Source organism: Serratia silvae (assembly GCF_023282985.1).
GTDB classification, from domain to species: domain Bacteria; phylum Pseudomonadota; class Gammaproteobacteria; order Enterobacterales; family Enterobacteriaceae; genus Chania; species Chania silvae.
This window is the reverse complement of record NZ_JAGQDC010000004.1, coordinates 1-230072: the sequence shown is the minus strand read 5'-3', so window position 1 is coordinate 230072 and position 230072 is coordinate 1. Positions and strand designations below refer to the sequence as shown.

Genomic DNA, 230072 nt, shown 5'->3' with positions numbered 1-230072 from the left:
GCGGCCATCACATCCTGCGCCCGGTGCACGGCAGGATGCAGATGATTGCGATAGCGTAACCATGGGGAAAGCTGCGGATCGTCGCCGGAGCGGCGGAAATAAACCACCATCTCACGGGCAACCTCTAGCGCGCGGTCAGCACCGCAGTGTTGATTGACCAGGTGCAGGGCCAGATCGATACCGGCGGTGATACCCGCGCTGGTAAACACGCCGCGATCCTCAACAAAAATCCGGTTTTCCTTCACCAGCGCGGCTGGTGCCTGCTGGCGCAGACGGTCGATTACGGCGTGGTGGGTGGTGCAATGATAGTCATCGAGCAATCCTGCCTGGGCGGCCAACAGTGCGCCGGAACAGACGCATACCAGGTCAACCTGCCGTTGGGCCAAAGCCGGACTCAACGTACGGAGCCAAGCTAGAGCCTGAGCTGCCTCCTCGGTAGCAAAATAATGCGTTGAGTCCGCTACACCCGGTATCACCAGAATATCCCCTTCGTTCCACTGTTGCGGTAAGGGAGCCAGTTGGCCGATGGTCATGCCGATGGAACAGGTAATTTGTGGCACCGGGCTGACATAGTGCTGTTGGAACAGCCCGGCAAGCCGCAGTACCTCTGCCGGGCCGCTGACATCCAGTAACAGCACGTTGGGGAGCATCAGAAAGTAAACGGCCTTGGGCATGATTATTCCTGTGAAAGTTGCGTCAATGCTTCATCGACGCTGGCAATGGTGGCAAAGCGGTCGACCAGCACGGTTTCAGTATGCCGCTTTAGCTGCTCGGGGGTAAAGAGGCTGCCGTCCGGGTGATGCATCGGGAAAGTGAGCGTGGCTTCGGTCACAAACGTCACTTTATAGCCCAGATCCGAGGCGACGCGGGTGGTGGTTTCACAGCATTGCTCAGTGCGAATACCGCTGATGATCAGATGGTCGATCTGGCGTTCACGTAACCAGGCATCCAGGCCAGATTCGGTCAGCGCGTTATGTACCTGTTTGTGGAACGTAATGTCGGCCTGATGGCTCAGAAACGGCAGGTGTTTCACATAGCCGGACGCTAAAGAGAACGGCCCTTCAGGCGAGATGTGGAACACGTCGACCAGCGGCACCCCTTGCTGCTGGCAACCCGCGATCAGGCGAGTAAGAGCCTGTTGAAACGCAGGCAGATCGTCTTCCTGCCAGAACGGGCGGTGTTGAAAAGATTGTTGAACATCGATGATCAATAGCGCGCTACGTGACATTTTCGGCCCTCCTCAATTTGGTATAAGACCATACTGAGCCAGTAATCAGTCTGAAAGAAGGTCAAAAACGGCCATCATGATGGCAGCAACGGACGGGATGAGGCTGCATGACGTGGCGCCCAGACCCTATTGCTGCAGCTATAGGCAGAGTTGCGGCACATAATATTTCTGTCATTACGGCTCCCTATAGTGGCGTTGCTTTTTACCTTTGGGCAAAACCATCACCAGGGAATTCATAATATGCATAATTTACCATCCCGCCTGGCACTGCTGACCAGTTGCTTGGCATTCAGCACCACGCTATGGGCGCAGGCTCAGGAGGTTCCCGCCGTGCTGGCCGGGCACGCCGTATTACCGGTGAAGTCCAGCGTCACGGCCCCCCAGGATGCACCAACCGATCTGCAACAGAGCGGTAAATACACCAGTGGCAAACGCATCACCGAACTGGGAAGCGTAGCGGGGAAATCTGCGGATCGGCTGACCGGCATCGGGCTACCCATCAATGGCCAGCCGTTGCAGGGGCACTCCGGTATCAAACACATGCCGGATGGCACCTACTGGGTGCTGACCGATAACGGCTTTGGCAGCAAAGCCAACTCGCCGGACGCCATGCTGTATCTCAACCATTACCGTATCGACTTCAAGCAAGGTACGGTAACGCCGCTAAAAACGCTGTTCCTGCACGATCCCGATAAAAAGGTCCCGTTCCATATCGTCAATGAAAGCACCGACAAACGTTACCTGACCGGCAGCGATTTCGACCCGGAAAGCTTCCAGTTTGCCGACGATGCCCTCTGGATCGGCGATGAATTTGGCCCTTACCTGGTTAAAGCGGATCTGAACGGCAAGGTGCTGGCGGTATTTGATACCCAAGTTGACGGCAAGGTAGTGAAATCGCCGGATAACCCGACGCTGACGCTGCCAGGTGCGCCGGACGGCAAGCAGAACTTCCAGGTTGCGCGTTCCAAGGGCTTTGAAGGAATGGCGGTATCACCGGATGGCAGCAAGCTGTATCCCCTGCTGGAAGGGGCGCTGTGGGACGGCGAACAGTTTGAGAACGTGGCGGGCAAACGCTACCTGCGGGTGCTGGAGTTTGATGTCAAACAGCAGGCATGGACTGGACGCAGCTGGCAGTACGTATTGGAAGATAACCAGAATGCTATCGGTGATTTCAATATGATCGATGCCACCCACGGGCTGGTGATCGAACGTGATAATGGTGAAGGCACCGCCAATAAAGCCTGTGCGGCAGGCGCACCGACGGATAACTGCTTCAGCCAGATCGCCAAATTCAAACGGGTCTACAAAATAGCGTTTTCCGACGACAACGTCGGCAAACCGGTCGAAAAACTGGCGTATATCGATTTGCTGAACATTCAGGACCCACAGAAGCTGGCGCGTAAACCGCTGAATAACGGTGTCCTGACCTTCCCGTTCTTCACTATCGAGAATGTCGACGTGGTGGATGGCAGTCATATCATCGTGGGGAACGATAATAACTTCCCGTTCTCTTCCAGCCGCGAACCCAACGTGGCGGACGATAACGAGTTTATTTTGCTGGATGTGAAGGCGTTACTGAGTCAGTAATAACAGAAAGCGCGGTAACAATTTTCGTTCCCGGTAAACGACCGGAAAGCGCAAACTGTGCCGCGCCTAGTTAGCAGCAGTAGCGATTAATGCACTGCCTGTGGGGCTTGCCAGTTTTCGTGATAGATATGTACGGCTTGCTCTTGCGTGGTAGTGCGATCGCCGGTCAGGCGGTAGGCCACGGTGAAGGCAAAATCAAACGCGGCCCCCAACCCTTGGCCACTGATCAGATTGCCATCTTCCACAACCCTTTCAGCCACGTAGGTACCATCTTCGATCTCCTGATGCAGATCGCCAGAACAGACATAACGGCGACCTTGCAGCAGTTTGTTGGCAGCCAGCACGCGAGCGGCGGCAGAACACAGCGGGCATATCAGCTTGGCGGCACGATCGTGGCGGCGGATAAACTCCACCACCAGCTCGTTTTCCGCCATTGCGGCGGTAGCCTGCGGCCCACCGGGGATCACTACGGCATCGTACAGTTGATCCATACGGCGTTCCAACAGAGCATCGGCAAACATACGTATCTGGTGATAGCTGCGCAGCTCCAGCCTATCCTGGCAGGACAGCAGTTCTACCTCTATCTCCATACGACGTAACACGTCGATCACGATAACCGCCTCGGCCTCTTCAAATCCTTCGCTCAGCAGGACGGCAACTTTCTTGGTCATAGCATCTCCAGCAATGTACGGGTTAATAACCCGGGCTCGGCTAGGGTAGCAGATAAAAGGCGGGAGTTTTGTGTGGGAGAGCAAGTGTAAGAAGGGGATCGCGGAAACATGAATTCCTCCTTAGCACCGTGGGGGATTCGCGCTATAATCTGCGACTTGCTTCCTGTTTCCAGAGGAAGATCCTCGTCCCCGGTGGGGCGGCTGGACTTCAAATCCAGTTGGGGCCGCCAGCGGTCCTGGGCAGGTTCGACTCCTGTGATCTTCCGCCAAAGCTTGTCCGAATACCTCCCGATAAATCCAAAAAACAACAATAAAACCAATGGTTACCGTGATTTTATGTCCGAGGATGTCCGAGGGTTTCTCTCTAAATCCGTGAAAAATGTGTATACTGATGGGTATAGATTTTGACTATACATCTTTGAGCTATACACATGCCGCTAACTGACTTACAAATCCGCCGTGCCAAACCCCAAGAGAAAGCCTATACACTCAACGACGGCCAAGGCCTTTCACTCCTGATCGAACCCAGTGGTAGTAAAGGTTGGCGTTTTCGCTATCGCTATGCCGGTAAGGCTAGGCTGATGTCATTTGGCACCTATGACTTAGTTTCCCTTGCTGAAGCGCGTTCAAAGCGTGAGGTGGCGCGTAAACAAGTTTCTGAAGGGATTGATCCAGGTGAAGTGAAAAAGGCTGCAAAGCTGGCTCAGAAACTCTCCGCCGAGAACTCATTTGAAGTTATCAGCCGCGAATGGCATACGGCTAAGGCAGATCGCTGGTCACTGGGTTATCGTGAGGAAATCATGAGCACCTTTGAGGCTGATGTTTTCCCCTATATCGGCAAGCGGCCGATTTCTGAAATTAAGCCCCTGGAACTGTTAGAAGTGCTTCGGCGCATTGAGAAGAGGGGAGCACTAGAGAAAACTCGCAAAGTGCGCCAGCGGTGCGGAGAAGTGTTCCGCTATGCGATTATCACCGGTAGGGCGGAGTACAACCCCGCTCCAGATCTCGCCAGTGCATTGGCTGTTCCAAAGCAACAACACCACCCGTTCCTTTCAGCCGAAGAGCTGCCTTACTTCGTAAAAGATTTAGAAGGCTATACCGGTAGCATTATTACCAAGAACGCCGCTAAGATCGTGATGCTGACCGGCGTGCGTACACAAGAAATGCGCTTTGCTACCTGGGGCGAAATCGATTTTGAGCGCGCAATCTGGGAGGTTCCCGCCGAACGTATGAAAATGCGCCGCCCCCATATTGTGCCGTTATCCACGCAGGTTATGGAGCTGTTCAAACAGCTACAGCCGATCACTGGTCACTACCCTTATATTTTTATTGGACGCAACAACCGCAGAAAACCTATAAGTAAGGAAAGTGTGAATCAGGTAATTGAGCTGCTAGGATACAAGGGACGAGCTACTGGTCACGGTTTTAGACACACAATGTCTACTATCCTGCATGAGCAGGGGTTTGATAGTGCGTGGATTGAGCTACAATTGGCGCATGTGGATAAGAATAGTATCCGGGGAACATATAATCATGCTCAATACTTGGAAAAAAGACGAGTAATGCTTCAATTTTATAGTGAGTTTGTGTTAAAAGGAGTTAAAGATGAATTATGAAAAACATTCAAAATCTAATCACCTATTAAAGAGGGTCGGTCAAAGTTATGAAAATAGGTCTGTAGTTATTTTAGGGCAAAATGGTGAAGGTAAAAGTAGACTATTGGTTGATTTAATTGAACGTGCTGATGATTATAATTATAAAAACGTCATTGCTGTATCTACTAGTCCATTTGACAAGTTTCCAATTAGGAAAAAATATAATAACATTACATATAACTATGTTGGTGTGAAAGGTGGAGGGGCTGGAAACTCTATTTTATCCTTGATAAGTTCCGCTTCAATAGGATTGTTAGATCAACATAAGAACAATTATAGGCATATTGAAAGGATTCTTTCATTTCTAGGCGCTTCTTCAGAGGTGGAATATGTTTTCAAAGCCAGTCAAGGGATGTTTAACTATTATGATCTCGCTAATAATCCTACAGATAAAGTTATTTCTAGCCTAGGGCTAGGACTTGGTGAAAAAACGGTTGAACTCACTTATGATGATTTGGAAAGAATAAAGTGGGCGGCCGATTTTTTGATTTATTCTACCGACTCGAACAAAAATTTCAAGGTGGGGTTGAAAATAGGTGGTGGAGCGTATTTAAAAAGTAAAAGAGGCCATGCCGATAATATTAATGCTAATCTTCTAACATTATTAGAGTTTAATTTAATAAAACTGATAGATTTCAGAATAGAAAAAAAAGCTTTGGCTGGATGTCACTAAGACTTGCAAGTTCAGGAGAGCAATGCATTCTCTTATCTTTGTTAGGTATAGCAACAAATATTTGCAATAGATCTTTAATCCTCATTGATGAGCCAGAGATAAGTCTACATCCAGAATGGCAAGAGAAATACATATCTTTATTGATGAGAATTTTTGAAAGATATAACTCTTGTCTCTTTGTTATTGCAACTCATTCGCCTCAAGTCGTTTCCAAACTGGATCCATTTAGATCTTATATTTACACGATAAAAAATGATGAACTGGTAAGCGCATCAGAATATGTTAAAAAATCTTCCGACTTTCAGCTAGCTAATCTTTTTTTAGCTCCTGGGTATAAAAATGAATACCTTACTCGTGAGCTTATTACTTTTCTGACATCACCTAATGAATATATGAAAAGCAATAAGGCTGATGAGATAAAGAAAATAATCTCTTTACGTGAAACTATAGACCCATTAGATCCAGTTTCTAAGTTGATTGAAATAGCTCAAAAAGTTATTGCGGAGATTTGATTATGCCATTAATTCATATTACTTATAATGGTGAAATACTTGGTACTTTCCAGCGTTTCGAGCGACTACCAGATATTGAAAAGAGTGGGGATGTATGGGACTCAAAAGCTAGAGATATTTGTGATATAAAAAAAGCCATAAAGGACCATTATATAATAGCTCAAGACTATACTTGCCCATATTGCAAGCAAAGGATAGAGGTGAATCATAATGCATCATGGGATGCTGAACATATTATACCTAAAAGTACACACCCTAGATTTCTTTTTGAGCCTTTGAACCTATGTGTGTCATGTAAAGATTGTAATAATGAAAAAAGAGATAAGCCAGTACTAGTTAATAATAATAGAAGAACACTACCTGTAAATAGCGGGGATTATATAATTTCCCACCCCCATTTCGATGATTTCAATGACAATATTAGAGTGATTGAAATTGCTGGATATTATTTGCCTCTATCAGATAAAGGGCGAAAAACTATTGAAATTTGTGGCTTGTTAAGATTTTCTTACAAATATGCGAATTATGGGAATACCTCACAAGAAAACAAAGAAACTATTTTAGAACTGGCGAATAGTTTAATGGGGGCTAGTTCTCCAGCGGAAGAAAATGCCTACCTTGGTATAATTTCAGATACTGCAAGAGCAGGCCAAAAACTCTCTAAAGAGGCTTTTCTTAAACAAAAGGAAGCTAATAAATGAAAAACCGCTCAAACTTCTGGGCGCGCAATGCTATCCCCGCCTCGCCTGCCCGCTTTATGTATCGCATTTCATGCAGTTGCATGCAGGGCTTCAAGCCGCGCCAGCACTGGGGCAAGGTAGGCTAAACACGCGCATTTTACGCATGCAAAATCATGCACTCTATGCATGCACGCGCAGTTTGAGGCAGGCTAGCCAGAAAAAAGGCTGTTTTCGGGAGAGCGGTAGAAAGCAAAAAACCGCATCCTGGTAAAGATGCGGGGTGGTTAATCAATGCAGGCAATTATTACTGCCGTAGCGGTTTAACGTTCGGCGTTCCGGTGGGGGTGGTGCCGGAATAGTTTCCGGTGGCAAGGGCCGCTGAATAACATGCTCAATACTTTCCCGCGTTTTAAAGGTGCTGGAACAGTCGATATTCTGGCACTGGTAATACGCCTCTTTGGTCTGCTCGGTTAAATAACGGCTGGTGCGGGTATGTGAACCACTGCGGCAAAAGGGACAACGCATCATGATTTAATCCCCCGTTCCTTAAATTTCTTGCGTTTTTCCGCTATTTCCGTTGCCAACTGCCAGCGTTTGACTGGGCTGTCGCGCAGCGCCGGTAATACCCCCGTTTCCTCAGGCTGTGTCAGACCGATATCGCTCAGCACCGGGTGCTCAATATTCTTTTGCGCCGTAGCCGTAATAACATGCGCAGTCAGCGCCCCCAATACGCTCTGTTCAATCACTCTCATCGGGTTATCGTGGTAAACACTGTAGGCTTTCTTTGCCAATGAGCAGGCATTGATAACATCGGCGCTCAAGAGCGCTTTCCCCAGGGCGTCGACGGCCTGGCTCATTGCGTGCTCGGCAAAGGCGTTCAAAGCCTCTCGGTGCGCGTCGACCAGCTTGGGGGCCGTCGTTCCACAGCAAAGGTGGAGGTACATTTTATCCACCTCCATTTCTTCAATCAGGCCGTCAAACTCTTTGGTCAGTTCCCGCTTGGAGATCCGGCTGTGGTGCTGCGCTTGCAGCTTTTGGGTGATGGACTTGGGTAGCGTGGTACTCATTGTGGTGTCTCCGGTGTTCGTCAATGTGTCGCCATTCTGTTGATAACCGCACAACATCGCTATCAATCCCCGTTGGATCACCGGCAGGACAACACCCCGTGAAATTGCCCAGAAAACCATCACCAAGATTTTAGTTTTTATATAAACTATTCACTACTGTTCACTTTAATAAAAAATAGAGTTAAATCAGTAAGTAAAGTAGTGAACAGTTACTGTAAAACTCATCACTCACTGTTCACTACTGTTCACCCTGCCCAAAATTGACCTTTTCCCTGGCTAGCCTCTTTATCGTCTTTTTAAATGCTTTTACCTATTAATTATTATTGATTTACCACTATTTATTTAAGATTGAATTCCTTCTCCCCTTCCTCACCCCTTATCACTATTAATCACATAATGTGTATATTTTTCAGTCAATTGCGTAATCCACCACACAACAAGCCCTTGTTGCCATCATGAAAAATATTCACATAATCCCGCAGACCTTGCGCGAATATGAGATCACCTTACTTAAGCGCAAGACCAACCAGGGGATACAGACTAACCTGGTACTGAGTGAGGATTGCGAGGCCGATTGGCTGCCGAAGTGTGACTTTTCATAAATAGACCCTGGAGAAGCTAAAAGAGCTTAGTTTCTCCAGTAATTAAGAATGGCTATCAGCATAAATAATCACTGCTACTGATTATCATTATTCCTTCCTACTTGAAGCCTTCCTCCCTTAAATTGAATGTTTGAACCTGAAACACCCTGTAGGAAAATCTCATAGGGATGTTTTGTTTTTTGCTCTCTCTGAGCTCTATTTGTCATGATTGACTTAATAAGTGCAACATCATTTTCGTTTAAAGTCTCTTTTAATTTTATTGTATTAATAAGGTTCGTGAGAAGGTTTTGTTTTGACCAGTCCTCTCTCAACGCTAGTATGGTCAATGTTCTAGAATTAGCAAACTTAATGACATAAATTACAAATGCAGCAAAGCTGATATAAAGGCCTGACATAGTTAGTGCTAATTGAGTTGGAAATGAAAAGTTAGGGTTTTGTTGACTGCCCCCTATTACAACATAAGTAAAAACGATAACTAGCAACAACATGGCTATATTTACAAAAACAAATAAATTAACCAGTATTGCCTTTAGTTTTATTGAGTTTTTATATTCATCATCAAGTAAATACTCATAGTCTTTTTTCGCACTCAGATTAATCCCATCATCTATATCTGAGCTTATTCTACCTATCATATCTTTGTTATTTGTTGCTTTTAATATTTCGTTCCTAACCATGCTTTCAAATTCAGCACTTACATCTGATTGTATAAAATCAGAGTTGCTAATTTTTTCATGTAGTAACTCTTTCGACATTTCAGATATAACACTTTCAACTTTATCTTTTAAGTCATCACTTAAGTTAATTGTATTTATTTTCCTTAATTCTGATTTGACTTTATCAATAGTCCCTATCACACCAACTAACTCAGCATCACCATTAATAGCAATGGTTAACTCATTGACTTTATTCTTTAATTCATTAATCTCACGCTGGTTAGAATCAGCCTCACTATCTTTAAAGAAAAAATTACCCTTCCCAATAGCCCTAATCGAAATAAGCAAAGTCAATGCTATAAATATCGACCCTATGTTACTGAGTAACAAATTTGAAATCATTTCAAAATTAAAATCCATAATATCCCTCGGTCATTATTGTAATTATAATAATTAGCATGCGTATATTAATTAAAAGATACACTAAAATTAATATGTACTTAATGTAACTTATCCCAACTAACTAGTGCAACTGCATGTTCTACCGCTTATAAGGGAATACTGCCATCAACACCCAATGAACCTAGCTATGAACTACAGTGGGTATGTCACGATCGTTTCTGCCGATCAATACGCAGTTATTGATCTGTCAAATCCATTGGACGCTGCCGCAGTGAGGCATTTATAGTTTCAGGCGGCTTTGTTGAATAAATCAGATTTGGACAAAAGAACCCCTTGAATGTGCATATACCTCAGGCAACGCGCACACTTTTTGGCATACCCGCGAGCGTCATCTTGTTCAATGCACGGATCATCGCCATAGCCTCACCGACCTGCGCATCATAGTCACGCAGCGTAAGGTACCCGCCTAACAGTTGTTTGACTCGGTACATCGCCGTTTCGGCCACCGACCGCTGGTTGTAAGCCGTGTTCCATTTCCAATAGGCATTACTCCCTGTAAGCCGCTGCCTTGCTACCGCCTGATTTCTGTCCGTGTACTCCGTTGGCCAGTAACTTGCGCCGGCTCGCGGCGGGATCAGTTTTCCCCTGCCACGCTGTGCCGATCTACCGCCGTGTGGCTGTCGGGGAATTGTGCACTCAGTAACTGCCCCCGCGCATCATAGCCGTATTCCCTTGGGGCATTGCCCGTGATGCTCGCCAGCTCTCCCTGTGCCTGGTAACGGTAATGCTGCTCCCACAGTGGCGGCAGTCACCGCATGGTTAGATTGCTGCTATTTTATTGAAATGGTAGTTATTCCATTTAAAACGTATCAGGTCGTCATCTGTCGCTTCGACAGCTTCAAAATCGGCGAGTAACGTCAAGAAATTATTGACGTTTTTATCAGCATCATCAGGGGTCAACCACCCCATTTCACACTCTTCACAATGTAGGTATAACCTATTGTTAGTTGTATCTTTGAAAATAAATAGGCGACCTTGATGACAAGCTGGGCATTCTTTATAAAAAAACATACTCATGTGTTGTATCCTTATTAATTAGCTGGATATGACGTAATAATTTTGTTTGTTCCAGGTACTAATTTTATCTCTATAGAATAAAACAGCTCTCCTGTATCCGCAGCCATCCCTCCTGCACGGCCTGTCAGCTTATCCATTTTTACTTTAAGTGTACCGGTAGAGTCAGGAGTAACACCTGTTCTTGCGGCCTGTTCCCACGCTTGGTTAGTTACATCAACACCATCGCCATAGAAAACGCCATGATTAGGTTTTGCAGGATTATCAATATTATGCAATCTCACATGATCTGTTCTCACTTGACCGGCATACGCTCCTTTCTTGGGAACAACGGCATCCCAATCTAGTGGCGAATAATTTGTTGGTAGCGGTGGTAATCCTCGATCAGGTGATGTTTTTGGTTCAGGGTTTCTATCCCCTGTAGGTTTGCTATCCGACCCCGGCATTCCTTTAAGCCCTAGTGGATCTACCCAGCCAACCGGGTTCCCATCAACATACTGATAAGAGTTCAGCCCACCATCGAGTTTTACCGGATCCGCCGTCAAATACCGCCCAACACCCGGATCATAATACCGGTTCAGGTTGTAATACAGCCCGCTTTCCGCATCTTCGTACTGCCCCTGAAAACGCAGTGGGTTGTTCACCTTAGGTTGTGGGTGTTCATACGGATCATCCGGTGGCGTCCATTCCTCCGTCAGTTGCCCATAGGCGCTGTACTGCCCCCGCCATACGGTGTTGCCCTCGTTGTCCGTCAGGCTGTGCGGCGTACCAAGGTGGTCATTTTGGTACCAATAGGTCCTGACCTTCGGGCTGTTCACCCGTGCTGAACCTACTATCGTCGCCATTGGCCGGTGGCTGCCCGGCTCATACAAAAACGTCTGCCAGTGGTGTTGATTGTCCGTTTCCGCAATCAGCTTATTGCCCTGCCACAGGTATTCTGTGGTCTGGCCCTCTACTGTTTTACTGGTCCGGCGGTTAAACGCATCATAGGTGTAGGTGCTCACGCGCCCGTGCGGATCGGTCCGCTTTATCAGCCGGTGCCGACAATCATAGGCAAAGGTGGTCACCAATTTGTGGGCCTTGCCGCGCCGCTCTACCGCCAGGTTACCAAAGCGATCGTACTCGAAGTGCCTGTCACCAAAAAACGCCAGCCGGTTGCCAGGGGCGTTGTCCCCCTCGCCATGTTCACTGACCCGGTTACCGGCCCCGTCGTACAGGAAGCTTTCCCCTGCCACGCTGTGCCGATCTACCGCCGTGTGGCTGCCGGGGAATTGGGCACTCAGTAACTGCCCCCGTGCATCATAGCCGTATTCCCGTGGGGCATTGCCCGTGATGCTCGCCAGTTCACCCTGTGCCTGGTAACGGTAATGCTGCTCCCACAGTGGCTGTAGCCCCATCTCGCCGGGCCCCTGCAAGCGATGCTCCACCCTACGCCCAAGGCTATCGTACTGGTAGCGGTTGACCAGCCCGTTGCCCTGCCGCCGCTCCTGCTCGCGCCCGGCGTTGTCGTGGCTGAACGCCAGCAGCGGCTGTTCATTCAGCGTGATCCCCTGCACCCGGCCATGTTGATAGTGGTAGTTCAACTGTTGGCCGTCCGGCAGTCGGCTGCCTTTCAGTAACCCGCTATGTGGATCGTACTGATAACGTTGCGTTGCCCACCCTTGATGCTCTGCTACCAGGCGATTGGCGATGTCGTATTCCCAGGCCAGCGGCGTCTGCCCGTCATTGACGGCAATTAACCGCCCCAGTGCATCATAGTCGTACTGCTCTACCTGCCCATCCGGCAGGGTCTTACGCAGCAGTTTTCCCTGCCAGTCGCGCTGGTAGGTGGTGACCAGTGGCTCCGCATCTGGCTGATTGCCGTACTCTTGCTTTTCAATCAGCCTGTCGTTCAGATCGTACGCATACGCGGTTTTAACCCCGTCAAACCCGATCTCTTCACTCAGCAGCCCCGTCGCCGTGTAAGCCAGGCGGTAACTTTCCCCTTTCGGGTTGAGGATCTCACTGACCTGCAGGTGCGTGTTGTCGTAACGATACTCCAGCGCACTGCCATCTGGCAGGATCTTGCGCGTCAGCAGATGCAGGGGGGCGGCGTACTCGTAGCGGGTCACCAAACCGGCCGGATCGCGCGATTCGGTCACCTTGCCATAGGCATTGTAACGGTATTGCTGGGTGCGGCCGTCCGGCGTGGTTTGCTCCAGCAACCGCTCCAACGCATCCCAGACAAAATGGGTGGTATTACCTGCTTCATCGGTGACGGCGATCGGCTGGGTGCCAAGAGGGGTATAACGGTAACGGCGCACGCTACCGCCACTGGTGGTACTCTCCAGTAAACGCCCTACGTTATCCCAACGATACGTTTGTGTCACCCCGTCAGGATGGGTAACGGCGCGCATCTGCCCGTCCGGGAAATAGTCGTACTCGGTCACCTGCTCCCCAGGTGAGCGCGCCGCGTAGATATCCCCATGTTCATTAATGCTGTTGAGCCACACTTGCTCCAGGCGACCACTGCCCTTGGCCACCCGCTTGAGCTGACCGTCCAGATAGGTGTAGCGTGTCATGCTCCCATCCGGGCTCAGTTCGAGCACCAGGTTACCCGTGTCGTCATAAAAATAACGGGTCTGCTGGCCCAACGCATCGGTGGTGCTGACGCGTAACCCCTCTTCGTTGTACGTATGGCGGGTTTCTGCTCCGTTCGCCGCCTGCCGGAAAATCAGTCGGGCCTGGCGATCGTATTGATAGACCTCTTGGCTGCCGTCGCAGCGCCGTAGCGTCACCTGCCGCTGGTTATCGTCCCACAGGTAATGGGTATCTAACTGGGCGAAATTACCATCCTGGCGGATACAGCGTGATGCTGGCCCCACGCCTTCCCAGGTCCAGTTAAAACAGGCCCCGCCCGCCAACTGGCGCTGTGTGATGACATGGACTTCATCGTACTGGTAGTGCTCTTGCTCCCCACAGGCGTTCAGGGCGCTGACCAGTTGCCCGGCCGCGTTGTAGGTGTAATGTGCCAGCACTTGCTGCGTCACCCAGGCCGCATCACGATAGGCCTCTTCACGGATCAGTGCCTGCAAATGGACCTGCGCGATGTGCGCCGAGTCGTCATCCGTGTACTGGAACAACAACCGGCCCTGCGCATGCTGTAGGTGGATCAGGCGCTGCTGGCGATCGTATTCCAGTTGCAGACGGTGGTGATATTTGTCGCTGAGTGCGGTCAACCGCCCCCATTCTCCCTCACGCACAAAGGTATACACCCCTGCGCCACCGCCAAAGGTGAGGCTGTATTCGTTCTCGTGGCTACCTAGGGCCAGCACCGCGCCCCCGAGCACATTGGTCAGGATAGGGTGTTCGGCATTCGGATAGGGGAAGGCGGTCCGCTGGTTTTCATCGTTATGCCAGACAATGGTGTCGTCGGTAAAATGCAGGCGATGGGAAAGGCTATGGCTCCAGCCGTACCCCAAACCCAGATCCCCCTCACAGGCGCTGGTGCGATAAAAACGCTGCCAGGTGAACGGCAACAGCCCCGGCAGGCTGCCTTCGACGATTGTCAAAAGTTCTTCGCCCGTACACAACGACACCGGATCGCCGTCCATATCCGCGTGCTCGCTTCTTGGCGTCGCCTTGCCCTGCGGATTGTGACCACTGCTGTTGGCCTGGGTGACCGGCGATTCAATCTTGATTTCATGCAGGTTATTGGACCCAGTGGGTAGACTACTCTGATTTTCCAGGCTCTTACCTAAGCCAGCGGAGTTGATATTCGCAGTTTTTTGGGTATTTAACGGAACAGCCCCTGCCCGAATAGGCTTCTTGGTTAAATAATGAGGGATGTGTTCATTGATCAGGGAAATGATGTCTTTAATTCCCCCCATGATCGCTTTCCCTGCACCGGCATTGGCACGAAACAACGGTTTCATTGACTCTCCTTGATTATCAGGCCGGGATCATACCGGCTACGAAATCCAACCCGTCCAGGGCTAATTTGGCTACGGGGCCCGGTAGCACGATGTAGAGCAACAGCATCACGACCAACTCGCCTGCCGCGCCCCCGGCAAAATCGGCGATCTGTTGCGGTGTCAGTAGGCAAAAGTAGCTGTACAAGGCGTGGGCACAGATAAACATCAGCACCTCATCGGAGAGGATCACCAACGTATTGGCAATCTCTTGTCTGCCGGTTTTATACATCTCTTCCATTTTCGCCACCCCCTTTTCGCCGATATAAGCCAGCATGGCATCCAGGTTCTCGCTGGTGACCCATTGCACGATCTTTTTGGCTGTCTCGTACAGTTCGAGGATTTTGTCGCGTAACCCGGCAAAAAACGCTTTGAACGCCTGGGTAAAGTCCACGTGAGAGCCTCTGTCTGTAAAATCCTTCCAGGCTGCCTGCTGGTGTGTTTTCCACTGGGTTTCCAGCAGGTTGGTACACTTGACGATCAACTCGCTGTAGGATTCATCCAGCCGCTGGAGGTTACTTTCACTGCTGGCCTGGGCGTTGATAACAACGTGATAGGTGTAGGCATCGTCGCACTCGGGCAGTTCGATGGTGGCCATCCCGTTGTCATCAAAGGCCAGGCCATCCAGCACCGTGATGTCCTCAAAGTCCGAGGACGCCATGTTGTTGTAGTAAGGCCCGTACGCCTGGTTGACACTCATGTAGGCTATCTGCTGAAACTGTTCCGGGGTCTTTTTCTTACGTTTGATGATCTTGAAGGGCGAACCCGCGATTGGGATATACCCCTTGGCTTCAAAGGCGTGTGTCAGGGTAATGGGTTGATTAAGGGTGCACTGCATGATGCCGTTAAACTTTTCATCGTCTATCCGCTTGGTGGCCATGACAAAGTCCCCGACCTTCACTTCTTGATCCATCAACAGCAAGCTGCCTAACAGCGGAAAATCTGTCGTATCGTGGTAGCGTTTCAGGCAATTTTTAAAGCTGCTGACGACCTGTTGATAACGTGTTTCAGGGGTTAGGGGGTCAGCAGGGATCGTCACCCGTTTGTTGTAATTCCCGTATGCGCTGCTGGTATACGTCGTCGAGTTGTTGCCATACCCATAATAACTCATCACTCACTCTCCAATGTGGTGACGATGCGAGCCATCAGCCCTTCACGCTGTCCATGGCTTTGCACCAGTAAATGGCGGATCTTCATCTCCAGCAAGGCAGGGGAAAAACGCCCATAGAGATCGGCACGGGTTTCCTGCAATTGCTGTAATGCCTGGGCAATCACCGGCCCAGGATCCGTTTTCAGAAGTTGGTCAATCAGACGTTGCGGCACCTGCCACCAGGGGCTAACTTGGGCTTGCGCCGTGGGATCTACCGGGCAGGTAAACACTTCGTCGTTTATCCAGTAATCCGAGAACACCGGCAGAACATCTATCCAGTGCTCCCCCATATAACGCAGGTGTGCTGGCAGAAAACGTCCATCCCAGTAGCGGAAAAACACCGCTTTACCCCCAGGCATGATCACCTGAGTCAAACCGGCAAGGTGGGCAGCCAGGGCCGCCTGCGGCAACGGTGAACGCGCCAACCAGCCCCAGTTGCGCAGGGGCGTTTCTGCCACCCAACGCAGGAACGGGCTGCCATCAGTGAGCGGCACCAGCACCGGCATCACCTCGAACCAGTTGGCATACGGCGTATTGGCATAAAGCCCGTACGGCGTGCGGCTTCCATCCTCCCGGTAATAGGCCTTGATACCTTGCGCACCGTTGGTATTGGCCAAGACGGCGTACAACGGTGTTCCCGACGTGTTTCTTGCCCAGTCCTGTACACTATTTGACATGGTCATCTTCTCCTTGATTTAAGAAAGCCCCTATATTTCACATTCACGCCATAGATATTTAACTAGCACTGCATTCACTGCACCGATAATAAAGTCAAACGTCACAGCAGATGAAATGAATATATGAAAAATCATATAATCAACAAATCCACGAACGCCATCGTTAAGAATCTTAAGAAAACCACTATAGTCAGTGATAATAATTGAAAAAACCCATGAAACACTGCCAACTAAGAAACCTATCGCTATCCCCAACAGAAATACGATGTAATATCTAAATCGCAACATCCCTTTTAAATAGAGGCCAAAGGTCGTTACACAAAGAGCTGGGTACATAAAAAAATAGTACGTCAGGTAGAAAAAACCTGAAACATTGAACTTTCTTGTTGTAAATAAAAGCCAAAACAAGCTCACCAAACACAGCAAGAGGCTGAGCACCGCCATAGTGGCCCCAATCTTTAATTTTTCTGTGCCACAGAACAGAGTTGGTGAGCTGTTTTTCATTGTAAACCACCTGCTGTTTTTCCAGGGTTTTTAGGTTTGCACCAGAAGTATTTACTGATTGCGGAAATTACGGCTCCGATTAAAAAACTAAGTGTTAGCGCGGCGGATAATGGTACCGTAACTATAAGATAAGAAACTAACGTCTCTCTTTTAAGTGTGTTAATGAGAATCTCACGAGAATGCTCCATCGATAAGACGGATGCTTCCCAGGCAATAAAACCACAAATTGTTCCAATTAAAGCACCAAAAATAAATGTCGTGATATATGAGCGGTTACGCACTAAAAGATTAAAGAAAATCTTAACGAATAGAAGGTTAATCGTCAGCATAATCACATAATACAGGATGCGAAATTCTGAAGAGATATTCATCTTCCTAGATGAATATGAAAACCAAAGATACCCTAGCACGCACAATGACATGCAAAGTAAAATGTATAAACAAAATGACCATGGCGATTTATTGAGTTTTAGCATGTCATCTCTCCTTAATAAGATTTTTTTGTTCAATTTCATCTACAGCCTCATGGAGTGAACCGGGCAATGTATATGTTTCGTTAAAATAATATGGACTTAGAACACGAGAGATAGTCCTGGCACATAAGCCCGGTGTAGCCTCTCCAAATTCTATTGCTGCATCTATTACTTTATCTGCATCCTCTATAGATAAAGTAATATTGGTTTGTATTACTTTCGTGCTGATCATCTTTTGATAACCCACATATGCAGCTAAACTGGCCTCTTCATCAACAAAGAAGCCACCAGACCCTCTCATCCCTTGTCGATAGCTACCACCTGGATCATAGAGAAATGCTCTTTGTTTAGATGTTTCAATATATAATGCCGAATGATCACCCATCTCAACCAGATAGTCACCGTATGCGGTAATTAGCACCACTTTGGCATTCCCGGTGCCAGTATTTTGCTTTTTTGCACTTTGGGCATACTGCGCAACAGGAGCTTCATCTATCGCACAGCCTCCCTCTTTGCATTTCTCACACTCTTCGCAATAAGGGGTATCACTACTAAGCACCCCCTGCTGGATCAGCGTGGGGGCGGCCAGCAGTGGCACCACACCCGGCATTTTCAGGTTGACGCCTTGTCCGCTGCCCGCAGAGCCACTGCCCACCTGGAACGACGACGACGTGAAAATGGCCCCCGGTGCCAGTTTGATAAAGCTGCCCCCGGCCTTGAGCGTCAGCTCACTGCCTGCCGAGAGAGTGATTTTGGCCCCGGCTTCTACCGAGACCTCCTGCCCCGCTTTCACCACGTAGGCACTACCGACCTGCAAATGGGATTCGCCGTCGGCCAGTTCAGACTTTTTGCCGCTGGTATGCAGGGTGAGTTCACCCTTGATGCGGGTTTCCTGATTACCCTCGATGTCGCTCAGGCTGTTGCCGCCAATCTTGCTGTTCTGGTTGCTGCGAATGTCCCAGTGCGCATCGTTGTTGACCAGGGCCTTGAGGTCTTTCTGCGCATGCAGGTAAATCTCCTCGCTGCCCGCCTCATCCTCAAACGACAGTTCGTTAAAGCCCTCGGCCTTGTGCGATTTGGTGCGCCAGACCGATTTGGTCTTGTTGTCCGGCAACGGATACGGCGGTTTGTTCAGGCCGTTGTAGTAACGCCCGCTCACCACCGGGCGATCGATATCGCCGTTCAGGTAGCTGATCAGCACTTCCTGGCCAATCCTTGGCAGCGTCACCGAGCCAAAACCGTCCCCCGCCCACTGGTTGGAGACGGGTACCCAACAGGAGGCCTTTTCATCCGCCGGGTCGTAACGGTTCCAGTGGAAATGCACCCGCACCCAGCCCAGCTCGTTGACGTACAGCTCTTCGCCCTTTGGCCCGACGATCGTGGCCACCTCGTCCCCGTCGGCCAGCGGTTTGTAACGGTAGCTTGGCCGCCAGTCGATATTCCCTGGCGCAAAGGTCAGTGAGTTGGTGAAGGTGGTGCCGCTGCCGTTACTCTCTTCTTCCAGCGCGGCAGGCTGCTCCCCACGGTGGCTGACGGTGATCACCTGCCAGCGATCGTTACGCGCCTGCACCGGGTGGCCCTGCAAGGTAAAAATCGTGCCCGGCATCAGCCGGATGCTGTTGGTTTCTGCTGCGCCCTGTTGTGTGCCCGCTTGCATGGCCTCCAGCCGCACGGTGCTGAGCTGCGGCCCGGTCTGGTCATCCTGATAACGGCCGTAGCTCTCAAATACCGAGTACTGGGTGGCTTCACCGCCCAATGCAGGGTCGCTCTGCTTAAACTGCAGAGGATGGTCGGGCCGCCGGTGTTCGCGATCTTTCAGCACGCTTTCCCGTGACTGCATGTACGCCCCCAGGGTCAGCCGATGGGCGATGTCGCCCTGGGTTGGCGACTGGATATGCGGGTTGAAGGTCAGCGGGATACCTTCCGTCATGCTCAGGTGCGAATCGCCATACACCAGCTCGTTGTCTTCAAACCAGAAGCTGATCCCCACCTCGGCCATCAGCCGCAGGATGAAGTCCAGGTCGCTTTCGCGCTTCTGGGTCACGTACTCACGCGGTGGATAGGTCTGCTGGATATGGCTCTGGTAAGGGATGCGGTGTTCGTCCAGTACCTGATTGACGATGTCCGGCACCGACAGGAAATGGAAGATCCGGCTGTCCTGTTTCAGGCTCAGTACCCAGACATCCGGGCGGATCACCGCCTGATAGTAGGTGCGGCGAAAACCGCTTTCCCCCTGAGTCAGGCTGGCGATCAGCCCTGGGATCGTGCGCTGTTCCTTGCCACTGACGGTGACGGTCAACGCCCCCGGCTGCAGCAACTGTGCTTCCAGTTCGATGTCTGACCGGGTGCTGACCAGGTTCACCGTCAGGGTAAACAGGGTCGACAACCCTTCTTCCAGGGTAAAACCGGCCACGTCAAAGGTGTCCGGAGGCAGTTCACCGAGTTGGCTGCTGAAAAATAATCCGCTGTCCATCGTTCACTCCTTGTGGTGTCTCACATCATGGCTCGTTGGCCGCGCGCCAGGGGCAATGCCCAGCGCCGCTGTGAAGGTTCGGTTATCACATCCAGCAGCAGGAAGCTGTTGGTGGTCAGGCAATGGGTAAAGAAGACGCTCAGCGCCGCCGCAAAGGTGTAGGCTTCGCCGGGGCTGTCGAACGCCTGGTCATCGAGCGTCAGGGTCATCTGCAAACCGCGCCGCAGCCGTTCCCCCATCAGGGTATTCACCGGTTCGGTCTTGACGGCGGTGATGCCCTCTACCGCCCGGCGAATGTGCCGGACCTGGGGCAGGTTATGTCGGGCGTGCAGGCAGAAATCGTCGATCGCCCGCTGCACCGTTTCCCGGTGGTTGAGGAGCGCGGGGCTGAACGACAGGCAGGCCATCAGCCGCCAATGGTGATGGCTGTCCACCACTGCCGGGTAAGGGGTCGAAAAGCGGGTGACGGTAGTGACGTCCAAGGTGTCGGTCACCGCCATGCCGAGTAAGAAAGGGGAGCCAAGCGGTAACGTGGGCGATTGCGCCGAGGTGGTGAGCAAATCGCAGACCACGGCCCGGCAAGGGGGCTCGGTCAGCGGTTCCCCGGCACTGTTGCACAACACCAGTTCATGCTGCATCCGCCCCAGGACATCACCGCTGACCCGGACGGTGTAAAACAGCGCCAACGCGGCGTCGGGGGCATAACGCGATCCCGGCGTCAGTTCGCTGTCGGGCTGGAATTGCACCCGTCGGCCCCGCCGCAGGGTATCCGGCTCTTCCAGCATGCTGACGCCGGTGATGGCATACACCCAGCGATCGTCGGCATATGGCAGCGGGTAAACGCTCTGCCCAGGTAGTAGCCGTAGGGGGGCGCTTTTCTGTGCCGCCAGGCTGATCACCGGGACGCAGTGCAGCATAAAGGCCGACGCCAGTTGGGCCTGGGTGAGTGGGATCTCCCCGTTGAACGTGAGGATGACGGTAAAGGTACGGCTGTTCCCCAACGTCAGCCCTGAATGCATCGGGCCAAAATCCAGCGTCAGGAAATCATTCACATGGGGCAGGTACAGGTATTCGGCCAGGCTCTGCAGCGCCCAGGTGGTTTCCCCCTCGTGGGGTAGGATGCATTTATCCGCAGTGGGCCGTGGGGAGGACAACACCGTCTCCAGCACCCATTGTCGTCCTTCCACCTGTAGCACGGGCCGGTCCTGATGCTGTTCACACCACAGGGTCAGCGTCGCTGCCACCTGTGGATCGTCGCCCAGAAACAGCGACAGCGGCTGGGTTGGCCAAGTGTCACCCGGCCCCTGATACTGAAACGTCAGGCGGATCTCGCTGTGGGAGTGGGTGACCAGCAACTGCCGGTCAATCAGGGCCAGCGGTTGCAGCGTCAAGGAATGGCAGGTCTGGAACACCTGCGTACGTCCATCGGACAACAGGGAGAGCGATTCGCCCGCGGGCAAGGTCAATGGCGCATCCAGCGTGCTGGCTTTGGCGCTGACGTTCACCACGCCACAGGCCGGAATAGGCCGCAGGGGGAAGGGCCAGGTGCGTGCAAGATGCCCCTGTGTGACTTCGGGGAAGCCGTCCTCCAGACGTTGGCGCAGCCCGGCATTGAGCATTGCCGCCCCCTGGACCAGGCATTCCACATCCGGATCGCCCGCATGGCGGCCCAGTTGCGCGGCCAGTGAAGGCGTTTCCTGCCCCACCTTGTCCGCCAGCGCACGCAGGTAGGCATGTTCCTCTCGGAGATGATCGGTAAAGTTCATATCAATCCTTGACGTTGGCTACCTGCGCACAGGCAACAGGGTGTCCGGTTTCTCTTCGGGCTGCCCCACAAAGGTGGTCCACCCCAACTGGGTCCGCTGTGTATCGCCGAGCTTCAGTCCCCCGGCCTGATGCCGTGCCAGCGTCAGGCGCAGATCCCAGACCAGGGGTTCGCGCAGGATGTACTCGACAAAATTGACCAGCAGGTGATGCTGCGCCCCCTCAGGCAAGAACGACAGGTACTGTTCCTGCGTGAGTTCATTGATCGACAGTTGAAATTTGACGCTGCGATCGCGCATCCGGCTGCCGATCACAAAGTTACCCCCCAGCAGCGAACGAGGTTGATGGCGTTGCCCGCGCACGGCGGTGACCTGCCCCAGGCGATTTTGCTGCTCGTCACTCAACGTCATGACGTGGGGCATACAAGACTGCACCGTCACGTCCGGGAGTGAAAAGAAGTGGCCGACCAGGCGAGCGATCACCTCCGGTGAACGACCCGGTGAGGCCAGCAGACCGGCGTAGGCCAGCATGGCTTCGGCGTTGAGCCCCAACTGCTCTCGCGTCTGCGGATGGCCCAGGCCTATCAGGGCAAAAATACGCCCCGAGGTGGCATCGCGGCCCCCCGGTTTGAAGGTGATCTCATAGCGGTATTTGCGCCAAATCTGGTGCGCCAACGACAGGGGCCGATGGTTGAACACCGCCAGAAAATCGTTGAGCCGCGTCTCTCCCTGCGCCGTGCTCCCGGCAATGTCATCCAGATAGTAATAGGGCAAGGGCGACTGGCTACCCTGCAAGCCCAGAAAGCTCACGGCCAGGCGCAGCGGCCCACCTGGCTCATGTTGCAACGCCACCACATCACTGGCGGCAAAGCCCAACCCGGCCGCGGCGGTAAAGCGCAACGCCTCCCGGTTCGGCGGCAGGCCGAGCGTGCGGGCCGGATCGATGCCTGCCAGCCGGTTCAGCCCTTCCACCAGGCGGTAGAAGTCATACTGGCTAACGTTATCGGCGATAACCTGGAGCTGCTGCTCCTGCTCTGCACTGGGGATCATAGAAAGCGGTAAGACTCCTGATTATCTTGGTTAACCACGGTGAGGGTATGGAAATGGTTGACGCTGGCGCGCTGGGCCAGGAACCGTGCCAGTACCCGGCCATACAGATAGAGCTCGCCTTCCGAGTCAAACGCCCCTTGGAGCCGCACCGTAAGCACTGAGGCCAGGCCATCGATCGGCACACCGTCGATATGGCGTTCAGCCGGGCGTACGGTCAGGCTGAGTAACCCCGCTCTGCGCCGCCGGGAGACGCCTGCCGCCAGTTCACTGTGCCAGGCGGGCAGATCGCAGGCGCTCAGCACCTGCCGCAGCGCCGTCAGCGTCAGCAGTGAGCGGCTGTTCAATGAGAGGTTGCGCAGCAGGGCCGCCTGCAAGGTGGCATCCAACCTTGGGCTCAGGGGGACCGACGGGCGGGTGATATTGTGTACGCGCACCCCCGGTGGGCAGCCGGTGGCCGGTTGGCGGAGCTCTCCTACTTTCAGGTGCAACGGCAAGCGGCGGTGGCTGCATGTGAGCCGTACGGACACCGATTCCGGCGGCAGGTTGTCCAGGTTTTCACCGTGGCGGATCAACGCCAGGTGATGGTTCAAGCCCCCCACGGGCGACGATGTGACCCGCACGTGGTAATACCCCGCGTCTTGTTGCTGGCTGAAGCGTTCAAACGGCGCATAGCGGCGGGGGGTATCACTCAGGGCTGATACGCCGGTCACTTCATCTACCGAGAACACGTCGTAATCCTCGGGATGGCGAACGCTGGGGAATAGCGGCAGCTCTGACTGCGTGCCATCGAGGTTGACCCCGTCAGCGTAATGGCTAAACAGGTTGATGGCGGGCGTGCAATGCAGGCGCACTGTCTGGCGGTTGATAACCAGGGCGGACGGTAAAGGCCGGGAGAAGGTGAACCGCAGGGTAAAGCCGTGAGAGGCCGATAGCGGAGGCAGGTTAGGGAACCCCGTCACGTCCATAAATAAAAAGGTGTTGGGGAAACAGGCGTGTTCCTGCAACAGGCGATAGCCGGGATCGGCATTCTGTGGCCAGGGCAGCAGCGCCTCTTCGTCGTTGAAACCGACCGGGGTGAGCGCCAGCTCAGGCAGCGGCCACGTCTTTCCCCCCACTTCCAGCGTGGCGTGGCTCAGGTATTCACTCAGCCACAAATGCAACTGTTGCCCGGTGTGCAGGTCTTCCCCCAGATACAGCCGCAGGCCGTTCAGGCTAGTGAGATCCAGCGGCCGATCCGCCGTGGTAACCAGTTGCAGACACAGGCTGTCATGGCCGTGCCGTTGCTCGCGGCTTACCGCCTGCACCTGTAACGGCCACAGCCGGGTATCACGGCAGGTGCGGAAATGGCAACGTAGCGTTTCCTTACCGGTTGTCACCGGCAGTGGGATACTGACCACCGTGGCCCCCTTGGCGATCTGGGGGCAGGCTTGCGCGGGATCCGACAGGTAATCCTGCTGCCATTCCAGCACGGTCATGCTGGGGGTAGGCCGCAGAAAATAGGGCCACAGCAGGGCCAGCATATGGTGGGTGAGGTTCGGTAGCTGGTCTGCCAACTGCCCCTCTAACTGCCCGGTCATCCAGGCCATACCCTCCAATTGCCGCTCCACATCGGGGTCGTGGTTGGGTGCGGTCAGGAAGGAAACCAGCGGGGCATGTGTTTGTTGCAGCACCTCGGCAGCTTGGTGTAGCGCTTTGCGCCGACGGGCTGGAGGGAATGGCCGATGTTTATCCCGGTTCATGCTGAAGACATCCTGTCTTGGCGGTTATTTATCCAGACGCCCGGTCAAGGCGAGGACGAAGTTGGAGCCCATGTGTTTGAAATGCGGCTGCACATGCAGCTGTGTCAGATACCAGCCGGGATCATTCGCGACTTCCTGCACCTCAATGCGTGCAGCGCGTAACGGGCGGCGGCTGCGTACGCTGGCGGGTGGGTTCTCCTGATCGGAGACAAAGCGTTTTAACCAGTTGTTGAGCTGATGCTGCAGGTCGCCCCGATTGCGCCAGCTCCCCAGCCGCTCACGCTGCAATACCTTGATGGTGTGCGCCAGCCGGGTGATGATAAACAGGTAAGGCAGTTGCGCCCCCAACTGGTCATTGACCCGGGCGTTCATCCCCTCAGGCGTGAGGTCGGTATATTGCGGTGACTGGATTGAGTTGGCCGAATAAAACACCACGTCCTGCCCTTGCTTGCGCACCCCAAGCGGAATAAACCCGGCCATCGATAAGGTGTATTGCCACTGGTCCGACAGCAGCGTTTCGGTTGGGATCTTTTCTTGCCAACGCCCCAACGCCCCAGCGCCGCAGTGTAGCGAGCGGGCAGGTGACGGAACGCTCCGCCGCTGTCCGCCCCGATAATATTCGGGCACCAGCGATAACGGGCAAAGCTACCCGCCAGGCAGAGCGCCAGTAAAAAGGCGCTGTTGCCCCACAGCAGGTGCTGATGTGTTCCGATCTGTTCCTGATAGACAAACTGCCGGACCTGCTGTGACGCCGGGGTATAAGGCTCACGCTGCAAGAAACGGCACACGGTCAACCCCAGATAGCGGGCATCCGGGGTAGCCCGGAGCGCCTGCCAGCGGATATGTGTCGGTGCAGCCATGACCGCGTCCAAATCAAGAATGGCGGGCAGGTCGGCCAATGAATCAACGCCGAAGAAGGTGGCGCCTGCCGCCGACAGAAACGGCGCGTGCGCCATGGCGCTGACCACGCTGAGGTAGTGCAGCAGTTTGATATCGGCGGCACCGGGGGTGAAATCATAGCAGCCAATCACCGCCGCTACCGGCACCCCACCAAATTGGCCGTAGCCTGCCGAATAAACATGCTGGTAATAGCCCGAGGAGGTAATGTCTGGGGAGAATTCGAAATCCGCCAGCAGCTCTTCCTGGGTGGCATGGAGCAGCGTCAGTTGAATGTTCTCGTGAAATGGGATGTTATCGACCAGCAGAGCCAGCCCGCGCCAGGTCGATTCCAGGCGCTGAAACGCCGGAGCATGCAGGATCGCGTCCATCTGGGCACTCAGGCGTCGATCCAGTTCCCGCAGCAGGCGATCAATCAGCAGAATGTTGAGGGTGACGCCACGGCCTTGTTCCGGCAGGGCGCGTAGCAACAGTGCGATGTCCGCGTGGCTCACCGCATATTCACTGCCGTTCAGTGTTGCAAGTAGCCCAGCGGCGAGTGAGGTGCGCGGTGGGGAAATGTCTGAATCGGTCTGTAGCGTATCTAACGTAGCCACGGCATCCTTGCTCCCTGGTAAAGCGTCTTGTCCATTATTTTGCGACTCTGCCGCTTCTGGCGGAGTGATTAGCGCTGAACGACGTTGCCGTCAGGCATTACATTCATGTTGTGAAGCAATAAGGGCGGCTCCGCAGGCGGTTTTCATGCCTTCCAGCGCCACAGGCACCCCACCGACCCGTGCGGTTTCTGCGCCAGTGACAATGGGGAAGACCCCTTTGCATAGCGGGCAGGAAACCAAATGCCCTACCAGCGCTACGTTCGTCCCGCAGAATTGCATCACTGACGAACCCTGTAACACGACCCCACCATGAGAGGTTTTGTCGCCTTGTAAAATCACGGCCTTCCCTGCCATATGCCCACCATAGTTAGTATTTTCTTATCAGATTACAGGATGTATACATTTGAAAGAAGTCGAAATATAACAACGAGTAATGAATCTGTGAGCCGCATAGGGATAATGTGAGGTTTTTAGCATCAATCTGGGGGCATTGATAAAGCGACCATTGCATTGCTTTAACTAGGATGAGGTCAGCTGGTTGTTTCTGCGTAACTGCACGCAAAATAAACGCCATTCGTGTAATGAGCTCCAACAGGTATCTCTGGCATACTAAGCAGATACAGCATGGTAAGTCAGATTAAAGCGGAGGCGGCATGGCAGATAAACACTTAACCCAATCCCCGGCAGGCGAATTTGTGATGTTTGCCAGCGGCGATGGAAAAGTGCGCGTTGAATGTCGCTTTGAAAGCGATACCCTATGGTTATCTCAAGCAATGATCTGCGAGCTATACGGCAAAGCTAAAGCGACCATCAGCGAACACATCAAGAATATCTTTGAAGACGGTGAACTGGTCGAAAATTCAGTTGTTCGGTTTTACCGAACAACTGCCAGTGATGGGAAAAACTATCAGGTTCAATATTTCAGTTTGCCGATGATACTCGCCGTTGGCTACCGCGTCCGATCAACCCGAGGCACCCAATTCCGCCAGTGGGCCACCCAAACCCTCCAGGAATACCTGATCAAAGGCTTCGTGATGGACGATGAGCGGTTGAAAAATCCGCCCGTTGGCACATCGGCTGTACCTGACTATTTCGACGAGATGCTGGAACGCATCCGCGATATCCGCGCCAGCGAGCGCCGGGTTTATTTGCGGGTGCGGGAGATCTTTGCGCTAGCCGCCGACTACCAGCCCTCACTCAAAGAGACCACGCAGTTTTTTCAAACCATCCAGAACAAGCTGCATTTTGCCTGTACCGGCCATACCGCTGCCGAACTTATCCATCAGCGTGCTGATGCCAGCCAACCGCATATGGGATTGAGCAGCTATAAAGGCGAAGAGGTGCGTAAAAGCGATGTGACGGTGGCGAAAAACTACCTCAATCAGGATGAGGTCAGCGAACTCAACCGCGTGGTCAATATGTGGCTGGATTTTGCCGAAGACCAGGCACGGCGTCGCCAGCAGGTGTTCTTGCATGACTGGCAGGATAAGCTGGATCAGTTCCTGCAATTTAACGACCGCGATGTGTTACAGGGCGCAGGTAGTGTCAGCAAGAAAGAGGCAGATGAAAAAGCACAGACCGAATACGTCCAGTTTGCCGAGCAGCAGCGCCGCTTAAAAGAGGCCGAAGGGGAAAAGGATATTGCCGGTTTACTGCAGTGGAAAATCGACGCTAAAAAGTAGCTCTGGATGCTACAGACTTTACATCTGTACCCGAACACAGCGCTGGACGGCTCCCTCTCCTTTTGGGAGAGGGGGAAATGCTTTACATCCAACTTATTGATTTAAATATAGTAAACTATGCAGATGGCAACGAGACAGGCTGGCGTTTTTGACGAATATTCTTGATCAGCAGAGCCGAAACGCAAATCCCGGCACAGGCAAACACCGCCATTAAACCAAAGACAATCTGGTAGCCCACGATCCCCGGGTTGGCGTCTAACACGTGGCCATACAGGCTGTAGCAAAACATGGCTGGCGCGTAACCAATGAAGCTACCCAACGCCATCGCAGCACCGGTATTTTTCTCACTGATCTCTGCTTCACCAATGGGGGCAAAGAACACCGCCCGCTGGGTAAATATCACTGCACCGAACACCAAGGTACACATCATGCCTAAATAAACCGGCATCTGCTCATGGGGCAGGACAATCAGCACCAGCAGGAAAATCGCGCTGATAATAAAGGTATAAAATAGGTATTTACTCGGTGATTTCAAAACCTTGTCGGCAATTAAACCGCCGATCGGCCCACCCACCATCTTCAGGCAGTATTGATTAATGATCCCATAGGCACCAACTAGCGCGATAGGCAATGCATAGATATTACTTAAGAACGGAATAAAGAAGGTGAGACCACAATACACGGCGTAAACACAGAACACGCTAAAGGCGATGAGCCACACCGTTTTATTCTTTAATATACTGCCGAAGCCAGCTTTTTCAGTCTTATCCTGCTCCTCTTTCGTCACTGGTTCCTCCGCGTTGCCTTTCATGGCAAAGAAAAGGATAACGCCCACCAGAATGGCAATGGAGGAGTAAAACAGAATGCCCGCCTTAAATCCTAAGTAGCCGCCACCGAACCAGGCGAAAACGGCCAGCGCACTGAAGGCAATCACCGTATCGACAATGCCGCGCCCGGTTTCGAAGAAGCCAAACAGCCGCCCTTGCTGAGTATTGTCACCCAGCAAACTGACCGACTTCAACAACACCGGCCAGTTGAGCATGTCGCAGGTGACACCAAACAGCGCCCAGACGAACAGTATGCCCCAGTAGCCCGGCATGGTAGATAAATAAACGCCCAATAACCCTGTCGCAATCAATGAGAAAGACATGGTAAACCGGCGGGGTAAACGATCGGAGATATAGATAGATAAAAAGAAGCCGATGGTGGTGACGATGGAGTTAACCGACATCGCATTACCAATTTCTCCATTGGTAAGATGAAAGTACTCTTGCATCGGGACATAAAAGGCATCTTTTAATGAAGGCAGTTTATAAATGGTCCCGCCGCATAGAACTAACAGACTAAATATAGTCCACTTCTTTTTTGTTAGCATAGTTCCACCTCACCACTGGATATCGTGGTGTTATTAACAGTTTTAGATATACCCGTCGTCTTTCAAGCTGCAGCGTTGTTACCTGCGCTTACACACCCCAGTCACTTACTCAAGTAAGCTCCTGGGGATGAGTAAGCTTGTCGCCTAGCTGCAACTTGAAATCCATAGGGTATAGAGTCATCCCATCTCAAATGAGAGGATCCGCCCTGGTTGGTTAAATTTAATTTATTTTAATACGGCTAATGCATCCTGTTTTAATTCATTGAGGATCTCACGGACGTAATTTATTTGCTGTAATGCGTCGCTTAGCTCTTTATCCAGTCTTCGGTCTATATCTTGCTCGGGAAGCGGGGTTTCGCTCATTTCTCGCCAAGGTATCCACGGGTTGTGATCTTCACCGTCAAAGCGGAACGGTGGCGCATAATAGTCCACTTCTTCCTCCAGGCCATAAGCCATAACCTGCGGTTGGTTTTCACCCAGGCAAATAAGCTGCAACAGCAACTCCTTGAATGGCAAATCCCCTTGCCCTGAGATACAGGCTTTATGGCCTAACCCGTTAACTTCGTGGGTGATCACCGCATCTTTAATATGCACCTGCGTGATTTGGCTGGCCATCGCGGCCAAGGCAGGCAGAGGCTCTTCGTTGGCGTTGATCATATTGGCAAAATCAAACAGTAACGAAAGCTGGGGGAAACCCGCCTTGGCCAGCAGGCTCATCAACTCGTGGCTTTTCAGATCTTCATGCTGTTCGAGCGTAAAGCTGAGGCCGCTATGCTGGTAGTTTTGTTTAATATACTGAATATCTTGTGCAATCTTCACCATCACGTCATCCAGATGCCCTTCATAACGGGGATAAAACCTGACAGATGTTGCACCGGATTTGAGGGCAATAGCCACCGCCTGATCGATGGTTTTGGCATCAGAGGCGCTGGTTTCGATATGCACATCCAACCCTAGCTGGCGTGCCTTGTCACCAAAACGGCCCAACTGCTCATCGCTCGCGCAGCCTAAAGATTGGCTCTCGCCGTCAAGCACGTGGATCTTCACGCCCTTCAACCGTTGCTGGCTGGCAATAGCCAATAAATCTTCCGGCAGTATCTTTTCCATTCTCATATTCAGATGGAATGCGTAGGCATGCAGATACAGTGGAATATCCGCTACACGCTGCAAAATCTTGTTCGCTTGTAAACGATCCATGATGTTCCCTATAGGTCGATAAAAAATTCCACGGACTCAAAACGCCAGTGCTCGATATCGATCTGCACGATGCGGTTTTGTTCATCGGCGCGATATTTTTTTACCCGTATGGAAGGGGTACCCACAGTACCGCCCATCCCTTGGCTGGCGCCGCCCGAAAGGCGGGTCGGCTTAAATTCCAGATGCCGGGTGTGCGTTTTTTTGGCAAAGGTTGTCGCCCAGACTTCCGCAAACGAGCGCTCACCCAGTTCATCGATAAAACCAGGTGCAACCTGCGTATTGATATAGGTTTCGTGGTAGAACACCTTGTGGCTATCCAATGCCCCCCAACCGCAGATCTTGTAAAGCTCAGCGCCTTCTTCAACTTCAAGCAGGGACAAAATCTCCGGTGGCGCAGTGAGAACGCACTCTTTTGCCAGATAGCCCCAGGAAGGTAAACGTCCTTGTTCCATCGCGGCCTGTTTGAAACTGGTGGAGCTATTAGGGCTGTAATTAAAGCGCGGCAACGCAACAAACCAGCCGCGACGATCCTTACGAAAGATCTTCGATTCGCCTTCCAGAAAGAGTAGCGCCTGGCGTAACGTCATGCGCTTAATCCCCAGCAGCTCTTCCAGTTCGCGCTCAGAAGGCAGCTTGCTCCCTGGGGCGACAACCCCTTGGCTCAGCCACTCGTTGAGCCGGTGCTTCGCCAGTTCTACGGTTGAGGTGTTTTCCATGAATTAACCCATTTGGTTTAAACCAGATTGCAGACAACGTTACTCTCAGTCCGCAATGATGACAATGGGCGTGCTGTGGGCTAGCGATTGAATTGTGAACTCTCTCGCAGAATCCAGGGGATTTGTCGTTATAAACGCTATTCCTGCCGCAGGAAGAACTGCTTGATGGTCTGCCGCAGCCATTGATGCGCCGGATCGCGGTCCAGACGCGGGTGCCAGGCCTGAACGATAAATACCGATTCCAGCGCCAGAGGCAGCTCAATCTCCTCCAACGGCAGGCCGATACCGCTCACGCCTTGCAACACATGGCGCGGCAGTGGCAGGATAAAATCCGACTTCATGGTCAGCATCATCGCCGAATGAAAACCGGGCAGGGTCAGGGCGACATTGCGTTGCAGGCCGAGATCCCGCAATGCGTCATCGATTGGCCCCTGCGTTCGCCCGCGCCGTGAAACGCTGATATGCGGGTAATGCGTCAGCGTTTCGGGCGTAACCTGGCCGATGATCGGATGCCCCCGGCGCACCAGTGCCTGGAAGGTGCTGGTAAACAGGCTTTGGGCCTTGATTTCCGGATGCCAGTTGCGCGAAGAGCCAATCACCAGATCAACCTTGCCGCTGCGTAGCGCGTCATCATCAATGTCGCTTTCGGCAATAAACTTCAGGCTGCTCAACGGCGCCATTTCCCGCAGTATCTCCAGTAACCCACCCGCCAGCGCACCGATAAAAATGTCATTGGCCCGAATGATAAACGTCCTTTTCAGCCTGTTCGGATCGAACGACTCACTCGGCGCGATCAACGCCGTGGCTTGCTCAATGATGTCGCCGAGCTGCCGTTTCAGCTCCAGCGCGCGCGGCGTGGGCACCAGGTTTTTACCGGCTCTGACCATAATGGGGTCGTCAAACTGTTGGCGTATCCGCCCCAGGATGCGGCTCATTGCTGGCGCGCTCAGGTTCATCTTTTCTGCGGCTCCGCTCACGCTGCCCTCTTCGAGCAGCAGGTTAAGCGCATAAATCAGATTGAAATCAATTTTTTGCGGCATCGCCTCTCCTTTCGCAGTTCGTCTGTGGATTGCGTTTTATGCAATTAGTTAATTACATGATTTCATTTTAAACAATCGAAACAAGTCTGGATACTGCCACTGACGACAGAGAGTAATGACAACACGGCAGGAGTAAGGAATGGTTGATGCGGCTTTGACGCCACAGCTTAAGAATAAGTGGCTCACCAGCGCAGGCGAAATGAGTGGCCGCACCTGGCTGGGGTTATTGGGGGTGTTTTTAGCGGTTATGGCCAGTGGCGTGGGTGAGAATGCTAGCAAGTTTGCGCTGGCGGATATTCAGGGCGGCATGTTGCTGAGCCTGGATGCTGGCAGTTGGCTGACCACCTGTTATGTCGGCGGCTTTGTGATTGGATCCGGGTTCACCCCCTGTTTTTGGCCGACCTTTTCGCTGCGCCGGGTGGCGTTGGTGATGTGCGGCATTTACCTGACCGGTGGGCTGATAACGCCCTGGTTAGCGGGAGATTATCCGGCGCTGCTGGCGGTACGTAGCCTGCAGGGTTTTGCCGGTGGCGCTCTACCGCCAATGTTGATGACCGTGGTGCTGCGCTTTATGCCACCGCTGATCAAAGTGCTGGGTTTAGGTGCCTACGGCTGGGTTTCTGCCTGGAGCGCCACGCTCGGTGCTACTGCTGCCGCCTTTGCGTTTCATTGGGGATGGGGCGGTTATTTCTACTGGAACCTGCCGCTGATGGCGATTGCTGCCGTTTGCATCGGCTTTGGATTACCGCAGGATCCGCTGCGTTTGGAACGCTTGCAGCAGTTCAACTGGCGCGGTTTGCTGCTCGGCGTCGTCGCCCTCGGCATGCTGACGATAGGTATTTCTCAGGGGGAGCGGTTCGACTGGTTCAATTCTCCGCTGATATATACCTTGTTATTAGGCGGCGGCGGGTTATTGGCCCTGTTTTTAATCAACGAATGGTTTCATCCGCTGCCTTTTTTCAATCTGCAGTTATTAAAGAAAAGGAACCTGTCTTTCTCATTAATCACGCTGGGCGGCGTGCTGCTGATTATGGTGTCGCTGGTGAATATCACCTCGGGTTATTTAGCTGTAGTCCAGGGATATCGGCAGGAACAAACCTCAGACATGATGCTGTGGGTGGCGTTGCCACAGTTGATTACGCTGCCGATTGTCGCCGTTATCTGCAATACGCCACGGGTTGATTGCCGTTGGGTGCTGGCAATCAGCCTGCTGTTGATGGCCAGCGCCTGTCTGTTGGCCACCCAACTGACGCCAGAATGGAACGGTGAAAGCTTCCGCGCCATTGCGCTGTTACAGGCGGTGGCACAACCGATGGCCATTATACCGTTGCTGATGTTGGCAACCGGCGGACTACTGCCAACCGACGGCCCCTTTGCGGCGGCATGGTTTAATGCAGTGAAAGGCTTTGCAGCCACTGCGGCCAGCGGGGCTATTGCTTTACTCAGCCGCCAGCGCGGCGATTTCCACCACGCCGTGATCGCCGATGGTTTTGGTTCTACCTACCGCGATACCTCACCGGTTTCTGCGGAACAGCTTTCACAGATTGCCGCCAGGCAGGGCTACGTTTTGGCCAGCGCAGATCTTTATATGCTGGTGGCGGGCCTGGCGTTATTGCTGACGGTGTTGATCGTTGTTATGCCGACACGCATTTATCCACCGCGCCCGGTTGCCGCGTAGCAATTTATTATCAGGAATGAATCATGATGGGAATTAAGTTTATGGCGCATAAAAAAGCCACTTTTGCGGTACTGACCATTGTTGTTATTACGCTGGGGTTATTAATTAACAAGTTTTTTATTAATGCCACCCAACAGCACACCAACGATGCCTATATTCGTGCCGATATCTCGCGTATCTCTCCGCAAATAGCCGGTGAAATCGCCCAGATTTTGGTTAAAGACAACCAGTGGGTCAAACAGGGGGAATTGCTGGCCGTCATCGATCCGCGCGAATTCAATGTTGCTCTCTTGCAGGCGACGGCGCAGGAGCAATCCGCTCGAGCCCGCCAGGACGATGCCAAAGCCAATCTGACGCGGCAAAACTCACTGATAGACGGTGCTCAGGCGCAACGACAGGCGGCACAGGCTGAACTGGAGTTCGCCCGCCAGGAACAGAACCGCTATCAGAAAATGGCCAACATCGGTGCGGGTTCCTTGCAGGCGGCACAGCAGGCAACGACGCGCGTGCATACCTTGTCGGCCAATGTGGCTCAGACGGAAGCGGCGCTCAAAGCGGCGAAAAACATGCTGCAAGTGCTGCAGGCAAAGCTGGCGGACAGCGATGCCGAACTGGCGTTGGCACAAGCTCAAAAGGCGATGGCTGAACTGAACCTGTCCTACACCCGCATTACCGCCCCGATCGCTGGCGTGGTTGGCAAGAAAAGCCTGCGGGTTGGTGAGTTTGTCAAACCGGGCGATGTGTTGCTGGCCATCGTGCCGCAGGACAAGCTGTACATCATTGCCAATTATCAGGAAACCCAGTTGGAAAACATCGCCCACGGGCAGGAGGTGGATATCCACATCGATACCTTCCCGGGCCAAACGCTGAAAGGCTTGGTAGATAGCATTGCCCCGGCCTCTGGCGTCAGTTTTGCGGCCGTAGCCCCAGAAAACGCCACCGGTAATTTCACCAAAATCGTCCAACGTATACCGGTAAAAATTGTTTTCGATATCAATAACGAACACGAAACGCTACTGAATGCCCTGCGCGTTGGCATGTCGGTAGACGTCAGCATCAATACGCTGGACGGCTGGAAACCCGCCCATCCATCAGCAGCGTTAAAGGAGAACGTTTATGCACAACACGCTGAATAAAATCGTCGACAACATGCTGGAAAGAGATCCCCGCCGCAAGCGGGAAGCCAGAGTCAGCGCCGTCCGGCAATTAACGGCCAAAACCAGGCGCATTACCCTGAGTGGTGACGACGTGGATAAGTTTATCGCCGATCCGCGCACGTTGGAGCCAGCCAGCTGGGTCAAAGTCTTTTTCCCGTGGCGCGATACCTTGGCCGGGCGAGCTTACACGTTGAGCGGTATTGATAAACTCGCCCGCACCTTTGATATCGATATGGTGCTGCATGGCGAAGGGCCTGCATCCAATTGGGCCTATGATGCGATGCCGGGCGATAAGCTCGGTTTCGCTGGCCCCTGTTCCGGCGGCTTTCGGCTGTTGCCACAAACCCGCTGGCTGCTCCTGCTGGGGGATGAAACCGCTCTGCCTGCCATGCGCACCATCCTCGCTTCGCTGCCAGAACCTTTACCGGTGTTGTGGTTCGCCGAAGTGGGTGACGCGCAGGAAATTCAGGACGTCGATTACCCGTTGTTGCGGGTTAACAGCTGGCAGATACGTACCCGACATTTTGACAGCGTAATGAACAGCCCGCTGGTGCAGGCCGTTAGCCACTGCGATCTGCCCGCCGGGCAGGGCCAGGCATGGATAGCCTGTGAGCAACAGGTTGCCGCTTATCTGAAAGAGCGCTTTATCAATGAGATGGGTATCCCCAAAGCCGCGCTGTTCGCCAAGGGTTATTGGAAAAAAGGGGAGTCAAACTTCAAGGGGGCGGTTTGAGCCGTTCGTAAGGGAGGCAGTGCGGGGTACGTCCACACCCGCACTTACCAACGCTTAATTCGACACCAACTGCACCACCACCAGCCTGCCGCCTTCCTCGGTAGAAAGCACGAACTGAACGCCGTCGTTCAGCGCCAGCTTGTCACCGATTGCCACCGGGGTTTTATCCGGCAAGGAGAGCAGTCCGCTGATGCCTTCATTCACCAGCCACCACTGATCGTTATGGAACACGAAATAGCCCACGCGTTTTTTCTGCGCGTCTGGCGTACGTTCGTTGGGGGCGATCAGGCGGTTAACGTGCCAGGCATAAATTGACTGGCCGCTCCATACCATCAGGCGATGATCGTCGGGGCGGAAGCTCCCGGCTTTACGCGAGGAATAAAGGTTCAGGATCGGCAGTTTGCCCTTGAACGGCGTACCACAATACGGGCAGGCCGGGCGGTTTTTACCGGAGAACACGTACCACTTCTGCTCGCAGGCATCGTTCTGGCACGGCTGGATCAGATCGACCGTTTTCACCAGCGCCGTTTCCCACTCATCGGCGGTTGGCCGCCTGGTGGGTTCGTGCAGGCCTTCAATAAACGCCCGTTCAAACAGTGGCGTCAGGTAGGGGCCCATAATGGTGTAGGGCACTTTCTGCGGATCGGCCCAAGGCAGTGAAGAAGGGCTGACCTGGTTGAGTTTGACTGCGTTGCTGTGATCGGTCGGGTGCTCAATAAATAGCGCCCTTTCACCCATCGCCAGCGATTCATCGCGCATCTCGTCGTCCATGTCATGGATCTTGCCGCCGCGCAGTGGGTGGCGGAAGAACAGATACATATAGATAAGGACGGATAATGCGTGCCTGTCGGTGGCGATGCTTGGCAGTATGCGCTGCGGATCTTCTTTCGGCAGATGGCTGGTTTTCACCACTTCCGGGGCAATAAAGTCCGGCGTGCCAACCACGTCCGGTGGGTATTTGCCTGGTACCACTAACCCGTCGACGTCAATGATACAGGCGTGGCCCTGCTCGGGGTCGATCAGCACGTTTTTATAGCTCAGATCGCTATGGCACAGGCCAGCGGCGTGCATACGCCGGACGGCTCTGGTCAGCAGCAAGCAGACCTTCAGGTAATTCAGGGTGTTGCCGCGTTCGCGCGGATCCAGGAACTTGTTCTGGTTATTGGCGCTGGCAAACCATTTACCTTCCTTCTCGCGGCCTTTAATCCCCAGGAAGTCATTATTCTTTGAGCCGTACTTGAAGAAGAAGTGGCTCTGGTAGGTAGGCACTACGATGCCGATTTTGCCGTCGTGTTCCACTATGCTGGTGGGCCAACAAAACAGCCCTTGCCAGTAATCGCCACCGGCTTGCTCAAAGATGTTCTGGCGGTAGCGGCCAGTGATCATCTCGATGCGTTCTTTCGCCTGCTCGTTCTGCGGCTTTTTATAGAACGCCACCACGTAGGACTTATCCGGTGAAAAGTAGACGTCCTTCATCGAGCCAGAGCCGATGATTTCATCGACATACTGGATGGTTTCGCCATCCCTGGTGGTACAGGTAACAATATTTGCCATTTTACTCACCCGCTATGTAGTCCAATCCATTCACCACGCCACGATTAGGGTCCGATCATCGTGATTGCCCGGGGAGAAGAAGTTGAGCCATTCGGCCAGCCGCTCTGCGGGCTGTGAGGGATCGCTCAGGCAGGGCGTCAGCTCTGCGATCAGTTCATCCCACTTCTGGCTATTTTGCAGGCCATTATCCGTTTCAAACCGGGGATCGGAGACGCCGTCGGTCATCAGCACCAGATGAGAGACCTCGGTCCATTTACCGATGCTGATGCGTTTACTGAAGTTCGCATCGTTCACGGCATCGGCATCCAGGAAACGCGTTTGGCCCGCATATTCGCCGCTGTCTGGCGTGCCCAGCACGCGCACTTTACCCACCGGCCCGTAGGCCGCAATGGCACCGTCGCCCAACCAGAATGAGGCGGCGAACAGCTCGGCCCCGGTACGGAAGGAAACGGTGACCAGCAGCGTGGTGGAATAGGATTTGGCGCTCTCTTCGGCCTGGATAGATTCATTGCTGATATTGTTGACGGCCATGATTGAAGCTTGGCGGAATAGGCGATTAAACGCCTCCCAGACTATCCGTTGATCGTTGGTTCCCCAGTTTTCAACGCAGGCTTTGAGTTCCTGCCCTTTGTCGCTATTCAACAGGGTTGTCAGGTAGTCGCCCACGGTTTGGGTTGCGATGCGGGAACCCTCGCGCGAGTTTTTAGCACTGCCCGCACCGTCGGCTACCAACATGATATTCCAGCCAGTATCGCTATTGCTGGCGATGTAAAAGTCGTCATCCCGGAAGGTGCCCGCATGTTCATGTGAACGCCCTCTGCGGCTGGCCGCCACGATGTTCACGCCAGTCTCCAGGATCTGCTGATGGGCGATATGCGGTTTGAAATAGCGCGAATCGGCAGGCGGCTCGAGGATTTTCCACAGGCTGCGCGGGTCAGGATTAACGATAAAGGGTACTTGGGTGGAGCTTTGCGGCGCGGTAGGGCAAGACCAGGTGACCGTGATGTCAAAGTCGCCGCTTTCGGTAGCGGTTCCTGTCAGTGAAGAGGTCGCCGGATCAAAGGCGATGCCGATATCTTTGGAGAACGCGACGGCCAGCACTTCGGCAGTCGTTCCATCATCCAGCACGATATCGATTTCAGAGTGGAAGGGGACGCCGGTACGGGCATTAGCCACGTTGATTTTTGCCTGCGGCTGAATGTTCTGCGGCGTGCTAATCGGGGTAGCGGTGCCGGAAGGGATCTGGCCTGGCTTCAGGTTTTCTTTGGCGGTTTCTTCAGGCAATGTGGCATCTCCTTGCACTTCCAGCGGCTCAAACGGTGCTTTCTGCCAGTCGTCTGGTGTTGGCAGGTCTGCGGTTTCTGGGGCGGCAACAGGGTTGTCATCGTCTTTGGTGAGGACCACTTTAGGTTCGTCGGCCAAGGTATCGTCATTGGCAACCCGCGGCGGAGCTTCTGTTGTCTCAACCGTTGCGGGGGTCTTGGCCGTCACTTTGGTGATGAGGTTGGTCAGCAAGGCACCGATCTCATCATCGGCTTGCAGGCTGGCAAGCTGAGCGGCATCCGTCGTTGCGCCCGTTTCTGCCAGGATCAGCATGAGTACGTTTTGGCGCAGTTTTTCCACGTCTTGCATCAGCCTTTCCCCCGCGTCACGTCAAAATCAGAGTCGCCGCCGTTATCCCTGAACGTCAGCCCCTTATCGCACCACGGGCAGATAACGTCATCTGGCCCGTTGATACACAGCAGTTTACCGCAGCTACACATTGCAAACGCACTAGCGTTACCGCAGTACGGGCAACCCGGCACGCCGTGCAGTTCGCTGGTATTGACCTGAATGGCCGACGCCGATTCATCGCTCCAGGCAAAATACTCCTCATCGATCGGGAAGCAGCCGTTGAGGTTAAAGCCGTTGATATTGAGCTTGAAATCCAGCGAGGAAAGTTTGATGGCCGGGCGTTCGTATTTCATCAGATAAGGACGGCGTGATTTGCTGCAACGACCCGTCAGGGTGACGCAGTTTTCGTCGTAGGCTCTGGCAATATCGTCTTTGGCCAGCCGCACAATGTGATCGGTGTGGGTGATCAGCGGAGGCGCGTCTTCCCCCACGCTGCGGCTGTGCGCAGAGACAGACGCGGTGATCCACTTAATGAACTGGGCGAAATCCCCTTCCTGACTGTCGGTGAACAGTAGGACGTTGTCGGTCAGTTGCCGCAGAATGTTCATATCCGCCGAAGGGCCAAGGCCGATGGCGATCAGGTTGACCTTATTGGCGTAGTGTTCTTTCCAGCGCTTGATTTCGGGAGCGGTATCGTCCGTTGGGCGGCCATCGGTTAGCAAGTACACCACCGGTTTCCAGTCGCCTTTGCGTTCCTGGGTGGTTTTTCTGACCTGTTGATCCAACTGACGGGTCAGTTCCCGCAATGCTGCCCCCAGGTTGGTCCCACCGCCAATTGGCAGGCGAGGGGGATAAAACGACACCACCTCCACCAGCGGAACGATGGTTTTCGCCACCCCGGCGAAGGCGATCACCGATATCCAGGCGGTCTCAAGCGCGTGGGGATCTTTTTTCAGGTCGCTGACGATCCTTTGCAGGCCATCATTCATTTTCTTCAGGCTTTCCCCGATCATGGACTCTGAGCAGTCCAAGACCAGGAAGATGGGCAGTCTTCTCATGGTTAAAAACCTCGTCAGGCGGATGCTTCTTGCAATGCGCGTCATGGGGCAATGAAAAAAACAGGCAAAGCTCCGGGTAGAGGCTTTGCCTGTTGGCTACAGAACCAGCTGTATTTCCGGTGGCGGTGGCGGGAGGTTATCCTGCCCGGCGTTGACACCTGCACTGGAACTGCCTGACGCAACGCTGGCCGACACCCATTTGAAGAAGCCGGAAAAGGCCGTTGAATCCAGAGTTTCGAGAGCCACAACTTGAGAGGTCAGTCGCTTGAGGTGTTCATGTTTGGCCTTCGGCCCGACCGCACAGGCGATAATGGAGCCGAAGGAACGTTTTTTGACTTCTTTGATCGCCTCGCCATAAGCATAGCTGTCTGACGGGGTGCCATCGGTCATCAGGAACACCAGTGGTCGCCAGTCGCCTTTCTGATCGCCATCGGAGCGGTGGATATCCCGATCGACACATTTGATCAGGCACTCAAGCGCGGCTCCGGTGAAGGTGCCACCCGCACTGGGGACGACGATGTCGTTGAACTGGAACTCTTCCAATGAGGTTAGCGGGATAAACTCTCGGGCTTCGTTATCAAAGGTGATGATGGAGATATGCACGCTTTCCAGCGCATACGGATCCTGGCGCAGCGCGCTCATCATTGACTGAATACCCACGTTCACGGCATGGATAGATTCCCCGCGCATCGACCCGGAGGTATCAATCAACAGGTAAACGGGTAATCTTCTCATGGTAGGTAATTCTTCAAGTGGGACACGAAGGAGTCGGACTCGGAAGGTTCGCCAATGGCGTTCAGTTTCCAGCCGGTGCTTTCACGCACCAACTCGGCAAACAGCATGGAACGCTGGCCATCAAAGGCGGCCCCGCCCGAAAGATCGAAACGCGCCATCTCAACGTTTTTGGCATCCACTGCACGGATAAAGGCGTTTTGAACTTTGCCGAAGTGCTGCTTCAGCTCCTGGCCGTTATAAATCTGCACGATAAAGACGATTTTTTCGTACTTGGGATCGAGGGAGTTCAACTGGACGATAATCTGCTCGTCATCCCCATCGCCCGCGCCGGTACGGTTATCACCAGTCAGCCAGATATGGCCAGACTTATGGCGCAGGCTGTTGAAGAAAATGATGTCCCCGTTAACCAGTGAAGGCCGGCCGTTTTCCACATCGCCCAGATCGGTGACTTTGCCTTGGGCATTACACAGGAAGGCGATGACGTCGAGATCATACTCCGGCTCTTTCTTGCCAAACAGACCACCCAGAATGCCTTTCTTCTCTTCATTGATATCCCAGCCGAGCCCAATGGTGACTGAGGAAAGGTCGTGTTCGTTTTTACGCAGGCTGACGCTTTGTCCTTTACGCAAACTGACTGACATAAAATCTCCTTGAAAATGTTTTATAGAACAACGTTAACTTCGGGTGGTGGTGGCGGTAAATCGTCCAGGCCAATAACTTCCTTTTTACCTGATTCGACTTTCTGGCTGCCGACGGAAATGCTGGCCGACACCCATTTAAAGAAGGCTTTGATCGAGGTGGAGTCCGCCGTATCCAGCTGGAGCACGATCTCGGTGATTTCCTGGAGTACTTTGGTTTCGGCGCTGTGGCCGGCGGCGCAGGCGACGACCACGCCGGTTCTGGCGGCTTTAAAGTCGCTGACGCCTTTGCGCCAGTCATCCGTTGGCGAGCCATCGGTCATGATGAACACCAGCGGGCGCCAATCGCCTTTGGTCTCGGCGGTGGTTTTCTGCACTTCGTTGCTGATGCTGGTGGCGACCAGTGAGAGGGCTTCACCCAGCGCAGTGGTGCCGCTGGCCACCAGTTCTGGCAGCTTGAAGCTCAACAGATCGGTGAGGGGCACCGCCTGGCGTGCGGAGGAATCAAAGGTAATGACGGAAACATAGGCGGTTTCGAGGGCATAGGGATCTTGTCGCAGGGTGGAGAGCAGCGTTTGCACCCCATTTTTGACTGCTTCAATAGGTTCGCCCGTCATGGAGCCCGAAGTATCAAGTAGCAGATAGACCGGAAGTCTTCTCATAGTATTCCCTTATTGAGTGCCGAGTTTTTATACCCGTCGTCTTTCAAGCTGCAGCGTTGTTACCTGCGCTTGTTCACCCCAGTCACTTACAAAAGCAAGCTCCTAGGGATGAGCAAGCTTGTCGCCTAGCCGCAACTCGAAATCCATAGGGTATACATAATAAGTGTTCTGGTCGTTATCTCAACAGAAATACCCAGAGGTTTTGTGATGGCACAGGCTAAACGGGCGCAGCATGTGAACTGACCCCAAGAAGTTGGACGGTTTAAAATTAAGCTTGGAGTGCCTCTACGACGGCGAACCGATTCCCCACCTACATTGACAACTGGCGAACAATGTAGGGCTGACGAAGAGTTTGATGCTAAAAATCAGGTGTAGGTTTACCATCCCTTTATTGCAATTAGCGGTGACGATTTATCTACATTAGTTTATATTGAAATAATACTCATGATGATAAGGAACGTCTGTAATGATAAATAAATTTTGCAAAATAAATTCAATGTCAAACTTTCCAAAATGGGATGGTGGTGATTTCGCCCTATGGAAGTTTTTTCCTGATGATGAAGTGTTGGTCACAGGAGAACCTAGGTTATGGGCATACAAAGCTGCATTCCTTCAATACAATAAAGACAAAATATTAAAGTATGCACAGAAAGAAAGAATACCAGCGTTGCTTTTAGGTGGGGTGGCAGTAGCAGAAGTAGCAGGCACCCCCGAGCGAGCTAAAGCCTATGGTGTGCTCCAAGCATATCAACTCATAGATTTTTTCAAAAATACTGGGAATACAAAATCCAATGCAACATCGGTTGGAAGCTTGGCAATTCAACTTAGGGCTGCTGCGGAAACGCTTGGCATTGACCCAAGAACTTTATCATCAACCCAACAGTTACAGTTGGCCAATTGCCTCTTAGATGATGAGTTTAATATAAGTGTGGTCGCCAAGCATCTTAGGGAACTTATAATATATGACAATCCAGGTATAACTGATACGATAAATATAACAGACGAACAACTGATCATCGCTGCATCAAGGTATAACCGAGGAATAGAAAGAAATAGAGATGACTTTGTGGCATCAATGAATGCAGAAATAGGAAGCCCGATAAGAGATTATTCTTCTTACGGAAGAACTATAATCAAAAGAAGATATATTATAAAGAAAATTCTCGGGATATAAAAATGAAAAAAATAACACCAACTTCAATTATAGTAGTGATATACATTTGGTTTCTAATGTTCTCATCAGTCATTTTCAGCTCTTTCAGTGAAGAGTCCTTTATTGATGGTGATGAAATTAAGAACATTTGTGACGTAGTTAGGGTTTTTGTTGTAGACGACTACAGGGGAACCATGGCAATAGCGATATTGTTGGCATTCTCTCCGGTTGTTATTTACAGTGCGGTAAGAAAGTTTCGAGGAGTGATTGTTAATATTAGTATTGCGGCTTTTTTACTTTCCTGGGTGTATCTCTTTATTATAAAGTATAAAGACTGCCTTTGGTTTTGATTTTAGAATCCGCCCTAGTGAATAGGGCGGATTTTATTTACATAACCCTTTCATCCCAAATGCTATAACCAGAAGTACCAGCAATGTGATGCTCCCATGTGATACTTTGGTATTTTAAAGTAATCATTTCTTCAGGTTGGTTGTTTTCATGATCAATGGCATGCGGGTATATAGTGTTAATCCTACTGATATAAGCTTTAGTTAATCTAACTGAGTAGTATAATTCTTGACTACCTGATGCTGATGTTCGATAGAAATCGAACCGCACATCTAGACACTCGTTACTTGATATGGACACTCCCCAAAGTGGAGAAGACTTATCTATCGGCTTAACAAATGAAATAGGCCCGTGATTAACATTTTGCTCTCTTGATATAGCGTGCTCGAAAGCATGCGCTAATATTTGATCTTCATGACCAGTTTGATATTTATTGCCAATAGATGCAAAGGTTGAACATCCGCCAGAAATCAACCCTTGTCTTTCACCTTTAACACTTACATAAATCGAATTACCCATATATAAAATCCTTTTATAAATGCATAGTTATATAACACAATCAATGCATTATCTCTCGCTGAGAGGTAATTACATCAAGTTCCTGTCTAATTGTGATTAAAGTCACAAAAAATACGCATGGACAGAATTACCTGAGTGTCTAGGCGGTGGGTCAAAAAGTAAAGACAAAAGTATCTATTTACAATGATGATGTTATTGAAATAAATACATATAAAATTTCTATATATCTGGCTACCTATTCATATATTTTGTGCTTCTTCTAGCGAGGTGAACTCCTTCGCTTTTGCAGGATCTGGAAAGTATGGCGCAGTTGGTAAAATTGCCCATAAGAAGGGAAAGAGCATTCCCATGAGTGGTGAAGGAAAGGCCGTGGAAATACCCCAAAGCGCAGAAGAAAAACAGCCAGTCAGTTGCTTAACTGACTGGCATTACTCCCTGTGGGAGAGGGTTAGGGTGAGGGGATTACGACTTCTGTTTACTGGCCTGAATGCTGCGCACCAGGTCATCGATACAGCGCTCGACAACCATATCCACCGCTTCGCTGCGGGTCGTTTCCGTCACTCTGGATAAGCGATCGATTTTGCGTAGCACCGACATTTTTAATGACAGCGACACGGCTTTCTTCTTCTCTTTATCCAGATAGACCCGGCTGACGGTTTCGCTGGTTTTCAACTCCGAGTTAGCTGCCAGCGCATCTTGCATACGGCGAAACGTCTTCTTGTCTAAATGCCCAGGTACAGTCAGCTGATAGGAGTGAGTGGCCTTGCGGTACTTGATCTCCGCCTCGTAGGATTCTCTCAGTTCCTTAAGCACGCGTGTCAGGGTTGGCCCCGAGCAGTCTAACTCGGTGATGATCTTGTCTGCGGATACGGCTTTACCCGCACTGAGTAAAATGGCCAGCTTATAGATCCGTGCCTGTCGCGTATTAAGTTGCATGATTAATGACTGCCTGCGTTGATGCTAAACCGGTGGCTTTCCTGAGATGACTCGCTGGCAATTCCATATACCTGAGCACGCGCCAGGATCTCTGACGCCCAACGGCGATGGGTTGCCGGTTCGCACATGGTTCCCTGCGATTTAAATACCGCCTGCGAGGAGTTAAGGATCCGCAGCGCATCGGTATGATCGTTTGCCTGCACCATCAACGCCTTTTCGATCTTGCCGATCTGATTCGGGTGGATCGCCGTCTTGCCGACCAGGCCATGGGCGATATCGAGCGCCAATTCCCGATCCATGATCTGGTGATCGTCAATATGCTCACAAACCGGTGCCGTCAGGGCAAAATCACGCGGGGAAAACACGGCGACCAGCATTTTTATCACGTAGCCCATCGGGCCGTCATACAGTGTCAGGTTGCGCGGCCTTCTGAGCGCCACCACGTTCATCAGATCGTTGCCACCGATACGCAGGGCGATGATGCGCCGATAGCACGGGTGGTGATGCAAGGTCGTGGCCAGCTCTCGCATTTGCAGCACGTCAAATACTTCTTCTGTCTCGAGCGTGGGCATCATGCACAGGTGCGAGCCCTGCATCATGTTCCACCAGTAAGGCAGCGAAGCCAGCGTGAATTTGGGTAGTACAAAGCCGTCCACCGCGCTGAAATCCATGCTCGCCATCAGCTGTTTACCCATCTCTTTATGACGAGGCCGTACGAATACCAGCGGCCAGTGGTCATTGCCCTCCGCTGCCTTGGCTTGGGCCAACGTCTGGGTGAGTTCGCGCAGGTTGTCCAGCGCCTGGGGAATATCTTCGTCACTGACCGCGTCTTCCAGGCAGACGATCAGCGAGCGTAAACCGGCGATCTTGTTATTGAGGATCGCATCGGCGATATCTGTTCTGGTAGCGGGCATATAGAGTGAAGCACCCAGCCGCCAAGGGGAAAGTCGTTGGTTCATTAGAGCACCTTCTTGATAATTGTCACCGCACGGTACTGCCCGATCTCATCACCGACTTCGGTAATGGTCAGCCCCTTTTCGCGCGCCAGATAGACCAGCAGCGCGACGTCAGGATCGTCTACCGCACGGACCAAGACGTGATCCGGTACTCTGCGTAGCACGGCTCGCGTAGCCTCTGCGATCCCTGGTTTAATTCGGTTAATGCTGGCAACCTGATATTTTTCGGCGAGGTGGTTAACCACCTTCTCACTTTGTTGTTTCAGGTAAGCCTTTCTCTCTGCATCCTGTGTGCAGGGCTCAAGCGTCGCTGTGTCTAGCGTTGCGCGATACTGTGCCACGGTATCCACCAGCAGACGGCTGCATTCAAACTGGGCGAGATGATCGCATTGTACGCAGCCGTGCAGGCCTTCGTTTGACCAGATAGAGCGTGAGATCATGCCGGAAACCGGCGCGCCCATAATGCCAAACGGGATCAGCCAGTCGTCGTCGCTGGCTGCCAACCACGAACACCCACAAGGATCGGCAAGTACCACCAAGTGCGGCTGGGCAGGATAGCCAGGCCGGTTGTTGAGGGAGCGGATCAGTTCGCCGGTAATGGCACCTTTGCCCGTCCAACCATCGACAAAGACTATCCCTTCGGTGCCGTGGCGTGCCTCAATCCAGTCGAGTGCCACCGAGTCAATGCCCCGGTCGCGGATGATACTTATGCCGTAGTGATACGACTCTTTGCCCATGGCCCGCAGCGTTTGCTGGAGCATCACCCCCAGAGGAACACCGGCACGTACCAGGCTGGCCAGAACTATCGGCGTATCGCCGAACCGTTCAATCAGCGCAAGGGCCAGCATTGAGACTTCTTTTGCCAGGCGTCCCGCTCCCTGATCGAGTGCGCGGGCAAACAGGTCGAGGTGTGAAGGGGTTGGCTCCGGCTCCTGGCTCAACATCTCCGAGTAGTGACGGGCGCCGGACTGGATCAGTTGTTCTTTCTGATCGACCGGCGTCATTTCCATTTCTACCGGTTGCAGCAGAAAGTGAACGTCCTCGGGCAGGTATGAGCCGGAAAAGGGCACAAAATCAGACATATTACTGCTCTCCGAAAATATGGCGGGAGATCGCTTCGGCGAACTGGCTCTGGCGCGGTAGGCCAAACCAGGTGCAAAGCTTCATAAAACGATGATCGCTGAGGCTGTCGCCTAACCCGATAACCGGGAACACGCCGCGTTCAAGGCGCAGTTTTTCCAGCAGGAAGGACACTGCCAGCCCTTTCTCTACCACGGTCGGCAACCAGGCCACGTTGTTGCTGTTACGGTGGACGTAATAACCCTCGGTCGGGAACAACTGCTCAATCTCATCGGCGATGGCGTAAAGTTCGTCCAGGCGGGTGCTGTCGCGGTGTTTCATCACCAGGTAGACCGGCGTGTCGCCGTATTCATAGTTGATACGCGCCCAGCCATTGATGTTGCGTTCGGCCATCAGCTCGGTGATTTTACGCTGCATCGCCAGCAGGTTATCAGCGTAAGGTTGCAGTTTTTCCAGCATCAGCGCCTGCCATGCCGGGTCTGCCTGCCCCTGTGGGTTGAGGATCACCGCACCGTGCGTGGTAACCGCCCATGACTTGAACGGGATACTCACCCGGGCAATCTCTTCGGTTCCCCGTGCGGTCACCGGGATAAGCTCTGCATGCTCCAGCATCCAGTCCACCAGCATTGACTGCTCTTCGGTCATAAAGCTGCGTGGCTCCAGGCTACGATCCAAGGCGCCGGTGCGATACGGGGCCAGGTCGAGTTCATCGACCATCTTGCGGCGCGTCTGGAACAGGGTGTCGTCCAGATCGGAGAAAATGACCGGCTTACTCATAGCAAACGACCTCAACGGCAGGGGCGACCTGTTTTAACGCCTCAATTAACGCGGGATCAACGCTTGCCGCAGGGGTTTCGATACACAACAGGATCCGGTCAAACTGCTGGTGGGCCACGTTGTAGACAAAGTTGGGGATGCCCAGCCCATAGTTATCGCCAAAGGCGATGGCGGACTGGATGGCGAACCCGGTGGCAATCGGCGAACGGGTGGTGGAGCTGAATTTAACCTCGGCCCCCTGTTTTTCCAGGCGTTCTGCCAGCAGGAATGGCTCCCAGACAAACTCGCTGCTGCCCAGTACCAATAATTTCTCCCCTGGATGCGTCTGAATATCGCGCCCAAGATCCGCACTTGGTGATGAGATACCCAAGCGGCCCCAGCTTTGTTTACCGGTGATCGGCACGCTGCCGGTCGCCGTAACGTTGACGGCTGGCATCACCGGTACTGGAGCATCGGGATTTTTTTCCCAGTGCCAGTCACCCTGAACCAATGACACATACTGGATAGGGATTGGGCTGCGTTGGGCGAGCGCGTCGCCGCTCCAGTCGGTCAGCGTGACGGTGATGGCGCGGGTAATGTTGTGTAACCCGGCATCCTGTTGCAAAGCCTGTAGCAGGTTGATAAAGGTATTGCCGGTGGTGGCCTCATCGTCGATCAGCACGACGGTTTTAGCTTCCAGCACGCGGCGGCGCAGTTCGGCATTCTGTGGCAGATAAATCAGGTGGTCGGTGGCGTGGCTGTGATTTTCTTTGAATTCGCACAGCAGCTCGCCCCCCTCTACCGGGTGACGGGTGGAGGTCAGGTATACCGGGTCGCTAACACTGCCCCGGACTTCGTCAAACACACCAGCCCCGAATCCGACGGCGGTTTCCGCCATGCCGATAAACAGCACCGGGCCTTGATCACAGGCCGGGAACAACGCGGCCAATTGCTGGTAGACGGCGCGCATGACGCTTGGCTTCACCGGGATATGGCGGCCCAGCACTTTGCTGACGAACAGAAACGCGCGTTTCGGGTTGCGCCTTTCGGCCACGTCAAACAGCTCATCCAGCGCGGTAGTGCCGCCCGTTGGTGTCACCTTCAGCGTGCCGCAGGACAGCGTGCGGGAATAAGTTTTCATCATGGGTTAGCCCTTCACCAGCAAGTTGTCGAGCACGGGGTGATATCTGACGACATCGGTAATGGAGCGGACGATTGCTGGGGAGAATGCGGCTTTAGCCTCATCAATCACTTCCTGCTGGCTCATTACGCCTAGCTTATACAGGGCGAATAGGCCCGGCAGATTGACGCTGCTGAAACGGGTATAGCCGATACCGCCAGACGGGCGCAGGTTGATTTCCAGCAGCACCGGACGCCCGCTGGTGTCGTTGCGGGTTTGCACGTTGACCAGACCGTCGGCCTGCATCGCGGTGGCACAGGCAATAGCCAGTTCAAACGCCTCGCCGTGGTTCTCCAGATATTGCAGCGCCCCTTCTTTTCTACGTGCGACAGCAGCCAGCACGGCACCCTGATCAACCAACATGTCGACGGAGTATTCAGGGCCAGGCAGGTAAGGCATCAGCACCAGCGGCTCAAACTCGCCAGCGTCTGCCAGCGCACTGAGGTAGCGCTGCGGGTTCACTTTGCGGTTTTCCGGATGGGTAAAGGCGGCCATCGGGCCCACGCTTTCATCGAAACGCCAAAATCCCATGCCATAAATACCCTTCACCGGTTTGACGCACAGCTGCGCGCCAGGGAAAGGGGAATGGCTAATCAGATCGCGCAGTTCGGCCACCGACTCAATGCGCAAAGAGGGGACGACTGGCAACCCCTGCCGCTCCATAGCCTGGGCAAATGCCACTTTGTCATCGGCCAGCTCAAACATCGCCTGGCTTTTGGCGCCGGTGGTCAGTGTGACACCGGCAGCCTCGATCTGTTGGCGATGGGCTTCAAACCACTGCGTGTTGCGGCCCGTGTGGATGGCGTTAATGCCGCACTGTTCCACCGTAGACAGAATGAAGGGTAGCCGTTGTTCGTCTTCTTTCGGTTCGAACAAGGCGACGTCTGCCTGGGAGAGGATCTCGTTACGTTCATTACGGTGTGAGGCAACCACCGTCACGGCAGTTTGCTTGGCTTTCACCAATGAAACGATGCCCTGAATAATATCCCGCTGGGAAGATAAACCTTCCATAAGCCACATTTTGAGTGTCATTTTTTTGATTTTTACCGTTCAAGGCTTGATGGTTAAAAGGATCGCTGTGGGTTGAGGCCACTCTGATGGCGATGTCAATCATAACATGATGTCAGTCTAGAAGTGAAAAGATACGTTGATAAGTGGCAAAAAATGAAGGTTAAAATCAAAAATTTAAACCATGTTAAAAAAATAATATTATTAAAAATATAGATTTAAAGTAAATCAAGATAAAGATAGGCAAAAATAGGCTTGTGCGCGAACACCATCATGATATGATTTTCTACTCATGGAATTTGGTGTAAAAAATCACTATTTTCAATACCAACTTGAAGGAACTTAGACCATGGTGTCATTAACCAAGAACCAGACCGTTTCGCTCAGCAAGCAGTCATCTGCCATCAACCAGCTGCACTTCGGCCTGGGGTGGGATCCCATCAAGAAGAAAGGTGGCCTGTTGAGCAAGATGTTCGGCGGCGGCAGTGATGCCATCGATCTCGATGCTGGCTGCGTATTGCTGGATAAAGATGGCAATACCATCGACACCATCTGGTTCCGCCAGCTTAAGTCTCGCTGCGGCGCAGTGGTGCACAGCGGCGACAACCTGACCGGTGAAGGCGATGGCGATGACGAAGTCATCCTGGTAGCGCTGGCAAAACTGCCAGCGCAGGTGGAATACCTGGCCTTTACCGTCAACAGCTTCCGTGGGCAGTCGTTCAACGATGTGGAAAACGCGTTTTGCCGCGTGGTCGATCAGGCTAACAAGGAGCTGGCGCGCTATGGGCTGAAAGAGCAGGGTGCGCATACCGGTATCGTGATTGCTTCACTTCGTCGTAACAACGGCCAGTGGGATTTTACCGCGCATGGCAAAGCGTGCAGCGGCAGAACCATTGATGACATGCATGCAGACATCGTCGCTACCGTGGTGCGCTAATGAATATGACTCCAGGGGCCAATGCCCCAGTTCCATCTAAATTATTAACGGTGCGCGTGCTGTCCGGCGCATCGGTCGATGCCTCCGCTTTCCGCCTGTATGCCGACGGTAAAGTGAAGGGCGACGCGGACATGATCTTTTATGGTCAGCCCAAGAGCGATGACGCCACGGTTGCCCTGACCCAAGAAGGCCATAACTCCAGTTTCGCGGTAGACGTCAGCCGCCTGCACCCAGACGTGCAGAAAGTCGCCTTTACGGTGACCTGTGAAGGGGCTCAAACCGTCGCGGGCCTGCAACGTTTGCTGATCCAGATTGAAGCGGACAACGAAGTGTTGCTGGTGGGTACCGTTGAGCTGAATGGCCGCCAGGAAGCCGCCTTGATCCTGGGTGAGCTTTACCGTCGCAACAGCGAATGGAAGTTCCGCTTTATCGCTCAGGGCTTCAACGGCGGGCTGAAACCGCTGGCTGAGCATTTTGGTGTGGATGTAGCGGATGCTCCTGCCCCGGCAGCGGCTCCTGCGCCAACGACTGCACCGGTCCCAACGCCGGAGCCAGCCAAAATCAGCCTGAGCAAAGTGTCATTAACCAAAGAAAAACCGGCTATCAGCCTGACCAAGCGGGATAACTTTGGGGAAATCCGTATCAACCTGAACTGGCATCGCGGCAGCGGCCCGACGGGTTTACGGGCGATGTTCAGTTCGAACAAGGGCGTCGATCTCGATCTCGGGGCGTTTGTCGAAATGGCCAACGGGGAAAAAACGGTGATCCAGGCGCTCGGTAAGCGTTTTGGTGACTACAACCGCGAGCCGTTTGTCCAACTGCAAGGCGATGACCGCACCGGTGATATCTCGGACGGCGAATGGCTGCATATCAACGGGCGCGAATGGAAACATATCCGCGAAGTGCTGGTTTATGCCTTCATCTACGAAGGGGTCGCGAGCTGGGATAAAACGGACGGCGTGGTGACGTTGCACGTGCCAGACCAGCCACCGATTGAAACCCGCATGTCGGAAGGCCAGAACAACCGCAACATGTGTGCCATTGCGCGCCTGGTTAACGAGAACGGTAGCATCAAGGTTGAGCGTGTTAACCGCTTCTTTAACGGTCACAGTGACATGGATCAGGCTTTCGGCTGGGGTTTCAGCTGGAGAGCAGGGTCAAAGTAATCAATTTCACAGAGGATTTCACCATGAGTTTTTTCAACAAGGTTAAAGGGGCATTCAGTGCCAGTCGCGACGAGCTGACCAAGCAGGTTAGCCGTTTCAAGAACAAAAAGTTCATGCAGGGTACCGTGGCCGTTTGTGCACGTATCGCCGTGGCCAGCGACGGCGTCAGCTCTGATGAAAAACAGAAGATGATTGGGTTCCTCCAGGCATCTGATGAGCTGAAAGTGTTCGAGACTTCTGAAGTCATCGAATTCTTTAACAAACTGATCGCCAGCTTTGAGTTCGATGTCGAAATCGGCAAGGGCGAAACCATGAAGTACATCCTGGCGCTGAAAGATCAGCCAGAAGCGGCCCAGTTGGCCATCCGTGTAGGTATCGCCGTAGCTAAAAGCGACGGTGACTTCGACCAGGATGAGCAAAAAGCAGTACGCGAAATTGTGGCTGCGCTTGGCTTTGATGCGGCCGAATTCGGTCTTTAATGTAATATCCTCAAAAGGTTAACTATGGTATCCACGCACATCGGCTTCCCGACCGAAACCGTCATTGTTTTCATTGTATTGGCTGTCGGGGCCATTTTTATCGACTTGTTTATGCACCGTGATGACAAGCCTATTTCGCTCAAGAGCGCAGCCTTGTGGTCTGTTTTCTGGGTTGCCATAGCGATGGCCTTTGCAGGCTTCTTGTATATCCACCACGGTGCCGAAGTGGCCAGCCTGTTTGTCACCGGTTATGCACTGGAGAAAGTGCTGTCGGTTGATAACCTGTTTGTCATGATGGCTATCTTCTCCTGGTTCGCCGTGCCGGATCGCTATCGTCACCGTGTGCTCTACTGGGGCATTATCGGGGCTATCGTGTTCCGGGGCATCTTTGTTGCCATCGGTACCGGTTTGCTCAGCCTCGGGCCGTATGTTGAAATTGTCTTTGCGCTGATCGTGGCCTGGACGGCGGTGATGATGTTGCGCAGCGGCGATGACGGTGATGAGATCGAAGACTATTCGCAGCACCTGGCGTATCGCATGGTTAAACGGTTCTTCCCGATTTGGCCGAAGCTCAGAGGCCACGCTTTCTTGTTAAACCAGAAAGAAGTCGATGAAGAACTGGCCAAGCCGGAAAACAAGGATGTCACTATTGGCCGTGGTGCCAAGGCTTGGCGGTATGCGACACCGCTGATGCTGTGCGTGGCCGTGGTTGAGCTGTCCGACGTGATGTTTGCGTTTGACTCGGTGCCTGCCATCATCGCGGTGAGCCGTGAGCCGCTGATTGTTTACAGCGCCATGATGTTTGCCATCCTCGGTTTGCGTACGCTCTATTTTGTGCTGGAGGCGCTGAAGCAGTACCTGACGCATCTGGAAAAAGCCGTTATTGTGTTGCTGTTCTTCATTGCGGTGAAACTGGGTCTTAATGCCACCGACCACATCTGGCATCATGGGTACAGCATTTCAGCAACGGCGAGTCTGTTTGTCGTGCTGGGCGTTCTGGCGGTGGGTATTCTCGCGAGCGTCATGTTCCCAGGCAAATCCGACGCCGAGGAGAAAAAGGAGAGCTGATCTCCTATCCAGCTGAAATCTATTTAAATAAGTTTAATTTTTGAGAGGTTAGAACAATGAGTGTTTCTTTATCTAAAGGCGGTAATGTTTCCCTGAGTAAAGCAGCTCCAACCATGAAGAACGTGTTGATTGGTTTGGGTTGGGATGCACGTTCCACCGATGGTCAAGACTTTGACCTGGATGCCTCTGCATTCTTGCTGGCCGCAAACGGGAAAGTGCGCGGCGATGCTGATTTCATTTTTTATAACAATCTGACTTCTTCAGACGGTTCCGTTACCCATACCGGTGACAACCGTACTGGTGAAGGTGACGGTGATGACGAATCTCTGAAAATCAAACTGGATATGATCCCAGCTGATGTCGACAAAATCGTGTTTGTGGTCACTATCCACGATGCACAGGCTCGTCGCCAGAGCTTCGGCCAGGTGTCCGGTGCCTTTATCCGTCTGGTAAATGATGACAACCAGACCGAAGTGGCCCGTTATGACCTGACAGAAGATGCGTCCACCGAAACCGCCATGCTGTTTGGTGAGCTGTATCGCAACAACGCCGAGTGGAAATTCCGCGCGGTAGGTCAGGGTTATGCCGGTGGCTTGGCTTCCGTGTGTGCTCAGTACGGCATCAACGCGTCCTGATCGACAAGCTAGTTAATATGACGGGCAGTACACCACTGCCCGTATCATCCCCTACAAAGCAGGAGCTTTAAAATGGCAGTTTCTCTCGTAAAAGGCGGTAACGTATCCCTGACCAAAGAAGCACCAACCATGAATATTGCCATGGCTGGCTTAGGTTGGGATGCGCGCGTCACCGACGGCCAAGGGTTTGACCTGGATGCCTCAGTATTTATGGTTGGTGATGACGGTAAAGTGCTGAATGACAGCAGCTTTATCTTCTTCAACAACAAGAAGAGCACCTGTGGTTCCGTTGAGCACCAGGGCGACAACCGCACCGGCGAAGGCGATGGCGACGATGAGCAAGTCAAAATTGAGTTGAGCAAAGTGCCTGCTGAAGTCAAGAAACTGGTTTTCGCTGTCACCATCTATGATGCCGAAGCGCGTAAACAGAATTTCGGCATGGTCAGCAACAGCTACATGCGTATCTTCAACAACGATAACGGCACCGAAATCGCTCGCTTTGACCTGTCTGAAGATGCTTCTACCGAAACCGCAATGGTATTCGGCGAGCTGTATCGCAACGGTGCCGAGTGGAAATTCAAGGCCGTGGGCCAAGGTTTTGCCGGTGGCCTGTCCGCCCTGGCCTCGCAGCATGGCGTGAATATCTAAGACACTGAATTAGCTCCCTCTCCCTGTGGGAGAGGGTTGGGGTGAGGGGAACATGTATCCCCCTTGCCCTGCTCCACCCGCCAATATTACCGTTATGGAAAAGCTATTTTAACAGGAGGTTATCCTGATGATGTTACAGTCCGGCCAGAATCTGGTAGTCAATGGCACCCAGCTCAACCTGACCCTGCAGTACCCCGCCAACCCTGGTTTTAAGAGTGAGCCTGATACCGCAGTATTCCTGCTGAATGCCGAGGGCAAAGTCCGTGGCGATGCCGATTTTATCTTCTTCAATCAAACCGCTACCCCCAACCGCAGCGTCGTTTTACAAACCACCCACCAAAGCAGCTCTCTTTCACTGGATCTAAGCAAGATTGACGCCAATGTCAGCAAAATTGCCATCACTTTGGTGATTGATGGCCCTGATGCAATCTCTGGGCTGCAACACCTGAAAATGGATGCGCAGAACGTTGCCCAATACAGCGTAGAAACCCCAGGTCGTCAGGAGAAGGCGCTGATTGTGGCCGAAATTTATCGCCATGCCGGTAACTGGAAGCTGCGCGCGCTGGGGCAAGGGTTTAACGGTGGCCTGGAGCCGCTGGCGTTAAACTATGGCGTTGATGTGGCTCAGCCAGCTGCGCCTGCCTCCCCGCCGCCGCCGCCGACCATCAGCCTGGAGAAAAAACTGCAGGATAAAGCCCCGCATTTGGTGAGCCTGGCGAAGAACGTCACCGTCAGCCTGGCTAAATTCAACCTGCAATCGGTAAAGGCCAAAGTTGCGTTTGTGCTGGATGCTTCAGGATCGATGACTGGGCAGTTTAAAAAGGGCAATGTGCAAGCCGTGCTGGATCGCATCGCCGTGCTGGCCGTGCAGCTTGACGATGATGGCTCGATGGACGTCTGGGGCTTTGCCGAAAAACATGCCAAATATCCCGATGTGACGCTGGATAATCTTGATGGCTATATCAAGGCGATCCAGGGCAGCGGCAAGCGCTCAATGTGGGAGATCCTGCCAAAGCTGGGCGGCACCAATAATGAACCGCCGGTGATGGAGGAGCTGATCGAGACGTTTAAACACAGCGATATGCCGGTATACGTGGTGTTTATTACCGACGGTGGCATCAGTAAAACGCGCCAGATCAAAGAGGCGATCAAACGTTCGGCCAACTACCCGATTTTCTGGAAGTTTGTCGGCCTGGGTGGCTCGAACTACGGCGTGTTGGAAAATCTGGATACCTTCACCGATCGTCGGGTGGATAACACCAACTTCTTTGCGATTGACGATTTTGCCACGATGAAAGAAGACCGTTTGTACGATCTGCTGCTGGAGGAGTTTAAAGATTGGTATGACGCCGCCAAGGCGGAGCGGATTATTGTTTAACTTAGTAATACCAGAGAGTTAAGCAAAATATAGACGTACAGTGACGCCCTCACCCTGGTTCTCTCCTTTAGTGAGAGGGTTGGAGGGGGCGAAACTGATTGCCAGGAATTCCTACGCTTATTGATCGGTCTTGCTGATAACGTTTGGCTCCGCCACGCGCAGCCTTTTGACCGCAGAACGGCGCTTTGACCAGGCCGGATGGAAATGCCGCCAGTGCGCGTCCTGGGCAGCCGCCAACAGTTCGTAGTCCCCACGGGTATCGCCCCAGGCTCTGAGATGATAGTTCCCCATCGGGCCGTAGATATTTTCCAGGCGTTCAACCTTCTGCCCACAGCGGCAGTTATGGCCGGTGATGCGCCCAGTGAGCTTCCCGTCAACCACTTCCAACTGAGTACCAATCAGCTTGATGCCCAAACGATCGGCAAACGGCTGTAGCACCAGGGCTGGTGAAGCGGAACAAATCGTAACCTCAGCGCCGGAACTGACCTCCATGGCAACCGCAATCAGCCCGGAAGGGCGCATCAGCTTGGTCCAATAGGCTGAACAAAATGCTTCCGCCTGCTGACGGAACCAGTGCTCATCCACCCCCGTCAGGAAAACCTTAATCAGGGTTTCTTTTAGCTCGTCGCGGGTGAGCTTTTTACGCAAATGCTTAAACGCAGGCTGCGCCAGCTGCAACAAGCGCCGGGCAAAGACCCGTCGCCCAAAAGCGAAACGCAGAAATGGGATAAAACTGTCGTGGTGCGTCAGCGTTCCGTCAAAATCAAAAACCGACAAAACTTGCGTTGTACGACTTGCCTCTGTATCCATCTTTAAATCATACCTCTACTGTGCAACACCGGGCGTTTTCCCAATCTTGTGGATGATAGCAGAACTGCCCCGCAGGTTGAATTTTTGCCAACCTGGCCTGCACCAACCTCTAAAACACGATCGTACCCTCAATAACCCTCCTCTTTATGTGATTTATCTGTCTCTAGCGAGTAAAATGCCTGCGCCCTACCCAGGGCAAGCTGTTTACAATCTGGATATGGCATAGCCATAAAAAAGGAGTTTTTCCCTTATGACAGGTCTGTTTCTGGGGTTCCTTCTTGGATTTATCATGCAACGTGGGCGCTTTTGTGATTGCCAGCTGGTATATCCGCCAGCCGGGCGGTAAGCAGCTGTTTGCCTCTATCAATGCTCCGGCCTTACCGGATGCTTCGCTGATGCAGACGTTCGGCATGTCTCCCTGGCCTGCGGTGGTGCTGTTAACCGTGCTGACCGGCGTGCTGGTCTGGCACCATTTGAAACGTAAATCTTTCCCCGTTCCACAACCCAAACCGCGCAAGCAGGGCATTACCCACTGGCTGTTCGAAGCTCGCTGGCATCCCTTCGTCAGCGCGGTGCTGATCGGCGTGATTGCGCTGATGATTTCTGGCGAGTTTTTACGCGGCCTGGGAAGTATCATCGTCGGCGGGGTATTCATCCGTGTCTGTTTTGAAATGGTGATCATCGCCTTTAAAAACAACGAGTATCCGCGCAAGATTGCTGAAAAGCCGTAATGTTGTGAACGCTGGCGGTGGCATCATTAACACCACCTCCCAGCAAATAAGACTACTGGCAAATTCTCACCAGCTTACAAGGGGCGCTGTATACTTGCGCCCGCTTAGCTAAACCCGAGCAGGGTAAACGCATCGTCCTCGGGGTAGTAATCCAGCAGGCGTGTAGTTTCTTCCAACGACAATCTTTTATAGCGGTTGTTAGAGATGCCATGCACCACCGCATGCTGCACACCAGCAATGCGGATGCAGCGATCAAGTAGATTGGCGGCATCGCGGTGGCTCAGGAATGCGCTCATATCCCGTGCGCTGATCTGCTGGCCTGCTTCCAGCGTCGTGAAGTTGGCAATCCGCACCGACAGTGCAGAAAGCCCCTCCTGATGGGCAAAATAGGCGGCGATCCCTTCGCCAAACGCCTTGCTGGCCCCGTACATATTCTTTGGCTTCGGCGCATCGCCCGGGCGCACCTGGTAATCTAACGGATAGCCTTCCACCGCTTGTGCGCTGCTGGCAAATACCACGCGCTGGCAACCCGCGTCTTTCGCTGCACGGAAGATGTTGAACGTACCAAGGATATTGTTGTTCATCAGTGAGGAACAGAAGTCGGCATCCGCGGAAGGATCGGCGGCCAAATGCAGCACGGTATCGATGTTGGCGCAGGCCGCTCGGCAAGCCTCGAGATCGGTAATATCAAACGTCAGCGCTTCATCATTGGGCCGTAGATGGGTGAGCAAGCCAGTTTCTCTTTCGGCCAGGCGAAAGTCATAACGGTGGCCAGCGAACTGCTTGAACGCTGTCGCCACTCGGCCACCGGCACCAGTGATTAACACCCGCCCAAGTTCTGTACGTAATGCCATGGTCACTACTTTTCCTAAAACAAATTCTCTGGAGACTAGTAATAATACTCTGAGCTTTTTTTGTCCAGACTTTAGTTAGTTTTTCTGATGTATTTGTCTTTTTTCGTTAAGACATTTCTTTGTTTTTTGGTGGTTTGCGTCTGTTTTTTTGGGCGTGCACTCACCTTAAAGCGTTAAGTTATTAGCAATCAATAAGTAAAATTATAAATTTAATTATTTGTTTTATATGCTTTTTAATGGTTTTATCTCAGCGTGAAATGGTTGGTCAAACATACCTTTACGGTAACTTACATATAAAAAATAAGTTAGATTATCTAATATTTTGCCTGATCGTGTTGTTTTAACCGGGGGGCTAAGCCTGTGGGGTCAGGAGGGGGGATTTTGTATACTGGATCACACTTTGGCAACTTTATGGCGGAAAGCCTTGCCGCACTGAAAAACAGAATGTTACCGTCATAGCTCAACCGATTTAGGGTTGTCACTGCTTTGGCAGGCAAAACCTAAACCTCGAGTTTCTGTTTCCCCACGTTGGGATCAGAGGCAGCGAGGTTTAGGTTTTTTTTTGCGCTGAATTCCTCCACGACGATTGGCCATCGCCGTGGTTGGGGGCAGCAAGGTTAAGCATTAAGGATACTTTGATGAAATATCAGGAATTAGCCAGTGAGATCTTGGCCGGCGTCGGTGGCCGCGACAATGTGAAAAGCCTGGTGCATTGCGCCACCCGCCTGCGTTTTAAACTGCAAGAACACGGTAAGGCAGATGCGGAGGCGCTGAAGAAAAATCCGGGCGTCATCATGGTTGTGGAAAGCGGCGGACAGTTTCAGGTGGTGGTGGGTAACCATGTCGGAGAGGTTTATAACGCCTTGAATGCGCAGCTTGGCGCGGGTGAAGCCGCTCCCGCCAGTGCACAAGAGGATAAAAAGGAAAACCTGCTTAGCCGCTTTATAGACGTGGTTTCCGGCATTTTTACCCCATTGCTCGGTGTGATGGCGGCCTCGGGGATCCTGAAGGGCTTCCTGGCGTTGAGCCTGGCCTGCGGTTGGCTGTTGGATAGTAGCGGTACCTACAAGCTGCTGTTTGCGTCCAGTGATGCGCTGTTCTATTTCTTACCGATCATGCTGGGTTACACCGCCGGTAAGAAATTTGGCGGTAACGTCTTTGTCACCATGGCCATCGGAGGGGCGCTGACGCATCCATTGATGATGGGGGCTTTTGACGCGGCACAGCTTCCGAGTAGCCAGCCGGAGTATTTCCTCGGCATCCCTATCACCTTTATCAACTACAGCTCGTCGGTCATTCCGATCATTTTTGCCGCCTGGGTGTCCTGCCGCCTGGAGCCGTTATTTAACCGCGTGTTGCACAGCGCACTGCGGAATTTTGTGACGCCACTGATGTGTCTGGTGATCACGGTGCCGCTCACCTTCCTGTTGATTGGCCCGGCGGCCACCTGGTTGAGCCACATGCTGGCCAACGGCTATCAGGCCATTTATGCGTTTAACCCGATTGTTGCCGGTGCCTTTATGGGGGCAGCTTGGCAGGTTTGTGTGATCTTCGGCCTGCATTGGGGGCTGATACCGCTGATGCTCAACAATATGAGCGTGTTTGGCCGTGACACCCTGTCTCCGTTGCTGCTGCCAGCAGTGATGGGGCAGGTGGGGGCCACGCTGGGCGTGATGTTGCGTACCCGCGATGCCAAGCTGCGGGTGATGGCGGGTTCTGCCGTTACCGCCGGTATCTTTGGTATTACCGAGCCTGCGGTGTATGGGGTTACGTTGCCAAATAAACGGCCGTTTATTTTCGGCTGTATCGGTGGCGCGCTGGGCGGCGCGGTGATTGGTTATTTCCACACGGCAACCTATTCGTTTGGTTTGGTCAGTATCTTCACCTTTGCCCAAATCATTCCGGCGGGCGGTTTTGACTCTACGGTCCTGGGGGCGATTGCCGGTACGTTGGTGTCGTTTGTGTTCGCGACCATTGCCAGCTATCTGTTCGGTATCGTACCGCCAGCGGAACAACCGGCTGAAGCGGCACCTGCCCCGGCTCCACAGGCACCGCTCAACCGTAAGCAGCAGATCACCAGCCCGATTGCTGGCGACATCATCCCGTTGGACCAGGTTCAGGATGCCACCTTTGCCAGCGGCTTGCTGGGTAAAGGAGTGGCCATTGAACCGCACCAGGGCCGAGTGGTAGCACCGGTTAATGGCTGCGTGGCATCGCTGTTCAAAACCAAGCACGCCATCGGCATTGAATCGGATGAGGGGGCCGAGGTGCTCATCCACGTGGGCATCGATACCGTCAAACTTAACGGCCTGCATTTTACCGCGCATATCAAAGAGGGCGATCGCGTCAAACAGGGCGATCTGCTGATCGAGTTTGACCAGGAGGCGATCCGCGCTGCGGGCTTTGATACCACCACACCGATCATCATCAGCAACAGCGACGACTATGTCGATGTGCTTACCAACGGCCAAAGTCCGGTGCAGGAACAGGCACCGCTGCTGACACTATTACGTTAATCAGGTTTATTGAGGAGAAGGCGATGAGTTGCAAATTTCCACAGCATTTTCTATGGGGCGGCGCGGTCGCGGCAAATCAGGTTGAAGGAGCGTATCTGGAGGATGGCAAAGGCCTTTCAACGTCAGATTTGCAACCCCAAGGGATCTTTGGCGGGCTGACGCCGCGCGTTGCCGGAGACAGCGGTATCAAGGATGTGGCGATCGATTTCTACCACCGTTACCCTGAAGATATCGCACTGTTTGCCGAAATGGGCTTTAAGTGCCTGCGTACCTCGATCGCCTGGACGCGCATTTTCCCGCAAGGGGACGAAGAAGTGCCGAATGAGGCCGGGCTGGCATTTTACGATCGGCTGTTCGATGAGATGGCGAAATACGGCATTCAGCCGTTAATCACCCTGTCGCATTACGAAATGCCCTATGCACTGACGCAAAAATACGGCGGTTGGGGTAATCGCAAACTTATTGAGTTTTTTGAGCGTTATGCTCGCACGGTGTTCGAGCGTTATAAGCATAAGGTCAAGCACTGGCTGACCTTCAATGAGATCAACATGTCGCTGCATGCGCCGTTCACCGGTGTGGGACTGCCAGAAGACAGCAGCAAAAGCGAGATTTACCAGGCGATCCACCATCAACTGGTGGCCAGTGCCAAGGCAGTAAAAGCCTGCCATGAGATTGTGCCGGACGGTAAGATCGGCAATATGTTGCTGGGCGGTATTCTTTATCCGCTGAGCTGCAAGCCGGAAGACCTGTTGGAAACCCAGCGTCAGAACCGCGACTGGATGTTCTTTGGTGACGTGCAGGTGCGCGGTGCGTACCCGGCCTATATGAAGCGTTTCTTCCGTGAGAATGACATTCAGGTGACGATCACTGAGGAAGATAAGCAGGCGCTGCGCGAAACCGTCGATTTCATCTCGTTCAGTTACTATATGAGCGGCTGCGTTACCACTGACGAAGAAAAGAACCAGACCGCCCGGGCCAACATCCTCAACATGGTACCTAACCCGCATCTGGCAAGCTCGGAGTGGGGCTGGCAGATCGACCCGGTGGGGCTGCGCTATCTGCTCAACGTGCTGTATGACCGCTATCAGAAACCGCTGTTTATCGTCGAGAACGGGCTGGGAGCGAAAGACCGCATCGAGGCTGACGGCAGCATCAACGACGATTACCGCATTGACTATATCAACGACCATCTGGTGCAGGTTGCAGAAGCGATCGATGATGGGGTTGAGGTTATGGGTTACACCAGTTGGGGGCCGATCGATCTGGTCAGCGCTTCCAAAGCGGAAATGGCGAAACGTTACGGCTTTATCTATGTTGATCGCGATGACGCAGGCAACGGTAGCCTGGAACGCCGCCGCAAGAAGAGTTTTTACTGGTATCGCGATGTGATCCACAGCAATGGTAGCAGCTTGAAAATAAAGTAATTACTCAGGAAAACAGGCCCCTCACCCTAGCCCTCTCCCACAGGTAGAGGGCTAGGGTGAGGGGCCATCACAGTGCTTATGTCTCCCACCCATCTCAAGCTTACGCCACCTCGTTTTCCTGATAGCGCTGACGAGCATGTTCAAACCAACGGGCCGGAACGTTATGCGGTGGCAGCAGCAGCGACTGTAAACCCTGTTCGATGATACAGCTAGCCTGCTTCCACAGCTGTGGATCGCCTTCGGTCAGCACTTCCAGCAGACGCTGTTTCTCCACCAGGTAGGTTTTGGCGAAGTGGCTATCGTATTGCAGCAGGGAGCGGGTGTTGTCGATCAAATCTGCCAGCTTGATGGTTTTGGCCTGTGGGGAGGCGGCGGCGCTATGCTGGCGATCGCGGTTCTTGCGTTGATAGCGATTCTCCCCGCTGCCGACGCTAACGTTGGTCAGCATAGCGACCAAGCCCGCAACCTGCGCCCCAAAATGGCTTTCGATGTCGGCCAGCGTGGTGGGGGTATCTTCTACGGTGTCATGCAACCAGGCTGCAGCTAGCATAGCTTCGCTGTGCGGCACGCTGCTGACAATCTCCATCACCGCCTGTGGATGCACAATATACGGGGCGTTAGTGTATTTGCGACGCTGATCGATCGCTCCATGCGCTTTTGAGGCATAGCGGCGGGCGCATTCGGCCAATGTGTCAGTCATGCTTTTGATTTCCCTGCGGCATCCGATAGATAAAACCTAGCATACCGAGCCGCTAGCAGAAAGACGATCGCGGGTTGTGGTCTACACTGGATCGGATGCATTACTACATATCACCAACCCGAAAAGGAACGATCTATGTCTATCGAGAAAGTAGTTTATCGCGCCCATGCCAAGGCAACCGGCGGTCGTGATGGCCGTGCAATCTCATCCGACGGCGTGTTGGATGTGAAATTAGGCGTACCGAAAGAGATGGGCGGGGCAGGGGGAGAGGTCACCAACCCGGAACAGCTGTTTGCCGCAGGTTACTCTGCGTGCTTTCTGGGGGCATTGAAGTTTGTCGCCTCGAAAGAAAAAGTGAAAATTCCTGCCGAAGCCTCTATTGAGGGCACCGTCGGTATCGGTGAGATCCCCAACGGTTTTGGCATTGAGGTTCAGCTGGATATCAGCCTGCCGGGCGTCGAACGTAGCGTCGCGGAAGAGTTAGTGAAGAAAGCCCATGTGGTATGCCCATATTCCAATGCCACGCGCGGCAATATCGATGTAACCCTTAAGATTAAGTAATGTTTCCTGCCAAAAACCGGTGAAAGTGGGGGAGCCATGCTCCCCCATCGCTGGCCCTGCCTGCGTAAATTTCAGCAAAAAAGTGGCAAAAAATGCCTGTTTGGTGAGATTTTTCTTGATTCTGTTCGGCAGAATAGTGCTTATTGCCCATCGGCTGAACCTGAGGGCATATCGATTGTCTGATGGTTTCAGAACTTGAAGCTCGGAGCCACTGCGTTACATGAACAAAGTTAAATCGCTATCACAGCAGAATTTATCGTTATTGTTAGCGATCTATATCGGCATCTTTTTAAACCTTTCCGTTTTCTATCGTCGCTTTGATTCCTTTGCGCACGGCATTCAGGGGATCAAGGTTGTTTCTGCGGTGACAGAAGTCATCGCTATTGTCCTGTTCACCTTCTTTATCATGCGGCTGGTATCCCTGGGGGGCCGGCTGTTCTACCGCATCGTTGCCTCTTTGCTGGTGCTGATTTCCGTTGCAGCCAGTTACTACATGACGTTCTTCAACGTGGTGATTGGCTATGGGATTATCGTTTCGGTGATGACTACCGATATCGATCTCTCCAAAGAGGTGATTGGGCTGAACTTTGCGCTGTGGATGATTGTGGTCAGTGCTTTGCCGCTGCTGTGCATCTGGAGCAATAACCTGCGTGACACCCTGATCGAACAAATGAAAACGCCAGGGCAGCGGATTAAGCCACTGCTGATCATGTTGGCGGTGGTGGCACTGGTGTGGCTGCCGTTGCGTACCCTGGATAAAGAGCAAAACGCACAGGAAAAGATCACCAATATCGATCTGCCAAGTTACGGTGGCGTGGTTGCACACTCTTATCTGCCTTCCAACTGGCTTTCGGCGCTGGGGCTGTTTGCCTATACCCGCTACGATGAAAGCACTGACGCGGCCAACCTGTTCGACCCAAGCAAGCACTTCACCTATGTTGCCCCTGAGGGCATAGATGACACCTACGTGGTGTTTATTATCGGTGAAACCACCCGCTGGGATCATATGGGTATCCTGGGCTATGAGCGTGATACCACGCCTAAGCTGTCGCAGGAGAAAAACCTGGTGGCATTCCGGGGGGAATCTTGTGACACCTCTACCAAGCTTTCGTTGCGCTGTATGTTCGTGCGCGAGCATGGCACCTCGGATAACCCGCAGCGAACCCTGAAAGAGCAGAATATCTTCGCCGTACTTAAAGAGCTGGGCTTCACTTCCGAGTTGTTCGCAATGCAGAGCGAGGTGTGGTTCTACAATAATACCGATGTGGATAACTACTCATTCCGTGAAATGATCGCCTCAGAGAAGCGTAACGATGGCAAATCGGTGGACGATATGCTGCTGGTGGATGAGATGAAAGAGTCACTGGCTCGTTATCCGAACGGCAAACATCTGGTGATCCTGCATACCAAAGGGTCGCATTACCTCTATTCGCAGCGCTATCCACGCAGCTTCGCCCGTTATCAGCCGGAATGCATGGGCGTGGATGAGTTTTGCTCCAAGGAGCGCTTGATTAACGCCTATGACAACTCGGTGCTGTACACCGATACCTTTATCGACAGCGTGATCGATCAGGTGCGTGATAAGAAAGCCATCGTGTTTTATGCGGCCGATCATGGTGAATCCATAGGTGAAAACTCGCATCTGCATGGAACACCGCGTGAAATGGCCCCGCCGGAGCAGTTCCGTGTGCCGATGATCGTCTGGGCTTCTGACAAATACCTCGAAGACCCGCAGCATAAGAGTGCGTTTGAGCAGTTACAGGTTCAACAGCGGGTTGGCCAACCGCACCGCCACGTTGAGCTGTTTGATTCCATCCTCGGCTGCCTGGGTTACACTTCGCCAGACGGCGGTATTGTCGAGAGCAATAACTGGTGCCACCTTCCGCAGAGCAAAGTGGACGCCAAGGCGCTGTAAACCACCAGCAAGGCCGTATTCGCTCAGATACTGGCCTTTCTGGCGCTTTTAGCGCCACTTGGCAGGCAGTGATGAAAAAGAGATTGACGCGTATACGGCCCGGCAGTAAGATGCGCCCCGCATCGGCGAGTAGCGCAGCTTGGTAGCGCAACTGGTTTGGGACCAGTGGGTCGGAGGTTCGAATCCTCTCTCGCCGACCACATTCAAGAAAGCCCGCTTTTTAAGCGGGCTTTTTTACGTCTGGAATTTATGAGGATGAGAACCTCCGAAGGAGGCCGACAAATCTGTCGGGAACAGATTTGCATATCGCGTCAGCGATACCCCCGATAGAGATTAGTTATTGGTGCAAAGAAGCATTGGGAACCCCCGCCCTCTGAGTAGAAAAATACCGTCATCGAGCTTATGGAAAGTCATGTAATAGACAGACGTTCTATTCCTAAGATCACCCCATGAGTTATCCGGTGTGTTGTCATCGTATTTTTTTACTGTTTTATTATACTCGACCGTATAGGTTCCATTTTTGTCGGTTTCATTATAAATGAAAAAGTTATCATTATCGATGGTGTGTTTTTTCCCCTTTATCTCCATTTTTCCAAAAGCGCTTTGAAATCCTGAGTTATCATCGTAAAAGAAAACGTTAACTTTTTGAAATATATTGGTGTTTACTGACTTGAAATGTAATTCAATGTTGTAATTACACGTGAATAGTAACTTCCTAGCCTTTATTTTTTTCTCGTAGCTATAAATTGAAATAGCTATAATTAATATGATTCCGGCTATTAATATGGCGTTTTTTTTCATGTTATTCATACTTGATGCTGAAACATTTTGTTTTTTGGTCCCCATGGGATTTAAGACATGCGCCAATAAAAACATAGTCATCTATTGATTTTAAATCGCTGTAATATATGCTGTAGCCCTTCGTTTTACACTCGTCTTTAAAGTTTGCTCGTTCAAGTACATTATCCAATATTTTATCTCTAACATGTAATAATGGGTTGTCTAATGAGTAAATATGACATTTCTCATAAACCTCCACTAAAGAAGTAGTGGACTTTTTCATTTTTATCTCCTTCTGTTGTACAATTGAATAATAAAGAATTACAAATGCTGCTATGCAGAATGCAAAAAACGATATGACCCATTTTTTACCTTTTACTGATATCGCTTTTATTTCCTCGTTTTCATCTTTTGTTGTATTTGTTTCTGTGGGTAAAATATCAATATTGCAATTAAACTTGAACCCTACCTTTGGGATGGTGATGATAACTTTCTCTGTAATGCCAAGGCTTGATATGGCTTTCCTTAACTCACTTACCGCGTTGTAAAGGTTGTTGTTTGATGGTGTGAGTCCAAAATCCTCCCAAGTATGTTTCAGCAAATAATCACGGCTTAAGTCATTCCCTGTGTTTTTTATCAACTCCATTAGTAACCGTGAGGCCTGATTAGACAAGACCAATGAATTTTGTTCCTCTTGAACCTGTGATAGTTCTTTTGATTCCGGTGAATATTTAATCACCTTATTGATGATATAAAGCATAAGAAATACTCATTAAGTGTGCGAGAAAGGGTTTTTTATAGGTAATCCCCACGCGAGTCAAACCATTAAGAACACTTCGTATTTATAGATGGGATACTTAAATCTAGTAATGTTTGTTAACCCTTGGTTTTTTTATGAGTAATCTTGAGTAATTCTTATTTTTTAGAGTAAAAATCTAAATAAGTGCTATTTTTTAATGCAAATATCTAATTTTTGTTTTTATGGTAGCTTTATCCACATCGGCAGACTTGAGGCTGCTTGTGTTTTACTGGCCTTGCCAAAGACACCAAGGAAGCAGTTTTAGGGGGCTGACGATAAAACACATGGATCTCGCATCCATTGAAACTGAGACTTATGGAATTTAAATTTTAAGGACTTTTTGCATGAAACTGAACAAGATCATGATGGTAGCAGTGATGGCTTTTGGTATGTCTTCTCTGGCTCACGCAGCGGTAAAAGATCAGGGGCACGGTAAAGTGACCTTTACCGGTTCTATCATCGATGCACCATGTTCTATCACCCCTGATAGCATCGATCAGACGATTGAGCTAGGCCAGATTTCTAAAGTAGCGCTGAAAGACGGCGGTAAATCTACCCCACGTAATTTCTCCATCGATTTGGAAAACTGCGAAGTGGGTGAGAAAGACAACAATAAAGTCACCGTGACCTTCACCGGTATGGAGTCTATTGCTAGCAATGGTCTGCTGGGGATTACCGGTACGGCAAAAGGAGCTAGCGTCGCGATCACCGATGGTTCAGGTAAAGTGATTGAACTGGGCAAGGCAACCAAGGCGCAACTGCTGCAAAATGGTAATAACACCCTGAGCTTTGCCGCTTATATGCAGGGTGATGGCGCCTCTGCTGCCGTGACTGAAGGTGAATTCCAGACGGTTGCCGATTTCACGTTGGCTTACCAGTAAGTATTACTCCCTTTATTTTAAGTTACGCGTTTTGCATGCGGAGAAATCCGCATGCTTTTCCTAGGAGAGAAGTGGAATAAGGATCGGGCCATGCTGGGCATAAAAAATATCACGATAGTGTTTTCTTTCATATTTCTCATGACTCCCTTTACTTCTCAGGCGGTAAATATTGCTCAGGGATGGGGACGGGTCAATATGCAAGGAGCCATTATTGATACCGCTTGTGCGATTGCCGTAGAGAGTCGCGATCAGACTATTGATCTGGGTATTGTTCCTGTGGCAGATATTATTCGTGATGGCCATGGCCGTAGTAAACCCTTCACCATTGAACTGGTGAATTGTGATTTAGAACGTGATGGTAATAAATTCCCGGACTGGAAAAATTTTCAGGTGACTTTTGATGGTGATGCCGAGGGGGCATTATTTGGTGTGCAAGGGGACGCATCAGGCGTAGCGCTACAAATTAATGAATCTGGCGGCCATGCCGCCATCCCGGGAAGTCCTTTGCCACTGAGGAATATAACGCCTGGCGCTATGCAGCTTAACTACACCATGAAGTTGGTAGCGAATAACCATGCATTGAAAGCCGGGAGTTACTTTTCATCCATCCGTTTTAAATTGGATTATTTCTAAACGACGTTAATACATCGCCGTCGTAAGCAGGCATTAATAAAAAGGTTAGGGATATGGGATTGTCACCTGCAGGGAAGTTGGCTCGTCTGCAAGTCTTGGGGCTGTGTATTTCCCTTGCGCTGGGCACACCATCGATGGTGGTGTTTGCTGCCGAGGAAATTCAATTTAATACCGACGTGCTGGATGTGAATGATCGACGGAATATCGATCTCAGCCAGTTTTCCCGAGGTGGTTACATCATGCCAGGCACTTACGGCATGGCGGTACATGTCAACAAGAATGACCTGCCAGAGCAGCAGATCCCGTTTTATGTGCCGGAGGATGAACCGAGCGGCAGCCGCGCCTGTATCAACCAGGCGCTGGCGAACGAGCTGGGATTCAAGGAAGGCGTGCTCAAGGAGGTGACCTGGTGGCATGGCGGCGAATGTCTGGACGAGGGCAGCGTGCAGGGGATGGAAGTGCGGGGCGATCTGGCCACCAACGCCCTGTACCTGAATATCCCGCAAGCCTTCCTGGAGTACACCGCAGAGAACTGGGATCCGCCGTCGCGCTGGGATGACGGGATCCCCGGGCTGTTACTGGATTATAACCTCAATACGCGGACGCAAAAGCAGTCGAAGCAGGGGGCGAGCAGCTACAACCTCAGCGGCAATGGTACCGCAGGGGCCAATCTGGGGTCCTGGCGTCTGCGGGCAGACTGGCAGGCCAATATCAACCATCAGACCGGGTCGGGGCGACCAACAGACAAGCAGTTGCAGTGGAGCCGTTATTACGCCTACCGCGCCATTCCGACATTGCGCTCGAAGTTGATGATGGGGGAGAACTACCTGGATTCAGGCATGTTCGACAGCTTCCGCTTTAGCGGGGTCAGCCTGTTGTCGGATGACAACATGCTGCCACCGAATCTGCGTGGCTACGCCCCGGAAGTGGTCGGCGTGGCGAAAACCAACGCCAAGGTGACTATCAGCCAGCAAGGGCGGGTGCTGTATGAAACGACGGTCGCTTCAGGGCCGTTCCGTATTCAGGACATCAACGATGCGGTCAGCGGCGAGCTGGAGGTGCGGGTAGAAGAACAGGATGGCAGCGTACAGACGTTCACGGTGAACACAGCCAGCATCCCGTATCTGACGCGCCCAGGGTCGGTGCGCTTCAAATTGGCAGCGGGTAAACCCTCGGACTGGCAACACCATTCGCGTGGCCCGCTATTTGGTACTGGGGAGTTTTCCTGGGGGGTGAGCAACGGTTGGTCGCTGTATGGCGGCGCACTGGCAGGCGGGGATTATAACGCACTGTCGATGGGCCTTGGACGTGACCTGATGGCGCTGGGGGCGCTGTCCTTTGACGCTACCCAGTCACGGGCGCGATTGCCACAGGAAAGTGGCACGCTCAGCGGCGGCTCATACCGCCTGAGCTATTCGAAGAACTTCGATGAGTACGACAGCCAGGTGACCTTTGCCGGCTACCGCTTCTCTGAGCAGAACTTTATGAGCATGAGCGAGTACCTGGATGCGCGCTATTACGGCACCCGGACCGGTAGTGGTAAGCAGATGTACACCATCACCTTTAATAAACACTTCCGTGATTGGGGGCTGAGCAGCTACATCAATTACAGCCATGAGACCTACTGGGATCGCCCGGCCAATGACCGTTATAACCTGACGATGTCGCGCTATTTCGACGTGGGGCGGTTGCGTAATCTGAGCCTGTCGTTGTCGGCATACCGCAACCAATATAACGGCATCAAAGATGATGGCGCTTACCTGTCGCTGTCGCTGCCGTGGGGCAATAAGTCAACGGTCAGCTATGACACTACGGTGAACCGCAAAGACACCACCCACCGCGTGGGGTACTTCACCCGGGTAGATGAACACAATAACTATCAGCTCAATGCCGGTAGCTCGCGCAGCGGGGTCAACATGAGTGGCTATTACAACCATGAGGGGGATATTGCCCGCATGAGTGCCAACGCCAGTTATCAGCAGAATAGCTATAGCGCTTTCGGCTTGTCGCTACAGGGCGGGATGACGATGACCGCCGAGGGTGGTGCCGCGCACCGTTCCGGGATGCCGGGCAGTACCCGGATGCTGATTGACACTCAGGGGGTGCCGAATGTGCCGGTGCGCGGCTATGGCAGCACCAGCCGAACCAACCTCTGGGGCAAGGCGGTGATAGGCGATGTGAACAGCTACTACCGCAACAAGGCGAGCATCGACCTGAATCAGCTGGGGGATAACGCAGAAGCCACCAACTCGGTGGTGCAGGCCACGCTGACGGAAGGGGCCATTGGCTATCGCCAGTTTGATGTGATTGCCGGTGAGAAGGCGATGGCGGTGATTAAGCTGGCCGATGGCAGTGAGCCACCGTTTGGTGCCACGGTAATCAATGCCCGCAAACAGGAAACCGGCATTGTTAATGACGGCGGTAGCGTCTATCTGAGCGGCATTAAAGCGGATGAAACCATGACGGTGCAGTGGAATGGTAGTGCCCAGTGCGAAGTGCGCATGCCAACTCCACTGCCAGCGGACATGCTAATGAATACCTTGCTGCTGCCGTGCCATCTGGTGAGCGCGAAAGCGCCTGCCGGTGATAAACCGACGGCTGCGTCATACGACGATGTGGAGGCATAACCTTCACCGTTGCATGACGAGAAAGGCATACGGTTTTAATCAACCACATTCAGAGGCCCAAAGGCCGGGAAAGAAATGATGCAGAACGATATGTTGAAAACGAACAACCCTTTACCGCGTGGCACGCGAATGCCAGCGTTGCTGACGGTCGCTCTGTTGAGCGCAATGGCTGCTCAGCAGGCGCAGGCCGCGATTGCCCTAGACCGTACGCGGGTTATTTTTGACGGCAGCCAGAAGTCGGTGAGCCTGAGCGTCAGCAACCAAAACAAGCAACTGCCGTATCTGGCGCAGGGCTGGATTGAGGATGAGCAGGGCAACAAAATCCAGACTCCACTCACCGTGCTACCGCCGGTGCAGCGTATTGAGCCAGGTAAACCGAGCCAGGTAAAAATCCAGGCGCTGCCCGCGGCCAAGCTGCTCAAGCAGGATCGTGAGACGGTGTACTACTTCAACCTGCGGGAAATCCCACCGAAGAGCACCAAGGCGAACACATTGCAAATTGCGTTGCAGACGCGCATCAAGCTGTTCTACCGCCCGGTGGGTATAGCGATAGACACAAATGCCGCGCCGCCGCAGGAGCAGATGACGCTGAGCAAGCAGGGTGACAAGTACCTGGTCAACAACCCGACACCGTATTACGTGACCATTGTGGACGCCAGCAGCAAAAAAGACGGGGCCGGGGTAAAAGGCTTTGAACCGCTGATGGTGCCGCCGAAAGGTAGCCTGCCGCTGACGGTGAGCGCGGCCAGTGTGGGCGGTAGCCCGGTGCTGACCTATATCAACGACTACGGTGGCCGGCCGCAGCTGAGTTTCAGTTGCAACGGCAGCACCTGCACAGTGATACCGGAAAAGAAAGCATAGCAGAGCAATATCTGACGGTGCCGGACACCGGCGAAGCGTAGGGAGAAAGGGCATGAGCTTGACATACACACGGTGCGAACATCGGCAGCGAGGGTCAGCCGAATTAAGGTACTACAGCACGTTGGGCGTGTTGGCGCTGGGTGCGATAGTGTGGCTGCTGCCACCGGCGCAGGCGGCGGTGGACAATTATGTCGAAGGCGCTAACGGCACGCTGTATGTGCATGGCGCACTGACGGAGAGCGCCTGTCGTCTGGAGATGACCAGTGCGTATCAGGATATCGCGCTGGGTGAGATCGGCACGGGACGCCTGCAAACCATGGGTGCCCAGGGTGAACCGGTACGGTTCGAACTGCGCTTGACCGATTGTTTGCGCAGTTCGGCGGGCAGCCGGAATGTGCGTACCGGCGGCCTGACCTGGGCAGACAATCAACCGGCGGTGACGGTGAGTTTTACTGCGCCGCGTGATGCGGATAACCCTCAGCTAGTGCAGGTGCGGGGCGTTTCTGGCCTTGGGTTGCGACTGGAAAACGGCTACGGTCAGGATGTGTGGTTGGGCAGCCGGGGCAAGCCGCTGCTGTTGACGCCGGGGCAGGACAGCCTGAGCTATACCGTCACCCCTGAACGTACGCCAGCTGCTCTGGTGGCGGGCAGTTACCGGGCGGTAGTGGATTTTCAGCTGAGTTATGACTGAGGTGGTCGGGACGATGAAGGGAACAGTAACACTGCATCGACTTGCTTGGCGAACGCTGGCCGGCTTACTGACCGCCCTGCCGATGCTGGCATTGGCAGCGGGGTCGGGGTCAATCACGATCAAGGTGACCGTGCTGGCGCCGCTGCCCTGCGTGATAAACGACGACCGACCTATCGAGGTGTGGTTCGGTGATGACCTGCTGACCAGTAAGATTGACGGTAGCAACTACCTAAAGTCGGTGGATTACAGCTTGGATTGTAAGGCGAACACCAAAAATGCGATGAAGCTAAAGGTGGAAGGCAATGCCACAAACTTTGAGCGCAGTGCGCTGAAAACGAATATGCCGGATCTGGGCATCGCATTAAAAGCTGACGGCAGTGCATTAACGATCAATAACTGGGTTAACTTTAATTATCCAGATAAGCCGGTCTTGCAGGCTGTGCCGGTCAAACGCCCCGGCACCACGTTAAGCGGTGGTGATTTTACGTCTACGGCTACGCTGATGGTGGGCTATCAATGAAACAGCATAACAGAACACGGCGTGGTGCCGTGGTTGTCGCCAGCATGCTGCTGAGTTTGGCAGCGCAGGCCAGCAATATGAGCTTTTACGGCACCTTGGTGGAGCTGGCACCTTGTACGGTCAACAACGGTGAAAATATGAAGATTGAATTTGATGATATCAAGGTGGGGGATGTTAATGGTGTTAATTACAATAAGATTTTTTCTGTGCCATTAAGGTGTGATGCTAATACAAAGATTGTACTTAAGCATTTAGGGACTGCGACATCATTTAATTCTGCTGCGGTGCAAACGAACATTGCTGATTTTGGTATCCAGCTTTCAGAACTTCATTCTCAAGAGGGGAAAGCCACGCCAATTACCGTAGGGAAAAGCGTGCTCCTATTTGATGGACAAGAGGTTCCGAAGAGTATCGTGTTAGGTGCCATTCCCGTGAAAAAAAACGGCGCGAAATTAAAAACAGGGAATTTTACTGGCGTTTCAACTTTGCAATTGGAGTATCCCTAGGGAGCTGTTATGTGGTTGACGGATAAAGCATCAGGATACTGTTTAGTGCTGCTGCTGACAGGTATGGCGCAGGCTGCGCCGCAAAGCCACACCAATGTGACGTACAGCGGCACCCTGATTGATATACCACCTTGTACTATTAATGACGGCAACCGGATTGATGTGGACTTTGGTGAACGGGTGGGCATCAACAAAGTTGATGGGGTGAACTACCGCCAGAGGTTGAACTATCAGATAACCTGCGAGGAGACCGCCAGCAACAGTGTGCTGACACTGAGTTTGAGCGGTGGTGCGACAGGATTCGACAGTGAGGCGCTGCGGACGGATAAGGCGGGCCTGGGTATCCGGGTGTATCAAAACGACCAGCCGTTTACGCCGAACAGCTCACTGAAGATAGACCAGACCAATCTGCCACGACTGGAAGCGGTGCCGGTGAAGAATGCCGGGGCCACCTTGACGGAAGGGGCATTTGAGGCCTGGGCAACGCTGCGAGCCGACTACCAATAAGGAGCTCGAGATGAAACGCAAGACAGGCTGTTATTTTGACTGTGCAGTGAAAGTGTCGGGGCTTGTTCCCTTGCTTGCCGCGCTGGTGGCTGGCCCGGCGCAGGCTACCGGGAAAAACAACGTACGTCTGTACGGTGCCCTGGTGGCGGAACCCTGTGTGGTGCAGCCAGGCGATGAAGAGATCACGCTTGATTTTGGCACGGTCATTGACAAGTACCTGTACCTGAACACGCGTACCCTGGGGCAGTCGTTCGAGATACACCTGGAGGAATGTGACCTGACACTGGGTAAGACGGTGAGCGTGACCTTTACCGGCACCGAAAGCAGCGCCTTGCCGGGACTACTGGCCCTTGACGGCCGCAGCGAGGCCTCGGGGATTGCCATCGGGCTTGAGACGCGGTCGGCCAAACCGCTGCCGCTCAATAAGGCAAGCGATAAACTCCTGCTGCAGGAAGGGAGCAACATTATTGCACTGAAGGCCTATGTACAGGGTGAGCCGGATGCCATCAGGAACCACCGTATCGAACGCGGACCCTTCAGTGCGGTGGCAACCTTCCACCTGGAATATGAGTAAAAGCGGGTGAGGAATGATTGAACCCATCCTCATACGGACGGCTCGAGCGCAATAGTGTGTTCGGCTGATCTTTTGCGACGCGCAAAGAGATATTTTATGGCCGATATATGGATGACTTTGCTTACCTACTGACATTTACGTAGGACAATCAAACGACTGCATGAATTTTTTGATGTGGGTGGCTTTGAAACACACCCAGTTAAAACACAACTGAGGAAAATTGAAAAATGGCTTTGATTAGCTGGGGATATGGTATGCCCCAAAGAGCCCCTGATAGCTCCGAGATAAATAGAAAACCATTGGGAACGTATTGCGCGCCTTTATGAGTAAACACAGTGGCGGAAGCTGTCGACGGCAGAGACCGACCTGCGTGTGCGGGAATTCGAGGCACGGTGGGTTAATTGGGTAAAACACCTATTACAGAACGTAAGGTGATTGCCCACTCTATTAAACAAATTAAAATCGGTACCTTTCTAATGCGTAATCACATGGTCTCAATACGGGGTGTGTCCCTAATAGGAACGCTATTAATCGCGCTAAACAGTTACGGAGGTCCTCCAACCCAAGTTATCGGCGTCGGTAGCCCAGACTTCACCAATCTCACCGGAATCCCCAATAGTTTTCCTAATGGGATCTCCTTGGGGGGATATGCCACTTTCTCCGGATATAGCAATCCCTTGGACGAGGTTATACCACCAGGGATGATCTACATGAGTCTTTATATATATGGGAGAGGCTATGAGGCGTCGGCGTTTTGCACCATCGGGGGGCAGCTGTGTAATATACCTGTGGTCCCCGGACAATCATTATCGTCTGTCATTACCTCAATACCTCGTCAATTCAATCCCAGGCCGCCTTACTGGATTACAGCTAATAGTACCGCAGGGGTGTGCGGGGGGTGGGTTTTGTCAGACGGGAAAGATGCGTCGCTGGCACAATACTCGATCGGTACCTTCCGATGTGGTGTACGACCACCGGATACACAATGTGAAATAACGCCTAATGATCTTAGTATAAACATAACAGTAAACAAGGGTGATAAAGCGACGGGGACGGTACGTGGGAGCGTGCATTGTAATCGGACTGCCAACGTGCGCATTCGTACGCCTGACATACCTGACAGCCGCCTGTATCTTGGACCTAGAGGGTACGCGCCGGTAGCGACTCTAACCATTAACGGCCGTCCCTCAGGGTTGGGTGCTGATATGACTGTGGGAATAGGCTCAGATCTTACGATAACTGCTAACATCGATGATACCAATAATGCTGGAGAATATTCTGGCAGTACCGCGGTCATAATCGAATACCGATGACATGATTTTGTTAGCAATCCCCACTAACTGGTGGGGGCATCTTCTTTTGGCTGAATGATGAATTTTACCTGATGGAGACAAAGTGGCATCAGAACAGGACGCCGGCTGCAGATCTTCACATCTTTGAAGGAAAACTCAGTACCAAGGCAACCTGGAAACTACCCGGCACGCTGAAATAACCTACCGGGCGTTATGCAACCATCCGCTTACTTCACCCAGTCCTCCAGCTTCAGGTCCGGTACCCGCGCAAATTCCCGCGTATTATTCGTCACCAGTATGGCGTCTGCCGCAATGGCATGCCCGGCAATCGCCGTGTCGTTGGGACCAGACAGCGCCGCCTTAACTTCAGTGGTGGCGTCCCCAGGCCTGGACGGCATCCAGGCGGGCGCAGAATGCGTCAACCAGTTGCGCGGGGAGACCTTTTTTCCGATAGCGCTGAAGCGCATCTTGGCGTAGGTGATGGCCGAGACCACGATGCGGTGATTGCGCAATACGGCCTGCTCAAGCCGCTTAATTACGGCTTCCGGCTGCTCGCGCATGATGAACGAGCAAATGTTGGTGTCCAGCATATCGGTGTCTTTTACCGGGATCACAAAAATAACCGTTCAGATATTCATCATTCAGCAATAATCTTTTTTGGTTTTTTATTGGAGGTTAATGCTGGTTAGCTACTGATAGCTGGTTCATGAAGCTGATAATCATCCTGTAGCACAAATTTTAATGCTGTAAATGTTGCTGAAAGGTTTTTTTTATGTTTGCTTGCTGTTTCTCACAGTCTATGTAAATCCCTACTGGTTATATTGACGGCACCCCAAACAGTTGGCAATTTGGTACCCTCAGGGATAAGAGCGAGAGGTGTATGAGTGATATTCACGCGCTCAAACGCTCTGCCACGATGCGTTCCATCCGGTATTCTCGCGCTTTTTATTCCTCCTGCCTTCGGGCACTGACCGCACAGGCCGCGTAACAAAAAATATTAGGCTCTGGCGGTAATACACACACCACATCACATACGGAGCACTAGCGATGACAAGTTCCTTGGGTAAATCAGGGATTCTGAAATTCGGTATCGGCCTGATTGCGCTGACCGTTGCGGCCAGCGTACAGGCAAAGACGCTGGTTTACTGTTCTGAAGGTTCTCCTGAAGGGTTTAACCCGCAGTTGTTCACCTCCGGCACCACCTATGATGCCAGCTCAGTGCCAATCTATAACCGTCTGGTTGAGTTTAAACTGGGCACCACCGAACTGGAACCCGGCCTGGCAGAGAAGTGGGACGTCAGCGAAGATGGTAAAACCTATACCTTCCACCTGCGCAAAGGCGTGAAGTGGCAGGACAGCAAAAATTTCAAACCTACCCGTGATTTTAACGCCGACGACGTGGTGTACTCCTTCATGCGTCAGCTCGATCCGAACCACCCTTACCACAAGGTTTCTGGCGGCAGCTATGAATACTTCCAGGGTATGGGCATGCAGGATCTGATCAGCAAAGTCGAGAAAGTGGACGACAACACCGTACGCTTCACGCTGACCCGTCCAGAAGCGCCATTCCTGGCTGACCTGGGTATGGACTTCGCTTCCATCCTGTCTGCGGAATATGCCGATAAGATGATGAAAGCCGGTACGCCAGAGAAAGTAGACCTGAACCCAGTGGGTACCGGGCCGTTCCAGCTGGTGCAGTACCAGAAAGACTCCAAAATCCTCTACAAGGCCTTTGACGGCTTCTGGGGTACCAAACCGAAGATCGATCGCCTGGTGTTCTCCATCACGCCAGACGCCTCGGTGCGTTACGCCAAGCTGCAGAAAAACGAGTGCCAGGTCATGCCGTACCCGAACCCGGCAGACATCGCTCGCATGAAGCAGGACAAAACCATCAACCTGATGGAACAGCCTGGCCTGAACGTCGGCTACCTGTCGTTCAACACCGAGAAGAAGCCGCTGGATAACGTGAAGGTGCGTCAGGCACTGACCATGGCGGTGAACAAGCAGGCCATCGTGGATGCGGTTTATCAGGGGGCGGGTCAACCTGCCAAGAACCTGATCCCACCAACCATGTGGGGCTATAACGACGAGGTCAAAGACTACGCTTACGATCCGGTCAAGGCCAAAGAACTGCTGAAAGAAGCGGGTATGCCGGATGGATTCTCCATCGATCTGTGGGCCATGCCGGTACAACGTCCGTATAACCCGAACGCACGTCGTATGGCTGAAATGATCCAGTCCGACTGGGCGAAGATTGGCGTCAATGCCAAGATCGTCACCTACGAATGGGGCGAATACCTCAAGCGTGCCAAAGACGGTGAGCATCAGACGGTGATGATGGGTTGGACCGGTGACAATGGGGACCCAGATAACTTCTTCGCCACGCTGTTCAGCTGTGCGGCCGCCAAAGATGGTTCCAACTATTCCCGTTGGTGCTACAAGCCGTTTGAGGATCTGATCCAACCGGCCCGTGCCGAATCGAACCACGACAAACGCGTTGCACTCTACAAACAGGCTCAGGTAGTGATGCACGATCAGGCTCCGGCGCTGATTGTGGCCCACTCCACCGTTTACGAGCCAGTGCGTAAAGAAGTGAAGGGCTATGTGGTCGATCCGCTTGGTAAGCATCACTTTGAGAACGTTTCTCTGGACTAAGCCTGACCAATAAGGCGAGTTAAAAGACGAGGAAAGTTAATAGGCAGGGTCGCAATACGTTGCGCCCCTGCATTCCCGTCTCCAGAAGAATGTCGTGAAGCGTGTGAGTTTTAATAAGCCTGGCGGACGATGAGCTGCCGGGCACTTTATACAGAGAGTTCGGGATATGTTGCAGTTCATACTCCGACGTTTGGGGTTAGTTATCCCAACGTTTATCGGCATAACGTTGCTGACTTTTGCATTCGTCCATATGATCCCCGGCGATCCGGTGACCATTATGGCCGGGGAACGCGGGATCTCCGCAGAGCGCCATGCACAACTGATGGCAGAGATGGGGCTGGATAAACCGCTCTATCAACAATACTTCAATTACGTCACCAACGTGCTGCATGGCGATTTGGGGACGTCCCTCAAGAGCCGTATCTCCGTGTGGGAAGAGTTTGTGCCGCGCTTTAAGGCCACCCTGGAACTGGGCCTGTGCGCGATGCTCTTCGCGGTGATTGTCGGTATCCCGGTCGGGGTGTTGGCGGCCGTCAGGCGAGGTTCGGTGTTTGACCATACCGCCGTGGGTATCTCCCTGACCGGTTATTCAATGCCGATCTTCTGGTGGGGCATGATGCTGATCATGCTGGTTTCGGTACAGCTCAATCTCACGCCCGTATCGGGGCGAATAAGCGATACGGTCTTCCTCGATGACAGCCTGCCGCTGACCGGCTTTATGCTGATCGACACCCTGATCTGGGGTGAACCGGGTGATTTCATCGACGCCGTGATGCATATGATCCTGCCCGCCATCGTATTGGGCACCATCCCGCTGGCGGTTATCGTGCGTATGACTCGCTCCTCCATGCTGGAAGTGCTGGGTGAAGACTATATTCGTACCGCGCGCGCCAAGGGTGTGAGCCGTATGCGGGTGATCGTGGTACACGCATTGCGTAACGCCTTGCTGCCGGTGGTGACGGTGATCGGCTTGCAGGTCGGCACCATGCTGGCCGGGGCGATCCTGACCGAAACCATCTTCTCCTGGCCGGGGCTGGGCCGCTGGCTGATGGATGCATTGCAACGCCGTGATTACCCGGTTGTTCAGGGCGGCGTATTGCTGGTCGCCTGTATGATTATTCTGGTTAACCTGCTGGTAGATGTGCTCTACGGCGTAGTTAACCCGCGTATTCGCCACAAGAAATAAGGGGCGCTCTGATGTCTCAAATTACCGAGTCTGTAGTGAAAGGTGCGCCGAAGCCAATGACCCCGTTCCAGGAGTTTTGGCACTATTTCAAGCGCAACAAAGGGGCCGTCGTTGGCCTGGTTTATATCGTTATCATGCTGGTGGTTGCCGTGGGTGCCGGGTTCCTCGCTCCACATGCGCCCGCAGAACAGTTTCGCGATGCTCTGCTTCGGCCTCCGGTCTGGGAGACTGGTGGCAGCTGGAAGTTTATTCTGGGTACCGACGATGTAGGGCGTGATGTGCTGTCGCGTCTGATGTACGGTGCCAGGCTCTCACTGCTGGTAGGCTGCCTGGTGGTGGTGCTTTCGCTGGTGATGGGCGTGGTATTCGGCCTGTTGGCCGGTTATTTCGGCGGCGTGGTGGATGCCATCATCATGCGCGTGGTCGATATCATGCTGGCACTGCCAAGCCTGTTGTTGGCGCTGGTGCTGGTGGCGGTGTTTGGCCCCTCGATTGTTAACGCCTCGCTGGCGCTGACCTTTGTTGCTTTGCCGCACTATGTCCGCTTGACCCGTGCTGCGGTGCTGGTGGAAGTGAACCGCGATTACGTGACGGCTTCCCGCGTGGCGGGGGCTGGGGCGGCGCGTCAGATGTTCGTCAATATCCTGCCAAACTGCCTGGCACCACTGATCGTGCAGGCTTCTCTCGGTTTCTCGAACGCCATTTTGGATATGGCCGCTCTCGGCTTCCTGGGTATGGGGGCGCAACCGCCAACGCCGGAGTGGGGCACCATGCTCTCCGACGTACTGCAGTTCGCGCAAAGTGCCTGGTGGGTTGTGACCTTCCCAGGGGTGGCAATTCTGCTGACGGTTTTGGCCTTTAACCTGATGGGGGACGGCTTGCGTGATGCTCTCGACCCCAAACTCAAGCAGTAACAGAGGAAGAGAGAATGGCGTTATTAAATGTAGACAAGCTTTCGGTGCACTTCGGTGACGAAAGTGCGCCGTTCCGCGCGGTAGACCGAATCAGCTACAGCGTAGAACAGGGGCAGGTGGTTGGCATCGTCGGCGAATCCGGCTCCGGTAAATCCGTCAGCTCGCTGGCGATCATGGGGTTGATCGATTATCCCGGCAAGGTGATGGCCGACAAGTTGGAGTTCAACGGCCAGGACCTGCGGAAAATCTCGGAAAAAGAGCGCCGCCAACTGGTGGGCTCCGAAGTGGCGATGATTTTCCAGGATCCGATGACCAGCCTGAACCCGTGCTATACCGTGGGTTTCCAGATTATGGAAGCGTTGAAGGTGCATCAGGGCGGTAACCGCCGCACCCGTCGTCAACGTGCTATCGATCTTTTGACCCAAGTGGGTATTCCCGATCCGGCCTCGCGGCTGGACGTTTACCCTCATCAGCTTTCCGGCGGGATGAGCCAGCGTGTGATGATCGCCATGGCAATCGCCTGCCGGCCCAAGCTGCTGATTGCGGATGAACCAACGACCGCACTCGATGTGACCATTCAGGCCCAGATCATTGAGCTGCTGCTCGAGCTGCAACAGCGCGAAAACATGGCGTTGCTGTTGATCACCCACGATCTGGCGCTGGTGGCGGAAGCCGCACACCACATCATCGTGATGTACGCCGGGCAGGTGGTGGAGTCTGGCAAGGCGGTAGAAATTTTCCGTTCGCCGCGCCACCCGTATACCCAAGCACTGCTGCGTGCATTGCCGGAATTTGCCACCGACAAGGCGCGTTTGGCCTCGCTGCCTGGCGTAGTGCCGGGCAAGTACGATAGGCCAGAAGGCTGCTTGCTGAACCCGCGCTGCCCGTATGCTACCCAACGCTGTCGCGAAGAAGAGCCGGAACTGCGCAGCATTCCCGGCCGTCAGGTTAAATGTCACACACCGCTGGATGATGCGGGGAGGCCGACCGTATGAGCCAGAACCACCCTTTATTGCAGGCCATTGACCTGAAAAAACACTACCCGGTCAAGAAGGGGCTGTTTGCCCCGGAACGGCTGGTGAAGGCGCTGGACGGGGTTTCCTTTACCCTTGAGCGCGGTAAAACCCTGGCGGTGGTTGGGGAGTCTGGCTGTGGCAAGTCCACGCTGGGCCGCCTGCTGACCATGATCGAAATCCCTACCGGTGGTGAGCTGTACTATCAGGGGCAAGATCTGCTTAAGCCGGACGTGACGGCAGAGAAGTTGCGCCGACAGAAGATCCAGATCGTGTTCCAGAATCCTTACGGATCGCTTAACCCACGCAAGAAGGTGGGGCAGATCCTCGAGGAGCCGCTGTTGATCAACACCTCGTTGAGCAGCGCCGAACGGCGTGAGAAAGCGCTGGAGATGATGGCGAAGGTCGGTCTGAAAACCGAACATTACGACCGTTACCCGCATATGTTTTCAGGCGGTCAGCGTCAGCGTATTGCTATTGCGCGTGGGCTGATGCTCAACCCGGACGTGGTGATTGCCGATGAGCCGGTCTCTGCGCTGGACGTGTCCGTGCGTGCGCAGGTGCTGAACCTGATGATGGATCTGCAACAGGAGCTGGGGCTGTCTTACGTGTTTATCTCCCACGATCTGTCGGTGGTTGAGCACATCGCCGATGAAGTGATGGTGATGTACCTCGGCCGCTGCGTGGAGAAGGGCAGTAAAGAAGCCATTTTCAACAACCCGCGCCATCCGTACACTCAGGCACTGCTATCTGCTACGCCGCGCCTGAACCCGGATATGCGCCGTGAGCGCATCAAGCTGACCGGCGAACTGCCAAGCCCGATGAACCCACCGCCGGGCTGTGCGTTTAACGCCCGCTGCCGCCGTGCCTTTGGCACCTGCACCCAGCTGCAACCGCAGCTCAAGCAGTATGGCGACCAGATGGTGGCCTGCTTTGCCGTCGACCAGGATGAAGCCACGGGGTCTTGAGCCTACTCTCAGGGCTGACAACTTAGCGGCGCAGCAATTGCTGCGCCCGTTAACCTCAACAACGTTGCCATTTTGTCCTCAACCTCACGCCGGTAGCGATACTGGCGTTTTTTGTTTGCCCAGCGAAGCTGGCAAACCCGTCGGGCGGCAAGAAGCCGAACAGCCTCGACTGAGGGGAAGGTATATTCCTGATATGATTGAAAATAGTCATGATCAATCTTAAATAAATGAGAGATAACACTCAGATCTTGTGAGTAGCAAAAAGTTCCATTAAAAGTGGGATCCGGCCCTGACACTGAGGGGGAGGGCCTTACCCGGCTTTCGAAACAACAGGAGCGCTATATGATAGTTATTTATTTAATAATACCGTAATTTAGTAATTTCAATGTTCAATGGAGAGATTTTATGAGCACCGTACAAGGCCTTAATTCATCATCATCCGTTATGCCAGAATGCCCTGTCAGAGGCCAAGTCGGATAGCAAGGTAACAACAGCCATTATTTCCAAATTGAAAGCCGTTTGTAACACCCCAAATGGTATCTCAACTCATTCTTCTGAATATAGGGTAGTTAAGTATTGTTTGAATGAGTTGAAAACCGTCTTGACTTCTCAGGACACGAAGGGAGCAACGAAAAAATTAGAGACCATGGGCAAGATCGAGGCCCGTGTTGAGTATCAGCACGCTGACAAAGTTATTAATGAAAAGACGATTAGTTCTTATAGCAATAATAAGCGTCAGGAGTCATTTTAAGATACCTTGGCGGCAAATGAAAGTAAAGCTCGGACAGAAGGTTACCATCACAAAAAAGAACGTTCGCGCGTGTATAACGAAAACGTAAAAAATAACACCGAGCATAAAGATGCTGGGATGTGGAAGTAAATTCGGTTAGTCAGGAATAGGTTGATAAAAAATGCTTATCATCGGAGTGTAGGGAACCTACCAATCACGCTGTATCATTGTCAACTTATTAACGGTGATCGTTTTTACCCGTCATACTTCAAGTTGCTTGTGTGTTGGCTTTCCTCGTTTACCTGAATCACTGCTCATCGGGATTCGCTGTATTGCACTTTCATGCAACTAGAATTATTTTGGGTATAGACGGTCACTGCACTCGATAATAAAACGGCTCATTGTCAACCGGGTAGCGTGTTGAGTCCTTTTCTTGGTCGTTGTGCGTATAAATGGGCAAAGGTGTATATTTTTATATCTTTCTTGTTAGGCGCGGAATAGCTCTTATTGCACCATCGGCTGAACCTGCGGACACTTCGACTGTACGATGGTGTCAGAACTTGGAGCCCGGAGCTACTGCGTTAACTATTAAATCGCTATCACAGCAGAATGTTTCAATGGAGAGGTTTATGAGTACCGTACAACGTAGTAATTTATCATCATGGATTATTCTGGATACTTTTAAAACAGCTGAGTCAGAGGCTAAAATGAATAAAAAGGTAACGAAAGCCTTAATTTCAAAATTGAACGCTGTTTGTAACCACAAAAATACCATCTCAAATAATAAATGGGAACATGTGAGCAATAGCTCCGGAGTTCCGGAATGGTATCAAGATAGAAACAAAATCAAGGGGTGTTTGAAAAGCATTAAGGAAGTCTTAAACAAGCAACGTTCGCAGGAAAGAACAAAAAAATTAAGGAGCCTGAAAAAGCTCGATGCTATGGTTGACAATCTATATGCTAAAAAAACAACAAATAAAAAAACGATAAATTCTAAAGATATAAAAGAACTGCTGGTGAAGCTAGATAAAATTAAAGAATGCGAGAATATTCTTAAAAAGAAAATAAAAGTAAATGGTTCGCTTAAATTTGACTCCGGTTCTTTACTCTTGCTGAATAAAAATAAAAATGTTTTGAAAGAAAATATCAAGAAAATGATGGGTGAATTAAATTCTTCTAGCTATAAGCATAATCCCAAAAAAGCTAGCGCTCTAATAGATATATCATCTAAACTGAATAAAACTGTACATAAGGTAGTAATAGCTTATAACAAAGACCCTTCACAACAATCAGTAGAGGATCTCATGTTAGTCAATACATATAGCCGCGGTGGTATTGTATCGCGTCAAAAAAAGACTCGCTAGGCTAGAGCTTGTCCATAATTCTGTGTAACTGCCAACGTATTAAAGGTCGGCGTTTAAACACTCACCGAACTCGATAATAAAATGACTCATTGCCAACCGCCAGTTCTGGATCGGCATATTCCATTTTTCGATGCCGCTTGGATCACCATATAAATCATGTTGCGCACTGAGTCATCTGTCGGGAACACTTTACGTTTCTTTATCGCCTGCCGATCACGCTGTTCAGTGACTCGGTAGCATTGGTTGTGTAGATAGCTTTGCGGGTATTTTTCATCCCAGATGCCGACCACTTTGTAGTCTTTCCATCATTACCTTGAATGTGGCGACGATTTCCCTCGTGGTCATCCCTTTGGCATATAAGGATAAAATCTGGTTATCCATCTGCGTGATACGCGTCTGGTTTTACTTTACCAGTTCGGCAGTAAGTGGCTTAAATTTCTTTTCGTCCCTCCATTGTCAGGAAGAAAATATCAAAAACAGGCAATTACACAATTTAAATTACAGTTTCCCTTTAGCGGGTTATTTTTTCCAAATCTGATTTTGTTGTTCGGTCATTTTTTTTGCACTGCTTTTTCTATGGCAGTGTTCAGCTCAACATTATTATTCAAGGCTTTTTTATACTAAAATCTTCTTTGATTATTAGTATTTCACTATATTACCACATGATTTTTAGCCGTTGTCAAAAAAATGATTTAACTATTCGTCGCCGGTATCAATTCTCGCTTGCCACGGCGAATTTTCTCATTGGATTCCCATCATGATTCATCCCGACCAAGGTGTGATACTCATGAGATGATGTTGCATTTTTACTCCTGGTTCTGGTGCAGCGTGCTATTTTAATGAGAGTGCAAGATAAAGAACTGGGTTATTTATATAAGGGATGTAATGGATACTCGACATTATTGGCCAGTAGGGGATATTTACTTTTCACATGGGGTGTCCAGTGTGATGGAGAAAGCTGGTTTGTTGGCTGAAGAACAGGGGTATTTGTTCATCAACCTGGACGGAAGTTCATTGGTTGACTTTCTTTCTTGCTTTGGCGAGCTCCGTTTTTCAAAGCGTGCTGTAGTTATTATTGTTAGCCAAAAACTAAAGCCGTTGGCGCTATTTTATCTTGCCGAATTAGAAAGTGTGATTGCCGTTTTTTATAACACAACCTCAGAAGAAAAAATTGTTATGTGGTTAAGTGATACTCTGAACGGTAAACATAAAATGAAACCCCAGGACTTCAATTCGTGCTTCCTGAATCAACAAGATGTCTTACTGTTAACATTTGTCCTGAAGGGCTACAGCATCAGGTTTATTCAGCGTTATTTCGCACGTGGTTATTCGACGATCTATTGTTGGAAAGCAAAATTGGCCAGTAAACTGGGTGTCAAAAAAATAGAGCATCTCTTACTTAAAAAAGTATCTACTCATGATATTACAACGCGTTATCTCAATGACGCTGCATAACGTGCAGCATGATTCTGTGGAAACCTTATGAAAAAAAATCGCAGGGACAATGTTCCGTTACGCCTCAGGCTTTTTACGTGGCTGAATATTAGTGTTCAAACCGTGTTTCCCGTGGCCTATTCCATCACCCCTTCCGTTGCCGTAGCGAAAAGCGAAGGCCGACTGCTTGAACAGGTGGCTTCTCCTCATAGACCGGAAACAAAAGTATACATCCTGAAGGCCGGAGAGTCGGTAACGACGGTTGCCAGTAAATTTAACATGACTGTTGACGGTTTGCGTAAATTAAACTTCGCACAGGGTTTTGACCGTCTCCAACCGGGAGATGAACTGTATGTGCCTCTGGCACCGCTTCCTGCGGTGAAATGGGACGATATAGCGAAAGAACCACAGCAGGATAATGCGCAACAGCAAAAACTGGCAGGCTTCGCTTCACAGGCTGGTTCTACGTTTGCCACACAGTCCGGCAGTGATGCTGCGACTTCTATGGCTCTGGGGATGTTCTCTGGCGAGGTTGGTAACCATATTCAGCAGTGGCTTAGCCAGTTTGGGACTGCCAGAGTACAACTGGATGTGGATAAAAATATCACATTAAAAAACTCGCAGCTCGATCTGCTGGCACCTCTATATGATCAAGATAACAATCTCGTTTTCACCCAAGGGAGCTTGCATCGTACCGATGACCGCGCTCAGGCGAATCTGGGGATTGGCTTGCGTCAGTTCCAGCGCGATCAGATGCTGGGCAGCAACATTTTCTTTGATTATGACTTGTCGCGTAACCATGCCCGTATGGGCGTGGGGGCGGAATACTGGCGTGATTTTGTTAAGTTGGGTGCCAACGGTTACCTGCGTTTGACAAACTGGAGGGATTCTGCCGATTTTAACGATTATGAGGAGCGCCCAGCTAATGGCTGGGATCTTCGTTCTGAGTTTTGGCTTCCGGCATGGCCCCAGCTTGGCGGTAAATTGATGTATGAGCAGTACTATGGCCAGGACGTCGCACTGTTTGGCAAAGATAATCGACAAAATAACCCGCACGCGTTTACTGCAGGTATCAATTACACACCGTTTCCGTTAGTGACGCTTAGTGCGGAACTGCGTCAGGGTAAATCGGGTGAAAATGACTCCCGGCTTGGGGTACAGATGACGTACCAACCGGGTGTACCGTGGCATCAACAAATGGAGCCTGATGCGGTTCGCGCGCAGCGTAGCCTGGTAGGGAGCCGTTATGATCTGGTGAGCCGTAACAATAATATTGTGCTGGAATACCGCAAGAAAGAGGTTATTCGTCTCCATATGACGGGTCAGGTGACGGGCTACGCGGGGGAGACTAAGTCATTGAATGTTTCTGTGAATAGTAAATATGGTCTGGAACGGATTAACTGGTCGGCTCCCGAACTGCTGGCGGCTGGGGGGAGGATTGTCAGTGAAGGTATCGGCAATTACAACGTGGTACTACCTGACTACCACCCTGGTTCACTGGGCGTGAATACCTATACGGTAAAAGGTGTTGCTGTTGATAAGAAAGGAAATGTCTCCCAGGGCGAGACAACGCAGGTCACAGTCACTCAGGCTGCAATTAATGGTACCAAAAGTACGCTGACGCCTGCTGATATCATACTCCCCGCCGATGGTAAAACGCAGCAAGCACTGGTACTGAAGGTGAATGATATGGCGGGCCTCCCTGTTGATATTCGCGAGGATGAAATTAGCCTGAAGCGTGAAGTGAAAATTCGCGGTACCAGCAGTGCGACTATTTCTGGCTTTAAGCGCCGTGCCGCAGGCGAATATGTCGCCATGATCACTGCCGGAACGATGCCGGAACTTTTCAGCGTAACCGCCTCAGCGCGTGACACGACGTTTTCTTCGGCCAGCGTCATGATGACGGCTGATGTGACCACGGCGCGTCTTGACAGCCTGACGTTGGTGGCCAATGAGGCCCTTGCTGATGGGATTGCGCAGAACAAAATCCACATGCGCGTTATTGATGGAGAGGGGAACCTTGTTGCGCAGCAGAGCGTCAACCTGAAGGCCGATAATCAGGCGAACATCGCGAAAACGGCGACGACGGATGACAAGGGCGAAGCGATCGTGGTTGTGACCAGCACTCGTGCTGGGGAGAGCCTGATCACCGCAAATATTGATGGCAAAGGTGAACAGCAGGTTTCGCTGACATTCTTACCGGACGGTAGTTCGTCACAGATCAGCGAAAGTAATATGACGATAACGCCGGAGATTTCTATTGCGGATGGTCGCACCAAGAAAACTATCGCCGTTGTGGTGACCGATAAGCACGGCAACCCGGCTGCGGATGTCAACGTGGCATTTTCGGCGGATAACAGTGCTATCCTCGGCCAGAAAGAAGTGAAAACTGATGCTAAAGGGCAGGCTTCTATCACGCTGACCAGCACGGTAGCGGGCAATGTTCTGGTGACCGCGCAGGTCAATAATAACAGAACAACCCGTAGTACAACTTTTATCGGCAATAGTGCCACGGCGTTGGTGGCATCGGTTACTCCACAGGAAGGGCCGTATAAAGCGGATGGGACGACGGGGGTTATGTTCAGTGCGTTGATTACCGATAAAAGTGGTAACCCGTTGCCGGATGTCGCAGTGGATTGGACGTCAGATCGTGATAGCAGTCAGGTAAGGTTCAATAATGCACAGAGCGTAACGGGTAAAGATGGGATGGCGAAAGCGAGTATTACCAGTACGCGAGCTTTCCCTGTATCGGTTACGGCATTTACTAACTCGGCATCACTTACGGCAGCCCCTGTGGCATTTGAAGCCGATAGTCAACAAGGGATCATCAGCCAACTGAGCATCAGCACTCAGGCTATCATTGCCAACCAGCATGACAGCGCGGAACTGCTTGCCAAAGTCGCCGATAAGTATGGCAACCCGTTGAGCAATGTTGATGTCACCTGGTCGGCAGACCTAGGGGCAGAGGTGTCAACCTCAACGCCGAAAACGGATCAAGAGGGTGTTGCACGGGCCACCGTTGTGGCTGACCGTGCGGGTTCGTTCACGATTAACGCCGCGCTGAAAAATGGCCAGACGAAGGGTACCGTAGTCAAGGCAATGGCTGATGCACAAACGGCTTCGGTCGTGGTGGCATCATCAGCAGAAGACACCATGGTCGGGGATCCAGATGGCATCACGCTGACCGCCACAGCGATTGATGAACTGGGTAATCCGGTTGCGGATACCAGTATCGCCTGGCGTGCTACACGCAACACGCTTGCCTCAGATGTTTCCATGACGGATAAAAACGGTAAGGCGACCGTTAAGCTGAGCGGTGTCGTGAGCGGTGAAACTACGGTGACCGCAGTGCTGTATAATGGCAACACTGGAACGAAAAATATCGTCTTTACCCCAGCAGTACCTGTCTCAGAGCACAGTGAACTGACGGTTACGCCTCAGTCTGTTACCGCAGACGGCACTACCCAGGCTACGGCAACCCTGACGCTGCGAGATGCTTGGGATAACCTGGTTCCAAGACAGCAGGTGGCATTCAAATCTGATGAGAACACGATTGCTTTTACGACAGTGAAAGATAATGGCGACGGAACTTACCAGACTCTGGTCACGGGTAAGAAAGAGGGAACCTGGACGTTAACTGCACACAGCCAGTCTGTTTCCAGAAGCACGGTCATTGGTCTTCTGGCGAATGCTACGTCGTCTGTCGTAGAGAGTGTCAGTGTAGTTGGCACAGATACCGCGAAGGCTGACGGTAAGGAAAAGGTGATCCTGCGGGCTCAGGTTAAAGACAAAAATGGTAATACCCAATTGCCGGGTGTCGCCGTGGGATGGCAGGCCACAGGTGGTGTGCTCTCTGTTCCTGTCAGTAAAACCAACGCCTATGGTGTTGCGGAAATGACGTTAACCAGCAAACAGGCCGGGCAGGTCAACGTCTTTGCCGTATTGGGGGGAAACCAGCCGGTTGATGCCGATAAAGTGGTGACCTTCACGGCTGGAGCTGTGGCTACCGAACGCTCAACGATAGCCATTTCGCCTTCAACGATCGTGGCGGATAAAGAACGCGCCATCGTCCGCGTGGCGGTTAACGATGCAGAAGGTAACCCGCTTTCCGGGCTGGAAAAAGCGATCACACTCAGCTATTCAACCGATCTGGCGATGGAAACAGCCGTTTTTTCTCAAAAGACGCCAGGTGTTTATGAAGCACAGATTACCGGGAGAAAGGTCGGTACGACTAACGTTACCGCTCTAGTTAATGCTGCTGCGATTAAACAGCGTGCCACTCTGGTTCTGAAAGCGGATGACAGTTCTGCAAAAGTGAACGGTCAGATTGCTGTCACACCTACATCGGCAACGGTGGGACAGTCGGTTACCTATACGGCAACGTTGGTCGATAAGAACGGCAATCTGTTGGGTGCGGGCATTCCGGTGACCTGGAGCGCCAACAAAGGTAGCCAACTTGCCTCGCAGGTAACCTTATCGGATAAGGCTGGCAAGGCACGCGTGTCTCTGACCCGCCTGTTGGCTGGCATGGCAGAAGTCAGGGTGATACTGCCATCGGGTGAAACGCTAGCGCCGAAAGTGGAATTCAATGCCGATAGCGCAGATGAAAGCCACTCTGAGCTGACGCTTGCCCCTGCGGCGATTGTGGCCGGACAAGAGGTCGCAATTCTTTCCCTGGTGCTGAAAGACAAGAACGGTAACCTGCTGGTTAAACAGTCGGTTGAAGGCCTGAGTGACAACAATACGGTGACAATTGCCAAGAGTAAGGAAGAAAAGGCTGGGTATTACACCCTGGTAGCTACGGGGAATCGAGCCGGTAAGGCAATACTGTCGGTGAAAGTTAACGGTGTCACCTTTAAGCAGACCAAATCTCTGGTCGTAAAAGGTGATACCAGTAGCTGGAGCATCGACCAGGTCACAGCGGATAAATCCAGTTTTATCGCCGGTGATAATAATGGTGTGACTTACCGTGCCAGTGTTGTCGACAGTTATGGCAATAAACTGCAAGGTGTCGTGGTTTCCTGGCAACTGATTGGCCAGGCAGACAGTTTTATGCCGACTTCACGTACTGACGCTGAAGGGATTGCGACCACCACAGTGAAAAGCCGCACGGCAGGGAAATTGGCCATGTCTGCCTATCTTGATGAAAAAAATCATCGCGACGCCGCTGTGGTGGAGGTAAAAGCGGCAGCGATTGATGGCGGCAAATCGACCTTCAGCGCAGACAAAGCCAAAATCGGTTCAGATGGAAAAGAAGCCTCAACACTAACCGTGACGTTAAAGGACAGCTATGGCAATGCGATTACCGGGAAAACGGTTAGCTTTGAAGGAGCTTCAGCACTGGAGGGCTTTACCGTATCGAAGGTGACGGGCAACGATGACGGTACTTACCGCGCACAGGCAACAGCAACCAACAAGGGAAAAGTCTTGTTGATGGCGAAAGCGGATGGCAAAACCATTGGCAACAAAATTGAGGTTACCGTTGGCGCTATAATGCCAGATCTGAAGTTTGACAATGTATTGCAGCAGGAGGTCTACACCAAAAGGTTTAACCGCTCGCAAGTGGTAAAAGGGATGCCCGCCGGCGTTGCGCAGATGTGGTCCAGTTCCGATGCCGCCGTCGCAACGGTTGATAAGACAACAGGTAAAGTGACGCTGTTAAAGGCGGGAGAGGCTAAAATAACCGTCTATACGCCCGGCAACGCGCAATATGAGCCCGCGTTGGCGAGTTATATGCTGACGGTTGACAAGGCTGCACCGGGGATTAACGTTGACAATGGCAAGCCGATCTCGGCAGTGTGGGCGGATGGGAAAATCTATTCGATCGCTCCGTCGTTCAACAATAATGACGTAGGTACGGCATTGACCCCAGCTTACCGCAGTGAAGATCCGAAGATTGTTACCACTGGCAAAGATGGAAAATTAACGGCGGTAAAACCCGGTACGGCACTGGTCACTATCAGCACCAGTGAAACGGAGCAGTTTAAAGCAGAAAAGTTGAATGTGACCTATGTTTTGGCCAAGGCGAATATTGATCTGAGTTTTTCGAAAGCGGAAGAACAATATCGTTTTGATGACAAGGTAGAAGTCCAGCCGTTAAAAAAGGAGATCCCAAAGGATGCGGGCGGATACCTTCAGTGGAACTCCAGTGATAACACTGTTGTGACAATCAATAACGGTATTATCAACGGCGTGAAGCCAGGGAAGTCGCAAATCACGGTAAGGGTCACTGCCAATGATTTCTATGAACAATCAAGCTCGTCGTACCATATTTCTGTTTTCGATAAACCTTCCGTCAGTACGGGACTACAAGCTACCGAGTTGGGGCGGCGTGTAGTGCTGTCTGGCAGTTGGAAACCAGTCTACAACGATGATACGCTGATATTCACTTGGGTAGCCAATATGGGAAATGGGACTTCTCCGATTAACAGTGCAAAAATCGAGTTAGTGAACTCATCTGGTTACACTGTTGAAAGTAAAAGCCTGAATGCAGGCGAATTGGCAAAAGGTAAAGGAGAGGTGAAATTCTCCAATTCCCGCAACAGATTCGGTGAAAAATTTTCTGTTAGAAGCGACTGGGAAGGGAAATTAGGATTGGCGAGCAAAGGCCAAGAGCAGCGCGCCACGACTTACCCTGCCGGGCCGGAAACACTCTATACTCTGCAATACCGTGTAGCGCAACAGCTTTGGCATCACGGTGATGCCGTGGGAGCGACGACTGGCCATCGCACGACTGGACACTGTACCGGATCTGATTGGGCGATGCTTAGACTGGGTTATACTATGGGCTTCAAAGGGATAGAGTCGAAATATTTAAGCGAGTATAAAGATCCGAGCATCAAGATCTCCTTCACTAAAAGGAGTGGGATTGGCGCTATTACTATTGGACATCCAGAATATTACTCTAATAAAACCAAAGAGGTAGATACTTCACAATATCAATCTCATCCTACTTATCGTATTATGGCAAATTGTCGTCATGCAAATTCATCTGTTAACGATGGCTATTACACACCCACTGTCAGTATTAGAAATTATGGTGGGATAACCGATGTGGAAGTGCCAACGGAGTTTAAATGGAATAACGGATGGAATGCTAATAATGGTGAGGGGTGGGTACACCAGGACTGGTCAACCGTTAAGGTGTGGTGATAAGCGCCCCGGTGTCTATACCCAAAATAATTCGAGTTGCATTGAGACGACAACCGCCCGAATCCCGATGAGTTTACTCCGGTAAGAGATTCGGGTGAGTAAGGGCAACCAACAAAGATGCAGCTTGAAGAATGACGAGTATAAACTATCGCTGTTGCCGTAATGTAAAGAGGATCAAGACCCGGCTTCCATTTATCTGGTGGAGCCGGTTTTTTACGCCGTCATGCAGCAGTATAAGTTATACTCAAGCATCCTATGCCACACAATAAGCCTACAGAAAAAATGCAGCATTCCTGATAGTTTTCGGGATTTTTCTCCCACCAATGGATCAATAAACGACGATATCGCTTGAACCAGCTATGCGTCCGTTCTCACGCCTAGCCAGCTTGGCCAGCTTGGCCAGCTTGGCTGGCTCGTTTTTTCAACGCATCTGATTGATGTCGAGAACGTTCACCTCCGAAATAACATAGGACAGAGGCATCTATTAGTGTCAGGCGAACCGCATTTAGGCTTTGCTGAATAATAGGGAATCATGTTGTTCGACCATGCCTTTTTTGGCTGGAAATGCTAACCTCTCCAGATCTCATGGCCCTGCATATGGTGTAACTGTATGATGTTACGTAATGGGAATCCACCGGATTCATGGATAATCAGATAAAATAGATTTACTCAACAAAGCCTCGCATTTATGGCAGTCCTGTTATCGACTCGACGACGATGGTGAACCAAGAGGGATAAATCTGATGTCTTGGGAGTAGAAGACCATTTTCCCCATAAGGTGTCAGAAATTAACCAACTGTTTCATGTTCAGTTGATGTCTATTTTACCGTTTTCCGAAATACTTTATAGGTAATGCCAATTGGGATAGTTGCCAAGTCTGGTTTTTACTAAATATAGTAATATTTACAAAAATGTAGTTAGAGGTTAAGTTCTAATTAACTTGCCTGTAACTATATGATTTTATTTGTGTTTTTATTTTTTATTTTTTTAATTAGATTAATTTTTATTATAACTGCATAAAATTATTGATTATAATGCTGTGAATTTCACTTCCGATCATGAGCAAAAATGATGAAAATATACTTTCAATGTCACTGCCTATGAAGATAATGGCTTTTCTCGTAGGCGGTTATGAAATGATTTGTGAGATGGTTAAAGTGAATTATAGATATTTTTTTGATGACTACATTGTGGATGAAGGTAATTCGCTGTCTAGAAATGGTCAGTATGTCAGAATACCACCCAAGGAAATGATGTTGCTTGAGCTTTTTCTTGAGAGAGCAGGGGAGATTATAACAAAGGATGAGATTATAGAAAGGGTGTGGCGTGGCGGGGTTGTCTCCGATGAGTCATTAACACGTTGTGTATATAATCTAAGAAAGATCCTTTTAAAGACTAAAGATATAGAGACACTATATGGTAAGGGATATCGATTTGTTGGTCAGGTCAGCCGCGGGCATGTATCAGAACCGATAGGTGGACATCACGAAAATACGATAAGAACTGCTATATTTCCATACCAGATGGCAAATAAGCTGTATTCCATAGAGCTTAATGATCAGATCATTGATATTATTCATTTGCATTTTTCTAATGAATGTGAAAATTATGTTCTTGCCTCTCTTGCATTTAATCAGATGGCGAATAAATATCATGAGATGCTAAATATGGTTCAGGTAGGAGAGATCGATTTTTATATTACCGGTTCCGAGATTAATTATAAAGGAGAGAAGAAGGTACGGCTCGAATTAACTTGCGGAGCAAACCATGGGGTGATAAAGCGCGTCGTGTTACCACTACATCAACGTTTGGATGATGATCTTATTTGTCACTCCAATGAGATTGTGAATATGCTATCGTTTATTGATAACGGCAATGATAATTTTCCAAGGGGCAGCGCATCGCTGCCATCGGTTAGATAGATAGCTATCAGCGAGTAGTGAAAGTGAGGGTGTTATTGCACGATTCTGATGTTCTACGCATGATTATTTTTTAGTAATGATTGTTTTATTAAAGTGGATTTATGATGTATGAGTATAGTGTTACTCCATATTTAATGGAGGCATGATGCAAAACATAAATGGCATTAGTTGTTATAAATTTTCTGGCTACACACTATATCCAAATATTCATTTGGAAAAGAGTGGTGAAATTATCCCCTTACCACCAAAAGAGTTAAGGGTGCTAACTTGTTTAGTGGAAGGTGCCGGAAGAATTATTAGTAAAGATGATTTGTTGAATTATGCCTGGGGGTTTTCAGGGGTTAGTGATGAATCGCTAACGCGCTGTATTTATGCATTACGACGCTATCTTGGAGATAAAGGAGTCAATAAATCCATCTGTACCATTTATTCCCGAGGATATTATTTTAGTTCACCTGTCAAGATTTGTGCCAATGAGGATGATGATGACTCAGCTCGGTATGAAGAGGGTGGGATAATGTTTCATGACGAGTCTCGAGTGCTGGATGTGAATTTAGATTGCGATAGATTTTTTAATAAAAAACTGCAAAATGATGTTTATAGTATAGAGGATATGAAGGGTATTGTTGATGATTATCTTTATGTATACATTTTGAGAGATTCGCTATCACATTACAGAACCATTAGCATGATCCAGATTCAGGCCAAAGAGATTCTGTTATCTGACCCTTTAAATGTTGATGTTTTGGCGATGCTTGGTATTATCTTGTCATTAGGCAATAATGAATATCGCTATTCTATCTATTTATTGCAGGCGAAAATTTTAGCACCAAATAATCTGACGGTTAATTACTATTTGGCATGTTTAGCTTATCTTAGTAAAGACTATTTTTCAGCGTATGATATCTTGCAGAAAAAGGTGGCGACATCGTTAGCTATTCCCAAATTCAATTGGTTACTTAAACTGGTAAAAAAGAAGTTTAATAGTGATAGGTTTAGCGCGGTTGACTCATTTTCTGACCTGAATAAAATGGCTGTCATTGAACGGTCATATTTACATCAGAATGGAGCCAATGGACAGGTAAATAAAAGCATACTTGGTAATATAAAAACACTTAGAAATGTAGAGAAATCAAAGTCGATAATAGTGAGGAAGTTAAAATGTGTGGGGATTTTTTTTCTATGAAAATGAACAGACTTCCCATCATCTTGATGTTTATATTGCCGGTGGCAAAGGCAGATTGTTGGATTTACGCAGAGCAAAAATTCGGGATAGAAAGTAAGCTTCTTACTGCCATTGCTCAGGTTGAATCAGGGATGAAACAAGAAGCTAAGGGTGTTAACAAAAATGGTTCCGTTGACTATGGCCTGATGCAAATAAACAGTATGCATTTACCACGTTTACAGCGTATTGGTATCAGTAAAGATCTGCTATATAAAGATCCCTGTGTTTCGGTATTAGTCGGGGCTTCTATATTATCTGAGATGATGAAAATCTATGGTTACTCTTGGGAGGCGGTGGGTGCCTACAACGCTGGAACAGGGAAGGGGCGTCATAAATTGCGTATGAAATATGCCAGCAAGGTATGGCGGGTCTATAATAAAATGGAAGTCACCAAGAACTAACCAAGGTGATGGGATTATGATGGATTTCTGGGTGGAGGAGGGGGATTCATTATATTTTGGTCATGATTTGTTGTGGTGTTGCTTGTATAGTCAGATTGTGTCTAACATTGACTATAAACCAAGTAGGTGAGCAATGAAAAGGATAACGACAAGTAGTTGTTTAGGTTTTGATGAGGTGATTTCTCTCAATTGTCCTGGGCTATTATTAATTAATAGCACTGGCGAAAGTGTTGTCGCCGCCTCATCAAAGAATAAATATGATGAACATCTACTGAGTGCAGGAAGTACATATCTCTTGGTTGCCGACTCTGCAAAAATTGAGGTGCTGCAAGGGGAAATACATTATAGAGAACTGGACTGTTCACGACTGGTAAAACTACAGGTTTTTTTAGACCAGGCTGCAACAGAGAGTGTTGATTTCTCTCGGGCAGATTTATCCGCAGTGCTTGCGACGACATTAGACAAGCAATCTGAAACACGCAGTATAGAGTACTGGTATGTTAATCAGGTGCTAAATTCTGGGCCAGAGCAAAAAAAATTTGTTGCGGTATTACGTAATACCGAATGGTATCAACTGATTTGTTTCCTTCTCGCTGAATCGGAGGATGTGCTTGGTAACCGCATTCAGGACATGTGCGTAAAATATGGATTATCATTGGCACACTTTCGCCGTCTGTCAAGGAATGCATTAGGAAAGTCAACGAAAGTTGGCTTGCGTGACTGGCGTCTGATCCGGGCATTACTGGAATTATCCGGGGGTGATAAAAACATGACGACCATAGCAATGGATCATGGTTATTCATCACTTTCCCATTTTTCCTATGAAGTAAAAAATACTTTTGGCATTTCAGCTAGAAATATGAAGCAGATTATCACAGATGGTTAATAAAAAATGAATTTTTTATGTAAGTCCCTGGTTGGTGCCAACCTTATTGCTGTCGTATTGATGATGGGTAGTCCACAAACATTTGCTCGGCAGCCAATAGCTCATTCTGATTCCGCTGGATATATGGCTCGAGATGAAGGAGTCAAAGGCGTATTTGACGCGCTGTCAACGGTGATGAGAAAACCGGTTATTCTGAGTAAAAATGCCGCCAGAAAAAAGGTCACTGGGCAGTTCGATTTTACCATGCCGGCAGATACGCTAAACGACCTTACTGAGCAGTTGGGCTTAATTTGGTACGACGATGGCAATGCGGTGTATGTTTATGAAACCACCGAAATGCGCAACGCTGTAGTGGCACTACGCAACACCTCTTTTAAAGTGGTGCATGATTTTCTTATGCAATCCAGGCTTTACGATCAACGCTATCCGTTGCGTGCCGATAGTAGAAATTCGACATTCTATGTCTCCGGGCCACCAATGTATGTTGAAGTTGTCACCAATGCCGCTCGGTTCCTGGATGAAAAAAGCGACGGTTACGACGGGCGTGAAATGGTGGCGGTGATCCCGTTGAGTAATACTTTTGTTGCGGATCGTCGTTTTAAATATCGCAATGACGAGATTATTATCCCCGGGATGGCGACAGTGATCCAAGAATTGCTTGGTACTTCATTGGGGGTGGGCAAGGTACAAAAGTCGTTATCAGAAATGGATGGAAGCGCTAGAAAAGCGCTTGAAATGCCAACATTTCCCGGCAGCAAAAGTATGCCCCCTTCTTTAGGTGCTACGACTCTTGAGGATGCGGTGAAACAGCGTAGCGTGCAGAGTGGGCTGAATATTGTCGCCAACCCAGGCAATAACAGCTTGCTGGTTCGAGGGAGTGCAGATCAGGTGGCCTATGTCCGTAACATTGTGCATGAAATGGATCAGCCTAAACGTCACGTTGAGTTATCGGTCTGGATTGTGGACTTACAAAAGGAAGCACTTGACCAGCTAGGCGTTCAGTGGAATGGTTATGTTAATTTTGGCGATAAGTTTGGTCTCTCTCTGAATAATAGCGTCAGCACGACAATTGATGGTGCAACATTTATGGCTGCAGCTAAAGCATTGAGTGAAAAAAATAAAGCAAATATTGTCTCACGGCCAATGATCCTGACGCAGGAAAACATACCGGCTATTTTTGATAATAATAGAACATTCTATAGTAAGCTTATCGGTGAGCGTAGTGTAGAGCTTCAGAATGTCACTTATGGCACCTTGGTGAGTGTATTACCCCGTTTTACCCAAAGCAACGAAATTGAAATGATGATCAACGTTGAGGATGGTAATCAGGATAATAAAACCAAAGATACAGTCGATGGTCTGCCGGAAGTCGGTAGAACCAATATCAGTACCGTAGCTAGAGTACCGCGCGGTAAAAGTCTGTTAATTGGCGGCTATACACGCGACGAAAATACGCTATCGGATGGAAAAATCCCCGGCCTTGGTGATTTGCCATTTATTGGTAGGTTATTTCGATATAAATCTGAACGCAATGCCAACTTGATAAGGGTCTTTCTCATTCAACCCAAAGAAATAGAGTCACCGCTGGAGCCGGATGCTAATATCATGATTGATAAATTAAAGGGAAATCTGGCGAGTGGTGAACTTAAAGATTGGATGGCTAACTATATCGATACACAAAAATGGCAATAGGCATTGGTGGTGGAAATACCAACTTTAATTATATATCGGATCAGCATGGGAAAAAACTTGCTGCGAAACAAGAGTCACTTTCCACAAACGATACCGGTGTTTCCGATGAGGTATTGCCGGTAGAGGATGAGTCTCCGGGCGCGTTATTACAGCGCTTTGCTGACTCGACGGATGAAATGTCCGCAGTGCTGGCGCAGTTTCGCAATCGTCGCGATCTGGAAAAAAAAACCGGCGCAGGCGCTGAGAGCAGTTTCGATCGTGTATTAGATGAAGATGTTCACGAAAAAGTAGACCAAATCCTGAAGGCGGTAAAAGGGACTGCCGGACTGAATGTTAATGACCTGCTACGTTTTGTGAAATCCCTTTTTCCGGATGACAGCGATCTGATCCTGGTATTGCGTGAAATGCTGCGGCGGCGCAACCTGGATAAAGTCACGAAAGGCAAGTTGGAACATTTACTGCAACAGGCCGAGCAGCAAGCCGACCCTAAAACGCTTAAGGCAGGTATTAATGTCGCACTCAAAGCGCGTTTATTTGGTAAGGCATTGGATATGTCCCCAGGATTAATGCGGGAAAGCTATCGTAACTTTATTAGCAGTGAGCAGCATGAAGTTTTACTTTATCAAGACTGGGTTGTCTCTTACGGCCCAGAACACCGGACGATTGTTGTTGACTTTATGGAAAGTGCGTTAATATCAGATATTGATGCCCTCGACCCTAGTTGTTCACTTATTGAGTTTGGGTCATTGCTCAGCCGTATTGGTCAGGTGAAATTATTGCGTTCCAGTGATATTTCTTTCGTGAAAGCATTAATGAATTCCACATTAGTCAAATCACTGGGTACCTCCGAGCGTGATTGGCTGTTTATGATGCTGGGAGTCTTGCAAAGTGCGGAACTGTTTGAGGAATATTTCAAGCATATTATTAAGGATCCGCAGGGGGTAAATAAGAAAACATTATCACAATTGATTAATCTTATTTATAGATTGTATCAAAAAATACCCGAGCAGCTTTTTTTAAACGCTACGAATAAAACGGTATTGGAGCAGGAACTTAAGCGATGTGCGCAAGAATACTGGCTTGAAGAGTCTATCGAGCAGCGTCGTCGCATTGCGCAACAACGTCATAACGAAGAGCATGATCAGAATGAATAAATTTTTAAACCGCATAGGCAGACATCCGGAATTATTTATTCTACTTCTGGTTGTTGTGATTATCACCATGCTGGTTATTCCTCTGCCAACGGTATTGGTTGATTTTTTGATCGGCATGAATATTATATTGTCGGCGCTGGTTTTTCTGTCATCTTTCTATATCGACAGAATATTGAGCTTTTCAACATTTCCGTCGGTACTGCTGATAACCACGCTGTTTCGATTGGCGCTGTCGGTCAGTACCAGCCGTCTGGTGTTAAATGATGCCGATGCTGGGGAGATTATTGCCACTTTTGGTCAGTTTGTTATTGGTGATAATCTTGTCGTGGGTTTTGTTATTTTCGCCATCGTCACCATTGTACAGTTCATGGTAATCACCAAAGGAGCGGAGCGCGTTGCAGAAGTGGCAGCGCGCTTCTCTCTTGATGGTATGCCGGGCAAACAGATGAGTATCGATGCGGATGTGCGCGCAGGCTCGCTGGATGCGGATGCGGCCAAAGAGCGCCGTAGCGTGCTGGAGCGAGAATCCCAGCTTTATGGTTCGTTTGACGGTGCGATGAAGTTCATAAAAGGTGATGCAATAGCCGGTATCATTATTATCTTCATCAACCTGATTGGCGGAATTAGTGTTGGCGTAAGCCAGCACGGCATGGACGTTTCTACGGCGCTTTCTACTTATACCATGTTGACCATTGGTGATGGGCTGGTCGCCCAGATCCCGGCGCTGCTGATTGCCATTGGGGCCGGCTTTATCGTCACCCGTGTGAACGGCGATGGGGATAATATGGGACGCACCATTGTTGAGCAGTTGCTGGGAAACCCGACCGTATTGATCATTTCCGCTATTATTGCTCTGGGCATCGGTGGCCTGCCGGGTTTCCCATTTTTTACTTTTTTGCTGTTGGCGCTGATGTTAATTAGTATCTATGCGCATAAACAGTGGCAGAAAAGAAAAAATGATCCGGAGCACCTGGCAAAAAAAGAGCAGACCAAAGAGCATATTGAAGGCAGTGGGGATAACCTGACTCAAGGGCTGATTGAAAATGTTGAAGCGGTGGTGGCAGAAACCATTCCACTGATGCTGCTGGTACCTGCAAGCTGTCAACCCATGCTGAAAAACAGCCAACTGGCGGAACGTCTAAAAAGCCAGTTCTATATTGATTATGGCATCAGCCTACCGGATATCATTATTCAGTACTCCGAGAGTATTGCTGATAACTGTATCACGTTGCTGGTGAATGAAATTAAGGCCGATCACTTTTATATTTATTTCCCTGGTTATCGGGTAATTAGTGATGTCAGTGAATTACCGGGGCTCGGTATTAACACTATCGACATTGAAGGGGCCGTCTGGGTCGAGCATGACGTTAATAAGTCATTGCTTGAGATGGGATTTGAAACCCGTAAAGCGGTAGATGAAGTTTATCTCTGTATGGCGTCAATACTGGTACGTTTCGTCAATGAATATTTTGGCGTCCAGGAAACAAAATCCATGCTTGATAAACTGGAAGAGAAATACCCAGATTTGATGAAAGAGGTGACTCGTCATGCTACGGTGCAGCGCATATCTGAGGTGCTACAACGTTTGTTAAGCGAGCGTATTTCGGTGCGTAACCTGCGCATGATTATGGAGGCGCTGGCGCAATGGGCCCCCCGAGAAAAAGATGTCATATCGCTGGTTGAGCACGTACGCGGTGCGATGGCTCGCTATATTTGCCATAAATTCTCTTATGGCAACAAGCTTAATGTCATCATGCTTTCCCACGAATTTGAAGAGCAGGTGAGGAGCGGTGTGCGTAGTACGTCATCCGGCGCGTTCCTGAATCTCGAACCGGCCGTGGTGGATGAATTAATGGATCGCTTCTCGCTGGGGTTGGAAGATATTTCGATCGCCAATAAAGATATGGTCGTACTTTCTTCGGTAGATATTCGCCGCTTTTTGAAAAAACTGATTGAATCAAGATTTAAAGACCTAGACGTGCTTTCGTTTTCAGAACTCACAGAATCAGTGTCTATTAATGTTGTCAAGACAATATAACCAGGAGAGATAATGAGTATTGATATCGCAATTTTGCTGCGTGAGGCATTAACGGAAAGTGGTTGTCAAAGCGATGTTATGGGTGATTTTGACAGTCACTCTACGATTGCGCTCGAATTTGACGGCCACCCAGGCATTTTAATTACGCAGTTGCAGGATGAAGTCTGGATATGGTCGCGTTTGATTGAAGACAATGGGTTGACGATCTCGCAGTGCAGTGCCGCGCTACTGGAAAAATTAATGCAGGGCTGTGAGTTTGCCGCGAATGGTCAGCTTCAGCTTGCCTCGAATGAGGGCTTTGTGGAGTTAAAAGGGTTGGTACATGCCCAGTATCTTGAAACTTCCGCTAAGTTTGCCAGCGCGCTGGATGAGTTCTTTGCACTATCAGAAGATTTTTGCAGGATCTATCAGTAATGAAAAAGCTGTCGTTGTTAAACCACCAGGCCCATTTGCAATATATTTCTGCTCCGGTTATTGAAGCACAGTTGCCCGGTTGTGTTATCGGTGAAGTCTGTGAGATCAGAAAAAGCTGGCGCGATAGTCAGGTGATGGCGCGCGCCCAGGTGCTGGGATTTAACAAAGAACGCACAGTATTGAGTCTTATTGGAAATGCCAAGGGGCTATCGCGTGAGGCAGTCATTGTCCCTACGGGTACTACCATGTCGGTGACCATGTCTCCAGCGCTGCTGGGGTGCGTGATTGACCCTTCCGGCAATATTGTACAGCGTCTCGGAGAGGAAGTGGCGAGTACGACGGTTGAAAATAGACCCATTTCCGTCCAGGCTCCGTCATTTACCGAACGCGTGGGGATCCGACGGCCGTTTTACACCGGGGTGAGGGCTATTGATGGGTTAATGACTTGCGGCATCGGGCAGCGTCTGGGGATATTCGCTTCTGCGGGATGCGGTAAAACCACGTTGATGCATATGCTTATCGAACAGGCCGATGCGGATGTGTTTGTGATTGCCCTGGTTGGTGAAAGGGGTAGGGAAGTCACGGAGTTTGTGGAGGAGCTGCAACAGTCTGGACAGGTACAAAAGTGTGTGCTGGTCTATGCTACGTCTGATTATTCCTCACTAGATCGCTGTAATGCGGCTCTGGTGGCGACCACTATCGCAGAATATTTTCGCGATGCTGGCAGCAATGTCGTGTTGTTTATCGACTCTATCACCCGCTATGCCCGGGCATTGCGTGATGTTGCCCTTTCTGCTGGGGAAACGCCTGCGCGCAGAGGCTACCCGGCATCGGTGTTTGATGCTTTGCCTGCCATCCTTGAGCGCCCGGGCTGTATGCGTAGCGGCAGTATTACCGCGTTTTATACCATCCTGCTGGAAAGCGATGACGAGCCGGATCCGATTGCCGATGAAATTCGTTCCATTCTGGACGGGCATATTTATCTCAATCGCAAACTGGCAGCACGTAACCATTATCCGGCAATTGATGTATTGCGTAGTATCAGCCGCGTTTCCAGCCAGGTGTGTGAAGCTGGTCATATTCAACAGGCTGGGGAGGTACGCCGTATTCTGGCCAAAATCGAGGAATTGCAAATATTCGTCGACTTGGGGGAGTATAAACCTGGTGAAAACCCAGAGAACGACCGCGCGATGCATAAAAGGGAGCCGTTGTTAAACTGGTTATGCCAGTCTGTACACGAGCATTCTGATTTCCAGACAACGCTTGCGGGGTTATATGAGTTTGCTGCAACACGTTAACTCTCTGAAACAACGCTGTGTTATTCAGAAGCAAAAAAATGATGTTTTGATGGGCCGTGAAGTAAGAAAAATTCGCAGCCTTGAGGAACAGATGAATGAGCTGGATGAGGCCGTCGCTTTGGTAAAAAAAATACGCGATGGTTTATATCCTCATGGCGATTATTCACGCGAAAAACTTTTTGCGGTACAGCGTAGTCAGGCAGTATTGCGCCGAAAAATGGCCGATCTGGCCATGCAGCGTTCACAAAAAGATATTGAGTATGAACGCAGCGGAAATGAGTATCAGAAACTGATGTTAACGCAGCGCCAGTTAGCGAAAAAGACTGATAAATATGAGTTTTTGCGAAAGCAAGAAATTCGCCAGTATTATCTTAAAAGCGTTCGTATTGAAGAGAATGAAGCAGAGGAAATAATAGCATGTCTCAAGTAGCTCCTGCCGCCGTGAAAAACGGGCTGGTTGAACTTCCGGTAGACGAAACCCCGTCTTCACTGAAAGACAATTTTGATGATGCACAATTTTGGCAGCAGGATGAAGAAAATCCGCTGGCCGTTCAGCAGATGTATCAACAATGGGTTCAACATTTACCCCCTCTGACCATTAAGGCAAAAACGGGACAGCGAACCAGTAATGACGCTGTCCAGGTTGTCTCACGACCCAATGGGCGTACCCAGGCTGATATCCAACCGATGTTGCTCACCTCCCGGCTCAATGGGCGTTTCAGTCGTGCTGATGTCGAACCGATGTTGGTGACTTCTCAGCCTAAGCGGCGGCTCACCCAGACTGATGTAAAACCTACCTTGGCTGTGGGGGAGACAGAGAAAGTTGTACGGCTGCCACATGCGCCAGTGCAGCTAAAAAATGGGGAGACAGAAGCACCGTTGGAAAAAGCCGTGCCGTTGCTCCAGGCCACTGCGGTGCAAGGTAAGGCTGAACCCCGGCGACAGCGTGAAGATAAAGCAGAGGTTATTCTGGACGTTCAGCCAGATACTGGCCCCAGGCATTCACTGGATGGGTTACAACAACATCGCAGAAAACCTGAAGAGGTGAACATTACCGGGGCATTTAATCAGGGGGCGGCGGTAAAAAGCCCGGCACATGATGCTGAACAAGGGGCTACCCACACCGGCCATAAAAAATCACAGCCAGTGACTGTGCTGCAAAAGTTATCCGCGCCAGCTGAGGTGTCGAGCAAAAGCGGCGGTGAATTCAAATATCAATTTTCCCGTTGGGGGGGCGATCATCATGTCAATGTTTGGCAACCCTCTGCGCTCGGTGCTGCCGCTTTGCAACCGTCGGATCTTCTGGTACAGCAACGTTTATTTACTGCCATGAACCGGGAAGGCGTGCCGGATAATCTCCAGCGCGATATGCAAGATGAGCATAAACAGCAACATTCGCAGCAGGATAAACGGCAACAGCGTGACCAGGAGGAGTGATGTTAAAGCAAAGAGTGCCGACCCGGGAACGCCATATACAGCAGTATGAACGGCTGTCGGCGCTATGGCAGGAGCAAGGGTTAGGACAGGCGGAAAACACCTTGCCGATGGGGGGATCGTTACTGCGTTTTACAACGGATAGCGGCTGGCAAGGGGTGATTGATGTTGTAGCATGGTTTGGTGCGGTGGCACCAGACCTGGCAGCTCAGGCATCACAGGCATGGTCGTTGCCACAGTTAATCACGCTATTTGAAAATAGCAATCTGCCGCTGGACACTGCCGTTTTACCCGAAATGCTGCATTATCAGCGTATCGTGGCGCAGGGATTACTGAGCGATGATAACGCTGAACCCACAGCCAGCTTCCACCGATTTACCGACAAACATGGTGATATCTGGTTTTGTGGTATGGAGGTATTACCGGAATATCATCATTGTGGTGAGCATGTGGACGCTGCCTTGATCCCATTAACGCTGAATTTCCGTATTGGTCTGAGCACGTTGAGTTATCAGGGGATAAGAAGTCTCCAACCCGGTGATGCCTTGCTTATTCAGCGGCAGGTTAGCGACATTGTTATTGATTGCCACAAAATTGGTCATTTTATTCATCATGAGGAGGGGATTATGTTTGAGGAAGCGGAACAGACTGAAACGCAGACAACAGAGCATGATAGCGGGGAAATACATCATTCTGAACAGATCCCGGTCACTTTGGATTTTATTTTTCAACAAAAATCCGTCACGGTTGGCGAATTAGCCGCCATTTATCAGGGTAGTATTATGAAATGCGACCCGCAGGCGGTGAATAATATTATCGTGCGAGCCAACGGCCTGGCTATTGCCAATGGACAACTGGTCTGGTTTGAGGACTGCCCAGCTGTCGAGATAACGAAAATCAATCCGGAGGTCAGTAGTGGCAAGCAGTAACGATATTTCGTTAATTGCGTTGCTGGCCTTTTCAACGTTATTGCCGTTTCTTATTGCATGTGGCACCTGCTATATCAAATTTTCCATCGTTTTTGTTATGGTACGTAACGCGTTAGGTCTGCAACAGATACCGTCAAATATGACGCTAAATGGCGTGGCGCTAGCCATGTCATTCTTTGTAATGTTCCCAATATTTAAACAGGGGTACGAAGAGTACTCGCGTATCGAGGACAAGAATGCCAGCTCAATGGCCTACTTTCTGGATAATGGGCTAGAGAGCTATCGTAGTTATCTGGTGAAATATACCGATCCAGAACTCGCCAGTTTTTTTGAGCGTGTGCAAATGCAGCGCGACAGTGATACGCCTGATTATAATGAGGAAGAGCAGCGAATTTCTATTCTCTCACTGCTACCGGCCTATGCTTTAAGTGAAATCAAGAGCGCCTTTAAGATTGGTTTCTATCTGTATTTGCCATTTGTTGTGGTGGATTTGCTTATCTCCAGCATCCTGCTGGCGTTAGGGATGATGATGATGAGCCCGATCACCATCTCGGTGCCGGTAAAACTGGTACTGTTTGTTGTACTCGACGGCTGGACCTTATTATCCCAGGGACTGATCCTGCAATATATCGACCTTGCGGGAACCTGAACAGGAATCGCCATCTATGAATGAAATAACCTTTGCCGGAAATAAGGCGCTCTATCTGGTGTTAATACTGTCCTCCCTGCCGATTGTGGTGGCTACGGTGGTGGGGCTGATTGTCGGGCTTATCCAGACTGTAACGCAATTACAGGAGCAGACACTGCCTTTCGGTTTGAAATTATTAAGCGTCATTGTGACACTCTTTCTGCTAGCTGGCTGGTATGGCGATACGCTACTCGGATTTGCTAGGGAAGTGCTGTCGCTGGCACTATCGCGCTAATCGGCTATGCAAACACATCTTTTTTTTCAGCTACATGACGGGTTATTTGCGATGGCGCTGGTGATGGCGCGCATTATGCCCGCATTTATGATTTTGCCGTTCCTGAACAATAGCGTTCTCACGGGGGCGATTCGTATGCCGGTGGCGGGGCTGATCGGTGCCGCATTATGGCCAGGTGAGGTTTCATCCATTGCTTGGAGCGGACAAGAGGGGATGTTGCTATTCCTGGTGGTGAAAGAGTTGGCGATTGGGTTGTTTATCGGGTTGTTTCTGGTGTTTCCCATCTGGGTAATGCATGCCGCCGGTAGTATTATCGATAACCAGCGAGGGGCAACGTTGAGTAGTAATATGGATCCGGTGAGCGGCGTCGATACCTCGGAACTGGCGAATTTGTTTAACCTGTTTGCCGCTGTGGTGGTGCTACAAAGCGGCGGAATGTTGCTACTGCTGGAAGTCTTTGAACAAAGCTATAAATTATGGCCGCCGCAGGTACTGGATTTTCCGTCAATAAAAGTTTTGCTGCCGTTTATCGTCAAACTGGTTGAAGCGGCTATCGTATTGGCCAGCCCTTTGGTCGCGTCGTTTATTTTAACCGAAATCCTTCTTGGGATGTTGGCACGCTACGCCCCCCAACTTAATGCCTTTTCTCTGGCACTGACAGTGAAAAGCATCGTGGCATTTTTCTTACTTATTTTATATTTTTCGCCGGTGTTTCCGGACAGGATCCAGTCATTGCAGCTATTACCAGAAATGATGCGCAGTTGGTGATCAGTTTATGTGGCTGAGGGAGAAGACCGGTGTCAGGAAATAAAACAGAAAAGCCAACGGCGAAAAAAATCAAAGATGCCGCGCAGAAAGGCCAATCCTTTAAAAGCAAAGAGCTGGTGATCACCTGTTTGTTACTGGTGGGGATGGGATATTTATTGCGTTTTATTGACTTTTCGACCCTAACCGACGTTTGGCGGCTGGCGATTGTCAATAATTTTAGCCAGGACTTTCACAGCTATGGCAATGTGGTGGTACTGGCTGGTTTAAAAATACTGCTTCCGTTTATCGGGTTATGTGTGGTTGCGGCAACGCTGCCGACGTTACTACAAACCGGTTTTTTACTGGCAAGTAAGGCGCTGAAGTTGAATTTTTCATCATTAAATCCGGTAAATGGATTTAAAAAAATGTTCAGCCTAAGAACCGTAAAAGATGCCGTAAAGTCAATTTTATTTCTTACCGGATTTTGTTTTGCTGGTGTTGTTTTTTGGCATAATGAAAAAGCCAAGTTGTTTTCTCAAATAAATATGCCAATAGGGCAGCTGTTTCACGTCTGGGCCGGTTTTTTATCATCAATGGTCATGACGTGCCTGTTGTTTGGCATGATGGTGGTGGTGCTGGATGCATTGGCTGAATATTTTCTGCATATTAAAGATTTAAAAATGGATAAGCAGGAGGTGAAGCGCGAACATAAAGAACAGGATGGCAACCCGGAAATCAAGTCAAAACGCAAACAGGTACACTCGGAGCTGCTTTCCGAGCAGGTGAAATCCGATGTGAAGAACTCCAAAGTGATTATTGCCAACCCAACCCATATTGCGGTGGGCATTTATATTAATGCAGAGATGATGAACATTCCGTTTATCTCGGTTATGGAAACCAATCAACGGGCCTTGGCGGTGCGGGCCTATGCAGAAGAAGTCGGTGTGCCGGTGGTTGAGAATATCGCCTTGGCGCGCCACATCTTTAACACCCATAAACGCTACTCGTTCGTTGGCCTCGACGAAATCGACGATATTTTCAAAATTCTTATTTGGTTGGAGCAGGTGGAAAGCGCCTGGATGTACGAAAATCAGCCCGATGATGAAGCCACGGCGGCGGGATCGGTTGTTGATAAGAAGGAGAGCACAGCGCCAGTGACGAGTAAAACAGAATGAGCGTTCTTTGAATGATCGCTTGTGGGCCGTGTGTTCTAATACTGTCATTGCAGGTGCAGTGACGAGTCCAGATAATTTAAGGCAATTATATGATTCAGAAAACTGGTGATCTTTCCGCAAACGAGATGGAACAGATGATTCTGTTGGTAATGAATGGGGGGGCGACGCTAAAAGAAGTTCACGGTATTTCTGAGGATGCCATGGAGAATATTTATGCGCATGCCTATCAGTGTTACCAAAGCGGAAAGTTACACGAGGCTGAACGTTTTTTCAAATTTCTCTGTATGTACGATTTGAAAAATCCTGATTACTTTATCGGCCTTGGTGCAGTGTATCAGCTAAGCAAAAACTATCTTAAAGCCTGTGATATTTATGCATTGGCATATGTTCTAGCAGATAAAAATTTCATTCCGGTATTTTTCTCCGGTCAGTGTCAGTTGCTTCTTGGTAATATCGCCAAGGCATTGCAGTGTTTCGATATTATTATCAGGCGTTGCGAAGATGAGACACTGATAAAACGTGCGGTGGCCTATTCTGAAACCATCAGAAAAAACCACGCTGAGAGTATGCAGAGTAACAATGGATCACCGTCTGAAGAAGACGCTGACTAATGATGAGGACGCTATGGCTGCAATCGTAACTAAACCCCAAATAGAACAATTAATCCCTGCTAACCCTGGTGACTCGGCCTCCCTAGAGTTAAAGCGGGTAGCCTACGGGAAAGGCCGAATTGAACCGGCGCAAGCGCAAAAGATTAATGAACAGGCACAGGAAGTGATTGCCGAGAGTACGGAGGAGATCTATCTCGCTGATGAAATCAATCTGCAAGGACCGGCACTGCGTAAACCGGATAGCCAACTGAGTAACAGTGGCAAGTTGCTTTTAATGCTGACCAAGCTGGGGCTGCTCTCGAACTCTATGGCCACCGATACGCTGAAAAACCGGCTGGCGATATTCAGCGCCCAGTCAGAAGCGAATGCCAAGGCAGCAGAAAAACTCTCCGCTGAACTGGAAAAGATGACGGAAGAGAACGAGGCGTTGCAGAAGGAGCTGAAAGATAGCACCAGTACGTTAACCTCGGCCAAAGCGTCGCTCGACAAAGCGAAAGATAGCCTGAACGACCTCAAGGGAGACCTGGCGGAGCTTAAAAAGAAACCTGAAACGTCCAAAAACAAAGAGCAGATCGATAAGCTGGAAGGGCAAATTGCGCAGGCTGAAAAAGATGTTACCCAGAAAACCGCACAGTATAACAGTGCCAAAGCAACGGTAGTGGAAAAGAAAGATAGCGCGCAGAAGAGTCTTGAAGACTTAAATAAAAAAGTTAAAGAGATGAATAAGAAGTATGGGGATATTCCTGCGACGAAATTGGGCGTTCAAAAAAGTGCGGTGGAGCATTCAGAGTCTGTGCTGAATGCTACCGGCATCATGATCAAAATGCTTGCCGTTTTGATTAAACAAATGGGTGAAAGCAGCGTCGACAAGTTGAAGTCCGATATGGCTATCAACAATAAGCGTGCGGCGGCCCGCCAGGAGGAGATGCTGAAGAAAGCCGCTGAATACGACGAGCAGGTACGCAAAGCGGAAGAAGCGCAAAAGACCGCTGGCTGTATCGGCAAAGTCCTCGGTGGGCTTGCTATTGCCATAGGGGCGATAACCTCCATTTTCGGCGGTGCGGGTGTGGCGCTGATGGCCGTTGGTATTGGCCTGATGGCCGCCGATGCGATTACCGAAGCTGTAACCGGAAAATCGCTTACCAGTATGGTCATGGATCCGTTGATGGAGTATGTGATATCCCCATTAATGAATGTGGTTCGCGATATCGTCAGCGCAGTGCTCGATTTCGTCGTGGGTGGCATCCTCGATCTAATGGAAGCCGCCGGGGGAGTGAAACTGGATCGGGAGAAAATAATGGATTCATTCGATACCATTAAAACCATCGTCACCGTCGCGGTTTCGCTGGCGGCGGTGGTTGCACTAACGATGGTGGCCAAATCTGCGGCGAAGTTTGCCTTTCAGAAGATGGGGAACGTATTAACCAGCGCGTTGGGACAGTCGGTTAAGACGGCGGTGTCACAGGCGGTGAAAAAAGTCCTGCCCAAGTTTGTGCAAAACGGAGCGAAGCAACTCTCTGCCGTGGCATCAAAAGCCGCCACGCAGCTCAGTCAACAGCTTTCCAAAGTCGCCGGTAAGGTGAGTAACCAGTTTGGCAAGGTATCGTCCTCGATGAAGGGGTCTATTTCAAAAGCGATGCGTATTGACTCACCGGAAAAAATGAATCGTTTGTTACAAACGTCAATGAACGGGCTGGGCTATGCCGAGCAAGGGCTTAATGTCACAAATGTTGGCGTTAAGGGGGTGATGGATATCAGCGTGGCCAATGTTGAAAAAGAGATGGCGAACACGGTTGCTGAATTCAATATGGCGAAATTCGATACTGCATTGGTTAAAAAGGATATTGATAATGTCTTGGCCGTTTTCACCCAGCAGGAAAAAGTAGCACAGGATATGCGTTCGGTACTGACGACCATGTTACAAAAGAGCCAGGATACTGGAATGCAAATTTTACGTAACGTTCACGCTTAATAACCAGGAGAGAATAATGTCTATTTCAAATACTTCCGCCAGCTTGATTACTACGCAATATCAGTCGGCAATCAGCCATGCCGAAACTATGGAGCCCGGTGCACTGAAAAAGAGTGATGCCGTTAAACCCAACTCGGCGGTAATCATCAAGGACGCCGAGAGTGCTAATACCAAAGCGCTGACTGGAGCTGGCATCAGAGAGCCGAAAAAGAACGTAGATAAGGATCAGCTTGCCCAGACCACCGCGCAGATCAGCCAGTGTCTGAGTCAGGTTACGGTTGCTGGCGATAAAACCCTTACCCAGCATAAAGCGGATGCGCCGATCTCTTCTGCAGCGAACACCACGGCCAACGCTGCTACTCGCAGCAGCGCCGCAGCGCAAGCGACGCTGGGGCCGGTAGCTGCCGAAGGGAGTCGTGGATTTAACGTCGGCAAACTAAATGAAGGTTATGGCAGCAAATTTGATGAGATTGGTACTCTGATCAGGGAAACCCTGAAGAAATTCGGTGATGCGGAAGTCTCGCAGCAGAACACGGCGACCAAGCTGGCGCGCGAGAGCACTGAGGGCGGCGTTGATAAATTAAATGATGCAGCACAGAAACAGTACAATTCTAACGTTACCAGTTTTACTACCAATTTCTCGGCGTCGTTGGGTGGGGCGGGGCTGGCGTCGAAAAGTATTCATACCAATGCCCGCAGCGTCAAGCTGAACCAGACGCCGGGGTTGATGGATAAAGCTAATGCTGGGCGTTTAATGAATGAAGCTAAGGGGAGTGCGACTCTGATGAAGAACGCGGAGCCGCTGCTTAACCGTTCAAGTGATCTGTTACAGCGTCATGCCAAGAAAGTCGATCAAGCGAATTATATGTCTCAGGGGGCCAATGCCTTGACGAGCATGTCCGGTAGCATGGGCAATATGGCGGGGAGTAGCTTTGTGGTTGGGGAGGCCGCCGATAGGGGCGAAGCAAGACTGCGTGATAATGACGCGAACACCATGAGTGAGATGGCCGATGCCAAACGTAAGAATTCGGAGGCTATTCGGGAGTTGACTCAGGAGCTACTGAAGTTAGAGTCTGAAAGCAAAGCGCGCGTTGATGCCGGATCGTTCAGAGTATAAGAATGCCCCGTGAGGTAATACCAGCCAGTTAAGGCTAACTCGATGGTATTGCTCAAAGCAGAGTTTCTCACTATGCCCCCTGCCAAAAGGAGAGGGGGCGTTACCATAAGTATGGTGCTGTAATTATTGCGCCTGTGATTGCCTAACTGACAGGCATTATCCCGTAAGGGATCGTTACTGATTTAAAGGAGAGATAAATGGCTACTGTTTCCGCCACACTCCATCAATTTGTGCTACCCACAGTTATTGATATTAATCCCTCTGAGTGTGAAACATCGAGTAATACGCTGGCGGATACCCCCCCTAGCGCTACTGCTTCACATGCTATTCGCAACAATACTCCGGCGAGCCACGGTTATCGCACGGCAAATGAAGGTTATTCCCAGCGATTGGACGCTTATTGTCATCAGCCCACTCTGGGGGCTAACGATCTAACCAAAGCCGCCACGCTTATCGGCGTTTTACACCATTCTCAACAGCTGGAAGCCCGCCATCTCATCAATGAATGGAATACCACGTTGCTGGAAAATATGGATGAAGCACAGTTGTCGGGAGTGATTGAGCAACGTGCAGGCAGAAGTACGGCACGTTCATCGGCGATCCCTCCTGCAATACCCAGGGGGGCAGATAAATACCCCTTATCCAGCTGGGAGTTGGGGGACAAGCTGGCCGATAGTATTAAAGATATGAATGAAGAGTATCTAAAAACCTTCCAGGAAGGGGTGGCTAAATATAATGAATTCTTTGCTGATTTTAGCAAGGATATTGTTAATATAATTGCTAATAATGTAAAAGTAGACGAGGATGGTGATATACAATTTGAGGGAGGCAACGTTTACAAGGCACTTAATAAGCTTCTCAAAAAATATGATGTTTCTAAACCGACAAAAAGTGCAACCCTTTTTCCTAAACAGAGTGGCAACGGCAGCGATAGAGTAACATCGGGTGGCAGCAAGGCTGAGGCCGAAGCATGGGCGAATCAGTTTGGTCTGCCTGCCCACTGTGTTAAGAAACTGTCTAATGGGCAATATGTTGTGACGATGGATACTTCCGCCGTTCAGAATATAAAAGATAAGCTTCCGGTGAGGTACCCTGAAGCGCCAACTAGTTCTTATGTCAAGTTCATGAGCACCGTTGAATGGTCTGCGTGGCAGAGCAGTTTTGATCAGCAGAAAGGTAATCTTCAGACTGGGCTGCAGACTGTCGTACAGAAATATGCTGGCGCTAACTCGACTTATGAAAACCTGGTTAAAATATTAAGCGGGACGATCAGTAGTCTCCTTGAGTCAGATAAATCTTTCTTTAATATTTGAGGCGTTCTATATGCAACCACTGAATAGCGCAGGGGCGAGTACTTTTATTAGAGCTCTTGATCTTGCTGGACATAAAAATGAGCCCACGGATCTGGCAAGCAGGCTGAAATCTTCGGGGAATGCTCCTGAAAAACCACTTTGTCAGGGGAACGAAAAAACGTTGCGTGAGTGTATGGCCGGTTCCCTTGAACGTGCGAAATCTGGGCCGATAGTGTACCGTGGTGCTGATTCAAAAGCCGAGCTGGCTAAACTCATCGACGTGTTACCGAATAAAGAAAAATTAAAAACACAGCTCCTCACCAACTCGTTAGAGACCTTGTTTGGTAGCGGGGGCAACAAGGGCATTACCTCGCAGAAGACTAAAAGCGGGGAGGAATACCTTAAGCAGATTAATTCTGCCAAAGCGGAGTCTGCCAAGGATGGGGTTGGAAATATGGCTATCGCGCTGGCAAACCTCTATAAGCACCATGCTGGCGATGAAGGCGTCAAATCGACGGTGGTTGGATTCAGCGAGCGTCTGGCTAAGCTTCTGGATAAAGATCCTCAACTGGATGTTGATAGCCGCTTTGCAAAGTCGGAAATACGTGACAATCCCGTTAACCAGCTCAAGAAAGAAATGGCTAATTTTGCTGATAGCCTGGGCGGTTTTTGTATAGATAAAGATATTGCCGATGTCATTGCTGGCGAAGCCAAAAAAAATAACATCAATATTGATGTGAATACGGCACTCCACGGGGATATTTTCAAGAAAGATATGAAGAGTCTTCAGGGGCAGCTTGATATTATTTCGACGCATACGAACCAGTGTCCTTTTACCAAGTGGGCAGACACATTTGGTGCGCAGCTATCGGCTATCGAGTTATTAAAAAATACCACTATCGATGTCGACGGGAATAATGCACGGGCACCCGATGCCGTGGTGCCACAGCCTGCGGTTCCGGAAGCCTTACCTGCGGCGGTACACTATGGGGCTCCCGCAGTGCTTCCTCAGGGGCAACCTTCTAACCCGCTGTCCGGCAACCCGGTTAACAGTAACCATCAAGTTTTCAATCCTGTTAACAACGTTAACGTATCGGTTGACTTCACTAAGCTTACAGATGCGGTTGACCGGCTGAGTGGTATCATGGCGGAGCGCATGACTGCGGTCACTAATGTTGATACCTCTGGGAAGGCGCAACATACGCAGCCCGCTGAACAGGTTAAGACGAGTGCTGCCAGTCCCCTGCAATCAGTCATTGCGCCAGTGGTTGAACGCCAAAACCCCGTTTCCGAGCCTACAGATGCATCACGGTTAGAGGGTATCCCAGAGGGCAGGCCGGATGTCATGGCGGAGACCGTATCGCGACTCGAGAGGAGTATTCAGCCGCAGTTGATGGCCAGCCACGAACAAGTCCACACACAGTCTCCTGCACGGAGTCACGCGATAAATACTACTCCCTTTAATGGCAACTCATTGCGATCTGGGGATTCTCTGTCTGTAGTAGGGAAGGATACAGCAGCTAGTCTGGAAGGGCAGGATACGGTCAAAGCAGATACACCGCGTTCATTGGAGGAGAGGCTTAGAACCACTTTTGTGGGTTCAGTCGGTTCGTTCAGCCAACGCTCTGGCAATTTCTCGCGCAGTAATTCAGTGAGCACTGCCGATCTGCTTGTCAACGAGAAACCGGCTACCTTGCGTAGGAGCGTTTCCGCCCCGGACTTGAGGTCATTGAGCCGCGGAACTCAGTTCGTAACGGATGTTGTCGACAGTAGCGTTGGTCTCGCTGGACGGAAAAACGCGCTCAACACCGCTGGAAACATGAAAGCTAACGATAACAAGGGGATGAATACAGCTCGCCCTGAAACGATGGCTGGATGGTCGCGCAGCATTGATGCAGAAGGAAAAACACATTGGTCAGTAGCGGCCAAAAGCCCATTGAGTGCTGGTGATTTGCAGCCCACTGGCAACGACCGTTTGCAGACTCAAGATATATCAAATCGATCAGCTGCGACGGGGAAATATAATCTCACCAAGGTTGTAACGTCAGCCCCTGACTTCCGGCAGGAAAGTGACGCTAAAGCGATTGACGATAACAGGGAAATGCCTGACTTCTGGCAGAAAAGCAATGCCAAAGTTATTGATGATAACCGGGAAGCGTCTGAAGTTGCTGGGAATACAGCCCCTGACGAAAGCCGTACTAAGGGTGGGTGGTCTCGCTCCTCCCAGGGTGGATGGACTAAATCCACCGCCGACGCGACTGTTATCGGCTCAGTAGGCTCGGCTGGGCAGAAAGTCTGGAACTAGCCAGGTAACGGTAAATCATTTTTGCCTGCAATGTGTTGCCCAGGAGGAGAATTGAAGGAAGTTGATGAGATCCTGATGCGTTGTACCGGTGTGGATATTGCGAATATCACACCGGAGAAACACCTGGTTATTGACCTGATGGCCGATTCGATTGCACTGATAGATATCGCTATTGAGTTGGAAAGTGCGTTTGGATTCGTGTTTACGGAGCATGATATGCAGTCTGTTAATACAGTGGCAGACATCTATGATCTGGTAACGACACGTTCTAGTTCAGGGGAGTAGAAATGAAGGTTGGCGGTCCTCAGGGCATAACGGATACCATGGTCTCAAACCTGTTACTGAAATATAATCTGTTTCAGGACGTGAGGCTAAAGAGCATTTCAGTGGCGGCAAATGTTTGCCGGCGTAACATTATCGATCATGCTAATGACGTTGAGTATGATATCGAGGATGATGAGTTGTCTTTTGATGAAGAACGGCAACTTTTCTTTCATAAAAAAATGGTTATTGCCAGGCAGCATTTAACCCATATGGCGGTATTAAAAGACTATCAACCCATTGAGTCTCATTCTCAGGTGATCGCTCTATATGTAACGTATCTTTTGAACCGAAATGTCATCAGAAAGGGACAGTTATGCTTCTGAGCGAGTGCCCAAGTGTACCACGCCCCGTGGGTGTAATGCTTGTTAGTTAAGCTGTTAAGAAGGCCGTAGCAGATAATGTTGCGGCTTCTTTTTTAGCGTTGTTGAAATGGTTGATCAGACGATAAGCTCATATTCGTCAAGAATGGTCAGTAACCGCTTAAAAACAAGACCGGTTGTCCAGGAGAGTAAGAGCCATGGCGCAGGACGCACCGGAACAGATAATCCAAAAGTATTCCCTTTATGACACTGCGATGCCCAAGTCAGGGCTGGTCCGCAGTGTGCGAACGTGATCAATTCCCAGGCGAGTCAGGAAAATCGTAACAGCGACATGCGCTATTTTTCGGATCACGTATGACGTTATCACTTCACTGATAATTAAGGGGTATAGCTTAATTATTTGAGTTTCATGACTGTTCTTCATTATTTTTCAATCAGGATTGAGGCGGGGGTTATTGTTACGCTGATTTAAATATTCCTTTGAGATACCCTTGATTGGGCGTAACGGTTACGATGATAATATCTGATAGTTCCCCGGAAAAAAATAATGTCATCATTCGCCTGCTCAGTGGTGTACTGCGCGGCTGTGAGTTTCGCTTGCCTATCGGCCGCACGCTCTTTCTAGTGACGGATGACAACGAATTACAGTGCCATCATCAGGGAACCGTGCTGGCGGAGAATATGATTTTTATTCCGTCAAAAACGGAATGCTTTAACTTTGAAGTTGATATTGAAGATGTTCCGGAGGCGGCGATAAGGCTGCGACAGCTGGAGGATGATGAAATCCATGAGTCCGCGTTGTCGGTTAACCAGATTATCTGCGTGGGTTCATTAAAGTTGGCGTTGCGCTATGCCGATGAACGCTTTAGCGAAGAGATTGAACATTTTCAACCCTCAGAGCCGCAAGATAATGACTTGCCTGACGTGTCTCGCAAAGCGCGTTACTGGTTGGCTGCGCTGGTGATGGCGGGTAGCCTGGTGATCGGGGGGGCGTTCTATGCCACCAGTGAGCAGCGCGAAGTAACCTCCGTGGCATCACGCCTTAACGCGGGCATTGGCGACTATGACGTGATTTCGGGGCGAGATGGCGTGATGTATGTCATTGCCAGCGAGGTGAAAGGTAAGGCGTGGGCCAGCCAAACGCTGGCGAAATCGCTGACCGATAAAACCGTTAAGGTTCTCACACGACAAGGGGTAAGCGATGAGGTCACACAGTGGTTTGCCACAAAATACCCTCATTATCCGTTGCACCGTGTGGTTTATGATGTCCCGCGTCAACCCTCCATTGAAATAAGTCGTGAGCGCACGACGCTGAATAGCCTAAACGAAGCGGATATTGTTCGCTTTGCGCGGCAGGCATTCCCTTATCTGGAAAGGTTACAGTTTAACTTTGTTTCAGACGCACTTGTCAGTGATATCGCAGAGCAGGGATTACGGAAAGTGTCCGTCCCTTATTCGCGGGTAAACAATAAAAAGAGTGTCACTTTCGTTATTCAGGGGAGCCTTGACGATAGCGAATTTGAACGGCTAAAAACATTTATTGATAGTTATTATTCATCATGGTCAGGTGAATATGTTCAGTTTGCAATTGAAGTAAAAGATGACTGGCTAAAAGGTAAATCATTTAAATATGGTAGCCGTGGTTATGTCAAGATATCACCAGGACACTGGTATTTCCCTAAACCTTTATGAGGATCACCTATGTATAAAAATACGCGCGTTGGCGATGTCCGCGAAAGCGGCTGGAATGGCTTTCTGAGTGGAAAAACTGAACAGTTTGACGAGGGTGTGACAGAGTTAAATAAGCTATTGGATAAAACGCTTGATGATCTGGTCAGCGATCCCTCTAACCCGCAGTTGCTGGCACAATATCAGTCGAAACTGTCAGAATATACGTTGTATCGTAATGCGCAGTCCAACGTGGTAAAGGTGTATAAAGACGTGGCCTCCGCTATCATTACCAACTTCCGCTAATATATCAGGAGAAACCTTATGGATATGTCTCGCAGTGGGGCAACTGGGGCACTTAAAGAAATTGCTGATATCTCAATGGAAGACAGCAATGTGCAAAGTCTTGAGGAATTAATGATTCGGGCCTATGCACAGACCGCCTCTGGAGCACAAATTGAACAAAAGGCTGTCCTGAGTAAGTTACAGCAGGATAGTGTGACATCAGATCCGGCAGAGCTGTTTAAATTACAGCAGCGGACTGCGGATTATAACCTACAGGTTTCTCTTATCAGTACTCTGACGCGTAAAGGCGTTAGTGCAGTTGAAACGTTATTGCGTTCGTAATATGAAAAAGTATATTTTTATTATACCTGCGTTACTATTCCTGCTAACCGGCTGTAAGCAGCAGGAACTACTAAAAGGGCTAGATCAGGGGCAGGCTAATGAAGTGGTAGCTCTGTTACAACATAATAATATCCGCGCAACCAAGAGCATGGTTAATAAAGAAGGGTACATTATTAACGTCGATCCGACAGATTTTGCGGCAGCCGTTGATTTAATGAACATCTATCAACTACCTGCCCGGCCACGAGTGGAAATTGCGCAGATGTTTCCCTCTGATTCTCTGGTGTCCTCGCCTGTTGCCGAACGTGCCAGACTTTACTCTGCGATTGAACAGCGGCTTGAACAATCGTTGCTGAATTTGCAGGGCGTCGTTAGCACCCGTGTACATGTGAGTTACGAGCTCAATGCATCAGAAGCAAGAAATAAATCGCTGCCGGTGCATATCTCATCATTACTGAAGTATGATGAAAGCATAAAAGATGCGACATTATTGATCAATGATGCGAAGCGGTTTATAAAGAACAGCTTTAATAATGTTGAGTATGATAATATTTCCGTCGTGGTTTCCCGTATTCCTGACATTCAGAGAATTTCGGCAGATGCTCCGATCGATAAGGGTGTACCCTTAACCGTTTGGATAAGCATTATTGCGGGGGGGATACTATTTATGATTTCAATCACATTCATTGTGATGAATAGTCGTTACCAACATCGAATTCCGGGTCGGTTGAAGAAATATATCCCTGTACATAAGTTGAATGAGAGCGGGCATTCCAGGGAAACGACGGAGACGGGAGATGCACCAACAAAAAATTAATCAATTTTTGTATGATCCTCTGTCATGGATCCATCCTCAACGATTCAAGATGGATAGCATCTTCAATAATGTGCGTTGCCAGTCAGTTATTAATGATATTTTGATCTCACAGTTTATGCTGCCAATCGATGGCGTAAATAAGAAAAATAACCTGGAGGCATTGTTTATCCAGAACTGGTCTTTGTTGCCGCAGGCGGCATTGAGGATGGCTTGTTTACGCTTACGTAGCCTCCTGGCCATTTCTGGAAACATTATCTCCCTGGATACTCGAGTACGGCAATTTGCCATGTTGGACTGGGTCAGCAGTTCAACGGCTACCGATGCGAGATTTAATCATGAAATATTGTGGAATCAAGCATTTAAAGAGTTATTGGTTTACCAGGGGGTGCTTTCTCAGGCCGTGACCCAGCGTCTGCCGTTGTTATTTTCTGAGGCAGCTGTTGTTTGTTGTGAACTGGATGAAATGCTCCAGCCCGATCCTTTGTTGTTACGATTGGCAATTCAACATGCAAAATAAAAAATCACCGAACTTCCTCGATAATGCTAGCGAAGGGGTCTTACTGAAACGAGCTGGTGTAGCCCAGCAGAAACAGAATAATGCCCTGATAGCTGAAGCCCAGCGACGTGCGAAAATGTTGGTGAAAGCGGCCGATAATGAAGCGCAGGAGATTTATCACCATGCCAGGGCGATGGGCTATGAACATGGGATACTGACTGCGACGGATGCGGTGGTGCATTATTTTCGCGAATCTAATAGCAGGGAACTCGCATTTTATAAACGAATTAAAGAGGAAGTAAGAACATTATTATCTGGAATTTTCAACTCCAGCGATATTTTTCTTGCGGTTCTGGAAGAATGGAGCAGTGGTTTTGAAGCGTATAATGACGCCAATGAAACGGTTTCGCTGCTTATTCCTGAAAGTTGTCATCAGTTTAAACCTAAAATGGTAGAGTTGCTAAAAAAAGAACGTAATTGGAAAGTCCACGTCGAATATCACGTGGAAAATCGTTTTGTTATCCGTTTTCAGAATAATATCGCTGAGTTTTGTCCTGAGGATATTACGTTGGAAATCACCAATCGCGTCATTAGCCACTATGCTAATTTCTCTATTAATACTTTGTCTGATGATGGTATCACTAAGTTAAGGGAAATATTGTTATGTCACTCTGTACAAGAAACGCCAGATGAATAATATCCAAAATATTAACAACCTCAAGCAGATAAATGAAGAAACTCAAGAGATTGACAAGGTATTGTCGCTGGAAGAACTCAGTCAGCTTTCTCCAGCCAAAGTTGATCTGAATTTAGGGATGATCTTCATGATTGAGCAATGGAAAATGGAGATCCTCACATCGGATGGAACTACGGATGAGTCGAGTAGGGAGTGGTAAGATGCGCGCTGTTCTCACTGGATTGATATTGGGGAGCGCGGTTATTGTTAGCGGCTGCCAGATGGATAAATTTACCGAAAATCGTGGCAGGTTAGTGACCGGTGTGACCTGGAGTTGTTCCGGTAGCGCAGCGCCAGAGGGGGAAATTATGCCTCCTCAGTGGTATGACAATATGATTCAGTGTGCCTCGCAAAATAATTTTAAGGCTGCGGCGATGAGTTATCTCTTTGCCGGAACTTATAGTTGGTACGATGCTCGGATGCTGGACACGCACTATGCCCGTAACTTGCATTCAGCATTGCCGGAACGTTCGTTGGTCAAACTCACCTATGCGCAGCAGACAAAGCTAAGGAGTGCTCTGGGGGATCTGATGGGAAGTAATGATAGTAAGCAGGAGATCTGTAGGGTTATTGCTAAAGCGGGCAGTCCACGCTATCAACCTGATTACATGATGAAAAACAGCATTTCGCTAACTCGCTTGGGGGCGGATAAAGAAGCCCGTTTTTCGGAGGCGCTGCGTAATTATCTTCATTGCACGTGAGGAGGGGGGAATGTATTCAGTGTTGGTTTGTCATCCGTTGTCCCTGATGGGGTATATGCCTGCCATACTTCAGGATGTATCCTTGTTGGCTACACCCACCTGAGTCTTTGCGTCAGTTTATTGGGTGTCGGGTCGCTATTTGGGCGTAACTGGCAAACCGTTGCTTGTTTGGCGTATTACGTCTGAACTTATTCCTATCAACCAAATTTAATGTTAGCATCTTTGTTAAGTTTTTATTTTATGCTGAAACCCGCCGTAAGATGACAATAGATTTTGTAGATTTTAAATTTTTTGATGGGAATGTTATGGCTACCCGCTATTTGATCAATAAAGAAGTGCTGTTCATTCCAGGGCAGAGGCGTTTGGCTGCGATAAATTCAACCCATTCTGTCACCCTGTTTGCTCCGGTATGCAACTGTCTGCGTATTTTGATAGAAAATAGGGATTGTGTCGTTCCACAGGATGAACTGCTGCAACGTGTTTGGGGGAATAAACGTCATGAACTCTCTGCCAACACGCTTTACCAGAACCTTTCATTGCTCAGAAAGTCTCTCAAGCTGGCAGGATTAAACGGCAAGGTTGTTAAAACGATACCGCGTAGAGGTGTGATTCTGGAAAGGGATGTAGTTATTGATAGCTATAACGGAGATGATACTGATGAGGAGATAGCGATAACTGCTTCTCACTCACTCAGTGGCAAAGGGCGTAATCTACACTTGCTATGGCTTCTGCTCATATTGATTATGGTAGGTATTTATGTGAATTTGTTCGTTGACTATACCTTTAAACATCCTTCTGGTGATTTTTTCACCAACTACACGGTGTTAGTGACGAAATCTGGATGTGATTATTATGCGATGCCCGCAGATAAAGAACGGCGGAAAGATCGACTCGATAATGCGATCGAAAAGCTGGATATAACTTGTTCCTCCCCTACCCATGTTTATATTACCTTGTCTGAAAATGATCCTTATAAAAAAGAGGGTTTAATATGATATCTGTCATTTTTTCTTTCTGATTTATCGCTTTTAAACTCTGTGTTATTTATATTTCCAACTGGGAGTTAAAAAGGTTGTGTATCAATTTTTTTAGGATGACTAAGCAACGTTTATTTTCGAATCTGAAACTGTTCGTGCCGGTTATTGTTGCGAAAAATGTCCTTGATGTGATAGCCCCGAGGATTTGCCGAATAATAGCTGTCCATCCTGCTTTATCTGGATTTTTTGGTGAAAGACGTCAATGTATCCAAGTCTAGTGGCCATTTACATGGTGTGATCATGTGATTTTACGTAATGGAAATTCACTGAATTTATGGATGGCCAGCATAAAATCTATTTATTCAACAAAGCCTGGTTCCGATCTTTCATTAAGGCGTTTTTTAGCCGTAGAATTTGTGGGCAGGGACAGAAGTATAGTCATGTTATGGGAGCGCTACGTGGTTCCAGATGGCTGCAAAACCTGACACTTTGTCGATTTATTTATTATTCTATAATGGAATTTCATGACCTAAAAAACTCTAAGTGAGGTGGGTGATAAACGCCCAGGGAATATCGTGTATGTATAGGATGGATTTGAGCTTTTAATACTTGTCTGTAATGGAGGTGTGAAAATGGTCGATAAAGTAATGACAATATTAAAAAGGAGGGTATGGCTGCTGGTGCTTGTTTTTTGCTCATTATTTTGGGGGGCGGTAATTATTGGTGTATGTAGTTTGTAAATCACAGCGTCTAAATATCCCCGTATGTTTGATTTTTTGATAAAGAGGATCATGCTTTCATCATATGAAGATATTTATCATCACAGAAGGGCTTTGTTGAATAAATCGAACCTTTGTTGTTCAGTAGGATCAGAGCACTCTCCTTCTGACAAAACAGCGACGTACTGTGGCAAATAAAAAGTTAAAGGTCACCACTTGGAAAGCTTACAACAAAGCCCTCATCACGTCACACGCAATCACCGTTGCCGGATGATGTGTCAATTGCTGAAAGATGTGGGTGAGTTTATAAAAGCAGCTTCACCATTCTTAGGCAATAAACCTAGGGTGTGTACCGTAACTATATTTTGTACAATATAGTCATGTTTAACCGACAGTAAGCTTTCGAATGGTGTGGTGGTCTTGCTCGACCAACCAACTAGCCTGGTAATTTTGCTACTAGCTCAAGACGGTATCAATCTGTTCCAGATAGCGGATGATAAATCTACCGGTTTTCTAGCCATACCCGAGACGATGGCCAACAAAATGATTTAAACAACGGGTATGCCGCTAATGTGTGAAGGATCCCACCGTCACCGAAAATGAGGAGCCTTTAGTCCCTAAAGGCTCCCCCACCGCTTACTGAGGATAAGGTACCCAATCGCCGCCATTAAGGCGAATATACGCCTTGCCCTGATACTGCATCACAATGGCATTGTCATTCTCAGAGATCACCGCAGTCTGCGGCAGGCCCTGGGTCAGCACTTGCCAATCGACGCTTGGTGCGCTGAACAGCTTGCCATCCACCAGTCGCGAGACCAGCTCGGACAGCGCCAGATAGCTGCTCGGCGTTTTAATCTCCAACGGGCTGCCTTGATGCGGAGCCTGCATGCCGATCAGTTTAACGCCGACCGGCGTATGGGTAATGTTCAGGCTGGGAATATCCCGCAGGCCAGACATCTGCATTTTGTCGCCCGTCAGCGCCGCACCGTGCTCCGGTACGATCACCACCATCACCTTACGCCCGGATTTCTGTAGCTCATCAAGGAAAGTGTTCAACTGATCGAACAGTTGTTGCGCCCGGGGCTGGTAAGCGGCGATCTGTTTGCCACCCACAAAGCGGTTGCCATCATGCAGCGGGATCAGGTTGAAGAAGGTGGCGGTGCGGGCATCGCCGCCCTTTTTCAGTAGATCGAGCCAGCGGTTAAGCAGTTGCAGATCGTTATAGATCGGTTCACCGTCGAACGAAGCCAGCTCATTGCCGATCCCGGCCTGTGACATCAGCGGAGCCTGCATATCACCTTGCTCACGCACTTCTTTCAGGAAGTCACCGAACACGCCGGAGTGATCGAGCATCAGCTGTTGCTTAAAACCCAGCTTTGCCAGGTTATCAAACAGGTAACACTGCTGATTGGCAGGCTGATACAAGTCGTGATGCGAAGTCTGGCCGCAACTGGCGCGTAACAGGCGGATAGCCGCCGGGCCGCTGTAGGCGGTGGCCGAGTTGAAGTTGGTGAACATGATGTCCATCTTGGCCCACAGCGGGTGGTTGCGCAGGTTGACGGCATCCAGATCGGCCCAGGCCAGCGAACAGATGTTGATGATCAGCACGTCAAACGGCTGGGCATCGGCAGGTAAGGCGGCCGGGAAGGTGGTCGCGCGAGCTTTTTCCTGCTGGTAGAACTGCTCCAGATAGGCCGTGAGGTTGGCATTGGTCGGTGGGCCATTGGCTGCAGGCAGATTGCCATCCGGTGTCGTCGCCGTGGCAGGTGCAGACGGGGTAGTCGTCACCGTAGCGGTGTTGGTGGCAGGCATCAAGGACACCGCCGGGCCAGCAATATTGACCACGTTCAGCCACACCAACGCCGCTACGGTAAACACCGTGACGCGTATCCACTGGGCCAGGAACAGGTAGGCAATTAACAGCACGAAGGCGGCACCAATCATCTGCCAGTTGATAAAGCGGTTGGCCAGCTCCAGCAGGTAATCCGCGCTGAAACTGGTGAGTTGCGAGCCTTGGCTAAGGATGCTGTTAATCCCCGGCAGCCAGGTGTCGTGGTAGAACAAACCGATACCGATAGGAATGGCGATCAGGTGACGCCAGCGGTGCAAGCGCGGCGACGGGATCGGCATCAGTAAAAAGGCCATAAACACCAGGTTAGGCAACGCATGGAAGTTCAGATAGCCGAACCACAGCAGGCCGAACTTGGCCAGGAAATAGAAGTTCCAGCCGCCAAGACCGCGCCAGTATCGCCATAAGGTATTGCCCGGTTGCGTTATTTTTTCGTCACTCATGTTCATTTTTTACGCTTGATTTGAGAGGTGGAACCTGTGCGTACCCATAGCCCTGCCGACTTTAAATAGCGCGGTGATAACAACAAATGTTGCCAAGAACGGTACCCGTTGGGGAAACGGCGATGTAGCAGGTATCCCGTAGGGATAAACACTATTGCGCACAGGATCACCAGTTGCACGATATCGTCAAGAGTGTTCATGTCTGTTCCTCTTGCCCGAGGCTCATCAGGGTGAAGGGAATGGGTTCCCGGCGTTCGGTCAGGTGTCCCGTTGCTGCGGCGGTGGTTTTGGCTGTGGCCGGTTGCAGCTTGGTAGCGGGTAGCGAAAACTCAATGTTTTGCCGCAGTAGACTGATTTCATGGATAATATCTATATCCTGATGCCACACCACCTGATTAATGAATGCTTCGCTGACCGGCAGGCGGAAGATGAATTTTAGCGCGGTATCCAGATCGTTAATCCGGCAGGTGGAAAGGAACAGGAACAGCCGATTCTGCGCCACGGTCATGATGTCGCCAAAACGCCGCTGATGGCACAGCGTTATCGACTGGCGGGCGGTCAACCCCGGCGCAGGTCGCAGGGCGATCATCACCCCTTTGCCATCTTCCGGCAACAGCGTGTTTTCCATCAGTGAAGTCACCGCCCGGCTGAAATCCTCCAGTGGCAGGTAGCCTTTCATCGGCAGTGGTCGCAACCCGGCCAAGAGAGTGTCGATATTCTCCGGGACATAACGCGACAGGCGCTGGCCCTGAATACCTTCCAGCATGGTCAAAAAATTGGAAAGCGGTGCCACGTGGGGCACGATCAGGTTGGCACCGCAGGCCAGCAGCAGCCGTTCATCGCTATAGCGTAGGCTGGCGCTCATCTCTCGTACCACAATCTTCAACCCGTTGCCCCTGCTGCGGCGCAGGTTATGGATTTGATGGGCCAACTCGTCAATTTCGTCACTTTGATACAAGGCGAAGATCAACGTGGCGGCAATGGTCAGCATGCCGCGCTGCATCAGCTTGGCATTGTTCTCAAACAGTTGCCAACTGGCTGACAGCGGCGGGGCACCTTCCAGAATGCGTTGTTCAGCCAGGCACAGGCTCTCGTCGTTGCGTTCCGGGGTAGGGGAAGGCTGGTCGCTGTCGTCTGCTCCTTGCCAGCCTTCCGGGCCTTCGGTCAGGGTGAACAGTTGATTGGCATTGATGCCGTTTGCCGTGCTCCACCAGTGCACCAGATACTGGGCACTGCCTTGTTGCCCCTGCAGGCTGGCCAGACCGTTGAGAATACGGTGTTCAGCGGCTAGTTGCCCTTTGAGTTTGTTAACGCCGCTGCCGTGGCTGAGGATCACCAGCGTGCACTGTTGCTGCTGCAACCATTGGCCGATCCGCGCGGCCCAGGTGCGTAATTCATCGTTGGTAAAGGTCTGCCACAGGCTAGCGTGGGCCAACAGGATCAACAAGCGGTTGCTGGGTTTTAGTTCACGCATCAGATCGTCGGCCAAATGCAACAGCGCCGCTTTTTTTTCCGGCAGGCTATATAAAGGGAGTTTTTTAATCCCAGCGGAAAGAGGCGTTGCCAATAATTTGTCGGCCTGGTCGCCACTGCCAATTAGTGCCAACCGATCGTTTTTTGCCTGGGCGGCAATGAGTTGGCGGCAAAGCAGGTTCGCATCGCTCTGGCGATCGATATTCACCCAGTATAAGCCTGGGGATTGCATAACCGACAATTCTTGCCAAATATGTCGGATACCTAATGAAAATGAGTGCGCCATGGATTTATTCTACTTTCGTTGAAAGTGTCGAAGACCAACCGGATCGGGTCACTTTAAAAGCGTAATGTCAGAGTTAGCATAGCAAATCTAGCCATTAGAGGGATAATACCCGTTAAGATTCATCTTATTGGCCCAATTTTTTCCGAACGTTGCTATAGTCATTTAACATTAGCCTATTTTATGAGGCGGCAAGATGAATAATGATGCGTTAAGAGGGCTTCGGGAGAAAGCACCAGTAGAACTTCAGGACGATCTGCAGGCTTTAAGCCGTGCTTTTTCGTTGCCCAAGTTAAACTACATCGATATTTCACGCCAGGAACGGCTAGCACAAATGATGATCCGCTGGCCGCTGCTGGCGGAGCTGGCCAACAAGACGGGGAGTGTTTGAGTCATGCCGGTCATTGCACTGCAAGGGGTTCGGGGCGGTATTGGCACCACGTCAATCACTGCGGCGTTAGCCTGGGCGCTACAGCTGTTGGGCGAGTCGGTGCTGGCGATTGACCTGTCACCGGATAACCTGCTGCGATTACACTTTAATATGCCCTTCGAATTGAACCGGGGCTGGGCTCGTGCAGAGTTGGATGGTGTCGGTTGGCAGCAAGGGGCGATGCGTTACTGCAAAACACTCGATTTTCTGCCGTTTGGCCGCTTAAACGCGGCCGAGCGGTTAAAAGTGTGGCAACAAGAGAGTGACACCCTGCAACGTTGGCCGGATTTTTTGGCGCAACTCCGTGCTTCTGGGCACTATCGCTGGATCCTGCTGGATATCCCGGCGGGTGATGCTCCCCAGATTGAACAGCAGCTGGCGCTGGCCGACCAGATTTTCCTGTTGCTTAGCCCCGATGCCAACTGCCATGCGCGTCTGCATCAGCAACCGTTGCCTACGGGTTGTCACCTGCTGATTAATCACTTCTCCTCGGCTAGCCCGTTGCAACAAGACCTGCATCAGCTGTGGCTGCAAACGCTGGCAGGTCTGTTGCCGTTGGTGATCCATCGCGATGAAGCGCTGGCGGAAGCGATGGCGGTCAAGCAGCCCCTGGGAGAGTATCGGCCGGAAAGTCTGGCGGCCGACGAAGTGCTGACGCTGGCCAACTGGTGTCTGCTCAACCTACAGGACGCCGAGGTATGAGCAGGGTATTGAGCCTGCTGCTGGTGCCTCCCGTTCATCGGGCGGTGCAGCAACGCTATCGCGCCTATCGCCGTGCGGGGGCCCCGGCATTTACCGCTGGCCTCACGACCCTGATGGTAGCCATCGGCTGGCTGTTGCTGCGGTTTGAATCCCCTGGCTGGCAAAAGGTGCAGGCAGGCCAAAGCTATTGGTTCCCCCACATTTCCCCCCAACGTCCACGCCCGGCAGATACGCTGCGTTATCTGTTGCAGGGTTTTTGGCTGCTAGTGACCCACAGCGGCCCGGCTCCGATGGGGCGTTCCTACTTTGCCGGCTGGCACCGTTTGCAACTGCGCTATGCCAACTGGCTGCAAAGCTTGCCGCAGCGCCTACAGAATGCCGGTATGGAGGAGCATACGGTAGAGCGGCTCAACCGGATGAATCACCGCGTGCGTCGGGTGTTGTTTATTGTTGCCGGTATATTAGCCGGGCTGCTGGCTCTGCTGTGTATTTCCCAACCCTTTGAATTGCCCGCCCAGTTTATTTTTGTGCTGCTGCTGTGGTGCATTGCCATGGTGGTGCGGCGTATTCCGGGCCGGTTACCCGGCCTGATGCTGATTGTGCTGTCGCTGACCGTTTCCTGCCGTTATTTATGGTGGCGTTATACCTCAACGCTGAACTGGGACGATCCGCTCAGCCTGACCTGTGGCCTGCTGTTGCTGGCGGCAGAAACCTATGCCTGGGTGGTGCTGGTGCTGGGCTACTTCCAGACCGTGTGGCCGCTGAACCGCCAGCCGGTGCCGATGCCTGCCGACAGCAACACCTGGCCGACCGTCGATCTGATGGTGCCCACCTATAATGAAGATCTGGGTGTGGTGAAGCCCACCCTCTATGCGGCGCTGGGCATCGACTGGCCGAAAGATAAAATCAACATCTATATTCTCGACGACGGTAATCGGCCGGAGTTCAAAGCCTTTGCCGCAGAGGTCGGGGTGAAATACATCGCCCGGCCGACCCATGAACACGCCAAGGCGGGCAATATCAACAATGCGCTCAAGCACGCTAGCGGTGATTTTGTTGCCATCTTCGACTGCGATCACGTTCCCACGCGCTCGTTCCTGCAACTGACCATGGGGTGGTTCTTTAAAGACAAGAAGCTGGCGATGCTGCAAACGCCGCACCACTTCTTCTCGCCCGATCCGTTTGAACGCAATCTGGGGCGTTTTCGGCAGACGCCGAACGAAGGCACCTTGTTCTACGGGTTGGTGCAGGACGGCAATGATATGTGGGATGCCACCTTCTTCTGCGGTTCTTGCGCCATCTTGCGCCGTACGGCGTTAGATGAAATCGGTGGTATCGCGGTGGAAACGGTGACCGAAGATGCTCATACCTCACTGCGTCTGCATCGTCTTGGCCATACCTCTGCCTATATCCGTATTCCACAGGCCGCCGGGCTGGCAACGGAGAGTCTGTCGGCCCATATCGGCCAGCGTATTCGTTGGGCGCGCGGCATGGTGCAGATCTTCCGGTTGGATAATCCGTTACTGGGTAAAGGGCTGAAGTTTGCCCAGCGTCTGTGCTATGCCAACGCCATGCTGCACTTCCTTTCCGGTATTCCGCGTCTGATCTTCCTGACCGCGCCGTTGGCGTTTTTGTTGATGCATGCTTACATCATCTTCGCACCAGCCTTGGCGATTGCGCTGTATGTGTTGCCCCATATGATCCACGCCAGTCTGACCAACTCACGTATTCAGGGCAAATACCGCCACTCCTTCTGGAGCGAAATCTACGAAACCGTGCTGGCCTGGTATATCGCCCGGCCGACTACCGTGGCCTTGTTTAACCCGCATAAAGGCAAGTTCAACGTCACCGCCAAAGGCGGGCTGGTCACGCAAGAGCACGTCGATTGGGTGATCACCCGGCCTTACCTGCTGTTGGTGATACTCAATCTGGCCGGTCTGGGGTTTGGCGTGTGGCGCTTTTTCTACGGCCCGACGGACGAAATGATGACGGTGGTCATCAGCCTGGTTTGGGTGATCTACAACATGACCATCCTGGGTGGTGCGGTGGCCGTGGCGGTGGAAGCCAGGCAGATTCGGCAGTCGCATCGCGTGGAGATCTCCATGCCAGCGGCGGTAGCACGGGCCGACGGACATCTGTTCCCCTGTACGCTGCGTGATTACTCCGATGGTGGGGTAGGTATCGAAATGCGCGTGCCGGATCGATTGCAAGAGCATGATCAGATAGCGCTGCTGCTTAAACGTGGCCAGCAGGAGTTCAGCTTCCCTTGCGTGGTGACACGATCCCATGGCCGCTCGGTGGGGGTTCGCCTGGTCGAACTATCGACCCGCCAACATATCGAATTTATTCAATGCACCTTTGCCCGGGCCGATACCTGGGCACTGTGGCAAGACGGATTCCCGGAAGACCGGCCAGTGAACAGCCTGCGTGACGTACTGATGCTAGGTTTTCATGGTTACCGGCGCATGGCGGACTATGCGCCACCAACGATGCGCAAGATCCTGGTCGGCTTGACCTCGCTGGCAACCTGGATCCTGTCGTTTATTCCGCATGGCGTAGGAAGGGACCGCGCTCCAACGGCTCCAGAGACTGTGGCATAGGCTAGGCTGTGTATCGTAACTGCCCGTTCGCAAGCTCTGCGAGCTGGCCCCAACATTGATGATGATACGATGACGAGAAAAATAAACTGGTTTACCGCGCTGGCCTTAGGCATCAGTAGCTTGTCTCAGGCACAAACGGCCCCCACACCAGCGGCTGGTGCGACTCCGCCTGCGAGCACGGTGGCCGAAGCTCCGGTCACCGTACCTATGGGAGTGGCGGCGCCGCAAGCGCCCGATGCGCCGGTGCGTGATGTAAAACTGCTGTTTAGTGAGGTGGCACCACCGCCTGGCAGCTTTACCCTGCGCGGCACCCGCCCAGAAGGGCAGATTGAGTTTGGCGTGCGCAGTGACGAAGTGGTTTCACAGGCGTTGCTGGACCTGGAGTTTACGCCTTCACCGTCGCTGATCCCGGTGGAGTCGCACGTCAAAATCTACCTCAACGATGAGTTGATGGGGGTCATCACCATCACCAAAGAGCAGTTGGGTAAGCCTAATCATGTCCAGTTGCCGATTGATCCACGCTATATCACCGATTTTAACCGTATTCGTCTGTTGTTTGTCGGCCAATACCAGAATATCTGTGGGAATCCGGCCAACAGCACGCTGTGGCTGGACATCAGCAAATCCAGTTCGTTGAGCCTGCGTTACCAGACGCTGCCGGTGAAAAATGAGCTTTCCCACTTCCCAGAACCCTTCTTCGACAGCCGCGACAATCGGCCATTAATATTGCCGATGGTGTTTGCCGGGCAGCCGGATCTGGAACAGCAGCGGGCAGCGGGGATCCTGGCCTCCTGGTTCGGCACCAAAACGCAGTGGCGCGGCCAGTCCTTCCCGGCGCTGTTTAACCGTTTACCGAGCCAGCACGCCATCGTGTTTGCCACCAATTCACAGCGCCCGGACTTCCTGAAGGATTACCCGGCGGTCAACGGGCCGACGGTGGAGATGATCAGCCACCCGGATAACCCTTATGTGAAGCTGCTGCTGGTGCAGGGCCGTGATGATAACGATCTGATCACCGCGGTGAAGGGCATTGCTCAGGGCAATATTCTGTTCCGTGGCCAGAATCTGAGCGTGGATCAGGTTGAGCAGTTGGCAGCCCGTCAGCCGTACGATGCGCCAAACTGGGTACGCACCGATCGGGCGATGAAATTCAGCGAACTGCAGCAATATGCCGAGCAATTGCAGACTAACGGCGTCGAACCTGGGCCGATTTCACTGTCGATGAATCTGCCGCCGGATCTGTTTCTGATCCACAGCTCCGGCATCGATATGCAGCTGAAATATCGCTACACCTCGCCGCGTATTGAGGACGGTTCTCGCCTGAGCATCAGCCTGAACAATCAGTTTGTGCAGTCCTATACCCTGGTGCCAGAGCATGAAAAGGGTGCGCAACTGCTGCGTCTGCCGCTGGCTCAGGGGCTGCTTGATTCAGACAAGGCAGTCAATATACCGGCGCTGAGGCTGGGGGTGAACAACCAGTTGCGCTTTGACTTCGATTACACCACGCTGCTGGCCAGTGGTGTTGGGGGGCGCTGCGAAACCTATTCTTTGGTGCCGAACCATGCGGTGATCGACGGCAACTCCACCATCGACTTCTCCGGCTATCGTCACTTTATCACCATGCCCGATCTGCGCGTCTTTGCCAACGCCGGTTTCCCTTTTAGCCGTCTGGCGGATCTGTCGCAAACGCTGGTGCTGGTGAACAAACAGCCGCAGCCCGTCCAGGTGAGCGCCTTGCTTAACGCCATGGGTAACATGGGGGCACATACCGGCTATCCGGCGCTGGCTTTCTCGCTGTCCGATGACTGGTCGCAGGCCAAAGATAAGGACGCCGATATCCTGCTGATCGGTACCATTCCGCCAGAGCTGCGCGATGATAAGAAAATTAATCTGCTGGTAGAAACGACACTGAGCTGGGTGAAAATGCCGATGCGCCAACTGTCGCTGCCAAGCATGGATATGCCGCCGGATGACGCCACGCCAGACAGTAAGACCACCATCAGCTCGGAAGGGGCGATGGCGGCGGTGATAGGCGTGCAGTCCCCATTCCACGATCAACGCAGCATTGTGGCCCTGCTGGCGGACAGCCCACGGGGCTATGAACTGTTGAATAATGCACAGCTAGACAGCGGCAAGCGTGCGGCGATGTTTGGTTCGGTGGCGGTGATCCGTGAGTCCGGCGTCGATAGCCTGCGCGTGGGGGATGTTTACTACGTTGGCCATCTGCCGTGGTGGGAGCGTATCTGGTATGCGTTGTCGACGCATCCGCTGATGCTGGGTGCGATAGCCGCGCTGGTGGTGGTGATCGTGGCCCTGTTGCTGCGGCGTGGTCTGAAGGCCTTTAGCCGTCGTCGTCTGTCACCGGAAGATCGGGATTAATTGCCATGATGGGGATCTGCCTGCGCCGCCTGTTGCCTGGCCTGATGCTGCTGTGTGCGTTCAGCACGGCGGCAAGCTGTGATTGGCCTACCTGGCAGCAGTACCAGCAGTTTTATCTCAGCGATGAAGGGCGGGTGATCGATCCCAGCAGCCCGAAGCGCATCACCACGTCCGAAGGGCAGAGCTATGGGATGTTCTTCGCGCTGGTGGCCAATGATCGGCCTACCTTCGATAAGCTGTTGGCGTGGACGGAGAACAACCTGGCCTCCGGCGATCTGAGCGCGCATCTGCCCGCCTGGCTGTGGGGGCAGGATGATGCCCAGGCCTGGAAGGTGCTGGACAGCAACTCGGCTTCCGATGCGGATCTGTGGATCGCCTACAACCTGTTGGAAGCGGGGCGGCTGTGGCAAAGCCGCCGCTATCAAACATTGGGCACGCTGTTGTTGCAACGGATTGGTCGCGAAGAGGTGGCGAATATCCCCGGCTTGGGGCTGATGCTGTTGCCGGGAAAGGTGGGTTTTGTTGCCGAGGATCGCTGGCGCTTGAACCCCAGCTATTTACCGCCGCAGTTGCTGGCCCGCTTTGCCCAATTGAACGGGCCATGGCGAGCGATACAGAAAACCAGCCAGCGGTTGCTGCTGGAAACGGCTCCGCAAGGATTTTCACCAGACTGGGTCGAGTGGCAATCGGGCAAAGGTTGGCAGCCCGATCCCGTCAAACCCAATATCGGCAGCTATGACGCCATTCGCGTCTATCTCTGGGCTGGGATGTTGGCGGACGACGATCCCCATAAAGCGGCGCTGGTGAAGCAGTTCCAACCGATGGTGCGCCTCACCGCTCAGCTTGGCGCGGTGCCGGAGAAGGCCGATACCGCCAGCGGGAAAACCAACGGTACTGGCCCGGTAGGCTTCTCCGCCGCGCTGTTGCCGCTATTGGCCGCGCAGCCTGATGCTCTGGCGGTGCAACGCCAACGTATTCAGGATAACCCTCTGGGTAATGATGCTTATTTCAGCGCTTCTTTGCTGCTGTTCGGCCAGGGATGGGATCAACAACGCTATCGTTTCAATCGTCAGGGTGAACTTCAACCCGCCTGGAGTAGCCAATGCGCAACTTCACACTAGGCTGGCTCAGCCTGTTTCCTTTAAGCCTGGCTCTGTTGCCACAGGCGCAGAGTGCCGAGAGCGTTGCCCCGGAGCAATGGCTGTTGGAGCAGGTGCGCATCGGCGAAGCCAGCAACAAAGATGAGCTGGTGCGTCAATCGCTGTATCGCCTTGAGCTGATGGACCCGAATAACCCTGACGTGATAGCGGCGCGTATGCGTCTGGCGCTGCGGCAGGGTAATCAGGTCTTGGCGCAGCAACAACTGGATAAGCTTAAGGGGGTGGCACCGCAATCGCCGGTGTTCCGCCAGGCAGAAATGAACATGCTGCTGACCCAGCCGGAAACCCGTCAGAAGTTGCAACAGGCACGCCTGATGGCGACCGCAGGGCGCTTGCCGGAGGCTAAAGCCCAGTACGACGAGCTGTTCCACGGTAATCTGCCGACGCTCGATCTGGCGGTGGAGTATTGGCGTCTGGTGGCCAGGCTACCTGGCCAGGAATCGGCAGCGATACAGCAACTACAGACGTTGGATCGGCAATATCCCGGCAACATCACGCTGCGCATGGCACTGGCGCGGATGCTGTTCAGCCAGGATCGCGATGCTCAGGCCTATGAGCTGTTACAAAAGGTGGCCGCCGATCCCGCAGGCCGCGGTTCTGCGGCGGACTTGTGGCTGGAAAAGGTCAAAGCGCTACCGGTCAGCCCGCAGAGCGTGGCGGCGTTGAACCGTTTTCTCGGCGTGTTTGAAAGCGGTGAGCAGGCGTTGAGTGCGCAACAGGAACTGGCCCGGCAGCAGACGATGCTGGCCGATCCGGCCTATCGCGCGCGCATGACCGGGTTGGCGCAGGTGAATAAAGGCGGTGGTCGGGCGGCGATCCCTGAGCTGAAAAAAGCGCTATCGAGTGCGCCCGATGATGCCGAAGTGCTGGGTGCACTTGGCCTGGCTTATTCCCGTGCCGGTAATCGGCAGCAGGCGTTGAGCCTGTTCCAGCAGGCGCAGAAGGCGGACAAGGATAACTATGACAGCAGCAAATGGCAGAGCCTGATCAAAACCACCCGGTACTGGCTGGCGATCGATGCGGGCGACAAAGCGTTAAAAGCCAATAACCTGCCGTTGGCACAGCAACAATACCAACTGGCACGGCAGATTGATAACGGCGACAGCGATGCGTTGATCGGTCTGGGCGACGTTGCCGTGGCCCGCAAAGATGATGCTGCCGCCGAACGCTATTATCAGCAGGCTCTGCGCCTGGAACCGGGCAGCGGCAGCGCGGTGCGGGGCTTGGTGAATATCTACCAGCGGCAGTCGCCACAAAAAGCCTTGGCCTACCTTAATAGCCTGCCTCGCGGGCAGCAGAACAAGCTGCGCAGCACCCTTGACGGACTGCAACTGGATATGCTCAAACAGCAGGCCGACGAACTGGCCCAGCGCCAGCAGTGGCCAGAGGCGGTAGAAAAATATCGACAGGCGCACCAGAAGGATCCTGATGATGTCTGGCTGACCTATCACTATGCGCAAACGTTGCGTCAGGCCGGGCAACCGCAGCAGGCCGACGTGCTGATGCATCAACTGGCCGCGCAGAAGTCCGGCGATCCGCAACAGGTTTACGCCTATGCGCTGTACCTGGCCGGTAGCGATCGTGATAACCAGGCGTTGGCGCACTTGAATACATTACCCAAAGCGCAGTGGAACGACGGGATGCGTGAGATGGCCCAGCGCTTGCAGATGCAGAGCACGCTCGAACACGCCGAACGGTTCCGAACTGCCGGTGATGAAGCCGCAGCAATCGCCTACCTACGCCAGCAGCCCCCGGCAACGCGCATCGATTTGACCTTGGCCGATTGGGCGTTGGAACGGGGGGAATATGACGAGGCGCTGGCGGATTATCAGCGGGTACGCGCACGTGAGCCGAATAATCCGGATGCACGGCTGGGTGAAGTTGAAGCCTATGTGGCGCAAGGTCAATTGAGTCAGGCTCGCCAACGGCTGCAAACGGCACCAGCGCAACCGGACGAGTCGATCAACGGCCAGCGCCGAGTGGCCAATGCCTGGACGGCGGTAGGTGACCCGCAGAAAGCGACCGATATCTTCAAGCAGCTAAAAGTGGCCGCCCAGCAAGAGCCGCCGGGGCAGGCTAAAGCCTTGGTGTATCGGGATGCCGCAAGGCTGGAGCAAGCACAGTTGCAACCGCAACTGGCGCAGCAGGATTATCGTCAGGCGATGGTCGCCAGCGGCATTGCACCAACGGTGCCCGAGGATAATGACGGCTATACCCGTCTGACCCGCAATAATGCGACGGATGACTGGTTAAAACGCGGTATCCGTTCCGATGCCGCCGATCTCTACCGCCAACAGGACGTCAGGGTCACGCTCGATCATGACTACTGGCGCTCAAGCGGTACTGGTGGTATTTCGGATTATCAGGCGCATGACACCATGTTACAGGTGGATACGCCGCTGTATGACGGCCGGGCGTTCCTGCGTACCGATACCGTCCAACTGAACGCCGGCAGCTTCTCGACCGATAATAATGGCAAGTACTTCGAAACCTTTGGCACCTGTAACACGCAGGGTTGCCGCGGTGACGAACGGCAAAAAACCACCGGCACCAGCGTGGCGGCCGGTTGGGCCAACGACCATTGGCAAACCGATATCGGCACCACCCCGATGGGATTTGAGGTGGTGGACTGGGTCGGCGGCGTGGCCTATAGCGGTGACTGGAACCATGTCGGTTGGACGCTGGGCGCCTCGCGGCGGCCGATTACCAGCTCGCTGTTGGCCTTCGGCGGGACTCGCGATCCGTACACCGGCACCACCTGGGGGGGCGTGCGAGCCACCGGTATCAACCTGAGTGCCAGCTACGATCGCGGTGAAGCCAACGGCGTGTGGGCCGATCTCAGTGCCCATCAGCTTACCGGCCAGAATGTCGAGGATAACCAGCGCCAGCGATTAATGGCCGGTTATTACTATAAGGTAATTAACGAAGATAACCGCCGCGCCACCGTTGGGCTGAGCACCATGCTCTGGCACTATCAGAAAGACCTGAGCGGTTATTCCCTTGGGCAGGGGGGCTATTACAGCCCGCAGCAATATGTTTCGCTGGCGGTGCCGGTGAACTATCGCCAGCGCACCGAAAACTGGTCGTGGGAAGTAGGTGGCTCGGTGTCTATCTCGCACTCGAAGACCAATGATGAGAAACGCTATCCCCTGCAAGGGCTGATCCCAGACTCCCTGCCAGACAAGGATGCGATGGAAAGCGGTGGCTCCTCCTCCGGTGTGGGCTACACGCTGCGGGCCCTGATTGAACGCCGCCTCAGTTCCCATTGGACGCTGGGGGCGGGCATTGATATTCAACAGGCAAAAGACTATACCCCGAGCCATGCGTTGATTTACCTGCGTTATTCGCTCGCCGGTTGGCAGGGCGATCTCGATCTGCCTCCGCAGCCGCTGACGCCATACGCCGACTTTAAGTAATGTGAATTGGTCGATTCGTGGTGTCACCCACAGGGTAGTTTTGCTACCCTGTGGCTATTCCGGCTAGGATAATACCGAAACCAGTGCTTTTCCCGCTGCCACCAAGCGGTTGGTAAGGTAAACACGCGGAGCAATCGAGTATACTCAAGCCGCTTATCCAGCAAGCATTATTTCCCCTAACTTCAGCCCTTCTTTAAAGGCGCTGATACGGAGCTGCGGTCAGGCACAAGAGTTAAGTTTTAGCACATTCAATCCCTTCTCCCTGCTGGAGAGGATTAGGGAGGAGGGGCGTCATAACGCTCTATCCGTCCTTATTAATTTAGGAGTGCAGGTTTTTGCGGGTCAGGCGTTCGTTAACGATTAAGCAGATGGCAGCGGTGTCTGGTGTGGCACTAGTAACGATCTGTATCTTCATCGTGATCCAGTTATTCCACTTTGTGCAGCAGCGCAGGGATGACTATGCCCAGCAACTGGAGAATGTGGCCCAGGCCGTGCGCCAGCCTCTGGCTGAAGCCGTGCTGCGGATGGATGTGCTGGAAGCCAAACGCGTGCTCAATGCTCTGCGGCCGGTGGGGATACTCACCCGGGCGGATATCGTCCTGCCGAACGAGTTTCAGGCGCTGCATGCCGATTTCCCGCCAGAACGTCCGGTTCCTGCGCTAGTGGCGCGTATCTTTGAGCTGCCGGTACAGATTTCGGTGCCGCTCTATTCGCTAGAGCGGGTGCCTGTCAATCCCCAGCCGCTTGCCTATCTGGTGTTGCAGGCCGATTCGCACCGCATGTATCAGTTTATCCTCAGCACGCTATCGACCATGTTGTCGACTTATCTGCTGTTGGCGTTGATCCTGTCGATTGCCGTTAGCTGGTGCATGAACCGGCTGCTGGTTTACCCGTTACGAGCCATGGCGCGCGAACTGGAAAATGTCCCTCAGGAAGATATCCCTTACCACCAATTGATGCTGCCTACCCAACATCAGGACGATGAATTAGGTTTGTTGGTCCGCAATTACAATCGTAACCAGCAAACGCTGGCCAAGGCGCATACCGCCATGAGCCGCCTGAGTACCCATAACTCGATTACCGAATTACCCAATCCGGTGCTGTTTGCCGCGCTGCTTGAACAGCATATCGCTGCCAGTATGCGGCCACCGTGCTTTAATCTGCTGGTGGTGGGTATCGAAACCCTGCATGAAGCCTCCGGCGTGCTGAACCCGTCTATGCGTGAAGCGCTGTTGCTGACGCTGGCGAAAAAGCTGCGTCAGGTTATCGGTGTGGACTGTGTGCTGGCACAGTTGAGCAACGCCGAGTTTGCCATCCTGGCGAAAAATATCGAGCAGCCCATTCACGCCATGCAGTTGGCCAGAAGTGTGATGGCAGCTATCAATGCGCCGCTGAACCTGCAACAGAAGATGCAGCTGCGGCCAAGCGCCAGTATCGGTATTGCCCATTACCCCAATCAGGGGGAAAGTGCGGAGCAACTGCTGCGTAGTGCCACCTCGGCCATGATGTCGGCGCATCGTGAGGGTAAAAATCAGATCCTGTTCTTCGAGCCTTGCCTGACTGAAAAAACCCAAAAGCGCCTGACGCAGGAAAGCGAGATCCTGCAGGCCTTGGAGCAACGGCAGTTCGCACTATTCCTGCAACCACAGTGGGATATGCAAACCAATCAGGTGACCGGCGCGGAAGCCCTGCTGCGTTGGCAACTGCCCGACGGCCAGGTTATTCTCCCGGCGGATGTGATCCCGCTGGCGGAGGAGCTGGGCGTGATTGTGCCCCTGGGTAACTGGGTGCTGGAAGAGTCATGCCGTATTCTGGCCGCGTGGCAGTCCCAGGGCATCACGTTGCCGTTAGCGGTAAATATTTCGCCGATCCAGTTGCATCATAAAGGCTTTGTGCCTCACCTGAAACGTCTGCTGGACGAGCACCATATCGACCCGCATAAGCTGCTGCTGGAAATCACCGAGACGGTGCGTATCCACGATCTTGATGGAGCGATGGAATTGCTTCGGGAATTGCATGAGTTAGGCGTGTCGATCGCCTTGGATGATTTTGGCATGGGCTATGCCAGCCTGAATTACCTCAATCGTCTCAAATCCCTACCGATCGATCTGATTAAAATCGACAAAAGCTTTATTGATGGCCTGCCAGAAGACGATGCGATGGTGCGGATCGTCAGCTCGATTTCCGAGGTGCTTAACCTGCCGGTGATGGCGGAAGGGGTGGAAACCGCAGCGCAGCGAGACTGGTTATTACAGTACGGCATTCGTACTGGCCAGGGCTTCCTGTTTGCCAAGCCCTTACCCCGTCAGGCGTTTGAGGCGCAGTTTGCCTCTGTTGCCAAAGCGTGACCTGGTTTATCAGATGCTGAGTTTTTATCCTCCCGCCTGGTACTTTTCGGACGGGAGAACCCGCTTTATTTCCTAGAAAAAACCAGTTTCTATCGCTACCCATTCTGAGTTAATTCAAAGAAAAGTTGACGTAACGCAGGAACTTGTACACTGACTGACGCGTTTCAGCTCTTAAATTCACACCAATATACCTGGATCACGGCAACAAGTTATTTCCATGTTGTTATGGGGGTGTTATTTTCCGCGCAAGCAATAAACAGGACGGACGATTGATTGCCCGCCTGCTGCGTTATCTCCCTCCAAAGGATGTGCTGATGAAAACAACTATATTTAAGAGCCTCTATTTTCAGGTGTTAACAGCGATTACGCTGGGGATCCTGCTTGGCCATTTCTACCCTGACCTCGGTGCCCAGATGAAGCCCCTGGGTGATGGATTTGTTAAATTAATCAAAATGATTATCGCTCCGGTGATCTTCTGTACCGTGGTGACCGGCATCGCGGGCATGGAGAGTATGAAGGCCGTGGGCCGTACCGGGGCAATTGCCCTGCTGTACTTTGAAATCGTTAGTACCATTGCGCTGCTGATCGGCTTGGTGATCGTTAACGTGGTGCAACCGGGTGCCGGGATGAACGTCGATGCGGGAACGCTGGATGCCAAAGCGGTGGCGGTCTATGCCGAGCAGGCTTCACAGCAGGGCATCGTGCCTTTCCTGTTGGATATTATCCCGGGTAGTGTGGTGGGTGCCTTTGCCAGCGGCAACATCTTGCAGGTGCTGCTGTTTGCGGTGCTGTTCGGTTTTGCCCTGCATCGCCTGGGTGAGAAAGGCCAAGTGATCTTTAATGTGATCGACAGCTTCTCTCGCGTCATTTTTGGCATCATCAATATGATCATGCGCTTGGCGCCGCTAGGGGCCTTTGGTGCCATGGCGTTCACTATCGGTAAATACGGTGTGGGTACCCTGTTGCAACTGGGCCAGCTGATTGTCTGCTTCTATATCACCTGCGTGCTATTTGTGGTGGTGGTGCTGGGTTCGATTGCCCGTTACAACGGCTTCAACATCTTCAAATTTATTCGCTATATCAAAGAAGAACTGCTGATCGTACTGGGTACCTCGTCTTCCGAATCGGTGCTGCCACGCATGCTCGATAAAATGGAAAATCTGGGGTGCAAGAAATCGGTGGTGGGCTTGGTGATCCCGACGGGCTACTCGTTCAACCTTGACGGCACCTCGATCTATCTGACGATGGCGGCGGTGTTTATCGCTCAGGCAACCAACACCCATATGGACATCATGCATCAGGTGACCTTGTTAGTGGTGCTGTTGCTCTCCTCGAAAGGAGCGGCAGGGGTAACTGGCAGTGGCTTTATCGTACTGGCAGCGACCATTTCGGCGGTAGGGCATTTACCGCTGGCCGGTCTGGCCTTGATCCTCGGTATTGACCGCTTTATGTCGGAAGCCCGTGCCTTGACCAACCTGGTCGGTAACGGTGTGGCGACGGTAGTGGTGGCCAAATGGTGTAACCAACTGGATGAAAAGCAGTTGCAAGACGTGCTGAACAACAGAGCAGAGACGGTTGCTACTGACAAAAAACTGCCTTCTGCCTGAGTTTTTTCCTTCCCTCTGCATCGGCTGCCATGGCTGCCGATGCTATTTTCCCTTGCTTCTTGTTCATTTTTTCTCCATAACACCCTACCAGCTATTATTTTTCACTGTGATGAGTGACATCCGCCAAGGCGCGCGGTCTAACAGGATGGTACACTTTACGCTTTCCGCCCTACGGTGAAACTCAGGGTGTGATTGTGCCTGTGATACGCACAGTTCAGGCCGTACTCGTCAGCATAGCGGCGGGGCGATGCCTTATATTCCAGTGATCGGAATATCCGTATTTGCATAAAAATTGGCTAGTCATTAAGTAGGGGTTCACATGCAGGGCACCAGAATTCGTCTTTTAGTGGGTGGGCTGCTGTTGGTTGCGGCCAACGGCGGCGTGCACGCTGAAGCGCTACAACCTGATCCTGCCTGGCAGCAGGGGCAGCTGAATAACGGTTTTTCTTGGCAGATCCTTGATACGCCACAGCGCCCTAGCGATCGCGTTGAGTTGCGGTTGATGGTTAATACCGGATCGCTGGTGGAGTCGGCCCAGCAGATCGGTTTTGCTCATCTGCTGCCACGTATTGCGATTACGCGCAGCGAGAGTTTTACCCAGCCGCAGTTACAATCGCTGTGGCAACAGAGCGTGGACAGTGAACGGCCATTGCCGCCAGCCATCAGCTCTTATGATTTCACCATCTACAACCTGAGCCTGCCCAATAACCGCCCCGATCTGCTGAAAGAGGCGCTGGCCTGGCTGGCGGATACCACGGGTAAGCTGGCTATCGATGAGCCAACGGTAGAAGCGGTGATGAATGCCAATAGGGATCCTATCGGTATCTTCCCGCCGAATCCCAAAGACAGCTGGTGGCGTTATCGCCTGAAAGGCTCAACGTTACTGGCACACGATCCGGGCCAACCGGTCAAGCGGCCGGTCAATATTGAGCAGTTGCAGAAATTTTATCAGCAGTGGTATACCCCGGACGCCATGACGTTGTACGTCGTGGGTAAAGTTGATAGCCGTAGCCTGACTGAACAAATCAACAAGGCATTCTCGCCTCTCCAAGGCAAGCGCGAAGCGCCGGCAACCATGCCAACCCTGACTCCACTGCCACAGCAGCCAGTCAGTCTGATCAGCGATCAGGTGAAGCGGGATACGCTGTCGATTATGTGGGATACGCCATGGCATCCAATTCGCGACTCGCAAAACCTGAGCCGTTACTGGCGCAGTGATATGGCCCGTGAAGCCCTGTTCTGGCACATTCAGCAGGTGCTGCAAAAGAGCGAGCAGAAAAACATCAAGCTGGGCTTCGACTGCCGGGTGCAGTATCAACGCGCCCAGTGTGCGATCCATCTGAATTCACCGAATGACAATCTGAACAACGGCCTGGCCTTTATTGCCCGCGAGTTGGCCAATGTGCGTAACAACGGCCTGTCTCAGGATGAGTACAATGCCTTGCTGGCACAGAAAACCGACCAGTTGAGCAAACTGTTTGCCACCTATGCCCGCACCGATACCGACGTGCTGATGAGTCAACGTCTACGCTCACAGCAAAGTGGCGTGGTGGATATCGCCCCGGAGCAATACCAGAAGTTGCGTCAGGCCTTCTTGTCGTCGCTGACGCTGGAATCGTTGAACCAGGAACTGAAGTCGCAACTGTCGCAGGATGCCACCTTGGTGCTGTTACAGCCGAAGGGGGAGCCGGAGATGAATATGAAGCAGCTACAGGAAACCTATAACGGCATCATGGCGCCAGCACCGGCCGTGGTGAGCGAAGAGCCAAAGCCAGCGGATCCTGTTACCGCAGCACCGGAAACCAGCGCTCAGTAACTCTTGGCGCTCGATAAGCTCTCACCCTCTTCCAAAGGAAGAGGGTGAGAGCTTAGCTGCGATACAGCACTTTGATGATGTGATAGCCGAACTGAGTTTTCACCGGGCCATAGGGCTTGAGCAACGGGATGCTGAACACCGCCTTATCGAAGGCTGCGACCATAGTCCCCTTGTTGAATTCACCCAGGGAGCCGCCGTTGCGCTTGGACGGGCAGCTCGAGTATTTGCGTGCCAGCGTATCAAAGCTGACGCCACGTTTGAGTTTGGCCAACAGCTCGTTGGCCAGTGTTTCGTTATCCACCAGGATGTGCAGCGCGCTAGCAGTCTTTGCCATTATTTTCCCATTACCGTCATGCAGAATTTTTCGCCATTATACCCGTTTTACCCTATGAATTTCGAGTTGTAGCTAGGCGACGGGTATAAATCTGTTTGGCGCTTTCTGCTACAATCCTTCTCCTTTGTACACCAATATTGAGCAATAAAGCGCCATGCGATTAAACCCCAGCCAACAACAAGCCGTCGAATTCGTTACCGGGCCTTGCCTGGTGCTGGCCGGTGCCGGTTCCGGCAAAACGCGTGTGATCACCAATAAAATCGCCCACCTGATCCACCAATGTGGCTATCAGGCCCGGCATATCGCGGCCGTGACCTTTACCAACAAGGCGGCGCGTGAGATGAAAGAGCGTGTGGCGCAAACCATGGGGCGCAAAGAGTCGCGTGGCCTGATGATCTCAACCTTCCATACGCTGGGGCTGGAAGTGATCAAACGCGAATATGCCGCGTTGGGGATGAAGTCCAACTTCTCGTTGTTTGACGATCAAGACCAGCTCGCGCTGCTGAAAGAACTGACCGAGAAGTGGCTGGAAAACGACAAGACTCTGGTGGCGCAGCTGATTTCGACCATTTCCAACTGGAAGAACGATCTGGTGGATCCGCCACGGGCAATGGGGCTGGCGCGCTCCGAGCGGGACAAACTGTTCGCCCACTGCTACGGGCTGTATCACGACCACATGAGGGCCTGTAACGTCCTGGATTTTGACGATCTGATCCTGCTGCCTACCTTGTTGCTACAGCGTAATGAGGAGGTGCGTGAGCGCTGGCAGAACCGTATCCGCTATCTGCTGGTGGATGAATATCAGGACACCAACACCAGCCAGTACGAACTGGTGAAACTGCTGGTGGGTAACCGCGCACGCTTTACCGTGGTGGGGGATGACGATCAGTCAATCTACTCCTGGCGCGGTGCGCGTCCGCAGAACCTGGTGCTGCTAAAGGAAGATTTCCCGGCGTTGCAGGTGATCAAGCTGGAGCAGAACTACCGTTCCAGCGAACGTATTTTGAAGGCTGCCAACATTCTGATTGCCAACAACCCGCACGTATTTGAAAAACGCCTGTTCTCTGAACTGGGCTACGGCGAAGAGTTGAAGGTAGTCACGGCAAACAATGAAGATCACGAGGCCGAGCGGGTGGTGGGGGAACTGATCGCCCATCACTTTGTGAAGAAAACCAATTACGGCGACTATGCGATCCTCTATCGCGGCAACCACCAGTCGCGGCTGTTTGAAAAAATGCTGATGCAGAACCGCATTCCGTACAAGATTTCTGGCGGCACGTCGTTCTTCTCGCGCCCGGAAATCAAGGATTTGCTGGCCTATCTGCGGGTTTTGACCAACCAGGATGATGACAGCGCCTTCCTGCGTATCGTCAACACGCCCAAGCGGGAAATCGGCCCGGCGACGCTGCAAAAGCTGGGGGAGTGGGCCAATCAGCGCAACAAAAGCCTGTTCCGTGCCAGTTTTGACCTCGGTCTGGGCCAGTATCTGACTGGCCGGGGGCTGGAATCATTACAGCGGTTTACCCACTGGATGGAAGGCATCATCCAGATGGTAGAGCGTGAACCAGTGGCGGCAGTGCGCGATCTGATACGCGGCATTGACTATGAAAGCTGGTTGTTTGAAACCTCGCCCAGCCCGAAAGCGGCCGAAATGCGCATGAAAAACGTCAACACGCTGTTTGGCTGGATGACCGAGATGCTGGAAGGCAACGATCTGGACGAGCCGATGACGCTGACCCAGGTGGTCACGCGCTTTACGTTGCGTGACATGATGGAGCGCGGCGAAAGCGATGAAGAGTTGGATCAGGTACAGCTGATGACCCTGCATGCTTCCAAGGGGCTGGAATTCCCCTATGTGTTTTTAGTGGGGATGGAAGAGGGGTTATTGCCGCATCAGAGCAGCATTGACGAGGATAATGTCGATGAAGAGCGGCGTTTGGCCTATGTGGGGATAACCCGTGCCCAGAAAGAGCTGATTTTTACCCTGTGTCGCGAACGTCGCCAATACGGTGAGTTGGTGCGGCCTGAACCCAGCCGTTTCCTGTTGGAACTGCCGCAGGACGATCTGGCCTGGGAGTCTGAACGCAAAGTAGTTAGCCCGCAGGAGCGGATGGAGAAAGGCCAGAGCCATTTGGCCAGCGTGAAGGCGATGCTGGCCAAGGCCAAAGGCGGTAGCTGAGGGGGCGTTCTTAGGGCTGTTCTTCTAAAAACAGTGGCCAGTGGGCATAGCTCTGCCAATGGCTTTCCTGATCCAGCGCTTCAGCGCGCAGCGGATGTCGTTCCAACCAGCTGTGCGGCAAAATCACATGCAACTCTTCATCGTTGGCGCGTAAGCGCACTGCTGGCAGGGTATCGTCACGGCGGCGGCTGGCAAAGATGATGGCCAGACGTAACAGACGGCACATACGCTGGGCCATGCGGGGCGGCACGGCATTTTGTTGGCTCAGCAGCGGCAAATCGAGGGCGTTGCTCTGGTTTTGCAGCAGGGTGGCTAACAGTTTTTTCTGTGCCGGGGTAAAGCCGGGTAAATCAAGATGGCTGACCAGATAGGCAGCGTGTTGAGGAGCCTGTTTGAAATCGACGCTCAGGCCGATTTCGTGGATCAGGCAGGCCGCGTGCAGTAGCTCGCGACATCGCGTATCCAATTGCCATTCATTGGTCGTTTGCAAACAGAAGTTCGCAGCCAACTGGCTGACGCGTTCGGCCTGATCGATATCCAGCAGGTAACGGCGTTGCAGGTTACGTAACGTGCGGCTGCGGATATCCTGCTCGACTGGCAGATGCAGCATGCCATACACCAGCCCTTCACGTAGAGCGCCACCGGCCAGCGTCATGCTTTCAATGCCTAACTCCTGGAAAATGGCCAGCAGTATTGACAGGCCACTTGGGAATACCAAGGCACGTTCTAGCGTCAGCCCTTCAATTTCCAGCTCTTCCAGCTTGCCACACTGGATGGCTCGCTGTTTTAGCTGCCGCAGTTTAGGCAGGGTAATACGTTCATCCATCCCCTGCGCCACCATGATTTCCTGTAGCGCTTGCACGGTACCGGATGCGCCGACGCAAATCTGCCAGCCATGTTGACGAAGTTGTGGGGCGATTGGCCGCACCATTTCACGCGCGGCCTGTTCGGCGGCTTCGAAGTTATCCCGCTCCAGATTGCGATCGCTGAAGAAGCGTTCTAGCCAGGTGACGCAGCCCATTGAAAGGCTATACAGTTGCGCGGCTTGCGCACCCGTACCGACAACCAACTCTGTGCTGCCACCCCCGATATCTACTACCAGACGCCTGTCCGGGCCGCCAGTGGTGTGGGCGACGCCGTGGTAGATCAGACGGGCTTCTTCTTCGCCGCTGATAACCTGAATGGGGCAGCCAAGGATGGTTTCGGCGGTTTGCAGGAATTCGGCCGCGTTGTTGGCCAGGCGCAGCGTCGCGGTGGCGACGACCCGAATTTGATCGCGCGGGATATCCTGCAGGCGTTCCGAGAACAGCCGCAGGCATTGCCAGCCGCGCTGCATGGCTTCCTGTGACAGGTGATTGTGCTGATCCAGCCCGGCCGCCAGGCGCACTTTGCGCTTGATGCGAGCCAGCGTCTGGATACTGCCAGCCACCTCACGTACCACCAACATATGGAAACTGTTGGAACCCAGATCGATGGCGGCATAGAGGGTGCTGGAACCTGGCATAGTTATCTATCAGCCCGAACGTTTACGGTTGTTACGCGGCGCACCACCACGACGTGGCGCGGAAGAGTTCCGGCGTGGGCCGTTGTTGCCACGTGGGCGCACAAGGCGCTTCGGTGCTGGCAGATCGCTCAGCAGCGCATCACTGTTGTACTTGCTCACAGGAATACTGTGGCCGGTATAGGTTTCGATAGCGGGCAGATTCAGCGCGTACTCTTCACAGGCCAGGCTGATGGAGTGACCGCTTTCGCCCGCGCGGCCAGTACGGCCAATGCGGTGCACGTAGTCTTCGCAGTCGTCCGGCAGATCGTAGTTGAAGACGTGAGTCACCAACGGAATATGCAGGCCGCGTGCGGCGACGTCGGTGGCGACCAGGATATCCAGATTGCCTTTGGTGAAGTCGTCCAGAATACGCAGGCGTTTTTTCTGCGCCACGTCGCCGGTCAGCAGACCTACGCGATGACCGTCGGCAGCCAGATGGCCCCAGATGTCTTCACAGCGGTGCTTGGTGTTGGCGAAGATAATGCAGCGGTCCGGCCACTCTTCCTCGATCAGCGTCTGCAGCAGGCGCATTTTTTCTTCGTTGGAAGGGTAGAATAGCTCTTCCTGAATGCGGTGGCCGGTTTTCTGTTCCGGTTCAACTTCCACATATTCAGCATTGTTCATCTGCTCAAAGGCCAGCTCGCGTACGCGATAGGACAGGGTGGCAGAGAACAACATGTTCAGGCGTTGATCGACCGCAGGCATACGGCGGAACAGCCAGCGGATATCTTTGATAAAGCCCAGATCGTACATGCGGTCGGCTTCATCGAGTACCACAACCTGGATAGCCCCCAGATCGATATAGTTCTGTTTGGCGTAGTCGATTAGACGGCCGGTGGTACCCACCAGGATATCCACGCCGCTTTCCAGCACTTTCAGCTGTTTGTCATAGCCATCGCCGCCGTAGGCCAGGCCAAGCTTCAACCCGGTAGATTGCGACAGGGCTTCTGCATCGGAATGGATCTGCACCGCCAGTTCACGCGTAGGCGCCATGATCAAGGCGCGCGGCTGGTTGGTCTGGCGACCTTCTTTCGCCGGGTGGGACAGCAAATAGTGAAAAGTAGACGCTAAAAATGCCAGCGTCTTTCCGGTACCGGTTTGCGCCTGACCTGCAACGTCGCGCCCACTGAGGGTGAGCGGCAATGCTAACGCCTGGATGGGCGTGCAGTTGTGAAACCCTTTTTTCTCAAGGGCTTCAAGGACTAACGGGTGCAGGGCGAAGTCGGAAAACTTCTGTTCGGTCAAGTGTGTTTTGCTCATAGTGTGGTAGAATATCAGCTAACTATTGCTTTACGAAAGCATATCCGTTGAAATAAAAGCGGTGAAATAAAATCACCCAAGTTGGTTTGATGCTACACCAACAAGGTAGACCTAATCCTGTGGAGTCGAACATGAGCGATAAAATTATTCACCTGACTGACGACAGCTTCGATACTGATGTACTGAAAGCCGAAGGGCCTATCCTGGTCGATTTCTGGGCTGAATGGTGTGGTCCGTGCAAGATGATTGCTCCGATCCTCGACGAGATTGCCGAAGAGTTCGCCGGCAAACTGACCATTACCAAACTGAACATCGATCAAAACCCGGCTACCGCGCCTAAGTACGGCATCCGTGGTATCCCGACGCTGTTGTTGTTCAAGAACGGTGAAGTGGCAGCGACCAAGGTCGGCGCGTTGTCCAAGGGCCAGCTCAAAGAGTTCCTGGAAGCGAATCTGTAATTAGGGCGGGAAGCCCAGTGACGGGCGTCTGGAGGGGGATTTTCATTCACCGCTAGACGCCTGCCAAGAAGCGTGTTAAGTTTAACCACACTGCATTTAGAACTTGCCATAAGTATTAAATCTAAAGAGTCTGAATCTAAGCATTACTCTACGTTGAACCATAGGCACTTGCATTTCACTGTGAACCGAGTCCGTGTTTTGACGATTCAAGCGGTTTTACAAAAAAATCAGTTTTAAGGCACCTTCGATCTTAAACCGTCAGCGTGTGCGCCCCAGCTAAGCCATTTCTTACTGCGGCGGCTCAGCAGCCCGGCGATCGAACGTCCAGTAACAGGCACGCATACCCTATGAATTTCACGTTGTAGCTTGAAAGGTTATGGGTAAACACGCTGCCATACCATTCACGATACTAGTTCGAGACACACCCCGAGTTTAAGAACCCCCACTATGAATCTTACCGAATTAAAGAATACGCCGGTTTCTGAGCTGATTACTCTCGGCGAAAATATGGGGCTGGAAAACCTGGCCCGCCTGCGCAAACAGGACATTATCTTCTCTATACTCAAGCAACATGCGAAAAGCGGAGAAGATATCTTCGGTGATGGCGTGCTGGAGATATTGCAGGATGGATTTGGTTTCCTCCGTTCCGGAGACAGTTCCTACCTCGCAGGCCCCGACGATATCTACGTTTCTCCCAGCCAAATCCGCCGCTTCAACCTCCGCACAGGTGACACCATTTCCGGTAAGATTCGTCCGCCAAAAGAAGGCGAGCGCTATTTTGCCCTGTTGAAAGTTAACGAAGTCAACTACGACAAACCGGAAAACGCCCGTAACAAGATCCTGTTCGAAAACCTGACGCCGCTGCACGCCAACTCACGTTTGCGTATGGAGCGCGGCAACGGCTCTACCGAAGATCTGACGGCTCGCGTACTGGATCTGGCAGCGCCAATCGGTCGTGGTCAGCGTGGCCTGATTGTGGCACCGCCGAAAGCCGGTAAAACCATGCTGCTGCAAAACATTGCGCAGAGCATCGCATACAACCATCCAGACTGCGTGCTGATGGTATTGCTGATCGACGAACGTCCGGAAGAAGTGACCGAGATGCAACGTCTGGTAAAAGGCGAAGTGATCGCCTCTACCTTTGATGAACCCGCATCCCGCCACGTACAGGTTGCCGAAATGGTGATCGAGAAGGCCAAGCGCCTGGTCGAACACAAAAAAGACGTGATCATCCTGCTGGACTCCATCACCCGTCTGGCGCGTGCCTACAACACCGTAGTACCCGCCTCAGGCAAAGTACTGACCGGTGGTGTGGATGCTAACGCCCTGCATCGTCCGAAGCGTTTCTTCGGTGCGGCTCGTAACGTTGAGGAAGGCGGCAGCCTGACCATCATCGCTACCGCACTGGTCGATACCGGTTCGAAGATGGACGAAGTGATCTACGAAGAGTTTAAAGGTACGGGTAACATGGAACTGCACCTGGCGCGTAAAATCGCCGAGAAGCGCGTGTTCCCAGCTATCGATTACAACCGTTCCGGTACACGTAAAGAAGAGTTGCTCACCACCTCTGAAGAACTGCAGAAAATGTGGATCCTGCGCAAGATCATTCACCCAATGGGCGAGATTGACGCGATGGAGTTCCTCATTAACAAGTTGGCGATGACCAAAACCAACGATGAATTCTTCGACATGATGAAACGCTCATAAATAAGTAAAATATTCGAGGAACGCCACGCCTAGTCGTGGCGTTTTTTGCTTTTGGCGGATACGATAAGTAACAGTAAAGGAAAGTAAGTTATTCTTGTGACTTATTGAGAAATTATCTTATTTGCGCCTGTTTTTGCGTTAATGCGTTGAAGCAAGACACGTTTTAGGCATTGATAAGTGTCTATGTCATAGGAAATGACTGAAAGGTCGCTTGGTCATGTGGCGCGGTTTTTTACCCATGTTAAGCTGCCTCATCTTCTTCAGAGATTTGTTAACCGTGAACTTACTCACTATGAGTACTGAAATTCTTTTTGTTTTTCTGTTTTCTCTGGCTTTTTTATTTGTTGCTCGCAAGGCAGCAAAACCTATTGGTTTGGTGGATAAGCCTAATTATCGCAAACGTCATCAGGGGCTGATCCCGTTGGTGGGTGGGATTTCTGTTTATGCTGGCATCTGCTTTGCCTTCCTGATCACCGACCAGACGATTGTGCACAGCAAACTCTATCTCACCTGCGCCGGTGTCCTGGTATTCGTCGGGGCTTTGGACGATCGCTTCGATATCAGCGTCAAGATCCGCGCCACCATTCAGGCACTGGTCGGCATCGCCATGATGGTGTTTGCTGGCCTTTATCTGCGCAGCCTCGGCTATGTGTTTGGTGGCTGGGAAATGCAGTTGGGGCCGTTTGGCTATTTGGTGACGCTGTTTGCCGTTTGGGCGGCGATTAACGCCTTTAACATGGTCGATGGTATCGACGGCCTGCTCGGTGGTCTCTCTTGCGTGTCGTTCGGCGCGATGGGGATCCTGCTGTATCAAGGCGGTCATAGCGAGCTTGCCTTCTGGTGCTTCGCGATGCTGGCGGCTATTGTTCCCTATATTCTGCTTAACCTCGGCATCCTTGGCCGTCGCTATAAGGTCTTTATGGGTGACGCCGGCAGTACGCTGATCGGCTTTACCGCCATCTGGCTGCTGGTGCAAAGCTCGCAAGGGCCAAGCCATCCGATCAAACCGGTCACCGCGTTGTGGATTATCGCCATCCCGCTGATGGATATGATTGCCATCATGTATCGCCGTCTGCGTAAGGGCATGAGCCCGTTCTCGCCAGACCGTCAACACATTCACCATTTGATTATGCGCGCGGGCTTTACGCCTCGTCAGGCCTTTGTGCTCATCACCTTGGCCGCAGCGCTGTTGGCAGCGATTGGCGTGATAGGTGAACGCCTGACTTTCATACCTGAATGGTTTATGTTGGCATTATTCTTGCTTGCATTCTTCTTCTATGGCTATTGCATCAAACGTGCATGGCGGGTCGCGCGCTATATCAAACGTCTCAAGCGCCGTCTGCGAAATGCAACGAACAATAAGCAAGTACCTTAACCTGAGGCTTTAGGGCAGTGATGAATCCTGAAACAACGTCTGACAAGAATACCCCGGTGGTCGATAACGAACTCGATATCCGTGGTCTATGCGGCACCCTGTGGCGTGGCAAAAAATGGATTATCGGTTTTGCGGTATTGTTCGCTGCCGTCGCGCTGATCGTATCCTACCTGGTGAAACAGGAGTGGAGCGCCACGGCGATCACTGATAAGCCAACGGTGAATGCGTTGGGGGGATATTACTCTCAGCAGCAGTTCCTGCGTAACCTGGACCAGCGGACGCTGCCTGCGGTTGCCAGCGATCAGCCAGGCATCGCCGATGAAGCCTATAATGAATTTATCATGCAGTTGGCCGCCTATGACACGCGCCGTGATTTCTGGCTGCAAAGCGATTACTACAAACAGCGCCAGGAAGGGGATGCCCGTGCCGACGCGGCGTTGCTTGATGACTTGATTAACAATATCCAGTTCACGCCGCGCGACGACAAAAAAGTGCTGAATGACAGCGTGAAACTGACCGCCGAGACCGCGCCAGACTCCAACCATTTGCTGCGTCAGTATGTTGCCTTTGCCAGCCACCGTGCGGCGCAGCATCTGAATGAAGAGATCCAGGGAGCCTGGGCGGCGCGTACCACCTCGATGAGTGCACAGGTCAAACGCCAGGAAGCGGTGGCCGATGCGGTTTATCAGCGTGAGCTCAAGACCGTGCAGCAGGCGCTGAAAATCGCCGAGCAGCAAGGGATTAGCCGTACGCAGACCGATACGCCAGCCGAACAGTTGCCAGACTCCGATTTGTTCTTGCTGGGCAAACCCATGCTGCAGGCGCGCCTGGAAGGTTTACAGGTTTCCGGCCCGGCTTACGATCTGAGTTACGATCAGAACCGGGCCATGCTGGCAACCTTGAACGTCGGCCCGACGTTGGATGCCAAATTCCAGACCTACCGCTATTTACGTACGCCGGAAGAGCCGGTGAAACGTGATAGCCCACGCCGGGTATTCTGGCTGATTATGTGGGGCGCAATCGGTGGCCTGATTGGTGCGGGCGTTGCCTTGGTACGCCGGGAACAACGTTAACTCATAATATAATAATTTCGCTGTTGGGCACTGAGTGCCCAACTTTGCAGGTTCGCCTGCGCTTCACCGACCAAAAGAGATTCGCTGTGAAAGTGTTGACTGTTTTTGGCACCAGACCGGAAGCCATTAAAATGGCACCTCTGGTACATGCTTTGGCTCAGGATGATGCCTTTGAATCAAGAGTCTGCGTTACGGCACAGCATCGTGAGATGCTGGATCAGGTACTGCGTTTGTTTGAAATCGTACCGGATTACGACCTGAATATTATGAAACCGGGCCAGGGGCTGAGTGAAATCACCTGCCGCATTCTGGAAGGGATTAAAGGCGTACTGGAGGACTTTAAGCCGGACGTGGTGTTGGTTCACGGTGACACGACGACCACCATGGCGACCAGCCTGGCGGCGTTTTATCAGCGTATCCCGGTGGGGCATGTGGAAGCGGGTCTGCGTACCGGTAATCTCTATTCTCCGTGGCCTGAAGAGGCCAACCGCAAGTTGACGGGGCATTTGGCGATGTATCACTTCTCGCCAACCGAAAACTCACGGCAGAACCTGCTGCGTGAATCGCTGCGGGACGACCATATTTTCGTTACGGGCAACACCGTGATCGATGCGCTGCTGTGGGTGCGCGACCGCATCATGCACAACTCAGAGCTGCGTAGCAGCCTTGACCAGCGCTATCCTTTCCTAGATGCCAACAAAAAGCTGATCCTGGTGACCGGCCACCGCCGCGAAAGCTTCGGCGGTGGGTTCGAGCGCATCTGTAGCGCCTTGGCCGAGATTGCCCTTCAGCATCCTGAAGTGCAGGTGGTCTATCCGGTGCACCTCAATCCGAACGTCAGCGAGCCGGTCAACCGTATTTTGAAGGGGATCGATAACATCATTCTGATCGATCCGCAGGATTACCTGCCGTTTGTCTATCTGATGACGCGATCTTATCTGATCCTGACCGACTCGGGCGGCATTCAGGAAGAGGCGCCATCGCTGGGTAAACCGGTGTTGGTGATGCGTGATACCACCGAGCGGCCAGAAGCGGTAGATGCCGGCACGGTACAGCTGGTGGGAACGGACGTAGCTAAAATTGTTGATGCGGTAACCCGGTTATTGACAGACGAAGGCGAATACCACGCCATGAGCCGGGCGCATAACCCATACGGTGACGGGCATGCCTGCCAACGTATCCTCGAAGCTTTAAAGAATCATCAGGTGACACTATGAGTTTTAACACTATTTCAGTTATTGGCCTGGGTTATATCGGTTTGCCAACGGCGGCGGCGTTTGCTTCCCGCAAGAAAAAAGTGGTGGGCGTAGATGTTAACCAGCACGCGGTAGATACCATTAACCGCGGTGCCATCCACATCGTCGAACCCGATCTGGATCGCGTGGTAAAAGAAGCGGTGGAAGGCGGTTATCTGCAGGCGGTGACGAAACCGCTGGCGGCTGATGCGTTCCTGATCGCTGTACCAACGCCGTTCAAAGGGGATCACGAACCCGATCTGGCCTATGTTGAAGCCGCCGCCAAGTCATTGGCACCGGTACTGAAAAAAGGCGACTTGGTGATCCTGGAGTCTACTTCACCGGTGGGCGCTACCGAGCAGATGGCCCTGTGGCTGGCAGAGGCGCGTAGCGATCTGAGCTTCCCGCAGGATGCCGGTGAGCAGGCTGACGTGAACATTGCCTACTGCCCTGAGCGCGTGCTGCCTGGGCAGGTGATGGTTGAGCTGATCCAGAATGACCGTGTGATCGGCGGGATGACGCCAAAATGCTCCGAGCGCGCCAGTGCGCTGTACAAGATTTTCCTCGAAGGTGAGTGTGTGATCACCAACTCGCGCACCGCCGAGATGTGCAAACTGACGGAAAACAGCTTCCGCGACGTTAACATCGCGTTTGCCAACGAGCTTTCGCTGATCTGTGCCGATCAAGGCATCAACGTGTGGGAACTGATCCGCCTGGCCAACCGCCATCCGCGCGTCAACATTCTGCAACCTGGCCCAGGCGTGGGCGGGCACTGTATCGCCGTTGATCCTTGGTTTATCGTGGCGCAGAACCCGCAACAGGCTCGTCTGATCCATACTGCGCGCCTGGTTAACGACGGCAAACCGCTCTGGGTGGTCGATCAAGTCAAGGCTGCTGTGGCAGATTGTCTGGCGGCCACCAACAAGCGCGCTTCTGAAGTGAAAATTGCCTGCTTCGGTTTGGCGTTCAAACCTAATATCGACGACCTGCGTGAAAGCCCGGCGGTTGAAGTAGCCCACCTGATTGCCGATTGGCACGTGGGTGAAACCTTGGCGGTCGAGCCTAACGTTGAACAACTGCCGAAGTCACTGGCGGGCCACGTTACGCTGAAAAAACTGCCTGAGGCCTTACAGCAGGCGGATGTGATCGTGATGTTGGTCGATCATAAAGAATTCAAGGCGATCAGGCCGGAAGAGATTAAGCAGTCCTGGATCGTGGACACCAAAGGAGTTTGGCGTTGAAACGTATTTTGGTCACCGGTGGTGCCGGATTTATCGGCTCTGCCGTGGTAAGACATATCATCGAGGGGACCCGCGACAGCGTGGTGGTGGTTGATAAGCTCACCTATGCCGGTAACCTGGAGTCATTGGCCGGTGTGGTTGACAATGAACGCTATGCTTTCGAGCAGGTTGATATCTGCGACCGTGCCGCTTTGGACCGCGTATTTGCGCAGTACCAGCCGGATTTCGTGATGCACCTGGCGGCGGAAAGCCACGTTGACCGTTCTATCGACGGCCCGGCGGCCTTTATCGAAACCAACATCGTGGGCACTTACACCATGCTGGAGGCCGCCCGCCATTATTGGCAGGCACTGGCGGCAGAGAAAAAGCAGGCTTTCCGCTTCCATCATATCTCTACCGATGAAGTGTATGGCGACCTGCACGGCACCGACGATCTGTTTACCGAAACCACGCCTTACGCGCCAAGCAGCCCGTACTCAGCCTCCAAGGCATCGAGTGACCACCTGGTGCGTGCCTGGCTGCGTACCTACGGTTTCCCAACCGTTGTGACCAACTGCTCTAACAACTACGGCCCTTACCACTTCCCAGAGAAGCTGGTGCCGCTGGTGATCCTCAATGCCATCTCCGGCAAACCGCTGCCGGTTTACGGTGATGGGGCACAGGTGCGTGACTGGCTGTTTGTGGAAGACCACGCACGGGCGTTATATCAGGTAGTGACGGAAGGCGTGATTGGGGAAACCTATAACATCGGCGGCCACAACGAACGCAAAAATATCGAAGTGGTACAGACCATCTGCGATCTGTTGGAAGAGCTGGCACCGAACAAACCGCAGGGCGTGGCGAAATATCGCGATCTGATCACCTACGTCAAAGATCGTCCTGGCCACGATATGCGCTATGCCATCGATGCGGGCAAAATTGAACGTGAGCTGGGTTGGCACCCACAGGAAACCTTTGAAAGCGGCATCCGCAAGACGGTTTCCTGGTATCTGAACAATGAAACCTGGTGGCGCCGCGTGCAAGACGGTTCCTATGCAGGAGAACGTTTAGGCTTAAGTCAGTAATACCCTTCATCTTTCAAGCCACAGCGTTGTTGGCTGCGAACGTCAACCCCAGTCACTTATTATGTTATAAGCTCCTGGGGACTGACGTACTTGCCGCCTGGCTGTGACTCGAAATCTATTGGGTATGTTTACTTAACGTATGGCAAAAAGAACTTTCGCGTAACGAAGGTGAGTCAGGAGTGACGATGAAAGGTATTATTCTAGCCGGCGGTTCGGGGACGCGTTTACACCCGATCACCCGCGGCGTCTCCAAGCAATTGCTGCCCATTTACGATAAACCGATGATTTACTATCCGCTCTCGGTGCTGATGCTGGCCGGGATCCGCGATATTCTGATTATCTCTACGCCCGAAGATCTGCCCTCGTTTCGCCGTTTGCTGGGCAGCGGTGAAGAGTTTGGCATCAACCTCAGCTACGCCGAACAGCCGAGCCCGGACGGGTTGGCACAGGCCTTCCTGATCGGCGAAGAGTTTATCGGCGGTGAGCCGTGCTGCCTGGTGCTGGGCGACAATATCTACTTCGGTCAGGGCTTCAGCCCGAAACTGAAAAGCGTGGTTCAGGGTCTGAAAGGTGCCACGGTATTCGGTTACCAGGTCATGGACCCAGAGCGCTTTGGTGTAGTGGAGTTCGACGATAACTTCCGCGCACTGTCGATTGAAGAAAAACCGCTGAAACCGAAGTCCAACTGGGCGGTCACCGGTCTCTATTTCTATGACAACCAGGTGGTGGATTTCGCCAAGCAGGTGAAGCCATCCGAACGCGGCGAGCTGGAAATCACCAGCATCAACCAGATGTATCTGGAGCGTGGCGAACTGAGCGTCGAGCTGCTGGGGCGTGGCTTTGCCTGGCTTGATACCGGCACCCACGACAGCCTGATCGAAGCCAGTACCTTTGTGCAGACGGTAGAGAAGCGTCAGGGGTTCAAGGTTGCCTGTCTGGAAGAGATCGCCTGGCGTAACGGCTGGCTGGATGATGATGGCGTAAGACGTTCGGCGCAGGCGTTAGCCAAAACCGGCTATGGCAAATACTTACTGGATTTACTGCATGTCCGTCCACGCCAATATTGAGCCTTTGGGCTGGGAAAGCGAGTATTTCCAACTCACCTGCGCCAAGCTGCATTTTGACGATGCGGCTCCTGCGCTGACGGCAGCCGAACTGGATGCGTTTGCGCTGGTTCAGGCCAAGATCCCGGCCCAGCGCCTGGATTTGGCCGATGGCTTGGCTGGTGTGGGATTTCGGCTGGTAGAGGGCGAAGTAGACTTTGCCCTGGCGATTGGCACGGATTGTGCATTAGATTTACCGGCCATCCGCATCGCCCAGCCTGATGATATTCCACTGCTGCGTACGGTGGCGGCCAAGGTTTTTGCCGCCAGCCGTTTTCGTGCGCCTTGGTATCAGCCGCAGGACAGCGGGCGTTTTTACGCCACCTGGATTGAAAAAGCGGTGCTGGGAACGTTTGACCATCAATGCCTGCTAGTGCTGGGCAGCGATGGGGAGCCAGAAGGGTTTGTCAGCTTGCGTGATATCGGCCAGCAAGAAGCGCGTATCGGCCTGTTGGCGGCATTCCCGGGTGTACAAGGTAAAAGGACCGGTTCTCGGCTGATGACTGCCGCGATTGCCTGGTGCCAGCAGCAACGGCTGCAGCGCCTGCGGATCGCGACTCAGATAAGTAATATTGCCGCGTTACGGCTCTATCAACGGCACGGTGCCATCCTAGAAAGCACCGCGTATTGGTTCTATAGAGGTTTACATGATCCCATTTAACGCTCCACCGGTTGTTGGCACAGAACTCGATTACATGCAGGCTGCGATGAATAGCGGCAAACTCTGTGGGGACGGTGGTTTTACCCGTCGCTGCCAGCAGTGGATGGAACAGCATTTCGGCTGCCCGAAAGTGCTGCTGACGCCGTCTTGCACCGCGTCACTGGAAATGGCCGCCATCCTGCTGGACATCCAGCCAGGTGATGAAGTGATCATGCCGAGCTACACCTTTGTATCCACCGCTAACGCCTTTGTGTTGCGCGGTGCGGTGGTGGTGTTTGTCGATCTGCGTCCAGACACCATGAACATCGATGAAACCAAGATTGAAGCGGCGATCACCGATAAAACCCGTGCCATCGTACCGGTGCATTACGCTGGCGTTGCCTGCGAAATGGACACCATCATGGCGTTGGCGAAGAAGTACAACCTGATGGTGGTAGAAGATGCTGCGCAGGGCGTAATGTCGACCTATAAAGGCAAAGCCTTGGGGACCATCGGCCATATCGGCTGCTTCAGCTTCCATGAGACCAAAAACTACACCGCTGGCGGTGAAGGTGGCGCGACGCTGATTAACGACCCGGCCCTGATCGATCGTGCCGAAGTGATCCGTGAAAAAGGCACCAACCGCAGCCAGTTCTTCCGTGGTCAGGTGGACAAATATACCTGGCGCGATATTGGTTCCAGCTATCTGATGTCAGATCTACAAGCCGCTTATCTGTGGGCGCAACTGGAAGCCGCCGAGCCGATCAACCAGCGCCGCCTGAAGCTGTGGCAGAACTATTACGATGCGTTCAAACCGTTGGCGGCTGCGGGGCGTATCGCCTTGCCGACCATTCCGGCCAACTGCGTACATAACGCCCATATGTTCTACATTAAGCTGAAAGACGTGCAGGATCGCACCGCGTTTATCGACTACCTGAAAGAAGCCGAAATCATGTCGGTGTTCCACTACATCCCACTGCATGCCTGCCCAGCGGGTGAGAAGTTTGGCCGTTTCTCCGGCGAAGACCGCTTCACGACCAAAGAGAGCGAGCGCCTGGTGCGTCTGCCGCTGTTCTTTAACATGTCAGACGTCAATCAACGCACGGTGATCAATACCATCCTGAGCTTCTTCGCCTGATATGTCGCTGGCAAAAGCATCGATTTGGACCGCAGGCTCCACGCTGATCAAGATCGGCGTGGGGTTGCTGGTGGTAAAAATGCTGGCGGTGGCCTTCGGCCCCAGCGGGGTCGGGCAGGCGGGTAACTTCCGTCAGTTGATCACCGTGCTGGGCGTGCTGTCGGGTGCCGGGATTTTTAACGGTATCACCAAGTATGTGGCGGAGTACCATCAGGATCCGCAGCGGTTGCGGATGGCGGTGGGTACCGCATCCAGCATCGTGCTGGGCTTCTCAACCCTGCTGGCGCTGGTGTTCTTGTTCGCCGCCGAACCGATCAGCCGTGGGCTGTTTGGCCATGGCGACTATGTGAACGTGGTGCGGGCGGTGGCGTTTATCCAGATGGGGATTGCCTACGCCAACCTGTTTCTGGCGATCCTCAAAGGTTATCGCGATGCGATGGGTAACGCCCTGGCGGTGATCGCCGGTAGCCTGATCGGCGTGGTGGCCTTTACGCTGTGCTTTAAGCTGGGCGGTTATGAAGGTGCGTTGGCCGGGCTGGCTCTGGTTCCTGCCTTGGTCGTGCTGCCTGCCGGTTTCATGCTGTGGCGGCGCAAGGCGCTGCCGCTGCGCTATCTGGCGCTGGCCTGGGATAAAGCGCTCGCCAGCCATCTCGGTAAGTTTACCCTGATGGCGCTGATCACCTCCGTGACCTTGCCGGTCGCCTATGTAATGATGCGTAATCTGTTGGCGGAACATTATGGTTGGGACGAAGTGGGGATCTGGCAAGGGGTGAGCAGTATCTCTGATGCCTACCTGCAGTTTATTACCGCTTCGTTCACCGTTTATCTGCTGCCAACGCTATCGCGTTTGCAAGAGAAAAGCGCCATTTCGCGGGAGATCGTGCGCTCGCTGAAGTTTGTGCTGCCTGCGGTCGCCGCTGCCAGCTTTACTGTCTGGCTGCTGCGTGACTTCGCCATCTGGCTGCTGTTCTCTGAGAAGTTCGTTGCCATGCGCGATCTGTTTGCCTGGCAACTGGTGGGGGACGTGCTGAAAGTTGGGGCCTACGTCTTCGGTTACCTGGTGATCGCCAAGGCGTCGCTACGTTTTTATATTCTGGCAGAGGTCAGCCAGTTCGCCTTGCTGACGCTGTTCTCGCACTGGCTGATCCCGCTGCACGGCGCATTGGGGGCGGCACAGGCTTATATGGCAACCTACATCGTGTATTTTGCGCTCTGTAGCTGCGTATTTATTCTTTATCGTAGACGAGTATGACCATACTAATCCACGTACTGGGATCTGATATCCCGCATCATAATCAGACGGTGCTGCGCTTCTTTAATGACGTGCTGGCCGAACGCCTGCCCGCAGAACAAGTGTGTCACTTCATGGTAGCAGCCAAAGACGTGGCCGCGTTGGGCCACTTTCCCAAACTGACCATCGAGGCTTTCCCCGGCAAAAAGAGCCTTGCAGAGGCAGTGATTGCCCGTGCCAAGGCCAACCGTGATACCCGCCTGTTCCTGCATGGTCAGTTTAACGCGGCGCTGTGGTTGGCCTTGCTGAGTGGCAAGATCAAGTCGCGCCAGGTGAGCTGGCATATCTGGGGGGCCGATCTGTATGAAAACGCCACCAGTTGGAAATATCGCCTGTTCTACGTGCTGCGCCGCATTGCCCAAGGGCGGGTTGGCCACGTGTTTGCCACCCGAGGCGACCTGATCCATTACCAGCAGCGGCACGCGCGCGTTCCGGCCTCGCTGCTGTATTTCCCGACGCGGATGGACCCTGCTTTGACAGGTATTGAAGTCGAAAAGAACCTGGCTGGGCCGATGACCATCCTGGTGGGCAACTCTGGCGATACCACCAACCGCCATATTGAGGCGTTGCAGGCGATCCATCAGCAATTTGGTGACAAGGTGCGGGTGATTTTGCCGATGGGCTATCCGGCCAATAACGACGCCTATATTGCCCAGGTGCGCGCAGCGGGCCTGAAGCTGTTCCCCGAACAGAATCTGCAACTGCTGACCCAGCAGGTGGCGTTTGACGATTATCTCAATATCCTGCGTGAGTGCGATCTCGGCTACTTCATTTTCGACCGCCAGCAGGGGATCGGTACGCTGTGCCTGTTGATCCAGTTTGGCGTGCCTTTTGTGCTCAGCCGCAAGAACCCGTTCTGGCAAGACCTGGCCGAGCAGCATCTACCGGTGCTGTTCTATGGCGATTCGTTGGACGAAGCGGTGGTACGCGAATCACAGCGCCAACTGGCAACGCTGGATAAGCAGTCCATCGCCTTTTTCAATCCGAACTACGTGGATGGCTGGCAGCAGGCATTGGCGCTGGCGGCGGGGGAAAACCCATGACGCTGGCACAGTTTGGCGGGTTGTTTGTCGTCTACCTGATCGGGGCGCTGTTTGTGCTGACTCTGACCTATCAGGAGTTTCGGCGCGTCCGCTTCAACTTTAACGTCTTCTTTTCCTTGCTCTATCTGCTGACGTTTTACTTTGGCTTCCCGCTGACCTGCCTGCTGGTGTTCCAGTTTGACGTGGCCGTGGTGCCGGTTGAGTTCCTGCTGTATGCCATTCTTTCTGCCACCGCCTTCTACGCGATTTACTACGTCAGCTACAAGACGCGGTTGCGTAAGCGTAGCAGCCAGCCGCATAAGCCAGTGTTCACCATGAACCGGGTAGAGACGCATATCACCTGGATATTGCTGGCGCTGGTGGCGATCGGCACCGTGGGCATCTTCTTTATGCAGAACGGCTTCCTGCTGTTCAAGCTCAACTCCTACAGCCAGATTTTCTCCAGTGATGTCTCAGGGGTAGCGCTCAAGCGCTTCTTCTACTTCTTTATCCCGGCGATGCTGGTGGTCTATTTCCTTAAGCAGGATTTGCGTGCCTGGTTCTTCTTCCTGGCGGCCACGGTGGCGTTTGGCATTCTGACCTACGTGATCGTAGGCGGTACCCGTGCCAATATCATCATCGCTTTCGCTCTATTCTTGTTTATCGGCATTGTGCGCGGCTGGATCTCGCTGTGGATGCTGGTAGCCGCCGGGGTCTTCGGCATTGTCGGCATGTTCTGGCTGGCGTTGAAGCGCTATAGCCTGGACGTCAGCGGCCCGGAAGCGTTCTACACTTTCCTGTATCTGACCCGTGATACCTTCTCGCCGTGGGAGAATCTGGGGCTGTTGCTGCAAAATTACGACAAGATCGATTTCCAGGGGCTAGCCCCGATAGTGCGTGATTTCTATGTCTTTATCCCTGCCTGGCTGTGGCCGGGGCGGCCTGAGCTGGTGCTGAATACTGCCAACTACTTTACCTGGGAAGTGCTGGATAACCACTCTGGGCTGGCGATTTCCCCGACGCTGATTGGTTCGCTGGTGGTGATGGGTGGGGTGCTGTTTATCCCGCTGGGCGCCATTGTGGTGGGCCTGATCATCAAGTGGTTCGACTGGCTGTATGAACTGGGCAAAAGTGAACGGAACCGCTTTAAGGCGGCGATTTTGCAAGGATTCTGTTTTGGCGCGGTGTTTAATATCATCGTGCTGGCGCGTGAGGGGGTAGATTCTTTTGTCTCACGCGTGGTGTTCTTCTGCATCATTTTTGGTGCCTGCCTGGTATTGGCAAAATTACTGTACTGGCTGTTTGATGCTGCCGGGCTTATCAAGACTCGAATGATGCGCAAGCGTGCGTTGGCCCCCGTTGCCAACTCCCTTGTGCCAAGGTAACTGTGACAATGGAAGCAAATATTTCGGTTCCCACGTATGAGCTGCGTGGTTTCAGCCTGTGGGGGTTTCGCAGCATGGCGCAGTGCATGGATTTTCTGTTCGACGGTGGCAGGGTAAAGCAAGGTACCCTGGTGGCGATGAACGCCGAAAAAATCCTCAATGCAGAAACCGATCCGGCGCTACATGCCCTGTTGGATGAGGCGGAGTACAAATATGCCGACGGCATCAGCATGGTGCGCTCCATCCGCCGCAAGTATCCTGGCGCGGAGGTGTCTCGCGTGGCCGGGGCCGATCTGTGGGAAGCCATGATGCAGCGCGCCGGTCAGGAAGGCACGCCGGTGTTTCTGGTTGGCGGCAAGCCTTCGGTGCTGGCAGAGACCGAGCAGAAGCTGCGTAGCCAATGGAATGTGAATCTGGTGGGTAGCCAGGATGGCTACTTCAAGCCGGAACAGCGGGATGCGCTGTTTGCACGCATTAGCGCCAGCGGCGCGGCGATCGTGACCGTGGCAATGGGATCGCCAAAGCAGGAAATTCTGATGCGGGATTGCCGCAAGGTTCATCCACAGGCGCTGTATATGGGGGTAGGCGGCACCTATGACGTGTTTACCGGCCATGTGAAGCGTGCGCCCAAGGTGTGGCAGAATCTCGGTCTGGAGTGGCTCTACCGCCTGCTCAGCCAGCCGAGCCGTATTCGCCGCCAACTTCGGCTACTCAAGTTCGTCGGTTATTACTATACCGGCAAGATGTGATCCTTCGGCTGGAGCAGCCCCTCCGTTGCTCCAGCGTCTGTCTTGCGCAAATAATCTCCCTATCGGCCATAACGTGGTCAAAGCTATAACCTCGGTTAATCATTCCCTCGTCACTTATTCCATAAGGTTTTAATTTGCGGTTTGCTTATGGCGGCAAAATGCGAAACCATAGCGCCCGAAAATTTCCCCAGGCCGCAGCGGCACTTCCCCGCAATTAAATTGTGCGGATGACTCCTTAAGTTCCGTTTTGCCCGGCGGGGGATGAATTACACTCAACTTGTCTAAAACAATAATGACCGGCACCGATCGGCAGGCAAACAACATCATAAAAAATATGACTGAGGATTTATGGCAAGCAAAGAAAAGCCACCGGGTTTACATCGCGGGTTAGAAGCGCGACATATAGAGCTGATCGCCCTGGGTGGCACGATTGGCGTGGGTCTGTTTATGGGATCGGCCAGTACGTTGAAATGGGCCGGGCCTTCGGTGCTGCTGGCCTATATCATCGCCGGCCTGTTTGTATTCTTCATCATGCGTTCGATGGGGGAGATGCTGTTCCTGGAGCCGGTGGCGGGCTCTTTCGCCGTCTATGCGCACAAATACATGAACCCCTTTTTCGGCTATCTCACCGCTTGGGGCTATTGGTTTATGTGGCTCGCTGTGGGAATATCGGAAATCACGGCTATCGGTGTCTATGTGCAGTTTTGGTTCCCAGAGATACCGCAGTGGTTGCCTGCGTTAATTGCGGTAGCTATGGTCGCGTTAGCCAACCTGGCGGCGGTGCGCCTGTACGGTGAGCTGGAGTTCTGGTTTGCCATGATTAAGGTCACCACCATTATCGTGATGATCCTGGTGGGCTTAGGGGTGATCTTCTTCGGCTTCGGTAACGGCGGGCAGCCGACGGGCTTTGCCAACCTGACGGCTCATGGCGGCTTCTTTGCCGGTGGCTGGAAAGGCTTCCTGTTCGCCCTGTGTATCGTTGTGGCTTCTTACCAAGGGGTTGAACTGGTCGGCATTACCGCCGGGGAAGCCAAAAACCCGCAGGTGACGCTTAAACGTGCGATCAACAACATCCTTTGGCGCATTCTGATTTTCTATGTCGGGGCCATCTTCGTGATTGTCACCATCTTCCCGTGGAACGGCATCGGCACCGCTGGCAGCCCGTTTGTGCTGACTTTTGCCAAGATTGGTATCGTCGCCGCCGCCGGTATCATCAACTTTGTGGTGCTGACCGCCGCGCTCTCCGGCTGCAACAGCGGCATGTATAGCGGCGGCCGCATGCTCTATGCCTTGGCCAAGAACCGCCAACTGCCTGTGGCATTGACCAGGCTTTCCGCCAGCGGCGTGCCGGTCAACTGTATCGCCATCACAATTATTTGCCTGTTGGTGGGATCGGCGCTGAACTACGTTATCCCCAATCCTCAGCAGGTGTTCGTCTATGTCTACAGCGCCAGCGTGCTGCCGGGCATGATGCCGTGGTTTGTGGTGCTGATCAGCCAGATCTACTTCCGCCGTGCCCATAAAGAAGCGATGAAGACACACAGCTTCAAGTCATTTATGTTTCCTTACATGAACTACCTGACCATCGCTTTCCTGATTTGTGTGCTGGTTGGCATGGGGATCAATCCGGATACGCGGATTTCGTTGGTGGTGGGGATGATTTTCCTGGCTGCGGTGAGCCTGTGCTACTTTGTATTCGGTATGCACAAAGTTCATCATCAGCCTGAAAAGCGGACAGAAAGTCAGCGCTAAGCTTAAGAAAAGAGCCTTGCCGGGCCCTTTCTGCTGCAAGAGTGAGCAAAGGGTCAGCGAACTCAACATTTCTGAGAAAAAGCACTAGACAGGATGGGCATAAAACCGTAGTATCCCCACCCGAAACGGCGCTACGCGCCCGTAGCTCAGCTGGATAGAGCGCTGCCCTCCGGAGGCAGAGGTCTCAGGTTCGAATCCTGTCGGGCGCGCCATTAATTTTGTGCGCAGGAGCTGCGGTGGTATGATTACCGCGTGAAGTAAGCAGTAGATAAAGTAGTTATGGTGGCTATAGCTCAGTTGGTAGAGCCCTGGATTGTGATTCCAGTTGTCGTGGGTTCGAGCCCCATTAGCCACCCCACTTTACCTAGGGTAAAGTAAAAGAATTGAAAGCTGTTTTGTGACAGTGCGAAGGTGGCGGAATTGGTAGACGCGCTAGCTTCAGGTGTTAGTGTTCTTACGGACGTGAGGGTTCAAGTCCCTCTCTTCGCACCACACACAAAATGTCTGATAAATTTAATATTTACATAGACATAGGCTGGAAAGTTCGGTAGTATAGGCAACAAGAAATCGGCGAGTAGCGCAGCTTGGTAGCGCAACTGGTTTGGGACCAGTGGGTCGGAGGTTCGAATCCTCTCTCGCCGACCAATTTCAAAGAGACCTGCTTTTTAAGCAGGTTTTTTTACGTCTGAAGTTTATGAGTATGAGCAACCTCCGCGGAGGTCGACAAATCTGTCGGGAACAGATTTGCATATCGCGTCAGCGATACCCCGAAGGGGCGAGTATCATGGACGATACGAGTGAATCCTCTCTCGCCGACCACATTCAAGAAAGCCCGCTTTTAAAGCGGGCTTTTTTACGTCTGGAATTTGTGTAGCCCGTTCAGCAATGAGCGGGCTTTTTGCTTTTTATACTGGATGAAATTGTGGAGGCGTGAGGATAGTTGGGCCTTACAAGGGTATGAACGGAAGCAAGCAGGAGAGCAAAGCTGGGAAAATGGCAGGGTATGAAATGAGGTAAACAACGCAGCGACTTCTGGAGCATATCGGCTTCATGCCAGCATCGCCCCAGATAACAGCTACACTTGGCCGCCAAATCGATCAAGTATTTTGTGATGTATCTCATAAAAATATTAAACTGGCTCTTTATTTTAAAGAGCGGCTTTCTCTTGGAAAAACCTGAGAAATTTCAACCTGTCTCCTTTTGTCCTTTATGGGTATGCCTGTTGTCGTCAGTTTGAGACATTTAACCTGATGATTTTAATAAATAAAAAAGACTTCTCGCTAACCCGTCGTTTTAAGGCGACAGGATCCGTAGAGGGGAAAATTGCAGCGAACAGACAGGAAAATCAGAGGGTTCAACGTTAATCATTTTAAATCCTTTATATTCAATATGATGAGTTTATTTTTTACTTATTGGCTCCCATTAGTCAGAAGTTGGCACGCCAAGTGCATTATCTCTATCGTAGATGCTCATTCCACTTCTTATGTTCGCCTTAGGCCTCATAAACCCAGGAATGATGCAGAGCCGATTTTAGGGTGCCTATTGCCCACCTGAACGATGAAAGGGTTGCTTGCAACGGCTTCATCACACTCCGGGCAAAACGTTGAGTGAGGCACCACCCCAGTTGTCCTAGACCTGATTGCTTTTTTTATACACTTGCCTTGCGGCAAGTGTTTTTTTTTGCCCCAAGGAAAGTTTCAGGCAAAAAAAAGGCCCAGCACGGTATGCTGAGCCCTGACAAAGCCAACCGACGTGCTACTCGCCGTTTTGCTTGAGCGTTAACATCAGCCCTTCACGGCGCATCTGTGTGGCTTCATCGCTGCGGTGCAGTTTATCCAACGCATCTGCCAGCCAGGCGTAGTCATACGCATCTGGCCGCTGTTGCAGTGCCGCATGGAACGCATCGCTGGCTTGCTGCCATTCACCGTGCTTCATCAGTAACTGACCCAGCGTGCTGTTAAGCAACGGTGTCGCGCCATGCTGCTTGATCTGTTGGCGTAACGCTTTTTCCAACTGCTCCGGGTTGCCAGACTTGATGCGTGGGATCAACAGCACCAGCCGCTCGTCGTATTGGCGTTTCAGGCCGTCCAGCACAATGCTTTGTGCCAGTTCATGGTCATCACACTCAATAAGATGTTCCACCATCGCCACCTGTAGCGGGATTTCGTGGCGAATTTTACGGCTCTGATCTTTCCACCAGCGCTTCAATCCTTCACTGCCTTCATCGGCCATAGCCTGATTCATCAGGCCGATATAGGCCTGCTGCTGTAAAGCTTGCAGTTCTTCTTCACTGTGCAGGTTGATTTTGCTCATTGAAGGCAGAATTTCCAGCAGTGAGGCATAAGCACCGGTGCGCAGATAAGCCTGCTCCGCCAGCCGCAGTACTTCCGGGTGACGCGGTGCCTGATTCAGCAAGCGATCGACGCCGTGCCGTGCCGCATGGGCTTCACCCTGGGCCAACTGAATACGTACGCGGGTAATGTCTACCGGCAACTGGTCGGTATCGGCGGCCTCTGCGGCACGCTCCAGATACTGATTGGTGCGGAAGTCATCGCCACGTTGCTGCGCCGCTTCTGCCGCCAGCAGGTAGTTCACTACCGGTTGCTCCGCATGATCGGCATTGCGGGTCAGCAGTTTCTCTACCTGCTTGTAATCCCCTTCCGCCAGTTTGATCAGCGCCGCTTTGGTTTGCTTACGGGCGCGGCTGCGTTTGCGGCCAAGGAACCAGCCGCGGGTGCGCACGCCAGTGCGGAAGACGCGGCGCAGGATCCATTCGATGACAAACAGCACCAGGAACAGCAGCACCGCCATAATCACCAGACCGGTCACGCTGGTTTCGACATTGTAATTATCGGTCTGGATCAGCACATAGCCTTGGTGCCCGGCCAGCATCGGCCCCAGTACCAGGCTGGCAATCAGCACCAGAAACAGGAATAACACGCGTAACATGGCTTATCCCTCCTGGTGAGTGGCAGGGGCCTGGGCCAACAGATTACGTACCCGGGTCTGCATCAGTTTTTCCAGCATCGGCTGGCTTTTCAGCTGGCCTGGGACGTCCATGGAGATCGATTGCTGGCTCAGGTTATCCAACTCTTCCAGGAATGCCTTGGTGGCTGGATCGGTAGTATCGAAGTAGGCGCGTACCCAGGTCGATACCGTTTCCAGCGACTGCTTGAACACTTCGTTCTGATGACGAGGGATTGCCTGCGCGGCAACCAGCAGGCGCGAACGGATATTCTCACGCAGGTAAACATCCTGATTCGGCGCCAGTAGCGGTTCGGCACTGCTATCACGGCGACGGACGGTAATAAAGTCCGCCATAAAGTTGTGCCAGCTCTTGGTCAGGTTTTGACGCCATTCGCTCAATGAGCTGGACAGTTCGCCGTCGTCTTCATCCATCGGCCGTTCGTCACGGTTATTATCCGCCAGACGCAGGTCGTCGACCTGATTGGAGAGTTGGTTGACCTTCAGGATGATGCCGTCAAAATCTATCTGCGCCACGGCGGAGAGGGTGCTGACATCTTCGGTGATGGCGCGGCGAATATCGATCAGGCTCGGATCGTTCATCTCTGCCAGGCTGGCGTCGGCGCTTTTCAGCAGCGCGGCCGCGGTGGTGACATCCTGATCGCCCCACAGTTTGCGGCCCGCCATTTTCACCAGGAAGTCCGCCTGTGCCAGCAGCCAGGTTTTGGCATCGCTGCCGGAAATGGTGGCAACCTTATCTTGCAGTTCATTGAGCTGACGTACCAGCGAGGTTTGCTCGCGATCGGCGGCCTCCAGCGTTTTACCCTGCTGTTGCAGCAAGCCTTCCAGCGCGCTCTTTTCCTGCTGCTGGCTCTGCTTCAGCTCTGCCAACTGTTGCTGCAAGGCCTGGTTGGCGGCGATCAATGTCTGCGCCTGTTGGTGCGTGTGGTAATAGCCGCCAGCACCCAGGGCGATGACCAGCACGATGGCAATCGCACCCAATACCGGGCCGGTATTCTTACCTTTCCGGTGGTCAGCGGCTGGCTGCTGGGGGCTCTCAACCGCTGGGTTTGATTCTTCAACCGCGGCGGATGGAGTGTTTTGTTCCGTCATAGTGGCACATCCCATAGTCAGGTTATTGTAGCGCGCGGATCAGCGCGTCATTATCTGCGTTTTCAGCTACCCGAATTGTGCTCCAACCCAGCTCCTGGGCCAGGGTAGCAAGACGTTCACTGACCACTATCAGGCGACAACGTAACAGCCACGAAGAACGATAGTAATCAGGAACTAAAGTATAGAGCTGTTGTAACATTTCACCGCTGGTCACCACCAGCGTATCGATACCGGCGCGTTGCCAGTGGGCGCTTTGCTCACTGCCATCATAGTGCACCGGGCTGCGTTGATAACATTCATAATAGCTTACCGCCGCACCCCGCTCGGCCAACGTCTCGCCCAGCAGTTCACGGCCACCATTGCCCCGCATGATCAATGCCTGTTTACCGGCGAGCTGCTGCAACGTGGGCAGCAGCAGCAGCATTTCGCTGATTTCACGTTCACGCGGATAGTCTACCGGCAGGCTGCTGATGCGATGCATTGCCAATGCGGTGGTGCGGCCAATAGCATAATAGGACAACTGGCCAGACCATTGAAGCCCGGCACGATTGATGACCGAACTGGCATAGCTGACGGCGTGCTGCGACAGGGCAAATACCAGATCGCCTGCCTGCAACTCTGCCAGCCCCTGAGGTAAGCGGGCAAGATCGTTACCGGGGGCGAAGTCGATCAGCGGTGCATGGAAGGCAACCCGGCCAAGTGCGCGCAGGCGGCTCACCAGTTGTTCCCCGGCGGGAGAAGGGCGGGTTACCAGAATGGTCATGCAGGAGGGTTTCCCTGATAAACGTCATGCAGGATCTCACGGGCACCGGCAGCCAACAGTTCTTCTGCCAGTTCTACGCCCATTTGTTCAGCCTGTGCTGACGGGCCACGGCGTTCACCGCAAACCATCTGGCTGCCGTCCGGGGCGCCGACCAGCGCACGTAACCACAGCTCATCGCCTGTCAGTTCGGCATAGCTGCCGATAGGAACCTGGCAGCCACCTTCCAACCGGGTGTTCATCGCCCGTTCGGCGCGGACACGGATTTCGGTTTCGCGGTGGTTGAGAGGGGCCAGCAAGGCGCGGGTGACGTCATCGTCAAGGCGGCATTCGATACCGACCGCGCCCTGGCCGACAGCGGGCAAGGATTCTTCCGCGCTCAGCGGGCAACGGATACGCTGTTCCAGGCCCAGACGTTTTAACCCGGCCACGGCCAGAATAATGGCGTCGTAATCGCCGTTATCCAGCTTGCCTAACCGCGTGCCGACGTTGCCCCGCAGATCGCGCACGATCAGATCCGGGCGATGGCGACGCAGCTGGCATTGACGGCGCAGGCTGGAGGTACCGACCACGCTGCCCAGCGGCAATTGATCGAGCGAGGCAAAGTTGTTGGAAACGAAAGCGTCACGCGGATCGTCACGTTCGCAGATGGTGACTAGCCCCAAGCCGGCGGGGAAGTCGACGGGCACGTCTTTCATCGAGTGCACGGCAATGTCTGCCCGGCCTTCCAGCAGAGCCAGCTCAAGTTCTTTGACGAACAGGCCCTTACCGCCAACCTTGGCCAGCGGCGTATCCAGAATGATGTCGCCGCGCGTGACCATCGGCACCAGTTCCACCTGCAGGCCCGGATGGCTAGCCATCAGGCGCTGCTGAACATAGTGTGCTTGCCATAGGGCAAGTGGGCTCTGACGGGTGGCAATTCGAATAATTTTGTCTAACATGCTGGTTACCGTTTTTATAATTCGCCGTCCATCCTACCACTGAGGATCAAAACTGTCAGTGCAAGAAGCCACAGGCGGAGAAAGGACAACGGAATCAAAGGGGCATGAGGGGAAGTTGGCGACAGTTCACACTACAGGTAAATCGTTTATAGAAGCGCTACGATAAGTGTGTCGCTTTACCTCCTTTACGGTCAATCAGCAAGGTGTTAGATTGATCACGTTTCCAGCAATAAGTCGTCAAATATTCTTCTAAACTAAAGACGCTGCGGGAATACGGGTTTTCTTCAAGCATCAGGATAATCAGGCGAGACGTCTTGTACCTCTACATCGAGACACTGAAACAAAGACTGGATGCGATCAACCAACTACGTGTCGATCGTGCCCTGGCGGCCATGAAGCCCGCGTTCCAACGGGTCTACAGTTTGCTGCCTACCTTATTGCACCACCATCATCCACTGATGCCGGGCTACCTCAACGGTAACGTTCCCCATGGCATCTGCCTCTACACGCCTGATGAAACCCAGCAAGATTATCTCAATGATTTAGAAGATAAATGGGGCAGCCCGTTTGAAAAAATGGCCACGGGCGAACTGCCGATTACGGCGCTTTATTCCATGGGCAGCACCTCCTCGATCGGCCAGAGTTGCACTTCGGATCTGGATATCTGGGTCTGCCATCAATCCTGGCTGGACAACGAAGAGCGCAACCGCCTGCAGCAAAAATGCAGCCTGCTGGAGAAATGGGCAGCCTCGATGGGAGTGGAAGTCAGCTTCTTCCTGATCGACGAAAACCGCTTCCGCCATAACGAAAGCGGCAGCCTGGGCGGTGAAGACTGCGGCTCGACCCAACATATTCTGTTGCTTGATGAGTTCTATCGCACGGCAGTGCGTCTGGCGGGGAAACGTCTCCTGTGGAACATGGTGCCGGGCGAAGAGGAAGCGCATTACGATGAATATGTGCTTTCGCTCTACTCCCAGGGCGTATTAACCCCGAATGAGTGGCTGGATCTCGGCGGATTGAGCACGCTCTCCGCCGAAGAGTACTTCGGTGCCAGCCTGTGGCAGCTGTATAAGAGCATTGATTCGCCCTACAAGGCGGTGCTGAAAACGCTGCTGCTCGAAGCCTATTCGTGGGAATACCCGAAAACTCAGTTGCTGGCGATGGGGATCAAACATCGTCTGCACCGGGGTGAGATCGTCTGCTTCGGCCTTGATGCCTATTGCATGATGCTGGAGCGCGTCACCCACTACCTGACCGAAATCAACGATACCACCCGCCTTGACCTGGTTCGCCGCTGCTTCTATCTGAAGGTCTGCGAGAAGCTGTCGCAGTCCAACAACGTCAGTACCGGTTGGCGGCGGGAAATCCTCAGCCAGGTGGTCAGTGAATGGGGCTGGGACGAAGAACGGTTGGAGATCCTAGATAACCGGGCTAACTGGAAGATCGAACGGGTGCGCGAAGCCCATAACGAACTGCTGGATGCGATGATGCAAAGTTATCGCAACCTGATCCGTTTCGCTCGCCGCAACAATCTCAGCGTCAGTGCCAGCCCGCAGGATATCGGGGTGTTGACCCGTAAACTGTACGCGGCCTTTGAGGCACTGCCGGGTAAGGTGACGCTGGTGAACCCGCAAATTTCACCAGACCTGTCAGAAAACGACCTGACCTTTATTCACGTGCCGATTGGCCGCGCTAACCGCACCGGCTGGTACCTGTACAATCAGGCTCCAGAGATGAGCTCGATCGTCAGCCATCAGCCGTTGGAATATAACCGCTATCTCAACAAGCTGGTAGCCTGGGCCTATTTCAACGGCCTGCTGACATCGCGCACCCGCTTGCATATCAAGAGCGGCAATATCTGCGATACTGCCAAACTGCAGGAACTGGTGACCGACGTGTCGCACCATTTCCCGTTGCGCTTGGCGGCACCAACACCGAAAGCGCTCTACAGCCCGTGCGAAATCCGCCATCTGGCGATTATCGTCAATCTGGAAAACGACCCGACGGCGGCCTTCCGTAATCAGGTGGTGCATTTCGATTTCCGTAAGCTGGATGTGTTCAGCTTTGGCCAACAGCAGCAATGCCTGGTTGGCAGCATCGATCTGCTGTACCGCAACTCATGGAACGAAGTGCGTACCCTGCATTTCAGCGGTGAGCAGTCGGTGCTGGAAGCGTTGAAGACCATTCTAGGCAAGATGCATCAGGATGCCGCACCTCCGGAATCGGTGGAGGTGTTCTGCTACAGCCAGCACCTGCGTGGCCTGATCCGTACCCGTATTCAGCAGTTGGTTTCCGAGTGTGTTGAGCTGCGTCTTTCCAGCACCCGCCTGGAGCCGGGCCGGTTTAAAGCCGTGCGAGTGGCCGGACAAACCTGGGGCCTGTTCTTTGAACGCCTGAGCGTGTCGGTGCAGAAGCTGGAAAACGCGGTGGAGTTTTACGGGGCGATCTCCAACAACAAACTGCATGGGCTGTCGATCAAGGTCGAAACCGATCAGGTGCATTTGCCACCGGTAGTCGATGGTTTTGCCAGTGAGGGGATTATCCAGTTCTTCTTCGAAGACACCACGGATGATAAAGGCTTCAACATTTACATTCTGGATGAGTCGAACCGGGTTGAGGTTTATCACCACTGTGAAGGGAGCAAAGAGGAGCTGGTGCGCGATGTCAGCCGCTTCTATTCCTCCTCACACGATCGCTTTACCTACGGCTCCAGCTTTATCAACTTCAACCTGCCGCAGTTCTATCAGATTGTGCATCTTGATGGCCGCACCCAAGTGATCCCATTCCGCAGCAATGTGCTGTCGAACCTGTGTATCACGGTCGCCGACGGCAATGCCGCACAGCCTCTGAAGCAACAGTTCCAGCTGCATTAATGCTTGAGGGCGCAGTATTGCGCCCCCTCTGCAAAACTCAGCTAAAACTGACCGTCTCGCCGGACTGTGTGCTGGCCGCTTCACTCAGCAACTCATAAAATTCCCGGCCGCTGCGATCGCACTGCCAGCTCTCGTCACGATAGTTAAAGTGATAGCCACCGGCCTTGGTAGCCAGCCACACCTGGTGCAACGGCTCCTGACGGTTGATCACAATCTTGCTGCCGTTTTCGAAGCTTAGCGTCATCACCCCGCCGTTGGTTTCGTAATCGATATCCGCATCACCATCAAAATCGTCCAGGGTCTGTTCAATATTCAGCATCAGTTGGTCGGCCAACTGGTGAAACTCGCTATCGTTCATAATCGATTCCTATTGCTTTTCATGATCCACCTGCGATTATAGTGAGCTTGGACGCATGAATTACAGGCATTAATGCAAATGAAAAAACAACTACGCTATGCGCTGATGGCCGTTTTGCTGGTCGGGCTCTCTGGCTGTGGCCTGAAGGGCCCGCTGTATTTTCCACCGAAGGACAAACCGGCAGAGCAACCGGTAACCAGCGCCGATACCGTTAGCAAAAACCAACAAGAACCCGCTGGCACTCAGCAGCAACCGTCGATGAGCAATCAGTAATGAGCCTTTATGGTGGCTGATGCCACCATAAATATCAGACGGTACGTCGTCCAGATAGCGGAGTATGATATGCAGTTCTCCAAAATGCACGGTTTAGGCAACGACTTTATGGTGGTCGATGCCGTTACACAGAACGTCTACTTCTCACCTGAGCTGATCCGCCGCCTGGCCGATCGGCATTTGGGTGTGGGCTTTGACCAGATGCTGGTGGTAGAACCGCCGTACGATCCCGAACTCGATTTTCATTACCGCATTTTCAATGCTGACGGTAGCGAAGTGGCCCAATGTGGCAACGGCGCCCGCTGTTTTGCCCGCTTTGTGCGCTTGAAAGGGTTGACCAACAAGCGTGATATCCGCGTCAGCACCCAGACTGGGCGTATGATCCTGAGCGTCACCGATGATGACCTGGTGTGCGTCAATATGGGTGAACCGAATTTCGATCCGCAGATCGTACCGTTTCGCGCCACCAAAGCGGAAAAGACCTACATTATGCGCGCGGCGGAACATACGGTGCTGTGCGGCGTGGTCTCGATGGGTAACCCACACTGTGTGTTGCAGGTGGACGACGTGAAAACCGCCAAGGTGGAGCTGTTGGGGCCGGTACTGGAAGGGCACGATCGCTTCCCTGAACGCGCCAACATCGGCTTTATGCAGGTGGTTAGCCGTGAGCACATCAAACTGCGGGTTTATGAACGTGGTGCAGGTGAAACGCAGGCCTGTGGCAGTGGTGCCTGTGCCGCCGTGGCGGTGGGCATTCAGCAAGAGTTGCTGGCGGAAGAGGTGCATGTCGAGCTGCCCGGCGGTAGCTTGCATATCCGCTGGAAAGGGCCAGGAGAGCCGTTATTTATGACCGGCCCGGCCACCCATGTTTATGACGGATTTATTCACCTATGAAGCAGGTTGACGATCGGATAGCCACGGGCGTTGAGCTTGATGATGAGACGGTGATGCAATTTCTGATGCAGAATCCGGACTTCTTTATGCGCAATGCGCGGCTGGTAGAACAGATGCGAGTGCCTCATCCGGTGCGGGGCACGGTATCGTTGGTGGAGTGGCATCTGGCGCGTCAGCGCAACCAAATCACCCAGTTGGAAGAAGAGATCACCTTGCTGATGGAGCAGGCCAGCGCCAACGAATCGCTGTTTGGCAGCCTGCTGCATCTACAGGCTGATTTGGCTACCGCCAGCAGCCTGCAAGATATGCTCAACCGCTTACAGCGTTGGGCGCGCGGGTTTGGGCTGGCAGGCGCGAATATCCGCCTGTTTGCCGATCGCTGGAATATTGGCGCACCGTCAGATTTCACCCATCTTGGTCTGACGCGCTCGGCGTTTGAGTCGCTGCGAATTCAACGTCTGGGTGATTGCTATCACTACCTCGGCAACCTTAATGGCCCCGAGCTGCTGCTGTTGCTGCCGCAAGCCAAACAGGTTGGCTCCGTGGCGCTGTCATTGCTGGGGGAACAGGGCGATCTCGGCATGGTGATCTTCAGCAGCCGCGATACCCAACATTATCAACAGGGGATGGGCACCGTGATGCTCGGCCAACTGGCACGTATGTTGCCAAAACTGTTGGAACGCTGGATCGAACGCGCATGACCGGCGTAGCGGCCAACCTGCAACCGCCGGTGGACGCTTTCCTGCGTTATTTAAAGGTGGAGCGGCAACTCAGCCCACTGACTCAGATCAGCTATTCGCGCCAACTGCAGGCGTTGATTACCATGGCAAGCGAGCTGGGCGTCAGCGAATGGCCGATGCTGGATGCCGCCAGAGTGCGTCAGTTGGCAGCCCGCAGTAAGCGTGCCGGGTTACAGTCTTCCAGCCTGGCGCTGCGCCTCTCCGCATTACGCAGTTTTCTGGACTGGTTGGTCGGCCAGGGCGTGATAAGCGCCAACCCCGCCAAAGGCATCCGCACTCCGCGCAGTGGCCGTCATTTGCCGAAAAATATCGACGTCGATGAAATGAACCAGCTGCTGAACATCGATCTCAACGATCCGTTGGCGGTTCGCGATCGTGCCATGCTGGAGGTGATGTACGGGGCCGGGCTGCGTCTGGCCGAACTGGTGGGTCTGGATTGCCGCCATGTCGATCTGGTTGGTGGTGAAATCTGGGTGCTGGGGAAAGGCAGCAAAGAACGTAAATTGCCAATAGGCCGCACGGCGATCACCTGGCTGGAACACTGGCTGGAGTTACGCGATTTGTTTGCGCCACAGGATGATGCCATGTTCCTCTCCAATCAGGGTAAGCGCATCTCGGCGCGTAACGTACAAAAGCGTTTTGCCGAGTGGGGCGTCAAGCAGGGTGTCAACAGCCATATCCATCCGCACAAGCTGCGCCACTCTTTTGCCACCCATATGCTGGAATCGAGCGGCGATCTGCGCGCGGTGCAGGAGTTGCTGGGGCACGCCAACCTGACCACCACGCAAATTTATACCCACCTCGACTTTCAACATCTGGCGAACGTGTACGATGCCGCGCATCCGCGTGCCAAACGAGGGAAATCCTGATGCACTTTTACCGTCCGTTACGCCCGCTGGCCGCGCTGACTTTCGATCTGGACGATACGCTGTATGACAACCGTCCGGTGATCAAGCAGACCGAACATGAATCGGTGGCGTTTTTGCAGAACTACCATCCGGGGTTGAGCCACTTCCAGTCGGCGGATTTCCACCGCCTGCGGCAGGAACTGCGTGAACAGGACCCGGAGATTTACCACGACGTTACCCAATGGCGTTGGCGGGCGATCCACCTGGCGTTGAGCCGTCAGGGGCTGCGCGATGCTGAAGCGTCCATCGGTGCCGATGCCGCCATGCAGAACTTTGCCCTGTGGCGTAGCCGGATCGATGTGCCGGAAGCCACTCACGCTACTTTGCGGGCGTTGGGGCAACGTTATCCGCTGGTGGCGATCACCAATGGCAATGTCGATCCGGCCCAGTGTGGGTTGGAGCAATACTTCCAGTTTGTGCTGCGCTCCGGGCCAGATGGCCGCGCCAAGCCGTATCAGGATATGTATCAACTGGCGGTCGAAAGGTTGGGTGTGGCGCCAGAACAAATCCTGCACGTTGGGGATGACCTGACCACCGACGTTGCCGGGGCGCTGCGTTCGGGCCTGCAAGCCTGCTGGATCAATGACCGTCAGCGCAGCCTGATGCAGGTAGCTGACAGCCGTTTGCTACCACATATTGAGATTTCGCAGTTGGCATCGTTGACAGCATTGTTATAATCCCAGCAGAAATCTGTATAAATTCCCAGTGGAAAGCGCGTGGAAGGCGGGTTTTCCCTTTACCAATCAATGGTGCCTATGGACGTTTCCGACCTGCTCGACAGCATGAATGATAAACAACGTGAAGCCGTGGCTGCGCCACGCAGCAACCTGTTGGTGCTGGCTGGTGCAGGCAGCGGCAAGACCCGGGTGCTGGTGCATCGCATTGCCTGGCTACTGGCGGTAGAGAACTGCTCGCCGTACTCCATTATGGCCGTGACCTTCACCAACAAGGCGGCGGCAGAGATGCGCCACCGTATCGAACACTTGATTGGCACCAGCCAGGGCGGCATGTGGATCGGCACCTTCCACGGCTTGGCACACCGCCTGTTGCGCGCCCATCATATGGACGCCAACCTGCCGCAGGACTTCCAGATCCTGGATAGCGAAGACCAGCTGCGCCTGCTGAAACGCATTGTGCGGGCGCTGAATATTGATGAGAAGCAATGGCCGCCGCGCCAGGCGATGTGGTACATCAACGGCAAGAAAGACGACGGCCTACGCCCACAGCATATCGAAAGCTACGGCAACCCGGTGGAAGCCACCTGGCTGCGGATCTATCAGGCTTATCAAGAGGCTTGCGACCGTGCAGGGCTGGTCGATTTTGCCGAACTGCTGCTGCGCGCTCATGAGCTGTGGCTGAACAAGCCGCATATCCTCAATCATTATCGCGAGCGCTTCACCAATATCCTGGTGGACGAATTCCAGGACACCAACCGCATCCAGTACGCCTGGATCCACATGCTGGCCGGGGGCAAGGCCAACGTGATGATCGTGGGGGATGATGACCAGTCGATCTATGGCTGGCGTGGGGCGCAGGTGGAGAACATCCAGCGTTTCCTGAAGGATTTCCCCGGCGCACAAACGGTACGTCTGGAGCAGAACTACCGCTCGACCAGCACCATTCTGAAGGCCGCCAACACCCTGATTGCCAATAACGACGGGCGCATGGGCAAAAACCTGTGGACCGAAGGGGCCGAAGGCGAGCCGATCTCGATTTACTGCGCGTTCAACGAGCTGGATGAAGCCCGCTTTGTGGTTAACCGCATCAAGGCATGGCAAGACAACGGCGGCGCGCTGAACGACTGCGCCATCCTGTATCGCAGCAACGCCCAATCGCGCGTGCTGGAAGAGGCCTTGCTGCAAACTGCCATGCCATACCGAATTTACGGCGGCATGCGCTTCTTTGAACGTCAGGAGATCAAGGATGCCTTGGCCTACCTGCGTCTAATCGCCAATCGTAACGATGATGCGGCCTTTGAGCGCGTCGTGAATACCCCAACGCGCGGTATTGGTGATCGTACCCTCGACGTAGTGCGCCAGGCGGCACGAGACCGTCAACTGACGCTGTGGCAGGCTACGCGTGCGCTGCTGCAAGATAAGGTGCTGGCGGGCCGTGCAGCGTCCTCTCTGCAGCGTTTTCTGGAGTTAGTGGACTCATTGGCCCACGAAACTGCCGAAATGCCGCTGCATGTGCAAACCGACCGGGTGATCCGCGATTCCGGGCTGTTTATCATGTATGAGCAGGAGAAGGGCGAGAAAGGCCAGGCACGTATCGAAAACCTTGAGGAACTGGTCACGGCCACGCGCCAATACAGCTACCAGGATGAAGATCAGGATCTGATGCCGTTGCAGGCCTTCCTGTCCCATGCCGCGTTGGAAGCGGGAGAAGGGCAGGCAGATGCCTATCAGGATGCGGTTCAACTGATGACCCTGCATTCGGCCAAAGGGTTGGAGTTCCGCCAGGTGTTTATCGTCGGCATGGAAGAGGGCATGTTCCCTAGCCAGATGTCGCTGGACGAAGGTGGCCGCCTGGAGGAGGAACGCCGCCTGGCCTATGTTGGCCTGACCCGTGCGATGCAAAAGTTGACGCTGACCTATGCGGAGACTCGCCGCCTGTATGGCAAAGAGGTGTATCACCGGCCATCACGCTTTATCGGTGAGATCCCGGAAGATTGTGTGGAAGAGGTGCGCCTGCGGGCCAGCGTCTCTCGCTCGGTGAGCCACCGCCGGATGGGGACGCCAATCAGTGAAAACGACACGGGTTACAAGCTGGGACAGCGCGTGCGCCATGCCAAGTTTGGCGAGGGCACCATCGTCAACCTGGAAGGCAGCGGTGAACACAGCCGGTTGCAGATTGCGTTCCAGGGCGAAGGTATCAAGTGGCTGGTGGCGGCTTACGCCAAGCTGGAAACGGTATAGGATTCGCGCCTACAGCTAACAATCTGTGACTTCAATATTTACCCTATGGATTTCGAGTCGTAGCTAGGCGGTAAGCGTAGTTATCTCCAGGAGCTTACGTTAGTAAGTGACTGGAGTAACTACGTGAAGCCAACAATGCTACGGCTTGAAAGACGACGGGTAAAAGCGGTCGCCCACTTTGGCGGTGGCATACCAGCGCATCACCGCTTCGATCCCCTCACCACCTTCCGGTGGCGCCCAATGCATACAGTCTTCTTCGCTGAGCGCCTGATAGGGGCCCTGCTTCACTTCAAACACTACGCCACCTGGATCGACAGACAGCACGGCATGCCAGGTAAACGCTGGCATCTCCAGCACCTTGGTTTCTTCGCCTAGCAGGGTGCGTTGGGTGACCACGCCTTCGTCATTGAACTGCAACACCACGAAACGGCCACGCAGCGGGGTGAGTAACTCCCAGGTCTGCGGGTGACGGTGCGGGCGAATATAGGTGCCCGGCTCCATGGCAATTGCCAGGCGCTGCACCGGATCGCTCAATTCTTCATGCAAGGTACGGTGGGCACGCAGGCGTGGCAGTGTGGCAGCCTGTTCGCTCATGGTCGTCAAGTCGCGGGCGGTAATCTGTTTCATGTCGTCAATCCGCAATATTTCTGTGCGCTAATCTTAGCAAGATTCCTGGTCGCGGTCAGAGATCGCAACGAGGTTTTCCATCAGGTGTGGTCAAGGTTGCGGGAGTGTTACAAACTGGCCGCGAGCGTGATGAATTGTTGCGCGATTATCCGTCCTAACCGGTTGACAGGCTTTTTCTTCTCGGCGTAACATGCGCGCACGAATCTCAATGAGGACACACGCCTTGGACACACCCAGTAGATACTGGCTCACAGACCTGGACACCAGGTACAACTTCTAAGGCTATCCCATTGCGCTGATACCCTTCGTGGTTGTCAGCGGCCCTCTAAAGCGTCGCTCCGAGTCAGATCTCTTCATGGTCTGGAACGAGCCGGTATTACATACTTCCCTCGCTTTCTGTGCTTCAATGCGTTGTCTACCCCGTTACCATTAGGGAGTTTTGGCACATGCTAAGCGCTTTTAAATTAGATAACAGCCGCTTATCCCGTCTGGAGTTGGATGACTCAGATGATTTGACCTCGTCGCTGTGGGTTGATCTGGTCGAGCCGGAAGAGGGCGAACGCGAGCGCGTGCAAAGTGAGTTGGGCCAGAGCCTGGCGACACGCCCCGAATTGGATGATATCGAAGCCTCGGCCCGTTTCTTCGAAGACGATGACGGCCTGCATATCCACTCCTTTTTCTACTACGAAGATGCTGAAGATCACGCGGGCAACTCCACCGTGGCATTCACCATCCGCGATGGCCGTCTGTATACCCTGCGTGAGCGCGAACTGCCTGCTTTCCGGCTTTACCGGATGCGTGCGCGCAATTTGCGAATGGTGGATGGCAACGCCTACGAGCTGCTGCTGGATCTGTTTGAAACCAAAATTGAGCAGTTGGCCGATGAGATCGAAAACGTCTACAGCGATCTGGAAAAGCTCAGCCGGGTGATTATGGAAGGGCATCAGGGCGACGAATATGATGAAGCGCTGTCTACGCTGGCCGAGCTGGAAGATATCGGTTGGAAAGTACGCCTGTGCCTGATGGATACCCAACGCGCGCTGAATTTCCTGGTGCGCAAGGCGCGTTTGCCAACCAGCCAGTTGGAGCAGGCACGGGAAGTGCTGCGCGATATCGAATCCCTGCTGCCCCATAACGAATCGCTGTTCCAGAAGGTCAACTTCCTGATGCAGGCGGCGATGGGTTTCATCAACATCGAACAGAACCGCATCATCAAGATCTTCTCGGTGGTATCGGTAGTGTTCCTGCCGCCGACGCTGGTGGCCTCAAGCTACGGAATGAACTTTGAGTTTATGCCTGAGCTGCGTTGGTCGTTCGGCTACCCTGGGGCGATTGCGTTGATGATCGTGGCGGGGTTGGCTCCTTATCTCTACTTCAAGCGCAAGAACTGGCTTTAAGCTGATTGGATCAGGGGACATTTTTTATGTCCTCGATTCTATGCGTTCAGTTATTAATAATGATAACGGCATGAAGCGATAAGTAGGCTGTCTTCTGTTACCTGATAGACCAGCCGATGTTCGGAATCTATACGCCGTGACCAAAAGCCTGACAGGTTATGCTTGAGAGGTTCGGGTTTACCTATTCCCGCGAGGGGGGAACGCTTTATATCTTTAATCAGTTCGTTGATTCTCTTCAGCATTTTCTTGTCGGTCTGTTGCCAATACAGATAATCAGCCCAGGATTGTTCTGAAAAGATAATCCTCACTCAATCAACTCCCTTTCAGTTCCTTGACCTGCCTTGAGCTCGGCAATTGAATCCATCAGATGACGTGCATTAGAGGGGGAGCGTAACAGGTAAGCGGTCTCTTCCAACGATTCGTATTCGGCCAAGGACATGATCACACAGGCCGTGCCTTTTTGACGAGTGATCAGGATAGGTGCCCTATCATCCACAGTTTCATTCATCACGCTGGCAAAGTTCTGTCTTGCATCACTAAAGCTTAATGTTTTCATATTTCCTCCTAAGGATGTACGTATTATTGTACGTCGACGTATATACAAAGACAAGTACATACCCGTGCTGGCATAGCCGATCGCAGTTTGAAAGACGACGGGGGTTAAACCGGGGTAGAATACCCTCACTGCTTATCGGCTCGTAAGGCATGCGTCTTGATGGAGAAGTTCCCGCGCGTCATTCAATGGCTGATCCTGCTGCTGGCTTCGCTGGCGTTGGGGTTTGGTCTACAGGCCTTCCATGTTCCTGCCGCCTTGCTGCTGGGGCCAATGATTGTCGGCGTCGCGATGGGGTTGCTCGGTGCTTCGGTGCGCATTCCTGCTCCCTTCTTTATCGCCGCCCAAGCCATATTGGGCTGCATGATCGCCCAAAGCCTTTCCCCAAATATTTTAACTCCCCTGTTGGATGACTGGCCGCTGGTGTTGCTGGTACTGATTGCGACGCTGTTGGCGAGTGGTGTCTCCGGCTGGTGCCTGGTGCGTTTCAGTGGGCTACCTGGCCCAACCGGTGCTTGGGGATCCTCCCCCGGTGGTGCATCGGCCATGGTGGCGATGGCGGGAGATTTCGGCGCGGATGTGCGGCTGGTGGCGTTTATGCAGTATCTGCGCGTGCTGTTTGTCGCGACGGCGGCAGCGGTCGTGGCGCGTATCGGCCTGGGAGATGAAGCTGGGCAGGGGAGCGCGGCTCTTGAGTGGTTCCCCGCCCTCGACTGGCGCTTTGCTGGCACCTTGGGCGTGGCTGTTATCGGCTCCTGGTTAGGACCGCGCCTGCGCATTCCTTCCGGGGCGCTGATGTTGCCGATGATCGCGGGAGCGGCATTGCATTCTACCGGCACCATGACGTTACAGGTGCCCGAATGGCTGCTGGCGTTGGCCTACACGTTGATTGGCTGGAGCGTTGGGTTGCGTTTTACCCGGCCGATCTTCCTGCTGGCGTTGCGCACCTTGCCGCAGATGGTGGTATCGATTGTCGCGCTGATGCTGTTTTGCGGCGGGCTGGCGTGGATGTTGACCCAGTTCCTGCCGGTCGATCTGCTGACGGCTTATCTGGCCACCAGCCCCGGCGGGTTGGATACCGTGGCGATCATCGCCGCAGGCAGTCGGGTCGATATCACCTTTGTGATGGCGATGCAGACGCTGCGGCTGTTTACGATTTTGCTGACCGGCCCGGCGATGGCCAGATTCATCTCTAACCACGCCCTGCCCGCGCAATCAACGTAGCTTTCGTTGCTGGTATAAGGCATCTAACAGGAACAACACCAACGCTGCCCAGATAAAGCCGAAGGTCACCAGCTTATCCTGGCCGATGGTTTCACCGTAGAAGGTAACCGCCAGCAGAAACATCAGCGTCGGCCCCAGGTATTGGAAGAACCCGAGCGTTGACAGGCGCAGGCGAGTGGCCGCCGCGGTAAAGAACAGCAGTGGAACGGTGGTGACCACCCCGGCGGCAACCAGCAGTAAATTCAGCGACCAGGGGTTGGCGCTCAAATGGCTGGTTGGGCTGTCGGCAATCAGGAACAGGTAGATAGCGGCCACCGGCAGCAACCACAGGGTTTCGATCAGCATGCCGGTTTGTGCATCAATGGCAATCTTCTTGCGCAGCAGGCCGTAGAAGGCAAAGCTGAAGGCTAAGCCAAGCCCGATGATCGGCAGCGAGCCAAACTGCCACAGTTGCACCAGCACCCCGGTAAAGGCCAAGGCTACGGCCACCCACTGCATACGGCGGAAACGCTCACCCAGGAACAGCATTCCCAGCAGCACGTTCACCAGCGGGTTGATGAAATAGCCCAGGCTGGCCTCCAGCATATGGTGGTTATTCACCGCCCAGATAAACAGCAGCCAGTTCCCTCCTACCAACAGTGCGGTGATGGCCAGCAGCAGTAACCGTTTGCGGTTTTTACAGGCGGCCCGCACCTGCGGCCAGTTGCGGCCCAATGACACCAATCCCAGCATAAAGAAGAACGACCAGATGACCCGGTGGGTGAGGATTTCATCAGCAGGGACTTGTTGGATCAGCTTGAAATAGGCGGGGGCGATACCCCAAATAAAATAGGCGGCCAGGGCAAAGAAAATGCCCTGCCGCGTCTGTTGAGCGTCCATGACGGTTACCGGGTGGGAAAAGGAGATGCGGTGATTTTACTGAAGTTAACCGGTCATGTCCCATAATTGTGTGGTTTGTGGAGCACAACCGGCTGGCACCCTTAGCCCACCAGGTAGGTGGCGGTGGCGCTGGCGATGTGTAAGCCATCGTGGTTGTGCAGCTCAACGCGTGCTACAGCCACTTTATTACCGCTGCGCAGTACGCTGGCGGAAGCGACAAAATGCTCACCGCGGCCTGGGCGCAGATAGTCGACGCGCAGATCGATTGTCCCCATGCGCGACAGGCGGGCTGCCAGTTCTTCTTCGATCAGCGGGTCATGGCGCATCAGTACGCTGCCCACGCACGCCAGCCCGGCGGCAACATCCAGTACAGAGGCGATCACGCCGCCATGCAGGATATTCTGGGCAGCATTGCCCACCAGCTTAGGCTGGTTGGTAAAGCTCAATTCAACGTAGTCGTCCTCAAAGCGGCGTAGCTCCAGCCCCAGTTCACGGTTAAACGGCATGTGATAGACGAAGATTTCGCCTATTTTCTGGCGGGCAGCTTCGAGGGTTAAGGGTGTGTGTGACATAGTTCCTTTCTTCATTTGAGTTTTGTCAGCCGATATACTGGTCAGTCCAGGTTAATGACTTGTGGATTTTATGCTTATCTTTTGTTGCTTTCCAGGGGCGCCAGATAAATGTATTCACTAGTGCGGTAAACCCTGCAATGTGTGTAAAATGACCTGCTTTTATTTCTGGATTTTTCCTTATCTTTCGAGAGTGAACAAAATTATGCGCGTTCTGTCTGTGGTTGTGATGGCGATGCTGTTTGCGCCAGTAGTGGTGCAGGCCGATGAGGCCAGCAGTGAGCAAAAGAATCTGAATAAACCGGCGGTTCGTGGCAGCATCATCGGCAATATGCTGCAACACTATGATAACCCGTTTACTCTCTATCCTTATGAAACGAACTACCTGCTTTACACCACCACCAGCGATCTGAACAAAGAGGCCATCAAGTCCTACAATTGGGCGGAGAACGCACGTAAAGATGAGGTGAAGTTCCAGCTCAGCCTGGCGTTCCCAATCTGGCGTGGCATAGCTGGTGAGAACTCGGTACTGGGGGCATCTTACACCCAGCGTTCCTGGTGGCAGTTCTCCAACCATGACGAATCCTCACCGTTCCGTGAAACTAACTACGAACCGCAAATTTTTGTCGGCTGGGCGACGGCGTATAAGTTTGCCGGCTGGACGCTGCGTGATATCGAAGTGGGTCTGAACCATGAGTCCAACGGCCGTGGAGATCCTACTTCACGTAGCTGGAACCGTGGTTATGCACGCTTGATGGCGCAGCACGGCGACTGGCAGGTCGAGGTCAAACCCTGGTTCCGCTTTTCGGAAAACGACAGCAACGACGATAACCCGGATATCACCAAATATATGGGCTATTACCGCCTGACGGTGGGCTATGCCTTAGGGGAAAGTGTGTTCAGTGCCGAAGGCCAATACAACTGGAATAGCGGTTTTGGCGGCGCACAGCTAGGTTGGAGCTACCCAATCACCAGCCATGTGCGTTTCTATACCCAGGTGTTCAGCGGCTACGGCGAATCGATGATTGATTACAACTTCAAGCAGACACGGCTGGGTGTTGGTGTCATGCTTAACGATATTATGTAGTTTTTGATACCCGTCGTCTTTCAAGCCGCAGCGTTGTTACCTGCACTTACTTACCCCAGCCACTTACCCAAAAGTAAGCTCCTGGGGATAAGTAAGCTTGTCGCCTAGCTGCGATTTGAAATCTATAGGGTATATGTAGAGCGATGTCAGTCAGGCACCGTGATAGCGATAAATGGGGAAGTGTGTGTCAACCGCAGCAGTGATAAACAGAGAGTTGCTGGCAGAGCAGGTATTACGCGATACCTTCGGCTACCAGCAGTTCCGTCCGGGTCAACAAACGATTATCAACGCAATTATCGGCGGCCAGGATTGCCTGGTGGTGATGCCGACCGGCGGGGGTAAATCGCTGTGCTATCAAATCCCGGCGCTGGTGATGGATGGACTGACGCTGGTGGTATCCCCACTGATTTCCTTGATGAAAGATCAGGTTGATCAGCTCTTGGCCTATGGCGTTTCCGCCGCCTGCTATAACTCGACGCAAACGCGGGAGCAGCAGCAAGAGGTGATGGCGGGTTGTCGCAGTGGCCAGATTAAAATGCTGTATATCGCCCCCGAACGGCTGATGATGGACAGCTTCCTCGAACTGTTGGATCACTGCCCGCCGGTGATGTTGGCGGTGGATGAGGCGCACTGTATTTCCCAGTGGGGCCACGATTTCCGCCCGGAATACCGCGCACTAGGCCAGTTGAAACAACGCTTCCCGACCATGCCGGTGGTGGCATTGACGGCCACCGCCGATGAAGCCACGCGGGGGGATATTGTGCGTTTGTTGGCGCTAGACGAACCGCTGATCCAGATCAGCAGTTTCGACCGCCCCAATATCCGCTACACGCTGGTGGAGAAATTCAAACCTCTCGACCAACTTTGGCGCTTCGTGCAGGACCAGCGCGGTAAAAGCGGCATTATTTACTGCAACAGCCGCGCCAAGGTGGAAGACACCACCGCACGTCTGCAAAGCCGTGGGTTAAGCGTTGGGGCCTATCACGCCGGGTTGGACAATGAACGCCGCTCCCAGGTGCAGGAGGCTTTCCAACGGGATGATTTGCAGGTGGTGGTGGCCACCGTGGCCTTCGGTATGGGCATCAACAAACCCAACGTGCGTTTTGTGGTGCACTTCGATATTCCGCGCAACATAGAGTCCTATTATCAGGAAACTGGCCGTGCAGGGCGTGATGGTCTGCCAGCGGAAGCGATCCTGCTGTATGACCCGGCGGATATGGCCTGGTTACGCCGTTGCCTGGAAGAGAAACCGGCGGGGCAGCAGTTGGATATCGAACGCCATAAGCTCAATGCGATGGGAGCATTTGCCGAAGCGCAAACCTGCCGCCGTCTGGTGCTGCTGAACTACTTCGGTGAAGGCAAGCAGCAGGCCTGTGGCAACTGCGATATCTGCCTCGACCCGCCCAAGCGTTATGACGGCCTGGAGGATGCCCGCAAGGCGCTTTCTGCGATTGGCCGCGTTGGGCAACGCTTCGGGATTGGTTATGTGGTGGAGGTGCTACGTGGCTCCAATAACCAGCGTATCCGCGAATATGGCCATGAAAAGCTGCCGGTGTACGGCATTGGCCGCGATCAGACCACCGAACACTGGACCAGCGTGCTGCGTCAACTGATCCATCTGGGCTTTATCACCCAGAACATTGCGATGCATTCGGCGCTGCAACTGACCGAAGCCGCGCGCCCGGTGCTGCGTGGCGAAGTGGTGCTACAGCTGGCGGTGCCGCGTATTCAGAGCTTCAAGGTACGTAGCAGCGCCAACCAGAAATCCTACGGCGGTAATTACGATCGCAAGCTGTTTGCCAAACTGCGCAAGCTGCGTAAATCGATTGCCGACGAAGAGAACATCCCCCCGTACGTGGTGTTCAACGACGCAACGCTGCTGGAGATGGCCGAACAGATGCCGATCAGGGCCAGCGAGTTGTTGAGCGTCAACGGCGTGGGGCAGCGTAAGCTGGAACGTTTTGGTGCGCCATTTATGGCGATGATCCGCGCTCACCTCGACGGTGACGACGAATAAGGGGAATCACTCATGCTGATGTTGTTTTTCACGGTGGCGATGGTGCATTTGATTGCGCTGATGAGCCCAGGGCCGGACTTCTTTTTTGTATCGCAAACCGCAGCCAGCCGTTCCCGCCGCGAAGCGATGATGGGTGTCGTGGGGATTTCCCTCGGCGTCATGGTCTGGGCCGGTGTGGCGCTGCTGGGGTTGAATCTGATCCTGCAAAAGATGGCCTGGCTGCACCAGATCATCATGGTGGGCGGTGGTTTGTATCTGTGCTGGATGGGCTGGCAACTGCTGCGCTCCGCCCGTAGCCAGAATGCGCAAACTGCTCCGGCAGAAGATGTGAAGGTGGCGTTACCCAAGCCGGGCCGCAGCTTTATCCGTGGCCTGCTCACCAATCTCTCCAATCCGAAAGCGGTGATTTACTTTGGTAGCGTGTTCTCGCTGTTTGTGGGTGAGGATGTGGGGGCCGGAGCGCGTTGGGGATTATTCGCCCTGATCACCGGTGAAACCTTTATCTGGTTCACCTTGGTGGCGATCATCTTCGCGTTGCCCGCCATGCGCCGGGGCTATCAGCGGATGGCGAAATGGATCGATGGCTTAGCCGGGGTGTTATTCACCGGTTTTGGTCTGCACCTGATTTTTACCCGCTAGGCTATTTTACTTGCCATTTTGAATCCGGGCAGTGCTCGGACTCCTCACGTACTTCAACGTACGCTGCGGGTCCTGTGCGCTGGCCGTGTCCAAACTGCCTGCGACAATAACGCCGAGAATTACATTCTCATGCCTTTCTTGCCGTTGCCAGCAATCCCGCCACCAGAATAAACAGCGAACCAAAAATCCGGTTTAACAACTGCATCTGGCGCGGCGTCTTTAGCCAACCGGCAATGCGCGTGGCCAGCGTGGCATAGCCAATCATCACCAGGATATCGATCACCACCGTGGTGACGCCGAGAATGACATACTGCTCGGCCTGCGGCTGGTTGGGCATGATAAACTGTGGGAACAGGGCAGCCAGGAACACGATGCTCTTGGGGTTGGTCAGATTCACCAGCACGGCACGGCGAAACAGGCGGCGGCGTGGCAGGGTGCCTGCCAGAGTGTGCAGATCCAACGCGCCAGCGGCACGCCACTGCTGGATACCCAGCCACACCAGATAACCCGCACCAAACCATTTCAGCAGTTCAAAGGCCAGTAGCGACTGGGAAACCACCGCGCCGAGGCCAATGCCCACCAGCACGATATGGATACTCAGGCCAACCTGCAGACCCGCAATCGACGCCGCCGCTCCGCGATAACCGTGGCTGATACCGGTGCTCATGGTGTTGATGGCACCGGAACCGGGGGAAAGACTGAGAATAAGGGTTGTCAGCAGATAGGTTAACCACCAGTCTAAGGTCATCTGAATACACCAATTTGTCACCAATTTGTGCCACAATACGCTATACCCGTCGTCTTTCAAGCTGTAGCGTTGTTACCTGCACTTAGTTATTCGACCCGTCCATGGGCCTCACCCCTTACGGGGCCGCTGGATACAGCGTTCAAATCTGTTCCTGACAGATTTGTCACCCCAGTCACTTACTAAACGTAAGCTCCTGGGGATGAGATAGCTTGTCGCCTAGCTACAGCTCGAAATCCATAGGGTATAGTAGTATTTATCACATTTTTATCTGAGTAACCCCCGTTAAAAGGTAGGCCATGTCGTCATTCACCCTTGATCCCGCGCAATGGTTAAACCGTGAAAAGCAGTTCTCTGCCTTCGCGACCGGGCCTCTGCTGGATTTTTGGCGGCGACGTGAGGAGGGGGAGTTCACCGGCGTGGGGGGCGTACCGATCCGCTTTGTGCGCTTTGCTTCCCCGCTGCACCAGCGGGTGGTGGTGATCAGTCCAGGGCGCATCGAAAGCTATATCAAGTACCCGGAAGTGGCGTACGATCTGTTTCACAGCGGCTATGACGTGATGATCATCGATCATCGTGGTCAGGGGCTGTCCGGGCGCATGCTGGCAGATACGCACCGGGGGCATGTGGTAAACTTTGGTGACTACGTAGACGATTTTGCCCAGTTTTATCATCAGCAGGTCAAACCCTTGGGTTACCGGCAGCACGTCGCGCTGGCGCACTCGATGGGGGGCGCGATACTGGCGCAGTTTTTGGCGCGTGAGCCACAGTCGTTTGCCGCCGTAGCACTCTGCGCGCCGATGTTGGGCATTTATCTGCCGATGCCGGGCTGGGTGGCCAACGGCATTTTGAACTGGACGGAAAAGCGCCCAGGGCTGCGAGATTATTACGCGGTAGGTACTGGGCAGTGGCGGCCATTGCCCTATGTGGTCAATACTTTGACCCACAGCCGCGAGCGTTATCGCCGCAGCCTGCGTTATTACGCCGATTATCCCGAGCTGCGGGTAGGTGGGCCAACCTACCACTGGGTCAGGGAAAGCATTCAGGCCGGGCAGCAGATTATTGCCCAGGCTGCTAACATCACTACGCCGATTTTATTATTGCAGGCCGGTGAGGATCGGGTGGTCGACAACCGTTCCCAGCGCGCTTTTTGTCAGGCACTGTCAGACGCGGGGCACCCTTGTGAAGGGGGAAAACCGTGGGTTATCAAAGGCGCTCGCCATGAGATCCTGTTCGAACGGGACGCGATGCGCGCCGAGGCACTGAACGCAATCCTGCGTTTCTTTGCTCAGCACTTAGGTGGTACTGCTGCCGCCGAAAATTCCACTAGAGGTTAGAACATATCGCTATGTATCACGTCGTTGCTTCCGATTTAGATGGCACTCTGCTGTCCCCTGAGCACACCCTGACACCGTACGCCAAAGAAACGCTGCAGCTGCTGACGCAGCAGGGCGTACACTTTGTTTTCGCTACCGGCCGCCACCATATCGACGTTTCCCAGATCCGCGATAATCTCGGCATCAGTGCTTTTATGATCACTTCCAACGGTGCGCGGGTACATAACACCGCCGGTGAGCTGATCTTCAGCCACAACCTGGATGAGGATATCGCCCGCGATCTGTACAACATGATGCACGACAATCAGGATATCCTGACCAACGTCTACCGCAACGACGACTGGTTCATGAACCGTGAAAGCCCGGAGCAAGAAGAGTTTTTCCGGGAGTCGATCTTCAAATATGAGCTGTTTGAGCCGGGCTTGTTGGAAACCGATGGCGTGTGCAAGGTGTATTTCACCTGCGAAGATCATGAAAAGCTGCTGCCGCTGGAAGATGCCATTAACGCGCGCTGGGGCGATCGGGTCAACGTCAGCTTCTCGTTCCCAACGTGCCTGGAAGTGATGGCCGGTGGCGTATCGAAAGGCCATGCGCTGGAAGAAGTGGCCAAGATCATCGGCTATTCGCTCAAAGAGTGCATCGCCTTTGGCGACGGCATGAACGATCTGGAAATGCTGTCGATGGCGGGGAAAGGCTGCATCATGCAGGATGCCCAGCAGCGTCTGAAAGACAAGCTGCCGGAGCTGGAAGTGATTGGCTCCAACGTTGACGACGCGGTGCCTCATTACCTGCGTAAAATGTACTCGATTTAACTGATTGGGGCGCAGTCTTTACCGGCTGCGCCCGCCGGGCTACGTTATTCCTGAACCTTGCACACCAAATCATACGACGATAATTTGCCGTCCGGGGTGCCTTGGATCAGCTCGATATCCTGATCCAGACTGCAGAATAAAGCGGCGGCGCTGCGCACCGGTGTGGCGTAGGTAATATCGATAAACAGGCGGCTAGTGTTATCAACAGGTCTGTTTTTCAGCTGTTTCTTTACCCACTGTTCCAACTCAAGCGCGATTTTTTGCAGATCGTCATTTTCTTTCAGCAGATGGATCTCAACCTCTCTTGCCCCTTCAATGCTGGCCAGTTCGGTCTGATACTCAAGCTGTAAAGCTTGAGGGAGAAGCAACGACAGCTTCTCTGCGTCGGTATAGGTTTGCAGGAACGGCGCAACCTGGCCAACAGCCGGGGTGCCGACCACGTGCGGGCCGTGCAGCAGCGGTTTTTTCTTGGTGATGCGGTAGAGATGGGGTTTTTTAACGTGGTGTAACGTCATGACCGAGGCCAGCAGCAACAGCAGCGTGGTAAACAACAGTGGGATAAACCAGATGAAGAAGCTGGTCAGATCGGTAAACGGGTGCGAATAGCGCTCGACGTCATCCGGGCGGAAGAAACGCAATATCATCTTGAAGATCAGCCCTTCGTTCAGTGCATCGGTGACCCAGCCGGTCAGCACTATGGCGGAAAGGGCATAACAAGACGTTTTGATATGATGCAGTAACACTGAACGTTCCACGATCTCTTTTCCTTATCAATCGCCGACGTCGGTATCCTTCCATCACCTAGGGTAATAATCAAGGAGGAGACTCATTATTGCGAGAGCTAGCCTGCTCAACTACAAGGGGCGCAGGCTGCGCCCACTTAAAGAAAAGGCTAAGATTACTTATGTTGCCCCTGCTTTTGCAGGAACTGGACGCCCTTGTCCGGGAAGTCGGTAAACACGCCGTCAACGCCCGCCTGATTGTAAATCGCGTCGAACAGCTGGTTCACGTCGGTGACGTATTTCGGCAGCTTATCGGCACGGATGGTGTAAGGGTGCACCGCCATATTGTTGGCATGGGCGTCTTTGACCATCTCGGTCAACACGATCTGGTTCGGCTTGGACTGCTCTTCGACGATCAGCATGTGATAGTCAGGCCCGATGCCGTCGGCATACTGGGCGATCTTTTTCATCGCGCCCGGTTTGAACATCCAGTCGTAGTCATAGTTGACCCACTTGCCGTCTGCCTTCTGCTCGTAGGTTTCGTTCCAGTCGGTGTAGGCAATCAGCTGTACCAGCTTCAGATCCATCCCCATCTTGGGTTCCAACTGATCCTTGATGCGTTTCAGCTCGTTGGCATCAAAACACTGCAGGTAGACATTGTCGCTCTTGCTGGTGTAGCCGTATTGCTTGAGCACTTCCAGCACCTTGGTGGAGATGTCTTTTCCTTCCTGCTGATGGAACCAGGGGGCCTTGATTTCCGGGTAGAGGCCGATGTTCTTGCCGGTTGAATGGTTCAAGCCCTGTACGAACTCGATCTCTTCCTGGAAGGTGTGGACGCGGAAGTCGGATTTGCCCATCGGGAAGCGGCCAGGGTAGCTTTGTACCTGCTTACCGTCTTTGATATCAAAGCCTTCGGTGAACTTCAGCGATTTGATCTCAGGCAGCGTAAAGTCGATAGCGTAGTAGCGGCCATCTTTACGCGCCCGGTCTGGGAAACGTTCGGCAACGTCGGTGACGCGATCCAGATAGTGGTCGTGCAACACCACCAGCTCGTTATCTTTGGTCATCACTAGGTCTTGCTCAAGGAAGTCGGCCCCTTGCGCGTAGGCCATCGCCTTGGCCGGTAACGTATGCTCCGGCAGGTAGCCGCTGGCACCGCGGTGTGCGATAACCACTTTATCCGCAGCCTGTGCGGCACTGAGCATTGAAGTGGCAAGAATGATCCCTGTCAGCAGGGCTTTGGTTTGAGTCCGCATTCTGTGTTGCTCCATGTTGTAGAGGTAAGAAAAAGGCCGCAGTGCGGCCTTAGATTGACGATAAAGGATAGGTAGGGGCGCTGTATGCTGCGCCCGCTTTGCTTTTAACCGCGTTTGGCCGCGATTTCTGCGTGGTGTTTCTTCTCGCTGAGCATGGTCAGCACCAGCAGGATCACCGCACCGATGCTGCCGCCGATCATCACCATAAAGCCGCCGTCCCAGCCGAAGTAGTCAACGGTATAGCCGACGATGGCACTGGCTGCGACCGAGCCGCCCAGATAACCGAACAGACCGGTAAAGCCTGCGGCGGTACCTGCCGCTTTCTTCGGTGCCAGTTCCAGCGCGTGCAGGCCGATCAGCATGACAGGGCCATAGATCAGGAAGCCGATGGTGATCATACAGGCCATATCGATGCCAGGGTTGCCCACCGGGTTCAGCCAGTAAACGATGGTGGCGATGGTCACCAGAACCATGAAGAACACCCCGGTGGCACCACGGTTGCCTTTAAACACCTTGTCCGACATCCAGCCGCACAGCAGGGTGCCTGGGATACCGGCGTATTCGTACAGGAAGTAGGCCCAGGAGGATTTGTCCAGCGCGAAGTGTTTCACTTCTTTCAGGTAGGTTGGTGACCAGTCCAGGATGCCGTAGCGCAGCAGATACACGAACACGTTGGCGATCGCGATGTACCACAGCAGTTTGTTTGGCAGCACGTACTGCATGAAGATCTGCTTGGCTGTCAGTTCTTCTTCTGCTTCTTCGCTGTAATCATCCGGATAGTCGTTTTTGTATTCTTCAATCGGTGGCAGACCAACAGATTGCGGGGTGTCACGCATCAAGGCGAAGGCGATCAGGGCCACCAGGATCGCACCGAAGGCAGGCATATACAGCGCCGCATGCCAGTCGTTAAACCAGGCCATACCCAGCAGGAACAGCAGTGGAGGCAGGCCACCACCGACGTTGTGCGCACAGTTCCATACCGAAACGATACCGCCACGTTCTTTCTGTGACCACCAGTGCACCATGGTACGGCCACAAGGCGGCCAACCCATACCCTGGAACCAACCACACAGGAACAGCAGCACGAACATCACGGCAATGCTGGAGGTAGCCCAAGGCACAAAGCCCATAAACAGCATGACGGCAGCAGCCAGGATCAGGCCGGCGGGTAGGAATACACGCGGGTTGGAACGGTCAGAAACCGAGCCCATGATGAACTTGGAGAAACCGTAGGCGATGGAAATCCCTGACAGCGCAAAGCCTAGGTCACCACGGCTGAAGCCCTGATCGATCAGGTACGGCATCGCCAGGGTGAAGTTTTTACGCACCAGATAGTAGGCGGCGTAACCGAAAAAGATCCCCATAAAAATCTGCCAGCGCAGCTTACGGTAGAGCGGGTCTACCTTGTCGACTGGCACACGAGAAATGTGTGCGGCTGGCTTAAAAATACTCAACATGAGCGCCTCCGATGGCTTTATCTGTTTATTGCCTCAACAGGAAACGGCTGTCCTGAAGATGAGCTTGCGGATACCTGAAGTGTTGTTAAATGTTCCATAACGAGCGCAATGCTAGAGAAAACCCCCCGATCACACCGTGATGGATGGCGCATTTGTTACACTTTTATGAAACTGTGGCGAATTTTGAGTGATCGGTTAACATTTTGGAATGACTAAATAGCACAAATACGTGATATTGGTCACATTCATGGCTTTTTATGGCCATATTATTTTCGTTTTCTGTTCGTTATTGTTCCTTATCAAACAAAAACCCTACTGACTGTGGCTAAATAAAGCCATAACTACAGGCTCAGGGGGCGTGATGAGCAACAACTCACCAATCACCGAAACGGACGTGATCATCATTGGCGGCGGCGCTACCGGCGCGGGGATTGCCCGTGACTGTGCGCGGCGCGGTCTGCGTTGCGTTTTACTGGAAAGGCATGACATTGCCACTGGCGCTACTGGCCGCAACCATGGGTTGTTGCACAGCGGGGCGCGCTATTCGGTCACCGACGGCGAATCGGCACGCGAATGTATTGAAGAAAACCGCATCCTCAAGCGTATTGCCCACCATTGCATCGAACGTACCGACGGCCTGTTCATTACCTTGCCTCAGGACTCGTTAGCCTTTCAGCAGCAGTTTATTACCGCTTGTCGCAGCGCTGGCATTGAGGCCGAAGCCATTGACCCCGCGCTGGCATTACGCCTGGAGCCTGCGGCTAACCCCGCCCTGATCGGCGCGGTGCGGGTGCCGGATGGCACCGTCGATCCTTTCCGTTTAACGGCGGCCAACATGCTTGACGCGCGTGAACATGGCGCACAAATCCTGACCTATCATCAGGTTACCGGTTTGTTACGTACTGGCGATCGCGTGACGGGCGTGCGCGTTTTCGATCACAAGGCCGCACAGCAGTACGATATTCATGCTCAGGTGGTGGTCAATGCCGCCGGGATCTGGGGCCAGCAAATTGCCGAGTATGCCGATCTGCGCATCCGTATGTTCCCTGCTAAAGGGGCGTTGCTGATCCTGGGCCATCGCATCAATAACATGGTGATTAACCGTTGCCGCAAACCGGCAGATGCCGACATTCTGGTGCCTGGCGATACCATCTCGCTGATCGGCACCACCTCCACCCATATCGATTACGACCAGATCGACAACATGGTAGTGACGCCACAGGAAGTGGATATCTTAATCCGCGAAGGCACGCTGTTGGCCCCGAAACTGGCGCAAACGCGCATTCTGCGTGCCTATGCGGGCGTGCGGCCACTGGTCGCCAGCGACGACGACCCTTCTGGGCGCAACGTCAGTCGTGGCATCGTGCTGCTCGACCATGCGGCGCGCGATGGGTTGGAGGGCTTTATCACCATTACCGGCGGCAAGCTGATGACTTACCGGCTGATGGCCGAATGGGCCACCGATCTGGTCTGCGCCAAGCTGGGCATCGATAGTCCTTGCACCACGGCGGAAGCGGCGTTGCCCGGTTCCCGTCAGAGCGCCGAAGAAACGGTGCGCAGCGTAGTTTCACTGCCTGCCAGCATCCGGGGTTCGGCAGTGTACCGCCACGGCGATCGCGCCAGCCTGGTCCCTTCTGGCAACCGGCTGGACAACAGCCTGGTGTGTGAGTGTGAAGCGGTGACTGCCGGTGAGGTGCGTTATGCAGTGGATTCTCTGACCGTCAACAATCTGGTCGATCTGCGCCGCCGCACCCGCGTGGGTATGGGGACCTGCCAGGGTGAGCTGTGTGCCTGCCGTGCCGCAGGCTTGTTGACGCGGTTTAACGTGGTGACGCCGCAGCAATCCATCACCCAACTGTCCCATTTCCTCAATGAACGCTGGAAAGGCGTGCGGCCTATCGCCTGGGGCGATGCCCTGCGGGAGAGCGAATTCACCAGTTGGGTATATCAAGGGTTATGTGGGTTAGATGCGCAGGGTGATGCTAAGCAGGAGGCGGATGATGCAATTTGATGCGGTGGTGATTGGTGGTGGCTTGGCTGGGTTAAGCTGTGCTATCCGTTTAGCCGAGCATGGCAAACGCTGCGCGGTGGTCAGTTCCGGCCAAAGCGCGCTCTATTTTTCTTCCGGTTCGCTCGATCTGTTGGCCCATCTGCCCGATGGTACGCCAGTGGCGTCGCCTCTGTCTGCCTTGCCTGAACTGGCGCAGCAGGCTCCACAGCATCCGTATAGCCTGATGGGGGCCGCACAGGTGGCCGCGCTGGCAACGCAAGCCGAGCAATTGCTACAGCGTTGCGGGTGGCAGATGCAGGGCGATAGCAGCCAAAACCATCTGCGCGTGACCCCGCTTGGGACTTGCCGTGCCACCTGGCTCAGCCCCCAGGCGATCCCTGTCTCTCCCTTAGACGGTAAGTTGCCGTGGCAGAACATCGCCGTACTGGGCATTGAAGGTTTTCTGGATTTCCAACCGCAGATGGCGGCCAGCTCATTGATTCAGGAGCAGGGCCTCAAGGCAGAAGTGGCATTTTTGCATCTGCCAGTGTTGGATCGCTTACGTAATAATCCCAGCGAGTTCCGCGCGGTGAATATTGCTCGCGTACTGGATCTGCCAGAACATCTGGCGCTGCTGGCAGAAGAGATCACACGCCAGGCTGGCGAGGCAGAGGCCATCTTGCTGCCAGCCTGTCTGGGGTTAGAAGATGACGAACCGTTGATGACGTTGCGCCGCTTGGTCGGTAAGCCCGTTTATCTGTTACCCACTCTGCCGCCCTCCGTGCTCGGTATGCGGCTGCATCAGGCATTGCGCCAGCGCTTGCAGCAACTGGGTGGGGTGTTTATGCCGGGGGATAGCGTATTGCGTGCCAGTTTCGACGGGCAGCGCGTCACCGGTCTGTATACCCGCAATCACACCGATATTCCGCTGCGGGCGCAGCAGGTGATACTGGCCAGCGGCAGCTTCTTCAGTAACGGCCTGGTGGCCGCTTTTGACGGCATTCGCGAACCGGTATTTGGCCTCGACGTGTATAGCAAAACCGAACGCGCCGACTGGAGCGATGCCGATCTGTTTGCCCCGCAGCCGTACCTGCAATTTGGGGTTCAGACCGACACCGCGTTGCGTGCGCTAAAACAGGGTGAGGCGATGACTAATCTGTATGCTATCGGTGCCGTGGCTGGCGGTTACGACCCGTTGCAACAAGGCTGTGGTGCCGGGGTTTCACTGCTAGGAGCGCTGCACGTTGCCCAACAGATCCTGGCACAGGAGGTTTCAGCATGAGCCTGTTACCAGACAACAGCTTCGAGAGTTGCATCAAATGTACCGTCTGCACCACCTATTGCCCGGTCGCCAAGGCCAACCCGCTCTATCCGGGGCCAAAACAGGCCGGGCCAGATGGGGAACGCCTGCGGCTGAAAGATCCGGCGCTCTACGATGAAGCGTTGAAGTATTGTACCAACTGCAAGCGCTGTGAGGTGGCTTGCCCCTCTGACGTTAAAATCGGCGATATTATCCAACGTGCCCGGGCCAATTTCAGCCAAAGCAAACCGACGCTGCGCGATGCCATTCTCAGCCATACTGACATCATGGGTTCGCTTTCGACGCCGTTTGCGCCGATCGTTAACGCCACTACCGGCCTGAAGCCGGTGCGTAAGCTGTTGGATAAGGCGCTGAAGATCGACCATCGGCGTGAGCTGCCGAAATACTCGTTTGGCACCTTCCGCCGTTGGTATCGCCAGCAGGCGCAACAGCAGCAGCGCTATGCCGAGCAGGTGGCGTTTTTCCACGGTTGCTTTGTCAATTACAACCATCCACAGCTTGGCAAAGATCTGATCAAGGTGTTTAACGCCATGGATATCGGCGTGCAGTTGCTTAAACGTGAGAAATGCTGCGGCGTACCGCTGATCGCCAACGGCTTTATTGCGCAGGCGAAGAAGCAGGCCAAAGTGAATGCGGAATCACTGCATGATGCAGTCCTGACCAAAGGCATACCGGTGGTGGCTACGTCGTCGAGCTGCACGTTCACCCTGCGTGATGAGTACCCGCATTTGCTGGAGGTGGACACCTCTGCGGTGCGTGAACGAGTAGAGTTGGCTACGCGTTATCTCTATCGTCTGATTAGCCAAGGGCGCACCTTGCCGCTCAAACAGACGCCGCTGAGGGTGGCTTACCACACGCCGTGTCATATGGAGAAAATGGGCTGGACGGCCTATACGCTGGAGCTATTGCGGCAGATCCCAGGGCTGGAACTGGTGGTGCTGGATTCGCAGTGCTGCGGTATCGCTGGGACTTACGGCTTCAAGTCGGAAAACTATGAAACCTCGCAAGGCATTGGTGCCTCACTATTTCGCCAGATTGAAGCGAGCGGAGTGGATTTGGTGATCACCGATTGTGAAACCTGCAAATGGCAGATCGAGATGTCCACCAGCAAGCGCTGTGAACATCCGATCACCCTGTTAGCACAGGCATTGGCGTAACAGTTTAAACGGGCCAGCATGCTGGCCCCGGCGGGCATTATTTGACCTTCACGGTACTGAAAATACCTGCGGCTTCGCTTTGAGCCTGCTGTTGGTTATCTGCTGGCAGTGTGACCTGTACGGTCAGCATTTTGCTGTCCGCCGTGGTACCAAGCAGTACTGCAGAGTAGGCCTTTTGACCGCCGCTGGTGATGATGCTATCCACTTGGCGCATTGGCACCCCGTTAATTTCAACGGCTTTATTGGTAATGACCTGCAGGTTGGTGTCGCGGGCGCGTTGTTGCCCTTCCAGGCGAGTGGCCAAGGTTTCCAGATCGCTATCTGCCTTATCCGCGACGATCACGATCAGCGCACGCTGGCCGGTACTGTCGGCATAGACGTGCATGTTATTGGCCTGGCTGCCCAGCTTACCGCTCTGATCGGCCATACCGTTTGGCAGAGTAAAGGTCAATTTGCCATCAAGTAAACTTACCTGTTGCCCGGTTGGCACACTGGTGGCTGCGTTGCCTGCTGGTGCACTGCTGTCTTTGGTGGCGCTGTCACATGCCGCCAGGCCCAACACCAACAGGCTGATACCCATCAATTTTGTTACTTTACGCATCTGGTGTTCCTTATTCCTTTGCAGATAGAGTTGGTTGACCGTATGGCTAGATGTCACAGGTTTTTTTTAAGTAATAGACGATACTCGTCTACTTCGCCTTTCTTTTCTAGAGTGAAAATCTGATATTCGTGGCTAATGAGCATTATTAGCATGGCGCGGAACTGGTTGCGGGTTTTTACCCACAGCTGTTGATAGCCTTGCGAACGCGCCCAATGCTCCTGCTCCGCCAGCATGGCTTGGGCGACCCCTTTGCGGCGAAAGGCAGGTAAAACTGCCCCCAGCCAGCTGTAGAACTCCCCAGGCGTGGTTTGATAGCCGAGTTTAAAACCGGCTGCCTGGCCATCAATTTCGGCAATCAAGCCGTGAGAAGGGTTATTCCCGATGCGTTGCTGCAAATCGCTCAGGCTGTGCAGGCTGCCAAATTCTGGAATGCAGAGGTAAAGAGAGTGGATCTCTTCAAGTGTAGCTTGGCGAGTGGTTAAGCGCATGGGCAGCCTCCGTAAAATCAAGCTGCCCATAATAACCGAGAAGCAGGGTTAACTCAGTTGAAACCGGTTGGCGGGTTGGCGTTCTGCCAAGCGTTTGAGCAGCATATTAAGCAGCAGCCCGTACATCGGCAGGAAGAACACCAGGCAGATCAGCACCTTGAAGCTGTAATCCACCAGCGCGATCTCCACCCAGTTGGCGGCCATAAAGGGGTCGCTACTTTGGTAGAAGGCGATAAAGAAGAAGGCCAGGGTATCGCTGATATTGCCCAGGAACATGGCCGCGGCGGGGGCAACCCACCAGGCGCTGCGTTGGCGTAGGCGGTTGAATACCTGCACGTCCAGGATCTGGCCCAGCACGTAGGCCATGAAGCTGGCGGCGGCGATACGCGCCACAAACAGGTTGAAGCTGGTCAAGGCGGCAAAGCCCTGCCATTCGCCCTGGAAAGTGACGGTGGAGATCACATAGGAGATAAACAGCGCCGGAACCATCACCGCAAGGATAATCCTGCGTGCCAGCGGGGCACCGAAGATCCGCACGGTCAGGTCAGTGGCCAGGAAGATAAACGGAAAAGTGAAGGCACCCCAGGTGGTGTGAAAGCCGAAAATGCTGATCGGCAACTGCACCAGGTAGTTGCTGGAAGTAATGATGGCGATGTGGAATAGCGATAGCCAAACCAACGCGATTAAGCGTTGTCGATCGGTAAACGAATACATAATGTAGCCTTTTTGAGTGTGGGGTGAGGGAACCCATTGTTAACTGCGCGGCACATGGTACGCGTTTGGGCATTCAATGCAATGGTTAAATTTAACGCAAACGTTAACGTGTCTTGCGCAGAAAAACTACCGGCGTAAACTAGCGGGTAATCAGATCCGGCGAGGGTTCGCCGATCGTTTTAGATCGAGAGAGATGTATGACTGACATTTTTGCCCAGGCAGACCAGACGCTAGACGCGCTGGGGCTGCGCTGTCCGGAACCGGTCATGATGGTGCGCAAAACCGTGCGCCATATGGATAACGGTAAAACCTTGCTGATTATCGCCGACGATCCGGCCACTACTCGCGACATCCCGGGTTTTTGCCGCTTTATGGAACATACGCTGGTGGCCCAGGAAACCGAGCAGGCCCCGTATCGCTATCTGCTGCGTAAGGGCCTGGCCGAATAATCCTATTGCTGTCAGGCCCATTTCCATAACGGGCCTGACAGATTATCGATTATGTGCGTTTTTTCAGCAACCGTAAGGCGTTGGCGGTCACCAGTGCGGTCGCCCCGGAGTCTGCCAATACGGCCAGCCACAGGCCGGTCATCCCCAGCAGGGTGGTGACCAGGAAAATCGCTTTCAGCCCTAGCGCAATGGTAATGTTCTGGCGAATATTGGCGTGTGTAGCGCGGGAGATGCGGATCATCTCGGCAACGCCGGTCAAGCGGTTGTGCGTCAGTGCGGCATCGGCCGTTTCCAACGCTACGTCGGTGCCGCTCCCCATCGCAATACCAATGCTGGCGGCTTTCATCGCCGGGGCATCGTTGATACCGTCGCCGATCATGGCGGTGGGTTGCAGCTTGCTCAGCTCGGTTACCGCTTTCACTTTGTCTTCCGGCATTAACCCAGCGCGGTAATCAATCCCCAGTTCATTGGCAATGGCGGCCGCTGCACGCGGGTTGTCGCCGGTGAGCATTACGCCACGGATCCCCAACTCGGCCAGCTCGATAATCGCCTGTTTGGCGTCACTGCGTAAGGTGTCACGCAACGCCAGTAAACCGATAGGCTGCCCGTTTTCTAACACCACCACTGCGGTTTTACCCGCCGTTTCCAGCGTTTCTACCCGGTTGCGCCATTCGCTGCCCAACTGGCTTTCCGTCAACTTGCCCGGTGCGCTGATCAGAATGGTTTTACCGTCGACTTTCCCCTCAACCCCGATACCTGCCAGCGCCCGGCGACCTTCGGCCAGCGGCAACGTAGCCCCGTTTTCCGCTGCGCGGTTGACGATAGCTTGTGCCAATGGGTGGTGTGAGCCCGCCTCGACAGCCGCTGCGATGGCAAGCAGTTGTTGCTCGCTAAGGCCCTCTGCTGGCAGCACGTCGGTCACCGTCGGTTTGCCTTCGGTCAGCGTACCGGTTTTGTCGAACGCGATGGTCTGCACTTGGCCCAACTGTTCCAATGCCGCACCGCCTTTAATCAGCGCACCTCGGCGTGTGGCCGCCGCAAGGCCGGAGGTGATGGCCGCTGGCGTAGAGATCACCAAGGCACACGGACAGCCGATCAGCAGCAAGGTCAGACCCCGGTAAATCCACATCTCCCAAGGTTCGGCAAACAGCAGCGGTGGAACCAGGATCACCGCCACGGCCAGCAGCATGATCGCCGGGGTGTAATAACGGCTGAAGCGGTCTAGGAAGCGTTCAATCGGTGCCCGGCGCTCTTCGGCCTCTTCAATCAGCTGCAGGATACGGTCGATGGCATTTTTGCCCGGCTCGGAAGTGACCTTCATCTGCGCGGCCTGATCGACGGACAGGCTGCCAGCGGCCACTTTCTGACCCTGTTGGCGTTCTACCGGCACGGATTCACCGGTTAAAGCGCTTTCGTCAAAGCTGGCGAACGGGTTTAGCAATTCGGCATCGGCAGGCAAGCGGCCACCGGGCGCGATCTCTATCACGTCACCGGGGCGCAGGCTGGCCACCGGCACGCGTTTACGTACGCTACCCTGGATAAGCAGAGCATCTTCCGGCACCAGTTCCATCAATGCCTTCACGCCACGGCGTGCACGATTGGCGGCGTAGGATTCCAGCAGTTCTCCCACCATAAATAGCAGCAGCACCATGGCCGCTTCGGCGGTGGCACCGATAAACAGCGCACCGATGGCGGCAACGCTCATCAGGGTTTCTATGGCAAACGGCGTGCCCGACCGAATCAGCCGCAAGGCTTTGCTGGCAATCGGCACCAGGCCGACCAGCGTAGTAGCGATAAAGGCAATTTCGCCCAGCCGTGGGTTGAAGAAGTCGAGAACCCAGCTGAGCACCATCAGCGCGGAGAGCAGTATCAGAGGGCCGTACTCACCAAACCGGGAGGCTTTCGGCTCATCGCCTTGTGCCGCCGGGGTAGTCCCTAACAGGGTAAAGCCAGCCTGTTTTACCGCGTCCTGGATCTGCATGCTGACGTCGGATTGGGCATCCACCACCAGTTTTTCCGTGGCAAACAGCACGCGAGCGCTGTCGACGCCGGGGATCGACGTCACGGCATTTTCGATTTTCTTGGCACAGCTCGGGCAATCCATGCCGGTGACTTTCCAACTGAAACGCTGGCTGCCGGAAGGGGGAACGGCAGCCAGCCTGTCGCTTTCCTCATCAGGATCGTCGTGGTCATCGCTACTGCAACAGTTGGCGCCGTGCTCATGGGACGCATGATGGTCATGGGCAGCGGTTGCTCCTGCCGTGGTTTTTTCACTGCTACAGCCATGCTGGGTTTTAGCGTGGTCATGACTACAGCCACAGCCATGATCGTGGGTATGTTCTTGATGCTGATGTTCTTGGTGATTATGTGGTTTATGAGTCTGCATAACGCCCCCTTCAGGCAATCCAATATCATCTCAACAAGCACTCTACACCTTGGAGCTGACTCCAGAGTCAAGCGCGATATGAGAATTATTGTTAATTGCATTGCAGGGGCGCTACGGATCCGGTTGCCCGAACCCGTAGCCTGCCATTACAGATACAGCGAGCGAACGATCAGGAAATGCCCGGAGAAGTAGCAGAAGGCGACCACGGCATCTGCCGCGCGGAAGGTAAAGCGATAGCGGTTCAGCAGCCAGACGATATTCGCCAACAGCAGCAGCGAGGTGCCCGCCAGCAATGAGAAGCCAAAGTCGGTACTGCGCAGGAAATATTGTTCCCCCGCCAGCCACACCATCAGTAGCGCCATGGCGACCAGCGTGGCGATCGGCCAGCGCATCTCTTCCAACCGGCTCCAGATGATGGCCAGCAGCAGAGCACCAATCACCAGCAGCACCAGCGGCAAGGGCCAGAACAGGCTGAAAGTCATCTGGCTGGCAAAGCTCAGGGTATACAGCAGGTGTGAGAGGAAGAAAGCGCCGATGGCGTACAGCACCCGCTCACGCGGCAGCAACAGCAAGGCGTCACCCGCCAGCGTCGCCAACAGGCCTAAAACGATCAGGTAACCCGCAGGGCCCAATACCGGAGCCTGCCAGGCTAATAACAGCAACAGCAGCAAGGTGACCGGTTTAAACACCCAGCGCTGCCAGCGCGGGCCGCGATAGGAGGCATCAACGAACAACCAACCGGAAAAAAATACGGCAAGGAACGGCCAACTCATATGTCTTCCTTATTTATGATGGGAGCCGGGATAACCAACTCCAGGTTGTCACTCTTCCAGTGTAAGCAGCGCGCATAGGTTCGACAATGCTTTCTTCAGAATGCTATGTTTACGCGGTCTTAGGCGCGGAAATCCGCCGGGTAAAAGAGGAAAGTCGTCAATGAGTAAGCCACCGTTGTTTTTCGTTGCCGTGATCGCGCTGATTGCGGTGCTGGCGACCCGCCAATACCTCAACAAGCGCCGTCAGGATGCGGATAATGACCGCCAGCCGGTGCGTACATTGCAGGTGGAAGTCAGTGCCAAGCGGGAGTTCCCCTCGCCAAATCGTCGTTCGCGGCAGCGGGAAAATATCGTAGTGGAAGATATGCGTTACGAAGTGTATTTCCGTCCGTTGACGGGCGGCAGTGAGATCAAAATGCCGCTGCCGCAGCAGCAATATAATCAGATAGATAAAGGCGCTCAGGGCACGCTGAGCCTACAGGGCACCCGTTTTATCTCCTTCACGGCACAGACGTCGTAGGGGCGCCGCATGCGGCGCCCGTTAAAGGCTATTTTTTCTTCAGAGGTGGCTGCTTTTTTTGCCAGTCCAGCATCTCAAACACGCCAAAAATAAAGATCTTGGTTTCCAGCCAGCGGCTGATGGGTTGGTCTTTCGGCTGGGTGGATTTCAGTAACACCAGTTGTAGCCCGTGCATCACCACCATAAAGAACAAGGCGACGTTGATGAAGTAGGTCAGCGGCTTGGGGTACGGGTGAAACAGGTTGGTGAGCAGAAAGCCCCACACGCACAGCATCAGCAGACGGCCCAGATTAATCAGCATGTTCGGTTTTCTCCTCAAGGGTGCGGAGGTAAAGGCGGTAGGCTACCTGGCCAGCGACCTTCTCGCGGTGCAATGTCCAGGTTGCAGGGACATCGGTGGCGGCGCTTTCGGCTTCCGCCTCGACGTAAATCCAGGCCTCGTTCGCTAACCAGCCCTGCTGTTCCAACAGCGTGATGGTTTCGGCCAGCAGCCCTTTACGGAACGGGGGATCGAGAAACACCACGTCAAAAGGTTGCCCATTGCCTGCCAACCAGGTCAAGGCGTTGGTATTAACGACGCTGCCATTGCCTTGCAACAGCGTCAGGTTTTTCCCCAACTGTTGCGCGACTGGCCGCTCATACTCCAGCAGCGTGGCGCTTTCGGCATAGCGCGACAGCGCTTCCAACCCCAACGCACCACTACCCGCGAAGCAGTCCAGACAGCGAGCGCCACGGATCACCGGTGCCAGCCAGTTGAACAAGGTTTCGCGTACGCGGTCGGTGGTTGGCCGCAGCCCTTCGCTGTTGGGCACCGGCAGTTTGCGCCCGCGCCATTGGCCGCCGATGATGCGGATCTGGCCAGCGGAGGCCGTCTGCGGTTTTTTGAGCGCGCCGCGCGGTGGTTGTTTTGCCATAAAGAGTCTTAATCAGTTGCGGGGTTAACGAAAAGTTGCCGCCATTCTATACCGGATTGCGGATAAGTTGCAGCCTGGAGGCGGTGGGAGCGTTAAAACTACCGTGATGAAAGCATTGCCGATGCGTATTGCTGCGCGAGGGAAAGTGATAAACTCAAAAAATAATTAGTTAATTAGATTTCCGTGGACATTAAGCCATTGGTACGGAGTAGGTCAGAGCATGGCAAAAGATAAAAAACGTGGGTTTTTCTCCTGGCTGGGCTTCGGCCAGAAGGAAGAAGAGCAGCAGCAACCTGAATCTGCCGTAGAACCGGCGGAACAGCAGGCCGCAGAAACCCCGGCTGCCCCCAAACTGGACGATAAACTTCCCACTCAGGAGTCTGCACCAGCCGCCACCAAAGATACCCCAGGGGAGTGGGATAGCAGCCTGAGCGGCGAGCCTATTGCCGAAAATATCCTGCCGCTGGACGAACATCACGCTGAGCCAGTGGCGATCGAAGAAGTTACCGCAGTGCAACAGCCTGAGCGGCAAGCAGAAGAACCAGAGCTGATTGAAGCGGTTATTGAAGCACCTGCTGAAATTATCGAGCCAGAGCCAGAGGTTATTGAAGCGGTAGTCGAAGTCCCTGCCGAGATTATCGAACCTGAGCCAGAAGTGGCTGAAGCGGTAATCGAAGCGCCTGCCGAGATTATCGAGCCAGAGCCAGAAGTGATTGAAGCGGTTATCGAAGCACCTGCTGAAATTATCGAGCCAGAGCCGGAAGTGATTGAAGCGGTAATCGAAGCACCTGCCGAGATTATCGAGCCTGAGCCAGAGGTGATTGAAGAGGTTATCGAACCAGAACTGGAAGCGGAACCTGAGCAGCCTGAACTGTTAGCTCCAGCGGTTACGCAAGAGCAAGAACGCCCGAGCAAAGAAGGCTTCTTCGCGCGCCTTAAACGCAGCCTGCTGAAAACCAAACAGAACCTGGGCTCCGGCTTTATCGGACTATTCCGCGGCAAGAAGATCGACGACGATCTGTTCGAAGAGCTGGAAGAACAGTTGTTAATCGCCGACGTTGGTGTAGAAACCACCCGTAAAATCATTGAATCTCTCACTCAGCACGCCAGCCGTAAGCAGCTGAAAGACGCTGAATCGCTGTATGGCAAACTGAAAGAAGAGATGGCGGAAATTCTCGCCAAGGTGGATCAACCACTGGATGTCGGCGGCAAAATGCCATTCGTGATCCTGATGGTTGGTGTGAACGGCGTGGGTAAAACCACCACCATCGGCAAACTGGCGCGTCAGTTCCAGGCCGAAGGTAAATCGGTGATGCTGGCCGCAGGCGATACTTTCCGCGCCGCCGCTGTTGAGCAGTTGCAGGTCTGGGGTGAACGTAACCGTATTCCGGTCATCGCTCAGCATACCGGTGCCGATTCCGCTTCGGTGATCTTTGATGCGGTGCAGGCGGCCAAAGCCCGCAATATCGATGTGCTGATCGCCGACACCGCCGGTCGCCTGCAGAACAAGGCGCACCTGATGGAAGAGCTGAAGAAGATCGTGCGGGTGATGAAAAAACTGGACGAGCAGGCCCCCCATGAGGTTATGCTGACTCTGGATGCCAGCACCGGACAAAATGCGGTTAACCAGGCGAAATTATTTAATGAAGCCGTGGGCCTGACCGGCATAACGCTGACTAAACTGGACGGTACCGCCAAAGGCGGGGTGATCTTCTCCATCGCCGATCAGTTTACTATCCCGATCCGTTATATCGGCGTTGGTGAAGGTATCGAAGATTTGCGGCCGTTTAAGGCTGATGACTTTATTGAGGCACTTTTTGCCCGAGAGGATTGATACGGATGATTCGCTTTGAACAGGTCAGTAAAGCTTATCTGGGCGGACGGCAAGCCCTGCAGGGGGTAGATTTTCATCTACGTCCGGCGGAGATGGCGTTTCTGACCGGCCATTCCGGCGCGGGGAAAAGTACCCTGCTGAAACTGATTTGTGGGATTGAGCGGCCAAGCGCCGGTCATATCTGGTTTGGCGGGCATGACATCAGCCGGTTGAAAAACCGCGAGGTGCCTTTCCTGCGCCGCCAGATCGGCATGATTTTCCAGGATCACCATCTGCTGCTGGATCGTACGGTGTATGACAACGTGGCGATGCCACTGATCATCGCCGGGGCCAGTACCGAAGATATCCGTCGCCGCGTTTCGGCTGCGTTGGACAAGGTTGGGCTGCTGGATAAAGCGAAGAACTTCCCCATTCAGCTTTCCGGTGGTGAGCAACAACGCGTTGGCATTGCCCGCGCGGTGGTGAACAAGCCAGCAGTGCTGTTGGCGGACGAACCGACCGGTAACCTGGACGACGCCCTATCGGAAGGGATCCTGCGCCTGTTTGAAGAATTTAACCGCGTTGGGGTGACGGTATTGATGGCAACCCACGACACCGGGCTGATCGCCCGGCGCAATTATCGCATCCTGACGCTGAGCCAGGGCCGTATGGTAGGGGGCGCACACCATGGCGAATAACGCAAAAACCGCCAAGAGCAAGGCACTGCGCGGTGGCTGGCGTGAACAGTGGCGCTATGCCTGGATGAACGCCATTGCCGATATGCTGCGCCAACCGCTGGCAACGCTGCTGACTGTGATGGTCATCGCCATTTCCCTGACGCTGCCGAGTGTTTGCTACATCGTCTGGAAGAACGTCAGTACCGCGGCGACACAGTGGTATCCAACGCCACAGCTGACGGTGTATCTGGATAAATCCCTCGACGATGACGCGGCGGTTAAAGTGTTGGATGCCATCAAGGCTGAGGCCGGGGTGGAGAAGGTGAACTACCTGTCGCGTGAAGAGGCGCGGGGCGAGTTCCGCAACTGGTCTGGCTTTGGTGGCGCGCTGGATATGCTGGAAGAAAACCCGCTGCCAGCCGTGGCGATTGTCACACCGCAGATGAGTTTCCAGAGTTCCGATACGCTCACCACCCTGCGCGATCGCGTGGCGGCGGTGCAGGGTGTGGATGAAGTCAGGATGGACGACAGCTGGTTTGCCCGCCTGGCGGCGTTGACCGGGTTGGTGGGCCAAGTGGCCTTGATGATCGGCATACTGATGGTGGTAGCGGTGTTCCTGGTGATTGGTAACAGCGTGCGTCTGAGCATCTTCAGCCGTCGCGATACCATCAACGTGATGAAGCTGATCGGTGCTACCGACGGCTTTATCCTGCGGCCGTTCCTCAACGGTGGTGCAATGCTCGGCTTCTTCGGCGCGTTATTGTCGTTGGTTCTGTCTGGCGCGCTGGTGTGGAAGCTGGAGTCGGTAGTGACCAACGTGGCGAAGGTGTTTGGCACCACCTTTACCCTGCATGGGCTGGGCTGGGACGAGGCGCTGCTGCTGCTGCTGATTTCGGCGATGATCGGCTGGATTGCCGCCTGGTTGGCTACCGTGCAACATTTACGCCGATTTACACCACAATAGTGATTTTTTGGTATACTCTTCTCCTGCTGCGGCCCGGTTGCCGTGCTGCGGGAGAAGAGCTGCCAGACATCAACATCTCCGATCTCTTCTCAAACGCACAAATTCCCAATCAACCTGAGCTTTCATGGCGTATTGTCGTGTGCACTGTGTGCGAAAAACGGTGAACTTTTAGGGTTGAGCACGGTCAAAATCTGCAGCAAATGTTTAGGTGCCCGGCGTGTGGACCCGCTTTTGCAACAGCAACTGCCGCAAGATCAATAGCTCCCCGCCGTAAAATCACCTGCATGACCAGTTTTATCAAGAGAGGGTTTTGAATGACCAAAGAAATGCGCACTTTAGCCTTAGTCCCACAGGGCAGCTTGGAAGCCTACCTGCGGGCAGCCAACACCTATCCGATGCTGACGGCAGAGGAAGAGCGGGAACTGGCTGAACGGCTGCATTATCAGGGCGATCTGGAAGCAGCTAAGCAGCTCATCCTGTCTCACCTGCGCTTTGTCGCTCATATTGCCCGTAACTATTCAGGGTACGGTTTGCCGGTGGCAGATCTTATCCAGGAAGGGAATATCGGCCTGATGAAGGCCGTGCGTCGCTTCAACCCAGAGGTTGGCGTACGTCTGGTATCCTTTGCGGTGCATTGGATCAAGGCAGAAATTCACGAATACGTGCTGCGCAACTGGCGTATCGTCAAAGTGGCGACCACCAAGGCACAGCGCAAGCTGTTCTTCAACTTGCGTAAAACCAAGCAGCGCTTGGGCTGGTTCAATCAGGATGAAGTGGAGCTGGTCGCGCGCGAGCTGGGTGTCACCAGCAAAGACGTGCGTGAGATGGAGTCGCGCATGGCGGCGCAGGACATGACCTTTGACCCAACGCCGGAAGACGAAGGGCGTGACGGTCATGCCATGGCACCGATGCTCTATTTGCAGGATAAAAGCTCGGACTTTGCCGAAGGGATCGAAGAAGATAACTGGGAAAGCAACGCCGCAGACAAACTGGCCTACGCGCTGGAAGGTCTGGACGAGCGCAGCCAGCATATCATTCGCGCCCGCTGGTTGGACGACGACAACAAGTCCACCCTGCAGGAGCTGGCCGATCAGTACGGCGTTTCCGCCGAGCGTGTGCGCCAGCTTGAAAAGAACGCCATGAAGAAATTGAAGATGGCGATCGAAGCCTGATATTGACAGTGCTTAACGCTCGAAAAGCCCGGCAAGCCGGGCTTTTCTGTTTTTGTAGTTAGTTGGTTGCGGTATCAAACTCCGGTGCCGGGCAGTTGTAGCCAAACTTGGTTCCCCAATCAAACTGGGTGCCGTTCTTGATATAGCGCTGATACAGCGCCCGGCCGGTCTTGGCGTCGCGGGCTATCACCCAACCTGCGGCATTACACAATACGGCGGCATAGGCCTGGCTTTTCGGTGGCAACAGGTCGGCGGCCTTTTGCGCCAGATCCACCGCCTGCCAGCGGTAATGCAGGAAACGGTTATCCGCATCTGGCAACGATTTCTTGGCCCGTGCCGCTTCCGCCGCGCTGATCCAACTCTTGTCTTTGATATCCTTGGTGTTGAAAGCATCCCCCAGATAGGAATACCCCGCGCCATAAATATTGTAATCCGGCGTCATTTCGTAACTGGTGAAATCCAACCCCTGCGAGCGCAATAGCGCCGCCGCCTGATAGTAGCTTTTGGCGCGTGCGTTCTTATCTGCCGATTTATCCTTCGCCGCTTTCATCAGGTTGGCAAAGTCCTGCGCCGCTTGGCGGTAGTTCGGAATGGCAAAGTAGTTCACCGCCTCCTCATAGCGGCCAGCGCGCATCATGCGCCGTGCCAGCAATTCACGCAGTTGAACCTCTTGGGTGATCCGCTCGCCATTGTATTCGTCGGGTTTGACCGGCTTGAGCGGCGTGGTGGGCGCTGGTGCATGCTTATCCACAAAGCCTTTCAGCTCATCGACCGTCAGCACCCGCTCGGCGATATCCGCCACGTCTGCCCAGTAGTTTTCTTTACCGCGATACATCAGATCCATCGCTTGCAGATAGTCGCCACGGTTCAGCGCCAGAATGGCCTGCTCGCCGGCAACCCGGCAATCCGGCACGATCATTTCGGCTGCGAAGTCTTCGTTACGTTGCTCCCCCCAGCTTTCATCCGTTGGGAATGCGGCAGCGGCTTTGGCATAGGCGGCAGTGGCGGCTTTCACATCACCATCACGCAGGGCCATTTTGGCACGTAACCACCAGGCTAAACCGCCATCACCCGCATTTTTCAGCAGGTTGGCCGCCATGACATATTGCCCGGAACGATAGGCCAGCGCCGCCAGCCGGTCGCTACCGGTGAAACCGCTTTTAACCGAGTCATTGAGCAGCGTCAGGGTCTGATCGACAAGCTGTTTGGCGCCGGTCTCACCGTTAATGATGCCGGACATCTCCAGATTACTGCTGCGGGCGAACAGCTCAATGGTGACCAACTGCTGCACCAACGGATCGTGAATGGCCTGTTTTAACGCCTCTACATGTTGCGGGTTGACCAGATAGGTGGAGATGTACTGCAGCGAGAGACCGCCATCGGGATCGCCCTGGGCGGCCTGCTGAGCATATAGCTGTGCCGCCGGAGCGATTTCCCCGAGCCACAAATGAATACGTGCTTGCTGGCCCAGGCTACTCAGCGCCAGTTGATCGGGATCGGCGGTGCCACTTTTCACCTGGTCGATCACCTGTTGGAAGGCGGCCAAGGCCTGCTCAAGCTGAGCTTTCTCCGGATGTTTCACCACCGGCTCGCTACCGGATTCGTTTTCCGGCGTGCCATGATCGCCCATCAGCAGGCGGCCAAGCGAGTATTGTGCCCGTAACCCCCATACTTCCTGCTCGGCGGCTGGCAACGCCAACACCTGCTGGAAATATTGCGACGCCCGAGGATCTTCTGCGGTAAAGGCTACCGCCCCCAGCGTATATAAGCGTGCGGCATTAGATAGCCCTTGCGCATTCACCGCGTCGGCTTCCTCTACGGTCTGTGTCGCCCGCATCTGGGCAATGGCTTGCTGTTCTGGCGAGAGGGGCATCGGTTTTGGCGGTGTCGTCGGGGCCGGAGCCTGCCAGCGTGGCAACTGTGGATCTACCGGCACCAGACGGCTGGCTTCGAAAGCGAAGTTGCCCTCAGGCATATACAGCAGGGTGCCGTTGCGGTTAACCAGCAGGCGGTTGGGGAAGTCTGGCCCACAGGCCTGGCCGCTCAGCGGCATCATCAGTGCCGCAGCGATCAGGGATGCTAACGGAAGCGCACGGCGACCGTGCCCTGCTGTGTGCAAATCAAGGTATGACATGGGTGCCTCCTGGCGTGATTTGTTGGCAGCGTAGCCAGCCCAAGGGGCGTGATTGCCCTGCTCGTAGCTGATCGCCGCTAATGCGGATAAAGCGTTGTGCTTCCGATGGCGTTGCCAGCTGGTAATGACCTACCGCGTCTGCGGCCAGGCAACCTTCAGCCTGAATGTGGATTTCACGGGGTAACGGGGCATCCACCGGTCCCTGATTCTCAATAATCAAATCATACAGCCCATTTTGCTGTGGCTGCGGCAAAAATTTCACCCGCCAGTTGGCGAGTAATGGCTGATGCTGGATCACCGCCCGTAGCGTCGCCATCGACCAGGCGCGGCGATCGTTTGTCAGCGGCAAGCGGAACCAGATAATGCCGCGCAGATGTGGTAGTGGGCGTTGTGCTAGCTGCCGCAAGAAATCGGCAACCTGTTGCGGTGCCACGGTCAGTTCCTGGGTATTGCCCGCCACGCGCTGCGAAACTTCGCTTTCAACCATAGCTCCCTGGGCATCGAACCCTATCAGAGCCATACCGTAGGCTGGTAAGGCGATACGGAAGGGCTTAGGGCTAAGGCGCGCATACTGGCGTGTCCACTCCAGCGCCAACTGGTCGTCGAATAAACCTTGGGTGGGGGAGAGCACCGCATGTACCTGAAGCACCGAGCTGTCTACCTGTTGCAGCACGCCGGGCAGCGCCGGGGAGCGGATCCAGGCGGGCAGGGCGGTGATGCCAAGCTGTAGTGAAGGGGGAAGCCATTGGCGGAGTTGGCGCAAGAATTTTTGATATTCGGGCAGCCGTGCGGTGGCGGCGTCATGGTCGATCTCCACGCCAATTACCGGTAAACCCGCCGCCTGCCAGCGTTGCAGCTGTTGCTGCAGACGTGCATAGATGGCGGCCTCATCCAACTGCATCAATTGCCCGTCTAGCCGTACCACTAGCCATAGCGGGCGGCCATCCTGTTTGAGCAGGGCAGTATTGACCGTGATTTCCCGGAAACCCTCACGCGGATGCACCTGCAAACCCAACACGCGCAGGGTAGCAAACAGATCATGGCTGGCGGCCAGCGCCTCGGCATGTTGAGGTGTCCACACCCTTTGCCAAACGTAGGCCTGCTGATCCCAAGGTTGATGAAGATTGATTGCCTGGTAGCGCCCTGCAAACCAGGCCATGACTGCGAGCAGCATAATGACGATCAGAGCTATCCAACGTTTCATTTTTGCCAGCAATCGCCCTGAGGCTGAAAGCCGCAGGCGCGCATAAAGTTGCCGACCTCACCACGTTCACGTGCGGCTAACCCGGCAGTAGCCAGTTGCCAATGTTGCACCTGTGGCAATTGGCGTTGGGTATCTTCTATCAGATACAGCCCTACACCTCGGCGGCGTGTCACTTCGCGCACGAGCAGATCGTGCAATTGGGCGCTCTGGCCCTCTATCTTTATTTTTACTGCCCCCAGTAGCCGCTCGTTAAACCGGGCGGCAAACAGTGCCTTGCCATCTTCCAGCCAGCTTAGCCACTGCGCAGGCTGTTGATGCGGCCAGATTTTACCAAGGTCGATAAGGTCTTGCGGGGACAAGCTGGTCAAGCGTTCAATGGTCAGTTTCATGCCGGATTTCCGCACCGATAAGGGATGTCGACAGTGTAATGGATCTTGCACAACGCGTTGTGTAAGTTTTTCTATACGTGTCCTGTGCAAAATGTTTTTTGCCGTGGGCATTTTCCGAGTAAACGATTGGTTAAGGACGTGTTAACCAGCATATCTTGCTGTTCCTTGTGCGAAATAGCGCAGAATTAATCCGGATTTTATGCTGTTTACACCGCTTGTTTCTGACATTGTGAGTTGCTTTGCAGAAGAAAACTCCTGTTTAATGACATGAAAAATAAAGTCTTATTAGAAAATATTGTCGCAAATGTACCTAAATCATTATTACTTATAGATAAAAGCGTTCTACCGCCGTTTTTCAGGCCGCAGCCATGAGCAGTAACTTGCAATTCAGCCGGTAGAAACAATGATTAGGTGTGACAAAAACAACGGACTTACTCACAACGACAGATGGGGAATATGCGGATGAAATTAACAAAGGGTAAAGCGCTGCTGGCCGGTTGTATCGCGATGGCTATCGGCCATGTCGCTGTGGCAAAAGACATCAAGATTGCCGTAGTGGGTGCCATGTCCGGCCCGGTAGCGCAGTATGGTGATATGGAGTTCACTGGTGCGCGTCAGGCAATTGCCGATATCAACGCCAAAGGTGGTATCAAGGGCGATAAGCTGGTGGCGGTAGAGTATGACGATGCCTGTGACCCAAAACAGGCGGTGGCGGTGGCCAACAAGGTCATCAATGACGGGATCCGCTACGTGATCGGCCACCTGTGCTCTTCTTCGACTCAGCCGGCTTCCGACATCTATGAAGACGAAGGCGTGATCATGATCACCCCGGCGGCGACCAACGCCGATCTGACCACCCGTGGTTACAAGATGATCCTGCGCACCACTGGCCTGGATTCCGATCAAGGCCCAACGGCTGCCAGCTATATCCTCAACGAGATTAAACCCAAACGCATCGCCGTGGTTCACGACAAACAGCAATACGGTGAGGGCCTGGCGCGTTCAGTGCGTGACAGCCTGAAAAAACAGGGTACCGACGTAGTGATGTTTGAAGGCATCACCGCTGGCGACAAAGATTTCTCTACCCTGGTGGCTCGCCTGAAGAAAGAAAACGTCGATTTCGTCTACTTCGGCGGTTACTACCCGGAGATGGGGCAGATCCTGCGTCAGGCCAAACAAGCGGGCATGACTACTCGCTTCATGGGGCCAGAAGGTGTGGGTAACTCCTCGCTGTCCAACATCGCCGGTGCCGCGTCTGAAGGCATGTTGGTAACGCTGCCAAAACGCTACGATCAGGTGCCAGCCAACCAGCCGGTGGTTGATGCATTAAAAGCCAAGAAGCTGGATCCGACTGGGCCATTTGTCTGGACCACCTATGCTGCACTGCAATCGCTGGTCACCGGGATGGAGCGTAGCGGTAGCCAGGAACCGGCAGATATCGTCAAAGATCTGAAAACCGGCCAACCAGTGGCAACCGTCATGGGCCCACTGAGCTGGGATGACAAAGGCGATCTGAAAGGCTTCGAGTTCGGGGTGTTTGAATGGCATGCCGACGGCTCATCAACGCCGATTAAATAATATACCCGTCGTCTTTCACGTTGCAGCGTTGTTGGGTGCACCCGTTTGCCGCCTAGCTGCAACGTGAAATTCATAGGGTATATCGTTCCTGTTTTTTTTATTCCAAGCTGCAATATAAAAACGTGGCCAAGGGTCAGAGTATGTCAGAGCAGTTTCTCTATTTTCTGCAGCAGATGTTCAACGGCGTGACGCTGGGCAGCACCTATGCATTGATCGCCATCGGTTACACCATGGTCTACGGCATTATCGGCATGATCAACTTCGCCCACGGCGAGGTGTATATGATCGGCAGCTATGTCTCCTTTATCGTGATCGCCGCCCTGATGATGATCGGCATCGACGTGGGTTGGCTGCTGATCGGTGCAGCGTTCCTGGTGTCGATCGTGATTGCCAGCGCCTATGGCTGGAGCATTGAGCGCGTGGCCTACAAACCGGTGCGTAACTCCAAGCGCCTGATTGCGCTGATTTCCGCCATCGGGATGTCGATATTCCTGCAAAACTACGTCAGCCTGACGCAGGGTTCGCGTGATGTGGCGCTGCCAAGCCTGGTCACCGGCCAATGGGTGCTGGGTGAGAGCAACGGCTTTTCCGCGACCATCAGCACCATGCAGCTCATCATCTGGGTGGTCACCTTCCTGGCGATGCTGGCACTGACGATGTTTATCCGTTATTCGCGTATGGGCCGCGCCTGCCGTGCCTGTGCGGAAGATTTGAAGATGGCCAGCTTGCTGGGCATCAATACCGACCGGGTGATTTCGCTCACTTTCGTGATCGGCGCGGTAATGGCGGCGGTGGCGGGTGTGCTGCTCGGCCAGTTCTACGGCGTGATCAACCCTTACATCGGCTTTATGGCCGGGATGAAAGCCTTCACCGCTGCGGTACTGGGCGGGATCGGCAGCATTCCTGGGGCGATGATCGGCGGGCTGGTGCTGGGCGTGGCTGAAGCGCTTACCTCGGCCTATCTGAGCACCGAATACAAAGACGCGGTGTCCTTCGCTTTGCTGATTGTGGTGTTGCTGGTGATGCCAACCGGTATCCTTGGGCGTCCGGAGGTTGAGAAAGTATGAAACTCGGTCTGCTTAACGCCTGTATTGCCACGGTCGTGCTGTTTGTCATGGCCTCCTTCCTGATGGGGATGCAACTGAGCCTCGACGGTACCAAGCTGGTAGTGCACGGCGCTGCCGAAGTGCGCTGGATGTGGATTGGTATCGGCTGTGTGGTGGTATTTTTCTTCCAGCTGTTGCGTCCGCTGATGCAGCATGGGATGAAGAAAATCTCCGGCCCGGCGTTCGTATTACCCAGCTTTGACGGCTCCACAATGCGCCAAAAGGTGCTGGCAGCGGCGATCATCATTGCCGCCGTAGTCTGGCCGTTCCTGGTGTCGCGCGGCACGGTGGATATCGCCACCCTGACGCTGATCTATGTGATGCTGGGGCTGGGCCTGAACGTGGTGGTTGGCCTTTCCGGCCTGTTGGTGCTGGGCTACGCCGGCTTTTACGCCATTGGTGCCTATACCTACGCATTGCTGAACCATTACTACGGCCTGGGATTTTGGGAAAGCCTGCCGCTGGCGGGGATTGTCACCGCCATCTTCGGTTTTCTGCTCGGTTTCCCGGTATTACGCCTGCGGGGAGACTATCTGGCGATCGTCACGCTCGGCTTTGGTGAAATCGTCCGTATCCTGCTGCTGAACAACACCGAAATTACCGGCGGGCCGAATGGCATCAGCCAGATCCCGAAACCCACCTTTTTTGGTCTGGAGTTTAACCGCAGCGCCCGCGACGGTGGCTGGGATACCTTCCATAACTTCTTTGGCCTGAAATACGATCCCAGCGACCGCATCGTGTTCCTCTATCTGGTGGCGCTGCTGCTGGTGATACTGACGCTGTTTGTGATTAACCGGCTGCTGCGTATGCCGCTGGGCCGTGCCTGGGAAGCGTTACGCGAAGATGAGATCGCCTGCCGTTCACTGGGCTTGAGCCCGACCAAAATCAAACTGACCGCCTTCACCATCAGTGCCGCCTTTGCCGGTTTCGCTGGCACGCTGTTTGCCGCACGTCAGGGATTTGTCAGCCCGGAGTCCTTCACCTTTGTGGAGTCGGCCTTTGTGCTGGCGATCGTGGTGTTAGGCGGTATGGGCTCACAGTTTGCGGTGATCCTGGCGGCGATCCTGCTGGTAGTGTCCCGTGAGATGATGCGCGATCTGAATGAATACAGCATGTTGCTGCTGGGGGCGCTGATGGTATTGATGATGATTTGGCGGCCACAGGGGCTGCTGCCGATGAAACGCCCGCAGTTGAAGATGAAAGTGGCTGATATCAAAGCCGTGAAGGGGGAGCAGGCATGAGTACTCAACCTTTATTGGCGGTTGCCGGGCTTTCGATGCGTTTTGGTGGTTTGCTGGCGGTGAACAACGTCGCGCTGGAGCTGCATCAAGGTGAGATTGTCTCGTTGATCGGCCCGAACGGCGCAGGCAAAACCACGGTGTTCAACTGCCTGACCGGGTTCTATCGCCCGACCAGTGGCACCATCAAACTGCGCGATCGCCATCTGGAAGGGCTTTCCGGCCAGACTATTGCCCGCATGGGTGTGGTGCGTACCTTCCAGCACGTGCGGTTGTTCCGTGAAATGACGGTGATTGAAAACCTGCTTGTGGCCCAACATCAGCATCTGAAAAGCGGCGTATTTGCTGGTTTGCTGAAAACCCCGGCGTTCCGTCGTGCAGAGGCCGATGCGCTGGAGCGTGCGACGGTGTGGCTGGAACGCGTGGGTCTGTTGGACATGGCCAACCGTTCGGCGGGTAATCTGGCCTATGGCCAGCAGCGTCGGCTGGAGATTGCCCGCTGCATGGTAACCCGCCCGGAACTATTGATGCTGGATGAACCGGCGGCAGGCCTGAACCCGAAAGAAACCGATGAGCTGGATCACCTGATCGTCGAGCTGCGCAACCAGCACCAGGTGTCGGTGCTGTTGATTGAGCACGATATGAAACTGGTGATGGGGATTTCCGATCGCATTTACGTGGTGAATCAGGGAACGCCGTTGGCGCAAGGCACACCGGCAGAAATCCGTAATAACCCGGACGTGATCCGGGCCTATCTGGGCGAATAAGCATATGTTGTCATTTAATCAGGTTTCCGCCCATTACGGCAAAATTCAGGCGCTGCACCAGGTCAGCCTGAACATTCAACAGGGGGAGATTGTCACCCTGATCGGCGCCAACGGTGCCGGTAAAACCACCCTGCTCGGCACGCTATGCGGCGACCCAAGGGCCAGCGAAGGGTCCATCACCTTGATGGATCAGGACATCACCCAGTGGCAGACAGCGCGCATCATGCGCGAGGCCGTGGCGATCGTACCGGAAGGGCGGCGGGTGTTCTCGCGCATGACGGTGGAAGAGAACCTGGCGATGGGCGGTTTCTTTGCGGATCGCGATCAGTATCACCAACGCATCGAGCGAGTATTTACCCTGTTTCCGCGCCTGTTGGAGCGCCGCAGCCAGCGCTCTGGCACCATGTCCGGTGGCGAGCAGCAGATGCTGGCGATTGGTCGTGCGCTGATGAGCCAGCCAAAGTTACTGCTGTTGGACGAGCCTTCACTCGGGCTGGCACCCATCATCATCCAGCAGATTTTCGATATCATCCAGCAGCTGCGCGAAGAAGGGATGACTATCTTCCTAGTGGAACAAAACGCCAACCAGGCACTAAAACTGGCGGATCGTGGTTATGTACTGGAAAACGGCCGCGTGGTGTTGGAAGATACGGGGGCCGCATTATTAGCAAACGAAGCAGTACGCTCGGCCTATCTCGGTGGTTAAAAATACCCGTCGTCTTTCAAGCTACAGCGTTGTTAGCTGCACATGTTGACCCCAGTCACTTACCCAAAAGTAAGCTCCTGGGGATAAACATGTTTGCTGCCTAGCTGTAACTCGAAATCCATAGGGTATTAGGTGGTATTTACCGAATAAGAGGGCATAGAGATGGTATCGCGCCCATATTTTAACGATTACGAGAACAAGCAATGAAGACAGAAGGACTACTCGCGCAGCGCATCGTAAAGGTCAAAAGCTCGGCAATCCGCGAATTGCTCAAGCACAGCAAAATGGAAAACGTCATTTCGCTGGCGGGTGGCATTCCCTCTGATGCGCTGTTTGACTTCGAAGGATTGAGCATTGCTACCCAGCAGGCCATTACCGAACAACCGAAAAGCGCTTTCCAATATGGGCTGACCGAAGGTAGCGAACTGCTGCGTGAAGGCATCTGTACCCTATGCGCACAGCGTGGCGTTAATGCCAAGCCGGAAGATATCGTGGTGACCGCAGGCTCCCAGCAGGCGTTAGATCTGGTGATGCGTGCGGTGATTAACCCTGGTGATGTGTTTGTGGTAGAGCGCCCGACCTATCTGGCGGCGCTGCAAACGCTGGAACTGGCGGAAGCCAACGTCATGTCTGTTTCCTCCGACAGCGATGGCATGGTGGTGGATGAACTGGCCGAACTGCTGAAAACCCAGAAGATCAAAGGGGTGTACGTGGTGCCGAACTTCGGCAACCCGAGCGGTCTGACCCTGAGCACCGCACGCCGTGAGCAGTTGGTGAAACTGGCGGTGGAGCATAACTTCCTGATTATCGAGGATGATCCGTACGGGGAGCTGCGCTTCACCGAAGAGCGTAATGCTACGCTGTATCAGGTTTCGCAACAGGTGCTGGGCCATACCGAAAACATTATCTACACCTCCACCTTCTCCAAGATCCTGGCTCCGGGCCTGCGCCTGGGCTGGGCGATCCTGCCGCCATTCCTGCTGCATAAAGTGGCGATCATCAAGCAGGCGGCGGATCTGCATGCCAGCGCGCTGTCGCAGAGCATCGTCGAATGTTACCTGGGGCTGGATCGTTTACCCGCACAGATTGAAAAGATCCGCGCGGCCTACAAGCACAAAGGTGAAATCCTGGCCGGGCTGGTGGAAAAAGAGCTGGGTGACGTGATCAGCTTTGATATGCCGAAAGGCGGCATGTTCCTGTGGGCGCGTTTCCGTCAGCAATTCGATGCCACCGAGTGGCTGAAAACTACCCTGAAACAGGGCGTGGTGTTTGTACCAGGAGAATACTTCTTCTCTGACAAACCGGATCGCTCTACCTTCCGCCTGTCGTTTGCCACGGCAACCGAGCAACAGATGCAAGAGGCCGTCGCCCGCCTGCGTCGCTCGCTGTAATTTCTCTGCGGCGGTGGGGTGAATTCCCTATCGCCGACATCAAACCGCCATCTGCACTTCACCTCGCTGTCACCTTACTGTCATCTGAGAGTTATTTTTCTGTCATCCGCGCATGGCATGTTATCCCCGTCATCTTTCAAGCCGCAGCGTTGTTGACTGCACTGGCACACCCCAGTCACTTAGCTAACTAAGCTCCAGGGGATGCGCCAGCTTGCCGCCTAGCTGCAGCTTGAAAGCTATAAGGGAATACATCCGAGTATAAAGACTTCTTTTCGCTCACGCGTTTTGATCACACCAGCTTTTTCAGGAGTTAGGCATGTTTGCTCACGCGATTAAAAAAACCACGTTGTGCGTTACCTTGGCCCTGGCGGTCAGCGGCCATGCAATAGCCGCCACCGAGATCCCCTTTTGGCATTCGATGGAAGGGGAACTGGGTACCGAAGTCGACTCTTTGGCAGACCGTTTCAACCAAACTCACAGCGATGTGAAGATCGTCCCGGTTTATAAAGGCAACTACGAACAGAGCCTGGCGGCGGGGATTGCCGCTTACCGTTCCGGCAAGGCACCGGCGATCCTGCAAGTCTACGAAGTGGGCACCGCCACCATGATGGCGAGCAAGGCGATCAAGCCGGTGTATCAGGTGTTCCAGGAATCGGGCGTCAAGTTCGATGAATCGGTGTTTGTGCCGACCGTGGCCGGTTACTACACCAATAACAAGAGCGGCCATCTGTTATCTCAACCTTTCAACAGCTCCACCCCGGTGCTGTATTACAACAAAGATGCCTTCAAGAAAGCGGGCTTGAATCCGGATCAGCCGCCGAAAACCTGGCAGGAACTGGCGGCCGATGCCGCCAAACTGCGCGCGGCTGGCATGAAGTGCGGCTACACCAGCGGTTGGCTGGGTTGGATCCAACTGGAGAACTTCAGCGCTTGGCATGGCGTGCCGTTCGCCAGTGAAAACAACGGCTTTGGTGGCACCAATGCCAAGCTGGAGTTCAACCAGCCGCTGCAGGTGAAACATATTCAGTTCCTGCAAGACATGAACAAGAAGGGTGACTTCACCTACTTCGGCCGTAAGGATGAACCTACCGAGAAGTTCTACAACGGCGACTGCGCCATGGCGACCGCCTCTTCCGGCTCGCTGGCCAGCATCCGCAAATACGCCAAATTCGACTTCGGCGTGGGCATGATGCCTTACGATTCTGACGCAAAAAATGCACCGCAGAACGCCATTATCGGTGGAGCCAGCCTGTGGGTGATGAACGGCAAAGACGCGGCGACTTACAAAGGCGTGGCGGAATTCCTGCAATATCTGGCCCAGCCTGAGATTGCCGCCGAATGGCACCAGAAGTCCGGTTACCTGCCGATCACCACTGCCGCCTATGAAATGACCAAGCAGCAGGGCTTCTACGACAAGAACCCAGGGGCCGATGTTGCCACTCGCCAGATGCTGAACAAGCCACCGTTGGCGTTCACCAAAGGGCTGCGCCTGGGCAATATGCCGCAGATCCGTACCGTGGTGGATGAAGAACTGGAAAGCGTGTGGACCGACAAGAAAACCCCGCAGCAGGCGCTGGATGCTGCGGTACAGCGCGGTGACGTGTTGCTGCGCCGCTTCGAGGCTTCCACCAAGTAAGCGTCAGAATGGGCCGTATTCGGCCAAACGACATCGATCCACTCCCTCTCCCTGTAGGCGAGGGTTGGGATGAGGGCCTTATACCATCCCTCATCCCCATTTAACGGTTAACCCTATGTCATCATCCCGTCCCGGCTTCGGCTGTAGTTGGTTGCCCTATGTGTTGGTGCTGCCACAGCTGCTGATCACCGTCGTGTTCTTCCTGTGGCCTGCCGGTCAGGCGCTGTGGTACTCGGTACAAAGCGTCGATCCGTTCGGCCTCTCCAGCCAGTTTGTCGGGCTGGATAACTTTAAACAGCTGTTCCAGGACCCGTATTACCTGGACTCTTTCTACACCACGCTGCTGTTCAGCTTCCTGGTGGCTGGCGTTGGCCTGCTGGTATCGCTGTTCTTTGCCGCGCTGGTGGACTACGTGCTGCGCGGCAGCCGTTTCTACCAGACGTTGATGATCCTGCCCTATGCGGTTGCCCCTGCGGTAGCGGCGGTACTGTGGATCTTTCTGTTCAGCCCCGGTATGGGCCTGATCACCCATGTGCTCGCCGGTTTCGGCTATGACTGGAACCATGCGCAAAACAGCGGCCAGGCGATGTTCCTGGTGGTGCTGGCATCGGTGTGGCAGCAGATCAGCTATAACTTCCTGTTTTTCCTGGCCGCGCTGCAGTCTATTCCGCGTTCTCTGGTGGAAGCGGCGGCGATTGACGGGGCTGGCCCGGTGCGGCGTTTCTTCAATTTGGCGCTGCCGCTGATCACGCCGGTGAGCTTCTTCCTGCTGGTGGTGAACCTGGTGTATGCCTTCTTCGATACCTTCCCGGTGATCGACGCCGCTACCGGCGGTGGGCCGGTGCAATCGACCACCACGCTGGTATACAAAATCTATCGTGAAGGCTTTGCCGGTCTGGATCTGTCCAGTTCAGCGGCGCAGTCGGTGGTGCTGATGCTGCTGGTGATTGGCCTGACGGTGATCCAGTTCCGCTTTGTCGAACGTAAGGTGCGCTACCAATGATTGAGAACCGACGCGGGCTGGATATCTTCAGCCATACGATGCTGATTGTTGGCGTGCTGGTGGTGCTGTTTCCGCTATATGTGGCCTTTGTGGCCGCCACGCTGGACGATCAGCAGGTGTTTCAGGTGCCTATGACGCTGGTCCCCGGAGGGCACCTTTGGGACAACATCCGCCATATCTGGCAGGGCGGTGTGGGTACCCTCAAGGTGCCGTTCTCGATGCTGCTGCTCAACAGTGTGATCATGGCGCTGGCGATCACCTGCGGCAAGATCGTGGTCTCGGTGCTTTCCGCCTATGCCATCGTCTATTTCCGTTTTCCGCTGCGTAGCCTGTTCTTCTGGCTGATCTTCATGACGCTGATGCTGCCGGTCGAGGTGCGTATCTTCCCGACGGTGGAAGTGATCTCCAACCTCAACCTGCTGGACAGCTACACCGGCCTCACGCTGCCGCTGATGGCGTCAGCCACGGCCACCTTCCTGCTGCGTCAGTTCTTTATGACCCTGCCGGATGAACTGTTAGAGGCGGCCCGTATCGACGGAGCCGGGCCGATGCGCTTCTTTTGGGACATTGTGTTGCCGCTGTCGAAAACCAATCTGGCGGCGCTGTTTGTCATCACCTTTATCTACGGCTGGAACCAGTATCTGTGGCCGATTCTGGTCACCAGTGACGCCTCGATGAGCACGGCGGTGGCGGGGATCCGCAGCATGATTTCCACCTCCGGCGCGCCGACCCAGTGGAATCAGGTGATGGCGGCAATGATTTTGACTTTGATCCCGCCGTTGGCGGTGGTTCTTTTGATGCAGCGCTGGTTTGTGCGCGGTCTGGTTGATAGCGAGAAGTAACGAATATGGCAGGTTTAAAACTACAGGCGGTCACCAAGTCTTACGACGGCAAAACGCCGGTGATCAAGCAGATCGATCTCGACGTGGCTGACGGCGAATTTATTGTGATGGTTGGCCCCTCCGGCTGTGGCAAATCGACGCTGCTGCGGATGGTGGCCGGGCTGGAGCGCACCACCAGCGGTGATATTTATATCGATAGCCAGCGCGTAACCGATCTGGAACCGAAAGATCGCGGCATTGCTATGGTGTTCCAGAACTACGCGCTGTATCCCCATATGAGCGTGTACGACAATATGGCCTATGGCCTGAAAATCCGTGGCTTTGGTAAACAGCACATTCGCCAGCGGGTAGAAGAGGCGGCGCGTATCCTGGAGTTGGAACCGCTGTTGCAACGTAAACCGCGTGAGCTTTCCGGTGGGCAGCGCCAGCGGGTGGCGATGGGGCGCGCGATTGTGCGCGAACCGGCGGTGTTCCTGTTTGATGAGCCGCTCTCCAACCTCGATGCCAAATTACGCGTCCAGATGCGTCTGGAGTTGCAGCAACTGCATCGCCGCCTGAAAACCACTAGCCTGTATGTCACCCACGATCAGGTTGAAGCGATGACGTTGGCGCAGCGGGTGATCGTGATGAATAAAGGCGTGGCGGAGCAAATCGGCACGCCGAGCGAGGTTTATCAACGCCCGGCGACGCTGTTTGTCGCCAGTTTTATCGGCTCCCCGGCGATGAACTTGTTGCCCGGTACCCTGAGTGTGGACGGCAAGCAGTTGCAACTGGCCGGTGGTATGGCGCTGGATTTGCCGGAACCTCGACCACAGTGGGGTGGACAGGAGTTGACGTTGGGCATCCGACCGGAGCATATTCAACTGAGTACGCGCGAGCAGGGCGGTATTCCGTTAGAGCTGCAAACGCTGGAACTGCTCGGTGCCGATAACCTGGCGCATGGTCAATGGGGGAGTTCAGGCGTAATCGTTCGCCTGAGCCATGAAACTCTGCCGCCTGCGGGCAGTACCCTGTATTTACAGCTACCTGCGTCGGCGCTGCACTTTTTTGCTACCCACAGCGGAACACGGATGGATTAATGACTACAGCCTGGCCTTATCCCCACATCGTCGCCCATCGCGGCGGCGGCTCTCTGGCACCGGAAAATACCCTGGCGGCCATTGACGTCGGCGCGCGCCATGGCCACAAGATGATCGAATTTGATGCCAAACTGGCGCAGGATGGGCAGATCTTCTTGCTGCATGATGACACGCTCGAACGCACTAGCAACGGTTGGGGCGTGGCAGGCGAACTACCATGGGAAAAGCTGGTAGAACTGGATGCCGGTGACTGGTACAGCTCGGCCTTTAAAGGGGAGCGTTTGCCGCTGCTGTCAGACGTGGCGGAGCGCTGTAAGCAGCATGGCATGATGGCCAACATTGAAATCAAGCCAACCACCGGCAGCGACGAGGAAACCGGCCGGGTGGTAGCGTTTGCCGCCAGCATGTTGTGGCAGGGGCAAACCGAACCGCTGCTTTCTTCGTTCTCGGTGGAGGCCTTGGCAGCGGCACAGCAGACCGCCCCCGAACTGCCGCGCGGCCTGTTGCTGGACAAGTGGGATGACAATTGGCGTGAGCTGACCGAGCGTTTGGGCTGTGTCTCGCTGCATATTAATCATAAAGAACTGACCGCTGAACGTGTCGCGGCGCTAAAAGACGCCGGGCTGCGTATTCTGGTGTATACCGTCAATCAGCCAAAGCGGGCGCGTTTATTGTTGAACTGGGGCGTTGACTGTATTTGCACCGACCGGATAGATTTGATCGGCCCGGATTTTTAACCGGTTAATCCTTAAAACCTTGGGGAGCCATTAAATCTAACAACGTCAGTCCGTTGGTGCAGACGGGGGCGGCACCTGCGGAATTGTTGGTGTCGTCTGGTTAAAGGGGTTAACTGGCTGATTGCCGGTTTGCAGTCTCTTGCCCGTGGGCATCTGCGGCTGCATCGGGTTGTTATTGCCGTTATAGGGCAGCATTTGGGGCTGGTTGGCCTTGAGCGGATAACCCCGCTGCTGGCGCAGTCCCATTTGTTGATTGTTCAGCATGCGCTGCTGCTGTGCCTGCTGGTCACGCTGGTTTAGAAACTGCTGTTGCTGGCTGAGTGTGGTGACACCGTTTTCCGCTATAGCCAGCCAGGGTAGCCACAGCACGGTGGCGATAATAAGATGACGTTTCATGTGTCTCTCCGCTTCTCTCTGACTAGTCCTGGTATAGGTTGACACTTTTTTGCCTGTAAAACGCCTGATGCACCGCATCGGGCGTTTTGTATTTTAGCGCCTGGTGAGGCCGCTCTCTGTTGTAAA

General features: G+C 53.0%; 206 protein-coding genes, 6 tRNA genes and 6 pseudogenes (1 of these 218 running past the window's edge). 142 read left to right on the top strand and 76 right to left on the bottom strand.

Annotation, left to right across the window (positions count from 1 at the left end; all coding sequences use genetic code 11):
- Together KAJ71_RS07620 and KAJ71_RS07615 are read right to left on the bottom strand one after the other, a co-directional pair.
- A protein-coding gene (locus tag KAJ71_RS07620; protein WP_248945159.1) for a GlxA family transcriptional regulator crosses the window boundary here: on the bottom strand, window positions 1–674 show its 5' portion. The gene continues 244 nt to the left of window position 1, outside the view; 674 of the gene's 918 nt are visible here — the first part of the coding sequence; the start codon lies at window positions 672–674; the stop codon falls past the left edge of the window.
- A 2-nt stretch (window positions 675–676) separates the two neighbouring features.
- A complete protein-coding gene (locus KAJ71_RS07615) occupies window positions 677–1228 on the bottom strand; it encodes a cysteine hydrolase family protein (protein ID WP_248945158.1) in 552 nt (183 codons plus the stop codon).
- Window positions 1229–1468: 240 nt separating this feature from the next.
- On the opposite strand from KAJ71_RS07615, the gene KAJ71_RS07610 reads away from it, so the two are divergent.
- Window positions 1469–2815: an esterase-like activity of phytase family protein gene (locus tag KAJ71_RS07610; protein WP_248945157.1), complete on the top strand. Its 1347-nt coding sequence runs from the start codon at window positions 1469–1471 to the stop codon at window positions 2813–2815.
- A gap of 86 nt (window positions 2816–2901) precedes the next feature.
- On the opposite strand, the gene KAJ71_RS07605 is transcribed toward KAJ71_RS07610, so the two are convergent.
- Complete coding sequence (locus tag KAJ71_RS07605; protein ID WP_021181316.1) at window positions 2902–3486, bottom strand: DJ-1/PfpI family protein; 585 nt, start codon at window positions 3484–3486, stop codon at window positions 2902–2904.
- Between the two features lie 174 nt (window positions 3487–3660).
- On the opposite strand from KAJ71_RS07605, the gene KAJ71_RS07600 reads away from it, so the two are divergent.
- From KAJ71_RS07600 to KAJ71_RS23420, 6 genes are all read left to right on the top strand, one after another.
- A tRNA-Sec gene (locus KAJ71_RS07600) sits at window positions 3661–3755 on the top strand.
- A 162-nt stretch (window positions 3756–3917) separates the two neighbouring features.
- Window positions 3918–5102 (top strand): tyrosine-type recombinase/integrase, encoded by a 1185-nt coding sequence (locus tag KAJ71_RS07595; RefSeq protein WP_248945156.1) that lies wholly within the window; start codon window positions 3918–3920, stop codon window positions 5100–5102.
- Window positions 5092–5814: a hypothetical protein gene (locus tag KAJ71_RS07590; protein ID WP_248945155.1), complete on the top strand. Its 723-nt coding sequence runs from the start codon at window positions 5092–5094 to the stop codon at window positions 5812–5814. Before KAJ71_RS07595 ends, KAJ71_RS07590 begins: the two co-directional genes overlap by 11 nt.
- Window positions 5805–6326 (top strand): AAA family ATPase, encoded by a 522-nt coding sequence (locus tag KAJ71_RS07585; protein WP_248945154.1) that lies wholly within the window; start codon window positions 5805–5807, stop codon window positions 6324–6326. Before KAJ71_RS07590 ends, KAJ71_RS07585 begins: the two co-directional genes overlap by 10 nt.
- Window positions 6327–6328: 2 nt before the next feature.
- A complete protein-coding gene (locus tag KAJ71_RS07580; RefSeq protein WP_248945153.1) occupies window positions 6329–7027 on the top strand; it encodes an HNH endonuclease in 699 nt (232 codons plus the stop codon).
- Window positions 7024–7152, top strand: a complete 129-nt coding sequence (locus KAJ71_RS23420; protein WP_283106674.1) for a hypothetical protein — start codon at window positions 7024–7026, stop codon at window positions 7150–7152. Before KAJ71_RS07580 ends, KAJ71_RS23420 begins: the two co-directional genes overlap by 4 nt.
- 142 nt (window positions 7153–7294) lie before the next feature.
- Here the strand turns inward: KAJ71_RS23420 and KAJ71_RS07575 are convergent, their stop codons facing one another.
- The 18 genes and pseudogenes from KAJ71_RS07575 to KAJ71_RS07495 form a co-directional block, all read right to left on the bottom strand.
- On the bottom strand, window positions 7295–7534 hold the full coding sequence (locus tag KAJ71_RS07575; RefSeq protein WP_248945152.1) for an ogr/Delta-like zinc finger family protein: 240 nt from the start codon (window positions 7532–7534) through the stop codon (window positions 7295–7297).
- Window positions 7531–8073 (bottom strand): NAD-dependent aldehyde dehydrogenase, encoded by a 543-nt coding sequence (locus KAJ71_RS07570; protein ID WP_248945151.1) that lies wholly within the window; start codon window positions 8071–8073, stop codon window positions 7531–7533. The genes KAJ71_RS07575 and KAJ71_RS07570 overlap by 4 nt, the downstream gene beginning before the upstream one ends.
- Before the next feature lie 676 nt (window positions 8074–8749).
- Entirely contained in the window at window positions 8750–9751 is a 1002-nt protein-coding gene (locus tag KAJ71_RS07565; RefSeq protein ID WP_248945150.1) for a hypothetical protein, read from the bottom strand.
- A 332-nt stretch (window positions 9752–10083) separates the two neighbouring features.
- Window positions 10084–10371: pseudogene (locus KAJ71_RS07560) on the bottom strand (IS5/IS1182 family transposase); the annotation flags it as partial.
- Window positions 10372–10552: 181 nt separating this feature from the next.
- Complete coding sequence (locus KAJ71_RS07555) at window positions 10553–10810, bottom strand: hypothetical protein (protein WP_248945149.1); 258 nt, start codon at window positions 10808–10810, stop codon at window positions 10553–10555.
- Between the two features lie 14 nt (window positions 10811–10824).
- Window positions 10825–14721, bottom strand: coding sequence for an RHS repeat-associated core domain-containing protein (locus tag KAJ71_RS07550; protein WP_248945148.1), 3897 nt, complete (start codon window positions 14719–14721; stop codon window positions 10825–10827).
- Between the two features lie 16 nt (window positions 14722–14737).
- Window positions 14738–15868: a hypothetical protein gene (locus KAJ71_RS07545; protein WP_248945147.1), complete on the bottom strand. Its 1131-nt coding sequence runs from the start codon at window positions 15866–15868 to the stop codon at window positions 14738–14740.
- Window positions 15868–16584 (bottom strand): DUF4123 domain-containing protein, encoded by a 717-nt coding sequence (locus tag KAJ71_RS07540; protein ID WP_248945146.1) that lies wholly within the window; start codon window positions 16582–16584, stop codon window positions 15868–15870. The genes KAJ71_RS07545 and KAJ71_RS07540 overlap by 1 nt, the downstream gene beginning before the upstream one ends.
- Before the next feature lie 30 nt (window positions 16585–16614).
- Window positions 16615–17088 (bottom strand): hypothetical protein, encoded by a 474-nt coding sequence (locus KAJ71_RS07535; protein WP_248945145.1) that lies wholly within the window; start codon window positions 17086–17088, stop codon window positions 16615–16617.
- Window positions 17085–17564, bottom strand: coding sequence for a hypothetical protein (locus tag KAJ71_RS07530; RefSeq protein WP_248945144.1), 480 nt, complete (start codon window positions 17562–17564; stop codon window positions 17085–17087). The genes KAJ71_RS07535 and KAJ71_RS07530 overlap by 4 nt, the downstream gene beginning before the upstream one ends.
- Before the next feature lies 1 nt (window position 17565).
- Window positions 17566–20034 carry a type VI secretion system tip protein TssI/VgrG gene (tssI, locus tag KAJ71_RS07525; protein ID WP_248945143.1) on the bottom strand — a complete coding sequence of 823 codons (2469 nt, stop codon included), beginning with the start codon at window positions 20032–20034 and terminating at the stop codon, window positions 17566–17568.
- 20 nt (window positions 20035–20054) lie between these two features.
- Window positions 20055–21800 (bottom strand): type VI secretion system baseplate subunit TssF, encoded by a 1746-nt coding sequence (locus tag KAJ71_RS07520; protein ID WP_248945142.1) that lies wholly within the window; start codon window positions 21798–21800, stop codon window positions 20055–20057.
- Between the two features lie 18 nt (window positions 21801–21818).
- Window positions 21819–22847, bottom strand: coding sequence for a type VI secretion system baseplate subunit TssG (gene tssG / locus KAJ71_RS07515; RefSeq protein WP_248945141.1), 1029 nt, complete (start codon window positions 22845–22847; stop codon window positions 21819–21821).
- A complete protein-coding gene (tssF, locus tag KAJ71_RS07510; RefSeq protein WP_248945140.1) occupies window positions 22844–24586 on the bottom strand; it encodes a type VI secretion system baseplate subunit TssF in 1743 nt (580 codons plus the stop codon). The genes tssG and tssF overlap by 4 nt, the downstream gene beginning before the upstream one ends.
- Before the next feature lie 24 nt (window positions 24587–24610).
- A complete protein-coding gene (locus KAJ71_RS07505; protein ID WP_248945139.1) occupies window positions 24611–24958 on the bottom strand; it encodes a hypothetical protein in 348 nt (115 codons plus the stop codon).
- A gap of 93 nt (window positions 24959–25051) precedes the next feature.
- A pseudogene (locus KAJ71_RS23615) lies at window positions 25052–25213 on the bottom strand (hypothetical protein); the annotation flags it as partial.
- A pseudogene (gene tssC, locus KAJ71_RS07500) lies at window positions 25213–25977 on the bottom strand (type VI secretion system contractile sheath large subunit); the annotation flags it as partial. The pseudogenes KAJ71_RS23615 and tssC, both read right to left, overlap by 1 nt.
- A gap of 192 nt (window positions 25978–26169) precedes the next feature.
- Window positions 26170–26433 (bottom strand): PAAR domain-containing protein, encoded by a 264-nt coding sequence (locus KAJ71_RS07495; RefSeq protein ID WP_248945137.1) that lies wholly within the window; start codon window positions 26431–26433, stop codon window positions 26170–26172.
- A 299-nt stretch (window positions 26434–26732) separates the two neighbouring features.
- Between KAJ71_RS07495 and KAJ71_RS07490 the strand changes: the two genes are divergently transcribed.
- Entirely contained in the window at window positions 26733–27761 is a 1029-nt protein-coding gene (locus KAJ71_RS07490) for a virulence RhuM family protein (RefSeq protein ID WP_248945136.1), read from the top strand.
- A 115-nt stretch (window positions 27762–27876) separates the two neighbouring features.
- Here the strand turns inward: KAJ71_RS07490 and KAJ71_RS07485 are convergent, their stop codons facing one another.
- From KAJ71_RS07485 to KAJ71_RS07470, 4 genes are all read right to left on the bottom strand, one after another.
- Window positions 27877–29136, bottom strand: a complete 1260-nt coding sequence (locus KAJ71_RS07485; protein ID WP_248945135.1) for an MFS transporter — start codon at window positions 29134–29136, stop codon at window positions 27877–27879.
- A 225-nt stretch (window positions 29137–29361) separates the two neighbouring features.
- The gene (locus tag KAJ71_RS07480) at window positions 29362–30333 is read right to left on the bottom strand and encodes a sugar phosphate isomerase/epimerase family protein (protein WP_248945134.1); all 972 of its coding nucleotides are present in this window, start codon (window positions 30331–30333) and stop codon (window positions 29362–29364) included.
- Window positions 30334–30341: 8 nt separating this feature from the next.
- Window positions 30342–31049: a GntR family transcriptional regulator gene (locus KAJ71_RS07475; protein WP_248945133.1), complete on the bottom strand. Its 708-nt coding sequence runs from the start codon at window positions 31047–31049 to the stop codon at window positions 30342–30344.
- Window positions 31050–31186: 137 nt separating this feature from the next.
- Complete coding sequence (locus KAJ71_RS07470; protein ID WP_248945132.1) at window positions 31187–32089, bottom strand: LysR family transcriptional regulator; 903 nt, start codon at window positions 32087–32089, stop codon at window positions 31187–31189.
- Window positions 32090–32228: 139 nt separating this feature from the next.
- On the opposite strand from KAJ71_RS07470, the gene KAJ71_RS07465 reads away from it, so the two are divergent.
- Genes KAJ71_RS07465 through KAJ71_RS07455 form a run of 3 tightly spaced genes read left to right on the top strand, consistent with a single transcriptional unit; the run spans window position 32229 to window position 35657 of the window.
- Window positions 32229–33767 (top strand): MFS transporter, encoded by a 1539-nt coding sequence (locus tag KAJ71_RS07465; protein ID WP_248945131.1) that lies wholly within the window; start codon window positions 32229–32231, stop codon window positions 33765–33767.
- Between the two features lie 41 nt (window positions 33768–33808).
- Window positions 33809–34903, top strand: a complete 1095-nt coding sequence (locus KAJ71_RS07460; RefSeq protein WP_446033329.1) for an HlyD family secretion protein — start codon at window positions 33809–33811, stop codon at window positions 34901–34903.
- Window positions 34884–35657, top strand: coding sequence for a siderophore-interacting protein (locus KAJ71_RS07455; protein ID WP_248945129.1), 774 nt, complete (start codon window positions 34884–34886; stop codon window positions 35655–35657). The genes KAJ71_RS07460 and KAJ71_RS07455 overlap by 20 nt, the downstream gene beginning before the upstream one ends.
- Window positions 35658–35711: 54 nt before the next feature.
- Here KAJ71_RS07455 and KAJ71_RS07450 read toward each other — a convergent pair whose 3' ends face one another.
- The 6 genes from KAJ71_RS07450 to KAJ71_RS07425 all read right to left on the bottom strand — a co-directional run bounded on the left by KAJ71_RS07450 (window position 35712) and on the right by KAJ71_RS07425 (window position 41918).
- Window positions 35712–37211, bottom strand: a complete 1500-nt coding sequence (locus tag KAJ71_RS07450) for a helix-hairpin-helix domain-containing protein (protein WP_248945128.1) — start codon at window positions 37209–37211, stop codon at window positions 35712–35714.
- Window positions 37212–37241: 30 nt separating this feature from the next.
- Entirely contained in the window at window positions 37242–38843 is a 1602-nt protein-coding gene (locus KAJ71_RS07445) for a PP2C family serine/threonine-protein phosphatase (protein ID WP_248945127.1), read from the bottom strand.
- Complete coding sequence (locus tag KAJ71_RS07440) at window positions 38843–39883, bottom strand: TerY-C metal binding domain-containing protein (RefSeq protein ID WP_248945126.1); 1041 nt, start codon at window positions 39881–39883, stop codon at window positions 38843–38845. The genes KAJ71_RS07445 and KAJ71_RS07440 overlap by 1 nt, the downstream gene beginning before the upstream one ends.
- A 96-nt stretch (window positions 39884–39979) precedes the next feature.
- Window positions 39980–40618 carry a vWA domain-containing protein gene (locus tag KAJ71_RS07435; RefSeq protein ID WP_248945125.1) on the bottom strand — a complete coding sequence of 213 codons (639 nt, stop codon included), beginning with the start codon at window positions 40616–40618 and terminating at the stop codon, window positions 39980–39982.
- Complete coding sequence (locus tag KAJ71_RS07430; protein WP_248945124.1) at window positions 40615–41259, bottom strand: TerD family protein; 645 nt, start codon at window positions 41257–41259, stop codon at window positions 40615–40617. Before KAJ71_RS07430 ends, KAJ71_RS07435 begins: the two co-directional genes overlap by 4 nt.
- Window positions 41260–41279: 20 nt before the next feature.
- Window positions 41280–41918, bottom strand: coding sequence for a vWA domain-containing protein (locus tag KAJ71_RS07425; RefSeq protein WP_021807361.1), 639 nt, complete (start codon window positions 41916–41918; stop codon window positions 41280–41282).
- 466 nt (window positions 41919–42384) lie between these two features.
- On the opposite strand from KAJ71_RS07425, the gene KAJ71_RS07420 reads away from it, so the two are divergent.
- A complete protein-coding gene (locus KAJ71_RS07420) occupies window positions 42385–43092 on the top strand; it encodes a hypothetical protein (protein ID WP_248945123.1) in 708 nt (235 codons plus the stop codon).
- Between the two features lie 2 nt (window positions 43093–43094).
- Window positions 43095–43421, top strand: coding sequence for a DUF2645 family protein (locus KAJ71_RS07415; RefSeq protein ID WP_248945122.1), 327 nt, complete (start codon window positions 43095–43097; stop codon window positions 43419–43421).
- A 37-nt stretch (window positions 43422–43458) separates the two neighbouring features.
- Here the strand turns inward: KAJ71_RS07415 and KAJ71_RS07410 are convergent, their stop codons facing one another.
- Window positions 43459–43938: an Hcp family type VI secretion system effector gene (locus tag KAJ71_RS07410; protein ID WP_248945121.1), complete on the bottom strand. Its 480-nt coding sequence runs from the start codon at window positions 43936–43938 to the stop codon at window positions 43459–43461.
- A 274-nt stretch (window positions 43939–44212) separates the two neighbouring features.
- Between KAJ71_RS07410 and KAJ71_RS07405 the strand changes: the two are divergent.
- Window positions 44213–44356, top strand: a pseudogene (locus KAJ71_RS07405) (IS4 family transposase); the annotation flags it as partial.
- Window positions 44357–44400: 44 nt separating this feature from the next.
- Here KAJ71_RS07405 and KAJ71_RS07400 read toward each other — a convergent pair.
- The 6 genes from KAJ71_RS07400 to KAJ71_RS07375 are packed head-to-tail and all read right to left on the bottom strand — an operon-like array spanning window position 44401 to window position 49878.
- Window positions 44401–44874, bottom strand: a complete 474-nt coding sequence (locus KAJ71_RS07400; protein ID WP_248945120.1) for a tellurium resistance protein TerW — start codon at window positions 44872–44874, stop codon at window positions 44401–44403.
- 2 nt (window positions 44875–44876) lie between these two features.
- Window positions 44877–45833, bottom strand: coding sequence for an HpcH/HpaI aldolase/citrate lyase family protein (locus tag KAJ71_RS07395; protein ID WP_248945119.1), 957 nt, complete (start codon window positions 45831–45833; stop codon window positions 44877–44879).
- Window positions 45833–46912, bottom strand: a complete 1080-nt coding sequence (locus tag KAJ71_RS07390) for a cysteine protease StiP family protein (RefSeq protein ID WP_248945118.1) — start codon at window positions 46910–46912, stop codon at window positions 45833–45835. The genes KAJ71_RS07395 and KAJ71_RS07390 overlap by 1 nt, the downstream gene beginning before the upstream one ends.
- Before the next feature lies 1 nt (window position 46913).
- On the bottom strand, window positions 46914–47687 hold the full coding sequence (locus KAJ71_RS07385; RefSeq protein WP_248945117.1) for an HAD family hydrolase: 774 nt from the start codon (window positions 47685–47687) through the stop codon (window positions 46914–46916).
- Entirely contained in the window at window positions 47680–48810 is a 1131-nt protein-coding gene (locus KAJ71_RS07380; RefSeq protein WP_248945116.1) for a phosphoribosyltransferase domain-containing protein, read from the bottom strand. The genes KAJ71_RS07385 and KAJ71_RS07380 overlap by 8 nt, the downstream gene beginning before the upstream one ends.
- A gap of 3 nt (window positions 48811–48813) precedes the next feature.
- A complete protein-coding gene (locus KAJ71_RS07375) occupies window positions 48814–49878 on the bottom strand; it encodes an ATP-grasp domain-containing protein (RefSeq protein ID WP_248945115.1) in 1065 nt (354 codons plus the stop codon).
- Between the two features lie 325 nt (window positions 49879–50203).
- Here KAJ71_RS07375 and KAJ71_RS07370 point away from each other — a divergent pair, with 325 nt between their 5' ends.
- The 7 genes from KAJ71_RS07370 (at window position 50204) to KAJ71_RS07340 (ending at window position 56165) form a co-directional block, all read left to right on the top strand.
- Window positions 50204–50791 (top strand): TerD family protein, encoded by a 588-nt coding sequence (locus KAJ71_RS07370; protein WP_248945114.1) that lies wholly within the window; start codon window positions 50204–50206, stop codon window positions 50789–50791.
- Window positions 50791–51957, top strand: a complete 1167-nt coding sequence (locus tag KAJ71_RS07365) for a TerD family protein (protein ID WP_248945113.1) — start codon at window positions 50791–50793, stop codon at window positions 51955–51957. The genes KAJ71_RS07370 and KAJ71_RS07365 overlap by 1 nt, the downstream gene beginning before the upstream one ends.
- Window positions 51958–51980: 23 nt before the next feature.
- Entirely contained in the window at window positions 51981–52436 is a 456-nt protein-coding gene (locus KAJ71_RS07360) for a tellurite resistance TerB family protein (RefSeq protein WP_141130908.1), read from the top strand.
- A gap of 24 nt (window positions 52437–52460) precedes the next feature.
- The gene (locus tag KAJ71_RS07355; protein ID WP_248945112.1) at window positions 52461–53504 is read left to right on the top strand and encodes a TerC/Alx family metal homeostasis membrane protein; all 1044 of its coding nucleotides are present in this window, start codon (window positions 52461–52463) and stop codon (window positions 53502–53504) included.
- 56 nt (window positions 53505–53560) lie between these two features.
- The gene (terD, locus tag KAJ71_RS07350; protein ID WP_021807715.1) at window positions 53561–54139 is read left to right on the top strand and encodes a tellurium resistance membrane protein TerD; all 579 of its coding nucleotides are present in this window, start codon (window positions 53561–53563) and stop codon (window positions 54137–54139) included.
- Between the two features lie 72 nt (window positions 54140–54211).
- Window positions 54212–54787, top strand: coding sequence for a TerD family protein (locus KAJ71_RS07345; protein ID WP_248945111.1), 576 nt, complete (start codon window positions 54212–54214; stop codon window positions 54785–54787).
- Between the two features lie 127 nt (window positions 54788–54914).
- On the top strand, window positions 54915–56165 hold the full coding sequence (locus tag KAJ71_RS07340; RefSeq protein WP_248945110.1) for a vWA domain-containing protein: 1251 nt from the start codon (window positions 54915–54917) through the stop codon (window positions 56163–56165).
- A 117-nt stretch (window positions 56166–56282) separates the two neighbouring features.
- Here the strand turns inward: KAJ71_RS07340 and KAJ71_RS07335 are convergent, their stop codons facing one another.
- Window positions 56283–56975 (bottom strand): HAD family hydrolase, encoded by a 693-nt coding sequence (locus KAJ71_RS07335; protein ID WP_248945109.1) that lies wholly within the window; start codon window positions 56973–56975, stop codon window positions 56283–56285.
- A 278-nt stretch (window positions 56976–57253) separates the two neighbouring features.
- On the opposite strand from KAJ71_RS07335, the gene KAJ71_RS07330 reads away from it, so the two are divergent.
- Entirely contained in the window at window positions 57254–57706 is a 453-nt protein-coding gene (locus tag KAJ71_RS07330) for a YeeE/YedE thiosulfate transporter family protein (protein WP_248945108.1), read from the top strand.
- Between the two features lie 104 nt (window positions 57707–57810).
- Here the strand turns inward: KAJ71_RS07330 and KAJ71_RS07325 are convergent, their stop codons facing one another.
- Window positions 57811–58560, bottom strand: a complete 750-nt coding sequence (locus KAJ71_RS07325; RefSeq protein ID WP_248945107.1) for an NAD-dependent epimerase/dehydratase family protein — start codon at window positions 58558–58560, stop codon at window positions 57811–57813.
- Between the two features lie 638 nt (window positions 58561–59198).
- Here KAJ71_RS07325 and bglF point away from each other — a divergent pair.
- Window positions 59199–61076 (top strand): PTS beta-glucoside transporter subunit IIABC, encoded by a 1878-nt coding sequence (bglF, locus tag KAJ71_RS07320; protein WP_248945106.1) that lies wholly within the window; start codon window positions 59199–59201, stop codon window positions 61074–61076.
- 23 nt (window positions 61077–61099) lie between these two features.
- The gene (locus tag KAJ71_RS07315; protein ID WP_248945105.1) at window positions 61100–62500 is read left to right on the top strand and encodes a glycoside hydrolase family 1 protein; all 1401 of its coding nucleotides are present in this window, start codon (window positions 61100–61102) and stop codon (window positions 62498–62500) included.
- 100 nt (window positions 62501–62600) lie between these two features.
- Here KAJ71_RS07315 and KAJ71_RS07310 read toward each other — a convergent pair whose 3' ends face one another.
- A complete protein-coding gene (locus tag KAJ71_RS07310) occupies window positions 62601–63200 on the bottom strand; it encodes an HD domain-containing protein (RefSeq protein ID WP_248945104.1) in 600 nt (199 codons plus the stop codon).
- A gap of 135 nt (window positions 63201–63335) precedes the next feature.
- On the opposite strand from KAJ71_RS07310, the gene KAJ71_RS07305 reads away from it, so the two are divergent.
- The 3 genes from KAJ71_RS07305 to KAJ71_RS07295 all read left to right on the top strand — a co-directional run bounded on the left by KAJ71_RS07305 (window position 63336) and on the right by KAJ71_RS07295 (window position 65876).
- Complete coding sequence (locus KAJ71_RS07305; protein ID WP_248945103.1) at window positions 63336–63761, top strand: organic hydroperoxide resistance protein; 426 nt, start codon at window positions 63336–63338, stop codon at window positions 63759–63761.
- Between the two features lie 220 nt (window positions 63762–63981).
- Window positions 63982–65676 (top strand): kdo(2)-lipid A phosphoethanolamine 7''-transferase, encoded by a 1695-nt coding sequence (gene eptB, locus KAJ71_RS07300; protein ID WP_248945102.1) that lies wholly within the window; start codon window positions 63982–63984, stop codon window positions 65674–65676.
- 123 nt (window positions 65677–65799) lie between these two features.
- Window positions 65800–65876, top strand: a tRNA-Pro gene (locus tag KAJ71_RS07295).
- 133 nt (window positions 65877–66009) lie between these two features.
- Here the strand turns inward: KAJ71_RS07295 and KAJ71_RS07290 are convergent.
- Window positions 66010–66477 carry a hypothetical protein gene (locus KAJ71_RS07290; protein ID WP_248945101.1) on the bottom strand — a complete coding sequence of 156 codons (468 nt, stop codon included), beginning with the start codon at window positions 66475–66477 and terminating at the stop codon, window positions 66010–66012.
- 1 nt (window position 66478) lies between these two features.
- Window positions 66479–67216 (bottom strand): winged helix-turn-helix domain-containing protein, encoded by a 738-nt coding sequence (locus KAJ71_RS07285; protein ID WP_248945100.1) that lies wholly within the window; start codon window positions 67214–67216, stop codon window positions 66479–66481.
- 383 nt (window positions 67217–67599) lie between these two features.
- Here KAJ71_RS07285 and KAJ71_RS07280 point away from each other — a divergent pair, with 383 nt between their 5' ends.
- From KAJ71_RS07280 to KAJ71_RS23525, 11 genes and pseudogenes are all read left to right on the top strand, one after another.
- On the top strand, window positions 67600–68136 hold the full coding sequence (locus KAJ71_RS07280; protein WP_248945099.1) for a fimbrial protein: 537 nt from the start codon (window positions 67600–67602) through the stop codon (window positions 68134–68136).
- Window positions 68137–68226: 90 nt separating this feature from the next.
- Complete coding sequence (locus KAJ71_RS07275; RefSeq protein ID WP_375540723.1) at window positions 68227–68769, top strand: fimbrial protein; 543 nt, start codon at window positions 68227–68229, stop codon at window positions 68767–68769.
- Between the two features lie 53 nt (window positions 68770–68822).
- Window positions 68823–71396, top strand: coding sequence for an outer membrane usher protein (locus KAJ71_RS07270; protein ID WP_248945098.1), 2574 nt, complete (start codon window positions 68823–68825; stop codon window positions 71394–71396).
- A 78-nt stretch (window positions 71397–71474) separates the two neighbouring features.
- The gene (locus KAJ71_RS07265; protein ID WP_375540724.1) at window positions 71475–72257 is read left to right on the top strand and encodes a fimbria/pilus periplasmic chaperone; all 783 of its coding nucleotides are present in this window, start codon (window positions 71475–71477) and stop codon (window positions 72255–72257) included.
- A 52-nt stretch (window positions 72258–72309) separates the two neighbouring features.
- On the top strand, window positions 72310–72948 hold the full coding sequence (locus tag KAJ71_RS07260) for a fimbrial protein (RefSeq protein ID WP_248945097.1): 639 nt from the start codon (window positions 72310–72312) through the stop codon (window positions 72946–72948).
- Between the two features lie 13 nt (window positions 72949–72961).
- Complete coding sequence (locus KAJ71_RS07255) at window positions 72962–73468, top strand: fimbrial protein (RefSeq protein WP_248945096.1); 507 nt, start codon at window positions 72962–72964, stop codon at window positions 73466–73468.
- On the top strand, window positions 73465–73974 hold the full coding sequence (locus KAJ71_RS07250) for a fimbrial protein (protein WP_248945095.1): 510 nt from the start codon (window positions 73465–73467) through the stop codon (window positions 73972–73974). The genes KAJ71_RS07255 and KAJ71_RS07250 overlap by 4 nt, the downstream gene beginning before the upstream one ends.
- A gap of 45 nt (window positions 73975–74019) precedes the next feature.
- Window positions 74020–74481 (top strand): fimbrial protein, encoded by a 462-nt coding sequence (locus KAJ71_RS07245; protein ID WP_248945094.1) that lies wholly within the window; start codon window positions 74020–74022, stop codon window positions 74479–74481.
- Between the two features lie 10 nt (window positions 74482–74491).
- A complete protein-coding gene (locus KAJ71_RS07240; RefSeq protein WP_248945093.1) occupies window positions 74492–75055 on the top strand; it encodes a fimbrial protein in 564 nt (187 codons plus the stop codon).
- 476 nt (window positions 75056–75531) lie between these two features.
- Window positions 75532–76368, top strand: a complete 837-nt coding sequence (locus KAJ71_RS23770) for an MrpH family fimbial adhesin (protein ID WP_511268705.1) — start codon at window positions 75532–75534, stop codon at window positions 76366–76368.
- Window positions 76369–76412: 44 nt separating this feature from the next.
- A pseudogene (locus tag KAJ71_RS23525) lies at window positions 76413–76523 on the top strand (restriction endonuclease); the annotation flags it as partial.
- A 51-nt stretch (window positions 76524–76574) separates the two neighbouring features.
- Here KAJ71_RS23525 and KAJ71_RS23520 read toward each other — a convergent pair.
- On the bottom strand, window positions 76575–76961 hold the full coding sequence (locus tag KAJ71_RS23520; RefSeq protein ID WP_248945092.1) for a PIN domain-containing protein: 387 nt from the start codon (window positions 76959–76961) through the stop codon (window positions 76575–76577).
- A 433-nt stretch (window positions 76962–77394) separates the two neighbouring features.
- On the opposite strand from KAJ71_RS23520, the gene dppA reads away from it, so the two are divergent.
- The 6 genes from dppA (at window position 77395) to KAJ71_RS07205 (ending at window position 85177) form a co-directional block, all read left to right on the top strand.
- Complete coding sequence (dppA, locus tag KAJ71_RS07230; protein WP_248945091.1) at window positions 77395–79002, top strand: dipeptide ABC transporter periplasmic-binding protein DppA; 1608 nt, start codon at window positions 77395–77397, stop codon at window positions 79000–79002.
- A 166-nt stretch (window positions 79003–79168) separates the two neighbouring features.
- Window positions 79169–80188, top strand: a complete 1020-nt coding sequence (gene dppB, locus KAJ71_RS07225; RefSeq protein ID WP_037411866.1) for a dipeptide ABC transporter permease DppB — start codon at window positions 79169–79171, stop codon at window positions 80186–80188.
- 11 nt (window positions 80189–80199) lie between these two features.
- Window positions 80200–81102: a dipeptide ABC transporter permease DppC gene (gene dppC / locus KAJ71_RS07220; protein WP_024484208.1), complete on the top strand. Its 903-nt coding sequence runs from the start codon at window positions 80200–80202 to the stop codon at window positions 81100–81102.
- Window positions 81103–81116: 14 nt separating this feature from the next.
- On the top strand, window positions 81117–82097 hold the full coding sequence (gene dppD / locus KAJ71_RS07215) for a dipeptide ABC transporter ATP-binding protein (RefSeq protein WP_248945090.1): 981 nt from the start codon (window positions 81117–81119) through the stop codon (window positions 82095–82097).
- Window positions 82094–83083 carry a dipeptide ABC transporter ATP-binding subunit DppF gene (gene dppF / locus KAJ71_RS07210; protein WP_248945089.1) on the top strand — a complete coding sequence of 330 codons (990 nt, stop codon included), beginning with the start codon at window positions 82094–82096 and terminating at the stop codon, window positions 83081–83083. Before dppD ends, dppF begins: the two co-directional genes overlap by 4 nt.
- A 1359-nt stretch (window positions 83084–84442) precedes the next feature.
- Window positions 84443–85177: a hypothetical protein gene (locus KAJ71_RS07205; RefSeq protein ID WP_248945088.1), complete on the top strand. Its 735-nt coding sequence runs from the start codon at window positions 84443–84445 to the stop codon at window positions 85175–85177.
- Window positions 85178–85216: 39 nt separating this feature from the next.
- Here KAJ71_RS07205 and KAJ71_RS07200 read toward each other — a convergent pair.
- Window positions 85217–85439: pseudogene (locus KAJ71_RS07200) on the bottom strand (transposase); the annotation flags it as partial.
- Window positions 85440–86062: 623 nt separating this feature from the next.
- Here KAJ71_RS07200 and KAJ71_RS07195 point away from each other — a divergent pair.
- The 34 genes from KAJ71_RS07195 to KAJ71_RS07030 all read left to right on the top strand — a co-directional run bounded on the left by KAJ71_RS07195 (window position 86063) and on the right by KAJ71_RS07030 (window position 123982).
- A complete protein-coding gene (locus KAJ71_RS07195; RefSeq protein WP_248945087.1) occupies window positions 86063–86632 on the top strand; it encodes a hypothetical protein in 570 nt (189 codons plus the stop codon).
- A gap of 27 nt (window positions 86633–86659) precedes the next feature.
- Window positions 86660–93763 (top strand): Ig-like domain-containing protein, encoded by a 7104-nt coding sequence (locus KAJ71_RS07190; RefSeq protein WP_248945086.1) that lies wholly within the window; start codon window positions 86660–86662, stop codon window positions 93761–93763.
- 1058 nt (window positions 93764–94821) lie between these two features.
- Entirely contained in the window at window positions 94822–95685 is an 864-nt protein-coding gene (locus tag KAJ71_RS07185; RefSeq protein WP_248945085.1) for a winged helix-turn-helix domain-containing protein, read from the top strand.
- A gap of 145 nt (window positions 95686–95830) precedes the next feature.
- The gene (locus KAJ71_RS07180) at window positions 95831–96871 is read left to right on the top strand and encodes a winged helix-turn-helix domain-containing protein (RefSeq protein ID WP_248945084.1); all 1041 of its coding nucleotides are present in this window, start codon (window positions 95831–95833) and stop codon (window positions 96869–96871) included.
- A 2-nt stretch (window positions 96872–96873) separates the two neighbouring features.
- Complete coding sequence (iagB, locus tag KAJ71_RS07175) at window positions 96874–97311, top strand: type III secretion system invasion protein IagB (protein ID WP_248945235.1); 438 nt, start codon at window positions 96874–96876, stop codon at window positions 97309–97311.
- Between the two features lie 133 nt (window positions 97312–97444).
- Window positions 97445–98197: a helix-turn-helix domain-containing protein gene (locus KAJ71_RS07170; RefSeq protein ID WP_248945083.1), complete on the top strand. Its 753-nt coding sequence runs from the start codon at window positions 97445–97447 to the stop codon at window positions 98195–98197.
- A 6-nt stretch (window positions 98198–98203) separates the two neighbouring features.
- Entirely contained in the window at window positions 98204–99889 is a 1686-nt protein-coding gene (gene sctC, locus KAJ71_RS07165) for a type III secretion system outer membrane ring subunit SctC (RefSeq protein ID WP_248945082.1), read from the top strand.
- A complete protein-coding gene (sctW, locus tag KAJ71_RS07160) occupies window positions 99880–101043 on the top strand; it encodes a type III secretion system gatekeeper subunit SctW (protein ID WP_248945081.1) in 1164 nt (387 codons plus the stop codon). The genes sctC and sctW overlap by 10 nt, the downstream gene beginning before the upstream one ends.
- A complete protein-coding gene (locus tag KAJ71_RS07155; RefSeq protein ID WP_248945080.1) occupies window positions 101036–103081 on the top strand; it encodes an EscV/YscV/HrcV family type III secretion system export apparatus protein in 2046 nt (681 codons plus the stop codon). Before sctW ends, KAJ71_RS07155 begins: the two co-directional genes overlap by 8 nt.
- A gap of 12 nt (window positions 103082–103093) precedes the next feature.
- Window positions 103094–103495: an InvB/SpaK family type III secretion system chaperone gene (locus KAJ71_RS07150; protein WP_248945079.1), complete on the top strand. Its 402-nt coding sequence runs from the start codon at window positions 103094–103096 to the stop codon at window positions 103493–103495.
- Window positions 103495–104793: a type III secretion system ATPase SctN gene (gene sctN / locus KAJ71_RS07145; protein WP_248945078.1), complete on the top strand. Its 1299-nt coding sequence runs from the start codon at window positions 103495–103497 to the stop codon at window positions 104791–104793. The genes KAJ71_RS07150 and sctN overlap by 1 nt, the downstream gene beginning before the upstream one ends.
- Complete coding sequence (locus tag KAJ71_RS07140; protein ID WP_248945077.1) at window positions 104771–105223, top strand: SpaM family type III secretion system protein; 453 nt, start codon at window positions 104771–104773, stop codon at window positions 105221–105223. Before sctN ends, KAJ71_RS07140 begins: the two co-directional genes overlap by 23 nt.
- Window positions 105211–106230, top strand: coding sequence for a SpaN/EivJ family type III secretion system needle length determinant (locus KAJ71_RS07135; protein ID WP_248945076.1), 1020 nt, complete (start codon window positions 105211–105213; stop codon window positions 106228–106230). The genes KAJ71_RS07140 and KAJ71_RS07135 overlap by 13 nt, the downstream gene beginning before the upstream one ends.
- Window positions 106230–107156 carry a FliM/FliN family flagellar motor switch protein gene (locus KAJ71_RS07130; RefSeq protein WP_248945075.1) on the top strand — a complete coding sequence of 309 codons (927 nt, stop codon included), beginning with the start codon at window positions 106230–106232 and terminating at the stop codon, window positions 107154–107156. The genes KAJ71_RS07135 and KAJ71_RS07130 overlap by 1 nt, the downstream gene beginning before the upstream one ends.
- Complete coding sequence (locus KAJ71_RS07125) at window positions 107143–107805, top strand: EscR/YscR/HrcR family type III secretion system export apparatus protein (protein ID WP_248945074.1); 663 nt, start codon at window positions 107143–107145, stop codon at window positions 107803–107805. Before KAJ71_RS07130 ends, KAJ71_RS07125 begins: the two co-directional genes overlap by 14 nt.
- A 16-nt stretch (window positions 107806–107821) precedes the next feature.
- A complete protein-coding gene (locus KAJ71_RS07120) occupies window positions 107822–108079 on the top strand; it encodes an EscS/YscS/HrcS family type III secretion system export apparatus protein (protein ID WP_248945073.1) in 258 nt (85 codons plus the stop codon).
- A 6-nt stretch (window positions 108080–108085) separates the two neighbouring features.
- Window positions 108086–108847: a type III secretion system export apparatus subunit SctT gene (gene sctT, locus KAJ71_RS07115; RefSeq protein WP_248945072.1), complete on the top strand. Its 762-nt coding sequence runs from the start codon at window positions 108086–108088 to the stop codon at window positions 108845–108847.
- 29 nt (window positions 108848–108876) lie between these two features.
- Window positions 108877–110001 (top strand): EscU/YscU/HrcU family type III secretion system export apparatus switch protein, encoded by a 1125-nt coding sequence (locus KAJ71_RS07110; RefSeq protein ID WP_248945071.1) that lies wholly within the window; start codon window positions 108877–108879, stop codon window positions 109999–110001.
- A gap of 89 nt (window positions 110002–110090) precedes the next feature.
- Window positions 110091–110612 carry a type III secretion system translocator chaperone SicA gene (gene sicA, locus KAJ71_RS07105; RefSeq protein WP_248945070.1) on the top strand — a complete coding sequence of 174 codons (522 nt, stop codon included), beginning with the start codon at window positions 110091–110093 and terminating at the stop codon, window positions 110610–110612.
- A complete protein-coding gene (sctE, locus tag KAJ71_RS07100) occupies window positions 110581–112584 on the top strand; it encodes a type III secretion system translocon subunit SseC family protein (RefSeq protein ID WP_248945069.1) in 2004 nt (667 codons plus the stop codon). Before sicA ends, sctE begins: the two co-directional genes overlap by 32 nt.
- A gap of 16 nt (window positions 112585–112600) precedes the next feature.
- Window positions 112601–113701, top strand: coding sequence for a hypothetical protein (locus KAJ71_RS07095; RefSeq protein ID WP_248945068.1), 1101 nt, complete (start codon window positions 112601–112603; stop codon window positions 113699–113701).
- Between the two features lie 197 nt (window positions 113702–113898).
- A complete protein-coding gene (locus KAJ71_RS07090; protein WP_248945067.1) occupies window positions 113899–115014 on the top strand; it encodes an IpaD/SipD/SspD family type III secretion system needle tip protein in 1116 nt (371 codons plus the stop codon).
- Entirely contained in the window at window positions 114983–117298 is a 2316-nt protein-coding gene (locus KAJ71_RS07085) for a hypothetical protein (RefSeq protein ID WP_248945066.1), read from the top strand. Before KAJ71_RS07090 ends, KAJ71_RS07085 begins: the two co-directional genes overlap by 32 nt.
- Before the next feature lie 51 nt (window positions 117299–117349).
- A complete protein-coding gene (locus KAJ71_RS07080) occupies window positions 117350–117583 on the top strand; it encodes a phosphopantetheine-binding protein (RefSeq protein ID WP_248945065.1) in 234 nt (77 codons plus the stop codon).
- A 2-nt stretch (window positions 117584–117585) separates the two neighbouring features.
- Window positions 117586–117945 (top strand): hypothetical protein, encoded by a 360-nt coding sequence (locus KAJ71_RS07075; protein WP_248945064.1) that lies wholly within the window; start codon window positions 117586–117588, stop codon window positions 117943–117945.
- Between the two features lie 510 nt (window positions 117946–118455).
- Complete coding sequence (locus KAJ71_RS07070; RefSeq protein ID WP_248945063.1) at window positions 118456–119634, top strand: PrgH/EprH family type III secretion apparatus protein; 1179 nt, start codon at window positions 118456–118458, stop codon at window positions 119632–119634.
- 9 nt (window positions 119635–119643) lie between these two features.
- Window positions 119644–119916: a type III secretion system needle complex protein gene (locus KAJ71_RS07065; RefSeq protein WP_248945062.1), complete on the top strand. Its 273-nt coding sequence runs from the start codon at window positions 119644–119646 to the stop codon at window positions 119914–119916.
- A gap of 18 nt (window positions 119917–119934) precedes the next feature.
- Window positions 119935–120237: a type III secretion system inner rod subunit SctI gene (gene sctI / locus KAJ71_RS07060; protein ID WP_248945061.1), complete on the top strand. Its 303-nt coding sequence runs from the start codon at window positions 119935–119937 to the stop codon at window positions 120235–120237.
- A 1-nt stretch (window position 120238) separates the two neighbouring features.
- Window positions 120239–121054, top strand: coding sequence for an EscJ/YscJ/HrcJ family type III secretion inner membrane ring protein (locus KAJ71_RS07055; RefSeq protein WP_248945060.1), 816 nt, complete (start codon window positions 120239–120241; stop codon window positions 121052–121054).
- Window positions 121035–121571, top strand: a complete 537-nt coding sequence (locus tag KAJ71_RS07050; protein WP_248945059.1) for an OrgA/MxiK family T3SS sorting platform protein — start codon at window positions 121035–121037, stop codon at window positions 121569–121571. The genes KAJ71_RS07055 and KAJ71_RS07050 overlap by 20 nt, the downstream gene beginning before the upstream one ends.
- A complete protein-coding gene (locus tag KAJ71_RS07045) occupies window positions 121561–122247 on the top strand; it encodes a hypothetical protein (RefSeq protein ID WP_248945058.1) in 687 nt (228 codons plus the stop codon). The genes KAJ71_RS07050 and KAJ71_RS07045 overlap by 11 nt, the downstream gene beginning before the upstream one ends.
- Window positions 122240–122446 (top strand): hypothetical protein, encoded by a 207-nt coding sequence (locus KAJ71_RS07040; protein WP_248945057.1) that lies wholly within the window; start codon window positions 122240–122242, stop codon window positions 122444–122446. The genes KAJ71_RS07045 and KAJ71_RS07040 overlap by 8 nt, the downstream gene beginning before the upstream one ends.
- A gap of 1 nt (window position 122447) precedes the next feature.
- Complete coding sequence (locus KAJ71_RS07035; protein WP_248945056.1) at window positions 122448–122987, top strand: hypothetical protein; 540 nt, start codon at window positions 122448–122450, stop codon at window positions 122985–122987.
- A 164-nt stretch (window positions 122988–123151) separates the two neighbouring features.
- Entirely contained in the window at window positions 123152–123982 is an 831-nt protein-coding gene (locus KAJ71_RS07030; RefSeq protein WP_248945055.1) for a winged helix-turn-helix domain-containing protein, read from the top strand.
- Between the two features lie 1337 nt (window positions 123983–125319).
- Here the strand turns inward: KAJ71_RS07030 and bcsG are convergent.
- The 3 genes from bcsG to bcsE are packed head-to-tail and all read right to left on the bottom strand — an operon-like array spanning window position 125320 to window position 128734.
- Window positions 125320–126975: a cellulose biosynthesis protein BcsG gene (bcsG, locus tag KAJ71_RS07025; protein ID WP_248945054.1), complete on the bottom strand. Its 1656-nt coding sequence runs from the start codon at window positions 126973–126975 to the stop codon at window positions 125320–125322.
- 2 nt (window positions 126976–126977) lie between these two features.
- Entirely contained in the window at window positions 126978–127175 is a 198-nt protein-coding gene (bcsF, locus tag KAJ71_RS07020) for a cellulose biosynthesis protein BcsF (RefSeq protein ID WP_248945053.1), read from the bottom strand.
- Window positions 127172–128734, bottom strand: coding sequence for a cellulose biosynthesis protein BcsE (gene bcsE, locus KAJ71_RS07015; RefSeq protein WP_248945052.1), 1563 nt, complete (start codon window positions 128732–128734; stop codon window positions 127172–127174). Before bcsE ends, bcsF begins: the two co-directional genes overlap by 4 nt.
- 193 nt (window positions 128735–128927) lie before the next feature.
- Here bcsE and bcsR point away from each other — a divergent pair, with 193 nt between their 5' ends.
- The 9 genes from bcsR to KAJ71_RS06970 all read left to right on the top strand — a co-directional run bounded on the left by bcsR (window position 128928) and on the right by KAJ71_RS06970 (window position 145189).
- Window positions 128928–129122: a cellulose biosynthesis protein BcsR gene (bcsR, locus tag KAJ71_RS07010; protein WP_248945051.1), complete on the top strand. Its 195-nt coding sequence runs from the start codon at window positions 128928–128930 to the stop codon at window positions 129120–129122.
- Window positions 129123–129125: 3 nt separating this feature from the next.
- A complete protein-coding gene (gene bcsQ / locus KAJ71_RS07005) occupies window positions 129126–129863 on the top strand; it encodes a cellulose biosynthesis protein BcsQ (protein ID WP_248945050.1) in 738 nt (245 codons plus the stop codon).
- Window positions 129860–132463 carry a UDP-forming cellulose synthase catalytic subunit gene (bcsA, locus tag KAJ71_RS07000; RefSeq protein ID WP_248945049.1) on the top strand — a complete coding sequence of 868 codons (2604 nt, stop codon included), beginning with the start codon at window positions 129860–129862 and terminating at the stop codon, window positions 132461–132463. The genes bcsQ and bcsA overlap by 4 nt, the downstream gene beginning before the upstream one ends.
- Before the next feature lie 69 nt (window positions 132464–132532).
- Window positions 132533–134842 (top strand): cellulose biosynthesis cyclic di-GMP-binding regulatory protein BcsB, encoded by a 2310-nt coding sequence (gene bcsB, locus KAJ71_RS06995; protein WP_248945048.1) that lies wholly within the window; start codon window positions 132533–132535, stop codon window positions 134840–134842.
- A gap of 8 nt (window positions 134843–134850) precedes the next feature.
- Entirely contained in the window at window positions 134851–135963 is a 1113-nt protein-coding gene (bcsZ, locus tag KAJ71_RS06990) for a cellulose synthase complex periplasmic endoglucanase BcsZ (protein WP_248945234.1), read from the top strand.
- Window positions 135945–139418 carry a cellulose synthase complex outer membrane protein BcsC gene (bcsC, locus tag KAJ71_RS06985; RefSeq protein WP_248945047.1) on the top strand — a complete coding sequence of 1158 codons (3474 nt, stop codon included), beginning with the start codon at window positions 135945–135947 and terminating at the stop codon, window positions 139416–139418. Before bcsZ ends, bcsC begins: the two co-directional genes overlap by 19 nt.
- A 335-nt stretch (window positions 139419–139753) precedes the next feature.
- Window positions 139754–141766 carry a biofilm formation regulator HmsP gene (gene hmsP / locus KAJ71_RS06980; RefSeq protein WP_248945046.1) on the top strand — a complete coding sequence of 671 codons (2013 nt, stop codon included), beginning with the start codon at window positions 139754–139756 and terminating at the stop codon, window positions 141764–141766.
- Between the two features lie 314 nt (window positions 141767–142080).
- Window positions 142081–143373 (top strand): dicarboxylate/amino acid:cation symporter, encoded by a 1293-nt coding sequence (locus KAJ71_RS06975; RefSeq protein ID WP_248945045.1) that lies wholly within the window; start codon window positions 142081–142083, stop codon window positions 143371–143373.
- A 319-nt stretch (window positions 143374–143692) separates the two neighbouring features.
- Window positions 143693–145189 (top strand): M16 family metallopeptidase, encoded by a 1497-nt coding sequence (locus KAJ71_RS06970; RefSeq protein ID WP_248945044.1) that lies wholly within the window; start codon window positions 143693–143695, stop codon window positions 145187–145189.
- A 52-nt stretch (window positions 145190–145241) separates the two neighbouring features.
- Here KAJ71_RS06970 and ppiC read toward each other — a convergent pair whose 3' ends face one another.
- Window positions 145242–145523 (bottom strand): peptidylprolyl isomerase PpiC, encoded by a 282-nt coding sequence (gene ppiC / locus KAJ71_RS06965; RefSeq protein WP_248945043.1) that lies wholly within the window; start codon window positions 145521–145523, stop codon window positions 145242–145244.
- A 154-nt stretch (window positions 145524–145677) separates the two neighbouring features.
- Here ppiC and rep point away from each other — a divergent pair, with 154 nt between their 5' ends.
- The gene (rep, locus tag KAJ71_RS06960; protein ID WP_248945042.1) at window positions 145678–147702 is read left to right on the top strand and encodes a DNA helicase Rep; all 2025 of its coding nucleotides are present in this window, start codon (window positions 145678–145680) and stop codon (window positions 147700–147702) included.
- A 10-nt stretch (window positions 147703–147712) separates the two neighbouring features.
- On the opposite strand, the gene ppx is transcribed toward rep, so the two are convergent.
- The gene (gene ppx / locus KAJ71_RS06955; protein ID WP_248945041.1) at window positions 147713–149206 is read right to left on the bottom strand and encodes an exopolyphosphatase; all 1494 of its coding nucleotides are present in this window, start codon (window positions 149204–149206) and stop codon (window positions 147713–147715) included.
- 9 nt (window positions 149207–149215) lie between these two features.
- Window positions 149216–150505: an ATP-dependent RNA helicase RhlB gene (gene rhlB / locus KAJ71_RS06950; RefSeq protein ID WP_024484189.1), complete on the bottom strand. Its 1290-nt coding sequence runs from the start codon at window positions 150503–150505 to the stop codon at window positions 149216–149218.
- A gap of 131 nt (window positions 150506–150636) precedes the next feature.
- Between rhlB and trxA the strand changes: the two genes are divergently transcribed.
- The 19 genes from trxA (at window position 150637) to KAJ71_RS06855 (ending at window position 168383) form a co-directional block, all read left to right on the top strand.
- A complete protein-coding gene (gene trxA / locus KAJ71_RS06945; protein ID WP_025119024.1) occupies window positions 150637–150963 on the top strand; it encodes a thioredoxin TrxA in 327 nt (108 codons plus the stop codon).
- A gap of 447 nt (window positions 150964–151410) precedes the next feature.
- Window positions 151411–152670, top strand: coding sequence for a transcription termination factor Rho (gene rho, locus KAJ71_RS06940; protein ID WP_021181558.1), 1260 nt, complete (start codon window positions 151411–151413; stop codon window positions 152668–152670).
- 277 nt (window positions 152671–152947) lie between these two features.
- Complete coding sequence (gene wecA, locus KAJ71_RS06935; protein ID WP_248945040.1) at window positions 152948–154045, top strand: UDP-N-acetylglucosamine--undecaprenyl-phosphate N-acetylglucosaminephosphotransferase; 1098 nt, start codon at window positions 152948–152950, stop codon at window positions 154043–154045.
- A gap of 20 nt (window positions 154046–154065) precedes the next feature.
- Window positions 154066–155118, top strand: a complete 1053-nt coding sequence (gene wzzE / locus KAJ71_RS06930; RefSeq protein WP_248945039.1) for an ECA polysaccharide chain length modulation protein — start codon at window positions 154066–154068, stop codon at window positions 155116–155118.
- An 86-nt stretch (window positions 155119–155204) separates the two neighbouring features.
- Entirely contained in the window at window positions 155205–156335 is a 1131-nt protein-coding gene (gene wecB, locus KAJ71_RS06925; RefSeq protein ID WP_248945038.1) for a non-hydrolyzing UDP-N-acetylglucosamine 2-epimerase, read from the top strand.
- On the top strand, window positions 156332–157594 hold the full coding sequence (gene wecC / locus KAJ71_RS06920; RefSeq protein ID WP_248945037.1) for a UDP-N-acetyl-D-mannosamine dehydrogenase: 1263 nt from the start codon (window positions 156332–156334) through the stop codon (window positions 157592–157594). The genes wecB and wecC overlap by 4 nt, the downstream gene beginning before the upstream one ends.
- Window positions 157591–158658 carry a dTDP-glucose 4,6-dehydratase gene (gene rffG / locus KAJ71_RS06915; RefSeq protein ID WP_248945036.1) on the top strand — a complete coding sequence of 356 codons (1068 nt, stop codon included), beginning with the start codon at window positions 157591–157593 and terminating at the stop codon, window positions 158656–158658. Before wecC ends, rffG begins: the two co-directional genes overlap by 4 nt.
- A gap of 185 nt (window positions 158659–158843) precedes the next feature.
- Window positions 158844–159725 carry a glucose-1-phosphate thymidylyltransferase RfbA gene (gene rfbA / locus KAJ71_RS06910; protein WP_021181552.1) on the top strand — a complete coding sequence of 294 codons (882 nt, stop codon included), beginning with the start codon at window positions 158844–158846 and terminating at the stop codon, window positions 159723–159725.
- A complete protein-coding gene (gene rffC, locus KAJ71_RS06905; RefSeq protein ID WP_248945035.1) occupies window positions 159703–160422 on the top strand; it encodes a dTDP-4-amino-4,6-dideoxy-D-galactose acyltransferase in 720 nt (239 codons plus the stop codon). Before rfbA ends, rffC begins: the two co-directional genes overlap by 23 nt.
- Window positions 160409–161539 (top strand): dTDP-4-amino-4,6-dideoxygalactose transaminase, encoded by a 1131-nt coding sequence (gene rffA, locus KAJ71_RS06900; RefSeq protein ID WP_248945034.1) that lies wholly within the window; start codon window positions 160409–160411, stop codon window positions 161537–161539. The genes rffC and rffA overlap by 14 nt, the downstream gene beginning before the upstream one ends.
- A gap of 1 nt (window position 161540) precedes the next feature.
- Entirely contained in the window at window positions 161541–162791 is a 1251-nt protein-coding gene (gene wzxE, locus KAJ71_RS06895; RefSeq protein ID WP_248945033.1) for a lipid III flippase WzxE, read from the top strand.
- A complete protein-coding gene (locus KAJ71_RS06890) occupies window positions 162788–163873 on the top strand; it encodes a TDP-N-acetylfucosamine:lipid II N-acetylfucosaminyltransferase (protein ID WP_248945032.1) in 1086 nt (361 codons plus the stop codon). The genes wzxE and KAJ71_RS06890 overlap by 4 nt, the downstream gene beginning before the upstream one ends.
- Window positions 163870–165237: an ECA oligosaccharide polymerase gene (gene wzyE / locus KAJ71_RS06885; protein WP_248945031.1), complete on the top strand. Its 1368-nt coding sequence runs from the start codon at window positions 163870–163872 to the stop codon at window positions 165235–165237. Before KAJ71_RS06890 ends, wzyE begins: the two co-directional genes overlap by 4 nt.
- Window positions 165238–165245: 8 nt before the next feature.
- Window positions 165246–165986 (top strand): lipopolysaccharide N-acetylmannosaminouronosyltransferase, encoded by a 741-nt coding sequence (gene wecG / locus KAJ71_RS06880; protein ID WP_248945030.1) that lies wholly within the window; start codon window positions 165246–165248, stop codon window positions 165984–165986.
- Window positions 165987–166334: 348 nt separating this feature from the next.
- On the top strand, window positions 166335–167738 hold the full coding sequence (thrP, locus tag KAJ71_RS06875) for a bifunctional threonine/serine APC transporter ThrP (protein WP_248945029.1): 1404 nt from the start codon (window positions 166335–166337) through the stop codon (window positions 167736–167738).
- Between the two features lie 135 nt (window positions 167739–167873).
- A tRNA-Arg gene (locus tag KAJ71_RS06870) sits at window positions 167874–167950 on the top strand.
- A gap of 70 nt (window positions 167951–168020) precedes the next feature.
- Window positions 168021–168096, top strand: a tRNA-His gene (locus KAJ71_RS06865).
- A 47-nt stretch (window positions 168097–168143) separates the two neighbouring features.
- A tRNA-Leu gene (locus KAJ71_RS06860) sits at window positions 168144–168230 on the top strand.
- A gap of 76 nt (window positions 168231–168306) precedes the next feature.
- Window positions 168307–168383: transfer RNA gene (locus KAJ71_RS06855), tRNA-Pro, on the top strand.
- 1110 nt (window positions 168384–169493) lie between these two features.
- Here the strand turns inward: KAJ71_RS06855 and hemY are convergent.
- From hemY to hemC, 4 genes are read right to left on the bottom strand one after another with little or no spacing between them, the layout of a single operon-like run.
- Entirely contained in the window at window positions 169494–170687 is a 1194-nt protein-coding gene (gene hemY / locus KAJ71_RS06850; protein WP_248945028.1) for a protoheme IX biogenesis protein HemY, read from the bottom strand.
- 3 nt (window positions 170688–170690) lie between these two features.
- A complete protein-coding gene (gene hemX / locus KAJ71_RS06845) occupies window positions 170691–171815 on the bottom strand; it encodes a uroporphyrinogen-III C-methyltransferase (protein ID WP_248945027.1) in 1125 nt (374 codons plus the stop codon).
- 22 nt (window positions 171816–171837) lie between these two features.
- A complete protein-coding gene (hemD, locus tag KAJ71_RS06840; protein ID WP_248945026.1) occupies window positions 171838–172578 on the bottom strand; it encodes a uroporphyrinogen-III synthase in 741 nt (246 codons plus the stop codon).
- Window positions 172575–173516 carry a hydroxymethylbilane synthase gene (gene hemC / locus KAJ71_RS06835; protein WP_248945025.1) on the bottom strand — a complete coding sequence of 314 codons (942 nt, stop codon included), beginning with the start codon at window positions 173514–173516 and terminating at the stop codon, window positions 172575–172577. The genes hemD and hemC overlap by 4 nt, the downstream gene beginning before the upstream one ends.
- A 314-nt stretch (window positions 173517–173830) precedes the next feature.
- On the opposite strand from hemC, the gene KAJ71_RS06830 reads away from it, so the two are divergent.
- Window positions 173831–176389, top strand: a complete 2559-nt coding sequence (locus tag KAJ71_RS06830; protein ID WP_248945024.1) for a class I adenylate cyclase — start codon at window positions 173831–173833, stop codon at window positions 176387–176389.
- A 37-nt stretch (window positions 176390–176426) separates the two neighbouring features.
- Here KAJ71_RS06830 and cyaY read toward each other — a convergent pair whose 3' ends face one another.
- Window positions 176427–176747 (bottom strand): iron donor protein CyaY, encoded by a 321-nt coding sequence (cyaY, locus tag KAJ71_RS06825; RefSeq protein ID WP_024529533.1) that lies wholly within the window; start codon window positions 176745–176747, stop codon window positions 176427–176429.
- 78 nt (window positions 176748–176825) lie between these two features.
- Between cyaY and lptM the strand changes: the two genes are divergently transcribed.
- The 6 genes from lptM (at window position 176826) to uvrD (ending at window position 182480) form a co-directional block, all read left to right on the top strand.
- Window positions 176826–177020 (top strand): LPS translocon maturation chaperone LptM, encoded by a 195-nt coding sequence (gene lptM / locus KAJ71_RS06820; protein WP_283106672.1) that lies wholly within the window; start codon window positions 176826–176828, stop codon window positions 177018–177020.
- A 69-nt stretch (window positions 177021–177089) separates the two neighbouring features.
- The gene (gene dapF, locus KAJ71_RS06815) at window positions 177090–177914 is read left to right on the top strand and encodes a diaminopimelate epimerase (protein ID WP_021181537.1); all 825 of its coding nucleotides are present in this window, start codon (window positions 177090–177092) and stop codon (window positions 177912–177914) included.
- A complete protein-coding gene (locus KAJ71_RS06810; protein ID WP_248945022.1) occupies window positions 177911–178615 on the top strand; it encodes a DUF484 domain-containing protein in 705 nt (234 codons plus the stop codon). The genes dapF and KAJ71_RS06810 overlap by 4 nt, the downstream gene beginning before the upstream one ends.
- Window positions 178612–179523: a tyrosine recombinase XerC gene (gene xerC / locus KAJ71_RS06805; protein ID WP_248945021.1), complete on the top strand. Its 912-nt coding sequence runs from the start codon at window positions 178612–178614 to the stop codon at window positions 179521–179523. Before KAJ71_RS06810 ends, xerC begins: the two co-directional genes overlap by 4 nt.
- A complete protein-coding gene (yigB, locus tag KAJ71_RS06800; RefSeq protein WP_248945020.1) occupies window positions 179523–180239 on the top strand; it encodes a 5-amino-6-(5-phospho-D-ribitylamino)uracil phosphatase YigB in 717 nt (238 codons plus the stop codon). Before xerC ends, yigB begins: the two co-directional genes overlap by 1 nt.
- Before the next feature lie 78 nt (window positions 180240–180317).
- Window positions 180318–182480 carry a DNA helicase II gene (gene uvrD, locus KAJ71_RS06795; RefSeq protein ID WP_248945233.1) on the top strand — a complete coding sequence of 721 codons (2163 nt, stop codon included), beginning with the start codon at window positions 180318–180320 and terminating at the stop codon, window positions 182478–182480.
- Between the two features lie 138 nt (window positions 182481–182618).
- Here uvrD and KAJ71_RS06790 read toward each other — a convergent pair whose 3' ends face one another.
- Window positions 182619–183107, bottom strand: a complete 489-nt coding sequence (locus KAJ71_RS06790; RefSeq protein WP_248945019.1) for a WbuC family cupin fold metalloprotein — start codon at window positions 183105–183107, stop codon at window positions 182619–182621.
- A gap of 190 nt (window positions 183108–183297) precedes the next feature.
- Between KAJ71_RS06790 and ysgD the strand changes: the two genes are divergently transcribed.
- Both ysgD and corA read left to right on the top strand, forming a co-directional pair.
- Window positions 183298–183387, top strand: a complete 90-nt coding sequence (gene ysgD / locus KAJ71_RS23610) for a YsgD/CorL family protein (protein WP_367651464.1) — start codon at window positions 183298–183300, stop codon at window positions 183385–183387.
- Window positions 183388–183553: 166 nt separating this feature from the next.
- Complete coding sequence (gene corA, locus KAJ71_RS06785) at window positions 183554–184504, top strand: magnesium/cobalt transporter CorA (RefSeq protein WP_248945018.1); 951 nt, start codon at window positions 183554–183556, stop codon at window positions 184502–184504.
- Between the two features lie 53 nt (window positions 184505–184557).
- On the opposite strand, the gene KAJ71_RS06780 is transcribed toward corA, so the two are convergent.
- Both KAJ71_RS06780 and yefM read right to left on the bottom strand, forming a co-directional pair.
- Window positions 184558–184812: a Txe/YoeB family addiction module toxin gene (locus KAJ71_RS06780; RefSeq protein ID WP_248945017.1), complete on the bottom strand. Its 255-nt coding sequence runs from the start codon at window positions 184810–184812 to the stop codon at window positions 184558–184560.
- Entirely contained in the window at window positions 184809–185060 is a 252-nt protein-coding gene (gene yefM / locus KAJ71_RS06775) for a YoeB-YefM toxin-antitoxin system antitoxin YefM (RefSeq protein ID WP_248945016.1), read from the bottom strand. The genes KAJ71_RS06780 and yefM overlap by 4 nt, the downstream gene beginning before the upstream one ends.
- Window positions 185061–185219: 159 nt before the next feature.
- Between yefM and KAJ71_RS06770 the strand changes: the two genes are divergently transcribed.
- Entirely contained in the window at window positions 185220–186281 is a 1062-nt protein-coding gene (locus KAJ71_RS06770; protein WP_248945015.1) for an AbrB family protein, read from the top strand.
- Here the strand turns inward: KAJ71_RS06770 and rarD are convergent.
- The gene (gene rarD / locus KAJ71_RS06765) at window positions 186273–187160 is read right to left on the bottom strand and encodes an EamA family transporter RarD (protein WP_248945014.1); all 888 of its coding nucleotides are present in this window, start codon (window positions 187158–187160) and stop codon (window positions 186273–186275) included. The genes KAJ71_RS06770 and rarD overlap by 9 nt on opposite strands.
- 101 nt (window positions 187161–187261) lie before the next feature.
- Window positions 187262–187732 carry a thioesterase family protein gene (locus tag KAJ71_RS06760; RefSeq protein WP_248945013.1) on the bottom strand — a complete coding sequence of 157 codons (471 nt, stop codon included), beginning with the start codon at window positions 187730–187732 and terminating at the stop codon, window positions 187262–187264.
- 202 nt (window positions 187733–187934) lie between these two features.
- On the opposite strand from KAJ71_RS06760, the gene pldA reads away from it, so the two are divergent.
- The 3 genes from pldA to rhtC all read left to right on the top strand — a co-directional run bounded on the left by pldA (window position 187935) and on the right by rhtC (window position 191472).
- Window positions 187935–188816, top strand: coding sequence for a phospholipase A (pldA, locus tag KAJ71_RS06755; RefSeq protein WP_248945012.1), 882 nt, complete (start codon window positions 187935–187937; stop codon window positions 188814–188816).
- Between the two features lie 184 nt (window positions 188817–189000).
- Window positions 189001–190833 carry an ATP-dependent DNA helicase RecQ gene (gene recQ / locus KAJ71_RS06750; RefSeq protein WP_248945011.1) on the top strand — a complete coding sequence of 611 codons (1833 nt, stop codon included), beginning with the start codon at window positions 189001–189003 and terminating at the stop codon, window positions 190831–190833.
- A gap of 12 nt (window positions 190834–190845) precedes the next feature.
- Window positions 190846–191472 (top strand): threonine export protein RhtC, encoded by a 627-nt coding sequence (gene rhtC, locus KAJ71_RS06745; protein ID WP_248945010.1) that lies wholly within the window; start codon window positions 190846–190848, stop codon window positions 191470–191472.
- A gap of 127 nt (window positions 191473–191599) precedes the next feature.
- Here the strand turns inward: rhtC and rhtB are convergent, their stop codons facing one another.
- Window positions 191600–192220: a homoserine/homoserine lactone efflux protein gene (gene rhtB / locus KAJ71_RS06740; protein WP_248945009.1), complete on the bottom strand. Its 621-nt coding sequence runs from the start codon at window positions 192218–192220 to the stop codon at window positions 191600–191602.
- A 296-nt stretch (window positions 192221–192516) separates the two neighbouring features.
- On the opposite strand from rhtB, the gene pldB reads away from it, so the two are divergent.
- Both pldB and yigL read left to right on the top strand, forming a co-directional pair.
- Window positions 192517–193554 carry a lysophospholipase L2 gene (pldB, locus tag KAJ71_RS06735; protein WP_248945008.1) on the top strand — a complete coding sequence of 346 codons (1038 nt, stop codon included), beginning with the start codon at window positions 192517–192519 and terminating at the stop codon, window positions 193552–193554.
- Between the two features lie 11 nt (window positions 193555–193565).
- A complete protein-coding gene (gene yigL, locus KAJ71_RS06730) occupies window positions 193566–194366 on the top strand; it encodes a sugar/pyridoxal phosphate phosphatase YigL (RefSeq protein ID WP_248945007.1) in 801 nt (266 codons plus the stop codon).
- A gap of 44 nt (window positions 194367–194410) precedes the next feature.
- Here yigL and KAJ71_RS06725 read toward each other — a convergent pair whose 3' ends face one another.
- From KAJ71_RS06725 to glpT, 3 genes are all read right to left on the bottom strand, one after another.
- Window positions 194411–195121: a hypothetical protein gene (locus KAJ71_RS06725; RefSeq protein WP_248945006.1), complete on the bottom strand. Its 711-nt coding sequence runs from the start codon at window positions 195119–195121 to the stop codon at window positions 194411–194413.
- Between the two features lie 143 nt (window positions 195122–195264).
- A complete protein-coding gene (glpQ, locus tag KAJ71_RS06720) occupies window positions 195265–196344 on the bottom strand; it encodes a glycerophosphodiester phosphodiesterase (RefSeq protein WP_248945005.1) in 1080 nt (359 codons plus the stop codon).
- Between the two features lie 104 nt (window positions 196345–196448).
- On the bottom strand, window positions 196449–197801 hold the full coding sequence (gene glpT / locus KAJ71_RS06715) for a glycerol-3-phosphate transporter (protein WP_248945004.1): 1353 nt from the start codon (window positions 197799–197801) through the stop codon (window positions 196449–196451).
- A 361-nt stretch (window positions 197802–198162) separates the two neighbouring features.
- Here glpT and glpA point away from each other — a divergent pair, with 361 nt between their 5' ends.
- Genes glpA through glpC form a run of 3 tightly spaced genes read left to right on the top strand, consistent with a single transcriptional unit; the run spans window position 198163 to window position 202269 of the window.
- Entirely contained in the window at window positions 198163–199812 is a 1650-nt protein-coding gene (gene glpA, locus KAJ71_RS06710; RefSeq protein WP_248945003.1) for an anaerobic glycerol-3-phosphate dehydrogenase subunit A, read from the top strand.
- Window positions 199802–201073: a glycerol-3-phosphate dehydrogenase subunit GlpB gene (glpB, locus tag KAJ71_RS06705; protein WP_248945232.1), complete on the top strand. Its 1272-nt coding sequence runs from the start codon at window positions 199802–199804 to the stop codon at window positions 201071–201073. Before glpA ends, glpB begins: the two co-directional genes overlap by 11 nt.
- Window positions 201070–202269 (top strand): anaerobic glycerol-3-phosphate dehydrogenase subunit GlpC, encoded by a 1200-nt coding sequence (gene glpC, locus KAJ71_RS06700; protein ID WP_248945002.1) that lies wholly within the window; start codon window positions 201070–201072, stop codon window positions 202267–202269. The genes glpB and glpC overlap by 4 nt, the downstream gene beginning before the upstream one ends.
- A 37-nt stretch (window positions 202270–202306) precedes the next feature.
- Here the strand turns inward: glpC and KAJ71_RS06695 are convergent, their stop codons facing one another.
- From KAJ71_RS06695 to KAJ71_RS06685, 3 genes are read right to left on the bottom strand one after another with little or no spacing between them, the layout of a single operon-like run.
- Window positions 202307–202870, bottom strand: coding sequence for a DcrB family lipoprotein (locus KAJ71_RS06695; protein ID WP_248945001.1), 564 nt, complete (start codon window positions 202868–202870; stop codon window positions 202307–202309).
- Between the two features lie 53 nt (window positions 202871–202923).
- Complete coding sequence (locus KAJ71_RS06690; RefSeq protein WP_248945000.1) at window positions 202924–203358, bottom strand: GNAT family N-acetyltransferase; 435 nt, start codon at window positions 203356–203358, stop codon at window positions 202924–202926.
- Between the two features lie 48 nt (window positions 203359–203406).
- The gene (locus tag KAJ71_RS06685) at window positions 203407–204072 is read right to left on the bottom strand and encodes a 7-cyano-7-deazaguanine/7-aminomethyl-7-deazaguanine transporter (RefSeq protein WP_248944999.1); all 666 of its coding nucleotides are present in this window, start codon (window positions 204070–204072) and stop codon (window positions 203407–203409) included.
- Between the two features lie 197 nt (window positions 204073–204269).
- Here KAJ71_RS06685 and tusA point away from each other — a divergent pair, with 197 nt between their 5' ends.
- The gene (gene tusA, locus KAJ71_RS06680; RefSeq protein ID WP_021181512.1) at window positions 204270–204521 is read left to right on the top strand and encodes a sulfurtransferase TusA; all 252 of its coding nucleotides are present in this window, start codon (window positions 204270–204272) and stop codon (window positions 204519–204521) included.
- A 49-nt stretch (window positions 204522–204570) separates the two neighbouring features.
- Here tusA and KAJ71_RS06675 read toward each other — a convergent pair whose 3' ends face one another.
- A complete protein-coding gene (locus KAJ71_RS06675; protein ID WP_248944998.1) occupies window positions 204571–206907 on the bottom strand; it encodes a zinc/cadmium/mercury/lead-transporting ATPase in 2337 nt (778 codons plus the stop codon).
- A 146-nt stretch (window positions 206908–207053) separates the two neighbouring features.
- Complete coding sequence (locus tag KAJ71_RS06670) at window positions 207054–207680, bottom strand: lysoplasmalogenase (protein ID WP_248944997.1); 627 nt, start codon at window positions 207678–207680, stop codon at window positions 207054–207056.
- 160 nt (window positions 207681–207840) lie between these two features.
- Here KAJ71_RS06670 and KAJ71_RS06665 point away from each other — a divergent pair, with 160 nt between their 5' ends.
- Window positions 207841–208200, top strand: a complete 360-nt coding sequence (locus KAJ71_RS06665; protein ID WP_248944996.1) for a DUF2500 domain-containing protein — start codon at window positions 207841–207843, stop codon at window positions 208198–208200.
- Between the two features lie 28 nt (window positions 208201–208228).
- On the opposite strand, the gene KAJ71_RS06660 is transcribed toward KAJ71_RS06665, so the two are convergent.
- Window positions 208229–208501 (bottom strand): DUF1145 family protein, encoded by a 273-nt coding sequence (locus KAJ71_RS06660; protein WP_248944995.1) that lies wholly within the window; start codon window positions 208499–208501, stop codon window positions 208229–208231.
- Window positions 208491–209114, bottom strand: coding sequence for a 16S rRNA (guanine(966)-N(2))-methyltransferase (gene rsmD, locus KAJ71_RS06655; RefSeq protein WP_248944994.1), 624 nt, complete (start codon window positions 209112–209114; stop codon window positions 208491–208493). Before rsmD ends, KAJ71_RS06660 begins: the two co-directional genes overlap by 11 nt.
- 220 nt (window positions 209115–209334) lie before the next feature.
- Here rsmD and ftsY point away from each other — a divergent pair, with 220 nt between their 5' ends.
- The 4 genes from ftsY to rpoH all read left to right on the top strand — a co-directional run bounded on the left by ftsY (window position 209335) and on the right by rpoH (window position 213740).
- Window positions 209335–210948, top strand: coding sequence for a signal recognition particle-docking protein FtsY (gene ftsY / locus KAJ71_RS06650; protein WP_248944993.1), 1614 nt, complete (start codon window positions 209335–209337; stop codon window positions 210946–210948).
- A 5-nt stretch (window positions 210949–210953) separates the two neighbouring features.
- Window positions 210954–211625, top strand: a complete 672-nt coding sequence (gene ftsE / locus KAJ71_RS06645; protein ID WP_248944992.1) for a cell division ATP-binding protein FtsE — start codon at window positions 210954–210956, stop codon at window positions 211623–211625.
- A complete protein-coding gene (ftsX, locus tag KAJ71_RS06640; RefSeq protein WP_024484638.1) occupies window positions 211615–212568 on the top strand; it encodes a permease-like cell division protein FtsX in 954 nt (317 codons plus the stop codon). The genes ftsE and ftsX overlap by 11 nt, the downstream gene beginning before the upstream one ends.
- A gap of 314 nt (window positions 212569–212882) precedes the next feature.
- Window positions 212883–213740, top strand: coding sequence for an RNA polymerase sigma factor RpoH (rpoH, locus tag KAJ71_RS06635; protein ID WP_021181503.1), 858 nt, complete (start codon window positions 212883–212885; stop codon window positions 213738–213740).
- A gap of 58 nt (window positions 213741–213798) precedes the next feature.
- Here rpoH and KAJ71_RS06630 read toward each other — a convergent pair whose 3' ends face one another.
- Genes KAJ71_RS06630 through panM form a run of 3 tightly spaced genes read right to left on the bottom strand, consistent with a single transcriptional unit; the run spans window position 213799 to window position 217467 of the window.
- Window positions 213799–215874, bottom strand: a complete 2076-nt coding sequence (locus KAJ71_RS06630) for a hypothetical protein (protein WP_248944991.1) — start codon at window positions 215872–215874, stop codon at window positions 213799–213801.
- Window positions 215861–217078, bottom strand: coding sequence for a DUF3142 domain-containing protein (locus KAJ71_RS06625; protein ID WP_248944990.1), 1218 nt, complete (start codon window positions 217076–217078; stop codon window positions 215861–215863). The genes KAJ71_RS06630 and KAJ71_RS06625 overlap by 14 nt, the downstream gene beginning before the upstream one ends.
- The gene (gene panM / locus KAJ71_RS06620; protein ID WP_248944989.1) at window positions 217075–217467 is read right to left on the bottom strand and encodes an aspartate 1-decarboxylase autocleavage activator PanM; all 393 of its coding nucleotides are present in this window, start codon (window positions 217465–217467) and stop codon (window positions 217075–217077) included. Before panM ends, KAJ71_RS06625 begins: the two co-directional genes overlap by 4 nt.
- Window positions 217468–217929: 462 nt before the next feature.
- Here panM and KAJ71_RS06615 point away from each other — a divergent pair, with 462 nt between their 5' ends.
- From KAJ71_RS06615 to ugpQ, 11 genes are all read left to right on the top strand, one after another.
- Entirely contained in the window at window positions 217930–219045 is a 1116-nt protein-coding gene (locus KAJ71_RS06615) for a branched-chain amino acid ABC transporter substrate-binding protein (RefSeq protein WP_248944988.1), read from the top strand.
- 140 nt (window positions 219046–219185) lie between these two features.
- Window positions 219186–220112: a high-affinity branched-chain amino acid ABC transporter permease LivH gene (gene livH / locus KAJ71_RS06610; protein ID WP_248944987.1), complete on the top strand. Its 927-nt coding sequence runs from the start codon at window positions 219186–219188 to the stop codon at window positions 220110–220112.
- Window positions 220109–221392 carry a high-affinity branched-chain amino acid ABC transporter permease LivM gene (locus KAJ71_RS06605; RefSeq protein WP_248944986.1) on the top strand — a complete coding sequence of 428 codons (1284 nt, stop codon included), beginning with the start codon at window positions 220109–220111 and terminating at the stop codon, window positions 221390–221392. Before livH ends, KAJ71_RS06605 begins: the two co-directional genes overlap by 4 nt.
- Window positions 221389–222156 carry a high-affinity branched-chain amino acid ABC transporter ATP-binding protein LivG gene (gene livG, locus KAJ71_RS06600; protein WP_248944985.1) on the top strand — a complete coding sequence of 256 codons (768 nt, stop codon included), beginning with the start codon at window positions 221389–221391 and terminating at the stop codon, window positions 222154–222156. The genes KAJ71_RS06605 and livG overlap by 4 nt, the downstream gene beginning before the upstream one ends.
- 4 nt (window positions 222157–222160) lie before the next feature.
- Window positions 222161–222862 (top strand): high-affinity branched-chain amino acid ABC transporter ATP-binding protein LivF, encoded by a 702-nt coding sequence (gene livF / locus KAJ71_RS06595; protein ID WP_248944984.1) that lies wholly within the window; start codon window positions 222161–222163, stop codon window positions 222860–222862.
- A 203-nt stretch (window positions 222863–223065) separates the two neighbouring features.
- On the top strand, window positions 223066–224253 hold the full coding sequence (locus tag KAJ71_RS06590; RefSeq protein ID WP_248944983.1) for an aminotransferase-like domain-containing protein: 1188 nt from the start codon (window positions 223066–223068) through the stop codon (window positions 224251–224253).
- Window positions 224254–224569: 316 nt separating this feature from the next.
- Window positions 224570–225889, top strand: coding sequence for a sn-glycerol-3-phosphate ABC transporter substrate-binding protein UgpB (ugpB, locus tag KAJ71_RS06585; RefSeq protein WP_248944982.1), 1320 nt, complete (start codon window positions 224570–224572; stop codon window positions 225887–225889).
- Between the two features lie 115 nt (window positions 225890–226004).
- Window positions 226005–226892: a sn-glycerol-3-phosphate ABC transporter permease UgpA gene (gene ugpA / locus KAJ71_RS06580; protein ID WP_248944981.1), complete on the top strand. Its 888-nt coding sequence runs from the start codon at window positions 226005–226007 to the stop codon at window positions 226890–226892.
- Window positions 226889–227734 (top strand): sn-glycerol-3-phosphate ABC transporter permease UgpE, encoded by an 846-nt coding sequence (gene ugpE / locus KAJ71_RS06575; protein WP_024484628.1) that lies wholly within the window; start codon window positions 226889–226891, stop codon window positions 227732–227734. The genes ugpA and ugpE overlap by 4 nt, the downstream gene beginning before the upstream one ends.
- 5 nt (window positions 227735–227739) lie before the next feature.
- Window positions 227740–228813, top strand: coding sequence for a sn-glycerol-3-phosphate import ATP-binding protein UgpC (locus KAJ71_RS06570; protein WP_248944980.1), 1074 nt, complete (start codon window positions 227740–227742; stop codon window positions 228811–228813).
- Complete coding sequence (ugpQ, locus tag KAJ71_RS06565) at window positions 228813–229550, top strand: glycerophosphodiester phosphodiesterase (protein WP_248944979.1); 738 nt, start codon at window positions 228813–228815, stop codon at window positions 229548–229550. Before KAJ71_RS06570 ends, ugpQ begins: the two co-directional genes overlap by 1 nt.
- Window positions 229551–229595: 45 nt before the next feature.
- On the opposite strand, the gene KAJ71_RS06560 is transcribed toward ugpQ, so the two are convergent.
- Entirely contained in the window at window positions 229596–229946 is a 351-nt protein-coding gene (locus KAJ71_RS06560) for a hypothetical protein (RefSeq protein WP_248944978.1), read from the bottom strand.
- Window positions 229947–230072 lie beyond the last annotated feature (126 nt).

What these genes read in the sequence shown, in the direction of transcription:
- KAJ71_RS07615 (WP_248945158.1), bottom strand. Translation starts at nt 1,228, where the DNA reads ATGTCACGTAGCGCGCTATTGATCATCGATGTTCAACAATCTTTTCAA.
- KAJ71_RS07610 (WP_248945157.1), top strand. Translation starts at nt 1,469, where the DNA reads ATGCATAATTTACCATCCCGCCTGGCACTGCTGACCAGTTGCTTGGCA.
- KAJ71_RS07605 (WP_021181316.1), bottom strand. Translation starts at nt 3,486, where the DNA reads ATGACCAAGAAAGTTGCCGTCCTGCTGAGCGAAGGATTTGAAGAGGCC.
- KAJ71_RS07595 (WP_248945156.1), top strand. Translation starts at nt 3,918, where the DNA reads ATGCCGCTAACTGACTTACAAATCCGCCGTGCCAAACCCCAAGAGAAA.
- KAJ71_RS07590 (WP_248945155.1), top strand. Translation starts at nt 5,092, where the DNA reads ATGAATTATGAAAAACATTCAAAATCTAATCACCTATTAAAGAGGGTC.
- KAJ71_RS07585 (WP_248945154.1), top strand. Translation starts at nt 5,805, where the DNA reads ATGTCACTAAGACTTGCAAGTTCAGGAGAGCAATGCATTCTCTTATCT.
- KAJ71_RS07580 (WP_248945153.1), top strand. Translation starts at nt 6,329, where the DNA reads ATGCCATTAATTCATATTACTTATAATGGTGAAATACTTGGTACTTTC.
- KAJ71_RS23420 (WP_283106674.1), top strand. Translation starts at nt 7,024, where the DNA reads ATGAAAAACCGCTCAAACTTCTGGGCGCGCAATGCTATCCCCGCCTCG.
- KAJ71_RS07575 (WP_248945152.1), bottom strand. Translation starts at nt 7,534, where the DNA reads ATGATGCGTTGTCCCTTTTGCCGCAGTGGTTCACATACCCGCACCAGC.
- KAJ71_RS07570 (WP_248945151.1), bottom strand. Translation starts at nt 8,073, where the DNA reads ATGAGTACCACGCTACCCAAGTCCATCACCCAAAAGCTGCAAGCGCAG.
- KAJ71_RS07565 (WP_248945150.1), bottom strand. Translation starts at nt 9,751, where the DNA reads ATGGATTTTAATTTTGAAATGATTTCAAATTTGTTACTCAGTAACATA.
- KAJ71_RS07555 (WP_248945149.1), bottom strand. Translation starts at nt 10,810, where the DNA reads ATGAGTATGTTTTTTTATAAAGAATGCCCAGCTTGTCATCAAGGTCGC.
- KAJ71_RS07550 (WP_248945148.1), bottom strand. Translation starts at nt 14,721, where the DNA reads ATGAAACCGTTGTTTCGTGCCAATGCCGGTGCAGGGAAAGCGATCATG.
- KAJ71_RS07545 (WP_248945147.1), bottom strand. Translation starts at nt 15,868, where the DNA reads ATGAGTTATTATGGGTATGGCAACAACTCGACGACGTATACCAGCAGC.
- KAJ71_RS07540 (WP_248945146.1), bottom strand. Translation starts at nt 16,584, where the DNA reads ATGTCAAATAGTGTACAGGACTGGGCAAGAAACACGTCGGGAACACCG.
- KAJ71_RS07535 (WP_248945145.1), bottom strand. Translation starts at nt 17,088, where the DNA reads ATGAAAAACAGCTCACCAACTCTGTTCTGTGGCACAGAAAAATTAAAG.
- KAJ71_RS07530 (WP_248945144.1), bottom strand. Translation starts at nt 17,564, where the DNA reads ATGCTAAAACTCAATAAATCGCCATGGTCATTTTGTTTATACATTTTA.
- tssI (WP_248945143.1), bottom strand. Translation starts at nt 20,034, where the DNA reads ATGGACAGCGGATTATTTTTCAGCAGCCAACTCGGTGAACTGCCTCCG.
- KAJ71_RS07520 (WP_248945142.1), bottom strand. Translation starts at nt 21,800, where the DNA reads ATGAACTTTACCGATCATCTCCGAGAGGAACATGCCTACCTGCGTGCG.
- tssG (WP_248945141.1), bottom strand. Translation starts at nt 22,847, where the DNA reads ATGATCCCCAGTGCAGAGCAGGAGCAGCAGCTCCAGGTTATCGCCGAT.
- tssF (WP_248945140.1), bottom strand. Translation starts at nt 24,586, where the DNA reads ATGAACCGGGATAAACATCGGCCATTCCCTCCAGCCCGTCGGCGCAAA.
- KAJ71_RS07505 (WP_248945139.1), bottom strand. Translation starts at nt 24,958, where the DNA reads ATGAACGCCCGGGTCAATGACCAGTTGGGGGCGCAACTGCCTTACCTG.
- KAJ71_RS07495 (WP_248945137.1), bottom strand. Translation starts at nt 26,433, where the DNA reads ATGGCAGGGAAGGCCGTGATTTTACAAGGCGACAAAACCTCTCATGGT.
- KAJ71_RS07490 (WP_248945136.1), top strand. Translation starts at nt 26,733, where the DNA reads ATGGCAGATAAACACTTAACCCAATCCCCGGCAGGCGAATTTGTGATG.
- KAJ71_RS07485 (WP_248945135.1), bottom strand. Translation starts at nt 29,136, where the DNA reads ATGCTAACAAAAAAGAAGTGGACTATATTTAGTCTGTTAGTTCTATGC.
- KAJ71_RS07480 (WP_248945134.1), bottom strand. Translation starts at nt 30,333, where the DNA reads ATGGATCGTTTACAAGCGAACAAGATTTTGCAGCGTGTAGCGGATATT.
- KAJ71_RS07475 (WP_248945133.1), bottom strand. Translation starts at nt 31,049, where the DNA reads ATGGAAAACACCTCAACCGTAGAACTGGCGAAGCACCGGCTCAACGAG.
- KAJ71_RS07470 (WP_248945132.1), bottom strand. Translation starts at nt 32,089, where the DNA reads ATGCCGCAAAAAATTGATTTCAATCTGATTTATGCGCTTAACCTGCTG.
- KAJ71_RS07465 (WP_248945131.1), top strand. Translation starts at nt 32,229, where the DNA reads ATGGTTGATGCGGCTTTGACGCCACAGCTTAAGAATAAGTGGCTCACC.
- KAJ71_RS07460 (WP_446033329.1), top strand. Translation starts at nt 33,809, where the DNA reads ATGGCGCATAAAAAAGCCACTTTTGCGGTACTGACCATTGTTGTTATT.
- KAJ71_RS07455 (WP_248945129.1), top strand. Translation starts at nt 34,884, where the DNA reads ATGCACAACACGCTGAATAAAATCGTCGACAACATGCTGGAAAGAGAT.
- KAJ71_RS07450 (WP_248945128.1), bottom strand. Translation starts at nt 37,211, where the DNA reads ATGGCAAATATTGTTACCTGTACCACCAGGGATGGCGAAACCATCCAG.
- KAJ71_RS07445 (WP_248945127.1), bottom strand. Translation starts at nt 38,843, where the DNA reads ATGCAAGACGTGGAAAAACTGCGCCAAAACGTACTCATGCTGATCCTG.
- KAJ71_RS07440 (WP_248945126.1), bottom strand. Translation starts at nt 39,883, where the DNA reads ATGAGAAGACTGCCCATCTTCCTGGTCTTGGACTGCTCAGAGTCCATG.
- KAJ71_RS07435 (WP_248945125.1), bottom strand. Translation starts at nt 40,618, where the DNA reads ATGAGAAGATTACCCGTTTACCTGTTGATTGATACCTCCGGGTCGATG.
- KAJ71_RS07430 (WP_248945124.1), bottom strand. Translation starts at nt 41,259, where the DNA reads ATGTCAGTCAGTTTGCGTAAAGGACAAAGCGTCAGCCTGCGTAAAAAC.
- KAJ71_RS07425 (WP_021807361.1), bottom strand. Translation starts at nt 41,918, where the DNA reads ATGAGAAGACTTCCGGTCTATCTGCTACTTGATACTTCGGGCTCCATG.
- KAJ71_RS07420 (WP_248945123.1), top strand. Translation starts at nt 42,385, where the DNA reads ATGATAAATAAATTTTGCAAAATAAATTCAATGTCAAACTTTCCAAAA.
- KAJ71_RS07415 (WP_248945122.1), top strand. Translation starts at nt 43,095, where the DNA reads ATGAAAAAAATAACACCAACTTCAATTATAGTAGTGATATACATTTGG.
- KAJ71_RS07410 (WP_248945121.1), bottom strand. Translation starts at nt 43,938, where the DNA reads ATGGGTAATTCGATTTATGTAAGTGTTAAAGGTGAAAGACAAGGGTTG.
- KAJ71_RS07400 (WP_248945120.1), bottom strand. Translation starts at nt 44,874, where the DNA reads ATGCAACTTAATACGCGACAGGCACGGATCTATAAGCTGGCCATTTTA.
- KAJ71_RS07395 (WP_248945119.1), bottom strand. Translation starts at nt 45,833, where the DNA reads ATGAACCAACGACTTTCCCCTTGGCGGCTGGGTGCTTCACTCTATATG.
- KAJ71_RS07390 (WP_248945118.1), bottom strand. Translation starts at nt 46,912, where the DNA reads ATGTCTGATTTTGTGCCCTTTTCCGGCTCATACCTGCCCGAGGACGTT.
- KAJ71_RS07385 (WP_248945117.1), bottom strand. Translation starts at nt 47,687, where the DNA reads ATGAGTAAGCCGGTCATTTTCTCCGATCTGGACGACACCCTGTTCCAG.
- KAJ71_RS07380 (WP_248945116.1), bottom strand. Translation starts at nt 48,810, where the DNA reads ATGATGAAAACTTATTCCCGCACGCTGTCCTGCGGCACGCTGAAGGTG.
- KAJ71_RS07375 (WP_248945115.1), bottom strand. Translation starts at nt 49,878, where the DNA reads ATGACACTCAAAATGTGGCTTATGGAAGGTTTATCTTCCCAGCGGGAT.
- KAJ71_RS07370 (WP_248945114.1), top strand. Translation starts at nt 50,204, where the DNA reads ATGGTGTCATTAACCAAGAACCAGACCGTTTCGCTCAGCAAGCAGTCA.
- KAJ71_RS07365 (WP_248945113.1), top strand. Translation starts at nt 50,791, where the DNA reads ATGAATATGACTCCAGGGGCCAATGCCCCAGTTCCATCTAAATTATTA.
- KAJ71_RS07360 (WP_141130908.1), top strand. Translation starts at nt 51,981, where the DNA reads ATGAGTTTTTTCAACAAGGTTAAAGGGGCATTCAGTGCCAGTCGCGAC.
- KAJ71_RS07355 (WP_248945112.1), top strand. Translation starts at nt 52,461, where the DNA reads ATGGTATCCACGCACATCGGCTTCCCGACCGAAACCGTCATTGTTTTC.
- terD (WP_021807715.1), top strand. Translation starts at nt 53,561, where the DNA reads ATGAGTGTTTCTTTATCTAAAGGCGGTAATGTTTCCCTGAGTAAAGCA.
- KAJ71_RS07345 (WP_248945111.1), top strand. Translation starts at nt 54,212, where the DNA reads ATGGCAGTTTCTCTCGTAAAAGGCGGTAACGTATCCCTGACCAAAGAA.
- KAJ71_RS07340 (WP_248945110.1), top strand. Translation starts at nt 54,915, where the DNA reads ATGATGTTACAGTCCGGCCAGAATCTGGTAGTCAATGGCACCCAGCTC.
- KAJ71_RS07335 (WP_248945109.1), bottom strand. Translation starts at nt 56,975, where the DNA reads ATGGATACAGAGGCAAGTCGTACAACGCAAGTTTTGTCGGTTTTTGAT.
- KAJ71_RS07325 (WP_248945107.1), bottom strand. Translation starts at nt 58,560, where the DNA reads ATGGCATTACGTACAGAACTTGGGCGGGTGTTAATCACTGGTGCCGGT.
- bglF (WP_248945106.1), top strand. Translation starts at nt 59,199, where the DNA reads ATGAAATATCAGGAATTAGCCAGTGAGATCTTGGCCGGCGTCGGTGGC.
- KAJ71_RS07315 (WP_248945105.1), top strand. Translation starts at nt 61,100, where the DNA reads ATGAGTTGCAAATTTCCACAGCATTTTCTATGGGGCGGCGCGGTCGCG.
- KAJ71_RS07310 (WP_248945104.1), bottom strand. Translation starts at nt 63,200, where the DNA reads ATGACTGACACATTGGCCGAATGCGCCCGCCGCTATGCCTCAAAAGCG.
- KAJ71_RS07305 (WP_248945103.1), top strand. Translation starts at nt 63,336, where the DNA reads ATGTCTATCGAGAAAGTAGTTTATCGCGCCCATGCCAAGGCAACCGGC.
- eptB (WP_248945102.1), top strand. Translation starts at nt 63,982, where the DNA reads ATGAACAAAGTTAAATCGCTATCACAGCAGAATTTATCGTTATTGTTA.
- KAJ71_RS07290 (WP_248945101.1), bottom strand. Translation starts at nt 66,477, where the DNA reads ATGAAAAAAAACGCCATATTAATAGCCGGAATCATATTAATTATAGCT.
- KAJ71_RS07285 (WP_248945100.1), bottom strand. Translation starts at nt 67,216, where the DNA reads ATGCTTTATATCATCAATAAGGTGATTAAATATTCACCGGAATCAAAA.
- KAJ71_RS07280 (WP_248945099.1), top strand. Translation starts at nt 67,600, where the DNA reads ATGAAACTGAACAAGATCATGATGGTAGCAGTGATGGCTTTTGGTATG.
- KAJ71_RS07275 (WP_375540723.1), top strand. Translation starts at nt 68,227, where the DNA reads ATGCTGGGCATAAAAAATATCACGATAGTGTTTTCTTTCATATTTCTC.
- KAJ71_RS07270 (WP_248945098.1), top strand. Translation starts at nt 68,823, where the DNA reads ATGGGATTGTCACCTGCAGGGAAGTTGGCTCGTCTGCAAGTCTTGGGG.
- KAJ71_RS07265 (WP_375540724.1), top strand. Translation starts at nt 71,475, where the DNA reads ATGCAGAACGATATGTTGAAAACGAACAACCCTTTACCGCGTGGCACG.
- KAJ71_RS07260 (WP_248945097.1), top strand. Translation starts at nt 72,310, where the DNA reads ATGAGCTTGACATACACACGGTGCGAACATCGGCAGCGAGGGTCAGCC.
- KAJ71_RS07255 (WP_248945096.1), top strand. Translation starts at nt 72,962, where the DNA reads ATGAAGGGAACAGTAACACTGCATCGACTTGCTTGGCGAACGCTGGCC.
- KAJ71_RS07250 (WP_248945095.1), top strand. Translation starts at nt 73,465, where the DNA reads ATGAAACAGCATAACAGAACACGGCGTGGTGCCGTGGTTGTCGCCAGC.
- KAJ71_RS07240 (WP_248945093.1), top strand. Translation starts at nt 74,492, where the DNA reads ATGAAACGCAAGACAGGCTGTTATTTTGACTGTGCAGTGAAAGTGTCG.
- KAJ71_RS23770 (WP_511268705.1), top strand. Translation starts at nt 75,532, where the DNA reads ATGCGTAATCACATGGTCTCAATACGGGGTGTGTCCCTAATAGGAACG.
- dppA (WP_248945091.1), top strand. Translation starts at nt 77,395, where the DNA reads ATGACAAGTTCCTTGGGTAAATCAGGGATTCTGAAATTCGGTATCGGC.
- dppB (WP_037411866.1), top strand. Translation starts at nt 79,169, where the DNA reads ATGTTGCAGTTCATACTCCGACGTTTGGGGTTAGTTATCCCAACGTTT.
- dppC (WP_024484208.1), top strand. Translation starts at nt 80,200, where the DNA reads ATGTCTCAAATTACCGAGTCTGTAGTGAAAGGTGCGCCGAAGCCAATG.
- dppD (WP_248945090.1), top strand. Translation starts at nt 81,117, where the DNA reads ATGGCGTTATTAAATGTAGACAAGCTTTCGGTGCACTTCGGTGACGAA.
- dppF (WP_248945089.1), top strand. Translation starts at nt 82,094, where the DNA reads ATGAGCCAGAACCACCCTTTATTGCAGGCCATTGACCTGAAAAAACAC.
- KAJ71_RS07205 (WP_248945088.1), top strand. Translation starts at nt 84,443, where the DNA reads ATGAGTACCGTACAACGTAGTAATTTATCATCATGGATTATTCTGGAT.
- KAJ71_RS07195 (WP_248945087.1), top strand. Translation starts at nt 86,063, where the DNA reads ATGGATACTCGACATTATTGGCCAGTAGGGGATATTTACTTTTCACAT.
- KAJ71_RS07190 (WP_248945086.1), top strand. Translation starts at nt 86,660, where the DNA reads ATGAAAAAAAATCGCAGGGACAATGTTCCGTTACGCCTCAGGCTTTTT.
- KAJ71_RS07185 (WP_248945085.1), top strand. Translation starts at nt 94,822, where the DNA reads ATGAGCAAAAATGATGAAAATATACTTTCAATGTCACTGCCTATGAAG.
- KAJ71_RS07180 (WP_248945084.1), top strand. Translation starts at nt 95,831, where the DNA reads ATGCAAAACATAAATGGCATTAGTTGTTATAAATTTTCTGGCTACACA.
- iagB (WP_248945235.1), top strand. Translation starts at nt 96,874, where the DNA reads ATGAACAGACTTCCCATCATCTTGATGTTTATATTGCCGGTGGCAAAG.
- KAJ71_RS07170 (WP_248945083.1), top strand. Translation starts at nt 97,445, where the DNA reads ATGAAAAGGATAACGACAAGTAGTTGTTTAGGTTTTGATGAGGTGATT.
- sctC (WP_248945082.1), top strand. Translation starts at nt 98,204, where the DNA reads ATGAATTTTTTATGTAAGTCCCTGGTTGGTGCCAACCTTATTGCTGTC.
- sctW (WP_248945081.1), top strand. Translation starts at nt 99,880, where the DNA reads ATGGCAATAGGCATTGGTGGTGGAAATACCAACTTTAATTATATATCG.
- KAJ71_RS07155 (WP_248945080.1), top strand. Translation starts at nt 101,036, where the DNA reads ATGAATAAATTTTTAAACCGCATAGGCAGACATCCGGAATTATTTATT.
- KAJ71_RS07150 (WP_248945079.1), top strand. Translation starts at nt 103,094, where the DNA reads ATGAGTATTGATATCGCAATTTTGCTGCGTGAGGCATTAACGGAAAGT.
- sctN (WP_248945078.1), top strand. Translation starts at nt 103,495, where the DNA reads ATGAAAAAGCTGTCGTTGTTAAACCACCAGGCCCATTTGCAATATATT.
- KAJ71_RS07140 (WP_248945077.1), top strand. Translation starts at nt 104,771, where the DNA reads ATGAGTTTGCTGCAACACGTTAACTCTCTGAAACAACGCTGTGTTATT.
- KAJ71_RS07135 (WP_248945076.1), top strand. Translation starts at nt 105,211, where the DNA reads ATGTCTCAAGTAGCTCCTGCCGCCGTGAAAAACGGGCTGGTTGAACTT.
- KAJ71_RS07130 (WP_248945075.1), top strand. Translation starts at nt 106,230, where the DNA reads ATGTTAAAGCAAAGAGTGCCGACCCGGGAACGCCATATACAGCAGTAT.
- KAJ71_RS07120 (WP_248945073.1), top strand. Translation starts at nt 107,822, where the DNA reads ATGAATGAAATAACCTTTGCCGGAAATAAGGCGCTCTATCTGGTGTTA.
- sctT (WP_248945072.1), top strand. Translation starts at nt 108,086, where the DNA reads ATGCAAACACATCTTTTTTTTCAGCTACATGACGGGTTATTTGCGATG.
- sicA (WP_248945070.1), top strand. Translation starts at nt 110,091, where the DNA reads ATGATTCAGAAAACTGGTGATCTTTCCGCAAACGAGATGGAACAGATG.
- sctE (WP_248945069.1), top strand. Translation starts at nt 110,581, where the DNA reads ATGGATCACCGTCTGAAGAAGACGCTGACTAATGATGAGGACGCTATG.
- KAJ71_RS07095 (WP_248945068.1), top strand. Translation starts at nt 112,601, where the DNA reads ATGTCTATTTCAAATACTTCCGCCAGCTTGATTACTACGCAATATCAG.
- KAJ71_RS07090 (WP_248945067.1), top strand. Translation starts at nt 113,899, where the DNA reads ATGGCTACTGTTTCCGCCACACTCCATCAATTTGTGCTACCCACAGTT.
- KAJ71_RS07075 (WP_248945064.1), top strand. Translation starts at nt 117,586, where the DNA reads ATGAAGGTTGGCGGTCCTCAGGGCATAACGGATACCATGGTCTCAAAC.
- KAJ71_RS07070 (WP_248945063.1), top strand. Translation starts at nt 118,456, where the DNA reads ATGATAATATCTGATAGTTCCCCGGAAAAAAATAATGTCATCATTCGC.
- KAJ71_RS07065 (WP_248945062.1), top strand. Translation starts at nt 119,644, where the DNA reads ATGTATAAAAATACGCGCGTTGGCGATGTCCGCGAAAGCGGCTGGAAT.
- sctI (WP_248945061.1), top strand. Translation starts at nt 119,935, where the DNA reads ATGGATATGTCTCGCAGTGGGGCAACTGGGGCACTTAAAGAAATTGCT.
- KAJ71_RS07055 (WP_248945060.1), top strand. Translation starts at nt 120,239, where the DNA reads ATGAAAAAGTATATTTTTATTATACCTGCGTTACTATTCCTGCTAACC.
- KAJ71_RS07050 (WP_248945059.1), top strand. Translation starts at nt 121,035, where the DNA reads ATGCACCAACAAAAAATTAATCAATTTTTGTATGATCCTCTGTCATGG.
- KAJ71_RS07045 (WP_248945058.1), top strand. Translation starts at nt 121,561, where the DNA reads ATGCAAAATAAAAAATCACCGAACTTCCTCGATAATGCTAGCGAAGGG.
- KAJ71_RS07040 (WP_248945057.1), top strand. Translation starts at nt 122,240, where the DNA reads ATGAATAATATCCAAAATATTAACAACCTCAAGCAGATAAATGAAGAA.
- KAJ71_RS07035 (WP_248945056.1), top strand. Translation starts at nt 122,448, where the DNA reads ATGCGCGCTGTTCTCACTGGATTGATATTGGGGAGCGCGGTTATTGTT.
- bcsG (WP_248945054.1), bottom strand. Translation starts at nt 126,975, where the DNA reads ATGAGTGACGAAAAAATAACGCAACCGGGCAATACCTTATGGCGATAC.
- bcsF (WP_248945053.1), bottom strand. Translation starts at nt 127,175, where the DNA reads ATGAACACTCTTGACGATATCGTGCAACTGGTGATCCTGTGCGCAATA.
- bcsE (WP_248945052.1), bottom strand. Translation starts at nt 128,734, where the DNA reads ATGGCGCACTCATTTTCATTAGGTATCCGACATATTTGGCAAGAATTG.
- bcsR (WP_248945051.1), top strand. Translation starts at nt 128,928, where the DNA reads ATGAATAATGATGCGTTAAGAGGGCTTCGGGAGAAAGCACCAGTAGAA.
- bcsQ (WP_248945050.1), top strand. Translation starts at nt 129,126, where the DNA reads ATGCCGGTCATTGCACTGCAAGGGGTTCGGGGCGGTATTGGCACCACG.
- bcsA (WP_248945049.1), top strand. Translation starts at nt 129,860, where the DNA reads ATGAGCAGGGTATTGAGCCTGCTGCTGGTGCCTCCCGTTCATCGGGCG.
- bcsB (WP_248945048.1), top strand. Translation starts at nt 132,533, where the DNA reads ATGACGAGAAAAATAAACTGGTTTACCGCGCTGGCCTTAGGCATCAGT.
- bcsZ (WP_248945234.1), top strand. Translation starts at nt 134,851, where the DNA reads ATGGGGATCTGCCTGCGCCGCCTGTTGCCTGGCCTGATGCTGCTGTGT.
- bcsC (WP_248945047.1), top strand. Translation starts at nt 135,945, where the DNA reads ATGCGCAACTTCACACTAGGCTGGCTCAGCCTGTTTCCTTTAAGCCTG.
- KAJ71_RS06975 (WP_248945045.1), top strand. Translation starts at nt 142,081, where the DNA reads ATGAAAACAACTATATTTAAGAGCCTCTATTTTCAGGTGTTAACAGCG.
- KAJ71_RS06970 (WP_248945044.1), top strand. Translation starts at nt 143,693, where the DNA reads ATGCAGGGCACCAGAATTCGTCTTTTAGTGGGTGGGCTGCTGTTGGTT.
- ppiC (WP_248945043.1), bottom strand. Translation starts at nt 145,523, where the DNA reads ATGGCAAAGACTGCTAGCGCGCTGCACATCCTGGTGGATAACGAAACA.
- rep (WP_248945042.1), top strand. Translation starts at nt 145,678, where the DNA reads ATGCGATTAAACCCCAGCCAACAACAAGCCGTCGAATTCGTTACCGGG.
- ppx (WP_248945041.1), bottom strand. Translation starts at nt 149,206, where the DNA reads ATGCCAGGTTCCAGCACCCTCTATGCCGCCATCGATCTGGGTTCCAAC.
- rhlB (WP_024484189.1), bottom strand. Translation starts at nt 150,505, where the DNA reads ATGAGCAAAACACACTTGACCGAACAGAAGTTTTCCGACTTCGCCCTG.
- trxA (WP_025119024.1), top strand. Translation starts at nt 150,637, where the DNA reads ATGAGCGATAAAATTATTCACCTGACTGACGACAGCTTCGATACTGAT.
- rho (WP_021181558.1), top strand. Translation starts at nt 151,411, where the DNA reads ATGAATCTTACCGAATTAAAGAATACGCCGGTTTCTGAGCTGATTACT.
- wzzE (WP_248945039.1), top strand. Translation starts at nt 154,066, where the DNA reads ATGAATCCTGAAACAACGTCTGACAAGAATACCCCGGTGGTCGATAAC.
- wecC (WP_248945037.1), top strand. Translation starts at nt 156,332, where the DNA reads ATGAGTTTTAACACTATTTCAGTTATTGGCCTGGGTTATATCGGTTTG.
- rfbA (WP_021181552.1), top strand. Translation starts at nt 158,844, where the DNA reads ATGAAAGGTATTATTCTAGCCGGCGGTTCGGGGACGCGTTTACACCCG.
- rffC (WP_248945035.1), top strand. Translation starts at nt 159,703, where the DNA reads ATGTCCGTCCACGCCAATATTGAGCCTTTGGGCTGGGAAAGCGAGTAT.
- rffA (WP_248945034.1), top strand. Translation starts at nt 160,409, where the DNA reads ATGATCCCATTTAACGCTCCACCGGTTGTTGGCACAGAACTCGATTAC.
- wzxE (WP_248945033.1), top strand. Translation starts at nt 161,541, where the DNA reads ATGTCGCTGGCAAAAGCATCGATTTGGACCGCAGGCTCCACGCTGATC.
- KAJ71_RS06890 (WP_248945032.1), top strand. Translation starts at nt 162,788, where the DNA reads ATGACCATACTAATCCACGTACTGGGATCTGATATCCCGCATCATAAT.
- wzyE (WP_248945031.1), top strand. Translation starts at nt 163,870, where the DNA reads ATGACGCTGGCACAGTTTGGCGGGTTGTTTGTCGTCTACCTGATCGGG.
- wecG (WP_248945030.1), top strand. Translation starts at nt 165,246, where the DNA reads ATGGAAGCAAATATTTCGGTTCCCACGTATGAGCTGCGTGGTTTCAGC.
- thrP (WP_248945029.1), top strand. Translation starts at nt 166,335, where the DNA reads ATGGCAAGCAAAGAAAAGCCACCGGGTTTACATCGCGGGTTAGAAGCG.
- hemY (WP_248945028.1), bottom strand. Translation starts at nt 170,687, where the DNA reads ATGTTACGCGTGTTATTCCTGTTTCTGGTGCTGATTGCCAGCCTGGTA.
- hemX (WP_248945027.1), bottom strand. Translation starts at nt 171,815, where the DNA reads ATGACGGAACAAAACACTCCATCCGCCGCGGTTGAAGAATCAAACCCA.
- hemD (WP_248945026.1), bottom strand. Translation starts at nt 172,578, where the DNA reads ATGACCATTCTGGTAACCCGCCCTTCTCCCGCCGGGGAACAACTGGTG.
- hemC (WP_248945025.1), bottom strand. Translation starts at nt 173,516, where the DNA reads ATGTTAGACAAAATTATTCGAATTGCCACCCGTCAGAGCCCACTTGCC.
- cyaY (WP_024529533.1), bottom strand. Translation starts at nt 176,747, where the DNA reads ATGAACGATAGCGAGTTTCACCAGTTGGCCGACCAACTGATGCTGAAT.
- lptM (WP_283106672.1), top strand. Translation starts at nt 176,826, where the DNA reads ATGAAAAAACAACTACGCTATGCGCTGATGGCCGTTTTGCTGGTCGGG.
- dapF (WP_021181537.1), top strand. Translation starts at nt 177,090, where the DNA reads ATGCAGTTCTCCAAAATGCACGGTTTAGGCAACGACTTTATGGTGGTC.
- KAJ71_RS06810 (WP_248945022.1), top strand. Translation starts at nt 177,911, where the DNA reads ATGAAGCAGGTTGACGATCGGATAGCCACGGGCGTTGAGCTTGATGAT.
- xerC (WP_248945021.1), top strand. Translation starts at nt 178,612, where the DNA reads ATGACCGGCGTAGCGGCCAACCTGCAACCGCCGGTGGACGCTTTCCTG.
- yigB (WP_248945020.1), top strand. Translation starts at nt 179,523, where the DNA reads ATGCACTTTTACCGTCCGTTACGCCCGCTGGCCGCGCTGACTTTCGAT.
- uvrD (WP_248945233.1), top strand. Translation starts at nt 180,318, where the DNA reads ATGGACGTTTCCGACCTGCTCGACAGCATGAATGATAAACAACGTGAA.
- KAJ71_RS06790 (WP_248945019.1), bottom strand. Translation starts at nt 183,107, where the DNA reads ATGAAACAGATTACCGCCCGCGACTTGACGACCATGAGCGAACAGGCT.
- ysgD (WP_367651464.1), top strand. Translation starts at nt 183,298, where the DNA reads ATGCGCGCACGAATCTCAATGAGGACACACGCCTTGGACACACCCAGT.
- corA (WP_248945018.1), top strand. Translation starts at nt 183,554, where the DNA reads ATGCTAAGCGCTTTTAAATTAGATAACAGCCGCTTATCCCGTCTGGAG.
- yefM (WP_248945016.1), bottom strand. Translation starts at nt 185,060, where the DNA reads ATGAAAACATTAAGCTTTAGTGATGCAAGACAGAACTTTGCCAGCGTG.
- KAJ71_RS06770 (WP_248945015.1), top strand. Translation starts at nt 185,220, where the DNA reads ATGGAGAAGTTCCCGCGCGTCATTCAATGGCTGATCCTGCTGCTGGCT.
- rarD (WP_248945014.1), bottom strand. Translation starts at nt 187,160, where the DNA reads ATGGACGCTCAACAGACGCGGCAGGGCATTTTCTTTGCCCTGGCCGCC.
- KAJ71_RS06760 (WP_248945013.1), bottom strand. Translation starts at nt 187,732, where the DNA reads ATGTCACACACACCCTTAACCCTCGAAGCTGCCCGCCAGAAAATAGGC.
- pldA (WP_248945012.1), top strand. Translation starts at nt 187,935, where the DNA reads ATGCGCGTTCTGTCTGTGGTTGTGATGGCGATGCTGTTTGCGCCAGTA.
- rhtC (WP_248945010.1), top strand. Translation starts at nt 190,846, where the DNA reads ATGCTGATGTTGTTTTTCACGGTGGCGATGGTGCATTTGATTGCGCTG.
- rhtB (WP_248945009.1), bottom strand. Translation starts at nt 192,220, where the DNA reads ATGACCTTAGACTGGTGGTTAACCTATCTGCTGACAACCCTTATTCTC.
- pldB (WP_248945008.1), top strand. Translation starts at nt 192,517, where the DNA reads ATGTCGTCATTCACCCTTGATCCCGCGCAATGGTTAAACCGTGAAAAG.
- yigL (WP_248945007.1), top strand. Translation starts at nt 193,566, where the DNA reads ATGTATCACGTCGTTGCTTCCGATTTAGATGGCACTCTGCTGTCCCCT.
- glpQ (WP_248945005.1), bottom strand. Translation starts at nt 196,344, where the DNA reads ATGCGGACTCAAACCAAAGCCCTGCTGACAGGGATCATTCTTGCCACT.
- glpT (WP_248945004.1), bottom strand. Translation starts at nt 197,801, where the DNA reads ATGTTGAGTATTTTTAAGCCAGCCGCACACATTTCTCGTGTGCCAGTC.
- glpA (WP_248945003.1), top strand. Translation starts at nt 198,163, where the DNA reads ATGAGCAACAACTCACCAATCACCGAAACGGACGTGATCATCATTGGC.
- glpB (WP_248945232.1), top strand. Translation starts at nt 199,802, where the DNA reads ATGCAATTTGATGCGGTGGTGATTGGTGGTGGCTTGGCTGGGTTAAGC.
- glpC (WP_248945002.1), top strand. Translation starts at nt 201,070, where the DNA reads ATGAGCCTGTTACCAGACAACAGCTTCGAGAGTTGCATCAAATGTACC.
- KAJ71_RS06695 (WP_248945001.1), bottom strand. Translation starts at nt 202,870, where the DNA reads ATGCGTAAAGTAACAAAATTGATGGGTATCAGCCTGTTGGTGTTGGGC.
- KAJ71_RS06690 (WP_248945000.1), bottom strand. Translation starts at nt 203,358, where the DNA reads ATGCGCTTAACCACTCGCCAAGCTACACTTGAAGAGATCCACTCTCTT.
- KAJ71_RS06685 (WP_248944999.1), bottom strand. Translation starts at nt 204,072, where the DNA reads ATGTATTCGTTTACCGATCGACAACGCTTAATCGCGTTGGTTTGGCTA.
- tusA (WP_021181512.1), top strand. Translation starts at nt 204,270, where the DNA reads ATGACTGACATTTTTGCCCAGGCAGACCAGACGCTAGACGCGCTGGGG.
- KAJ71_RS06675 (WP_248944998.1), bottom strand. Translation starts at nt 206,907, where the DNA reads ATGCAGACTCATAAACCACATAATCACCAAGAACATCAGCATCAAGAA.
- KAJ71_RS06670 (WP_248944997.1), bottom strand. Translation starts at nt 207,680, where the DNA reads ATGAGTTGGCCGTTCCTTGCCGTATTTTTTTCCGGTTGGTTGTTCGTT.
- KAJ71_RS06665 (WP_248944996.1), top strand. Translation starts at nt 207,841, where the DNA reads ATGAGTAAGCCACCGTTGTTTTTCGTTGCCGTGATCGCGCTGATTGCG.
- KAJ71_RS06660 (WP_248944995.1), bottom strand. Translation starts at nt 208,501, where the DNA reads ATGCTGATTAATCTGGGCCGTCTGCTGATGCTGTGCGTGTGGGGCTTT.
- rsmD (WP_248944994.1), bottom strand. Translation starts at nt 209,114, where the DNA reads ATGGCAAAACAACCACCGCGCGGCGCGCTCAAAAAACCGCAGACGGCC.
- ftsY (WP_248944993.1), top strand. Translation starts at nt 209,335, where the DNA reads ATGGCAAAAGATAAAAAACGTGGGTTTTTCTCCTGGCTGGGCTTCGGC.
- ftsE (WP_248944992.1), top strand. Translation starts at nt 210,954, where the DNA reads ATGATTCGCTTTGAACAGGTCAGTAAAGCTTATCTGGGCGGACGGCAA.
- ftsX (WP_024484638.1), top strand. Translation starts at nt 211,615, where the DNA reads ATGGCGAATAACGCAAAAACCGCCAAGAGCAAGGCACTGCGCGGTGGC.
- rpoH (WP_021181503.1), top strand. Translation starts at nt 212,883, where the DNA reads ATGACCAAAGAAATGCGCACTTTAGCCTTAGTCCCACAGGGCAGCTTG.
- KAJ71_RS06630 (WP_248944991.1), bottom strand. Translation starts at nt 215,874, where the DNA reads ATGTCATACCTTGATTTGCACACAGCAGGGCACGGTCGCCGTGCGCTT.
- KAJ71_RS06625 (WP_248944990.1), bottom strand. Translation starts at nt 217,078, where the DNA reads ATGAAACGTTGGATAGCTCTGATCGTCATTATGCTGCTCGCAGTCATG.
- panM (WP_248944989.1), bottom strand. Translation starts at nt 217,467, where the DNA reads ATGAAACTGACCATTGAACGCTTGACCAGCTTGTCCCCGCAAGACCTT.
- KAJ71_RS06615 (WP_248944988.1), top strand. Translation starts at nt 217,930, where the DNA reads ATGAAATTAACAAAGGGTAAAGCGCTGCTGGCCGGTTGTATCGCGATG.
- livH (WP_248944987.1), top strand. Translation starts at nt 219,186, where the DNA reads ATGTCAGAGCAGTTTCTCTATTTTCTGCAGCAGATGTTCAACGGCGTG.
- KAJ71_RS06605 (WP_248944986.1), top strand. Translation starts at nt 220,109, where the DNA reads ATGAAACTCGGTCTGCTTAACGCCTGTATTGCCACGGTCGTGCTGTTT.
- livG (WP_248944985.1), top strand. Translation starts at nt 221,389, where the DNA reads ATGAGTACTCAACCTTTATTGGCGGTTGCCGGGCTTTCGATGCGTTTT.
- livF (WP_248944984.1), top strand. Translation starts at nt 222,161, where the DNA reads ATGTTGTCATTTAATCAGGTTTCCGCCCATTACGGCAAAATTCAGGCG.
- KAJ71_RS06590 (WP_248944983.1), top strand. Translation starts at nt 223,066, where the DNA reads ATGAAGACAGAAGGACTACTCGCGCAGCGCATCGTAAAGGTCAAAAGC.
- ugpB (WP_248944982.1), top strand. Translation starts at nt 224,570, where the DNA reads ATGTTTGCTCACGCGATTAAAAAAACCACGTTGTGCGTTACCTTGGCC.
- ugpA (WP_248944981.1), top strand. Translation starts at nt 226,005, where the DNA reads ATGTCATCATCCCGTCCCGGCTTCGGCTGTAGTTGGTTGCCCTATGTG.
- ugpE (WP_024484628.1), top strand. Translation starts at nt 226,889, where the DNA reads ATGATTGAGAACCGACGCGGGCTGGATATCTTCAGCCATACGATGCTG.
- KAJ71_RS06570 (WP_248944980.1), top strand. Translation starts at nt 227,740, where the DNA reads ATGGCAGGTTTAAAACTACAGGCGGTCACCAAGTCTTACGACGGCAAA.
- ugpQ (WP_248944979.1), top strand. Translation starts at nt 228,813, where the DNA reads ATGACTACAGCCTGGCCTTATCCCCACATCGTCGCCCATCGCGGCGGC.
- KAJ71_RS06560 (WP_248944978.1), bottom strand. Translation starts at nt 229,946, where the DNA reads ATGAAACGTCATCTTATTATCGCCACCGTGCTGTGGCTACCCTGGCTG.